We start from the raw sequence: 227576 nt of genomic DNA on the forward strand, positions 1-227576 counted from the left end.
GTCCGCGGTGACGTTGGCGGCTGCGGCGAGCTCTGCCGGCGGGGCGAAGCGCCGCTCCTCCTTGAGCAGGTTGGCCAGGCTCTCGTTGCTCAACGCGCACTCCTCATCGAGTCATGATCGGGGACGATCCCGTGCGTGGGGATTGTCCCGTGTGTCCCAGCGCACAGCTCACCAGGCGAATGGGGCAGTTGACAAGAGGCTCCCAGGAATTGGTGTAGACCTTTGGCCCGGTGCCCGAACACCTGCCCGTACGGTCGACCGCATGGGAGTGGAGAACCTACCAGGGCTGGTGGGCCCGTGCCCCGGCCCGCCCGGCGGGGACACGGACCCGGCTCTCAGGCGGCCAGCTGGGGCCCCTCCCCACCGCCGCCGGACGGAACCCGGCCGTCCTCATTCACCCGTCCGGCCGATGCCCCACCGGGTCGTGTTTCGGGGTGGGCGCCACCGCGGCCCTCGGTGCGGCCCTCGGTGCGGGCCTCGACCGGGCTGAACGTCCCGGCGGCGCGATCCAGGACGTAGGCCTGGGCGGTCGCGAGGTCGAAGTACATCCCGACCAGTCGCAGTGTGCCCTCCTCGACCCGGCGCTCCACGGCCGGGTTCGCCATCAGCTGGTCCAACTGCTGGACCACGTTGGTGATGCAGAGCTGCTCCACCGGGTCCACCACCGGCCGGGTGGCGAACTCGGCGGGCACCCGACGGAGCCGGTCCAGCGAGCCACGGCCGTTGCGCAGCCAGCGGGCCAGCGGGGTGGGCGGACCGGGGAGCTCGTGCACGCCGTCCAGCAGGGCCTTCATCGCCCCGCAGCCGGAGTGGCCGCAGACCGTGATCGAGCGCACCTCCAGCACCTCGACCGCGTACTGCACCGCGGCGGCCACCGAATCGTCGGCCGCACCGGGTTCGAACGGGGCCGGCACCAGGTTGCCCACGTTGCGGACCGTGAAGAGGTCGCCAGGCCCGCTGTTGGTGATCATGCTGGTGACCATCCGTGAGTCCGCGCAGGTCAGGAAGAGCTGGGAGGGCGTCTGTCCTTCCCGCGCCAGCCGGGCGAGTTCGGGCCTGATCAGCGGGGCGGTGTGCAACTGGAACACCCGGACCCCGTCCAGCAGCCGGCCGTGCGGGTCCTCCTGCTGCTCGATGCAGTGGTGGCCGACCCAGGGCGTCCAGGCCCGGCAGCGGTGTGGCCCGGGTGAACTGCCCGCGCGCACCGTGCCGTCGGGGTCGAGCACCTCGTCGTCCTGGCGCCTCGTCACCAGCGAGACCCGGCCGCCCGCGTCCTGGTGCCCGGCCCGCCAGCTGTGCAGGGTCTCGTACGCGGCGTGGTCCAGGAAGGAGCCGTCGTGGACCACGGTGACCTCGGCCCCGGCCGGGACGCCGGCCAGCGCCCGGCTGAGCCGGGGGACGGCGGCGAAGGTGAGCGGGCCGTGCGTCTGGACGGTGACCGAGCCGTCGGGCCCGGTCCCGACGTCCACGTGGGCACGGGTCAGCCGGTAGAGCGCGAGCAGGACGGCGGTGCCGGCGCCGATCGCGACGCCCCACAGCACGCCGGCCGCCACCACGGCGATCACGGTGGTGAGGTAGACCGGGAACTCGCGGTGCCGGTGCACGTTGCGGATGTGCGCGGAGCTGACCATCTGCAGCCCGACCACCAGGACCAGTGCGGCGAGCGCGGCCAGTGGGATCCGGCGCAGCCCGCCGGTCAGCGCCAGCGCGGCGGCCAGCACCCAGACGCCGTGCAGCACCGAGGCCCACCTGGACTGGGCGCCGGCCTGCACGTTGGCGGTGCTGCGCACCGCGCCGCCGGCGATCGGCAGCCCGCCGATCAGACCGCTGAGCAGGTTGGCGAGGCCCTGCCCGCGCAGTTCTCGGTCGAGGTCGCCGGAGCGGCGGGACATCCGGTCGATCGCGACGGCGGAGAGCAGCGACTCCACGCTGGCCACGGCGGTGACCGTGAGGACGGCGGCGATCAGGCCGAGCACCGGGCCGTGCGGCAGCGCGGGCACGAAGGCGTGCGGCTGCCAGGCGGGCAGTTCGATGTGGGCGAGCCGCAGGTCCAGGGCGAGTGCCAGTGTGGTGGCCAGGGCGATGGCGGCCAGCGGGCCCGGGACCCTGGCGATCCGGGCGCCGAGTCGGCCCGCGCGGCCGGGGAGCCGGCCGAGCCGGGGCCAGCCGAGCAGGACGGCCACGGTCACCGCGCCGATCAGCAGCGCGGGCGGGTGCGGACCGGCCGCCTGCCCCGGCAGCGCGAGGAGGTTGGCGGCCGCGGAGCTCTGCGGTGAGCCGCCGAGCACGACGTGCAGCTGCGCGATGGCGATGGTGAGTCCGACACCGGCCAGCATGCCGTGCACGATCGCGGGCGAGACGGCGAGCGCCGTCCGGGCCACCCGGCGTGCCCCGAGCAGGAGTTGGAGCAGTCCGGCGGCGAGGGTGACGGTGCAGGTGGCCTGCCAGCCGTACCGGGCGATCAGCCCGGCGGTGATTACGGTCAGAGCTGCCGAGGGGCCGCTGACCATGAGCGAGGTGCCGCCGGACAGCCCGACCACGATGCCGCCGACGGCCGCGGCGGCCAGCCCGGCGGTGAGCGGTGCGCCGGTGGCGAGGGCGATGCCGAGGGAGAACGGCACGGCGATCAGGAAGACCACGAGCGAGGCGGAGAGGTCCTGGGCCCAGCGGATCCGGGCGCCGGGGCCCGGCGGTGCGTGGTCGGTGGTGTCGGAGGCGATGGGGGCGCTGGAGATGTCGAGGGTCATGGTCTTCCCGTCTGTCCGGGGGAACGAACGCAGTCGGGTCCGGCGGTGAGTCCGGGGTGGGGCTCGGGGCGGATCGGCTGTCGTGGGTCGCGACGCGGTGTGGCGGGATGGCGTGGCGCGGCGGGGAGCGCGGGTGTCACCGGCCGGCGTTGACCATCGGGCCCGCCAGGAGCCCGGGCGAGGTGCGGGTGTCTCGCCGGGGCCCGCCGGGACGGACCATCAAGACTCGGTAAACCGAGAGTAATGAAAGCTTTGCACGGCGTGGTTGCGGGAGGGAAGCGGAAAACCCCCTGGTTCACCCCAATGGGTGGTGTTCGAACGGTCGGGAATCTGCTGGTGGAGTGGTGGCCGCAGGCGAACGGGCCGGACGTGCCGGACGGGCCGCGACCCCCCCGAGTGGTGGGAGGTCGCGGCCCGTCCGGCGCGGCGGCGCGTGCGTCAGGCGCGGGCTCCCGCCGGGGCCGACCGCTCGCCGCCGTCCGCGAACCGGCCCGGGACGAAGCCCTCGTCGACCTGGGTGGCGAGGTCGACGCCGACCTTGGCGTTGGCCCAACTCTCCGCGTTGCGGCGGTGGAAGAGCACGGCCTGCTCGGTGTAGCGATGCGCGTCCCGCCGCCCGTACGCCGCGTCGGCCTCGGACCGCAGTTGCTCCAGCACGGCCCGGTTGGCCGGTTCCAGGGACTTCAGCGGCGGCTCGGCGCCCTGCTCCAGGCGGCGCACCCAGTCCGACTGTCCGAAGGTGGTGAGCAGGTCGTCCCCGACCTCGCGGCGCAGGAAGGCCAGGTCGTCCGGGCCCTGCACCTTGTTGCCGACCACCCGGAGCTGCACGCCGAAGTCGCGGGCGTAGTCCCGGTACTGGCGGTAGACGGAGACGCCCTTGCGGGTCGGCTCGGCGACCAGGAAGGTCAGGTCGAAGCGGGTGAACAGGCCGGACGCGAAGGAGTCCGAGCCCGCCGTCATATCGGTGACCAGGTACTCGTCGGGGCCGTCCAGCAGGTGGTTCAGCAGCAGCTCCACCGCGCCGACCTTGGAGTGGTAGCAGGCCACCCCGAGGTCCTCCTCGGTGAACGCGCCGGTCGCCAGCAGCCGGACCGAGCCCTCGTCCAGGGCGATCGGACGGGCGCAGGCGGCGTAGACCGGGTTCTCCTCGACGATCCGCAGCAGCCGCGACCCGCGGCCGGGTGGCGTGGTTTTGATCATCTCCTCGGCCGAGCGGATCAGCGGGTTGTTGCCGCGCAGGTACTCCTTGATCTCCGGCAGGTGCGCGCCGAGCGAGGGCAGGTCGGCGGCCTGGGCGTCCGTCAGCCCCAGGGCGGGGCCCAGGTGCTGGTTGATGTCGGCGTCCACCGCGATGACCGGTCGTCCGACGGCGGCCAGGTGGCGGATGAACAGTGCGGACAGCGTGGTCTTCCCGCTGCCGCCCTTGCCCACGAAGGCGATCTTCATCTGGGGACTCCGGCTCTCGCTCAGGGCCCTCGCTCGGGGCCGCCTTCCCAGGGGGCGCGTGCGACGGGGGCGCCCTCTAGTTGGAAATCGTTATCGTCTCCGATAGTGGCCATGCTAGCCCGGGTTTGGGGCCGCTCGGGGGAGGGAAGTGAGGATTGCCTCTAACGGGTGATGCGGGGTTGCTGTTCCGGGAAGGGCGGCCCGTTCATTACTCTCGGGTAGGTGAGCACTGGAACAGATCCCCTCGCCCCGCTGGCCCAGCTCCCCGGGGTGCCCGACGCGGTGGCCGAGGTGCGCAAGGCCGTCGACCGGCTCTACGGCCACCGGGTGATGCGCCGCCGCGCGGCCGAGGTCACCTCCGAGTCCGCGCTGCGCGGCGCCCGCGCGTCGGCGGCCCTGGCCGGCGCCGACTGGCCGCTGGAGGAGGTCCGCCGCCGCACCGACTTCAGCGCGGACGCCGAGGCCCGCACCGTCGGCGCAGCCCTGCGGATCGCCGCCGAGGCGGGCCAGCTGCTCAGCGTCTGGCGGCACTCGCCGCTGCAGGTGCTGGCCCGGCTGCACCTGCTCGCGGTCGGCGACGGCGACCCGGCCGCCGGGCGCCCCCGCCGGGCCGGGGAGGGCGCCGAGACGCTGTTCCCGCTGGACCTGGAGCCGGTGGAGAGTGTCCGGGTCGAGGCCGTGGACGGGCCGCTGCCCGAGCTGCCGCCCACCCCGGGCGCCGAGGAGGTCGCGGCCCGGCTCGATCAGCTCTCCCGGCTGCTGGTGGCGCGCGCGGAGGGGCAGGGCGTGGGCACCCCGGCCCTCGTCGTGGCCTCCGTGGTGCACGGCGAACTGCTCGCGCTGCGTCCCTTCGGCACCCACAACGGGGTGATCGCGCGGGCCGCCCAGCGGATCGTGCTGATCGCCGAAGGGCTCGACCCGAAGGCGATCTGCCCGACCGAGGTCGGCCTGGCGGAACTCGGCACCGCCACCTACCGCCGGGCCCTCGCGGGCTACCTGGCGGGCACGCCCGAGGGGATGGCGGCCTGGATCGCACACTGCGGCGCGGCGCTGCGGCTCGGCGTGCGGGAGAGCACGGCGGTGTGCGAGGCGATGCAGCGCGGCATGGCCTGAGCGGCCGGGCCGAACGTGCGAACGGGCCCCGCTGGGGCCCGTTCACATGCGGATGCGGCGGCACCTGATCCTGCTCGGTGCCGCCGCTGGTGCAGATGCCGGGTGACCATGCATGCACCGGAAGTGCCGATCAGACGGGGATCCTGCCCGTTCGTCTGGTCCGGCGGCCCGACAGCGGGTCGGCTGCATGTGGGTGCTCGGCTATCTGTACACGCGGTCCGTGGGGCCTGAACTGCGTTGTCGGTTTGACCTCTTCGGTCCTGACCGGGTCTCGCGGGCCGTGCTTCATTTGTATCGCGTTTCGGGCGAAAGGGGAACCCGAAAAGAGAAGTCCATGCCGATTGACCGTTTTGTCCAGGCGGGTCGGTCGGGGCCTCAGGCGAGCGGGCGCCGCCGGCGGGCCAGGTACCAGATCACCCCGGCGGTCACCACGGCCGTCCCGACCGCGACCGCGGTCAGCACCGAACCGCTCGGGGCCGAGAACTCGGGCAGTCGCCGCCGCAGTTCCACCGGCTTGTCGAAGACCAGCACCGGCCACTCCCGGGCCTGCGCCTCCTTGCGCAGCGCGCGGTCGGGGTTGACGGCCGACGGGTGGCCGACCGCCTCCAGCAGCGGGAGGTCGGTGGAGGAGTCGCTGTAGGCGTAGGACGAGGCCAGGTCGTAGCCCTCGACCGCGGCCAACTCCCGGATGGCGGCGGCCTTGTTCTCGGCGTAGGCGTAGTACTCGATCTCGCCGGTGTAGCAGCCGTCCTGGACCCGCAACCTGGTGGCGATCACGTGGTCCGCGCCGAGCAGGGCGCCGATCGGCTCGACCACCTCGGAGCCGGAGCTGCTGACGATCACCACGTCCCGGCCGGCCGCGTGGTGCTGCTCGATCAGGGAGGCGGCCTCGTCGTAGATGATCGGGTCGATCAGGTTGTGCAGGGTCTCGGCGACGATCTCGCGGACCTGCTGGACGTTCCAGCCCCGGGTGAGCGCGGAGAGGTACTCGCGCATCTTCTCCATCTGGTCGTGGTCCGCGCCGCCGACCAGGAAGACGAACTGCGCGTACGCACTGCGCAGTACGGCCCGACGGTTGATCAGGCCACCCTGGTAGAAGGGGCGGCTGAAGGCCAGCGCGCTCGATTTGGCGATGATGGTCTTGTCGAGGTCGAAGAAGGCCGCCGTGCGCGGCCCGCCCGACCGGGGGTGGGCGGGTGCGCGGAGCTCCTCGGGCCCGGTGGTGTCGCCCGGGGACTCGTCGGCGTGGTCGTCGGCGTTCTCGGTGGTGTCCACGGGAACCGAGGATAGAGGGAGCCACAAAACACCCCGCCATTCGGTGTACTCGTGGGCGTGCGGGTTTGTGTTTCTGGCCGCTCGGGTACACCATGGAAGTCACGGATCGTTCGCGACCGTGCTAACCCGGTCCGGCTCCTCCCCCCCGAGTCGGGCTGTGGATAGACGACCCCCGCTCTCCCCCCCGGCGGGGGTCGTCGCACGTCCGGGGCCATTTTCAGGGCTTGAAGGCCCTTCGCCGCGCATCCCGCGCGAGCCCCGTCGGTGGTGTGCAGGGGGTGTCGGCGGCTCGGCCCGTTGGCCATCTTTCGTCACTCTCCGTTGCCGTTTGCTCATGGCCGTCGAGGAATGAACGGCCGGTTCCGACCGGCGGTGCGAGCCTCTCCGAGGGGGTCACCGGAAGAGCGGCGGAGGCCTTCGGAAGATCGTCCGATCGCGCCTGCGCGGTCCGACGGTTCATCTCCGTGACGCCTTTCGTCAATTCTTCGCCGATTAGCCCCCCGCCCGGGTGAACGTTTTCATCCACAGCCCACGAGTTATCCACAGGCAATCGGAACGTGGATGACGGAATCCGGATCTCCCCCCACCGTGATGGTCGGCGGCGGTCGCCGGGCAGGCCTCATCTCCCTCCTCTTCCGGAGGTCTGCCGGGCGGCCGTCCGCCGGAACCGTCCGACGTGCGCCGCGGCCGCCCCTGGTGGCCGCAGGCGCGGAGGGGAGACCACCATGTCGACGCCGATCGCCGACCACGTCACCGCCGAGGGCCCCGGCGCCCTCGGGCCGCTCGTCGTCACCGGGGACGACGCACTGGCGGAGCACCTGCTGCGGCTCTGCGCGGCGGCGGGCACCGAGCCCAGACTGATCCGCGGCGCGCCGCCGACGCGGGAGCTCTGGGAAGGGGCCCCGCTGGTCCTGGTCGGGGACGACCAGGCCGTCCACTGCTCCGAGTTGGGGCGGCGCGGCGGTGTGCTGCTGCTCGGACTGGACCTGGACGACCCCGGCGTGTGGGTCCGAGCCGTCCGGCTCGGCGCCGAGCACGTGCTGTTCCTGCCCGACGCCGAGGCCTGGCTGCTCGACCGGATCGCCGACGCGGCCGAGGGCGGCGGGCCCCCGGCGGTCACCGTCGCGGTGCTCGGCGGCCGGGGCGGTGCCGGGGCCTCGACCCTGGCCTGCGCCCTGGCGGTCACGTCCGCGCGAACGGGCCGGCGGACCATGCTCGTCGACGGCGACCCGCTGGGCGGCGGCCTCGACATCCTGCTCGGCGGCGAGACGGCCCGCGGGCTGCGCTGGCCCGACCTGGCCGGCTCGCGCGGGCGGGTCAGCGGGGCCGAGTTGGCCCGGGCACTGCCGGCCCTCAAACGGCTCTCCGCGCTCGCCTGCCTGTCCTGGGACCGCGGCGACACCCTGACGGTGCCGCCGGAGGCCATGCGCAGCGTGCTGGCCGCCTCCCGGCGGCGCGGCGGGCTGGTGGTGGTCGACGTGCCTCGCCACCTCGACGCGGCCGCCGGGCAGGCGCTGGAGCAGTCCGACCTGGCCCTGCTGGTGGTGCCGGCCGAACTGCGCGCGGTGGCCGCCGCCGACCGGGTCGCCGCGGCGACCCGGATGCGGCTCGGGGACGTCCGGGTCGTGGTGCGGCCGGTGCGGGCCGGCGGACTCCCGGCCCACCGGATCGCCCGCGGCCTGCGGCTGCCGCTGGCAGGGGAGTTGGAGGCGGAACCCGGCCTGGCCCCGGACGTCGAGAAGGGCGTCCCGCCCGGGAGCAGGGAGAGCGGCCCGCTCGCGCGCTTCTGCGCGACCTTCCTGAACGAGGTGCTGCCGCCGGTTCCGGCGGTCGGAGGAGGTGTCTACTGATGGTCCGTCTGCGCAGAACAGCCTTCCGGGACGGCGTGCCCGGTCCGGGCACCGGTGCGCGGGAGCACCGGCCGCTGCGGAGCGTGCCGCCGCCCGGCGGGCCGCCGGAGGCCGGGCACGAGCCCTGCCCCTACGGCCGGACGGCCCGCGAACAGCGGGCGGCGGCCCTGGTGGACGCCGTGCGGCTGCGGCTGGCCGAGTCGGGGGCCGCCCCGACGGCGGGCTCGGTCGCGGCCGCGCTGCGAGCCACCCGGCCGCCGCTCGGCGGGGACGAGGTCCTGGACACCGTGCGCTCGCTGCGCGCCGAACTGGTGGGTGCGGGCCCGCTGGACCGGCTGCTGGCGGCGCCCGACGTCACGGACGTCCTGGTGAACGGTCCGGAGGAGGTGTGGGTCGACCGTGGCGGCGGCCTGCGCAGGGCCACCGGAGTCCGCTTCACCGACGCCGAGGCGGTGCGGCGGCTGGCCCACCGGCTGGCAACCGCGGCCGGGCGGCGACTGGACGACGCCCGGCCCTGGGTGGACGCCCGGCTGCCGGACGGCACCCGGCTGCACGCCGTGCTGCCCCCGATCGCGGCCGGCTGCACGCACATCTCGCTGCGGGTCTGCCGGCCCCGGCCGTTCACGCTCGACGAACTGGTCGCGGGCGGCGCGCTGCCGCCGGAGGGCGCCGAACTGCTGGCCGGCATCGTGCGGGCCCGGCTGTCGCTGCTCGTCTCGGGCGGGACGGGCTCGGGCAAGACCACGCTGCTCGCCGCGCTGCTCGGGTTGGTCGGGCCGGACGAGCGGATCGTGGTCGCCGAGGACTCCGCTGAGCTGCAGCCGGCCCATCCGCACGTGGTCCGGCTGCAGAGCCGTCCGCCCAACCAGGAGGGGCTGGGCGAGTTCACCCTCCGGGACCTCGTCCGCCAGGCGCTGCGGATGCGCCCGGACCGGCTGGTGATCGGCGAGGTGCGCGGGGCCGAGGTGTCGGACCTGCTGGCCGCTCTGAACACCGGGCACGAGGGCGGCTGCGGCACGGTCCACGCCAACACTGCGGCGGACGTGCCGGTCCGGTTGGAAGCCCTGGGCTCGCTCGCCGGGCTCGACCGGCCGGCGCTGCACAGTCAACTGCGGGCCGCGATCGAGGTGGTGGTGCACCTGGTCCGGGATCCGGACTCGGGACGGCGCCGGGTCGCGGAGATCCACACGATGGCCGGGGACCGCGAGGGGCTGGCCGTGACCACCCCTGCGGTGGCCTTCCCGGCGTTGGGCGGACCGGTTCCCGGGGCGGGCTGGGAACGGCTGGTCGGGCTGCTGGCGGCGCGTGGGGTGACGCTCGGGGCGGGGCGCGAGCCCGGTCCCGAGCGTCACCCTACCGGGACCCGGGCCGCTGGGTCCGGGGCCACCGATCCCGGGCGCCTCGGGTCCGGACCCGGCGGGCCAGCGTGACGGTGGGCGTGGGGGTGCGTGCGGTGGAACTCGCCTTCGCCCTGCTGCTCGGCGGGTGTGCCACGGGCGCGCTCGTGCTGCTCGGGGCCTGGAAGCGGAAGGACCGGTGACGGATGACAACGGAGGTCGGAGAGATGGCGCGCGGTCAGTTCGAGCTCTGCTGGGCGGTGGCGTTGTGCCTGGTGGCGGCCGCCGGATGGCGAACGCTGCAGGAACAGCTGCCGGGTGGGCGGCGCTCCCGGCTGCTGCTCGCGGGCAGCGCGCCACCCGTGCCGAGGCCAGGGCGAGGGCCGGTACCGGACCCGGTGGCGCGGGCCCGACTCCGCCTGCCGGAGGCCCTGGCGCCCGAACTGCTGGCCCTGCCACTGGGGTTGGTCGCCGGACAGGCCACCGGCTCGCCGGTGCCGGTGCTCGCGGCGGCCTTGGCCGTCCTGCCGCTGCGCCGGTGGCGGTTGCGGCGGTGCCTGGCGGCCGAGGCCCGGCAGCGGGCCGGCGCCGTGGTGGAGCTCTGCGCCGGACTGGCCGGGGAGTTGCGCGGTGGGGCGACGCCGGAACGGGCGCTGCACCTGGTCACGACGCGGCTCGCCGCCGACCCGGACGCGCGGCGCAGGCTCGGCGACGAACCGCTGGCGCGGCTCGCGGCGGGCCGCTACGGCGGGGACGTGCCCGCCGCGTTCCACCTGCTGGCCGAACTGCCGGGCGGGAGCGGGGCGGCGGCCGTCGCGGCCTGCTGGCGGGTCGCCGCCGACAGCGGGGCGGGACTGGCCGCGGCGCTGGACCGGGTCGCGGAGGCGCTGCGCGGGGAGCGGGCGTTGGCCGAGGAGATCGCCGGGGAGCTGGCCGGGCCGCGGACGACGATCGCCGTCCTGGCCGCGCTGCCGGGTGCCGGACTGCTCCTCGGCGCCGCGCTCGGTGCCCACCCGCTGGCCGTCCTGCTGCACACCCCCGCCGGGCTGGGCTGCCTCGCGGCGGGAGCGGTCCTGGAGGGGCTGGGCGTGTTCTGGACGGCACGCATCGTCCGGTCCGCGGCCAGAGGCGCGCTGGATGCCTCCCGGGGGCCTGGCGGGCCCCGTCGGGCGCCTGACGGCACGCCGCCGGTGCTCCCGGGGCTCCCGGAGCTCGCCGCGGGCGAGCGGGGCTGCGGATTGTCGCGGCTGCGGACGAGGCCCCGTGCGCGGACGTTCGGAGCGGGAGCGGGGGCCGGGTGATGCGTGGAGCCCTGTGGGTCGCCCTCGGGTTGCCGCTCGCGGCGGCCGTGGTGGTGGCGGTGCGGGCGCTGGAACGCGGCCGGGCGAGGTGCCGGCGGGCGTTCCCCGGGCCGGGCAGGAGGGCGGAGGCCCGGCGGTCGTCGGGGGTGGCGGACCCGAGCACCGGGCGTCGGCGGCGGGCGGTCTCGACGGCGGTCGCCGGGCTCGCGGTGGCCCTGCTGGTCGGCGGCGGCACCGGCTTGGTCGCCGGGGCGCTGGCGGCGGTGGCCGTCCACCGGTGGACGGCCCGGGCACGATCGCCGGCGGACCGTCGGGCGGCCCTGGAGGAGGAGCTGCTGACCAGGCAACTCCCGCTGAGCGCGGAACTGCTGGCGGCCTGCCTCGGCTCGGCGGCGTTGCCCTCCGAGGCGGTGTCGGCGGTCGGCCGGAGCGTGGGTGCGCCGATGGGTCCCCGTCTGGTGGCGATCGGGGCCGAACTGGCCCTCGGCGCACCACCGGAGCTGTGCTGGAGCCGGCTCGGCGAACAGCACCCGTCGCTGGCACCGCTGGCGCGCTGCCTGGTGCGGACGAGCCTCGGCGGAACGCCTGCCGCAGGACCGCTGATCCGGCTGGCCCACGGCCTGCGGGCGGCGGCCGCCCGCGCGGCCCACGCCAGGGTCCGCCGGGCCGCGGTGCTCGCCACCGCTCCGCTGGGGCTCTGCTTCCTGCCGGCCTTCGTGCTGATCGGCGTGGTGCCGGTGGTGATCGGCCTCACCAGCCTGTTCGCGCGGGCGATGTGACCGGAAGTCGAAGGTTCGGACATTCGAGAGACGACGAGACAGGAGAGATCCATGACTGCGGTGATCGTGATCAGGCCCGTCGACGGGCGCCCGCTCCGGCGGTTGCCCGGGGCGTGGCGGCGGAGGAGGCGCTGGGTGGCCCGCCGGGTGCGCGTGGCGGCCCGGCACCGGGGCCGGTCGGACGCCGGGATGACGACGGCCGAGTACGCGGTCGGCACCCTGGGTGCGTGCGCCCTCGCGGCCGGGCTGTACAAGGTCGTGACCAGCGAGGCCATCACCGGCGCGCTGACCGACATGCTCCAACGGGCGCTCCATGCGGCCTAGACGACCCGGGCCCGCGTGCATTTGGTCGGGGCGGCGCGGGGACGGCGGCTTCGTCACGGCGGAGACGGCGGTGGCCCTGCCGGCGCTCGTCCTGCTGGCCGCGATGCTGATCTGGGGCGTGCTCGCGGCGGCCGCGCAGATCCGCTGCGTGGACGCCGCCCGGGTCGGTGCCAGGGCGGCCGCGCGCGGGGAGGTCGACTCCGTCGAACTCGCCCTCGCGGCGGCTCCGGCGGGTGCGCGGGTCCGGCTGACGCCGACGGCCGACACCGTAAAGGTGGACGTGGATGCACCGTGCGCGGCGCCGGGCACCGCGGAGGGAGGTGGCGGCCCGTGGCCGTCCTGAGCGGGACGGCGGCCTTGAGCCGGTCGGCCGTCCCGGCCGGGCCGCGGGCGGTGCTGGAGCGGGTGGTCCGGGCCCGCGCGGGGCGGGCGACGGCGGGCGGACATGGACCGGACACCGGCTCCGCGACGGTCTGGCTGCTGGCCCTGGCGATGCTGGGCGCGGCGGTGTTCGCCGCGACCCTCGCGGTCGGATCGGTGGTGGCCGCCCGGCACCGGGCCGAGTCGGCCGCCGACCTCGCGGCCCTCGCGGCGGCGGACCGGCTGCTGCTGGACCCGGACGGCGGCTGTGCCCGGGCCACCGGGATCGCCGCGGCCCAGGGCGCCGACCTGGTGTCCTGCGTGGTGGACCGGTCGGGGGACGCCGTCGAGGTGGTTGCCGAGGTGAGGGTCGCCGGCCTCCCGGTGCGCCTGCCGGTCGGTCCGGCGAGGGCGAGAGCACGGGCGGGACCGGTACGGGCTCCGGTCAGCGTCGCCGAGGACGGCCTCGGCGACGCCCCGGGCGGGACGGCGGCCTCATGACCCCGACGTTGCCCCACCGCCCGCGTCCGTCCCGGTGCCCGGGTCCGCCTCGGCGTCGGTCGTCCCGGGCGGCTCCGCGCCGGGCTCCGCCGCCGGGTTGCCGGGCGCTCCGGCCAGCAGGACGTCCAGGAGCCGGACGGCGGCCGCCTTGTCCAGCGGGTCGTTCCCGTTGCCGCACTTGGGGGACTGGACGCAGGACGGGCAGCCGCGCTCGCACTCGCAGGAGGCGATCGCCGAGCGGGTGGCCGTCAGCCACTCGACCGCCCGCCGGAAGCCGCGTTCGGCGAAGCCGGCCCCGCCCGGGTGGCCGTCGTAGACGAACACGGTCGGCAGCCCGGTGTCCGGGTGCAGTGGGACGGAGACACCGCCGATGTCCCACCGGTCGCAGGTGGCGAACAGCGGCAGCAGGCCGATCGAGGCGTGCTCGGCGGCGTGCGCGGCGCCGGGGAGCAGGTCGGGCGGGATGTCCGCGTCCAGCAGTTGGTCCTCGGTGACGGTCCACCAGACCGCGCGGGTGCGCAGTGTCCTGGGCGGCAGGTCGAGCTTGGTCTCGCCCATGATCTCCCCGGTGGAGATCCGCTTCCGGAGGTACCCGACCACCTGGTTGACCACCTCCACCGAGCCGAAGGTGAGCCGGCCCTCGCCCCAGTCGACGGTGGTGTCGGTGTCGAGGACGGAGATGGAGGTGATGTCGCGGGCGGCCGTCGTGTAGGGCGGATCGGCCGGTTCGACCAGGGCGGCCGAGTTCTCCAGGTCGAGTTCCCGGACCAGGTAGGTGCGGCCCTGGTGGAGGTGGACGGCCCCGGTGTGGACGGTGGTGTGCGCGGCCGCGGCGTCCACCGTGCCGAGCAGCCGGCCGGTGTCGGCCTCGACGATCTGGACCGGGCTGCCGCCGCTGCCGCGCAGGTCGACGGCGTCGGCCGCGCGCTCGCGGCGGGTCCAGTACCAGCCGTCGCCGCGCCGTCGCAGCAGGCCGCGGCGTTCCAGGACCGGCAGCAGCGGCGCGGTGGACGGCCCGAACAGCTCCAGGTCGGCGTCGGTGAGCGGGAGTTCGGCGGCGGCCGCGCAGAGGTGCGGGGCGAGTACGTGCGGGTTGTCCGGGTCGAGCACGGTGGCCTCGACGGGCGCCTCGAACAGTGCCTCCGGGTGGTGCACCAGGTAGGTGTCCAGCGGGTCGTCCCGGGCGATCAGGACGGCCAGCGCGCCCTGGGCCTCACGGCCGGCCCGGCCCGCCTGCTGCCAGAGCGAGGCCCGGGTGCCGGGGTAACCGGCCATCAGGACGGCGTCGAGACCGGAGATGTCGACGCCGAGTTCGAGGGCGGAGGTGGAGGCGAGGCCGAGAAGCCGGCCGGAGTGCAGGGCGCGTTCCAGGGCCCGGCGTTCGTCGGCCAGGTAGCCGCCGCGGTAGGCGGCCACCCGGTCGGCGAGCGGTCGGCCGAGCTGGTCCTGGGTCTGGAGGGCGACGAGTTCGGCCGCGCGGCGGGAGCGGACGAAGACGACGGTGCGGGCCTCCCGTTCGACCAGGTCGGTGAGCAGGTGCGCCGCTTCGGCGGTGGCGGTGCGGCGGACGGGGGCGCCGTGCTCGCCGACGTTCTCGGTCAGCGGCGGTTCCCAGAGGCCGAAGACCATCGGCCCGCGTGGCGAGGCGTCCTCGGTGACGGCCACCGAGGGGAGTCCGGTGAGGCGCTCGGCGGTCGCGGCCGGGTCGGCGGTGGTGGCGGAGGCCAGCAGGAAGGTGGGTGACGACCCGTAGCGGGCGCACACGCGGCGCAGCCGGCGCAGCACCTGGGCGACGTGCGAGCCGAACACGCCCCGGTAGCTGTGGCACTCGTCGACGACCACGTAGCGCAGTGCCTTGAGGAAGGAGGACCAGCGGGCGTGGCCGGGCAGGATGCCGCGGTGCAGCATGTCCGGGTTGGTGAGCACGTAGGAGGCGTACTGGCGGACCCACTCGCGTTCCTCGGGCGGGGTGTCGCCGTCGTACAGGGCAGCGCGGACCCTCGGCGGGGCGAGTTCGGCGGCCCGGCGGCGCTGGTCGGCGGCGAGGGCCTTGGTGGGCGCCAGGTAGAGCGCGGTGGCGCCGCGGCCGTTGCGGGCCTCGGTGCCGTCCAGCAGGTCGCTGAGCACCGGGGCCAGGTAGCCCAGCGACTTGCCCGAGGCGGTGCCTGTGGCGATCACCACAGTCTGACCGGTTTTCGCCAGGTTCATCGCTTCTGCCTGGTGCGCCCAGGGCCGCTCCACCCCGACCGCGAGCGCCGAGGCCACGATCTCCGGACGGATCGACTCGGGCCAGGGTGAATAACGTGCAGGTCGGGCGGGAAGGTGCTCCGTATGGGTGAGCCGGTCGGACCGCCCCCGGCCGTCGGTCAGGGTCGTGAGCAGTGCCTCGGGAGGGCTGTGTCGGGGCGGCATGGGGACCCAGTGTGTCACCGGCGTGACGGAGAATCGTCGTAAGCCATCGTGCGGGCATGGTCGCAGGTGGTTGAATGTGGCCGTGACGGCCGTACGGCCGTGGGTCGCAGCGCTGAGGCTTGCCACGCGTTGGCTGGGCGCGCCCGGGCTCGCGACCATGCGGTGGCGGCCGTCCGGCCGAGGATCGCACATGACGTAGCAAGGCAAGGTGCTGGAGGTTCCGTGGACCTGTCCCTGTCGACCCGTTCAGTCGGCGATCGCACGGTCGTCGAGGTTGGCGGCGAGATCGATGTGTACACCGCCCCGAAGCTGCGGGAGCAGCTGGTCGAGCTCGTCAACGACGGCAAGTACCACCTCGTCGTCGACATGGAAGGCGTGGACTTCCTCGACTCGACCGGCCTGGGTGTGCTGGTGGGTGGTCTGAAGCGGGTGCGTGCCCACGAGGGTTCGCTGCGCCTCGTCTGCAACCAGGAGCGCATCCTGAAGATCTTCCGCATCACCGGCTTGACCAAGGTCTTCCCGATCCACACCTCGGTGGACGACGCGGTCAACGCGACCGACTGACGCGGCCGGGCCGGCCCTCGTGGTCGGCCCGTCCCGTGCACCTCGCGTCCGGGGTGTCCGGGCCCGTGCGGCCCGGTGCGTCCCGGCCGCCTCTGGGCCGGTTCAGCCGGCCCGCAGGGGCCGTATCACCGGCCCCGGTCGGAGCACCCCGAGGGGGAGAGATGGCAACCGTCGAACTTCGATTCAGCGCGCTTCCCGAGCACGTGCGGACGGCCAGGCTGGTCGCCGCGGCCGTCGCCAGACGGGCCGGGGTCGACGAGTCGGTGCTCGACGAGGTACGGCTCGCGGTCGGTGAGGCGTGTTCCCGCGCGGTCGGCCTGCACCAGCGGGGCGGCATCGGCGGCACGGTCAGGGTCGCGCTGACCGATCAGGAGAAGCGTTTCCTCATCGAGGTCGAGGACGAGGCCGGCCCGGTCGTCGTCCCGGCCTCCGGCGCCGCCGAGGGCGGTGAGCCGGACGACGACACCCTTGGCCTCGCCGTGATCACCGGCCTGGTCGAGGACCTGGAGGTCACCAACGGCACGGACGGTGGCCTGATCCGGATGAGCTGGCCGGTTTCGGTTGCCTCCGTCGCGGTCTGAGGCCGCTTCACGCACCCGGCGGGGTCCGCTCCCCGGGTATGCGTTGACAAACTGTTGAGCATGGCGGTTCGCTGCTTCCGGCACGACCGGGTCCGATCGCTGATCGGACCTCGTCGCGGAAGAGGAAATCCATGCGGATTCGCATCCTGTGGCCGGCCGGTCAGGTGACCGCCACGCTGACGGCGACCCCCACCACCGAGGCACTCCTGGCCGAGCTGCCGATCAGTTCGTCGGCGAGTACCTGGGGCGAGGAGGTCCACTTCGGCACGCCCGTCAGCGTGCCGCGGGAGGACGGAGCCCGACAGGTCGTGGAGCCGGGCACGGTCGCCTTTTGGACGGACGGGGAAAGCCTCGCGCTGCCGTACGGTCCGACGCCGATCTCGCGCGCCGGCGAGTGCCGGCCGGCCTCGCCCTGCAACGTCCTGGGCGCGCTGGACGGGGACGCGGCGGTGCTGCGCACCGTCCGGCCGGGTGATCCGATCCGGGTCGAACGGGCCTGAACTGCAGCCGGGCGTGGGCCCGGGGACGAAGCGGCGCAGGCCCGGGAGCGGACCGCGGCGGCCTCGGGACGAACCGCGGACCGCCCCGGGCGGACGTCCGCCGCGGGAGCCGCGAAGCGGGAACCGGGAACCTGGGGGCGGGAACCGGCCGTGTAGGTTCGACGACCGATGACGACCGAAACCGAAAGGCTTCTCCCGGTGAACAAGCGACTGCTGGCCGTACCCGCTCTCGGCGTGCTGCTGGCGTTCGGCGCCGTCGGCTGCGGCGGCGGCGGCGACGACAACAGCAAGCAGCTGGAGTCCTGGGCGTCGAACGTCTGCGGCGCGGCCAAGGACCCGATCGCCCAGGCCCAGACCGCGCTCGCCGACACCGGCCAGGTGAAGACCGGTGAGGCGCCGGCCGACCTGCAGAAGCGGCTCTCCACCGACATCGGGCGGCTGGCCAAGACCAACCAGGACATCGCCTCCGCCGTCGACGGCGCCGGCGCGCCCAAGGTCCAGGACGGGGCGGCCCTGCAGAAGGACACCGTCGACGAGCTGAAGAAGGCGGCCGACGGGTACCAGGAGGTCCAGAAGAAGCTGGACGCGCTGCCCAACGACGACCAGGCGAAGTTCGCCGACGGGCTGCGCAGCGTCGCCGACCAGGTGCAGCAGCTGGCCTCGCTCTCCACCCAGGCGCAGAGCAAGCTGCAGCGCGGCGACCTCGGTGCCGCGATGGCCAAGCAGGAGGGCTGCAAGCCGTCTCCCGCCACCGCGCCGGCCGCCGCCCCGACCAGCGGTGCCGGCACCGCTGCGAGCGGCTCCCCGGCGCCCGCCGGTGCGGGCACGACCCCGGCCCCCGGGGCGACCGGCACGCCGAGCGCCCCCGCCACCACTCCCGCGGCCGGTGCGACCGACTCCGCCGCCCCCACTGCCGGCGCCACCACTCCGGCCGCCCCGGCCACCACCCCGGCACCCGCCGCGAGCTGACCGGGGGCCGGTCCCGCCTTCGCGAAGCGGCCATATAGCGAAGCGGCCACGTAGCGGCGCGGCCGCGCGGCTACGCGGCGACACGGCCACGCGTCGGCGGATCGGCATGAAGGGGGACAGGGAACATCGGCAGCCGGTGCCGCTCGCAGGAGCGGCACCGGCTGCCGCGTGCCGGGAAGGAAGCGCTGGCGCGGGCCGTCGCGGCCGGGCTCCGGATGACGCGGCCGGGCGCGCGGCGGGGCGCGCGCAGGCCCGGCGGGGCGCGTGCGCAGGCTCCGGGCTCCCGGCGGGACGCTCCGGGCGTGCGGGCCCGTCCACGGTGGCGGCACGGTGCGGGGAGGCCGAGCCCGGGAGGCGGTCGGCGGGGAGCCGGCGGGGGACAATGGCGGGGTGATCAGTAGCCCCGTTCTCGACCCGACCCGCCTCGCCAAGCTGCGCGAGGCGCTGCTCGCCGCCTCGTTCACCGCCGACGGGTGCCTGGACCTGCTCGGACCCACCGCCTACGCGGCGTTGGCCCGCAGCGAGGCGGTCCCGGCGCTGCGCGCGACGCGCGGCGGCAGCCCGCTGGAGACGCTGGTGCGGCTGTTCCTGCTGCAGCAGCCGGTGCCCTACCGGGCCGCGGCCGCGGCGCTGCCGGTGGAGGACTGCCTGGCCGACGGCTGGCTGCGCCCGGACGGGGACTTGGTGCGCGCCACCGTCGACGTCCGGCCGTACGCCAACGAGGTTGCCGGGATGCCCGGTTCGGACGCCTGGGTGGTCTCCGACCTGGGCTGCGCGGTGGGCGGCGCGGGTGGCATCGGCTCCGGCGAGACCGCGCACGGGGTGGCCCGCAAGGACCTGGTGCTGGGTGTCGGCGGCGCCTCGACCACGCTGGCCAACATCACCGTGCGCCGCCCGGTGAGGGCCGCGCTGGACCTCGGCGCGGGTTCCGGCGTGCAGGCGCTGCACGCGGCCCGGCACGCCGGCACGGTCACCGCCACCGACCTCAATCCGCGGGCGCTGCGCTTCACCGAGCTGACCCTGGCGCTGTCCGGTTTCGACCACTCCGAGGTGCTCTCCGGCAGCCTCTTCGAGCCGGTCGGGGAGCGGAAGTTCGACCTGATCGTCTCCAACCCGCCGTTCGTCATCTCGCCGACCGGCCGGTTCACCTACCGGGACGGCGGCATGGCCGGCGACGACCTGTGCCGCAGCCTGGTCCGCTCGGCCGCCGACCACCTGGAGCCCGGCGGTTACTGCCAGTTGCTCGCGAACTGGCAGCACGTCGAGGGCGAGGACTGGCAGGAGCGGCTGGCCGGCTGGGTCGCGGGCACCGGGCTGGACGCCTGGATCGTCCAGCGCGAGGTCCAGGACGTGGCCCAGTACGCGGAGTTGTGGCTGCGCGACGGCGGCGACCACCGCGGCCCCGGCGGCGACTACCAGGCCCGTTACGGCGAGTGGCTGGACGCCTTCGAGGCGGGCCGGGTCGAGGGCGTCGGCATGGGGTGGATCACCCTGCGGGCGGGCGGCGCCGAGCGTCCGACCGTCCGGGTCGAGGAGTGGCCGCACCCGGTGGAGCAGCCGCTCGGCCCGCACATCGAGACCTGGTTCGACCGGCAGGACTTCCTCCGTTCGCACGACGACGCGGGCCTGCTCGCGACCCGCTACGTGCTGGCGGACGAGGTGGTCCAGGAGCAGGTCGGTGCGCCGGGCGCGGAGGACCCGGAGCACGTGATCCTGCGTCACAACCGGGGCATGCGAAGGGCCACCAAGGTGGACACCGTGGGGGCCGGCTTCGTGGGCGTCTGCGACGGGACGCTGGCGGCGGGCGAGATCGTGGACGCCATCGCGCAGCTGCTCGGTGAGGACCGGGTGGTCCTGCGCGACCGGGTGCCGGAGTCGCTGCGGCTGCTGACCGAGCAGGGGTTCATCGACCCGGTCCGCTGAGCGGGGGTCGCTGAGCGAGGTCGCCGAGCGGGGTCGCTGAGCGACCGCCGCTGAGCGGGGCCCGTCGAACCGGGCCCGTCGAGCCGGTCGGCCGCGCCGGCCAGGGCCCCGCCGCGCCGGCCGAGCCTGCCCCGCGGGGCGGTTCACCCGCCCGTACCCCCTGGTTCGTCCGGTGGTCCCCGAACGGCTGCCCCCCGTTGGTCCTCCGCTGTGAGGCTCTGTCCACAGGCTGTGGACAGAGCTGGGGAGCCGGGGGCCAGGGGTGGACACGACGACGGCGACGGTGGGCGGGGTCGTGCTCGTCCTCTTCGGTGGCGTGCTGCTGCTCTGGTGCGCCGCCGAAGTGCGCCTTCGCCACCTGGTGCGCCGCCGGGGGGTCGCGGTGGTGGCCACGGTGGTGGCCGAGGACGACGCGCACGGGCAGCTGGACAGCGCGCCGCTGCTGTCCTTCCCGGTGCCGTCCCCGGTCGCCGGTTCCGGCGCGTGCCGGATCGCGGGGCTGGTGCTCACCCGTCCGCGCGGGCACACCCCGCTGCGCCGCCCGGACCGTTTCGCGCCCGGTGCCCCGGTGCGGATCTGCTACGACCCGCAGCGCCCGAGCCGGGTGGTGCTGGCGGCCGGCGAGATCGGGCGGGGGGCCCTCGTCGACCTGCTGTGGAGCGCCCTGGGCGTGGCCTGTCTCGCGGCGGGTGCCGGGCTGCTGGCCGCGGTCGGCGGCTGAGCGCTCCGCCCGCTCCCGGGGACGTCGCCCCGCGCGCGTTCGACGGGGGTCCGCCCGCCCGTCGATTTTCCGTTGACAGATCTTGAAATCCGTCATTCCATCCTCCGGAACCTGCCGAAGGCCCCCTCCACGGGGCGCGAACCCGCGTCATCGGGTTACCGTTCGAGTGGCGTCGGTGAGCCCGGCAAGTGAAAAAGCGGGATCCGTCCGTTTGACAAGGGTGGCCGGGGTACGGTCACACTCCGCTGGTGGGGTGTCGTGCAGCGGCGGCCCCGGGACGGTGGAGGGGTCGGGCGGAGCGCAGCCCGTGCTGCCGCGCCGACCAGCCACATAAGGACCGGGAGAGAAGAGCGAAGGTGTCCCCGAGCAGCGAGACCGCGCACGGACAGCGACTCGTCATTGTCGAGTCGCCGGCCAAGGCGAAGACGATCAAGGGCTACCTTGGCCCCGGCTACATCGTCGAGGCGAGCGTCGGGCACATCCGCGACCTCCCCAGCACCGCGGCCGAGGTGCCGGAGAAGTACACCGGCGAGGTGCGCCGCCTCGGGGTGGACGTCGACCACGACTTCGCACCCATCTACGTGGTCAACGCGGACAAGAAGTCCCAGGTCAGCAAGTTGAAGTCGCTGCTCGCGGAGTCCGACGAGCTCTTCCTCGCCACCGATGAGGACCGCGAGGGCGAGGCCATCGCGTGGCACCTGCAGCAGGTGCTCAAGCCCAAGGTGCCGGTGCACCGGATGGTGTTCCACGAGATCACCAAGTCGGCGATCCAGGAGGCCGTGGCCAACCCGCGCGAACTCAACCAGCGCCTGGTCGACGCCCAGGAGACCCGTCGCATCCTCGACCGCCTCTACGGCTTCGAGGTCTCGCCGGTGCTGTGGAAGAAGGTCATGCCGAAGCTGTCGGCGGGCCGTGTGCAGTCCGTCGCGACCCGGCTGGTGGTCGAGCGCGAGCGCGAGCGGATGGCCTTCCGTACCGCCTCGTACTGGGACCTGGTCGGCACCTTCGGCACCGGCCGCACTCCGGCCGACTCCGCGAACCCGGAGACCTTCGGCGCCCGGCTCGCCTCGGTCGACGGCAAGCGGATCGCCAGCGGCCGCGACTTCGGCTCGGACGGCCGGCTGAAGGCCGGCAGCGCCAACAGCCTGCACCTGGACGAGCAGGCCGCCCGGCAGCTGGCCGCCGCCCTGGAGCGCACCGCGTTCAGCGTCCGCAGCGTCGAGTCCAAGCCGTACCGCCGCTCGCCGTACGCGCCGTTCCGGACCACCACGCTCCAGCAGGAGGCCAGCCGCAAGCTCGGCTTCGGCGCCAAGCGGACCATGCAGGTGGCCCAGAAGCTGTACGAGAACGGCTTCATCACCTATATGCGCACCGACTCCACCACGCTGTCGGACACCGCGATCTCGGCCGCCCGCGCCCAGGTCACCCAGCTGTACGGCGCCGACTACCTGCCGGACGCCCCGCGCACCTATGCCAGCAAGGTCAAGAACGCGCAGGAGGCGCACGAGGCCGTCCGCCCCTCCGGCGACCGCTTCCGCACCCCCGCCGAGACCGGCCTGACCGGCGACGACTTCCGGCTCTACGAGCTGATCTGGATGCGCACCGTCGCCTCCCAGATGAAGGACGCGGTCGGCCAGTCCGTCACCGTCCGGGTCGGCGGCACCTCCGCCGACGGCCGGGACGTCGAGTTCTCCGCCTCCGGCAAGATCATCACCTTCCACGGCTTCCTCAAGGCCTACGTCGAGGGCGCCGACGACCCGAACGCCGAGCTCGACGACCGCGAGCGCCGACTGCCGCAGGTCACCCAGGGCGACCCGCTGGGCGCCGAGCGGATCACCCCGGAGGGCCACGCCACCAAGCCGCCGGCCCGCTACACCGAGGCCTCGCTGGTCAAGGAGCTGGAGGACCGGGAGATCGGCCGCCCCTCCACCTACGCGTCGATCATCGACACGATCATCCAGCGCCGGTACGTGTTCAAGAAGGGGACGGCGCTGGTCCCGTCGTTCCTCTCCTTCGCGGTGGTCAACCTGCTGGAGAAGCACTTCGGCCGGCTGGTCGACTACGACTTCACCGCCAGGATGGAGGACGACCTCGACCGCATCGCGGCCGGCGAGGCGAAGTCCGTGCCGTGGCTGAAGCGCTTCTACTTCGGCGAGGGCGAGGGCCTCTCGGCCGGCGGCGCCGCCGAGGCCGGCAACGGCGACGGCGACCACCTGGGCGGCCTGAAGGAACTGGTCACCGACCTCGGCGCGATCGACGCCCGGGAGATCAGCTCCTTCCGGATCAGCGAGGACATCACCCTGCGGGTCGGCCGCTACGGCCCGTACGTCGAGCGCGCCTCCACCGTCGAGGGCGAGCCCGGCCAGCGCGCCGACATCCCGGACGAGCTGCCGCCGGACGAGCTCACCGTCGAGCTGGCCGAGGAGCTGCTGGCCAAGCCCAGCGGCGACTTCGAGCTCGGCGCCGACCCGGTCAGCGGCAACATGCTGGTCGCCAAGGACGGCCGCTACGGCCCGTACGTGACCGAGATCCTGCCCGAGGGCACGCCCAAGACCGGCAAGAACGCGGTCAAGCCGCGCACCGCCTCGCTCTTCAAGACGATGTCCCTGGACACCGTCACCCTGGAGGACGCGCTCCGGCTGCTCTCGCTGCCGCGCGTGGTCGGCACCGACGCCGAGGGCGCGGAGATCACGGCGCAGAACGGCCGCTACGGCCCGTACCTCAAGCGCGGCACCGACTCGCGCTCGCTCACCAGCGAGGACCAGCTCTTCACGATCACCCTCGACGAGGCGCTGGCGATCTACGCCCAGCCCAAGCAGCGCGGCCGGGCCGCCGCCGCCCCGCCGCTCAAGGAGCTGGGCAACGACCCGGTCAGCGAGCGCCCGGTGGTGGTCAAGGACGGACGCTTCGGCCCGTACGTGACCGACGGCGAGACCAACGCGACGCTCCGCAAGGACGACGACGTCGAGACCATCACGCCGGAGCGCGGCTACGAGCTGCTCGCCGAGAAGCGGGCGCGCGGACCGGTGAAGAAGGTGGCGAAGAAGGCCCCGGCGAAGAAGACGGCGGCCAAGAAGGCGACCGCGACCAAGACCGCGGCCACCAAGACCGCGGCCGCGAAGAAGACCGCCGCCAAGAAGACCACCACCAAGACGGCGGCGGCGAAGAAGACGGCGGCCAAGAAGACCGCCGCGAGCAAGACCACGGCGACCGACGAGGGCTGATCCCCGGTCGCCGCCGACGGGCCCGCATCCCCCGATCCCGGGGGGTGCGGGCCCGACCGCTGTCGTGGGCCGGGCGGTGGCCGGTGGCGACACGACGGTGATCGGGTGGTGGCACGGCGGTGATCGGGCGTCGGTCGGCGATGGCCGGGTGGTGATCGGGCGTCGGTCGGGCGGCGGCCAGGTGGGCATCCGCACCGGGGACGGGTGCGGGGATCTGTGCGGGGAACGTCACAACCCGGTGATGAGCGGGATCCGGAAGCCCGTTCACCACAATCCGGCCAAGCCTCGCCCGCTACGCTGACCGTATGACGAGCGAGGAGCAGCCCACCCCCAGCGCCGCCCCGGCCGCCAGAGCCGTGACGCCCGACCTGCCCGAGGTCGCGCCCGCCGGGACCCCGGTGGACCGGGCCCGGGCGCTGCTGCGGACGCGCGCCTACCGGCGGCTGTGGACCACCCAGCTGATCGGCGGCACCGCCGACCGGCTCGGCCTGCTGGTGCTGCTCGCGCTCACCGTGATCGCCGCCGCGATCGGCGGCCGGTTCGGCGCCCTGCCGCGCAGCCTCGCCTTCGCCACCGCCGCGGTCCTCGCCGTCCGCGTGGTGGCCACCGGCCTGGTCGGTGTGGCGCTGCTCGGCCCGGTGCACCGGCTGGTCGCGGGCAGGCTCGACCGGCGCTGGACCCTGTTCGGCGCCGACGCGCTGCGCGCCCTGCTGATCGGCCTCGCCCCCTGGTGGACCGTCTGGCTGGGCTCCGGGACGAAGACCTCCGGCGCCGCGACCTACGTCCTGCTCGCCACCGTGTTCGTCACCGGTGCCGCCGAGCGCGTCTGGGAGATCGCCAAGGCCGCCGCCGTCCCCGGCCTGCTGCCGCCGGCTGACCCCTACGCCCCGGCCGCCGAGCAGCGGCCCGCCGCCGCCAACCTGGACACCGTCCGGGTGATCGACCGCTTCACCGGCTGGGTCACCCTGCCGCTGGCGGCCGTCGGCCTGGTCGGCCTCACCCTGCTCAACAACATCGGTGCGGCGGCCGGCTCCGACTGGCTCCGCGCCCACCAGCTCACCTTCGCGGCGCTCGGCGCGGCCGGACTGTTCGCCGCCTCGGCGGTCCGCGGGTACGTCCGGCAGCTGCCCGTCGGCCCGGTGACCGTCGCCCCGGTCTCCCCGCTGAAAGGCCTGCGCGCCCCGACCGACGCCGCCCCCGGCCCGGCCCTGGGCAAGGGCCGCACCGGCAGCGCCCCGTACTTCACCTTCGCCGTCGCCGCCGCCTTCGCCTCGATGGCCGGCGTCGCCGCGCTGGCGCTGCTCACCGCCGCCGAGCACCGGGCAGGGCCGATCGGCTACGGCCTGGTGGTGCTCGCCGCCACCGCGACCCCCGCCCTCGGTGCCCGCCTCACCCGGGCCACCCTGCCCTCGCTCTCCCGCCGCCGACTGCTCGCGCTGGCGCTGCTCACCCAGGGCGTCGCGCTGATCCTGGCCGGGCTGGTGCTGGACTTCGTGCTGGTCCTGCTGCTCACCGTGCTGGCCGCGCTGGCCGCCGGGATCGTCGTCTCGGCCGGGCGCACCCTGCTCGCCCAGGAGGTCGAGGAGGCCCGGCTGCCGAAGGTCACCGAGCACCTGTTCGCGGTGCTGCGGGTCGTGGTCGCCGCCGCGCTGGTCGTCGTCCCGCTGATCGCCGCCGCCTACGGGGACGTCGAGTACGGCACCGTCGAGCCCGGCTCCTTCACCTTCATCCACGGCGGCGCCGCCCTCGCCGTCGCCACCGCAGGGCTGCTCACGCTGGTGCTCGCCGCCGTCGTGCTGCTGCGCACCGACGACCGGCGCGGCACCGTGCCCTTCGGCCGGGACCTGGTGGACGCCGTGCGCGGCGCCGCCGGCCCGGTGCCGCACCGTGGCGCGGGCACCGGCTTCTTCATCGCCCTCGAAGGCGGCGACGGCGCCGGCAAGTCCACCCAGGCCCAGGCACTCGCCGAGTGGATCCGCGGCAAGGGCCACGAGGTCGTGCTCACCCGCGAGCCCGGCGGCAGCCCGGTCGGCCAGCGGCTGCGCGGCCTCGTCTTGGACGTCGGCAACACCGGTCTGTCGCACCGCGCCGAGGCGCTGATCTACGCCGCCGACCGCGCCGAGCACGTCGAGAACGTCATCCGGCCGGCCCTCGCCCGCGGCGCCGTGGTGATCACCGACCGGTACATGGACTCCTCCATCGCCTACCAGGGCGCCGGGCGCGACCTCGCCGCGACCGAGGTCGCCCGGATCTCCCGCTGGGCCACCGGCGGTCTGCTGCCCGACCTGACCGTCGTCCTGGACGTCGATCCGACCCGGGCCCGGGAGCGCTTCACCGAGGCCCTGGACCGGCTGGAGTCCGAGCCCACCGAGTTCCACCAGCGGGTCCGGGCCGGCTTCCTCGCCCTCGCGGCCGCCGACCCGGCGCGCTACCTGGTCGTGGACGGCAGCCAGGCCCCCGGCTTCGTCACCACCGCCATCCGGCACCGGCTCGACCGCGAGCTGCCGCTCTCCGAGCAGGAGAAGGCCGCCCGCGCCGAGCAGGAGCGGCTGGCCCGCGAGGAGGCCGAGCGCCGCGCCGCCGAGGAGGCCCGGAAGAAGGCCGAGGAGGAGGCTGCCGAGCGCAAGCGGCAGGAAGTGCTGGCGCAGCTGCGCGCCGAGCAGGCGGAGAAGGAGCGGCTGGCCAAGGAGGAGGCCGAGCGGGCCGCGGCCGAGGCCCGCCGCAAGGCCGAGGAGGCGGCCCGCCGCCGGGCGGAGGAAGAGGCCGAGCGCCGCGCCGCCGAGGAGGCCGAGCGTCGTGCCGCCGAGCAGGTCCGACTGGCGGCCGAGGCCGCCGAGCGCAAGCGGATCGCCGACGAGGCGGCGGCACAGGCCGAACTGCAGCGGCAGCGGGAGCTCGCCCGCGAGGAGCAGCGCCGCCGGGCGGAGGAAGCGCTGCAGCGGGCCGAGGAGGCCCGGCTGGCGCAGGCCGCCGCGCTCGCCGCCGCGGCCGCGGCCGCAGAGTCGGCTGCGGACCGGGCTGCCGGTCGGGCCGGGTCGGCCGCGGGTGCCGCGGCCGGGGACGCCGCGACCACGGAGCTGTGGGCGGTCCGGGAGACCCCGCAGGACGCTCCGGGTCGGTCCGCGCCGCGTGGTGCGGAGCACGGTCCGGCGCAGGGTTCGGCACCGGGTTCGGCTCAGGGGCCTGCGCAGGGCCCGGCCGACGGGCTCGAGGACGAGGCGACGCGCGAGCTGTCGGTGCGGGACCGGCAGGCGGCGGTCCGGGCGGCCGACGCCGCCGAGGCGCGCAAGGCGGCCGCGGCCGCCGGAGCGGTCGACGCGACCGCCAAGCTGCCCGTGGTGCCGGGTTCCGCGGTGGACGAGACGGCCGTGCTGCCGAAGGTGCCGGCGGAGGCCGACCGGACCGAGGTGCTGCCCCGGGTCGGTCCGGGCCGTCCGGTGGAGAGCACGCGTGAGCTGCCGGTGGTCGGCGGGGAGCGTGCGGTGGATCCGCGGGGGCAGGCCCCGGCGCGGCCGCAGTCGCCGCCGCAGCCCCAGCCGGAGCCCCAGCCGCAGTCGGCCGCCGAGCGGCCCCGGCCGGAGTGGGCCGAGGAGACGCCGATGGACGACCTGCCGAGCCTCACCGACACCCTGCTCGGGTCGCACGACGAGTGGGCGCGTTGGGAGCACGGCGGCCCGCGGAGCGGGGCGGACCCGCGCGGTGCGGACGGCCAGGGCGGGCAGGGCGGCCAGGGCACGCACGGCGCGCAGGGCGGGCCGACCGGGGGCGAGGGCAAGGACACGGGCGACGGTAAGGACACGGGCGACGGCAAGGGTCGCCGCTGGGGTCGCCGGGGCTGATCGGGCAGGTGCGGGCGGCGTCATCGGGACAGGTCCCCGGCGGCGCCGCCTTGCCGTCGGGGACCGGGCGCCGGGTTTCGCCCTCCGGGCGTCGGGTGTCGATCCCGGGTGGGGGCGCCCTCCCGGGCGGGGGTTCCGGGCCGGTGGAGGTCCGCCGCCCGGAGTCGGGCGTCGGGCGCCCGCCGTGACCCGGACGGAGCAGTGGCTGTCGGGGCGGAGACGTATGCTCGACCGCGGGGAAGAGGCGCCACGGGCGCTGCCGTACGGAGCTTGGGAGCAGCAGTGGCCGTCTGGGACGACCTGGTGGGCCAGGAGCGGGTGGTCGAACAGCTGACCGCCGCGGCCCGGGCGGCCGGGGCGACGGTCGAGGCCGGTCGCGGCGCCGCCCCCGTCCAGGGCGGGAACGCCTCCCTGATGACGCACGCCTGGCTGTTCACCGGCCCGCCCGGCGCGGGCCAGGTCACCGCCGCACGGGCCTTCGCCGCCGCCCTCCAGTGCACCAGCCCCGATCTCGCGCTCGGCGGCACGCCCGGCTGCGGGTTCTGCGACGGCTGCCACACCGTGTTGGCCGGCAGCCATGCGGACGTGAAGTACGTGCGGACCGACGGGCTGTCCATCGGTGTGGGCGACATGCGCGCACTGGTCCTGCGGGCCTCCAGCTATCCGACCGGCGGCCGCTGGTCGGTGATCCTGGTGGACGCCGCGCACCGGCTCACCGAGGCCGCCGCGAACGCGCTGCTGAAGGGCGTGGAGGAGCCCTCCCCGCGCACCGTCTGGCTGCTCTGCGCCCCCTCCGTCCAGGACGTGCTGCCGACCATCCGCTCGCGCTGCCGGCTGCTGGTGCTGCGCAGCCCCGCCGCTGCGGCGGTCGCCGACATGCTGGTCAGCCGGGACGGCGTCGACCCGGAGACCGCCCGGCTCGCCGCACTCGCCGGGCAGGGCGACATCGAGCGCTCGCGCCGTCTCGCCGTGGACGAGAAGGCCCGGACCCGTCGGGCCGAGGTGCTGCGGATCCCGCTGGAGGTCGGCGACATCGGCGGCTGCCTGGCCGCCGCCCAGCGCCTGGTCGACACCGCCAAGGCCGACGCCGAGGCGCTCGCCGAGACCCAGGACGCCAAGGAGACCGACGACCTCAAGGCCGCCTACGGCGCCGCCGAGGGCAGCAAGGCGCCGCGTGGCATGGCCGGGGCGGTCAAGGAGCTGGAGAAGCGGCAGAAGAGCCGCGCCACCCGTACGCGCCGAGAGACCCTCGGGGTCGCCCTGCTCGACCTGCTCGGCTTCTACCGGGACGTGCTCGCGATCCAGCTCGGCTCCACCGGGGTGCTCGCCAACGAGGACCAGCGGCAGGCACTGAACCGGGTCGCCCAGGCCGGCCCGGCGGAGGGCACCCTGCGCCGGATCGAGGCGGTGCTGGCCTGCCGCGAGGCGCTGGACCGCAACGTGGACCCGCTGCTCGCGGTCGAGGCGATGACGGTCGCGCTGCGCGCGGGCTGAGCCGGCCCTCGGCCCGTCCTCGGGCCCGCGTCGTCCGCCGTTCGCCCGCCGTCCGCTGTTTGTCCGTCGTCCGCCGTTCGTCGTTCGTCGTCCGCGGGCCGCTCCACCGGCCGACGGCCGTACGCCTCCCGGAGCCGGTGCGCTGTCCCACCTTCGAGTGAACGAGCGATACGCGCCGGGCACACCCGCGTGTGACCGTGCGCCGGTTGTGCACGCTGGGGGCCGACTGCGCCCGGTGGGGCCGGTCGCCCCCGTACGCGCCGGGTCCGGTCCGGCGCCGGCCCTCTCCCGAGGCGGTGCGTCGCATGGTTCGTTCGCTCCTCGTCATTCCCCTGTTGGCTGCCGCCCTCGGCGGGATCTGGCTGGCCCGGGGAGCCCTCCAGCGCTGGCGCGACCTGCGCGCCGCCGAGACCTACGAGCTGGCCGGAGACCGGTGGCCGATGCTGCTGCGGGCGGGCGGGGCGATGGTCTGCGGGGTGTTCGTCACCGGGCTGACGGTGCTCACCGCGCTCGGCGCCTTCGGCGGCATCGGCCGCGGCGACCGGGCGCAGGACCGGGCGGAGCCCGTCGTGGACTCGGCGGACACCGGGGCCGGCACGGCGGTCCGGCAACAGGCGGCGCCGCCCGCGGCCACCGAGCCGGCCGCCGCCGGTGCCGCCGTGGGGGCCGCGACCGCTGCCGTCACCACCGCCCCCGCCGTGGTCAGCCGGTTCGACAGCGTCGGTCACCCGGGCGGCGGCGAACTGCTCCAGTCCGCCGTGCTCGGCCCCGACGGACACCCGCGCAACGTCCGGGTCTGGCTGCCGCCGCAGTACGCCAAGGAGCCCAACGCGCGGTTCCCGGTCGTCGTGATGCATGCGGCCGCGCCGCACAAGACCGCCGACGCCGAGGTCCCGGACGTCTTCGAGGGCATCGGGTCGGCGTTGCAGACCGGCAAGACCCGGCCCTTCATCCTGGTCGCCCCCGAGGCGCCGAACGGCACCGCGCACCCCTGCGAGCTGGTCGCCGCCGCTCCGGCCGCCGTCGCCGACGACACGACGCTGCGCACCACCGTCGCCGCCTCCTTCCGCACGCTGCCGCCCGGCCCGGCCTCCTGGGGCACCCTCGGCGTCGACGGCGGCGCGCCGTGCGCGGCGGCCGCCGGGCTGGCCCGCCCCGACCTGTACGGCGCGGCCGCGGCGGTCTCCGGCCGGTACGACGCCGCCGCACTCACCCAGACCGGGGCCGAGGCCCCGACCGGCAGCGCGGCCAAGCTGTTGCTGGCCGCGGCCAAGGCCGACTCCGCCGGGCTGGACGCGGCCCGCAAGCTCCAGGCCGCGCTCAAGGCGGGCCCCGGCCCGGCGGCCAAGGCCGACGTGCGGATCTCGGACAACGTGCAGGACTTCACCCCCGACCGGGAGCGGCTGCGGCTGGTCCGGCAGGCGGCGCAGTTCCTGGCCGAGGCGCTGGCCAAGGCGTCCTGAGCGCCCGTCGAGCGGGCGTTACGCTGCCCGGTACCCGGGGTGGGTGCCGGGCGGCGGCGTTTCCACTGCTCGTCGGATCGTCGGACGCCGTTCCCGTCGTTCCGCGCATTCCCGTCGTTCCTTCCCATCGTCCTTCGAGGAGAGCAGCCGGATGAGGGCCTTCGGGCGGGTGCGGGTACTGGCCGGGGCGACGCGGGTGTCGGCCGCGGCGCTGGCCGTCGGGCTGCTGGCGGGCGGGTGCGGTTCCGGTCCGTCCGGGGCGCCGGGGGCGGCCTCCTCGGACGCGTCCGGCTCCGGCGCGACCTCGGCCCCGGTGGCCCCCGGCGGGCCGGGGGCCACCCCGCTGGAGCCGTTGCCCACCGTCGTCCCGGCCGCGCTCGCGCCGTACTACGCGCAGCGGTTGGCCTGGCAGCCGTGCGACGGCGGGTTCGAGTGCACGACGTTCCGGGTACCGCTGGACTACGACCGGCCGGGGGACGGCGACCTCACCCTGGCGGCCGCCCGTGCGGCGGCGGAACCTGCCGCGACCGGCGCCGGCTCCCGGGAGCCGCGGCTCGGTTCGCTGCTGCTCAACCCGGGCGGGCCCGGCGGCTCGGCGGTCGAGTACCTGGAGTCCACCGCCCGGACGTACGACAGCGGGGTGCGGGCCCGCTACGACTTGGTCGGCCTCGACCCGCGCGGGGTAAGCCGCAGCAGCCCGGTCACCTGCCTGAGCGGTGACCGGATGGACGCCTTCACCGCCGTCGACCTGACCCCCGGGGACCAGCACGGGATCGACGACCTGGTCGCCGCCGACAAGGAGTTCGCCGACGGCTGCCGCAAGCAGGCCGGGGCGGCGCTCGGCCACCTCAGCACCGTCGAGGCCGCCCGGGACATGGACGTCCTGCGCGCGCTGCTGGGCGACGAGCGGCTGAACTTCGTCGGCAAGTCCTACGGCACCTTCCTCGGCGCCACCTACGCCGGGCTCTTCCCGACCCGGGTCGGCCGGCTGGTGCTGGACGGCGCCATGGACCCGGCGCTCGACTCGGTCACCGGCAACCGCACCCAGGCCGGCGGCTTCGAGACCGCCTGGGCCGCCTTCGCCAAGGACTGCGCCAAGCGCGAGGACTGCCCGCTCGGCCGGACCGAACGGCAGGCCGGCGAGCAGCTCACCGCGCTGTTCGCGGCCGTCCGGACCGCCCCGCTGCCCACCGGCGACAACGGCCGCCGGCTCACCGAGTCCCAGGCGACCACCGGCGTCATCGAGGCCATGTACGCCGACTTCCTCTGGCCCAAGCTGCGCTCCGCGCTCGCCGACGCCAGGGCGGGCGACGGCAGCGGGCTGCTGAAGCTCTCCGACGCCTACTACGGGCGGGAGGCGGACGGCTCGTACCCCAACCTGATGTCCGCCAACACCGCGGTGAACTGCCTTGACCTGCCCGCGCCGTTCCGCGGGCCGGAGGACGTCCAGCGGGCGGTGCCGGACTTCGAGCAGGTCTCGCCGCACTTCGGGCGGGACATGGCCTGGATGGCGCTGACCTGCGCGTACTGGCCGGTCCGGGCGACCGGCGCGGCGCACACCATCCGGGCGTCCGGCGCCGCCCCGATCGTCGTCATCGGCACCACCCGCGACCCGGCCACCCCGTACGCCTGGGCCCGGTCGCTGGCCGGGCAGTTGGAGTCCGGCCGCCTGCTGACCTTCGACGGGGACGGCCACACCGCGTACGGCCGGCACAGCGCCTGCGTGGACGGCGAGGTGAACCGCTTCCTGCTGACCGGGGAGGCCCCTGAGCAGGACAAGCGCTGCGACCGGTAGGGCGTGGGGTTCCGGACGGCCGGTAGGTAGTTTTCACTTCAATCGATTACCGGTACGACGTTACGATGAGCGCCCCCTGCCACCCTTCCCCCGCACCGGAGCTCAACGTGCTCGGAGTCAACGACCTGGCGACGTACGTCCTCGGCGCCCTCGTCATCATCCTGCTGCCTGGCCCCAACTCCCTGTACGTGCTGTCCGTCGCCGCCCGCAAGGGCGTCCGGACCGGCTACCGGGCCGCCGCCGGCGTCTTCGTCGGCGACCTCACGCTGATCAGCCTCACCTCGATCGGCGCGGCCTCCCTGCTGAAGGCCAACCCGGCCGTCTTCGCGGTGGTCAAGTTCGGCGGCGCCGCCTACCTGCTCTGGATCGGCTACGGCATGCTCCGCGCCGCCCGCGGCCTCTGGCTCGAACACCGGGCCGCCGCCGACACCACCGCCGAGCCGGACCCCGAGTCCGCCGAGAACCCCTTCCGCCGCGCCCTCGTGGTCAGCCTCCTCAACCCGAAGGCCATCCTCTTCCTGCTCTCCTTCTTCACCCAGTTCGTCGACCCGTCCTACGGACAGCCCGCCCTCTCCTTCGCCCTCCTCGGCGGCATCCTGCAGACCTTCAGCCTGCTCTACCTCTCCCTGCTGATATTCGCCGGCACCACCCTCGCCACCGCCTTCCGCCGCCGCAAGCGCCTCTCCGCCACCCTCACCAGCGGCGTCGCCGTCCTCTTCGCCGGCTTCGCCGCCAAACTCGCCGTCTCCTCCGCCTGACCCGCCCCCCGGGCATCCGGGTACGGATCACCCGCCAACCTGTGTAGACTGGCCCGCGTTGCCGCCACACACGGCAACGGTGCCGCCTTAGCTCAGTTGGCCAGAGCAACGCACTCGTAATGCGTAGGTCGCGGGTTCGAATCCCGCAGGCGGCTCGGTTCGAAGCCCAGGTCAGATCGGTTCTGACCTGGGCTTCTTCGTGTTCGTGGGCACGGGAGTGACCGGAGGCGCGGGCCGGGCCCGGCGGTGGGGGACCGCCGGGCCCGGGGGTGGCTACTGGCGGCCGTTCGCGAGGTCGAGGGGGCGGATCCGCAGGGCGAGGCGGGCCGGGAGCAGGCTGGCGAGGAGCGCGAGCACCAGACAGACGGCGGTGGCTCCGGCGATGGTGGTCCACGGCAGGTCGAGGGCTGCGGAGCGGGTGGCGTCGAGGACGCGGTTCTCGATCAGCAGGACGGTCGCGTACTGGGTGACCAGGGTGACGGCCAGTCCGAGGGCCGCCGCGGTGGCGACGACCAGCAGGGTCTCGACGGCGACCACGCGCAGGACCTGGCGGCGGGTGCCGCCGGTGAGGCGCAGGGTGGCGAAGTCCCGCAGGCGGTCGCCGGTGGACATCATCATCGTGTTGACGATGGCGATCAGCGCGTAGAGCAGGGCCGGGCCGAGGATCGCCAGCATGGAGATCCAGCCGTTCTTCGTGGTCCGGTCGTTGTGGTCGCCGATCCAGTCCGTGCCCGCGGTGGCGCGGGCCGCGGTGCCGCCCACCGCGGCCGTGACCTGGTCGGGGCCCGCGCCGGTGGACAGGTAGGCGACGGAGACGGTGCCCGGGCCGGGGACGGCCTCGCGGGGGACGACGATCTCGGGCAGGTGCGGCAGCAGGTGGCCGATCTGGGCGACCAGCCGCAGCGGCTCCCGGGTGCCGTCCGCGAGGCGGGCGTTCAGGGTGTCGCCGACGTGCCATCCGAAGACCCGGGCCATGTCGGTGGAGACCGCGACCGTCCTGCCGTGCAGGTCGGCGAGCGAACCGGCGTCGGCGGTCAGGTTCCAGGCCTCGCGCAGGTCGCCGTCGACGGCGAGGCCGTCCTCCGGGATCGGCAGGTCGTCGGGGCGGCCGGGGACCGGCTGCTGGTCCGGGGTGGCCAGGCCGTCGAACCGGACGGTGGCGGCGGTGGTCAGCCGGGCGTCCGGGAGGGCGGCGAGGTTGCGCAGGGCGTCGGCAGGCACGGCGTGGCCGCCGGACGGCTCGACCACGTACCCGGCCTTGAGGGCGGCTCGGCCCTGGGCGGCGAGTGCGTCGCCGAACGCCACCGTGCCGCCGACCACCGAGCCGGCCAGGCCGATCACCAGGAAGACCGGCGTCGCGGTGGAGACGGTGCGACGGATCGCGGCGAGGGCGTTCTGGCGGGCGATCAGCCCGGCCGCGCCGGGCAGCAGCGGGACGAGCGCGGTGAACAGGCGCACCAGCGGCGGCACCAGCACCGGGGCGACCAGGACGACCGCGAGCACCGCCATGACGTCGAAGAGCAGCGCGAACTGCGGGGTGGTCTGCGGATCGCGGGACTGCGGGTCGGCCAGCATCGAGGCGGGCATCGAGACGAACGTCGACAGGGTGTAGCCGAAGACGCAGAGGAAGAGGCCGGAGGCCACCCAGCGGACGGGCGGCATCACCTTCCGGTCGACGGCGACCTCGTTGAGCGCCTCCACCGGCCGCACCCGGCCGGCCCGGCGGGACGCCGCGTAAGCGCCGAGCAGGGCGACGAGCAGGCCGCCCGAGGCGGCGAGCAGCAGCGGAAGTGCGGCCGGTTCGGCGTGGAATCCGCTCGGGGCGGCGCCTTGGTCGACCAGCCAGGCGGCGATCGCCGGGGCGACGGCCAGGCCCGCTGCGCAGCCCGTGACCGCGGCGGACAGCGCCACCACCATGGCCTCGCCGAGGACCAGGGCCCGGACCTGGCGGGGCGTGGCGCCGACCGCGCGCAGCATCGCGGTCTCCTGGCGGCGCTGGGCGACGGCGAAGGCGAAGGTCGAGGAGACCACGAAGACCGAGACGAACCCGGCCATGGCGGCCATAAAGCTCACCAGCTTGTGCAGCGAGGGCGCGCCGGGCAGCGAGTCCTCGCCCATGGTGGTGTTGAGGAGCACCCCGGCGGCGGACATCACCGCGACGCCGAGGGCGAGCGCGACGAAGGAGCCGACGAAGGACGGCCAGCGGCGGCGCATCGAGACGGCGGCGACCGGGAGGAGGAGACGGAAGCCGGTCATCGGGGGTCACCGTGTCCGGGGGCGCCCGCCTCGTCGGCGTGGTCGGTGGGGGTGCCCGCCTTGTCGGCGCGGTCGGTGGGAGCGGCCTCCTCGCGGGCCTGTTCCAGGGCGGTCATCCGGGCGGCGACGGTCTGCGGGTCCGGGTCCTCCAGGCGGTCGACGACCAGGCCGTCGGCGAGGAAGAGCACGGTGTCGGCGTAGGAGGCGGCGACCGGGTCGTGGGTGACCATGATGGTGCTCTGGCCCTGCCGGTCGACGAGGGACCGGAGCAGGGTGAGCACCTCGCGGCTGCTGGAGCTGTCCAGGGCGCCGGTGGGCTCGTCCGCGAAGAGCACCTCCGGGGCGGAGATCAGCGCCCGGGCGATCGCCACCCGCTGCTGCTGGCCGCCGGACATCTGCGAGGGCAGGTGGCCGGTCCGCTCGCCGAGGCCCACCTGGGCCAGGGCGGCCCGGACCTGTGCGGGGTCGGGCCTGCGGCCGGCCAGGCGCAGCGGCAGGCCGACGTTCTGTTCGGCGGTCAGGGCACCGAGCAGGTTGAACGCCTGGAAGACGAAGCCGAGGCGTTCCCGGCGCAGTTCGGTCAGTGCGGTCTCGTCGAGGCCGCCGAGGTCGACGCCGTCGACGACGACGGTGCCGGAGTCCGGGCGGTCGAGCCCGGCGGCGCACTGGAGCAGGGTGCTCTTGCCGGATCCGGAAGGTCCCATGACGGCGGTGAAGCTGCCGCGGGCGAAGCCGAGGGTGACTCCGGCCAGCGCGGTGACGGTGTTCTGGCCGGTTCCGTAGGAGCGGGTGACCTGCTCCAGTCTTACTACATCGTTGTCGTTCATGATGATCGACTTCCTACCAGGTCTTCGGGAACGGCGATATGACGTTCTGGCAGGAGCGGGGCGGGAAGGGGCCGCCCTGGTGGGGTGGTGGCGAGGCCGTCTCGGCCCCGGTCGGGCCCGGGAAGGCCCCGGGTCCGACCGGGCCGGGCGGGCTAGGCGGCGATGGCGAGGACCTGCGGCTGCGCGAGTGTCTTGTACACGGCGGTGCGCAGCTCGATCGAACGGTCGAGTCTCGCCGCGTTGAAATAGAGATGACTGTGTATCAACAGCTCGTGGTGCACGAGGAGTTCGAGTTCCGGGTGGAACGAGAACGGGATGATCGAGCCGCTCGCGCAGCCGCTCAACCGCTCGGCGGTGGTGCGGTCCGCGAAGCCGACCCGACTGGATCCGAGGGCCCGGCCGACGGCGTCGAGGTCGACCCGGCGGTCGCCCGGCACCACGGCGAGCGCGTACCGTCCGCCGCCGTCCTGTTTGCTGCGCTTGGCCCGGACGACGATGGACTTGGCGGCCTGTTCCAGCGGATGGCCGCGCAGCTCGCTGGCGAGGGCGGTGTTCCCCTCCGGCTCGTGGCAGATCGTGCGGTAGGCGGCCGGGTCCGCCGAAAGCAGGTCCAACAGCCTGCTGTAGGTGGAGAGTTCGGGGAGCTCGGGGAGCTCGGGGAGGTCGGGGAGTCCGGCGGGGACGGCGGAGTCGGACGGGTCGGAAGAGTCGGCGATCCCGGTCGGTCGTCCGTCGGTGGCCGGGCTCGTGGTGGACAGGGCAGGGGTCATGGGTGCGGTCCTCACAGACGGGCATCGGGGCGTGGAGCGGCCCGCGCCCTGCCTGCGCAGCACGACGGGCCGTCGTTCTGGGCCTTGCCTGGTGCTGTGGTGCGGTCGACCGTCCCGGGGGGTGCGCGGTCTGCCCTGCCGCGCTCCGAACGGATGGTGCGGCGAGGGTCGGGCTCGTGCGGGCTCCCGTGTGTTCGGCGCCTCCGGGACCGGGCCATCGTACTCCGGGGCCGGGCCCGGGGCGGGGCCCGATCTGCCGGTTGACCGGCAGCTTTGCGGATCGGGACCCGCCCTGGGGAGCCCCGTTGCCGGAGGCGCCGGCCGCCCGGTCCGGGCCGCCGCCGGCTACTGGTCGAGGTAGGTGAGGACGGCCAGGACGCGACGGTTGTCGGTGTCGGTCTGGAGGAGGCCGAGCTTGCCGAAGATGTTGCCGATGTGCTTCGCCACGGCCTTCTCGGTGATGAACAGGGCCTGGGCGATACCGGCGTTGGAACGCCCCTGGGCGAGCGCTTCGAGGACCTCGCGCTCGCGGTCGGAGAGGGCGGCCAGGGCGGTGTCGCGCCCCTTGCGGACCAGCAGGCCGGAGACGATCTCCGGGTCCAGGGCGGTGCCGCCGGCCGCCACCCGGTGGATCGAGTCGAGGAACTGGGCGCCGTTGGTGACGCGGTCCTTGAGCATGTAGCCGACGCCGCGGCCGCCGGTGGCGAGCAGTTCCCGGGCGTAGAGGGGCTCGACGTACTGGGAGAGGAGCAGGACGGGGAGACCGGGGTCGGTGCGGCGGGCGGTGAGGGCGGCGCGCAGGCCCTCGTCGGTGAAGGTCGGCGGCAGCCGGACGTCGATGATCGAGACGTCCGGCCGCTGCTCGGTGAGGGCCCGCAGGAGGTCCGGTCCGTTGTCCACGGCGGCCACCACCTCGTGGCCGTACGCCTGGAGGAGACGGATCAGGCCGTCCCTCAGGAGGAAGTGGTCCTCGGCGAGGACAATGCGCACGGAAGCTCCATGGTCACCGTGGTGGGGCCGTTGACGGGGCTGCTGACGGCGACGACCCCGTCGAAGGTGGCGAGCCGCCGTTCGACGCCGCGCAGCCCGGTGCCGAGACGGGCGTCCGCGCCGCCCCGCCCGTTGTCGGAGACGGTGACGCGCAGCACGCCGCGATCGTAGCGGAGGTCGATGTGGGCGCGGCCGGCGTCGGAGTGCTTGGCGACGTTGGCGAGGAGCTCCGAGACCGCGAAGTACACGGCGGACTCCAGTGGCATCTCCGGGCGGCCCGGCAGGTCCACGATGACCTCGGTCGGGACAGCGCTGACCATGGCCAACGCCCGGACGGCGTCGACGAGTCCGCGGTCGGCCAGGACGGGCGGGTGGATGCCGCGGACCAGGTCGCGGAGCTCCTCCAGGGCCTTGGCGGAGGACTGGCGCGCCTCGACCAGCAGGGCGCGGACGGCCTGCGGATCCCGCTCCAGCAGGTGCTCGGCGGCGTCCAGGGTCATGCCCATCGCGACCAGGCGGGCCTGCGCGCCGTCGTGCAGGTCGCGCTCGATCCGGCGGATCTCGGCCATCCGGGTGTCGACCGCCGCGCTGCGGGTGGTGGTGAGGTGAGCGATCCGGCCGGCCATCAGTTCCTGTTCGCTCGGGGCCAGCATCGCGCGGGTGCGGCGGGTGTGGCGGTGCACGGCCCGCGGCGCCAGCCAGAGGGCGAGCGGCAGTTGGAGCACGCTGAGGAGGCCGGCGAGGACGGCGGTGGCCGTGCCTTCGATCGGGACGAACTGGTACCAGAGGCCGTCCCAGGCGGTGGACAGCGGGACGCCGAAGAAGGCCAGGAAGACGCCCCAGAGGCCGCTCAGCACGACGGCGACCGGCAGGAAGGCGAGGAGGCCGCCGACGACCGGCTCGGTGAGGATCCAGGTGAACTCCCGCCGGGTCTGCGGGTCGCCGGTGATCCAGCGGTAGCGGGCGATCGCGCCGGAGGCGCCCGCCGGCACCTCCGGCAGCGGGCCGGGCGGGCCCGGTATCCGCACGCCGGACCAGTCCTCGGCCAGCGCCCGCTGACGGTCCGCCAGTGCGCGGACGCCCGCCATGGCCCGCGGCACCAGGCCGAGGCCCGGGCCGACCAGGGTGATCGCCCCGGTCACCCCGAGGGAGTGGCCGAGGGCGGCGACGGACAGGCGGCTGAGTGTCAGCGCCCGCCGCAGACCGGTGAGTCCGGCGGGGACCGAGAACCCCCGGACCTCGACCGGTGCGGGACCTCCCCCGAGTTGCATCGTGCGGTCCATGGACGCGCCCCTCCCTGTGGTGCCGTAGTGGTGCCGTCGTGGCGCCCCGGCCGCGACGGCCGTGCAGCCATTCTGGCGAGCGCGGGGCGGGGGTGTCGGTGGGAGAAACTCCCCTCTTTTCCCGGTCGGGGACGGTCCCGCGGGGCCGGCGGCTCAGCGGGTGGCATGGCGTATCGCGCCTACGGCGAGGACTCCCAGCGCCAGGGCGGCGGCGAGGCCGGCGACCGCCGCCGGGGCCGGGGCGCCGGCCCCGGAGACGCCGAGGAAGTCCAGGCCGCGGACGTGGTTGACCATCCCGTACCAGAGCAGTGGGTAGACGGTCTGGAACAGCCGCGGACCGCGGGTGACGGTGCCGCAGAGCATGGCCAGGGCGGGGACCAGCAGGGCCCCGGCCAGCGCGCCCGCGGCGGCCCGGGTCTCCCCGGCGCCGAGCAGCCGGACCACCGGCCCGGCCACCACCGCCAGCGCCGGGACGATCCCGGCGAGCAGGCCGGCCAGTGTCCGACGGAGCGGGGACGGACAGGCGCCCAGCAGTTCCTCGACGCTGCCGCCGTCCGCGCGGTGGCCCATCCGGGACCAGAGCAGCACCGGCCAGAGCACGGCGAACGGCAGCACCGCGTGGCTCGGCCCGTCCGGCGCCACACCCAGCGCCAGCGCCGCGATCGCGGCCGCCCCGGCCCACCAGGACCGCTGCCCCCGGACCAGGATCCGTAGCTCGCCGGCGAGCGCGGCGAGCACCGTGCCGCCCCTGCGGGCCGGGGTCAGCCGGGCCGGATCCCGGGCGAAGTCGGCCGGCCCGGCCTCCGGGGCCGCGCCGCCGCCGTCCTGCCGCGGGCCCCCGCGGCCCCACCCGCCCGGGCGCACCCCCGTCGCGCCCGGGCGGAGTTCGGTCGGGGCCGGCCGGGACTCCGCCCCGTCGAAGCGCCGGAACCACAGCGCCCCGAGCAGCGCGATCCCGACCGCCGCCGCCATCAGCAGCAGCCCCGTCCGGGCGGGTCCGCCCGCCTCGCCCGCCCCGAGACCGGGCCAGTCGAAGGTGCCGAGCACCCGGTTGTCCGCCGTCAGTCCGACCCCGAACTCGACGCCGTCGACCGGCCGTCCACTCGCCGCGATCACCTCCCGGATCGAGGCGGTGATCCGCCGCATGCCCAGGAGGTCCGGACCGCCGCCGGTCTGCGCGCCCAGGACGAGTACCAGCCAGACCGCGAACCACACCATCGACCCCAGGCCGCCGCGCAACCCCGGCAGGGTGTCGAAGAGCACCGCGCACCCGGCCACCGCCGCCAGCAGCGGCAGCGTGATCAGGACGTACGGCAGCAGCAGCCGCACCACGTCCACGTGGCCGGAGTCGCCCTTGAGCAGCTGCACACCGAGCGCCGTCCCGGCCAGGGCGGCCAGCATCGAGCCGAACAGCAGCAGATTGCTGCCGAACTTGCCCGCCAGGTAGGCGAACCGGCTGATCGGCGTGGCGGCGAGCAGCCGGCCCACGCCGCCCTGCTCGTCCCGGGGGATCGCCCCGCGTGCGATGCCGAAGCCCGCCAGCGAGAGCCAGACCGCGCCGCCGAGCGCCGTCACCGTCCCCACGTAGCCGCTGGTGTAGCGGCCGTGCAGGTCGGTCACCTGGAACACCTCCCAGCGGGAGTCTCCGACCGGCGCGGCCAGCAGCCCGAGGGCGAGCGTGCCGAGCAGCACGACCAGGTAGCCGGGCCGCCGCCGACGCTCCCGGAAGTCGGCCAGGGCCAGCGCCCCGACGCGCGTCACCACGCTGCCACCTCCTCGGCGGCCGGGGCGGCGGTGAGCAGCAGGTACGCGTCGTCCAGCCGGGGGGCGACGGGCTCCGCCTCCGGGGCGGGCCGGGCCGCGGACAGCACCCGCGCCCGGACGCCCTGCGGGGTACGGGTGGTGCCGCCGAGCAGGAACCGGGAACGCAGCGACGGGAGCCGGTCGGCCGCGACGGTCAGCTCCCAGACCGAGCCCTCCGCGCGCCGAAGCAACTCCTCCGGGGTGCCGTGGTGCAGCAGCCGGCCGTGTCCCATGACGGCGATCCGGTCGGCGGTGGCGGCCACGTCCGGCACGATGTGGGTGGACAGCACGACGATCCGGTCGGCGCCGAGCCCGCTCAGCAGGCTGCCGAAGCGCAGCCGCTCCTCAGGGTCCAGCCCGACCGTCGGCTCGTCCACGATCAGCAGCGCCGGGTCGTTCAGCAGGGCCTGGGCGATGCCGACCCGCTGGCGCATCCCGCCGGACATCGCCCCGAGCCGCTGCCCGGCCGCGCCCGACAGGTTGACCAGGTCGAGCAGTTCGGCGATCCGGGCCTGTGCGGGGCGCCGGCGCATCCCCTTGGCGGCGGCCAGGTAGCCGAGGAACTCACGGGCGGTGAGCTGCGGGTAGACGCCGAAGTCCTGCGGGAGGTAGCCGACGGTGCGGCGCAGCGGCCCGGGGTGCCGGGCGGTGTCGACGCCCTCCCACAGCACCCGCCCCGAGGTGGGCCGGGTGACCGTGGCCAGGACGCGCATCAGGCTCGACTTGCCGGCGCCGTTGGCACCGAGCAGGCCGAGCACGCCGGGCCGCAGCGTCAGCGAGAAGGAGTCCACCGCGCGCTTGCCGCCGCGGTACTCCTTGGTCAGGTCGAGGATCCGGAGTTCGGTCACGCACCGAATGCTTCCGGGCCGGTGCGTTCCGCACATCTGCCGTTCGGCAGAGATCCGCGGGGTTTCCGAGCGGAAACGGCGGGAGGGGTGGGCCTTCCGGCACACCCCTCCCGCCGTTCACCCGCTTCAGTCCTCGTCGCCGAGGTCGCCCCCGAGGTCGCCGTCCGGCGTGCCGCTGATCGCGTACCCCTGCCGGCGCGCCTCGTAGCAGGCCACCGTCGCGGCCGCCGACACGTTCAGCGAGCCGACCCGGCCCAGCTGCGGCACGAACACCACCTGGTCGCAGAGCGCCAGCGCGTCGGGCGTGATCCCGCGGTCCTCGTGCCCGAGCACGAACGCCACCGCCGGGGTGAGCTCGGCGGCGAACATCGGCACCGCCTCGTCGGCCAGTTCCAGGCCGACCACCTTGAAGCCGTCCGCCTTCGCCGCCGCCACCGCCTCGGCGACGGTCGGGAAGTGCTCCACCTTCAGGTACTTGTCGGTGCCCATTGCGGCCTTCTGCGCGCCGGACGAGCGCACCGACGGGGTGTCCCCGGCCAGGTACAGCTTCTCGGCGCCCATCGCCGCGCCGGTCCGGACCACCGAGCCGACGTTGAACGGCGACTGCAGGTTCTCCAGGATCATCGCGAGCCGGAACTCGTTGCTGCGCCGCCACGAGCGGTGCAGACGCTTCAGTTCGGTCCCGCGCAGCTGCTTCACGACGTCGTACCTCGTCCATTCTCCGGGCCCTCGCCCACCTCGGGGCGGGGCCGCGCTTCCAGAATCCGGAACCCGTTGACCGAGGTGACCCGGGTCGTCGGGTAGCCCTGGTCGTTCAGCCACTTCTGCAGCGAGTCCGAGCCCAGGTGCTTCTGCACCACGAGGAACGCCGAGCCGTCCGGGGTCAGCCGGCCGAGCCAGTGGGTCAGCAGGCGGCGCAGCGCCGCCTTGCCGATCCGGATCGGCGGGTTGGAGTAGATCGTCGCGAACCGGACGTCCTCCGGGACGTCGTCGGGCAGCGCGGCCTGCACGTTGCCCAGCCCCAGCGCCCCGGCGTTCAGCCGCACCAGCTCCAGGGCGCGCTCGTTGACGTCCACCGCCCAGACCGGCAGCCGCTTGCGCCGGGTCGCCCAGGTGAGCGCGATCGGGCCGTAGCCGCAGCCGACGTCCAGGATCGGACCGCGCACCCGCGGCTGCGGGGCGTTCTCCAGCAGGATCCGGGTGCCCGGGTCGAGCCGGTCGCGGGAGAACACCCCGGCGTCGGTGGTCAGTTCCAGGGTCAGGTCCGGCAGGGACACCGTGATCGGCCGGCGGTCGCTGGCGACCTCGGGTGCACCGGTGAAGTAGTGCGAGCCGGACATGCGTTCCCCGTCGTTCGTATGGGCCTCGGGGCCACCGGGTGGGTGTGGGTAAGCCCTTTGTACGGCACCGATCGTACCCCCGGCGGCCTGGGCGGCGTTCCGCGCGGGCCACCGGGCGGTGCCGTGCACGACCCCGCGCGCGACGTGGCGGACGGTGCTCCGCGCGGGCCGTCCGGTCAGGCGCTGCCGGGACTCTTGCGGGTGGCCACGTTGATGCGGTTCCAGGCGTTGACGGTGAAGCAGACCGAGATCAGCTGCGCCAGCTCGGCCTCCGTGAAGTGCGCGGCGGCCCGGGCGTACACCGCGTCCGACACCCCGCCGCCGATCCGCGCGATCTCCTCCGCGAGTGCCAGGGCGGCCCGCTCGCGCGCGCTGTACACCCCGGCCGGGGCCTCCGGCCAGACCGGCAGCAGATGGATCCGCTCGTCGGACTCGCCGGCCTTGCGGGCGTCCTTCGCGTGCATGTCGAGGCAGTACGCGCAGCCGTTCAGCTGGGAGGTGCGCATCTGGACGAGTTCGACCAGTGCCGGGTCCAGGCCCGCGCGGGCGGCGGCGTCCAGGGCGATCATCGCGCGGAAGACCTTCGGGACGGTGCGGGCGTAGTCGAGGCGGGCGGGGGTTCCGGTGCTCTCGTTCGTCGTCATGACGTCGACCCTAGGGGCGGAATGAACCCGCTCCCTGGGCCATTGGGCGGCATATTTCGTGGGTCAATCGGCAGGGCGGGCCCGGTGGGCGCGCGCCCTCCGGCAACACGCCGGGGCGGCCCCGGCGCTTCGCGTCCGGACCCCGGGCGGCGGATACTGCCAGTACCGCCACCCGGATCGCGGGGAGCTTCCGAACAGTGAGGACGGATGCCATGCCGCAGGATCACGAGGAGTACCTGATCGACGAGACCGCCGAGACCGTGGAGCCCGACGAGGAGGCGCCCCGGTCCGACGAGTACGACGAGGTCGCCGAGCGCCGCGCCCTCGGTGCCGACCCGGCCACCGATGTCGCGGACGTCGCGGAGCAGGCCAGGGTGGTCCAGCTCGACGAGGACGAGTACCGGGAGTGAGTCGGCCCGCGCCGCGGGCCCCCCGGGCTCACAGCGCGCGGCGTCGCTGCAGCCAGGCCATCGCCGCCCAGCCCGGCAGCACCGGCAGGATCAGCGTCAGCAGCCGGTACAGCGCCACCGCCGCCAGCGCGCCGCCCTTCTCCATCGACGCGGTCTGCTGCAGCAGCGTGATCAGCGCCCCGTCCACCGCGCCGGCCCCGCCCGGGGTCGGCGCCGCGCTGCCCGCCGCGTTGCCCACCAGGAACACCACCGCGACCGAGGCGAAGGACGGCTCCCGCCCGATCGCGCGGGCACAGCAGTACAGGCAGGAGATCAGGCAGATCGACACCAGCAGCTGCCCGGTCACCCCGACCGCCAGCCGGGCCGGGCTGCGCAGCAGGTCCAGCAGCCGGGGCAGCACCTCGGTGGTCAGCGGCCGCAGCCGGGCCGCCAGCCAGCGCCGGGCCACCGGGATCGCCGACACCACCGCCAGCAGCGCCGCCGCCCCCGCCAGTCCGCCCACCACCGCGGGCAGCGCGTCCAGCTCGGAGCCGCCCGGCTGCATGTCCAGCAGGTAGACGAAGGCCCCCAGCTGCAGCAGGTGCAGCACCAGTCCGATCATCGTCCCGACGCCGACGCTGGACAGCGCCTGCGCCGTCGGGATCCCGGCACGCTGCAGCAGGCGGGTGTTCAGCGCGACCCCGCCGACCCCGCCGGGCGACACCAGCTTCACGAACGACCCGGCCAGCTGGGCCAGCACCGCGTTGCGGAAGTCCAGCCGCTCCGGGACGAAGCCGACGAAGCCCATCGCCGCCGTGACGTGGCTGGTCGCCGCCGCGACCAGCGCCAGCAGCAGCCACCACGGGTCGGCGTCCGCCAGGGCGGAGACCGGGTTGTCCTCCGCCGCGAACAACTGCGGGATCAGCAGCCACCCGGCCACCACCCCGCCCACGACCGCCAGCAGCGTCCGCGGCCGCAGCCGCTCCAGCCGCACCGGCCGCCCCACCACCTGCGGCCGGGCCCGCAGCGCCTCCGCCCGGATCTCCTCCAGCAGCCCGCCCGGCCCGGGGCCGTCGGCGGCGGGGCCGTCGGTCGCGGCGCCGTCGGGGGCACCTCGCCGGGGCGCGGGCACGGCGCCGGCCGCCGTCCCCGGGGCGGGCGGGCCCTCGACGGTTGCGGGCGCGCCGGCCCGTTTCGCGTGGAGCTTGAGGGCGCGGCGGGTGGTGTGGGTGAGGGCGATGGGCTGGAGGAGGGGGAGAGCCGCGTCGACCGGGTCGGGGCCGAGGACCGCGGTGGCGGTGCGGACCGAGCGGGCCGCGCCGGTGCGCAGCGCGAGGGTGGTGAGGAGCTGGGCGACGTCGCAGCGCAGGACGAGTTCGGTGGCGGCGATGTCGCCGTCGGCGAAGTCGACCAGGTGCACCGTGCCCGCGTCGTCGACCAGCAGGGAGGAGGGGACGAGGGCGCGGTGGGCGATCTCGCGGCGCTGGAGCAGGGCGAGCTGCCCCCAGGCGTCGGTGAGCAGCGCGTCGGTGATCTCCTCGTCGGCGAGCTGGTCCAGCGTGCGGCCGGGCAGCCGCCGGTACGCGATGAGGGCGGTGTCCTGGCCGAGGCCGGCGGTGGCGGCGATGTCGCGGGTGCGGACGCCGGCGGCCAGGGCCGCGTACGTGACCAGGGCCTCGTGCTCCAGCCCGGTGCGCGGGGAGCGCAGCACCCGGGGGTCGGGGGCGGTGTGCAGCCGCAGCCGGCGCCAGGCGCGCCGGACGGCGGCGGCGGTGACGGCCTGCCGGTCGAGGAGCTGGACGTCGAGTTCGGGGCGGTCGTCGGCCTGCCGGACCCGGTAGCGGTCCGGTCCGGTCGGGTGGGCCTCGACCGGGCGCAGGCCGCTCTCGCGCAGGGCGCGCAGGATCTCGCCGGGCCGGGGGCAGGGGTCGGGGGTGCCGACGGCGTACAGGGTTCCGTGGGCGCCGGTCCAGCCGATCAGCAGGCCGAGCAGCAGCGCGGTGGGGGTGGCGAAGCCGCCGGCGAGTCCGGCGAGGCCGTAGAGGGCGAGGACGCTCCAGGGCAGGCGGCGTTCGCGGCTGCCCGAGGCGGTCATGAAGGCGAGCACCGGGGCGAGGTAGCCGTACACCGGTTCGGTGCGCCCGAGGACCTCGCCCGGCAGCGGCTGGGTGAGCGCGGTGAGCAGCGAGTGCGGGGCGAGGCCGTCGGCCCACAGGTCCACGCCGAGGGTGGCGCCGTAGGCGAGGACGGCGGCGAGCAGCCCGTCGGAGACCTGCTGGAGAGCGCGGCGCCGGTCGGGTCCGAGCAGGCGGCGGACGGCGAGGCCGACCGGCAGCAGCAGGACGGCGGCGGTGGTGAGCCCGCCCGCCAGGCTCGCCAGCGGCCGCGGCACCAGGGAGGCGGCCTCGGCGACGTCGGCGGCGATGCCGCCGGTGGTGGCACGGGCGTAGTCGGCGAGCAGCAGGGTGAGGGCGGCGGCGAACAGACCGCCGAGCAGCCGGATCAGCGCGACCGGCTGCCGGATCCGGCCGGTGACGGGCGCCGGGTGGGCCGGGGACCGGCCGGGGCCGGTCTGCGCGGGTATTCCGCCGGTGCCGGTGCCCGCCGGGCTGCTGCCCGCCGTTCCGGCCGGTCCGTCCGACCGCGCGGACGCACCGCCGGTGTCGCCCCCGTCGGTGTCGCCGTTCGTTCTCCCCGTCGCGATCGCCACGGATGGCATGCTCCCACGTCGTCCGCGGGCGCGGAGCGGGGACGCCGGAGGGGCCGCCGCGGGGCCGGTCGCGTCCGCGGGGTGCGCGGGGCAGCGGGGTGTGCGGGGCGGCCGGATGCGAGGGGCGGCCGCACGGCAGCGGGGCGCCGGTGGTCGCGCCGGTGGTCGCGCCGTGGGCCGGGCGGTGGGCGGGCGGGACGGCCCCGGGCGGCTTAGCCTGCACTCATGAGCGCCTGCGAAGACCTCGCTCTGGCTCCTCAGGACATCGAGCCCCTCCCGCCCGCCGGCGGCTGCGCCGACTGCCTGGCGCAGGGCCGCCGGGACTGGGTGCACCTGCGGATCTGCCTGGACTGCGGTCACATCGGCTGCTGCGACTTCTCGCCGCAGCGGCACGCCACCGCGCACTTCCACAACACCTCCCACCCGGTGATCCGCTCCTACGAGCCGGGGGAGGACTGGCGCTGGTGCTTCGTCCACGAGGTCATGGGCTGAGGCGGGGCGCGTCCGCCGTCGGCGCTCCCGGTGGCGCGGGCACGTCGGCCCGATAAAATCCGGACATGAGGCCCGCGCGGCCCCTCCGGCCGACACCCGTCCGGCCGGTGACCGCCGAAGGGAGGCCGACGATGACCAAGCGAACACCGGGCAGCACCGCCCAGCTCCGCCAGGGCACCCAGGAACTGCTGGAACGCCGCGGCATGGCGAGCCCGCCCGTCCGGATCGCGCCGAAGCTGCGCACCGGTGCGATGTCCTCCGCCGGCGCCGGGTACGGCACCGACGAGGCGTTCCGCCACGGCGGGCGCGACACGCCCGCCACCACCGCGCACTCCGCCCCGGCGATGCACGCCGAACTCAAGGGGCACCGGCACCGCGGCGCGGAGAAGCACTCCGCCCACTGAGTCGCTGCCCGGCCCGCCGTGCCACCGAGGGGTGGGCGCCGAACCCCGGTGCCCACCCCTGACGCATGGTCAGGGGCGTTGTCGGGGCTCGTCTCAGGGCCGGTTCGGGGGATGTCCCGGATGTCACCGCCGGGCGCCCTCCCGAAGACTCTCTCCCGTCAGAACCGCCGCCGCCCGGGCGGGCCGCCGCAGGGGCGGTCCGACGCTCCCCGGGCGAGCCGTCACGGGAGAGAAGCCGGATGAACACCCCGCCCCGCAGCAGCCGTTGGCCCGTCATCGTCGCAGCCGGCGCGCTGCTCACCGTCACGGTCGGCACCGCGGCCCCGGCGCTGGCCGCCGACGCGCCCCCGGGCGGCACCGGAACCGGCACCGTCGCCGCTGCTCCGGCCTCCCCGGCCTCCCCGGCTGCTCCGGCTGCTCCGGCTTCCCCGGCCGTCCGCCCGGGACCGCTGGACCGGCAGTCGCTCGCGAGGACCCTCGACACCCTGCCCGCCGACATCACCGGCGCGCTGGTCCGGGTCGACGGCCCGGGCGCCCGGTGGCGCGGCACCTCGGGCGGGGACGTCCCGGCGGACGCCCGGTTCAGGATCGGCAGCATCTCCAAGGTGTTCACCTCGACCGTGATGCTCCAGCTCGCCGCCGAGGGCGAGGTCGACCTGGACGGCACCGTCCAGCGCTACCTGCCCGGGCTGCTGCCGGCCGACTACCCGGCGGTCACCGTGCGGCAGTTGCTCAACCACACCAGCGGCCTGCCCGGTGGCGGCGGGATGACCTCCGGCGACGGCAGCACGGCGTGGTTCGCCGCGCACAAGGCGGAGTACTTCAGCCCCGAGCAGGTGGTCGCCGACATGCTCACCCAGCCGATGAACTTCGCCCCCGGCACCGCCCAGCAGTACAACGGCAACAACTACTTCGTCGCCGCGATGGTGATCGAGAAGGTCAGCGGCGACACCTTCGCCGACCAGGTCCGCCGGCGCATCACCGGCCCGCTGGGCCTGCACGCCACCTACGTCCCGGACGCCGACGACCTGACCGTCCGCGGCCCGCACGCCCACGGCTACGTGGACGTCCGCGCCGCCGACGGCAGCACCACCCGGGTGGACGTCACCGAGCAGAGCCCGTACCCGTGGGCCGAGGGCGGCATGATCTCCTCCGCCGCCGACCTGGAGCGGTTCTTCGAAGCGCTCTACCGCGGCCGGCTGCTGCCGCCCGCCCAGCAGGCCGAGGTGTTCGCCGTCCCCGACCTGCCGAACAGCCACAACAAGAACTGCGAGATCGGCCCGACCGCCGGCCACGCCTGCTACAGCACCGCGGGCCTGCTGCGGACCGTCCTGCCGAACGGCACCGAGGTCTGGGGCAAGAACGGCTCCCGCCCCGGCTACAGCAGCGGCGTCTTCGCCACCCGCGACCTCTCCCGCACCCTCGTCGTCGGGCTCAACCCGACCGGCATCACCGGCGGGGAGTTCCCCACCCTGTGGAAGCTGGTGACCACCGGCTTCGGCTCCGGCCAGGCGTACGGGACGCGGTGAGCCGCAGCGCGGCGGGCCCGACCGTCGGTGCCCTGCGCTAGGTTCGTCCCGTTCACCAGGGCACGGCAGGACGACGGGGGCGCACGATGGCCGATGTGATCACGGAGGAGCCGGTCGAGCTCCAGCTGGAGCGGTACCGGACCGAACTCACCGGCTACTGCTACCGGATGCTCGGCTCGGTCTTCGAGGCCGAGGACGCGGTGCAGGAGACCATGGTCCGGGCCTGGCGCGGACACCGGGGCTTCGAGGGCCGGGCCGCGCTGCGCTCCTGGCTGTACCGCATCGCCACCAACGTCTGCCTGGACGCGCTGAACGGCCGCAACGCCCGGGCCCGCCCGATGGACCTGGCGGGCCCGGTCACGGTGGCCACGGCGCACGACGCCCAGCTGCCCGAGGTGACCTGGATCGGCCCCGCACCGGACGGCCGGGTACTGCCCGAGACGGGGGACCCGGCCGAGGTGGCCGCCCAGCGCGAGTCCGTGAAGCTCGCGTTCGTGGCCGTGCTGCAGCGGCTCGCGCCCCGGCAGCGCGCGGTGCTGATCCTGCGCGAGGTGCTGGGCTGGAAGGCCGCCGAGGTGGCCGAACTCCTCGGCGTCACCGTGGCCTCGGTCAACAGTGCGCTGCAGCGCGCCCGTGCGGTGCTCGCCGCGGACGCCCCGGCCGCCCGGCCGGCCCCCGCCCTGGACGAGGACCACCGCGCGCTGCTGGACCGCTACGTCCGCGCCTTCGAGGCCTACGACATGGACGGTCTGACGGCGCTGCTGCACGAGGACGTCACGCTCAACATGCCGCCCTTCGCGATGTGGCTGCAGGGGCAGGACGAGCTCCGGGCCTGGATGCTCGGCCCCGGGCACGGCTGCCGCGGCTCCCGGCTCGTCCCGGTGACGGCCAACGGCGGCCCGGCCTTCGCCCAGTACCGGCCGAGCCCGGGGGGCGGGCACGAGCCGTGGGCGCTGATCGTGCCGGAGGTGTCAGCGGGCCGGCTCACCGGGTTCACCAACTTCCTCGACACGGACGTGCTCTTCCCGCTGTTCGGTCTGCCGCCCCGGCTTGCCGCCGGGCAACCGGGCGTCGGGGAGGCGGGGGTCGGGCGGTCCGGCGTCGGGGAGCCGGGCGTCGACCGGCCGGCGAGCGAGGAGTCGGAGGCCGAGTAGCCCGTCCGGTCCGAACGGACCGGCGGCGTCCGGCAGCAGCGCCGAGAGCCCGCTGAACGCGAGCAGTTCGCGCAGCGGGCCGCTCGCGTTCAGCAGCACCACGCCCACCCCGTGCCGGCCGGCGGCGAGCCGCAGCCGGGCGAGCGCGTCGACGACGGCCAGGTCGGGGGCGGTCAGTGCGCCCAGATCGCAGGTCACTACGGCCGTGCTCGGTGTGGTGCCTTCGGTGGTCCCGGTGGTGGTGGTCATGCGGGTTGGACCGTCGCGACGGCGCCGACTCATCGGTGCGGCCCACATCGGCCCGGACGGGTTCCTACCGGCCGGCGTCGGCCCGCACCGGCCCGCCCGAAGTCCGGTGGCAGAGTGGGACCGTCGCACCCACCCGACCCAGGAGGAACACCGTGACGGCTGAGCCCTTGAAGTCCCGCGAGGAATGGCTGGCGTCCCTGCCCAGGATCTACGCGGCGGCGGGCTGCCTGCTGCGGGACGAGTCCGGCCGGGTCCTGATCGTGAAGGCCGGCTACCGCGAGCACTGGCAGTTCCCCGGCGGCACGATCGACCTCGGCGAGGGCCCGGTCGAGTGCGCCAAGCGGGAGCTGGAGGAGGAGACCGGTCTGGTCCGGGAGACGGGCGAGCTGCTGGCCATCTCCTGGACCCACCCCTCGGGCGAGCTCGACCACCCCGCCGAGCACCTCATGTTCGACTTCGGCACCGTCCCGGACGGCACCCCCGTGACCGTCCCGGCCGGCGAGCTGGACGACCACCGCTGGGCGCCGGTCGAGGAGGCGCTGGAGCTGCTCGGCCCGGCCCGTTCGGCCCGGCTGCGGGCGGCGCTGGAGTCGGCCGTGGACGGCCGGGTCCGGATCGTCACCACCCGCGTCTCCGGGTTCTAGGAGCGTCCTGGAGATCTTGCTCCGGGTGCCCGATTCACTGCGGATTGCCAGTAAATGTCAATCGGGTCGAACTGGTGCAAGCCGGGCGCGCTTCCAAGATCTTCATCAGACTCCTGGCGCGAAGTGCCGCGCCCCGGGCGGGGGTTCCGTCCGGGGCGCGGCGCGGGGACTCAGTCCTGCTGCTCGGACTCCGCGGTCCGGGCGGCGATGAGGGCGGCGATGGCCTCCGAGACGAAGGTCTCCGCCTCGGACTTGTCGACCTTGAGCGCGGTGAGGACGCCCTTGCGGTCGTCCTGCTCCAGCAGGGCGAGCAGGATGTGCTCGGTGCCGACGTAGTTGTGCCCGAGCTTGAGCGCCTCGCGGAAGGTCAGCTCCAGCACCTTCTTGCTCCCGGCGTCGAAGGGGATCAGCGCGGGCAGTTCCTCGACGCCGGCCGGCAGGGCGGCGGTCGCAGCGGCCCGCAGGGCCTCCGGGGTGACGCCCTGGGCGGTGAGCGCCTTCATCCCGATGCCCTCGGGTTCGGCGAGCAGGCCGAGCAGCAGGTGCTCCGTGGTGATCTCGGCGTTGCCGGCCTTCCGGGCCTCCTCCTGCGAGGCCACCACGACGCTGCGGGCCCGGGGGGTGAACCGGCTGAACCCCTGGCTGGGGTCGAGGTCGGCCGGGGTGGCCGGGTCCTTGGGGACGAAGCGCTTCTGGGCGGCCTGCTTGCTGACGCCCATGCTGCGGCCGATGTCGGTCCAGGAGGCACCGGAGCGCCGGGCCTGGTCGACGAAGTGGCCGATCAGGTGGTCGGCGAGTTCGCCCAGGTGGTCCGCGGCGATGACCGCGTCCGAGAGCTGGTCCAGCGCGTCGGTGTGGACGGTCTTGATCGCGGCGATCAGGTCGTCGAGGCGCAGGGGAGTGCTGGTGGGAACAACGGGATTCTCCATGCGTCAACCGTAGGTTGTCGACCCGAGGGTCGTCAACCATCGGTTGACGATTGTCGTGGAGCTTCCGCCGGCCCGCCCTACACGCCGGGCAACAGCCGGTCGCGGACGGCGGCGATCCGGTCGGGCGCGACGCCCGCAGCGAGCAGGTAGCCGACCGGGTCGAAGTCGTCGAGCGCGGCCTCCAGGGCGGCCTCGGAGGTGGTGCCGGCCTCGGCGAGCACCGCGTCGATCCGGCGGTACGGGTCCGGCAGGCCCAGAATTCCGTACAGCGGACGGACGTTGGGGTCGCTCAGCAGGTAGTCCTCGGCGATCACGGCCCGGTCGACCCCGGCCAGGGCGAGCAGCAGCAGGGCGGCGAGGCCGGTGCGGTCACGGCCGGCGCCGCAGTGTACGACCACGCCGCCGGGGCGGGCGCCGGCGATCGCGGCGATCAGCGCGGCGGCGGCGTGCGGGCAGTGGTCCAGGTACGGGCGGAGCGCGAGCGGGGTGCCGTCCAGCCGGCCGTGAGCCTCCCACCAGGCGGGGCCGGCCAGTTCGTCCAGCGGGACGCGGACCAGGTCGATGCCCTCGGGGAGCGGGAGGAGCGGCTTGTACTCCTCGGCGTCACGCAGGTCGATCACGGTGCGGACGCCGTGGTCGAGGAGGGCCTCCCAGCCCTCGGCGGTGAGGCGGTCCAGGTTGTCCGCCCGGACCATCGCGCGGCGGGCGGTGAGCCGGCCGGCGGCGGTGGGCAGCCCGCCCAGGTCGCGGACGTTCAGGCAGCCGTCCCAGACGAGGGTGCGGTCCTCGGTGGTGGTCAGCGCGTCCGTCGTCCGGCTCATGGGACTCCCCGTTTCCTTGTCGGGGGTCCCGTTACCCCCTCGTTATGCAAGGACTCCCGGGAGATCCGTATGGTTCCTGGCCGTTCGAGTCCTCGGAACCGGTTGTTCAGGTGCCGGTCGGGCGGGGCCGCGGTGTGGGGCGGGGCGGTGCGCGGGCGCCGGCGGGGGTGGTGTCCGGTGCCGCCCGGGGCGGTGCTCAGGCGGCGGTCGGGGCCTCGGTCTCGGCGCTGACCAGCTTCTCCATCGGGTCGGCGGCGATCTGGCCGAGCAGCGAACCGGCCAGGATCGCGCCGAGCAGGAACACGGTGGACAGCCAGGCCATGGTCGACACCGGCAGAGTGAAGGCGCCGACCACCCGGGCCGCGCACTCGGCCAGCAGCGCGGTGCCCCAGATGCCCGAGAACAGGCGCTCGTGGCGGCGGAAGGACCTCGACGCGGCCGCCCGGCCCCCGGCCAGCCGCTGCCAGGCGGCGGCGCGGGCCCGGTCCCCCTTGGTGAGGAAGGGCATCAGCACCGAACTCATCACCGGGCGGCCGATCAGGGCGGAGACCAGGATCGCCAGCGCCACCGTGCCGCTCAGGGCGCCGTCCTTGGCGATCATGAGCCGGGCGTCGCCGGTGACGAAGGTCAGCGCCAGGCCGGCCAGGTTGACGGCCAGCATCAGCGCGGCCCACAGGTTGAGCTTGCGCTCGCTCAGCAGGCCGACGACGGTGCGGGCGGCCGGGAAGGCACTGCTCCAGGCCAGCGCGGCGAACTCGCTGAGGCCGCAGACGGAGTGCAGCAGGTAGTAGCCGGCCATCGGGGCGGCCACGTCGAGGGCCAGCGGGCGGAGGCCGGAGACCAGCGGGTTGGGGGCCTCGGCGGGAGCGGCGACGGCGGTGGTGACGGCTTCGGCGCTGACGGTCTGGCTCACGGTGGGTTCCTCCCCGGCTGGTGGCCGCGGGCTGCTGCCCGCGTCGTGCCTCCAGTCTTTCCGTCCGACCCTCCGTCAGAGCAGTGCCGTCCGTTGCGGGATCCGCGTGACAGCTGTCATGGTGCGCGTCGTGACACCGCCTCCGACCTGCGGGTTTCCGGCGGGCGGCTGTCCGCCGCCTACGGCTCCTGGCCGTCCGCAGGACCTAGCCGTCGGCCGGGAAGGTCCACAGCTCGCGGCCCAGGCTGTCCCGGCAGCGGACGGTGTCGTACCGGTCGTCCCCGGCGGACAGGAAGCCCCGTGCGGCCCCGGCCAGGACGGTCCGGGCGACGGCGTCGCCCCGGGTCCAGGCGCCGGTCAGCACCAGCGCCCCGTCGGCCAGCTCGGCGCGCCGCACCCGGGGCACCGAAGCGGTCAGCAGCGCGGCGTTGACCTCTTCCAGTTCCGCGGGGGAGAGGTAGGTCTCCCCGGTGCAGATGCGGTCGGACTCGGCCTGGCGGCGCAGCTCCGGCAGGCCGTGGTGCCGGACGGCCGCGACGGCGTCGTCCAGCGGGAGCCGCCAGCGCCGTCCGGGCAGCACCTCCCACCAGACGTCCTCGTCGACCGGGAGCACCTCGCCGATCCGGGCCCGCCAGGTCTCGACGCCGTGGCGGACGCGCGGGTCGGGCCGGTGGCCCGGCAGGCCGGCGGCGGTCCAGTCGGCGCGGCGGACCAGGCTGAGGTCGAAGGTGAAGGGCACCCGGTCGGCGGCGGGCCGCTCGACCAGGCCGAGCAGCATCCAGTGGGTGTCGTCCGGCAGGACGAAGGTCCGGCGCCACCCGGTGAGGCCCAGGGCGCGCAGGGCGGGCGCGAGGTGCTCGCGCAGTCCCCTCGCGTGGAGCTCGTGGGCAGTCGTCATCGTTCGTCCCTGCTGGTCGTGCCCGTGGACGAGCGCCCGTCCGCGGGTTGGGGTGGTACCCATCGCTGGTACCCCGGAGGCCTGTCGGCTGGTCCTCGTGGCGTTGTGATCCCTTCGGAACCGGCACGCTCCGGGCCGGGTGGTCCGGGTGGGCCGGTCGGCCCGGAGCGTGCCGGCCGCCCGTGAGTCGAGGCGTGCGGCGGGTCGCGTCGGGCGGGGCCGTGTCCGGTCGGTCCGGGCGTGCGGCGGGTCGGCTCGGCCGGGCACGTTGTCGGGCCCCAAGACCGGTCGGACGGCGGCCCGGACTGATTCGCCTACGGACAACGTAGGCGGTGGGGGCCCGACCGGCCTGCGGGCGAACGGCAGTGGTGCCCGGGACCTTCGCCCCGCGCCGGCCGGTCCTTCGACCGGAGCCGACCCGTTGCCCCGAATGGCGCATCATGTGGCGGGTGCAGAGTGCAGAGCGCCCCGGAGCGGGCACCGGCAGCCCAGTCGGCCGGTCCGGACCAGTACCGACCACCGGCCCACCACCGGGACCGGCCGCTCCGGCGGACCTGTCCGAGGCGGTCCGTGCCGCGCAGGGCGGGGACGAGGAGGCCTTCCGGCTGCTGTTCCGGACCGTCCAGCCGGGCCTGCTGCGCTACCTGCGGGTGCTGGTCGGCGGCCGGCCGGAGGACATGCAGGACGCCGAGGACATCGCCTCGGAGACCTGGCTGCAGATCGCCCGTGACCTGCGGGGCTTCTCCGGCGACGGGGACGGCTTCCGCGGCTGGGCGGCGACCGTCGCCCGCCACCGGGCGCTCGACCACCTGCGAGCCCGCCGCCGCCGTCCGGTCGCCGACCTGCCCTTCGAGTACCTCGTCGAACAGGCGGCCGGGGACGACACCGCGGGCGCCGCGCTGACCACGGTCGGCACCGCCGACGCGCTGGCGCTGATCTCCCGGCTGCCACGCGACCAGGCCGAGGCGGTGCTGTTGCGGGTGGTCATGGAGCTGGACGCGGAGAGCGCCGCCCAAGTGCTCGGCAAGCGGGCGGGCAGCGTCCGGATGGCCGCCCACCGGGGGCTGCGGCGGCTGGCCAAGCTGCTGGAGCAGCCGTTCGTCTCCGGGGACGGCATCCCGTCGGCACGGACGGGCGGTGCGCCGGCCGGTCCGGCGGGCGGTTCCGCGGGGGACCGGTCGGCCGGGAACACGGCCGGAACGAGCGCGGGCAAGGACTCCGGGCGACCCGCGGGGAAAGCCGCGAGAAAAAGTTCTCCGCAGGGTGTGACAGAACGCCCGGCCGCGACGCTGAAGGACATGAGATGAGCACCAACCGATCCCGTCGGATCGACCGTGATGCCGCCGAGCAGTTGCTCGGCGGTGCCGTGGCCGCCCCGTCGGCCGGGCAGGACGCCTCGCTCACCGGACCGGACGGCGGTCCCGGGCAGCTCGCCCGGGTGCTCGCCGCGGCCGCCGCTCCCGCGACGGCCGGAGAACTGGCCGGGGAGGAGGCCGCCCTGGCCGCGTTCCGGGAGGCGAGTCTCACACCCGAACCCGTAGTGACCCCCGTCCGGAGACGATCGATGGCAACCGCCGCGCTGGCCAGGGCCTTCAGCACGAAGGCCGCTGCCGCCGTGCTCGGCGCCACCGCGCTGTGCGGGGTCGCGGTCGCCGCCGGTACCGGCAACCTGCCGTCCGGGCTGGGTGGCGGCCCGACCGAGCCGGAGCACACGTTCGCGGCCCAGGGCGGCGTCCCCGGCACCTCACCGGGTGCCTCGGCCGGTCGTTCCCCGTCCGCCGGTGCACCGTTCGCCCCGGCGTCCGGGTCGGCCCGGCCGTCCGCCGGCCCGCAGACGGCCGCCCCGTCCGGCACCGCGGCCCCCGGCGACCCGTCGGCCGGGGGCCGCGGTGACCGTCCGGCCGTCCCGCCCGCGCTGCTCGGCCTCTGCCGCGGCTTCGCCGACCGGGTGGCCAAGGGCGAGCGCCCGGGCCGACTGGCCGCCGATCCGCTCTACGGCCCGCTGGTCACGGCGGCCGGCGGCGCGGACAAGGTGGCCGACTTCTGCGTCGAGGCGCTCGACGAGGGGGGCGACGACCACCAGGGCGGCACCGCGCAGCCGCGTGACCCCGGCCGCACCGGTGCCGCTCCGAGCACGGGCTCCGGCTCCGGCAAGGGCAACACCGACGGCGGCAGGAGCGGCGGACAGGGCAATACCGGCGGCAGCAGTGACGGGGACACCGGCGGCGGCGACGCCAAGCCGGGCAAGGCCGGAGTGCCGCTGCCGACTCCGCCGGTCGCACCCACCGTGCCGGACGTCCGACCGAGCAAACCGGACCGCTCCGGGAACGGCCAGTCACCCGAGAGGTGACCCCCTGAACTCCGGGTGGGCGGCGAGCGACTCCCCCCGGGCTCGCCGCCCACCCGGAACGCCCCACCCGCACCACCGAGCAATACCCGCACCACCGAGCAGCACCCGCACCACCCGGTACCGCCCCGCGGTACCAGCAGGAAGCAGTACCACCCGAAGACTCCGGGTGGACGGTCGGCTCCCCCGTGCCCACCGTCCACCCGGCCGGCCCCGGCCGGACCGGCAGGCGTTCCCCCGGACGCGTCGCCGGCCCGGCCGGCCCGGAAACGTGCGGCCCGCCCTCCCGCAGTCAGGGCGGGCCGCACCCCCGCGCCGGCGGCCGGGGGACCGCTGCCCGGTCCCCCGGCCGCCACCCTTCGTCCGCCCCCGGCGGGGTCGCACGGCCGTACGGCTATCGTGCACGGGTGCACGAGGCGGCCCGGGACCCCGGGCAGGGCACGTGAGGGGAGCTCCAGGTGATCGGACGGGCGCTGAACGGGCGTTACGAACTCGTCGAGATGCTCGGCGTCGGCGGCATGGCCACCGTCTGGCGCGGCGTGGACCGCGTGCTGGGTCGCCAGGTGGCCGTGAAGGTCCTCAACGGGGGCCTCGCCGACGACCCCCGCTTCGCCGAGCGCTTCAGCCGGGAGGCGCAGCACGCGGCCATGCTGGTGCACCCGAGGATCGTCATGGTCTTCGACTCGGGTGTGGACCAGGGCACCCCGTTCATCGTCATGGAGCTGGTCAGCGGCCGTTCGCTGGCGGCCGTGCTGGCGCAGCAGCCCACCCTGCCGGTGGAACGGGCCGTGGGCATCGCGGCGGCGGTCTGCGAGGCGCTGGCGGTCGCGCACGCGGCCGGGCTGGTGCACCGGGACATCAAGCCCGGGAACATCATGATCACTGACGACGGTGGGGTGAAGGTCGTCGACTTCGGCATCGCCCGGGCCGGCTCCTCCAGCAACCTGACGCAGACCGCCAGCGTGCTCGGTACGGCCGCCTACCTCTCGCCCGAGCAGGCCACCGCCTCGGCGCTGGACGGGCGGACCGACCTGTACGCGGTCGGCTGCGTGCTCACCGAGATGCTCACCGGCGCGACCCCGTTCACCGCCGAGAGCCCGGTGGCGATCGCCTTCAAGCACGTCAGCGAGCAGCCCGTGCCGCCGTCCGCGCGGCGCCCCGGCTTGCCGCCCGCCCTGGACGCGACGGTGCTGCGCCTGCTCGCCAAGGATCCGGCCGGCCGGCCGGCCGACGCCTCCGCGGCGCGGGGCGAACTGCTCGCCACCGTACCGGGGCTGGTCGTCGGCGACCCGACGGCCGAACTCCTCGCGACCACCGCGGCGGCCACCCAGGTGCTCCCGCCGGTGGGGCGCGCCGCGTCGCCGTACCCCGGCGGGCCGCCGCCGCACCCGGACCAGCAGCACACCACCCTGCTGCCGCCACAGCCCGCGGCCGCCACCTCGGTGATGGCGCCGATCCCGGTCGGGCCCCCGGCCACAGTCGGGTCTCGGGGCCCGGTCGGGTCGCCGGCCCCCGCTTCGGCGCCGGCCCGCGGCAGCCGACGCAAGCCCCTGGTGTTCGGCGCGCTGGGCGTGGCGGGCCTGGCCGGCGTGACCGCCCTGGCCCTGACCGCCTTCGACGAGCCGGCGGGCAACGCCGCGGCCGCCAAGCCGAGCACGGTCGCCACCTCGTCGGCCGCGAAGCCCGTCACCGGCCCGCCGCCGGCCGCGAGCGCCGGCTCCACAGCCCCGGCGACGCCGTCGGGGGCCCCGGTGCCCACCCAGGCCGTCCCGCGCAACCAGCCCGCGGCGCTGCAGCTCCAGTCCTTCCGCCAGGCCGTCGCCCAGGCCCAGGTCGGCAAGGACCGGGACCACCAGGCGGAGCTGCTGAGGATCCTCGACGCCGCGTCAGCCCACCTCAACGAGGGGGATCCGGACGCCGCCGCGCAGGAGCTCAAGGGCGCCCAGAAGGTGATCAAGGACATGGGCAAGCGGCACGCCATCGACCCGCTGACCAGTGCCAACTGGAACGCCCGCCTCTCGGCCCTGTTCACCACCCTGCACACCGCCGCGGACCTCCAGGACGACTGACGCCCCCTCGCCGCCCCCTCGCCGGCCTTTCGTCGGCCTTTCGTCGGCACCCCTCGCCGACGCCCGGCTGACGGTGCGCCAGAATGGGCCCGTGCTGACGATCGGTTCCCTCGTTCTCGGTGTCTCCGACCTGCCGCGCGCGGTCGCCTTCTGGACGGCGGCCCTCGGCTACGTGCCGCGCGGCGGCCTGGTCGAGGAGGACTGGACGGTCCTGGTGCCCGCCGACGGCGGTGGCGGTGTGCAGCTCGCCCTCGGTCTGAGCGCGTCCCCGGTCCAGGAGCGCCCGCGGGTCCACCTCGACCTCTACGCCGGGGACGCCGCCGACCAGGCCGCCGAGGTCGAGCGCCTGGTCGCCCTGGGCGCCGAACGGGTCGACTGGGAGCTGTACCCGCAGGACCCCGACTTCGTCGTCCTCGCCGACCCGGAGGGCAACCGCTTCTGCGTCATCGACACGTCCCGCGGGTGACACAGGGTTGTCCACACCCTGTGGACAACCCTGTGTGTCGACGCCCGCTCAGTCCGGTTTGCGGATCCGCCGTTCCATGTTGCTGCGGACCGCCCGGGACGCCGTCCCGGCGGCCGCCGCCAGGAACACGAAGTTGTAGAGGATCTGTACGACCACCACGAACCGTGCCGTCTGCCCCGCCGGCGTGATGTCCCCGTACCCCACCGTCGCCATCGTCACGACTGTGAAGTACAGGGCGTCCAGCCGTGTCTCCAGCCCGGCGAACTCCGACTTGTGGGCGCCCATCGCGTAGTACGTGGCCGAGAAGATGGTCGCCGTCAGCCCGATCAGGAACACCAGCCACACCACCGGCCGCTTCGCCGTTCCCCGCATCACTCCGATGATCTTGGCGAGCATCAGCCAGGTCATCCCGGCGAGTGCGGCCACGAAGGCGGCCCAGCTCAGGACCGGCCGGCGGTCGCCGAGCCACCCGAGCGGCAGCGTGAAGTACCCGACCATCAGCAGGGTGAATGCCAGCAGCAGCCAGCACCAGGCCCTCACGTCGGCGGGCGGCGGCGAGTTCTCGGACATCTCGCCAAGCCTGTGCCGAGGGGGCCCGGGACGCCCGCCCGTCTGCGCCGTCCGGACGAATCCGGCCCGTCCGGGCCCCGACCGCCGGACCGCCGGACCTCCGGGCCCGGAACGCCGGAAACCCCCCGGTGGGCTCACCAGGGGGTTTCCGGAGGAAGGGGAGAGGCTCAGGCGGTCGTCTCGGGCCGCTTCGTCTCGGTCGCCTTGGTCACGTTGGTCGGCGTGACGGCCGGGCGGTCCGCGCTCTGCTGGGGAGCGGCGGTGCTCTGCGCGGTGCCGGCGTCCGCCGGGGGCTCGTCCTCGCGCATGGCCTTCGTCTCGGCCTTCAGGATGCGCATGGACTTGCCCAGGCCGCGTGCCATCTCCGGCAGCTTCTTCGAACCGAACAGCAGGATGACGACCGCCAGCACCACGAAGATGTGCCAGGGCTCAAGACCGTTCCGCAGCATCCCTGGCCACCGGTCCCTTCTTGTCTAGAGTCATGGCGGGCTAGCGCCCGTGCTGGCCAGTATGCCTGGCCCTCACGGCGAACGGATACACCGGCCGGGAAACGCTGGCCAAAAACCAGGTGCCGCTCAAGCGGATCGCGAGACCGGGGACGGCCCCGACTCCGGGGGACGGCCCCGACTCCGGGGGCGGCTGGCGGCGTCCGGCTCCGCGCCCGCCCCCGGAGCGATCAGTAGACGAACGGGACGAGTCGCTTGGACGTCCGGCGGTACGCCGCGTACGCGCCGCCGAGCGAGTCCAGCAGCAGCCGCTCCTCGGCGGCGATCCGCCAGCCGTACGCGGCGAGCAGCAGTGCCGCGACCACCAGGGCGGCGGCCCAGCTGCCGGTACCGGTGGCGTAGCCGGTCCAGACCAGCAGGCTGCCGGCGTAACCGGGGTGGCGGATCAGCCGGTACGGGCCGGTGCTGACGACGTGCTGGGCGTCCACGGTGCGCAGCGTACGGGTGTAGTACGCGCCCAGGGTGCGCATGCCCCAGGCCCGCAGTGCCAGCCCGGCGGCGGCCAGTGCGACGCCGAACCAGCCCGCCCAGCCGGGCAGTCGGCCGATCGAGGCGCGGTCGGACACCACCACGACCAGCGTCGACAGCAGGTAGCAGCCGAGCAGCAGGCGGGTCGATCCGCGGTCGCGGCGGTCCGCGTGCCAGGAACCGGCGGCGGCGTCCTCGCGCCGGCGCAGCAGCAGCTCGTAGGCGGCCCAGCACAGGACGCCGAGGAGGGAGAGGAGGGCGGTCAGGGACATGCGGCGGCTCCCGGCGGTCGGAGGGACCCCTCCACGGTCCTCCCGGCGGGTGGCCGGAACACGCACCCGGGGGTGGACGTACCGCGGTCCACCCCCGGGTGGACCGTCACCGGGCCGCCGGCGGCCTCCTCCAGGGCCACCTCCGGCAGCGCCCGGTCGGCAGCCGCGCCCCCGCCCCGGCCCGGCGGCCCGCCCGGGCGCCCGCCTCGCGCGGACGGGCCGCGGACGGCGGAGAGCCCCCGCCCTGGGGTGGGCGGGGGCTCTCGATGACTCGCGTGGATCGGGCCGGGTTTCGGTCAGGCGGTGACGGGCTCGGACTCGGCGGCCGGGGCCGGGGCCGGGGCGGCGGCCGGGAGGTGGCGCAGCAGGCGGTAGGCGAGGAGCGCGGCGCCGAGGGCGAGGACCCCGCCGACGCCGGCGGCGACGTGCAGGCCGTCGGTGAAGGCGGTGCGGGTGGTCTCCAGCAGGTCGGCGCCGAGCCGGCCGGGCAGCTGGGCGGCGACGGTGACCGCGCCGCCGAGGGTGTCCTGGGCGGTCCGGGCGGCCTCGCCGTCGAGGCCGGCCGGGAGGGCGCCGTCCAGCCGGTGGTGGTAGACGGCGGCGCCCGCCGCGCCGAGCAGGGCGATGCCGAGCGAGCTGCCGAGTTCGACGGCGGTCTCCGAGGTGGCGGAGGCGGCGCCGGCCTGCTCGACCGGGGCGGCGGAGACGACCATCTCGGCGGTCATCGTCATGGTGCCGACGGTGCCGGCGGCCAGCACGCCCGCTGCGGTGAGGATGAGTGCCAGCGGGGAGTGCGGGCCGACCTGCGTCATCATCGCGAAGCCGGCCGCGCCGATCAGGAACCCGCCGCCCATCAGCACCGCCGGGCGGACCTTGCCGGCCAGCGCCGAGCTGATCCCGACCGCCGCGCCGACGCCCACGCTCGGCACCAGTGACCAGAGCGAGGCGGTCAGCGGGCTCATGCCCTTGACCAGCTGCAGGTACTGCGAGGTGAAGAGGGCGAAGCCCATCATGGCGAACATCGCGACGGTGTTGACGCTGATCGCGCCGCTGAAGGTGCGTATCCGGAACAGGCTCAGGTCGAGCAGCGGGTTCGCGGCGGTGCGCTGGCGCCACACGAAGGCGGCGGCGAACAGCAGGCCCGCCGGGACGGCGATGGCGGGGAGCGTGCTCCAGCCCTCGACGGCGATGGTCTTGACGCCGTAGACGAGCGGCAGGATCGCGGCGAGCGAGAGCGCGGCGCCGAGCAGGTCGAAGCGGCCGTCGGGGGTCCTTCCGGCCGAAGGCCGGGCGGTGGCGCGGTACTCGGGGAGCAGGGCGGGCGCGGTCAGCAGTACCAGGGTCATCACCGGGACGGCGAGCAGGAAGGCCGAGCCCCACCAGTAGTGGTCGAGCAGCAGGCCGCCGGCGACCGGGCCGAGGGTGGCCCCGGCGGTGAGGATGCCGCCCCAGGCGCCGAGGGCGATCTGGCGCTGCTTGGGGTCGTGGAACATGGTGCGGATCAGCGCGAGGGTCGAGGGCATCACGGTGGCCCCGGCGGCGCCGAGCAGGGCGCGGGCCGCGATCAGCTGGTTCGCATCGTGCGACCAGGCGGCCAGCAGCGAGGCGCCGATGAAGCCGGTGGCGCCGATCATCAGCAGCCTGCGGCGGCCGATCCGGTCGCCCAGCGCGCCCATCGTGATGAGCAGCCCGGCCAGCAGGAACGAGTACATGTCCATGATCCACAGCTGCTGGGTGCCGCTGGGCGCCAGCGTGGTGGAGATGAACGGGACGGCGAAGAAGAGCACGCCCATGTCCATGGAGAGGACGAGGGTCGGGAGCAGCAGGACGGCCAGGCCGATCCATTCGTGGCGGCCTGCGCGGCCGGTGGTTGCGGTCATGGGGGAGACAGTACGGATGTGTCAGACGCCTGTCTAGTACGTATGTGTAAATCGAGCGTGCAAGACGATCGTGCAAGACATCTGTGCAGACCTTCCGTAGGATCAGGGGCATGGGAAACCGCGAAGACCTGATGGCCGGCGCCAAGCGCTGCCTGTACGAGAAGGGCTACGGGCGCACCACCGCCCGCGACATCGCCACCGCCTCCGGTGTCAGCCTGGCCGCGATCGGCTACCACTTCGGCTCGAAGGACGCGCTGCTCAACGCGGCGATGATCGAGGCGATCGGTGAGATGGCGGCCTCACTGGGCGCGGTCGTGGTCGCCGCCAACCAGGTGTCGGAGGATCCGGAGGAGCGCTTCGCCGCCGTCTGGGACGGTCTCCGGGACGTCTTCGTCGAGCACCGCGGGCTCTGGGCCGCCCAGTTCGAGGCGCTCGCGCAGGCCGCGCACGCCCCCGAACTGGCGCAGGCCTTCGCGGGGGCGCAGAAGGAGGGCCGGCTGGGGCTCGCCGCCCTGTTCCAGGGGCTGCCCGAGGTGGCGGAGACCGAGGAGGAGCTCGCCCGCGGCGCCTTCTACCAGACCCTGCTGGCCGGTTACGTCGCCCAGTGGCTGGCCGCGCCCGAACTCGCCCCCAGCGGGAAGGACTTCCTGCGGGGCCTGCGACTGGTCAGCGGCAGCGTGCTGAACGCCGGCTGAACGGCCCCCGGCACGCCCCCGTCAGGACGTGACGGCGGTCAGCAGCACCACCGAGTCGACGTGGGCCAGCAGCCCGTGCCGCTCCTGCGGGACGGGCTCCAGCCGGCCGGCCGGCAGCTCCAGGCGCCGGCCGGCGATGGTCAGCGAGACCCGGCCGCGCAGCACCTGGACGCTCCCGGCGGTGGGCGGGACGTGCTCGTCCAGCGCCGTCCCGGCGGTCAGCGCGATCACGGTCTGCCGCAGCACCCCGTCGTGCAGCACCAGGTGGGCGCTGCGACCGTGCGGGCTCTCCGCCGCGAGGGCCGCGTGCTCCACGGCGAGCTGTTCCAGATCGGGCATCGCGCCGCCTCCTCGCTCCGTGTGCCCAGGGTCGCGGACCTCCCGGCGTCCCGCACCCGGAGGCGCTCGACGTGCAGCCCGAGCCGACTGCGCTCATCGTGGAGGCATGGCGACCAACGAGAACTTCTTCAGTGGATTCCAGGTCAACCGATCGCTGCTGGCCGGCGGCGTGGTGCTCACCGGCATCGGTGCGGTGCTCGGTGCGGCCGGGACGGTGATGGTGTGCGCGGCGCTGGCCACGGCCGGCCGCAACTGGGTACGGGGCATGGACGCCCCGCCGACCGCGATCGCCCACCGGGCGCTGCGCGGGGCGAAGGTGGCGTCCGCCGCGGGCTGGGACGCCTGGCGCACCGAGCAGGCCTCGCCCAACTGACCGCCGGTACCGGCACGGCGGGCCGCCATGGGGGTGCGGCCCGCCGCCGGTCCACCCCGCCTACAGCCCCATGGACTTGGCGATGATGCTGCGCATGACCTCGCTGGTGCCGCCGTAGATCCGGAACACCCGGTTGTCGGTGTAGAGGCGGGCGATCGGGTACTCCAGGATGTAGCCGTAACCACCGTGCAGCTGCAGGCACTTGTCGATCACGGTGGAGGCCGACTCGGTGCAGAACAGCTTCGCCGCGGCCGCGTCGGCCACGGTCAGCTCGCCGTTCTGGTACAGCTCCAGCGCGCGGTCCACCATGGACTGCTGCGCCACCACCTGGGCCTCGCAGTCGGCCAGCGTGAACTTGGTGTTCTGGAACTCGGCCACGGCCTTGCCGAACACCTTGCGGTCCTTGACGTACTGCACCGCGAACCGCACCGCCGCCGCGGACGCCGCGTACGCGCCGACGGCGATGGCCAGGCGCTCCTGCACCAGGTTGTGGGTCAGGTAGGCGAAGGCCCGGCCCTCCTCGCCGAGCAGGTCCTCCACCGGCACCCGGACGTCGCTGAACGCCAGCTCGGCGGTGTCCGAGGTGCGCAGGCCGATCTTCTGCAGCTTGCGGCCGACGGTGTAGCCCGCGGAGGCGGTGTCCACGCAGAGGATGGACAGGCCGGCCCGGCGGTTCTCCGGGTCGTACGGGGCGGTGCGGCAGACCACCAGGACCAGGTCGGCCAGCACGCCGCCGGTGATGAAGGTCTTGGCGCCGTTCAGGACGTAGTGGGTGCCGTCCTCGGACAGCCGCGCGGTGGTGGTGATGCCCGCGAGGTCGGAGCCGGCGCCGGGCTCGGTCATCGCGATCGCCGTCATGATGTCACCGGAGACGAAGCCGGGCAGCCAGCGCCGCTTCTGCTCCTCGTTCGCGTACTCCAGCAGGTACGGCAGCACCAGCCCGGTGTGCACCCCGGAGGAGCCGAAGCTCACGCCCGCCCGGGCGGTCTCCTCGGCGATCACCGCCTGGTACTTGAAGCCGCTCTCGCCCGCGCCGCCGTACTCCTCGGGCACCTCGATGCCGTAGACGCCGAGTTCGCCGAGCTGCCGGTAGAAGTCGCGCGGCGGGTGGCCCTCGGCCTCCCAGTCCTCGTAGACCGGGACGACCTCGTTGGCGATGAAGTCCCGGATGGTCTCCCGGAAGGCCTCGTGGTCCTCGGTGAACACGGTGCGGCGCACGGCGGCGCTCCCTTCGACGGTGCCGGCCGGAGCTGCCGGCGGGGCGGAACGTACCAGGTGATGGCCTCACAAGTTAATCCCGGGTAGCTTCGGCTGTCCAGAGTCGACAGGCGTGCGGCACACGGTCGGCGGGGGTGCCAAGTGAATCCTTGCTAGCCTTCGGGAGACGCCCGGCCGGGACCGGGCGGATACCGGCCGATGCCCGGTGGGCGCCCGGTGGGTGCCCGGCCGACCGGCGCTCGGCCGCGATCGGCCGACCGGGAACTCGGCCGACGAGCGACAGGCCGGGAGGGAGGCGCGCCATGGTGGTCCGACGGCCGCCCGGGCGGCGTGCCCAGATCCTCGCCGTGGCCGCCGACCGCTTCCACCGCAGCGGCTACCACCAGGTCTCGATGACCGAGGTCGCCGCCGGGGTCGGCATCACCGCGCCCGCGCTCTACCGGCACTTCCGCGGCAAGCCCGAACTCCTCGACCGGGCGGTCCGGCTGGGACTGGACGACCTCGCCGTCGGGCTGCGCGGGGCCCGCACCGGCGAGGAGCTCGGCGCCGTGCTGGCCGCCGTCGCGGTCGGACACCGCCCGCTCGGCACCCTGGTGCAGCGCGACGCCCGGCTGCTGCCGCCGGCCCGGCGGGCCGCGCTGCGCCGCGAACTGCGCGCGGACGTCGCGCTGATGACCGCCGTGCTGACTGTCGAACGCCCGGAACTCGCCACGGGGGACGCCGAGTTGCTCTGCTGGTCGGCGCTCTCGGCCTGCGCCGGACTGTCCTACCAGTCGGCCGCTCCGCAACCCCGCCGTGCCGAGGTCCTGCTGCGCGAGCTGGTGGCGGCCGTCCTCGCCGTCCCGCTGGACGGCACGGACACCGGGCCCGCGGCCGGATCGCTGCCGACGCCCGTGCCGGTGCCGAAACCCGCGCCGCGGGCGCGCCGGGAGGAACTGCTCGCGGCCGCCGTCCGGCTGTTCCACCAGCGCGGCTTCGACAACGTCAGCACCGACCAACTCGGCGCCGCCGTCGGCATCTCCGGTCCCAGCGTGTACCGGCACTTCGACAGCAAGGCCCAGCTGCTCGCCGCCTCGCTGGTGCGCAGCCGCGACCTGCTCCGGCACGAGGTGGACGGCGCGATCGCGGCCGCCGACGGGCCCCGGGCGGCGCTGTCGGCCGGGCTGGACGCCTACGTCGGGTTCGCGCTGCGCAACGGCGACTACCTGGGCGCGATGCTCAGCGAGACGGAGCGGCTGCCCCCGCCCGACCGGCGGGCCGCGGTGGAGTTCCGGCGGGACTTCCTGCGCACCTGGGTCGGCCTGGTGCGGCAGGTGCGTCCGGACTGCGACGCGGTGGCCGCCCGGATCCGGGTGCACGCGCTGTTCTCCCTGGTCAACGACGGGGTGCGGAACCGTCCGCACAGCGCACGGCCGGACCTCGGGGACTGCCTGCTGCGCCTCGGCCGGGCTGTGTCGGGACTCTCCTGAGGCACGGCCCCGGGGGCACGGACGCCGGGGAGTGGGTCAGGACACGGCGCGGGCCGGGTGCCCGCCCCCGGGGTGACGGGGCGGGCACCCGGCCCGGACGGCTCGGTACCGGACAGGGCCTGGGAGTCTGATGAAGATCTTGGAAATGCGCCCGGCTTGCACCAGTTCGACCCGCTTGGCATTTACTGGCAATCCGGAGTGAATCGGGCACCCGGAGCAGGATCTTCAGGACACTCCTAGTAGAGGACGTGCGGGTAGTACACCCGGGCGTCGACGTTGCCATTGCCCTGCAGGGCGCCGATGTTCCCGCCGTTTCCGGTCACCGCGAGGCCGTTGTTCTGGTTGCTCGCACCCGAACCGGTCGCCGTCTGTTGGGTGTTGACCACGTTGCCGTTGACGCTGCCGACGACGTTGCCGCTGCCGGCGTTGCTGACGACGCTGCCGTTGGAGTGGTCGATCGCGGCGGCGCCGTTGTCGGCGTGCGCGATGGCGGGGCCGAGGCCCACGAGGAGGAACGCCCCGAGGGCGGTGACGGCGGCGGCTGCGCGAATACGGGACACGCTGGTCTCCCTGACTGGAGGTGCGAATTGTGGCGCCTTCCGGAGTGGCCGCTCCGGGGGCGCCGTTGCCTGACGTCGCCCGTTCAGCATTCACCAGCGGTGTGGACGAACTCCACCGAACGGGTGGCAATTCCCCCGATGGTGGCGATCTGGTCAATTGGGAGTTGACCGCAATCCGTCATTCCGTCAAGAAGAAAGAAATGGTCGGCGGATTGTCGCACTGGCACACTGGGGACCCATGTCTGAAGGTGTCCCGCCCGAGCCCACCCCCGTTGAGGAACTGCGGACGACCGAGGTCGATCTCGGCGGCCTGGTGAACGTCCTCGCCACCCACCTCTACTCCACCCCGCTGGTGGCCCTGCGCGAACTGGTCCAGAACGCGCACGACTCGCACACCCGCCGGCTCCTGGAGGACCCGGAGGGCGACCACCGCCCGCTGATCCGGGTGCGTGCCGACTCCGCCCGGCGCACCGTCGCCATCGAGGACACCGGCGCCGGACTCACCGAGCCGGAGATCCACTCCTACCTGGCCACCGTCGGCACCGGCTACACCCGCATGCTGCGCGAACTGACCGGCAACCAGGAGCTGATCGGCGCCTTCGGGCTGGGCTTCCTGTCCGCCTTCTCGATCGCCGACGAGGTCACCGTCACCACCACCTCGCACCGCGAGCCGACGCTCGGCCACCGCTACCGCAGCCGCGGCGGCGAGCAGTACCGGGTCGAGCCGGCGCCCGCCAGGCCCCGCCCCGGCACCGTGGTCGAGCTGGCGCTCAAGGCCGAGCACGCCCACCTCGCCGACGAGGACGCCCTGCGCGAGATCCTCGGCCGCTACTGCGTGCTGCTCCCGATCCCCGTCCACGTCGGCGACGACGAGCGGCCCGTCAACTCCGTCGAGGTGCCCTGGCGCCAGGAGGCCCTCCCGTCGCCCGCCTCCACCCGTGACCGAGACGCTTCGCGCCGCCCCTCCGACGGCGACCGGTACGCGGCCCGGATGCGCTTCGCCGCCGCCTTCGGCCGCCGCTTCGAGCCGCTCACCGCCTTCCCGGTCCACCCGGTCGACGGCGCGACGGACGCGATCGGCCTGCTCTGGGTCCAGGACGGCGGCACCTACGGCAGCAGCGACAACCGCGACCTCGCCGTCTACCTGCGCGGCATGCTGCTCGCCGAGGACGCCCGCGAACTGCTGCCCGGCTGGGCCGGGTTCATCGGCGGCGTGGTCGAGTCCAACCGGCTCACCCCCACCGCCAGCCGCGAGGACCTCCAGCGCGACGAGCACTACCGCGCGCTCCGGAAGGCCCTCACCGACGCCATCGTGGAGGGCCTGTACGAGACGGCCCGGCTGCGGCCCGCCGCCTGGCGCCGCATCCTCGCCCGGCACGGCCAGGACCTGCTCGGCGCCGCGCTCTGCGACGAGCGGCTGTTCACCCTGCTCGCCGACGACGTCCCGGTGCCCACCTCGCAGGGCGACCTCACCGCCGGTGCGCTGCGCGCGGCGGGCGGGGGAGCGGTGCACGTCGCACTCGGCAGCGGCGGCGGCTTCGAGGAGATGCTGTACCGGGCCATGCGGGTGCCGATCGCGCGCGGCGACCGGTACGCCGTGCTGCCGTTCCTGCGCCGCTACGCCCAGTTGCGCGGCTGCCGGCTGGTCGAACTGGGCAGCGAGCAGGGCAACCGCGAGCTGTTCCGCGACCCGGAGCGGCCGCTGCCCGACGGGGAGGCGGCCTGGCTGGCCGGCGCCCTCGCCGACCCGGGCGAGCAGCTCGTCCCGGCCCGCTTCGACCCGCCCGGTCTGCCGCTGGTGCTCGTCCCGGACCGCGAGGCCGAGCTGAAGGCCCGGATCGAGGACGACCAGGCGGACGCCCGGATCCCGTCCGCCGCGCTGCGGCTGGCCCGTGCCTTCACCGCCCGCACCGACGGCGCGGTCAGGGCCCGGCTCTACCTCAACCTGGACTGCCCGGCGGTCCGGGACCTGCTCGCCGCCTACCGCACCGGGCACACCGGCAGCGCCACCGCCGCCGGGCTGCTCCGCTCGCTCAAGGTGATCATGGCCGCGGCCTCGTCCGGCCCCGCCGGGGGCGACCTCACCGCCGCGCTGGCCGGTGTCGGCACCGCGGTCTCCGCCCTGACCGCCGCCGTCCCGGCCGGCCTGCCGGACGTCCCGGACAGCCCCGGTGCGCTCCCGGGCGAAGCGTGACGGACGGACCGTCAGTGGTCCGCGGTAGACAATCCATCAGCACGACGCAGGGGGAAGAAGCATGACCACCGACATCTGGTCCTGGGTGCAGGACGCCCACCGGCAGCTGGCCGAGGCCGGCCACCACCGGCTGGCCGACGCCGTCGTCGAGCTGCCCGAGCTCGCCACCGAGGGCCGCAACGACCAGCTGGACGCGCTCTACCCCGAGGCACTTGCCGCCGCGCGATCGCTCGACCTGCCCTGGGTCGAGGTCTACCTGCGGCACTGGCGGCTGCAGAACCTGCTGAACAAGCGCCAGCAGGGCGAGGCGGTCATGCCCGAGGCGGTCGACCTGCTCGACTTCGCCCACCGGGAGGGGACCGCCGGCTGCCCGCAGTCCGTCTGCGTGGTCCAGGACTTCGCGATCTGCCACGCCCGGGTCGACGGGCCCGGCTACGTGACCGAGCGGCTGGAGGTGGTCGGCGAGACGCTCGGCCGGATCGAGCCCGGCCGCGCCTGCTACGACTGCCTCTCCCGCGAGTACTCCGACGCCCTGGAGGACGACGGCCGGGCGGCCGAGGCGCTCGACCACCTGGACACCGCGGCCCACCGGATGCGGGCCGCCGGCCAGCGGGTCTCGCTGCGCTTCCACCAGTCCCGGGCCGGGACCCTGCACCTGCTGGGCCGGTACCAGGAGGTGCTGGAGCTGCTCGACACCGCCGAGAAGGCCGAGCAGGCGCAGGGCCACCGGCTGGACGAGCGCGACCGGCGCTGGGGCGCCCTGCTGCGGGCCCGCGCGCTCGCCGCGCTCGGCCGCACGGAGGAGGCACTCGCCCTGCTCCCCGCCCGCGCCGAGGCCGAACAGCACGCGGACCTGCGGCCCACCTGGACGCAGACGGTCGAGCTGCTGGTCGCGGCCGGCGCGTGGGAGAACGACGCCGAGCTGGGCGCCGTGCTGGCCGGCTGGGTGGGCTACCTGGACGACGCCGGTGCTCACCGCCCCTGCGTGGACCTGCTGTTGGCGGCGGGTCGGCTCGCCCTCGCCCGCGGCGCCCGCACGGTGGCACTGACCCTCGCCGCGACCGGGCAGCGCAAGCTCACCCGGTTGCGGCGCACCGACGGCGTGGCGGAGGAGGTCGCGGCCCTGCGCGCGGCCGCCGAAGCACTGCCGCAGCCCGAGCTGCCCGTCCCGCCGGACGAGCTGGCGGCGTACCTGGCCGAGGCCGGGGTGCGCGTCGAGACCGGTGTCGACCTGCTCTCCGTCGCCCTGGACCGGTACCGGGGCGAACAGGCCGGCGCCACCGGAGCGACGGTGCAGCTGGCCACCCTGCTGGGCGGCCTGGGCCACGCCCGCGCCGCGGCCGACCTGCTGTGGCAGCGGCTGGAGGCCGACCCGGAGGACCGGGAGCTGACCGGCACGCTCGGCGAGATGCTGATCGGCGCCCGGGACGCCGACGGCGTGCGCCGCCTCGCCGACCGGCTGGCCGTCACCGCACCCGCCGACGCGCACTGGACCCGCGCCCGCTGGGCCGTCGCCGAGAGCCGCTGGGCCGAGGCGCTGGAGCAGTGCGAGGCGATCCTGGCGCTGGACGACGCGGTGCTCAACACCCGGCGCCTCGCCGCCCGGGCCGCCACCGAGCTGGGAGACCACGCGACCGCGCAGCGGTTCCACCAGGAGCTGCTGGAGCGCGCGCTGCCCGCCGGGGAGGCCGCGGACGAAGAGGGCCACCGGACGGTCCAGGAGCCCGACCTCTGGCACCTGATCACCGCGGCCACCGCCAACCGGGACTGGGCCGTGGTCCGCTCCACCGGCGCGCTGCTGGGCATCGAGTTCGACGAACCCGAGGGCCCGGTCGACGAGGAGTGGCAGCTGGTCACCGTCCGGGCCACCCGCACCAACGGTGCGACGGCCGACCTGCCCGCCGTCCGGACCGGTCCGGCCACCGCCCGCATCCTGCCGGTGCTCGGCGAGGACCTGACGCTCAACCACGGCGACGTGGTGGTCTTCGCCCCGGCGCTGCTGGAGCGCCCGCCGGCCGAGGACACCGAGGAGGAGGAGCGGCGGCACTGGCGTCCGGCGTTCGAGCTGCTCACCCTGCTCGACCCGGCGGGGTACACCACCTACTGGATCGACGGCGGGTGGCCCGGCGACGAACCGTGGGGCACCCTGCGCGAGCGGCTGCAGGAGGCCGGCTACGCGGTCTGGGCGTACAGCGGGGACCAGTACCGGATCACCGACCCGGCGGACGACGACGAGACGCTGCCCGGGATCTACGCCGCGCTCGGGGTGCCGCCGACGGCCTCGGCCGCCGAGGCCGACGCGCTGCTGCACCGGCTGACCGGCCACTGGCCGCACCCGCTCGCCTGGGCGGCCCTGGCCGAGGCGGCCGGCGCGGACGTCGCCCGGCACGAGGAGATCGTCGAGCGCTACGGCCTCTGACGGCCGTCGGCCACCGCCGGCGGCCACGCCGGGTGGAAACCGCACCGGTGGCACCGGCGACCTCCGACCGCACCGGCGACCTCCGACCGCACCGGCCCCGGCGGGCCGCCCCTTCCGGGGCCCTCGCCGGGGCCGGTGCGTTCCCGGCCGGGCCCGGAGCGGTGCGTTCCCGGCCGGGAACGGAGCCGGTCCGCCCCCCTCCCGGGAACCATTCGACCGGGGTGCGAGTCTTTGTCAATGCTTTACCTTTTCATTGCCAAGACTCGACCTCCGGAGTTCCCGCACCGTGACCAGCCTCGCCCTCGGCCCGTCCTGGCTCGACCCGACCACCCTGATCTCCACCTTCGGTCTGCTCGGCATCCTGGCCGTTGTCTTCGCCGAGTCCGGCCTGCTGATCGGCTTCTTCCTGCCCGGCGACTCGCTGCTGTTCACCACCGGACTGCTGGTGGCCGGCGGCACCTACCTGCACCAGCCGCTCTGGCTGGTCTGCACGCTGATCGTGGTCGCCGCGGTGGCGGGGGACCAGGTCGGCTACCTCTTCGGCCGCAAGGTCGGCCCGGGCCTGTTCCGCCGGCCCGACTCCCGGGTGTTCAAGCAGGAGAACGTCGAGAAGGCCGCCGCCTTCTTCGAGCGGCACGGGCCCAAGGCGATCGTGCTGGCCCGCTTCGTGCCGATCGTGCGCACGTTCACGCCGGTCGTCGCCGGGGTGAGCAGGATGAACTACCGCAGCTTCGTGGTGTTCAACCTGGTCGGCGGCGTCCTGTGGGGCGGCGGGGTCACCGTGCTCGGCTACTTCCTGGGGCAGATCCCGTTCGTCCGGGACAACGTCGAGGCGATCCTGGTCGGCATCGTGCTGGTCTCGGTGGTCCCGGTGGCGATCGAACTGCTGCGGGCCCGCCGGTCCGGCGGGGACCGCGTCTCCGGCCACCACGCCGGGTAGGCGCCCGCCGCCGGGGCCGCGGGACGTCGCGTACATGTGCGTCGGGCTGTTCGATCAGGCAAGGTGTAACCCGAGATCGAGCGGTGGCCGGCGGCCACCAGGGGTGGCGAGGAGCGGAAGTGCCTAAGCGGGGCCGACCGGGTGCGGGCAAGCGGGCGAGGGGAGGCCGGGCGGTCCGCCGGACGCGGCAGACACCCCCGCAGCCGGTGCACCCCGCCGACGCCCCGCCCACCGAGGGCCTGCTCGGCCACCCCGCCCCGCTCGTCGAGCCCACCATCGTCATCCCGCTCGCCCCGCCCGTGCCGGAGACCAGGGGCCTGCTCGCGCCCGAGCCCGAGCCGCTGCCGGAGCCCGAGCCGCTGCCGGAACCGCTGCCCGAGCCGCTGCCGGAACCGCTGCCCGGGCCCGGGCCGGAACCGCTGCCCGGGCGGACGGCCGGTCCGTCCGCCGAGCCGCACCCCGAGCTCACCGTCGAGGTCCGCCCCCAGGGCGCCCGGTCCGGCCCGCCGCGCCCGGCCCGCCGTCGCCCGATCGTCGAGGACACCCTGACCCCCGAGGAGTGGCGGGCCGCCGGCTACACGCCACCGACCGGCATCCCGGTCGCCGACCTGACCGCCGGTGCCCCCGGCGAGGCGCCTTGGCCGGACCGGATGCGCACGCTGCTGCGCACGCCGATGTCCGAGCGCCCGGCCTTCGAACGGACCGCCCGTGAGCTGCACCCCTCGGCCGGCACCGCCCGCAACGTCCCCCGCATCCTCGACCTGACCCTGCGCATCGGTGAGCTGCTGCTGGCCAGCGGCGAGGCCGCCGAGGACGTGGAGGCGGCGATGCTCGGCATCGCGCACGCCTACCGGCTGGACCGCTGCGAGCCGCAGGTGACCTTCACCCTGATCGGCATCTCGCACCAGCCCTCGCTGGTCGAGCCGCCGGTCACCGCCGACCGTGTGGTGCGCCGCCGGACCTCCGACTACACCCGGCTGAACGCCGTCTACGAGCTGGTCGCGGACATCACCGCGGAGAAGGTGACGGTCAACGACGCCTACCGCCGGCTCGCCCTGATCCGCCGCAACCGGCACCCGTACCCGGCCTGGATGCTCGCGCTGACCACCGGCCTGCTGGCCGGTGCGGCGACCTTCCTGGTCGGCGGCCGGATCGACGACAAGGCCTGGCTGGTCTTCGCCAGCGCCTTCATCGCCGCCGTCCTCGGCGACCGGCTGGCCTCCGCGCTGGCCCGGCGCCGGCTGCCGGAGTTCTACCAGTTCGTGGCGGCCGCGATGCCGGCCGCCGCCTCCGGGATCATCCTGTCCTTCAACGACTGGGGCCTGCGCGGTTCGGTCGTGATCACCGGTGGCCTGTTCGCCCTGCTGCCGGGGCGCGCGCTGGTGGCCGCCGTCCAGGACGGGCTGACCGGCTTCTACATCACCGCCGCGGCCCGTCTGCTGGAAGTGATCTACCTGGTCGCGGGCATCGTGATAGGCGTCATGGTGATCCTCTACCTGGGCGTCGGCTTCGAGGCGAAGCTGCGGCCGGACGAGAGCCTGGCGGGGATCAGCTCCCCGCCGGTTCAGATGGTCGCCGCGATGCTGCTGACCCTGGCCTTCGCGACCCTGCTGCAGACCGACCGCCACTCGCTCGCCCTGGTGACGGCCAACAGCGGCATCGGCTGGGCCAGCTACGGCGCTCTGGTCTACAACGCGGGCGTCAACCCGATCGCCGCGACCGGGGTGGCGGCCGGCCTGGTCGGCCTCTTCGGCCAGCTGATGGCGCGCTACCGCAACGATTCGGCGCTGCCCTACGTGACCGCCGCGATCGGCCCGCTGATGCCGGGTTCGGCGCTCTACCTCGGGATGCTGGCCTTCGCCCAGGGGCACTCCAGCGCCGGTCTGGTGTCGGTGTTCCGGGCGGCGGCGATCGCGATGGCGCTGGCGGTCGGGGTGAACCTCGGCGGCGAGATAGCCCGGTTGTTCCTGAAACCGCCGGTCGGCGCCGAGCTTCCCTCGTTGTACCCGGTGATGCCGCGCCGGGCGGCCAAGCGCACCCGGGGGTTCTGACCGCGCGTCGACCCGGGTCGGAGGCCCGTCGGGCCCCGGGTCACGTGAGGGCAGGCAGGACGCAGGACCAGGAACGAAGGTAAGGCGCATGACCACACTGCTGGACAGCTACCGCGAACACATCGTCAACGCGCACAAGCAACCGCTGTTCCTGCTGCTGGTCGGCTTCATCACGTCCTTCGTGTTCATCCGGTTCAGCGTCCGGATGATCCGCGCGAAGGTGCGCTGGTGGCCGGGCAACGTGACCCCCGGCGGCCTGCACATCCACCACATGGTGTTCGGGCTGGGCTTCCTGCTGCTCGGCGGCATCGGGGTGTTCGCGACCTACGGCGGGCAGCCGTGGATGAACTGGTTCGGGCTGGCCTTCGGCATCGGCTGCGGCCTGGTGCTGGACGAGTTCGCGCTGATCCTGCACCTGGACGACGTGTACTGGGGGGAGCAGGGCCGCAAGTCGGTGGACGCGGTGATCTTCGGGATCCTGTTCACCGCCCTGCTGCTGATCGGGTACGTGCCGTTCGGCGCGCTGCCGGGCGAGGACACCCGGTGGGGTCTGATCACGGTGATCTCGGTGAACGCGCTCGCCTCGGTGATCACCCTGCTCAAGGGCAAGGTGTGGACCGGCCTGCTCGGGATCATGGTCCCCGGCCTGTCCTGGATCGGCGCGATCCGGCTGGCCCGTCCGAGCAGTCCCTGGGCCCGCTGGCGGTACACCACGCGCCCCCGGCGCCGGGCGCGCGCGCTGCGGCGCGAGCGCCTGTTGCACCGGCGCGCGGACCGGGCCCGCACCTGGCTCTTCGACCTGATCGCGGGCGCCCCCGACAAGGTGCCGGTCAACCACCCCGCCGCGCACCGGGTCGCCGAGCGGATGTCCGCCCGGGCCACGGCCCACCTCGACGCGCACGCCGCCCGGGCGCTGGCCCGCCGTCAGGCCCGGCTGGCGGACCGCCGCTCGGCGGCGGCCGCCGGGGCGGCGGCCAAGCCTCCGGCCGGGGAGGGCCCGGCGTACGGGGCCGGGGTCGGGGCCGGACCGGGCCGCTCCCACCGGGCGCAGCAGCGCCGCCGCTCGGTCCGGGCGGGGCGCAGCAGGACCTACGCCGTCGGGCCGACGGGGCTGGAGCGCCGGCCGGAGCGACACCCCCGGCTGCGGACGCACACGCGCCGGATCCACCGGTAGTTCGTGCACCGCGGATGCCCTTTCGGAGGCGGGCTCCGGTCGGATCATCCGATAGTCCCCCGACCGGCGGAGCGCTTTGCGGGTGCGGGGGTCGCAGAAATTGAGAACATGAGCGCCATATAACCGTTCTGTCATGTGATGGGATGATCCGTCGGATTCCCGGCCGCCCGGCAACCGCCTCCGCCCGGCCACCGCCGCCGCCCGAGCGCCGTTCGCCCCCCGTGCGCCGTCCGCCGTGCGCCGTCCGCCGCGCGCCGTCCGCCGCCGTCCCCTCCGGACCCGTGAGAAGGGATGCCGCATGGCGCGCAGGTTCCTGCCGACCCTCCTGCTGTCGCTCACCGCCCTGTTCGGGCTCCTCCCCACCGCCCAGGCCGCACCGGCGACCGGCGACCCGGCCGTCGGCGACCCGGCGGCCGGCCGGGCCCGGGGCGAGGAGCCCTACCCGAGCACCGAGGAGATCGACCGCGCCCGCGCCGAGGCCGCGGGGAAGACCGCCACCGCCGCGGCCCTGGAAGCCGCGCTGACCGCCGCCAAGGCCGAGCTCGACCGGGCCGGGCGCGGCGCCGACCAGGCCGTCGAGGCCTACAACGGCGCCCAGCTCGCCCTCACCCGGGCCCGCACCGAGGAGGGCGCCGCCGCGCAGCACGCCGCCGCCGCCGAGGCCGAGCGGTCGGCCGCCGCCGAGGACGCGGCCCGGCTCGCCGCCGAGACCTACCGCCAGGGCGCGGGCGCCGAACTGTCCGCCTTCAACGCGCTGCTCGGCGCCCACGGCCCGCGCGAGGCGGGCGACCGCGCCGTCGCGGTTCGCCAGGCCGGCGGACGCACCCGGCAGGTCCTGGACGCCGCCACCGCCACGGCCGCCGCCGCCCGCAGCGCCTCCGACGCCGCCCGGACCGCCACCGGGGCCGCCGAGAAGGCCGCCGCCGAGGTCGGCGCGGCCAGAACGCGGGCCGAGCAGCGACTGGCCGCCCAGCAGGGCGAGGTCGCCGCCGCGACCCGGCACCGCGAGCTGCTGCTCACCGAACTGGCCGCCGCCCGGAACACCACCGTCGAGCTGGAGCGCGAGCGCCGCGACGCCCTGGAGGCGATCGCCGCCCGCGAGGCCGAGGCCGCCGCCCGCGCCGCCGCCGAGCAGGCCGCCCGGGAGGCCGAGGCCGCCGAAGCCGCGGCAGCCGCGGCCAGGGCCCCCGCCGCACCGCCCGCCGTGCCGGCCGAGTCACGCCCGTGGTCCGCCGAGGGCGCGGCCGCCGCGGTCGCCTTCGCCAAGTCCAAGATCGGCCTGCCCTACGTCTGGGGCGGCGAGGGCCCGGACGGCTACGACTGCTCGGGGCTGACCATGATGGCGTGGCGCGAGGGTGGCCGGCAGCTCAACCACTTCGCCGCCGACCAGTACGCCCAGAGCTCCCGGATCGACTACCGCCGGCTGCGCCCCGGGGACCTGGTGTTCTGGACGGACACCGGGCGCGCCGCCGACATCCACCACGTCGGGCTCTACGTCGGCGACGACCAGATGATCGAGGCCCCGCGCGCGGGCATGCCGATCAAGCAGGCCAGCCTCTGGATCATGGGCACCCCGGACTTCTACGCCCGGCCGTGAGCCCGGACTGCGGTCCGGGCCGTGCCTCGGCCGGCTCCTGCTCCGGGCGCCGCCCCCGGGCCGTCCCCGCGCTCCACCGCCGGCCGGCGGCGAGCAGCGTCGCGACCAGGCCCCCGCGGACGGCCGTCCGTTCCGGTCGGCGCAGTCGGAGCGCCCGGCCGCGATCCGGGGCCCCTCGCCCACCGCCGTCCGGCGGGCCGTCCGCGGGCTACCGGTCGAGCAGGGCGCCGAGCTCCTCGCGGCAGGCGCGCAGCCCCGTGCCGGTCCAGAGCCAGGCGGCGCAGAGCGGGAGCGTCAGGAGGGCGACCGCGACCGCTCCGCCGATCCGGCCGATGACCTGCGAGTCGCAGATCTCCTGAAGGTGGAAGCCGAGCGGCTCGTAGAAGGCCGGCGAGCCGCAGTCCCCGTCGACCGGGGAGAGGACCAGCCAGGCCGCCCAGAGCCAGCCGAGGACCGTCAGCCCGCCCAGCGCCTTCGCCGTCGTGCTCCGGCCCTCGTACTCCTTCAGCTTGCGGAGGTATTCGTCGTCCATGGCTCCCCCCGGGAGGTCGTCCGTACCTGAACCGCCACGAGGATGGCAGTACGGGAGCCCCCGCGCCAATGTCGGCGGTCGGCGGTAGCGTGGCCGCCCGGACCGGCTGAGGAGGCGTCATGCTGTTGCGCGATGTGCGGGCGGAGGACGACGGGGCGTACGTTCGTATGCGCTGCGACCCGTTGATGATGGCCGAGTTGGGCGGCCCGCTGCCCCGGGAACGGGTGGCGGAGCGGCTGCGCAAGGACCTGGTCGAGGTGGCGGCGGACCGCTGTTGGATCAAGATGATCGTCCCGGACGGCGCCGAGGACGGCGAGGTCGCGGGCACGGTGACGCTCTGGTCGGACGAGGAGGACGGCGCGGCGGTCTCCGAGATCGGCTGGATGGTGCTGCCCGGGTACCAGGGCCGCGGGCTCGCCAAGGAGGCCGTCCGCCGGGTGCTGGACGCCGCCGCCGCGGACGGCCGCTGGGGCCCGGTGCACGCCAACCCGGGGGTCGCCAACGGCCCGTCCAACGGGATCTGCCGGGCTCTCGGCTTCCGGCTGCTCGGCGAGCGGGACCTGGACTTCGCCGACCGCGTCCTGCACACCAACCACTGGGTGGTGGTCCCCGGGGAGCACGTCGGGTCGGGCACGGAATAAATCGGGTGCCGTCGCCGGAGGGCCGCCGTACGGTGGCCCCATGGGCAACAGCACCGATCACACGGCCGTCCACACCGTCGACGGGCTCCGGGTGCGGGCGATCTCCGAGGACGAGGTGGCGGCCTGGGACCGCGCGCTGGTCCTCGGATTCATGCGTCCGCACGTGAGCAGCGCGGCGGACGTGCGCCGTCGGCAGTGGGAGCCGGGCCGGCTGCTGGCCGGCTTCGACGGCGACCGTCAGATCGCCACCTTCCGCAGCTACGACGCGGAGCTGACCGTCCCCGGCGGGGCCGTCATCACGGCCGACGCCATCACCCACGTCACGGTCAGCGCCACCCACCGCCGCCGTGGCCTGCTCAGCACGATGATGCGCCGGGACCTCTCGGCCGCCGCCGAGCGCGGCACGTCGGTCGCCATCCTGATCGCCGCCGAGTACACCATCTACGGCCGGTTCGGGTTCGGCCCGGCGACCCGGGGCGCCGGCTGGCGCGTCGATCTGCGCCGCGCCCGGGGCCTGCGCGAGGGACTGCCGGGCGTCCCCGGCGGACGGATCGACTTCGTGACCATGGCGGAGCTGCGCGAGCTCGGGCCGGGCCTGCACGAGCGCTGGCGGCGCACCCGGCCGGGCGCGATCGACCGCGACGAGCTGTGGTGGCAGCGCACCAGCGGTGAGGTCCAGGTGCCGGGCTTCGACTTCAAGGAGCCGTTCGCGGCCGTCCACCGGGACGCCGACGGGACGGTCACCGGGCTGGTGGTCTACCGGGTCGACGACAAGTGGGACGGCGACTACCCCGACTGCACGCTCACCGTCCAGGAGTTCACCGCCCTCGACCTGCCGACCACGGTCGAGCTCTGGCGTTTCCTGATGTCCGTCGACTGGGTGGCCAGGATCGCGATGGGCAACGCCTCCCCGGACGACCCGCTGCCGCTGCTGCTCCAGGACCGGCGCGCGGCCACCCCGCACGAGGAGAGTTCCGACTTCACCTGGCTCCGGGTGCTGGACGTCGAGGCCGCGTTCGGCGCGCGGACCTACGGTGCCCCAGGCCGGGTGGTGCTGGAGGTGGACGACAAGCTCGGCTTCGCGTCCGGCCGTTGGGCGCTGGAGGTCGCCGCGGACGGCACCGGCCGCTGCACCCGCAGCACGGACGACGCCGACCTCGCCCTCGGCGCCTCGGAGTTGGGCTCGCTCTACCTCGGCGCGGAGACGGCCTCCAGGCTGGCCGCGGCCGCACTGGTCACCGAACTGCGCCCGGGTGCGGCCGCCGCCGCGGACCTGCTGCTGCGCACTCCGCTGCAGGCCTGGAACCCGGACAACTTCTGAACCGACCGGGTCCAACGAGACGGCAACCCGATCGGCGAGGGCACACCCCGTGGGCCGCGTGGGACCTTGCTCGGCATTCATGCGGCTGCGCCGACAGCGCACGGACCGCCCGCCCTTCGAGGACTGCCGGAGCGGCCGGGAGCGGCCGGCGGGCACACCGTGTGGCTCGGTTCCCCGGAGAACCCGGTGCCGCGCTGATGCCGATGCCTGTCGGTGGGACGAGCGCCCCGGCGTTTCGTGGCCGGGCGCTCCCGACCTCGGGAGCGCCCGGCCACCTCTTCCCTGGTTCAAGCCGCCTTACTTGACGGCGGTTTTCCCGATGGTGGGCAGGATGAAGTCCTGAATCAGCCCCTTGGCATCGCGGACGATCGGCCGGAACACCCGGTAGCGGGACAGGTTGATCACCCGAGACGCCATGGGGGTGGACCGGCGGACGAATTCCCGCGTCCGCTCGGTGTCCTCGGTGCGGTCGAAGACCCAGTACAGGACGACGACCATGAGGTGCAGCCAGAGCACGTCGGGCAGCAGCTCGACCAGCTCGGCGTCCAGCTTCGGCGCCAGCTCCGAGCCCTGCAACACGTCGCGGAACAGTTCCACGGCGGTTGCCCGCGCCGGGTGCGACTCGTTGGAGAACGGGCTCAGCGAGCTGGTCGGGTCGGCGGCCGTCCGGAAGAACTGCGCGGCGAACTCGTGGTACGGCGCGGCCGTGTCGAGCCAGGACTCCAGTGCGATCTGCAGCCGCTCCGAGAAGTCCCGGGTGCCGGCCATGCGGGTCCTGGCGTCCGCCGCATGGTCGTAGGTCATTCGGTCGTAGAACCCCTGGATCAGGAATTCCTTCGCCGCAAAATAGTAGTAAGCATTGCCGACCGAGACGCCCGCCTCGGTGGCGATGGCGCGCATGGTGGTCTTCTCGTAGCCGCGCTCCTGGAACAGCCGCATGGCCGTCTCCAGGATCAGGGCTCGAGTCGCCTCACTCTTGTCGGTCTTCGGCTGCGCCCGGCCGCCGGGCAGGGGCCCGGCCTCCGCGCCGGGTGCGGCCGGGTCCTCGGCCGTACCGTTCTTGCCGTCCGTTCGGTTCGTCGCTGCCAGGTCGTCCACGGGAACGAGCCTAGCCGGAGACGAGGTTCCACCCGGTGTCGGTGTTCGTGGCACCGGATGTCCCCTCCACACCCGGTGCCACGCACACCACCCCCTGTGATTCGAACACGTTCAAAATCTTGGCAGAACTGTAGACGTTTCGGTTGAACATGTTCAACTCCATCTCTGTGGGAGGCTGGTCGCATGATCAGTTCAGGCCAGGTCGTCATCCGGCGCGGTGGCCCCCGGGACTCCGGGGCCGTCGCCGAACTCCACGCCCACAGCTGGCGCACCGCCTACCGGGGGATCGTCCCGGAGGAGGCGCTCGGTGACGGGATGGCCGCCCAGCGACGCGAGCTGTGGGAGCTGCGCCTGGACGCGGATTACGGCGGGCCGGAGAACACGCCCGAACTGTTGGTCGCCGAACGGGGCGAGGAGTTGGACGGGTTCGTCTACCTCGTCCCGCAGCCCGACGGTCGGGTGCTGATCGACAACCTGCACGTGCGCCCCGGCCTGACCGGCGGCGGCATCGGCCGCGCACTGGTGGCCGCGGCCCGTGCCTTCGTCGCCGAGCGGCACCCCGGGGCGGAACTCTTCCTGGAGGTGCTGCGCGACAACACCCGCGCGGTCGCCTTCTACGAACGCGAGGGCGCCGTGCGGGTCCGGGCGCAGGAGGGCGTCTTCCCGGGCGGGTTCGTGCTGCCCGAGTACGTGTACGCCTGGCCGGGCCGGCAGGCGTCGTAGGGGTCGGAGGTGGTTCCGAGCCGGAGTCACTCCGGTCCGGAACCACTCCTGGTCGGAGTCGGACCGGGTGCGGACGGGCCCGGGTGGAGGTGGACGGGTGGATCAGTCGAAGTCGTAGACGGTCACCGGCACACCGCGCGCCGTCAGGCGGGCGGTGACCAGCGGCTCGACCTTCTCCCAGCGCCCGCCCGCCAGGCCGCAGCCGATCCGCGGCATGTGGACGGAGGCGCCGAGTTCGAGCGCGCGGTCACCCAGCGCGGCCAGCCCGGCGTCGATCGCCTCGTACCGCACCGGCACCCCGGTGGAGCGCCCGGTTTGGATGCCGCGCTGGCCGACCAGGTTGGCCACCCAGACGTACGGCGCGACCCGCACCACTTGCAGGGCGCCGAGGCCGAAGTCGTTCTTCGCCCGTTCCCGGTGCCAGCGTCGGAACGCGGCCTCGGGCTCGGGCCAGCGTCTGGAGAGTGCGAGCACGAAGCCCTTGCCCCAGCCGCCGAGGTCGTTGCAGACGTGCGCGATCACCTTCACGCCCTTGCCGACGGGCGCGGTGGCATCGCCTCGGACGTAGGTGATTTCTGCCATGACCCGACGTTAGACGGAGGCACTGACAGCCCGCTCGGAATTTTCCGCCGCTGCGCCGCAAGCGCCGCGCGGCGCCGGGAAGTTCACCGATCCCGGCACGGGCGCTGAACCTGACCCCGACCCCGGCGCCGGCCCCGACGACCCGCCCGCCCGCAGGTGTCGCCGCCCGGCCAGCGCGATCAGCAGCGCGACGGCGGCCGCCGAGGCGGGCAGGGCGTAGCCGGTCCCGGGGGCGGCGTGCTCGGCGACCGTCCCGGCGAGCGCCGCGCCGGCCGAGATGCCGACCACGATTCCGGACACCGCCATCGCCATGCCCTCGTTGAACTGCCGCTGCGGCAAGAGGTCCTGGACCAGCGTCATCCCGGTGACCATGGTCGGCGCGGTGGCCGTGCCGGCGGTGAACAGCACCACCCCGAGCACCCCGAGCCCGGCCCCGCCCAGCCAGGCGGCGAGCGGCAGCAGCAGTACCCCGGCCATCGCCGCCGCCCCGGTCAGGAAGCGGACACCGGGCGCCCGGCGCGGCGTCAGCAGTCCGAACAGCAGCCCCGCCAGGCAGGATCCGGCCGCGACCAGGCCCAGCAGCGCGCCCGCCGCCGCCTTGTGTCCGAGCGCGTCGGCGTACGCCACGGTGGTGATCTCGGTCGCGCCGAAGACCATGCCGGTCGCCAGGAAGGTCAGCACGAGCACCCGCAGTCCGGGCACTCGCAGCGGGGAGCCGTGCCGCGGGCCGGCCGCCCCGGGCCCCGGCGCCGGGGCGGGGGGCAGCGGCGGTTCGGTGCGCCGCTGGGCGGCGAACAGCAGGGCGCCGGTGGTGCCCAGCGTGCCGGCGGTGATCAGCCCGGCCTCCGGGGCGAGCGTGGTGCAGAGCAGCATGGCGAGCACCGGCCCGGCCATGAAGCAGAGTTCGTCCAGTGCCTGCTCGAAGGAGTTGGCCAGGTGCCGGGCGGCCGGGTCGTCCCGGTACAGGTGCGCCCAGCGGGAGCGGGCCATGCCGCCGAGGTTGGGGGATGCGGCGCAGGCCGCGGAGCAGAGGTACAGCGTCCAGTCCGGCGCGCCGAACCGGACGCAGAGCAGCAGGCCGGTGAGCGGGACGGCGTTGTACAGCGTGGCCGGCACCGTCACCCGCGCCTGCCCGTACCGGTCCACCAGGCGGCCGATCAGCGGCATCCCGATCGCGCCGGTGACCAGCCCGGCCGCCGAGACCGTTCCGGCCAGGCCGTACGAGCCCCGCCGCTCGGAGAGCAGCACCACCAGCGAGACGCCGGTCATCGACAGCGCGAGCCGGCCGAGCAGCCCGGCCAGCGTGAAGGCGGCGGTGCCGGGGGCCGCGAACAGCCGCCGGTAGGAGGTGGGGAAGGCGCGCGGGGGCAATCGGGCTCCTGAACGGGAAGAGGGGGGATGCCCACAGCCTCGCGGCGGTGGCGGGCCGCCGTCCAACACCTGTTCCGACGCACTGACAACACACTGTTGTTAATCTGCCGCGCATGCCCCGTGACCTGCACCCCCGCCTGCTCCGCGGCTTCGTCGCGACCGCCGAGACCCTGCACTTCGGCCGGGCCGCCGAGCGGCTGCACATCGCCCAGCAGGCGCTGAGCCGGGACGTCCGGGCCCTGGAGGGGCTGCTCGGCGGCGCGCTCTTCACCCGCACCACCCGTAGCGTCGAGCTCACCCCGGCCGGACAGCGGCTGCTGCCCAAGGTCCGCCGGCTCCTCGCCCTGCAGGACGAGATCCTCGCCGAGGCCGGCGCCGGAGCCGTGGCCCGGCCGCTGCTGCTCGACCTCAACAGCGACGTCACCGGGCCGGACCTCACCGCCGACCGGGTGCTCGAACGGGCCCGCGCCGCCTGGCCCGAGGGCGAACTGCTGGCCCGCTTCCACGGTGGCCTGGCTGCGGCCGCCGCCGAACTGCTGGCCCACCGGCTGGACGCCTCGTTCGGCCGCTTCGCCGGGCTCCCCGCCCCGGTGCGCGGCCGACTCGTCCAGCTGCCGGTCCGGTTGGAGCGGATCTCGGTGATGATGGCGGACACCCACCCGCTGGCGGGCCGGGCGGCGCTGAGCCCCGCGGACCTGGCCGGGCACCCCGTCGACGTCTGCGCGGGCAATTCGGCCACCACGGAGTGGGCCGACCTCGGCGTCCGGCTGCTGCGCGAGCACGGCCTCACGGCGGCGGACCCGTACGTGCCGCCGGTGGGTGTGGACGAGACCGCCCGCTACCTCGCCCGGCACGGTGACCCGATGCTGACCACGGTCGGCGGGCCGAGGATCCCGGGGACGGTGAACGTGCCGCTGGTCGACCCGGTGCCGCTGAGTCTGGTCAGCCTGGTGCACCGGCCCGGCGAGCGCCATCCGGGGCTGGACGCACTGGCCGCGGCGGCGGCCGGGCTGGGGGCGGCCGAGGGCTGGCTGCGCCGTCCGTCCGGCAGCTGGCTGCCGGACGCGGACGCGGCGCTGCTCCCGGCCGGGTAGCACGGCACGCGGCCGGGGCGGGGGTTCCGCGGCGGGAACGGGAGCCCGGGCCCGGAACGGGAGCCCGCCAGGGACCGGGAAGCCGGGGCGGGCCCGGAACCGGTGGCGGTGGACGACGCCGCCCCTGCCCCCGGGGGGAGGGGCAGGGGCGGGGCTCCTGGGGGCGCGGTCGGACCGTCCGGGGTCAAGCCGCCTTGACGGCGGAGATGTCGAAGCTGAGCTTGACCTTCTCGCCGATCAGGACGCCGCCGGTCTCCAGGGCGGCGTTGTAGGTCAGGCCGAAGGCGGTGCGGTCTACGACCGTCCTGCCCTCGAAGCCGACCCGCTCGGCGCCGTAGGCGTCGGTGGCGCTGCCGGTGTACTCCAGGTCCAGGACCACCGGGCGGGTGGTGTCCTTGATGGTGAGTTCGCCGGTCATCCGGTAGGTGTCGTCGTCGAGCTGCTCGGTGGAGGTGCTGCGGAAGCGGATCTCCGGGAAGGTCTCCGCGGCGAAGAAGTCGCCGGTGCGCAGGTGCTCGTCGCGCTGGGCCTGGTTGGTGTCGATGCTGGCGACCTTGATCACCAGGTCGGCCGAGGAGTTGTGCGGGGTGCTGCCGTCGAGGTGCAGCTTGCCGTCGTACTCGGTGAAGCGGCCCTTGACGTTGGTCACCATGGCGTGGCGCACCGAGAAGCCGATCTCGCTGTGCGTGGTGTCGATCGCCCAGTCGCCGGTGAGGTGGGCGAGGTCCGGACCGGCCGGGGCCTGGACGGTGGTGGTGGCGGGGACGGTGGTCTTGGTGCGGTTGAAAAGGCCCATGGCTCCTCCTCGGGTCCGAAGCCATTTGTTTAGGCTTCAACTTGTTGGCTCCAGCGTAGGGCAGCTTCGTTCAACTTTCAACCACAACCGTGGAGCTTCCCCCGGACGGCCCAGCGGACCGACCCTGTCGGCCCTCCCCGCTAGGCTGCGAAGGACCGGATCCACCCGCCCGGAAGGCCCCCGATGTTCGTCCTGCACGCGCTCTGGCGGACGGACGGGCAGCTGGCGCTCTGGGCCGAGGACGCCCGCGCCCACCCCGGCGCCACCGAACCGCAACCCGACCGGCCCGCCCCGCACGCCCACCCGTACGCCTGCCCCGCCGACGCACTGGCCGCCGTCCTCGGCGGCATCGGCCCGGGCCTCGGCTGGCTCGCCGGCCAGGCCCCCGAGCGCTGGGCCACCCTCCTGCTGCCCACCGTCGGCACCGTCCCCGCACCCTCCCCCGACCTGCCGGTCACCCCGCCGCGCGGCGGCGCGGTGCTCACCCCCTGGCGGGTGCCGGCCCTGCTCTTCGACGCCGGGGCCGCCGCCCAGCTGCTCGGCGAGGTCTTCGACCCGCACTGGGCCGTCACCAGCACCGACCTGCCCGGCACCGGCCGGGTCGAGGTCGTCCACGGCCCCTCGCTGCGCTGGCTCACCGGGGTGCACGACCTCGCCTGGCGGACGGTCGGCCGGGGCCGCGTGCTGCCGCTGCCCGCCCTGGCCGACGGCCGCCCGCAGGCCCGCTGGCAGCCGGACCCGACGCCGTCCGCCCGCCGCGAGGCCGCCGCACTGGCGGCGGGCTGCCCGCCCGTCCTGCTGGGGGAGTGGCCGCACGGCGCAGGCACCGGGGAGGCGCTGCTGGAGGCCGCCCTGGGCGCGCTGGTGGACGCCGAAGCCCGCGCCGCCCTGGCCGACACCGCCTTCCCCGCGCCGGGGGAGGCCGTCGCCGAGCACTGGCTGCACGCGCTCACCACCCCCGACGGCCGGCTCGACGGCGTCCCGCCCGACGGCTTCGCCGAGCTGCGCCGCCGGATCGCCGCCTGGTACGCCGCGGCCGAACCCACCGACCCCGCGCTTCGCCTCTGCTTCCGCCTGGTCGAACCGCTCGGCCCCGACGCCGACGACCCCGAGGGCCGGCCCTCCGACGACGCCTGGCAGCTGGAGTTCCTGCTCCAGGCCGTGACGGAGCCTTCCCTGCTGATCCGCGCGGCCGACCTGCACGAGGGTGGCGCCGCGCACGCCGCCCTCGCCCGCAAGAGCGCCGACCCGGCCGACGTCCTGGCCGCCGAACTCGCCCGCGCGGCCCACCGCTGGCCCGCCCTGGACGGGCTACGCCACCGCGCCCGCCCATCCGCCCTGCCGCTGGACCGGGCCGGAGCGCTGGACTTCCTGCGCACCGCCGCACCGGCGCTCGCCGAGGGCGGTTTCGGCGTGCTGCTGCCCGCCTGGTGGCGCCGCCGCCCCAGGCTCGGCCTCGCCCTGCGCGCCACCACCCCGCCGGCCCCCGGCTCGCTCGCGGTGGGCAGCCAGGTGGACCGGGACACCGTGGTCGCCTTCCGCTGGCAGGCCGCGCTCGGCCCGGACGGCGCTCCGCTCACCGAGCGGGAACTGGCCGACCTGGCCGCCGCCAAGGAGGGCCTGGTCAGGGTGCGCGGCACCTGGCTGGAGGCCGACCCGGCGCAGATCGCCGCGGCGCTCGCGTTCCTCGCCGACCGCCGCGACGGCGTGTCGGCCGCCGCCGACCTGCTGCGGCTCGCCTTCGACCCGCAGGCCACGGTCGCCGGGCTGCCGGTCACGTCCGTCCACGCGGACGGCCCGCTCGGCGACCTGCTCGCCGGGCACGCCGACGCCGCTCCCGCACCGGTGCTGCCGCCGGACTTCCGGGCGGTGCTGCGCCCGTACCAGGAGCGCGGGCTGGCCTGGCTGCGGACGATGTCCGGACTCGGCCTGGGCGCCGTCCTGGCCGACGACATGGGCCTCGGCAAGACCGTCCAGACCCTCGCCCTGCTGGCCGTCGAGAAGGCCGAGCAGCGGTCCGAGCGGTCGGAGCGGCCCGACCGGCCAGACCAGTCAGAGCGGCCGGACCAGTCGGAGCAGCCCGAGCAGCCGGAACGGCCGGAGGCCGGCACCGGCCCCACCCTGCTGGTCTGCCCGATGTCCCTGGTCGGCAACTGGCAGCGCGAGGCCGAACGCTTCGCCCCCGCCCTGCGGCGGTACGTCCATCACGGCGCCGGCCGCCTGGGAGCCGACCGGCTCGCCGAAGCCGTCCGGGGAGCGGACCTGGTCATCACCACCTACGGGTTGGTCCAGCGCGACCTCGCCGCCCTGCGCGCGATCCGCTGGCGCCGGGTGGTCGCCGACGAGGCCCAGCACATCAAGAACACCGGCACCGCGCAGTCCCGGGCGATCCGCGCCCTGCCCGCCGCCCGCCACCGGATCGCGCTCACCGGCACCCCGGTCGAGAACCGGCTCTCCGAGCTGCACGCCGTGCTGGACTTCGCCAACCCCGGTCTGCTGGGCCCGGCCGAGCGCTTCAAGGAGCGCTACGCGATCCCGGTCGAACTGCACCGCAGCCCCGAGCGCACCGCCGAACTCCGGCGCCGAACCGCCCCGTTCGTGCTGCGCCGGCTCAAGTCCGACCCGGCGGTGGCGGCCGAGCTGCCGGCGAAGCAGGAGATGACCGTCTGGTGCAACCTCACCGCCGAACAGGCCGGCCTCTACCAGGCCGTGGTCGCCGACCTGCTGCGCCGGGTCGAGGGGGTCCGGGGCGTGGAACGGCGCGGCACGGTGCTGGCCGCGATCGGCAAGCTCAAGCAGGTCTGCAACCACCCGGCCCAACTGCTGCACGACGGTTCGGTGGTGGGCGAGCGCTCGGGCAAGGTCGCCCGGCTGGCCGAGCTGTTGGAGGAGGCGCTGGCCGAGGGGGACCGCACGCTGGTCTTCACCCAGTACGCCGAGTTCGGCGCGATGCTCCGCCCGTACCTGGAGCGCCGGCTCGGCGCGGAGGTGCTCTACCTGCACGGCGGCCTGTCCCGGGCGCGCCGGGAGGAGCTGGTGGAGCGCTTCCAGTCCCCGGACGGGCCGGGGGTGTTCCTGCTCTCGCTGCGGGCCGGCGGCACCGGTCTCAACCTGACCGCCGCCAACCAGGTGATCCACCTGGACCGTTGGTGGAACCCGGCGGTCGAGGAGCAGGCCACCGACCGCGCCTTCCGGATCGGCCAGCGCCGGGACGTCCAGGTCCGCCGACTGGTCTGCGTCGGCACCGTCGAGGAGCGGATCGACGAACTCCTCGCGGCCAAGCGCTCGTTGGCGGAGACGGTGGTGGGGGAGGGGGAGCACTGGCTCACCGACCTGCCGGGCGAGGCGCTGCGCGAACTGGTCGCCCTCACCCGGGAGGACGCCGTGGCGGAGGAGGACGCGTGACCGAGCAGTCGAACCCCGTGGTCAACGTCGCCGCCTACTGGCGCGGGGACTTCACCCTGCGCCCCGCCCCGCCCGAGGAGCAGTCTGACGAGCCCTCGCTGCGCCGCCTCGGCCGCTCCGGCATCACCGTCCACGGCCGCGACCTCGCCGCCCTGCTCGCCCCCGCGTACGACGTCCTCCGGGACTGAGGACCGCCGCTACCGTGCGGTAACGTCCCGGGGGTGACCGACATCCACGACACCCCGCCGACCGGCGAAGGCCCCGCCGACACCCGGCTGGCCGACTTCGAGCGGCACCGGCGGATGGTCTTCGGCATCGCCTACCGGATGCTCGGCAGCGTCGCCGACGCCGAGGACCTGGTCCAGGACACCTGGCTGCGCTGGAGCGGAGCCACCGGCCCGGTCGCCGCCCCCGGCGGCTTCCTGGCCCGGACGGTCACCAACCTCGCGCTCAACCGGCTGGACTCGGCCGCCGTCCGTCGCGAGGCCTACGTCGGCCCGTGGCTGCCCGAGCCACTGGTCACCGGGCCGGACGCGGCCGACGGCGTCGAACGGGCCGAGACCGTCTCGCTCGCCCTGCTGGTGGTGTTGGAGAGCCTGTCCCCGCTGGAGCGGGCGGTGTTCGTCCTCAAGGAGGCATTCGGTTTCTCCTACCGGGAGATCGCCGAGGCCCTGGACCGCACCGAGAGCGCCTGCCGCCAGGTCGGCAGCCGGGCCCGGGCGCACGTCCGCGCCGGCCGGCCACGCTTCGACGCCCCGCCCGAGCTGCGCCGCCGCGCCACCGACGAGTTCCTGGCGGCCTGCGTCGGCGGCGACATCGGCCGGATGCTCGAACTGCTCGCCCCCGACGTGACCACCTGGAGCGACGGCGGCGGGGTGATCCGGGCGGCGCTGCGGCCGGTCACCGGCGCCGAGAACGTGGCCCGCTTCGTCCTCGGCGTGCTCCGGCAGCTGGGCGAGGACGCGGCCGTCCACCCGGTCCTGGTCAACGGTGAGCCCGGCCTGCTGGTCACCGTGGACGGGGCGGTCGACTCCGTCTCGGTGCTCGACTTCGTCGCGGGGACCGACGGCACGCTCCTGGTCTCCGCGATCCGCGCCGTCCGCAACCCGCACAAGCTCACCCACCTGGCCGCCCCCGGCGCCGCCGGGCGGGCTTGACCCTCGACCAGGTCGAGCCCCCAGGGTGACCGGCATGGAGAGCGAGCTGCACAGCATCGGCGAGCTGGCCCGCGCCAGCGGCCTCGGCGTCGGCACCCTGCGCTACTACGACGGCGCCGAGGTGCTCACCCCCGCCTGGGTCGACCCGCAGACCGGCTACCGCTGGTACCGGCCCGGTCAGCTCGCCGACGCCCGGCTGCTGGCCAGGCTGCGCCGGGTCGGCCTGCCGCTGACCGGCATCCGCGCCGTACTCGGCGCCGCCCCCGGCGGCGACGCGGCCTCCCGGGTGCTCGACGCGCACCTGCGGCGACTGGAGGACGGCCTCGTCGACGCCCGCCGCGAGCTCTCCCTGATCCGCGCGATGATCGACCAGAGGGAGCAGCCGATGACCACCGAGCCCGCCGACCCCCGACGCACCGCCCCGCGCGTCACCGTCCCCGCCTGCGGCCTGGCCGCCGCGCTGGACGCGGTCCGCTTCGCGGTCTGCGAGGACCCGGAACTGCCCTTCCTCGCCGGGGTGCTGTTCGAGCCGGACGGTCCGCTGCTGCGCCTGGTGGCCACCGACCGCTACCGGATGGCCTTCGCCGAGGTGCCCGCCTCCGGTGACGTGCCGGAGGCGCCAGTGGCCGGCACGATCGTCCCGACCCCGCTGGTGGACGCGCTGCGCGCCCTGCTCGGCACCGGGGCCGACGAGGTCGCGCTCACCCTCGGCGGCGGCCTGGTCCGCGCCGAAGCGGGCGGACACCGGGTCGAGGGCGCCGCCCTGGACCACGACTACCCCGACCACCGAGCCCTCTCCAGGCTCGAACCGGAACACCGGATCACCGTCCCCGCCGCCGAACTGCGCGCCGCCGTCGAGACCGGCGCCACCCGCACCCTGCCCTCCGGCCCGCACGGCGCCGACTGCGAGGTCACCGTCCTCACCCTGACCGGGGACGGCCGGCTGGCCGTCGCCGCCGACCCGGCCCCCGAGGACGTCCGACTGGCCGTCAACCGGGACTTCCTCCTCGACGCGCTCGCCGCCGGACGGCCCGAGCAGCTCGTCCTCGAACTCGGCGGCCCGATCGCCCCGCTGGCCATCCGCACCCCGGGCGGGACGGGCACCTTCTCCGTCCTGATGCCCGTCCGCCTTCCCGAACCCGCCTGACCGGCCCGTCCGGCGGGGGCTCTGGGAGGATCGCCGCATGAGCCAGTCCGCCGGTCGTCCCCTGTCCGAGGTCCACGTCCCCGCCCCCGGCGGAGGCCGGTTGTGGGCCGAGCGCGCCGGCTCCGGCAGCCCGGTGGTGCTGCTGCACGGCGCCGGCATGGACTCCCGGCTGTGGGACGCCGTCCTCCCGGAACTCGCCCGCCATCACGACGTGATCCGCTACGACGCCCGGGGCCTGGGCCGCTCCGCCGCACCGGAGCGGCCGTTCGACGACGTCGAGGACCTGCGCGCGGTGCTGGACCACTTCGGCCTGGCGCGGGCCGCGCTGGTCGGCCTGAGCATGGGCGGGGAGACCGCGCTGGACTTCGCCCTCGCCCATCCCGACCGGGTGGCCGCCCTCGGCCTGGTCGGCGCCTCGGTCAGCGGCCACGACTGGCCGCCGTCCCCGGAGACCACCGCTTACGCCGAGGCCCGCCGCCGGGGCGACGGGGCGGCACTGGCCGGTCTGGAGCTGTCCGTCTGGGCCGGCATGGGCCGGGCGGCGCCCGGCGGCGAGCTGATCGCGGCGATGGTCGAGGAGAACGCCGCCCGCCGCATCGTCAGTGAGCACTTCCTGGGCGGAGCCCCCGCGCGGTCCGCCGAACCGCGCCTGGGCGAGGTCGCCGCCCCAGCCCTGGTCGTCCACGGCGACCGGGACCACCCGGAGATCGCGGCGATCGCGCAGCGGCTGGCGGCCGGCATCCCCGGCGCCCGGGGCCACCTCGTCCCGGCCGCCGACCACTACCTCCCGCTGCGCACCCCCGAACGGCTCACCGAGTTGCTGCTCGCCCACCTGGCCTGACCGGGCCCACCGGTCCGACACGTTTGCTCCCGCTAGCACCCTGCTTGCATTTGCAAGCAGGGTGTTGCAGGCTGTCCGCATGGCCTCCCTCAACGTCGGCTCGCTCGGCGAGTACATCCGCGAGCAGCGACGCAGCGCGCAGTACTCCCTGCGGCAGCTGGCGGAGGCCGCCGGCGTGTCCAACCCGTACCTCAGCCAGATCGAGCGCGGGCTGCGCAAGCCGAGCGCGGAGATCCTCCAGCAGATCGCCAAGGCGCTGCGGATCTCGGCGGAGACGCTGTACGTCCAGGCCGGGATCCTGGAGGAGCGGCGGGACGAGGGCCTGGAACTGCGGGCCTCGATCCTGGCCGATCCGCTGATCAACGAGCAGCAGAAGCAGGCGCTGCTCGCGGTCTACGACGCCTTCCTCAAGGAGAACGCCGCTCCGGCCCCCGGTGCGACGACCGACGGCTCAGCCACCCAGAACACCCACCGGGAGGACCGGTAACCATGCCGATCACCGACGAGATCAAGAAGACCCTCAGCGACCCGACCCCGCTGTACGCCCTGGCCGGCGCCGGGGACCTCGCGTACGAGAAGCTGCGCGAGGTGCCGGGCAAGGTCGAGGCGCTGGCGGCGGACCGCAAGGGCACGCAGGAGAAGGCCACCGCCAGGCTCCAGGAGGCGCAGTCGCTGCTGGCCGGCGCACCGGCCAAGGTCGGCGAGGCCGTCACCGCCCTGCCCACCGACCTCAAGGTCCTGCAGGAGCGGGCCCAGGGCTTCGCGCTGCAGCAGGTCGGCCGCGCGGTCGAGCTGGCGGTGAAGGCCAAGGAGACGTACGACGAACTGGCCGAGCGCGGCAAGGTCGTGGTGGAGAAGGCCCGCCCCGCCACCCCGGCCGAGGCGGCCGGGACCGTCGAGACCGTCGAACTGACGGAGCAGCCGGCCGGGTCCGAGCCCGTCGAGGCCGAGCCCGTCGCGGTCGAGCCGGCCGACGGTGTCGCCGCGCCCGCGCCGAAGAAATCCGCCCGGGCCCGGAAGTCCGGCTCCGCCGCCGCGGAGTGACCGCGGAGTGAGCGGAGGCCCTCCGGGGAGGGCACATCCGGTGACCATGGAACGTTGACACCGGTGCGGACGGCCGCCGTGCCAGGATGGGCGGCGGTCGAAGCGCGGGAATCGAGAGACAGAGGAGATCGCGATGGTCGGAGTGCTCCAGATTCTGGCCTTTTCCTACCTGAACCCGATCTGGTGGGCGACGATCGCCATCCTGGCCTACAAGTTGTTCGCCCTGGTCGACGCGGCCACCCGCCGGGAGGACGCCTACCGGGCGGCGGACAAGAAGACCAAGGGGTTCTGGGTCGCGATCCTCGCGATCTCCTTCGGCTGGGACTTCCTGTTCGGGGTGAACTTCTTCACCGGCATCGGCACCCTGGCCGGCCTGGTCGCCTCGATCGTCTACGTGGTGGACGTCCGCCCCGCGATCAGGGCCCTGACCGGGGGCGGTGGCCGGGGCGGCCGGAGCAACACCGGCCCGTACGGTCCCTGGTAGGTCCGGCAGCGGACGACGGCGACGGCCCGGGCGGGTGAACTCCCCGCCCGGGCCGTCGCGTTGTTCGCCTTCCGGGCCTCGCCTGCCGGTCCGTCAGCCGAGGATCAGCTGCACCGGGTTGCGCTCCAGCAGCAGCACCGCGACGTCGTCGGTCAGCGCGCCGCCGTTCAGCTCCTCGACCTCGGCGATGGCGCTGTCCACCAGTCGCCCCCGGGTCAGCCCGGCGGCCTGGTGGTCGCCGATCAGCCCGGCGAGCCCGTCCTGGCCCAGACGCCGGGAACCGGCCCCGACCCGCCCTTCGATCAGGCCGTCGGTGTAGAGCAACAGCCGCCAGCCGGGCTGGAGTTCGACCTCGTGGGCGGGCCAGGCGGCCTCCCCGTCGTGGCAGGGCAGCAGGCCGAGCGCGGGCCCGGCGAGGTCGGCGGGCAGGGTGACCGGCTCGTGGTCGCGGCCGAGCAGCAGCGGGGCCGGGTGCCCGGCGAGGTAGAGCCGGGCCCGTTCGCCGGTGGCCAGCGAGTCGAGGTCGCTGGCGGTGCCACCGGGCCCGATGACGAGCATGCAGAGCGTCGCGAAGATCTCGTCGCTGCGCCGCTCGTGCTCCAGGACGTGCTGGAGGGTGGTGAGCAGCGCCTCGCCGGTGAGGCCCGCGAAGACCAGGGTGCGCCACGCTATCCGCAGCGCGACGCCGAGTGCGGCCTCGTCCGGGCCGTGGCCGCAGACGTCGCCGATCACGACGTGGACGGTGCCGTCGTCGGTGCGCACGGCGTCGTAGAAGTCGCCGCCGAGCAGGGCGCGGCGGCGGCCGGGTCGGTAGCGGCGGGTGAAGGAGAGCCCGGCGCCGTCCAGCAGCGGCGTGGGCAGCAGGTGGCGCTGGAGACGGGCGTTCTCCTGGCCGCGCAGCTCGGCCTCGACCAGGCGGCGCTGGGACTCGTCGGCGCGTTTGCGCTCGACGGCGTAGCGCAGCGCGCGGGCCAGCAGCGGCCCGTCCGTCTCGTGCTTGATCAGGAAGTCCTGGGCGCCGGCGGCGACGGCGGCCGCGCCGAGTTCGGCCCCGGCGGCGTCGGTGAGCACCACCACGGGGATGTGCGGGGCGCGGCGGAGCAGCTCGTGCAGGCCCTCCAGCCCGTCGGAGGAGTCGGAGGGGTGCGGCAGGTCGGCGGGCGCGGCGAGGTCGAGCAGCACGCAGCCGAACTCGGGGCCGCGGGAGCGTCCGCGCCGGGCCGAGAGGGCGCTCTGGGCCAGCAGGGCGGTGGCCTGGTCGAGGCCGCGGGCCCAGTGGATCTCGATCGAGGTGCCGCTGTCGGCCACCGCCGCCTTGATCAGCTGGGCGTCCGAGGCGTCGTCCTCGATGACCAGCAGCCGCAGCGGCGCCCCGCCGTCGGCGGAGTTGTCGGGGCCGGGCCCCGGCGGGACCTCGGAGACGTGCGACGGGTGGACGGCGTGTGCGGCGCGCACCGCCTGCGAACGGGGGTGGGGTATCGGGGGAGCCGCCGTCGCGGGGCCGGTCGTGACCGGGCGGTTGCGGGCATGGCCGACGGGGGCGCCGTGGGCGCCCGGCAGGTCCGCGGCACCAGGTGCCCGCCCGTCTCCCGTTGCGGGCATCGGTGGTTCCTCCCTTTCCCCGACTGCGTAACGGTCGACGTCCGTCCGCAGTGCCCGCCTGGCACCGTGCGTCGGGGAACTTCTCGCGACCATAACGTGATCTCCGGGGATTTCTCTGGCCGACCGGCGCCGTTGTGGTTATTGCCACGCCGGTGGCGGTGTGGTGATCGGACTCGGATGACGACGGATGCCCGTCGCGGCCGCGGCCGCGCGGGGAGGAGAAGGGGGCAGGCGGTGGTGACACGGATCACCCTGGTCGAGGGTGACATCACGGAACAGCAGGTGGACGCGGTGGTGAACGCCGCGAACTCGTCCCTCCTGGGGGGTGGCGGGGTGGACGGCGCGATCCACCGCAAGGGCGGGCCGCAGGTCCTGGAGGAGTGTCGTCGACTGCGCGCCTCGCACTGGGGCAAGGGGCTGCCCACCGGGCACGCGGTGGCGACGACGGCCGGACGGCTGCCGGCCCGGTGGGTGGTGCACACCGTCGGGCCGGTGTACCGGGAGGAGGAGTACGAGGAGCGGGCGGAGCTGTTGGCCTCCTGCTATCGCGAGTCGCTGCGCGTCGCGATGGAGCTGGGCGCGCGCACGGTGGCCTTCCCGGCCGTGTCTGCCGGGATCTACGGCTGGCCGCCGGCGGACGCGGCCCGGATCGCGCTGGGCACCGTCGCCCGGGTGCTGGACGGCGGTGGCGCGGAGGCGGGTGCGGAGCCGGTGGAGGTGCGGTTCGTGCTGTTCGGGGCGGAGATGTACGGGGTGTTCGAGCGGGCCCGACGGGAGCTGCTCGGGCGGGATGGCTGACAGGCGGGACGGCTGACCGGCGGGGCCGGACAGGGTGCGTACCGGGCGGCGTGTGGTGTCGTCGCCCGGTCGCGTCCATGGTGGCGTGACGAGGCGTCAACACGCCAGAGATATTCGATAACTCGTTCGAGTGAATGCGTCGGGTCGCTCACCAGCTCCCGCCCGCACCGAGCCCGCGGCGGCTCCGGCGGCTACGGTGCGAGCGCCGACCAGGGCAGCGTGATCTCGCCCTGCCGCCACCGCCCCCGCGCGTCCACCAGCGGCCAACTGCCCGCCAGCGCCGTGCAGGCCGCCACCCAGCGCTGCCGCGCCCCGAACGCCCCGTACGGCGCCGCCGCCGCCCAGGCCCGGTCGAAGTCGGTCAGGAAGGCGTGCACCGGCCGCCCCGGCACGTTGTGGTGGATCAGCGCCTTCGGCAGCCGCTCGGCGAGGTCGGAGGGCTGCTCCAAGCCGCCGAGCCGGGCCGCGAAGGTCACCGTCCGGGGGCCCTCCGGGCCGAGGGCCACCCAGACGTGCCGCCGGCCGATCTCGTCGCAGGTGCCCTCGACCAGCAGCCCGTCCGGGGCGAGCCGGGAGCGCAGCCGCTCCCAGACCCCGGCCACCGCCGCCTCGTCGTACTGCCGCAGCACGTTGGCCGCCCGGATCAGCCGGGCCGGTGCGCCGCCGTCCAGCGGCACCTCGAAGCCGCCGCGCCGGAAGGTGAGCAGCGGCGGCGCGGCGTACGGCAGCGCGGCCGCGACCCGCTCCGGTTCGATCTCGATGCCGACCACCCGGACGTCCGGCCTCACCGCGCGCAGCCGGGCGGCCAGTTCGACGGCCGTCCACGGCGCGGCGCCGTAGCCGAGGTCCACCGCCACCGGCGGGTGCTCGGCGGCGCGCAGGGCCCGGCCGAGGGTGTGGGCGATCCAGCGGTCCATCCGGCGCAGCCGGTTGGTGTTGGTGGTGCCCCGGGTGACGGTCCCCACCGGGCGTCCGGTCCGCCCGCGGGAGGGCGCGGCGGTGGCGGGGTCGAAGGAGGCGGCCATGCCCAGAAGGGTAGCCGGGGAGCCGGTGGCACCGCGCTGACCAGGCAGGACGGCGTCCGCCCGGATCGGGCGGTGGACCGGTGAGGCTCGTGGGCCGGACCGGGAATGCCGGACGCCGCCCGCGTGGTTGGCACACTGGTGGTGATGTGTGCCCGGACGGGGCAGCGCACACCGGACAACGGGCGGCCCGACGCGGACCGCCTAGACGGGCCGCACAGAGGAGGCTTCAGCCAGGTGATCCAGCACCCCGTCCGTTCGGTACGCCGTGCCCAGCCCGCCGTGCCCGCGCGCGGCCGGCTCCAGTCGCTCGTCCCCGGGCGCCGCCGCCCGCGCCGGATAGCGATGCTGAGCGTCCACACCTCGCCGCTGCACCAGCCCGGCACCGGGGACGCCGGCGGGATGAACGTCTACATCGTCGAGCTGGCCAAACGCCTGGCCGACCTCAACATCGAGGTCGAGGTGTTCACCCGGGCGATCTGCTCGGACGACGCCCCGACCGTCGAACTGGCCCCGGGCGTGCTGGTCCGCCACGTCACCGCCGGGCCGTACGAGGGCCTGGTCAAGGAGGACCTGCCGGCCCAGCTGTGCGCCTTCACCCACGGGGTGCTGCGCACCGAGGCGGGCCACCGCCCCGGCCACTACGACCTGGTGCACTCGCACTACTGGCTCTCCGGGCAGGTCGGCTGGCTGGCCGCACAGCGCTGGGGGGTGCCGCTGGTGCACACCATGCACACCATGGCGAAGGTCAAGAACGCCGCGCTGGCCGAAGGCGACACGCCCGAGCCCGCGGCCCGGGTGATCGGCGAGACCCAGGTGGTGGAGGCGGCCGACCGGCTGATCGCCAACACCACCGAGGAGGCCGCCGAGCTGGCGCTGCACTACGCCGCCCGGCCGGACCAGCTGGCCGTCGTCCACCCCGGGGTCAACCTCGACGTCTTCCGCCCCGACGGTGCCGGGGCGTCCGCCGCCGCCCGGGCCCGGCTGGGCCTGCCGCAGGACGCCGCCGTGCTGCTCTTCGCCGGCCGGATCCAGCCGTTGAAGGCCCCCGACGTGCTGCTGCGGGCGGTCGCCGCGCTGCTGGCCCGCCGTCCGGAGCTGCGCGAGCGCCTGGTGGTGCCGGTCGTCGGCGGCCCGTCCGGCACCGGGCTGGCCCGGCCGGAGAGCCTGCACAAGCTCGCCGCCCAGCTCGGGATCTCCGACGTGGTCCGCTTCCACCCGCCGGTCGGCCAGGAGCGGCTCGCCGAGTGGTACCGCGCGGCGACGGCCCTGGTGATGCCCTCGTACAGCGAGTCCTTCGGCCTGGTCGCGCTGGAGGCGCAGGCCTGCGGCACCCCGGTGGTGGCGGCCGCGGTCGGCGGCCTGCCGGTCGCGGTCCGGGACGGCGAGACCGGCAGCCTGGTGCGCGGCCACGACCCGCTGGAGTGGTCGCACGCGCTGGAGCCGTACGTCACCGACCCGGCGCTGGTGGCCCGGCGCGGTGCGGCGGCGGCCCGGCACGCGGCCGCCTTCGGCTGGGACACCGCCGCGGCGACCACCGCCGAGGTGTACGCCGGCAGCCTGGCCCGCCCGGCCGGCCGGCTGGCCACCGCCCGCCGCCGGCTCACCTGAGGCCGGGGCCCGCGACGACGGAGGCCGGGGCCGGAGCCCTGGACCGAACCCCGGGCCCCGGACGACGGAGGCCCCGTGCCGGGCGGGCCGTGCTGCGCCCGACGGGTACCGGCGAGTAACGTCACCTCCATGGCAATCCGCACCAAGGACGAGGCCCTGACCCTCCTGCGCACCGCCCTGGACGACACCGGGGTGGCCTGGGAGCCGGCCGCCACCGACCCGCACACCCTGGTGGCGACCCTCCCGGGCACCCGGAAGCTGAGCACCACCTGCGCCCTGCGGGTCGGCGACCACACCCTGTCGGTGAACGCCTTCGTGATCCGCCGCCCGGACGAGAACCACGAGGCCGTCTACCGCTGGCTGCTGGAGCGCAACACCAAGCTGTACGGCGTGGCCTACGCGATCGACGCCCTCGGCGACGTCTACCTGGTCGGCCGGCTTCCGCTGGAGGCACTCACCCCGCTGGTCGTGGACCGGGTGCTAGGGACGGTGCTGGAGAACGCGGACGAGCCGTTCAACACCCTGCTGGAGCTGGGCTTCGCCTCGGCGATCCGGCGCGAGTGGGAGTGGCGGACCAAGCGCGGGGAGTCCACCCGCAACCTGGCCGCCTTCGCCCACCTGGCCGACCGGGACGCCGACGGGCAGGGCGCCGCCGGCTGACGGCCGGCGGCTCGGGATCAGGCGCGGGCCGGGGCCTGCCCGACCTCCGCGGCGGGCGCCGCTCCCTGCGCCGGCACCGCGACGGCCTCGACGACGGCGACCGGCCCGGGGCCCGTCGCCGCGCCGGTCCGCTTCCCCAGCAGCACGTAGCCGGCCGCGGCGACCGTGCCGCAGACCCCGCACGCGCCCCACAGCACCCCGCTGCCCGCCCGCTCCAGCAGCACGCCGCCCGCGGCCGGGCCGAGGAACGAGGCGAGCGACCAGGAGAGCGAGTAGATGCCCTGGTAGCGCCCGCGCGCGTGGGCCGGGGACAGCTCGGCGATCAGGCCCATGAGGGTCGGCGTGTAGAGGATCTCCCCGACCGTCCAGACCGCCACGGTGAGGGCGTAGATCCACGCGGACGACCCGGCCAGTGCCGTCATCCCGAACCCCCAGCCGATGAACAGCGAGGCCGCGGCCAGCATGGCGGACCGCCTGCGGTTCTCGACCCAGCGGGTCAGCGGGATCTGCAGCAGCACGATCAGCAGCCCGTTCAGGCCGATGACCAGGCCGTACTCGGTGGACGTGATCCCCCAGCGGCCCATGTCCACCGCGAGGGTGGTGGAGCCCTGCTGGAGCACCAGGGCGAGCAGCAGGGTGAGCCCGACCACGGCCATGAAGCGGCGGTCGCGGAACACCGTGCCGAGGCCGACCGCCGGCTCGTCGGCCTTCGCCGCCGGGGCGTCGGGCCTGGTCTCCGGGATCCGGACGAAGACCACCACCGCGCAGAGCACGGTGGAGAGCGCGTCCAGCAGGAAGAGCGCGAGGTAGCCGTGGGTGGCGATCAGGCCGGCCACCGCCGAGGAGAGGCCGAAGCCCAGGTTGATCGCCCAGAAGTTCAGCGAGTAGGCACGGACCCGGTCGGCGGCCGGGACGATGTCCGCGATGATCGCCGAGATGGCCGGGCGGGTGGCGTTGTTGCAGAAGCCGACCAGGAAGGCCACCACCGCGATCGCGGCCTGCCCGTCGGTGAAGCCGAGTACGGCGGTGAACAGCGCGGTGCCGAGCTGGGCGGCGAGCAGGGTCGGACGGCGCCCGACCCGGTCCGTCAGCACCCCGGCCACGATCGAGGAGGCCGCCGAGCCGAGGCCGAACAGGGCGGCGACCAGGCCCGCGTAGGACGCCGAGTACCCCCGGCTGCTGGTGAGGTAGAGCGCCAGGAAGGTGACCACGAAGGCGCCGAGCCGGTTGACCAGGGTCGAGACCCAGAGCCACCAGAACTGGCGCGGCAGTCCGCCCGCCGTCTCCTGCACCATTCTTCGGAACCGGGCGGTGACGAGCATGTGGGGGCTCCCGAGGGCAGGTATCCGCTGAGCGGCGCGGGCAGGCCCGGTCAGCCGACATATGTAAGTGGCAGGTGCGCGCCGGACACGTTACACAGCGGGATAAGGTCCCCACCAGGGGTTTTCGGGCCCTCCACTAAGCTGGGGCCCATGGCTGACACGACGTACCGACTCATCCTGCTCCGCCACGGCGAGAGCCAGTGGAACCAGAAGAACCTGTTCACCGGTTGGGTCGACGTCGACCTCAACGAGAAGGGTGAGAAGGAGGCCGCCCGCGGTGGCGAGCTCCTGGCCGCCGAGGGCCTGTTCCCCGACGTGGTGCACACCTCGCTGCTGCGCCGCGCCATTCGCACCTCGCAGATCGCCCTGGACAAGGCCGACCGCCACTGGATCCCGGTCAGCCGCAGCTGGCGCCTGAACGAGCGCCACTACGGTGCGCTGCAGGGCAAGGACAAGGCCCAGACCCTGGCCGAGTTCGGTGAGGACCAGTTCCAGCTGTGGCGCCGTTCCTACGACACCCCGCCGCCGGTGCTGGCCGACGACGCCGAGTACTCGCAGGCCGGTGACGCCCGCTACGCCGACATCCCGAGCGAGCTGCGTCCGCGCACCGAGTGCCTGAAGGACGTCGTCGAGCGGATGCTCCCGTACTGGTACGACGCCATCGTCCCGGACCTCGCCTCCGGCAAGACCGTCCTGGTCACCGCCCACGGCAACAGCCTGCGCGCGCTGGTCAAGCACCTCGACGGCGTCTCCGACGAGGCCATCGCCGGCCTGAACATCCCGACCGGCATCCCGCTGGTGTACGAGCTGGACGCCGACTTCAAGCCCGTCGCCGCGGGCGGCCGCTACCTCGACCCGGACGCCGCCGCCGCGGCCATCGAGGCGGTCAAGAACCAGGGCAAGAAGTAGGCGCGAGCGGGCGAGCAGTCGGCCCGGAGCGTGTGGAGGCCCCGTCACCCGGTTCGCCGGGGGCGGGGCCTCCTCCGTTCAACCGGCTTGCCGGGATGGCGAGTTGGGCGGTTCTGAAAGTGGTTCAGACCATTGACGGGCGGTGGTGGCGGCTCCTACCGTGAGGGCACCGGGCCGGCGCGGGCATGCCATGGATCTCCCCGTCCGGGCCCGCACCCCCACGTGCGCGTCCGCGCCCCGGTGCACTCTCCATCCACCCCCACGGAGGAGCACCATGCGCACACGTCACATCGTCGGGGCGGTGGTCGCCGCGCTGGCGGTACCGCTCACGCTCGCCTTCCCGGCCTCGTCCCACGGCTGGATCTCGACCCCGCCCAGCAGGGCCGCTCTCTGCGACGTGCACACGAGCGGTGTCCCCTGGGACTGCGGCGACATCCAGTGGGAGCCGCAGAGCGTCGAGGGCCCCAAGGGCTTCCCGGCCCTGGGCCCCTCCGACGGCACCATCTGCGCCGGCGGCAACGCGCGCTTCGCGGAGCTGGACGACCCGCACGCGGGGGCCTGGCCGACCACTGCGGTGGCGGCGGGTCAGCAGCTCACCTTCACCTGGACGTTCACCGCCCGGCACGCGACCACGGACTTCCGCTACTACATGACCAAGCCGGGCTACGACGCCGGCCGGCCGATCACCCGGGCGAACCTGGACCTGACGCCCTTCCTGACCGTCCCGTACGGCGGGAAGCAGGTGCCGAGCACGCTGAGCCACACCGCGACCGTCCCGGTCGGGCGCACCGGCCACCAGGTGGTCGTCGCGGTCTGGACGATCGCCGACACCGGGAACGCCTTCTACTCCTGCACCGACGTGCGGTTCTGACACCGGGCTCCGGCCCCGCGGGCGGGCCGGACGCGAACCCGGACGCGAACCCGGAGCCGGACGCGAACGGGGTGCACGGCCGCCGGAATGCCGTGCACCGCGGGCGTCCTCAGTGGCCGCCGCAGCAGCCGCCGTCCGCGCCGCCGCACTGGCAGGGTGCGCCGGACTGGCAGCCGCAGCCGCAGCCCGGGCCGCAGCCGCAGCCGGCGGCGAGGAGGGGCAGAAACTTCGGGGCGGGCGGCTCGACGGTGTCGCGGGCGGGTGCCGGGCGGGTCGGGTTGGCCTTCATCGAGCTGTTCCCTCCGTGAAGCGGGCACACTCCGGCGCCCGATGCTTCGAGTGAAACCGCCGAACGGAGGGAGCGTCAACGGGCGCGCAGTGGTGGGGCGTACGGAAACGCGTGCGCCCACACCACCCTTGCCGCAGGTTTACTCACCCCTGGGGATGAGCGGCCGTCGGGACGGAGCTCACTCCGCCGCACCGGCCTCCACGGCCTCGGCGGCCTCGGTGGCGGCCACGAACTCGGCCACGTGCTCGCCCGTCACCAGGTACACCACGCGCTTGGCGACCGACACCGCGTGGTCCGCGAAGCGCTCGTAGTAGCGGCCGACCAGGGTGATGTCGACGGCGGTCTCGATGCCGTGGTGCCAGCGCTCGTCGATCAGGTGCGACAGCAGCTCGCGGTGCAGGGTGTCGATGGCGTCGTCGTCCTGCTCCATCTCCAGGGCCTTGTCGACGTCCTTGGTGGCGATCACCAGGCCGGCCTTGGCCACCAGGCGCTGGGCGAGCTGGCCCATCTCCAGGACGGTGGCGTGCAGGTCGCGCGGCACGGCAGTGTCGGGGTAGCGCATCCGCGCGACCTTGGCGACGTGCCGGGCGAGGTCGCCGCAGCGCTCCAGGTCGGCGCTCATCCGCAGTGAGGTGACGACGATGCGCAGGTCGGTGGCGACCGGCTGCTGCCGGGCCAGCAGGTCGATCGCCCGGTCCTCCAGCTCGTGGTGCAGCTCGTTGATCTTCTCGTCGGCGGCGATCACGCTCTCCGCCAGCGCCAGGTCCGCGTCGAGGAGGGCGGTGGTGGCGCGGCCGAGGGCGGAGCCGACCAGCCGGGCCATCTCGATCAGGCTGTCGCCGATCGCATCGAGTTCCTCGTGGTACGCGTCGCGCATGTTCTCTCCTCAGTAGCTGTGTCGGTGGCGGTGCCGACCGGTCAGCCCGTCCGACCGTCGTTCCGGCGTTCGGGTGACCGCTGCTGGTGGCGCGCATCGTACGCGCACACCCGAGCCGGTGCGTCCTGTTCGGCGCGCCGATCTCTCCCACACGGGCTGCCTGGCCAACTTTCCGCCGTCAGGGCGACGGTGCACGGCCGGTACGGTGAATCAGCAGCCACACGAAGGTGAATTCTCGGCAACGCGCGGTCGATGCCTTGATCCAGCCCTTGGGGAGTGACCTGGCCGTGCGCTTACGCTGGCCACATGGACGTGAACGTGGCCGCCGCCGCTGCCTGCGCCATAGCCGGGCTCGGTGTCGGCCTCACCGCCTCCATCGCCTTCCGTTGGAGCGAGCGCGAGCAGGCCAGGGGCAAGCACAGCGGCACCAGCGGCAGGAACCACGGCCGGTACCAGGCACTGGGCACCGGCAACCCCGAGCCGCCCCTGCCGCCGGGGGTCGACACCGTGCTCTCCGTGCTGCGCTCCTGCGCGATCGTGCTGGGCGAGGGCGACGAGGTGGTCAAGGCGAGCTCGGCGGCGTACGCGATGGGCCTGGTGCGCGGCGGTGCGGTCGCCGTGGACCAGATGCTCGCGCTGGCCCGCGCCACCCGCCGGGACGGCGAGATCCGCCAGGTCGAGCTGGAGGTGCCCCGACCGGGCGCGGCCCGCGCGGCCGAGCCGCTCGCGGTCTCCGTCCGGGTCGCCCCGCTGGGCTCCCGGCTGGTGCTGGTGCTGGTCGAGGACCAGACCGAGCGGCGCCGGGTGGAGGCCGTCCGCCGGGACTTCGTGGCCAACGTCAGCCACGAGCTCAAGACCCCGGTCGGTGCCCTGTCGCTGCTCTCCGAGGCGGTCGCCGACGCGTCCGACGACCCGGAGGCGGTGCAGCGCTTCGCCGGCCGGATGCAGGTCGAGGCGACCAGGCTGGCCAGCCTGGTCCAGGAGATCATCGACCTCTCCCGGGTCCAGGACGACCGGTTGATGGTCGACCCGGAGCCGGTCGCGGTGGACGAGCTGATCGCCGAGGCGATCGACCGCTGCCGCCAGCAGGCCGCCGCCAAACAGATCCTCATCGCGGCGGGCGGCATCGCCGGCCTCTACCTGCACGGCAACCGCGGCCAGCTCGCCGCCGCGCTCGGCAACCTGGTCGAGAACGCCGTCAACTACAGCCCGCCCCGCACCCGGGTGGCGATCGCCACCCGCCGGATCTCCAGCGCCGCGGCGCTCGGGGAGGCGGACGGCGAGCTCATCGAGATCTCGGTCACCGACCAGGGCATCGGCATCTCCGAGAAGGACCGCGAGCGGGTCTTCGAACGCTTCTACCGCGTCGACCCGGCCCGCTCCCGGGCCACCGGCGGCACCGGCCTCGGCCTCTCCATCGTCAAGCACGTCGCCGCCTCGCACGGCGGCACGGTCTCGGTGTGGAGCGTCGAGGGCCAGGGCTCGACCTTCACCATCCGCCTGGCCGCCGGACAGGCGCCCGTCGACGACGGGCCCGACGGGACCGACGACGATCCGGACCGCGGTCCGGACGCCGCCGGGCCCGCCACGGCACCCCGAACCCTCACCACGGACCGCACGGACCACCCGGACCGTACCGACCGTTCGCTCCCTGCCGGGGAGCGGGAACAACACCTGTCAGACACAACCCCCCAGCTTGCCCCGGAGGCCTGATCGTGACCCGAGTACTGGTGGTCGAGGACGAGGAGTCGTTCAGCGACGCCCTCTCGTACATGCTCCGCAAGGAGGGCTTCGAGGTGGCCGTCGCCGCCACCGGCCCCGACGCGCTGGAGCAGTTCGAACGCAACGGTGCCGACCTCGTCCTGCTCGACCTGATGCTGCCGGGCCTGCCCGGCACCGAGGTCTGCCGCCAGCTCCGGGTGCGGTCCAACGTCCCGGTGATCATGGTGACCGCGAAGGACAGCGAGATCGACAAGGTCGTCGGGCTGGAGATAGGCGCTGACGACTACGTCACCAAGCCGTACTCCACCCGGGAGCTGGTCGCCCGGATCCGCGCGGTGCTGCGCCGCCGCGGCGAGGACGGCGGCGCGGGCGAGAACGGCAACGGCCCGGGCGCCCTGGAGGCGGGACCGGTCCGGATGGACGTGGACCGGCACGTGGTGACCGTGGACGGTGCCAAGGTCGACCTGCCGCTCAAGGAGTTCGACCTGCTGGAGATGCTCCTGCGCAACGCGGGCCGGGTGCTCACCCGCATGCAGCTGATCGACCGGGTCTGGGGCGCGGACTACGTCGGTGACACCAAGACCCTGGACGTCCACGTGAAGCGCCTGCGGGCCAAGATCGAGCCGGACCCGGGCGCGCCGCGCTACCTCGTCACCGTCCGCGGCCTGGGCTACAAGTTCGAGCCGTAGACCGCGGACACCCCGTCCCACGCGGAAGGCCCCCGCCGGCAGCAGCCGGAGGGGGCCTTCGCGCGTTCCCGGCAGGCCCGGGCGGGCCCGCCGAGGGCGGGGGCGTCAGTGGGTGGCCGGGACCGCCGGGGTGGTGGCGCCGGCTGGGACGGCCGGAGCGGTGGCCGTGGTGCCCGGCGTCGCGGTGGTGCCCGGGGTGGTCGTGGCGCCCGGGGTGGTGGCACCGGCGGTCGGGGAGGCCGAGGCGGGGGCGGTGGTCTTGGCGGGCACGGCGCTCGCCGAGGGGGTCGGGCCGTAGCCCTTGTACAGGCCCTTGCCGTCCGGGCTCACGCCGGCCTGGGCGGTGACCTTCTGGCCGTCCTTGAAGGTGAAGGTCGTCTCGGCGAACCCGCCGACGTGGACGGCCGCGGTCGCGACGAGGGCGGACGGGTTGCCCTGACCGCCGATCGCCACGGCGCCACCGGCCGGGATGACGATGCCGGTCAGCGGGGCACCGGCGGCGTCCGCGAAGGCCGCGGAGGCGGTGTCGACGGTGACGGACTGCAGCTCGGCCGGGACCTCGCCGGTGTTCGCGATGTTCACGACCACGTTGGCGGGGCCGGTGTAGTCGCCCGAGGTGCCCTCCCCGGTGACGATCACGATGTTGTTCAGTCGGAGGTTCGTCCCGAGGGTTGCCGCCGCGTTGTCCGGCTTGATCTGCAGGGTGTCCGGCGTGTTGCCGGCTGCGCAGGAGGACAGCGATGCGATGGCGATGGCGGCGATGGCGGCGATGCCGCCGCGTCGAAGGCTGCGGCTCACGGCGGCGGCTTCTCCTAAGTCACGTGTCGATAGGTCAGGTCTCAGATTATCGACCTCGTTTATGCGCTCCTCACGGGGTGGTCCCCGTGTCGCACTCCTGGGGGTCCGCGGGGGCCGTCCGGCGGTACGTCCGGCATGTCCTGGTCACATCGCGGACAAGCTTCGACCAAGATCGAATAACGATTGGGTCGCGACCGGAAAAGGGGCGAAAGCTCAAGATCCAATCATGGTTGCGGGGGTGTTGCGCAAGGGTTTCGACGAACCCCGGAACCGCCTCCGACCTGCGGGAAGCCCCTCTCGAACGCCGGTCGCAGCACGTGATGGGGGTGCTTGTCAAGCCCCGAGACCCGCCCTGACCTGCGAAAACGCCCTTCGGGTGCGCCGAGAAGCGTGTTATTCTGGAAAGCCACGGAAGGGGTCCTGTCACATGACGTTCAAGGTTGGCGACACGGTGGTCTACCCCCATCACGGGGCCGCACTGATCGAGGCCATCGAAACTCGCCAGATCAAGGGTGTGGACAAGACCTACCTGGTGCTCAAGGTGCAGCAGGGAGACCTGACGCTCCGCGTGCCCGCCGAGAACGCGGAGTTCGTCGGCGTGCGCGATGTGGTCGGCCAGGAGGGTCTGGACCGGGTCTTCGAGGTGCTGCGCGCACCGTACACGGAAGAGCCGACCAACTGGTCCCGTCGCTACAAGGCGAACCTGGAGAAGCTCGCCTCGGGCGACGTTATCAAGGTCGCCGAGGTTGTGCGCGACCTCTGGCGTCGCGAGCGCGAGCGCGGCCTCTCGGCCGGCGAGAAGCGGATGCTCGCGAAGGCGCGCCAGATCCTCGTCAGCGAACTCGCGCTGGCGGAGAACACCAACGAGGACAAGGCGGAAACGCTGCTCGACGAGGTCCTCGCCTCGTAGCGCACGCGTCGCCGCATGCGGTCGGGCTGCCGCCCAACGCTCACAGCGCCCGGTGTCGGCGCGCCGCTCCTTGGACGAACCGTCCGGGAGTGGTGCAGTGGCACTCCGGGCGCTGAGGCGTGTCCGGACAACGCCTCCCACCCGGGCCGGCCCAGGCCGGCGGGACCGTTTCTGCGCGCCCGCCCTCTCGCGGATCCTGCGGAGTGCGAACGCTGCGGAACCGTGCGGCGGGCAGCGGACCGTGGCTCTTCGGAAGGGGTCCGGTGCGCCCGCCGGGCACGCCATGGCCATACCCACTTCGCCGAAGGAGTGAAACCTGAACGCGTCAGCAGCAGTCGCAGCAGCAGTGGTGCCCGCCGCCGGACGTGGTGAGCGGCTGGGCCCCGGGGCCCCGAAGGCCCTGCGGGAGCTGGGCGGGGTCCCGCTCCTGGTGCACGCCGTCCGGGCGCTGGCCCGCAGCCGGGCCGTCGGCCTGGTCGTGGTCGCCGCACCCGCCGACGGGGTGGCCGAGGTGGTCGCCCTGCTGGACAGCCACGGGCTGGACGGCAAGGACGTCCGGGTGGTGGCCGGCGGCGCGACCCGCCAGGAGTCGGTCCGGCTGGGCCTGGCCGCGATCCCGGAGGACGTGGAGATCGTCCTGGTGCACGACGCGGCCCGACCGCTCGTGCCGGTCGAGGTGGTGGACGCCGTCGCGGCCGCCGTCCGGGCCGGGGCGCGGGCCGTGGTGCCCGCCGTGCCACTGGCCGACACCGTGAAGCGGGTCGAGCCGAACCCGGGCCACCCCGAGCCTGTGCTCGACACGCCCGAGCGGTCCGCCCTGCGCGCGGTGCAGACCCCGCAGGGCTTCGACCGCGCCACCCTGGTCCGGGTGCACGCCGAGGCGCTGGCCGAGGAGAGCGCGGGCACCGCCGGCGCGCCGCCGGTCACCGACGACGCCGGCCTGGTCGAGCGCTACGGCGGCGGGGTCGTCGTGGTGCCCGGCCACGAGGAGGCGTTCAAGGTCACCCGTCCGCTGGACCTCGTGCTCGCCGAGGCCGTACTCGCCCGCCGGAGGGCCGCCGATGCCTACTGACCCGCAGGCCCCCGTGATCCCCCGCACCGGGATCGGCACCGACGTGCACGCCTTCGAGGACGGCCGCCCGCTCTGGGTGGCTGGGCTGGAGTGGCCGGACGCCGGGGCCGGGCTCTCCGGGCACTCGGACGCCGACGTCGCCGCGCACGCCGCCTGCGACGCGCTGTTCTCGGCCGCCGGGATCGGCGACCTCGGCGCCCACTTCGGCACCGACCGCCCGGAGTGGGCCGGCGCCTCCGGGGCGAAGCTGCTCGCCGAGGCGGCCCGGCTGGTCCGCGAGGCCGGCTTCGAGATCGGCAACGTCGCCGTCCAGGTGATCGGTGTCCGGCCGAAGATCGGCAAGCGCCGGGCCGAGGCGCAGGCCGCGCTCTCGGAGGCGGCCGGCGCCCCGGTCTCCGTCTCCGGCACCACCACTGACGGGCTGGGCCTGACCGGCCGCGCCGAGGGGCTGGCCGCGATCGCCACCGCCCTGGTGTACGAGCGGCGTTGAGGCCGGTGGGGCCGGTGAGGTGAGCGGGCCGGGAAGAAACCGCGCCTGACGGGTGTTCACCGGTTCGCGCGGGGGCCCGGGTCGATACTGTTCGGCTTCGGGCCCGCGCGGGGCATCCCTCCGGGCCGTGACCGCCGCCGACGAGATGAGGTTCGCCAGATGACCACCCAACTCTCCGACCGTGCCAAGGCGTTGATCGACGGCAAGAGCTTCGCCGTGGTCTCCACGATCCAGCCCGACGGCAGCCCCCAGTCCTCGGTGGTCTGGGTCAGGCGGGACGGTGACGACATCCTGTTCTCCACCGTCCAGGGCCGCCGCAAGCACCTCAACCTGGTGCGGGACCCGCGCGTCTCGATCCTGGTCAACCCGGCGGACAGCCCGTACGAGTACCTGGAGGCGCGCGGGGAGGTCACCATGACCACCGAGGGCGGCCGGGAGCTGATCGACGAGCTGGCCGCCAAGTACCGCGGCGTGGACAAGTACACCTGGGACGGCCCGGACGACGTCCGCGTGGTGGTGCGGCTCACCCCCCGCAAGGTGGTCGGCGGCATCTGATCCGACCGCCCGCGACCTGCCGTTCCCCGGGATCACGCCCCCGTTGTCCCGGGGAATGTGGCGGGGCACCCCCTGCTGCCCACTACGCTTGACGCTGTGAGCATTCGTCTGTACGACACCAGCACCCGCCAGGTACGCGACTTCGTCCCGCTTGTACCGGGTTGTGTCTCGATCTACCTGTGCGGCGCTACCGTCCAGTCGGCGCCTCACATCGGGCACATCCGCTCCGGGCTCAACTTCGACATCATGCAGCGGTGGTTCGCCTACCGCGGCTACCAGGTGACCTTCGCCCGGAACGTCACCGACATCGACGACAAGATCATCGCCAAGGAGCGCGAGCTCGGCGTCCCGTGGTGGCAGATCGCCTACGAGAACGAGCGCGCCTTCAACGACGGCTACACCGCCCTCGGCTGCCTGGCGCCGACCGTCGAACCGCGGGCCACCGGGCACATCCCCGAGATGGTCTCGATGATGCAGGGGCTCATCGAGAAGGGCCACGCCTACGCGGCCGACGGCAACGTCTACTTCGACGTGAAGTCGTACCCCGAGTACCTGGCGCTCTCCAACCAGAAGCTGGCGGACCTGCGCCAGCCGAGCGGGGACGGCGAGACCGGCAAGCGGGACCAGCGTGACTTCGCGATGTGGAAGGCCGCCAAGCCGGGCGAGCCGAGCTGGGAGACCCCGTGGGGCCGCGGCCGCCCCGGCTGGCACCTGGAGTGCTCGGCGATGGTCCACAAGTACCTGGGCCCGGCCTTCGACATCCACGGCGGCGGGCTGGACCTGATCTTCCCGCACCACGAGAACGAGATCGCCCAGTCCAAGGCCTACGGCGACGACTTCGCCGCCTTCTGGGTGCACAACGCCTGGGTCACCATGGCGGGCGAGAAGATGAGCAAGTCGCTGGGCAACTCGGTGCTGGTCTCCGAGATGGTCCGGAACTGGCGTCCGATCGTGCTCCGCTACTACCTGGCGGGCCCGCACTACCGCTCGATGATCGAGTACAGCGAGGAGTCGCTGCGCGAGGCCGAGGTCGGCTTCGGCCGGATCGAGGGCTTCATCCAGCGCGCCGTCGAGCGCTGCGGCACGGTCGACGCGGCGCCCGAGGTGCCGCCGGCCTTCGCCGAGGCGATGGACGACGACTTCGGCGTCCCGCAGGCGCTGGCCGTCGTGCACACCGCCGTCCGCCAGGGCAACAGCGCCCTGAACGCGGACGACAAGGAGAGCGTGGTGGCGCGACTGGCCGAGGTCCGTGCGATGCTCGGAGTGCTGGGCCTCGACCCGCTCGACCCGCACTGGGCCGGGACGGACCGCGGCGAGGCTGGGACACTGGAGAGCATGCACGGCGTGGTCGACTCGCTGGTCCGCCTGGTCCTGGACCAGCGGCAGGCGGCGCGCGAGCGCAAGGACTTCGCCACCGCGGATGCCATCCGCGACCAGCTCGGCCTGGCCGGGCTGGCGATCGAGGACACCCCGTCCGGCCCGCGCTGGACGATCAACAGCCAGTAACCCCATCTGACGATCGGGGTGATGGGTGGGCCGCACCGGACCGGTGCGGCCCTCCCGCATGACGTAGCGCATGCCGTCGGCCGCCGCCGGACAGAACGGGGCGGCCAGGGCATGCCGGACAGACAGGAAGTACAGCCATGGCCGGCAACAGCCAGCGCAGGAACCGCCGCAACCCCGGATCGAAGAAGGGTGCGTCTGTCGGTACCGGCGGGCACAGCCGGAAGTCGCTCCAGGGCAAGGGCCCGACCCCGCCCGGCGCGGAGCGCAAGGGCCACCCCAAGCAGCGGGCCGCCAACGCCGCGATCAAGCGCGAGCGCGACGCCAAGGCCCGGGCCGGCATGCGGCGGGCCGGCGGAGCCGGCCGCGGTGGCCGGGGCGGCGCGGGCAGCGCCGAACTGGTCTTCGGCCGCAACTCGGTGGTCGAGGCGCTGCAGGGCGGCGTGCCGGCCAACGCGCTGTACGTCCAGCAGTTCATCGACACCGACGACCGGGTCCGCGACGCCTTCCAGGCCGCCAACGACCGCGGCATCCCGCTGATGGAGGCTCCGCGCCCGCAGCTGGACCAGATGACCGGCGGGCTCAACCACCAGGGCCTGGTGCTCCAGGTCCCGCCGTACGAGTACGCCCACCCCGAGGACCTGCTGGCCGAGGCCGCCGACGCCGGCCAGGACGCGCTGATCATCGCGCTGGACGGCGTCACCGACTCGCGCAACCTGGGCGCCGTGGTCCGCTCCGCCGCCGCCTTCGGCGCGCACGGCGTGGTCATCCCCGAGCGCCGCGCGGCAGGCATGACCGCCGGTGCCTGGAAGACCTCCTCCGGCGCCGCGGCCCGGCTGCCCGTCGCCCGGGCCACCAACCTCACCCGCACCCTGGAGGCCTACCAGAAGGCCGGCCTGATGGTGGTCGGCCTGGCCGCCGACGGCGAGGGCGAGCTGGGCGACCTGGAGCTGCTGACCGGCCCGGTCGTCATCGTCGCGGGCAGCGAGGGCAAGGGCCTGTCCCGGCTGGTCTCTGAGACCTGCGACATGCGGGTGCGGATCCCGATGTCCGGGCTGACCGAGTCGCTGAACGCCGGTGTCGCGGCGGGCATCGTGCTGTACGAGGCCGCCCGGCTGCGCGCCAAGCGCTGAGGCGGAGGCTGACGTGCTCGGCCGTGGTCGGTGTCGAGGCTGACGTGCTCGGCCGAGGCCGGGGTCGAGGCTGACGCTCGGCCGAGGCTGCCGCTGTGGTGGTGATGTCCGCCCGGGCCGCCGCGCCGGCGGACGCGGAGATGTGCGCCGAGCGCTGAGCACGTTCGACGGGCGGGGCGCAGGCGATCTTCCGGATTGCCCGCAATCCGGGTGAAAGGCGATCGGGCCCGACCGGGTCCGATCGCTTTTTTCATGATCACTTCAAGTGTGCGCCGGACATCCACCCGGGAGAGTGTCCTAAGCGGCCGTCACCCGGTTAGACGGGCGTGGACACCAGAACACCTCGGCGCCCCCTGTTCGGCGGCGGCAGCACCGGGATAGACGCGGGCCCCGGCCTCAACACCGTCAAGGTGGAGTCGGACCCCGCGCGGCTCAGCAGCACCCAGGCGAGCTTCCGACTCCGGCTCGGCGTCCCGGTGGCGCCGCTGATCGAGGCCCCGGCCGGACTGCTGTCCACCGGCGCCGCGTTCGGCGACCCCTACGCCAACCAGGGCCTGATCCGTCGTCCGCTGGTCACCCCGCAGGTCGTCGTGCCCGCCTCCGCCGTCCCGGCCCTGGCCGGGGCCGGAGCGCCGCGCCGCAAGGGCCGGGTCACCGCCGTCACCTGGACCGGCCAGGCGCCCCCCGGCGACCTCGCGGCCACCCAACTGCTGGAGGCCGTGCGCCAGGGCGGTGCCCCCGGGCGCGGCCGCGGCGGCGTCGGCCTCGCCGAGGCGGACACCCAGGTGATCCCGTCCCTCGCGGGCGCCCGGACCGTGCCGCGCCAGCCCCGCGAGGGCAACGGCAGCGCCACCGACGCGGGCGTCGGCCCGATCGGCGAGCCGCACGGCTGGACCCCGAGCGGCGAACTGCCCGAGGTCTCCGCCGTCGACGCCGAAGGCAAGCAGCCCTGGTACCCCGGCCGCCGGGTCGACCTCGGCCTGGTGCTCCTGCCGCTGCGCGCCGTCCTCGGCTCGCTCTCGGTCTACGCCGGGTTCAGCAAGCTGTGCGACCCGGTGTACTTCGACGGCGGCGAGCGCGGCTCGATGATGCGCTGGCTCTCCTCGCTGCACCCCTGGAAGGTCGCCGAGCCGCTGCTGGCCTTCGCCATGGCGCACCCGGTGGGCGCCGGCCTGATCGTGTCGTTCACCGAGATCGTGGTCGGCGTGCTGACCGTCCTCGGCCTCTGGCAGCGGCTCGCGGCCGGGGCGGCGATGGTGCTCTCCGCCGCGCTGCTGTTCACCGTCAGCTGGCGGGCCGTTCCCGTCTACGACACGCCCGACCTGATCTTCCTCGCGGCCTGGAGCCCGCTGCTGATCGCCGGGGCACCGTTCGCCTCGCTCGACGGCCGGCTCAACCTGGAGGCCTGGCGGCGGTTCGGCGCGGACGCCCCCGGGGCGCTGCGCCGGCGGGTGCTGCGCCGTGGCACGGTGGTCACCACCGTCGTCGTCGGTCTGACCCTGCTGCTCGGCTCGATGTTCGGCGCCGCCGTCCGCACCGGCGCCCGCGCGCACCAGGCACCGACCCGGCCCGCCAACGACTACGGCACCCCGGTGTGGCCGTCCGGCAGCCCGTCCGGCGCCCCCGGTGGCAAGGGCCCGTCCACTTCGCCCTCGCCCACCGCCCCGCGCCCGGCCACCCCCACCCCGAGCGCCACCACGCCGTCCACTGCCCCGCCCTCCAAGCCCGCCACCCCGACCCCGAGCGGCAAGGGCCACTCCGGCAAGGCGGAGACCGGGTCGGGCTCCTCCCTGGCGCCCGCCGCACCGTCCGCCGGATCGGGTGGCTCCGCGCCCGCCCAGCGCAGCACCCCGGGCCCCGGCGGCTCGGGCCCGGCGCCCAAGTCCAGTCCCAGCTCCGGCGCCGGGCTGCTCGGCGGGGTGCTGGGCAGCGCGCCGCTGGCCGACCTGTCCGGCGGCGCCCGCTCCTCCCGCCCGGGGGCCCCGACCGCGACCTGAAGGCCTGACACGACGGATCGGCCGGGTGCTCCGTGGGGGAGCACCCGGCCGATCCGTCGTTGTCCGTCGTCGTTGTCCGTCGGCGGGGTGCCACGGAGCTGCGGGAGCCTACGGGGCCGCGGAGGCCGCAGGGGCGGCCGGGGGCGTCACTGCGGCGTGTGGCCGGCTCCGGCGGCGAGTTCCTTGGCGGCCTCGGTGAGGTCCTTGGCGGTGTCGATCGCGCGCCAGTACACGCCCTGCGGCAGCTGGTAGCCCGCCAGCCGCTTGCTGCGGGCGAGTTGGGGGAAGGTGGTGCGCTCGTGGTCGCCCACGTCCGGCAGCAGCTCGGCGAACTCCGGGCTGAAGACGTACAGGCCGGCGTTGATCAGGAAGGGCGAGGGCGGCGCCTCGATGAAGTCCAGCACGTTGCCGAACTGGTCCGTCTCCACCGCGCCCCACGGGATCCGCGGCCGAGCCAGCGCAAGCGTCGCGACGGCGTCCCGCTCGTGGTGGAAGGCGGCCATCTCCCGCAGGCTGAAGCGGGTCCAGATGTCGCCGTTGGTGGCGTACCAGGGCTCGTCCGGGCGGGGCAGCGCCTTGGCCGCGTACTTCAGCCCGCCACCGCGCCCGAGCGGCTCCGCCTCGACCACCGTGCGCACCCGCAGCGGCAGGTCCGTCGTGGCCAGCCACTCCTCCAGCACGTCGGCCAGGTGCCCGCAGGACACCACCACGTCGGTGACACCCTCGGCGGCGAGCCAGGCCAGCTGGTGGCCGAGGATCGGCGTGCCCGTCCCCGGGATCTCGACCAGCGGCTTCGGCCGGTCGTCCGTGTAGGGCCGCAGCCGGGAGCCCTGGCCGCCGGCCAGGATGACCGCCTGGGTCACCGGCGTCGACGTCGGCCGGGGCGGGTGGGACTGCGGGGCGGTCCGGGTCAGGGAAGAGCCCTGGGACTGCGGGGAGTTCGGGGACGCGAGGTCGGCGGTGGGGCCGGAGTCAGCGGTCATGCCTGAACAATAGGGCCGCCACCCCGGGCGAGGACCGGTTCCGGGCCCGCCGTCGAACTCCCGCCCGCAGGGCGGCGAGGACGGGCCCCGGCGTCGGCGTCAGCCCACCACACCCGCCGCGAACGCCCCGTCGCAGACCGGGCGGGCGAAGGACCGGGCCCGCTGGACGTCGCCCTGGTACTTGCGCACCGCAGCCTTGCCCAACTCGGTGGCCAGCGAACTGCAGTACGGCGTCAGCGAGGGCTGCTCGCGCATCGAACGCTCCAGCAGGTCCAACGCGGCGGAGGGGTTCTTCGCACGCAACTCGTCCAGCAGGGCGACCCGCAGGGACTCCTGCGGGGCGAGCCCGTCGGCGGACCTGGTCGAGGTGTCGGAACGCCCGATCCCGGCGCCGTCACCGCTGGACGCCGCCACGACCTGCTGGTCGAGCCCGGTCGGCGGGGCCCACGGGACCCGGGTCACGGCGAGGGTGCCGGTGGTCACCAGGACGACGGGCAAGGTCAGGGCGACGGTCTGGCCGATACGGCGCACAAGCTGCTTCACCCTCAGGAGAGTAGCGGTGGGTACGGGCGAGATCGCCCTCCGTTACACCATCGAGTGACGCGCTGTCCTGGTTCGTCCCCACGCCGTGTTGACGCGGGACGCATGGCGGGAGCCCGCCGGACCGGGGAGGGTCCGACGGGCTCCGTCGCTTCGATGCCGGTGGCGGCGGCGATGCCGGTGGCGGCAGCCGTGCCGGTTGTGCCGGTTGTGCCGGGTGTGGCGCCGGTGTCAGTCGCAGACGCTCAGGCGCTTGCCGGTGCCGGTCGCGAACACGTGGGTCTCGTTGGCGATCGGCACCACATGGATGGTCTCGCCGCGGGCCGGGATCTGGCGGCCGGGAACGCGGACGACCAGGTCCTTGTCCTCGCCGCCGATCTTGGTGGTGCCGTAGACGAAGCCGTCCGAGCCGAGCTCCTCGACCACGTTCACGGTCACCGCGACGCCCTCGATGCCGCCCGCCGGGACGATCTCGAAGTGCTCGGGGCGGACACCGACGGTCACCGTCTTGTCGGAACCGGCGCCGGCCAGGTTCTCGCGCGAGATGTTGACGACCGAGCCGCCGAACTTCACGCCGCCGTCCACCAGCGGCACCTCGACCAGGTTCATGGCCGGCGAGCCGATGAAGCCGGCCACGAACAGGTTGGCGGGCTTGTCGTACATGTTGCGCGGCGTGTCGACCTGCTGCAGCAGACCGTCCTTGAGCACCGCGACCCGGTCGCCCATGGTGAGCGCCTCGGTCTGGTCGTGGGTGACGTACACCGTGGTGATGCCCAGGCGGCGCTGCAGGCCGGCGATCTGGGTACGGGTCGAGACGCGGAGCTTGGCGTCCAGGTTCGACAGCGGCTCGTCCATCAGGAAGACCTGCGGCTGGCGGACGATCGCGCGGCCCATCGCGACGCGCTGGCGCTGACCGCCGGAGAGCGCCTTCGGCTTGCGGTCCAGGTACTCGGTGAGGTCGAGGATCTTCGCCGCCTCCTCGACCTTGGTGCGGATCTCCGCCTTGTTCACGCCGGCGATCTTGAGCGCGAAGCCCATGTTCTCGGCGACGGTCATGTGCGGGTACAGCGCGTAGTTCTGGAACACCATGGCGATGTCCCGGTCCTTCGGCGGCAGGTGGGTGACGTCCCGCTCACCGATCCGGATCGCGCCGGAGTTGACGTCCTCCAGACCGGCCAGCATGCGCAGGCTGGTCGACTTGCCGCAGCCCGACGGGCCGACCAGCACGAGGAACTCGCCGTCCGCGATCTCCAGATCCAGCGCGTCCACCGAGGGCTTGTCCGCCCCGGGGTAGATGCGGGTCGCCTGGTCGTACGTGACAGAAGCCATGGTTGTTGCTCTCCTTCACCGGCAGGAACGTGCCGGACGATCCGAGTAAAGGGGTGTGTGGTTCTCGCTCCGTCGCCCCGTCAGTGGTCTGAACCACTACACGAACCGACTCCCGGCGACGCTACCTGCGCTTCCGCGGCTTGTCAGCCCCCCACCGACCCGATTTCGGCATCGGTTCCATCACGCCCACCCGCCCCACCAACCCCCGGATATCCCACCACCCCGCCACCCCGGCCCGGTAGACTGCCCCCGGTGCCGCCGTGATCCGTCGCGGACGGCCACCGTGCCTCCTTAGCTCAGCTGGCCAGAGCACCGCTCTTGTAAAGCGGGGGTCGTCGGTTCGAACCCGACAGGGGGCTCAGCTTCCGGCGCAGGTCAGAGCGCCGAAGAACGCAGAACGCCCCGGGCCGGGATCGGCCCGGGGCGTTCTGACGTCTCCGCATGAAATCGGCCGGGCAGGTTCGCGCGGCGGCAGCGGCGAGGGGGAGGAAAGCAGGGGGCGTGGCTGCGGATGGGCCGGGCGGGTGTCAGTCCGGGGGGAGGCTGAGGGTGGCGAGGGCGCCGCCGGTGGGGTGGTTGGTGAAGGTGAGGGTGGCGCCGATGACGCGGGTGTGGCCGGTGGCGATGGTGAGGCCGAGGCCGTGGCCGCGGCCGCGTTCGGGGATGTTGGTGCGGAAGCGCTGGGGGCCGTGCCGGAGCAGGTCGTCGGGGTAGCCGGGGCCGTGGTCGCGGACGGTGATGCGGTGGCCGTCGACGTGGACGTGGACCGGGGCGGCGCCGTGGCGGTGGGCGTTGAGGATCAGGTTGCCGAGGATGCGGTCGAGCCGGCGCAGGTCGGTGCGGACCCGGAGGTCGGCGGCGACCTCGACCGTGACGTCCAGCCCGGTGAGGGTGACGGTGCGCCGCACCGCGCGTTCCAGGGGGACGGCGGAGAGGTCGGGGGACTCGGCGTCGGCGTCGAGGCGGGAGACCTCCAGGAGGTCCTCGACCAGGCCGCGCAGGGCCTGGACCCGGTTCTGGACGAGCTGGGTGGGGCGGCCGGGCGGCAGGAGTTCGGCGGCGGTGACCAGGCCGGTGAGCGGGGTGCGCAGTTCGTGGGCGACGTCGGCGGTGAAGCGCTGCTCGTCGGCCAGCCGGCGGTGCAGGGTTCGGGACATCAGGTCGACGGCGGCGGCGAGGTCGGCGACCTCGTCCTTGCCGTCGACGAGTTCGCCGATCCGGGTGTCGGTCCCGCCGGCGGCGATGCCCCGGGCGGCGGTGGCGGCGGTGCGCAGGCGGCGGCTGATCCGGTCGGCGACGAGGACGCCGACCAGCACGGTGGTGAAGACCGCGGCGATGACGGTGAGCAGGATGATCCGGTCGAGGTCGGCGATGGCCTGCCGGTCCTGGGTGAAGTCCAGCCGGACGGAGAGCACACCGCTCTGGACCGGGCCGGCCGCCCACATCGACTCGCCCTTGCCGTCGGTCGCGAGCATCGAGCCCTGCCGGCCGCCGACGGCGAGGGCGCGCAGCCGCTCGGGCAGCGCCGGGTCGTTGACGGCTGCGCCGCGGCCGGCCGGTTCGGGGTTGAGCTTGTAGCCGTCCTGGGCCGAGGCGAGGGCGGTGAGGGCGGCGGAGCGGGCCTGTTCGACGTGCTGACGGATCATCGCCTGGTGGACCAGCAGGCCGACGGCCACCGCGACCAGGACGGAGACGGCGGCGACGGCGGTGGCGATCTGGCGGCGCAGGGTCATGCGGGGCGCCGCAGCTTGTAGCCGAACCCGCGGACGGTTTCGATCCGGCCGGAGCCGATCTTGGCGCGCAGCCGTTGTACGTGGACGTCCACGACCCGGGTGTCGGCGCCCCACTCGTAGTCCCAGACCCGTTCGAGCAGGGTGGAGCGCTCCATGACGATGCCGGGGGCGGCGGTGAACTCCAGCAGCAGCCGCAGCTCGGTGGGGGTCAGCGGGACGAGGCGGCCGTCGACCCGCACCTCCATGCTGTCGGTGTCCACCTGGAGGCCGTCGAAGCTGCGGACCGCCGGGGAGGGCCGGGGGGAGGGGGATGACGGGGATGACGGGGACGCCAGGGCGGGAGCGGCGGGAGGGGACGGCAGGAAGGACGGGGACGGCGAGGAGGACGGGGACGGTGCGGCCGGGCCGGACGCGTCGGCCGGGACCTCGGACGGCGGCGCCCCGGCGGTGGCCGCCGGGGCGACCGGGACGCGCCGCAGCACGGTACGGATCCGGGCGACCAGCACGGCGCTCTCGAAAGGCTTGACGACGTAGTCGTCCGCACCGGCCTCCAGCCCGGACACGACGTCCACCGGGTCGGTGCGCGCCGACATCATCAGGATCGGCAGCTGGCTCTCCTCGCGGATCCGGCGGCAGAGGCCGACCCCGTCGAGCAGCGGCAGCATGACGTCCAGCAGGAGCAGGTCGGGCCGGACGGCGCGGAAGGCCTCCAGCCCCTCCAGGCCGTCGGCGGCCGTGCTGACCGGGAAGCCGTATCGCTCCAGGGCCATCCGGGTGGCCTCGCGGATCACCTCGTCGTCCTCGACCAGGAGGATGTGCGGCTGGGCGGGGGCGGCGGCGGGGTGCGTCGCGGGGGTCATCGCTTCGGCTCCGGGGACACGGCGGGGGCGGAGGGCGGGGAGGTCGGTCGGGGCGCGCGGGGGGACGGGACGGCCCCGGTGGCGGTGGCGGTGGCGGTGGCGGTCGGAGGGAAGGCCGGTGCGGCGGACTTGACGGCGGCGTTGGGCTGGGCGGGGTCCGGGCCGGTGGGCGGCAGCACGCCGAGGCCCTGGTCCTTCCGCTCCAGCAGGACCAGCCTGGCGCCGTCCCACTGGTAGTGGCTGCTGGTCCGGACGTAGAGGCTGTTCGACTCGTACAGCCACAGGTCGGAGCCGATGGTCTCGGCGCTGAAGGTCCGTTGGACCTGGACCCGCAGGACGGGCAGGAGACGGTCCTTGTCGGGGGTGTAGACGTGCAGCACCACCGAGCCGGGGGTGATGACGGCGGTGATCAGCGAGAGCCTGCCGTCCCCGGTGAGGTCGCGGAACTCGGGAGTGCGGACCTCGCAGCCGCTGCAGGGGTCGAGGGCGGACCGCTCCTCCGCGGTCACCGCCGGGTCCTTGGCGAGGACGGTCCGGGGGTCGACCGCCGTGATGTCCTGTCCGGTGACGGTCACGCCGGGCACGGGCTGCGGCGGCGGCTGGGTGGCGCCGCCGCCGGTGGCGGGCTGGACCGGGGCCGGTGAGGCGTTCAGGTTCGGCCAGAGCGCCTGGGGGACGGGCGGTGGCGTGACCGTCGGGACCGGGCCCTGGTCCCGCAGACCGCCGGGGGTGGACCGGCCGAAGGCCAGCGCGGCGAGGGCGAGGAGGACGAGCAGGCCGACCAGGGCCGCCACGGGGACGGCGCCGGGTCGGCGGCGGGGTGCGGGTGGTGCTGCCACGGTCGGTGCTCGTCCTCCTGATCTGTGGTGGTGCGGCGGGTCGGCGGCTCCGGCGGGGGCCCGCGCGCGACTCCTCCGCCGCCCCCGACCGACCGGGCCCTGCTGGTAGGTCGTGCGGACGGCGGTCGGGGGTTCCCCGGCGGACCGATCAGGGCGGCTCGGGAGGCGCCGGCCCGGTCAGGAGCAGCCGGCCCGGGGCGGGAGGACTCAGGCCGGGTCGGCCAGCACGATGATGTTGTCCGTCCAGTGGCCGTCCGAGCCGATCTGCCCGCCGCAGGTGATCAGCCGCAGCGCGGGTGCGGGCGTGTTGCCGTAGACCTGTTCGGTGGGGAAGCCGTCCTTGGCGGCCTGGAGCAGTGTACGGACCTTGAAGTCCACGGTGCTGCCGTCCGCCCGCCGGACCCGGACGAGCTCGCCGGGCCGCAGTTTCGGCAGCTGCCGGAAGACCGCGGGGCCGTGCACGGTGTCGTAGTGCCCGATCAGGACGGCCGGCCCGGTCTCGCCCGGGGTCGGGCCGTTGCGGTACCAGCCGACCTCGTCGCCCCGGTCGGCCGGCGGCACCTGCACGGTGCCGTCGGCGTTCAGTCCGAGGTCGGTCACCGGAGCGTCCACTCCGGCGGAGGGGATGAGCAGGCGCGTCGGCGGGGACGGCGGGACGGGCTTCGCGGCGGTGGTCGCCGGGCCGCCGGTCGGTCCGGTGGTCCCGCCGGCCGGTGCGGCCGGCAGGGCGTCGGCGGTGCTGCTGCCGTGTCCCGAGGCCTCGATCCGCACCATGGGGGTCTCCCGGCCGGACAGCGCCAGTGAGACGCCGAGTACCAGACAGAGCAGGCCCGCCGTGCCGAAGGCGGTCCGGCGCAGGCGGCTCGGGCCGGGGTCGGCGGCGCGGCGCCGTCCGCGCCGTCCGCGCCGATGTCCCGGGCCGCGGGCGGGTCTGCCGTCGTGCGTGCGGCTGCCCTGCGTGCGGCCGTCGTGCGTGCCACCGTCGTGCGTGCGGCCGTCGTACGCGCCGCCGTCGGACGTGGGGTCGATGTGCGTGCGGCCGTGGCCGATGGTCCCCGCCGTCGGGGCGGCCCCGGCGCCGTTCCCCCCACTGGCCAGGTGCGGGGGAGCGGCGCCGGGGTGCCCGGCGGACTCGGGACCGGTGTCAGCCGCGCGCACCGGAGCGGCGGCGCAGGACGGCGAAGCCCAGCGCGCCGGCGCCGACGGCCGCGACGGCGCCGCCGCCCGCGAGCATCAGGCCGGAGCTGTCGGAGGCACCGGAGCCGTCGCCGGCCTGCGCGGCGCCCTTGGGCACCTCACGGACCTGCGGCTGGCTGCCGTTGGGGGCCTGCGGCGCGGCCGGGGCGGCGGCCTTCGGGTCGGCCGGGGTCGCGGTGGCGGTCTTCACGGCCGGGCCGGCGGCCTTCGGGTCGGCCGGGGTCGGCGTGGCGGTCGACGTGGCGGCGGCGCCCGCAGCCGGCGAGGCGACGGGCTTCGGCGCGCCGTCGGCCCAGGCCTGTCCGCCGGTCATGACGGTCAGCAGCGCGGCCCCGGTGAGGGCGCAGACCGCCAGGACGCGGCGGGCGGGCGAGCTATCGGTACGGCTCCTGCTCATGCGGTGGTCTCCATCTGCATCGGTGGTACGTCGGTACGTCGGTCTTCGGTTCGGTCGATCGCGTCACGCGCGGCTTCGCGGATCGCGTCGCCCGGGGACGGCGCGGATCGCGTGATGCGGCGTGGCGCGGTGCGGTGCGGTCGCGGACGTTCGTCGTCGGCGCCGGACTCGTACGTCCTCGTCGCGGACGCCCCGGGCCGGTGGGGCCGGTCCGGTAGGTCCAGCCGGTCCGGCCGGGGCGTGGTGATGACGGTAGGAGGGCGGTGTCGCGGTCCTCGGCCGGTCGTGTCACGGCCGTCCATCGGCTGCGTAACAGCCGCCCCGCCACTGCCACTGCACCGCCACTGCCACCGCACCGCCGCGCCGCACTGCCCAGCGGCCGCATGCCGCACTGCCCGACCGCCGCGCCGCACCGCCCCGTCGTCGCGAGCGGAGAACCGCCGCGGCTGCCGGTGAGCACCCCCGCCCCCCGGCGCGTACCTCCGGGTGGGGATATCGAGCAGACCTACGGAGAGGTGGTAGCCATGAGCATGCTGGCCAACCTGGTGCCGGCGCTGCGCCATCCGCGCAAGCGGACCGGGACCGGCAAGGAGACCAAGGACTCCAAGACGAACGACCGTCGTCGCCGCCGTCATGGAAGCAACTCGCGGCACTGACGGCTTCGCCGTCCTGTCAGGGCCGGGCCGTCGTCGGCCCGGCCACATCCCGTGGGCCGGATCCGTACCGTGTGGTCGCTGAAGCGGTTGACGGCCGTCGACGCGGGTGACGGCGACGGCCGGGTGGACCCGGTCGTCGCCCAGGCGCCGGCCGTCCCGCTGCTGCGGACGTTCGGGCGCTTCTGGCCGTACACCCGCGGTGGCCGGCGCTGGCTGGTCCTGTTGCTGGGGTTCGTCCTGCTCGGGCCGGTGGTCGACGCGGCCGCGATCTGGCTGTTCAAGGTCGTCGTCGACGACGTACTGGTGCCGCACAGGCTCGGGCTGTTCCTGCCGGTGGCGCTCGGCTACGCCGTGCTGGCGGTGGTGGCAGGGGGTCTGCGCTTCGCCGACGAGACGACCTCGACCTGGGTCAGCGAGCGCTTCCTGCTCGCCCTGCGCACGGACGTGTTCCGCCATCTCCAGGGCCTTTCCCTGGGGTTCTTCGAGCGGCGGCGGCTCGGTGACGTCCTGTCGCGGCTGACGTCGGACGTCGAGGCGGTCGAGACCTTCCTCCTCTCGGGCGTCCTCGACGTGGTCGCGTACGTCGCCGAGCTCGCCGTCTTCCTCGCGGTGCTGTTCTACCTGCGCTGGGACCTCGCCGCCGTGGCCCTCGTGGTCGCGCCGGTGTTCTGGTTCACGGCGCGGCGCTTCTCGGTGCGGGTGAAGGCCGCGTCCCGGGAGCGGCGGCGGCGCAGCGGTTCGGTGAGCGCGCTCGCGGAGGAGACCCTGGACAACCTCGCGCTGGTGCAGGCGTACAACCGGCAGGACTGGGAGCAGGAACGGTTCCTCCGCGAGAGCCTGGCACGGTTCCGGGCGACCATGGCCGCGACTCGGCTGCGGGCGCTGTTCGCGCCGATCGTGGAACTGCTGGAGCTGGCCGGCGCGCTGATCGTGCTCGGGCTGGGCGCCTGGGAGCTCGCCCACGGCCGGCTGACGCTCGGCGAACTCCTCGTCTTCGTCACCCTGCTGAGCCGGCTGTACAGCCCGATCCGGGGGATCTCGCGGCTCAGCAACGGCTTCTACTCCGCCTCGGCCGCCGCCGAGCGGATCATCGAACTGCTCGACCAGCAGCCGCAGGTGGCCGACCCGCCGGCCCCGCTGCGTCCCGCCGGGATCCGCGGCGCGGTCGCCTTCGACAGGGTGTGGTTCCGCTACCCGGGCACGACCCGGGTGGCGCTGTTCGACGTGTCCTTCCGCGCCGAGCCGGGCGAGACGGTCGCCCTCGTGGGAGCGAGCGGGGCGGGCAAGTCGACGATCTCCAAGCTGCTGCTGCGCTTCTACGACCCGGAGCGCGGCGCCGTCCGCCTCGACGGCCTCGACCTGCGCGAACTCGCCCTCGCCGACCTGCGGGAACACATCGCGGTCCTGCTGCAGGAGACCCTGGTGATCCACGGCACCGTCCGGGAGAACATCGCCTACGGGCGGCCCGGCGCGACCGACGCCCGGATCGTCGCGGCCGCGAAGGCCGCCGACGCGCACGAGTTCGTCAGCCGGCTGCCGGACGGGTACGACACGCTCGTCGGCCGGCAGGGCGGCATGCTCTCCGGCGGGCAGCGGCAGCGGATCGCGATCGCCCGGGCGATGGTCCGGGACGCGCCCGTCCTGCTGCTGGACGAGCCGACCGCCGGGCTGGACGCGGAGTCCGGACGGCGGATCCTGGAGCCGCTCCGGCGGCTGATGAGCGGTCGGACGACGATCATCATCTCGCACGACCTGCTGACCGTGCGGAACGCGGACCGGATCGTGCTGCTTCGCGGCGGCTGCGTCGCCGCCTGCGGCACCCACGAGGAACTGCTGGCCCGCGACGACGGCTACGCCCGGCTCGACCGGCTGCACCGGCCGCCGGTCCGGGAGGCGGCCAGGGAGGCGGCCCGATGAGCCCCCGCCGACCCTCCACCGCCCGTCGGCCGTTGTCCGACCGCGAGCCGCCGCCCGACCGCGAGCCGTTCTCGGACCGGCAGCCCTCCCCGGCCCGACCTTCCCCCGCCCGACCGCCGTCCCCTCCCCGACCGCCGTTCCCGGCAGGGGAGTCCATCGCCCCCGGCTACCAGGTCCTGGCCCACCTGTGCCGCACCGGCTGGCTCGACGTGTACGACTGCTGGAGCGAGGAACGGGACTGCCGCTGCGTGGTCAAGGTGCTCCGGCCCGACCGCCGTCGCGAACGGAGGCTGCGCGAGCGCCTGCTCCGCGAGGGCCGCTGGCTGACCGAGTTCACCCACCCGCACCTGGTGCGCGGCTACGGCACCGGCGAACGCCCGCAGCCGTACGCGGTGCTGGAGACCCTCACCGGCGAGACCCTCGCCCACCTGCTGGACACCCGAGCGCGCCGTCCGGCCGCCGGCGACCTGGCCCTGCTCGGGCTCCACATCTGCTCGGCGACCCGCTACCTGCACGGGCAGGGCCTGCTGCACCTCGACCTCAAGCCCTCCAACATCGTGATCGACTGCCGCCGCGCCAAGGTGCTCGACCTCAGCATCGCCCGCCCCCCGGGCCCGGGCACCCCCGGCATCGGCACGGACGGTTACCTCGCCCCCGAACAGGCCACCGGCGGCCCGCTCACGGCGGCCACCGACGTCTGGGGCATCGGCATCACCCTCTACGAGGCCGCGACCGGCGAACTCCCCTTCGACGAAGGGCCGTCGGGCCCCGCGCCACCGGTGTCCGCACGCCGCCGCCTGCCCCGCCCCTTCGCCGAGGCGATCGACGCCTGCCTGCGCCTCGACCCGGCCGCCCGGCCCGGCCTTCCCCGATTGGCGGCGCTGCTGGACGGTGTGCTCCCGTTCGGCCGCCGCGCGGTCCTGCCGGGGTCCGAGGATCCCGCTCACCCGGGAAGCGGCTCCACCGGGTGGTGACGGTCGTTGGTGATCGTCCGGGTGCCGCCGTGTGGTCACCGCCCGGCCCGCAGCTGCCGGAGGGTCCAGCCCGGGCCGATTGTGCCGCTGTGGGTGGTGAAGAGTTCGGCGGCTCGGCGGTAGGAGAGGCGGGCGCGGCCGGTGTAGGGGCAGCGGTCGAGGGCGGGGGTGCCGGTGGGGGCGCGGCGGTCGGTGAGGAAGAGCGGGCCTTCGGTGCGGCCGGCGACGAGGAGGGGGAGGAGCCGGGCGGTGCCGGTCCGCCAGTGGAGGGGGGTGTGCCCGGGGCGGCTGCGGCGGCGGGGGAGGTCGAGGTGGTCGGTGTCCAGGGCCAGGACGGTCTCGATCGCGGCGCCGGACTCGTGCAGCAGGTGCCAGAGCGTCTGCTCGCGTAGGGGTGCGCGGAGGGCGAACAGGGCGTGCAGCTGGTCGGGGGTCAACGGGCCTGCCGCCGCGGCGGGTCGGGGTGCCGGGCGGGGGTGCAGGTCGGCGGTCGGGTCGCCGTCGATCCAGCCGTGGGCCCGCCACCAGACCGCGGCGGCCCGCAGGGTGGAGAGTTCCCGGTTGAGGGTGCGCGGGTCGGTGTCGGCGGCGCGGTGGGCGACGGCGGCGCGGAGCCGTTCGGCGGCGTCGGGGTGGTCGAGCAGGGCGAGTGGCAGGACGGGCGGTCGGGCGCGCCGCCGTGCGGGGCCGGTGGGGGCGGGCCGGTCGGCGAGCGCCCAGGCCCAGGTGTGCAGCGCGATCCGATAGATCCGCCGGGAGCCCTCGGCGAGCCCGGAGGCGGCGAGGTAGCGCTCGACGGCGACGGCGTACTCGACCGGGGGGAGTCCTGTCGCGTGCTCTGTCACATTCGCCTTCTTCCGCAGTAAATCAATTGTCCGGAGTTCCCGTTGGAATATCCGCGTTGCGCAGTAAACAGCAGGTGGGCAGCCATGGGAACCCCTGTTTACTGCGGTCGCCGGGCCAATTCGGAACATTGATGCCGGTGGACTCAGGTTTTTCCTCGGAAACCCTTGAATTCGACGTCCCCGGAACCCCAGACTTTCTGCTCATGGCAGTGGACATCGAACGGATCCCGGCCCGCCGACGGCGCCCGGGAGACCGGCTCGCCGTGCTGGGCGAGCGCGAGTTCCGGTGGTTCTTCCTCGGGTACACGACCTCCCTCGTCGGCTCGTCGATGGCGCCGGTGGCGGTGGCCTTCGCGGTGCTCGACGGCGGTGGCGGCGGGACCGACCTGGGGTGGGTGATGGCGGCCCGGATCCTCCCCGTGGTGCTGGTGCTGCTGGCCGGCGGGGTGATCGCCGACCGGCTGGGCAGCCGGGGGGTGATGCTGGGGTCGGACGTCCTGCGCGGCCTGGTCCAGGCGCTGTTCGCCGGGCTGCTGGCGGCCGGGCACGCGCCGGTCTGGGCGATGGTGGGGCTGGTGGCGGTGTGGGGGGTCGGCGAGGGGCTGTTCATGCCGGCCTTCGGTGCGATCGTGCCCCGGCTGGTGCGCCGCGAGGAGTCGATCGCGGACGCCAACACCCTGCTGGGGCTGTCCCGTTCGGCGGCGACGGTGGTCGGCCCGGCCGTGGCGGGCCTGGTGACCGCGACACAGGGCCCGGCCGTGGTGCTGCTGGTCGACGCGGTGACCTACGGGGCCGGTGCCGTCGCGCTGGCGGGGCTGCGGCTGCCCGGGCGGGTGGTGGCTGACGGCGGCGAGTCGGTGCTCCGGGAGCTGCGGGCCGGTTGGTCGGAGTTCGCGGCCCGGCCGTGGCTGTGGATCACCACCGCGCAGATGGGCCTGTTCAACCTGCTGGTCTGGGCGCCGTTCCTGGTGCTCGGTCCGCTCACCGCGCAGCGGGGGCTCGGCGGCGCCGGCGGCTGGGGCCTGGTGATGGGCGTGTACGGGGCCGGCGCGGTCCTGGGTGGACTGCTGATGCTCGGCCGCGTGCCCGCCCGTCCGCTCGCGGTGGCGTCCGTGGCCGCGCTGGGCTGGGCGCTGCCTTCCGGGGCGCTCGCGGCGGGGGCGTCGCTGCCCTGGGTGGCCGCCGGCGCGCTGGTGGCGGGGCTCGGCTCGGCGGTCTGCGGGACGCTCTACAGCTCGACGACGCAGAGATGGGTACCGGTGGAACTGCTCGGCCGGCTGACCTCGTTCGGTGTGCTCGGCTCCTTCGCCCTCGGCCCGCTCGGCCTGGCGGTGGCCGGCCCGCTGGCCGACCGGTTCGGCACGGACACCGTGCTGCTGCTCGGGGCGGTCTGGCAACTGGCTTCCGGAGCCGTAGTGTTGGGCATACCGGCCGTACGGAACCGCCGCTGGGTCAAGGACCCGGAGGACTGACCGACCCCTCGGACGGCTCCGGGGCGCACCCCCGGCCCCCGGTGCGGCCCACCGCGCCCGGCCGGCCCCGGAGCGCAACCGGCTGCCCCACCCGCGCACGTACGCCTCCGCGGCGGGCGGGGCGGCCGACCCGGTCGTACGGTGGAGGGAGTGGGGGTGACGGAGGAGGTCGTCCAATGCCCGGTTCGCTCACCATCAGCCACCACGAATCCGCCGTATCCCTGGACCACACGGACGCCGAGCGGCTCGCCACCGTGCTCGCCGAAGTGGCGTACCTGCTGGAGATCCCGGGCCCGAACCGGATCAACGACGCGCAGCTCGCCCTCCTCTGCGAGGGCCGGAGGCCGGACCGCGCCGAACTGGCGCACTGGGCCCAGGCGCTCGCCACCCAGCTGAAGGGGCAGCTCTGACCGAAGCCGAAGCCGAAGCCGATGCCGCCCGGCCCGGGGCCGAAGCCGTCCGGACCGGGGTCGGCGACGCCCGGCCCGGGGCCGATCGTGCCCGGGCCGGGCCTGTCGGTGCCCGGGTCCGGGTCGGCCGCGTCCGGGCCGGTTCGGACCACGGCCGGCTCCGCGGCGGCCCCCGTACGATGGCGCGCGGGGCGGGGACGCCCCCCGGGTGCCGGGGTGGCCGGCGGCCGGTCCGGCGGAGGGTGGGGGCCCGAACGTGCCGCAGTCCTGGTCGATGTCCTGGCTGACCGTGCCGACGCCGCTGCCCAGCGGCCCGATGCACATCGCGGTGACCCCGCTCGGCGTGGCGGCGGCCGGTTACGGCGGGCGTGACGGCGAGGAGCCGCCGTGCACCGACGAGTCGAAGATCACCGCCGTCACCGAGCGGATCGGTGCCTACCTGGCAGGCCGCAGCCACGACTTGGGCCTGCCGATCGACTGGAGCCTGAGTTCCGGGCCGCACCGCACCGTGCTGCAGACGCTCTGGCGCGAGGTGCCGTACGGCCGGACCGTCACGTACGGCGAACTGGCCGCCCGCAGCGGGGTGTTCGGGGACGTCGCGGAGCCAGGCCTGGCCGCCCGGACGGTCGGGCAGATGATGGCCGCCAACCCCGTCGCCCTCCTGGTGCCCTGCCACCGGGTGGTGGCGGCGGACGGGATCGGCGGCTTCGGCGGCGGCCGGGTCGGGATCGACGTGAAGCGCTGGCTGCTCACCCTGGAGGGGGTGTTGGAGCCGACGCTCGACTGGGACGGGCCCCTGTAGCCCACCGCCGGGGCGGCCGGCGTGGCCCGGTCGGTCCGGACGGTGGGCGGTTCTGTCAAGGGGTGGTGCGGGCGACGGCGTCGATGGGGGAGGATGGGTGCGGGAAATCGGCAGAGTCGAATAAATAGTCGAATGAATATCGATCAGGTGATCTACTCGTACTATTTGTTCGGTTATTCCAAACCACTCGAACGAGTGATTGCGGGCTGCCCGCGAATGGGCCCACCATGAAGCTGCAACACGAATGTGCAAGGCGACACTTCATCGGGTATCGGGTATGCGAAGGGCTCCCCTCATGTCGACCGAAACCAATGCCGGTATTCCTGCGCCCGGCGCGCAGACGGAGATCCGGCAGCAGCAGAGTCTGAGCACCGCGGGCGCGCGGAACCTCGCCACCACCACCAAGTCCGCGCCCCAGATGCAGGGCATCAGCCCGCGCTGGCTGCTCAGGAAGCTGCCGTGGGTGCAGGTGTCCGGCGGCACGTACCGGGTCAACCGCCGTCTGCGCTACTCCGTCGGTCGCGGCCGGGTGAGCTTCGTCAAGACCGGCGCCGAGGTGCGGATCGTCCCGCCGACGCTCGCCGAGGTGCCGGTGCTGCGCGGTTTCCAGGACGAGGCCGTCCTGGAGGAACTTGCCTCGCGCTTCGTGCAGCGGGAGTTCGGCCCTGGGGACGTCCTGGTCGAGGCCGGCACGCCGATCAGCGAGGTCTTCCTGATCGCGCACGGCAAGCTGGAGCGGATGGGCACCGGCAAGTACGGCGAGGAAACGGTCGTCGGCACCCTCGCCGACGGCGACCACCTCGGCGACGAGGGGCTCCAGCAGGACGACGGCACCTGGCCGTACACGGTCCGCGCCACGACCTCCGGCACCGTGATGGCGCTGTCCTGGCCGTCCTTCCAGGAACTGCACGACCGCTCCGAGGCGCTGCAGCTGCAGGTCATCGAGTACCTGAACGGCTTCCAGCAGGCGCAGAACAAGCACGGCGAGGCCGCGATCGACCTCTCCTCCGGCCACGAGGGCGAGTACGAGCTGCCCGGCGCCTTCGTGGACTACGAGTTGAAGCCGCGCGAGTACGAGCTGAGCGTCGCGCAGACCATCCTCAAGGTCCACTCCCGCGTCGCCGACCTCTACAACCAGCCGATGAACCAGACCGAGCACCAGCTGCGGCTGACCATCGAGGCCCTGCGCGAGCGCCAGGAGCACGAGCTGGTCAACAACCCCGAGTTCGGCCTGCTGGAGAACGCCGCGTACGACCAGCGGATCCAGACCCACTCCGGCCCGCCCACCCCGGACGACATGGACGAGCTGCTCAGCCGCCGCCGCAGCACCAAGATGTTCCTGGCCCACCCCAAGACCATCGCCGCCTTCGGCCGGGAGCTCAACAAGCGTGGCATCAACCCGGGCACGGTCGAGGTCGAGGGCCGGCACATCCTGTCCTGGCGCGGGGTGCCGGTCTTCCCGTGCAACAAGATCCCGATCGTCGGGCAGACCAGCTCGATCATCGCGATGCGGGTCGGCGAGGACAATCAGGGTGTCATCGGGCTGCACCAGACCGGAATTCCGGACGAGTACCAGCCGGGCCTTTCGGTGCGGTTCATGGGAATCGACGAAAAGGCCATTATTTCCTACCTGGTGAGCGCCTACTACTCCGCCGCGATCCTGGTCCCGGACGCGGTCGGCGTCCTGGAGAACGTGGACATCGCCCGGCGCTGACACCGCGGCGGGGTCGCTCGGAGATCCGCGCCGTCCGGCCGGCGGTGCACCGCACCCCGGCCGGCGATGCGTGTCGGCCCGAGCCCCGAGCCGGTGACGTGCCCCGCCCGTGCCGGCGGCCCGTCCCGGCCGTGCCCCGTGCAAGCGGTCCCGACCCGGCGCCCGCCGACCCCGCGCCAGGACACCGCCCGACACCCACAGCGCGACCCCGGCCCCGCCCGTGCCGGGCCATCCACACGACAGGCGCCAAGAAGGGGGAGACACCCATGACGAGTCCCACGCTGGAACGGGACCACCGCGAGGGGAACGAGGCGGCCGACATCCTCGCCCGGGCCCGCGCGCTGGTCGACCCGGTCATGCGGGCCGCCGTCGATTCGCTGCCCGGCACGATGCGCAAGGTCGCCGGCTACCACTTCGGCTGGTGGGAGGCGGACGGCACGCCCGCCGCGGCCTCCTCCGGCAAGGCGATCCGGCCCGCCATGGTCCTCGCCGCCACCCAGGCCCTGGGCGGTGCGCCCGCCGAGGCAGCCGCCGCGGCCGCGGCGGTGGAGCTGGTGCACAACTTCACCCTGCTCCACGACGACGTCATCGACCGGGACGACACCCGGCGCCACCGGCCCACTGCCTGGCGGGTGTTCGGCACCACCGAGGCCATCCTGGCCGGGGACGCCATGCACTCCCTCGCCCTGCGCCTGCTCGCCGAGGACACCCACCCGGCCGCCCACGGTTCGATCCGTCGGCTCGCCGACTGCGTGGTCGAGCTCTGCGAGGGCCAGCAGATCGACTGCGCCTTCGAGCAGCGCAACGACGTCTCGCTGCCCGAGTGCCTGGCGATGGCGGAGGCCAAGACCGGTGCCCTGCTCGGCGCCGCCTGCGCGATGGGCGCCCTGTACGGGGGCGCGTCCGAGGAGACGGCGCAGGCCATGGACTGCTTCGGCCGGGAGATCGGCTTGGCGTTCCAGCTGATCGACGACCTGATCGGCATCTGGGGGGACCCGGCAGTGACCGGCAAGCCCGTCGGCGCGGACCTGGTGGCCCGGAAGAAGTCGCTGCCGGTGGTCGCGGCGCTGGGCTCCGGCACCGTCGAGGGCAAGCGGCTGGCCGAGCTGTACGCGATCGAACGCCAGCTGAGCCCCGAGGAGTTGGCGCAGTGCGCAGCGGCGGTCGAGGGTGCCGGTGGGCGCGGCTGGGCGCAGGGCCAGTCCTGCGAGCGGATGGCGGCGGCGATGGCGCAGCTGGCCACCGCCGTACCCGAGCCGTCCGCGGCCGACGAACTGCTGGCGCTCGCCGAACTGGTCACCCGCCGGACGCACTGAGCCCGGACGCCCCCAAGCCCGGACACGTCCGACGCACCAGCCCGGACACGCCCGATGCACCGGACACGTCGGTCGCGGCGGGCTCGGGCGCCCTGGGCCGGCCACCCGAGGAACGCCGTCAAGGAGTGGGAAGTCGGACCGGCCGACTTCCCACTCCGCCGTCATGCTCGCCCCGGTAGCCTGCTCACGCGAGCCGGTTCATCCGAGCCGACACACCCGGCGCCCGCTCACCCGGGCCGGCACACCCGGCGCCCGCTCACCCGAGCCCCGTACCGGCTCACCCGAAGGCGGCCAACAGCCGCCGTTCCTTGGCGGGTTCGATGCCCTGACGCACCGCCGCGCCCACCCGCCCCTTGCGCCCGTCGGCGTCGGTGTCCTCGGCCTGCCGACGCGTCCGCAGCCACTCCCAGGTGTCCCGCGCGGTCTCGGCGAACGGTCGGCAACGCAGCCCGGCCGCCTCCGCCCGGCCGGTGTCGGCGAGCCAGGCACCCGCCAGCTCCGGCAGATCCGGTGCCCAGAGCGGGAGTTCGCTCCACGGCTCGACCCGGTCCGGCCCCGCGGCGAGCAGCGGTCCGTCCGGGACCCAGACCAACTCGGTGTCCGCGGCGCCCGCGACCGCCCGGCAGGTCTCCAGCCACTCGCCGAAGCGCAGCCGTCCGGGCGGCGCCGTGGTGAGGAAGCGCCCGCTGGTCCGGGCCGTCAGCAGGTCCAGCCCGAAGGCGGCGAAGTCGCGGACGTCGATCACCTGCATGGTCCGCTGCGGATCGCCCGGGGCGAGCACCCGCCCGCCGCGCGCCATCCGCTCCAGCCACCAGGGCAGCCGGCCGCCGATCTCGTGCGGCCCGATGAGCAGTCCGCTGTTGAGAACCAGCGACCGCTCGGCGCCGAACCCCGCCAGCACCGCGCGCTCGCAGCCGGCTTTGAGGGCGGGGCTGAACGGCTGGTCGGGCGGGGTGTCGGCGGGGCAGTCGTGCCGCGGGGAGTCCTCGCCGATCACCCGGGCGGGCCAGTCGGCGAAGGCGTGCACGGAGGAGACGAGGGTGTAGTGCCCGGCCCGCTCGCGTAGCAGCCGCGCGGTGCGGGCGGCTTGGGCGGGCTGTTGGGCGGAGGTGTCGACGACGGCGTCCCAGCTGCGGCCGTCCAGCAGCCCGGCGAGGTCCTCGGCACTGTCGCGGTCGCCGCGGACGGCCTCGACGCCGGGCAGGTCGGCGGTGCTGCGGCCGCGGTTGAAGGTGGTCACCCGGTGGCCCCGGGCGAGGGCCTGGGCGGCGTAGGCCCGTCCGAGGAAGGACGAGCCTCCGAGCAGGAGGATCTTCATACCGGCCACCCTCTCCCGGCCGCTCCGTCCGTACGCCCGGATTCGCGCTCAGCAGATCCCGCGCGGCCCCCGGTCCGGCGGGCCGGCCCCGACGTGCCGGCCTTTCCGGGCGGACTTAGCATCCGATCCATGCAGGTCTGTAGAGGTCTGTACGGATGTGTACCGATCGTGGAGCGGCGGCGCACCGGCCCCCGCCTCCCGGCCGGCCGCTGCGTCCCGACCGACCCGCGCGTCCCGACCGACTCCTCGTCCTGACCGACCGTACGAAGGACCCCCGATGAACCAGCCCGAGCTGGAGGCACTGGCCGCCGACGCGTACGTCTACGGCTACCCGCTGGTTGCCGGTCTCACCATGGCCGAGCGCTTCACCAGGGGCGGCCTGGGCACCCTGCCGGCGGCGCCGCTCAACAGGTTCAGCCACGCCACCCGGCTGGCCGGCCCGGCCGACGACTTCGTCTCGGTCAACAACGACACGGTCTACTCGATCGCCCAGCTCGACCTCTCCGAGGGCCCGCAGGTGCTGCAGGTTCCGGACACCGCGGGTTCCTACTACGTGCTGCAGGTCATCGACGCCTGGACGGACAACGTCGCCTACCTGGGCCGCCGCGCCACCGGTACGGGCGCGCAGACCTGGCTGATCGTCCCGCCGGGCTGGCACGGCACCGCGGCGGACCCGGAGCGGGTGATCGAGCTGCCGACCACCGTCGGCACCGTGGTCGGCCGCTTCGCCTGCACCGGCCCGGACGACCTGCCCCGGGTCCGGGACCTGCAGTCCCGCCTCGGCCTGGACCCGCTGGAGCCCGGCGGCCTGATCGCGGGGCTGCCCGAGCCCGACCCGGACGTCCCCGAACGGCTGGCCTTCTTCGAGCGCCTGCGGGTGTGGATGCAGGCCTTCCCCCCGGCCACCGCGGACATCGAGTACCAGCGCCGCTTCGCCCCGCTCGGCCTGCTGGACGACGGCGCGTCGCCGTACCGCGCGGCCGTCCCCGAGTGGACGCTCGCCCTGGCCAAGGGTCTGGCAGCCGGTCGCGAACGGGTCGAGGACGCCACCCGTCCGCCCGAGGACCACCCGCTCGGTGAATGGCGCTCCGCGCTCCACCTCTTCGACTACAACACCGACCACCTCGGCCCCGGCACCCTGGACGACCCCGAGTGGCGCATCCCCGACCGCCGCGCCGCCTACCTCAGCCGGGCCGCCGCCGCCCGGGCCGGCCTCTGGGGCAACCACGCCTACGAGGCCTCGTACGCGATGACCTACGACGACGCGGACGGCCGGCCTCTCACCGGTGCCAACAGCTACACCCTGCGCTTCGACCGGCTACCCCCGGCCGAGGCCTTCTGGTCCGTCACGATGTACTCGGTCCCGGACTACTACCTGGTGGAGAACCCGATCGACCGCTACTCGATCGGTGACCGCACCCCCGGTCTGGTCTACGGCGACGACGGCTCCCTCACGGTGACCCTCCAGCACGACCACCCCGAGGACCCGGCCGCCGCCGCCAACTGGCTCCCCACCCCGCCCGGCGAGTTCCGCCCGATCATCCGCCTCTACCAGCCGAAGCCCCGGGTCCTGGACGGGACCTACCAGGTCCCCCCGATCCACCGGACCTGACGCCCGCCCGGGTTCCCACCGGCCCCGGAGGAGGAGGGCGTCGGTCCCGGCCCGCGCGGCCGCCGACCCGCCGTCCAAGCCGTGACGCCGGGACCTGCGCCCGCCGCCCGCTTCCCGCCGCCCGCTTCCCGCCGTCCGTCGGTCGCCGGGAACCGGGAACCGGCCGAGGTCGGAGCGTCCCCGGGCACCCCGAGCTCCCGGGCACCCCGAGTTCCCAAGCACCGTCCCGGAGCGGTTCGCCGCCTATCGCGCGGTCGGCGACGCCGAGGGCGCCCCCGTCCCCGTCGGACGCGGCGGGGCGCTGCTCGTCGGGGCCGCCGTGGGCGTGCCCGGGCGGGAGGGTGTGCCGGACGGCGGCGCCGAGGACGGCGCACCCGTCGGCGAGCCCGACGGCGAGGGCGAACCCGAGGGCGAGGGCGCGCCGGTGGCGGTCGGCGAAGGGCCGGCCGTCGGCGGCGCGGAGTCCGTCGGGGACGGGTCGGCCGGTGCAGAGGTCGAGCCGCCGCGGTTGTGCGGGCCGCCCTCCAGGGTGACCACCGCCTGGGAGGGCGGGAGCGCGATCCGGGCGGTCCAGTGCGTGGTCGGCGCGAGGTCCTCGTCCACCGTGACGGTCACGGTGATCCGCTGGCCGGGGGCGAGGGTGCCGGAGTCGCGGCTGAGCCGGAGCCAGCCGGCGTCCGTCACCGCGCGCCAGCGGATCTCGGTGGTGCCGGAGTCGGTGAGGGTGAGGATCGTCCGGCTGCCGTACTCGGCGGCCTCGACGGTGAGCAGTCCGGCGGGGGCCGGTTCGGGCGCGCCCGGTGCGGAGACGGGTTCGACCACGGGGACGGGGGCGGCGACCAGGGTCGGGCTGCCGAGCGGGGTGGCGCCGTGTGCCGGGACGGGGACCACCGCACCTTGGAAGGTCAGCCGCGGAAAACCCGGAAGCAACGTTTCTGCACCGCCCGCCCCGCCGACACCACCCGTCCCCGCCAGCTCCAGGCCGGGCACCCCGGGTACCCCCTGGCCGGCCGGGCCCCCGGCCCCCGGTGGCCGCTGCCCGGTCTCCCGAGCGGCCTCGTCCACCCGCACCGCCGACATCGAGGCCGCCGACCCCGCCCCGCCGCCGCCCCGGTGTCCGGCCCAGAGCGCGATCACCGGCGCCGCCAGGACGGCCGCGAGCACCCCGGTGGTCACCACCCGCCGACGGACCGCCAGCCCGCGCCCCGCGTCCGGCGCGCGGTGCCGGGGGAAGCCGCCCTGGTCGAACCGCAGCCCCGGGTCGGCCGCCATGCCGGGGCGGACGCCCGCAAGGCCGACGACACCCGTGCCACCGGCAGCGCTCACGACGCCCACGACACCCGAGGCGCCCACGGCACCGACGCCGCCCGCCGGAGCCCCCAACAGCGGCAGCCCGGACAGCCCCGCCGCCCCTTCGGCCGCCTCGCCGGCGACCCGCTCCGCCGTTCCCCGGCAGGTCGGGCAGTCGACCACGTGCTGCACCAGCTCCCGCCGCAGTGCCGGGCCGAGCACCCAGTCCCGCCAGGACTCCGCCCCGGCCCCGCCGAGCCGGTCCAGCTCCGGGCAGCTGCCCACGCCGAGCACCAGCAGCGCCGCCCTGGTCCGGGCCACCTCGGTCTCGGCGCCGACCAGCAGCTCGCGGGTCCGTTCGAACGGCAGGCCCAGCACCGCCGCCACTTCCAGCGGGGTCAGCCGGTGCCGGACGGACAGCTCCAGCGCCTCGCGCTGCTCGGGGTCGGTGCCGGCCGCCTCGGGCCAGGCGAGCGAGGCCAGCTCGCGCCGCCGGCGGGCCGCCTCGGCCTCGCTCGGCTCCTCCCCGGCCGCTCGCCCGGCCCCGGTCCCGCTCCTACCGCCGGGTCCGGTCGCAGCCGTGCCCCCGTCCGCGAGTCGCCGCAGGCAGCAGTACCGGGCCAGCGAGAACAGCCAGGCCCGCACCAGGCCGGCCTCGGCCAGCCGGGCGCCGTGCCGCTGCGCCAGGTCGCGGACCTCGCGCAGGGCGTCGGCGGCGGCGTCGTGTTCGCACAGCACCGAGAGGCAGTAGGTGAACAGGCCGTCCACCTGCCGGTCGTACGCCGCGAGCACGGCGGCGGCCTGCGGCCCGGCCGGCCCAACAGTTCGCGTTGTCACCCGTCCGACGGTAGAGACCCGGGACGGCTCTTCCCCGCCATTCGCCGCGTATGTACTTCTTTCGGGTAACAACATCGCCCATCTGTGTGGACGCGCGGCGAGCCCGGTGGCGGACCGCCGCTGTCGTACCCAGGCGCTACCGTGGGCCGCATGCCTCCCCGTTCCAAGACCACCGCCAAGCCGCGCCCGGCGTACCGCTGCACCGAGTGCGGCAACCAGCTGCCCAAGTGGGTCGGGCGCTGCCCGGAGTGCAACGCCTGGGGGACGGTCGAGGAGTACGGCGCCGTGCCGATCCGGACCACGGCGGCCGGCCCGGTCAGTGCGCCCGCCCGCCCGATCGCCCAGGTGGACGGCCAGGTCGCGACGGCCCGATCGACGGGCGTCCCGGAGCTGGACCGGGTGCTCGGCGGCGGGCTGGTCCCCGGCGCGGTGGTCCTGCTGGCCGGCGAGCCCGGCGTCGGCAAGTCCACCCTGCTGCTGGACGTCGCCGCCAAGGCGGCCACCGACCGGCACCGCACGCTCTACGTCACCGGCGAGGAGTCGGCCGGCCAGGTCCGGCTGCGCGCGGACCGCATCAACGCCCTCTCCGAGCACCTCTACCTCGCCGCCGAGTCCGACCTGGGCGCGGTGCTGGGGCACATCGAGGCGGTCAACCCCGGCCTGCTGATCCTGGACTCGGTGCAGACCATCGCCTCCGCCGAGCTGGACGGCGCCCCCGGTGGCCCGGCCCAGGTCCGCGAGGTGGCGGGCGCGCTGATCCGGGCGTCCAAGGAGCGCGGCATGGCCACCCTGCTGGTCGGCCACGTCACCAAGGACGGCCAGATCGCCGGCCCCCGCCTGCTGGAGCACCTGGTGGACGTGGTGCTCAGCTTCGAGGGCGACCGGCACGCCCGGCTGCGCCTCATCCGCGGGGTCAAGAACCGCTACGGCGCCACCGACGAGGTGGGCTGTTTCGAGCTGCACGACGAGGGGATCGTCGGCCTGGCCGACCCGTCCGGCCTCTTCCTGACCAGGCGTGACAAGCCCGTCCCCGGCACCTGCCTCACCGTCACGCTGGAGGGCAAGCGCCCGCTGGTCGCCGAGGTGCAGGCGCTGATGGTGGATTCGCAGATCCCCTCGCCGCGCCGCACCACCTCGGGCCTGGAGTCGCCCCGGATCGCGATGATCCTGGCCGTGGTCGAGCGGCACGGCGGCGTGAAGCTCGGCAAGCAGGACATCTACACCGCGACGGTGGGCGGGGTGAAGCTGAGCGAGCCGTCCGCCGACCTCGCGGTCGCGCTCGCCGTGGCCAGCTCCTCCACCGACACCCCGCTGCCCAGCAACCTGGTGGCGATCGGCGAGGTCGGCCTGGCGGGCGAGGTGCGCCGGGTGACGGGTGTGCAGCGGCGGCTCGCCGAGGCGCACCGGCTGGGCTTCACCCACGCCCTGGTCCCGCCGGACCCGGGCAAGGTGCCGCCGGGCATGAAGGTGGTGGAGGTGGCCGACATCGGCGAGGCGCTGCGGGCCATCCCGGGCCGGCGCCGGGCGGCCGCCAAGCCGCGCGGCGAGGCCCGTGCTGAGGCACCGTCGGCGCCCCCGGCCCCGCGCTCCGCCCGGGTCGCGGTCGGTCCGGAGGAGCTGATGGACGGCTGGGAGCCGCTCGACTCCGACGAACTGCGCTGACCCAAGCCCTGCCGCAGCCGCACGCAGTTAGACTTTCCCCAGTCTCATTGGCCAGAAGGCAGTACCGAGCGGTACTGAGCGACAGAGCAACAGACCGCGGACCGGCGCACGGCGCGAGGCGCGCGGCACGGGGTCGACCGGAGGAGTCACGTGGCAGCCAGCGACCGGGGGGCGGACAAGGCCTCCCGTGAGGAGGCCCTGCTGCGGGCCTCCCTCACCGCCATCGCGCCCGGCACGGCGTTGCGTGACGGCCTGGAGCGGGTCCTGCGGGCCAACACCGGTGGCCTGATCGTGCTGGGCTTCGACAAGACGGTCGAGCCCATCTGCACCGGCGGCTTCGTCCTGGACGTCGAGTTCACCGCGACCCGGCTGCGCGAGCTGTGCAAGCTCGACGGCGCGGTGGTGCTCGACAAGGACATCACCAAGATCGTCCGGGCCGGCGTGCACCTGATGCCGGATTCGACCATCCCGACCGACGAGACCGGCACCCGCCACCGCACCGCCGAGCGGGTCAACCGGCAGACCGGCTTCCCGGTGGTCGCGGTCTCGCACTCGATGCGGCTGATCGCGATGTACGTCAACGGCACCCGCCGGGTGCTGGAGGACTCCACCACGGTGCTGTCCCGCGCCAACCAGGCGCTGGCCACCCTGGAGCGCTACAAGCTGCGCCTGGACGAGGTGGCCGGCACGCTCTCCGCGCTGGAGATCGAGGACCTGGTCACGGTCCGGGACGTCACGGCCGTGGCCCAGCGCCTGGAGATGGTCCGGCTGATCGCCACCGAGATCGCCGGCTACGTGCTGGAACTCGGTATCGACGGCCGCCTGCTCTCGCTGCAGCTGGACGAGCTGATCGCGGGCGTGGAGCCGGAGCGCGAACTGGTCGCCCGGGACTACTTCCCGGAGCGGGCCGCCAAGAAGGGCCGGACGGTCAACGAGGTGCTGGCCGACCTGGAGGCGCTCACCCACGCCGAGCTGCTGGACCTGCAGACCGTCGCCAAGGCGCTCGGCTACTCGGGCTCGCCGGAGTCGCTGGACTCCGCCGTCTCGCCGCGCGGCTACCGCCTGCTGGCGAAGATCCCGCGGCTGCCCAACACGGTGATAGAGCGCCTGGTCGAGCACTTCGGCGGCCTGCAGAAGCTGCTCGCCGCGAGCATCGACGACCTGCAGACGGTCGAGGGCGTCGGCGAGACCCGGGCCCGCTCGGTCCGCGAGGGCCTGTCCCGCCTTGCCGAATCGTCCATCCTGGAGCGCTACGTCTGACCCGCCGCGCGGACGGCTCACGGCTCACGGCCCCCGGGGAACGTTTCCCCGGGGGCCGTCCCGTGTTCCCGCCCTGCCGCGCCACCCGTGCGCCGGAGCGGAGCCGGAGGTGGGGCCGAAGCGGGGCCCGGAACGCCGGAGCCCCCGGCCGCGCGGCCGGGGGCTCCGAGCGGAGTCGACCGGGCCTCAGTTGTCCAGTCGGATCGAGGCCCGCGCGGAGACCTTGTCCCCGGAGAGCCCGGTGAGCTCGGCGAGCACCACGTACGTGCCGTTCGCCGGCGGAGCCAGGTCGCTGGTCGCGCACTGCGGCTTGCTGCGGCTGCGGTCCCAGGTGAAGGTCTCGGTCTGGCTGCCGCTCGCCGCCAGCTGCACCCAGATGCTGCCCCGGTCGGTCGGGCAGTCGCCGGAGGACCAGACCCGGTCGCCGTTGCTGGCGCTGACGGTGATCGCGGAGGCGGCCCGGCCCAGGTCCACCCGGCAGTTGGCGCCGGAGGAGTTCTTGACCGTCAGGGCGAGCCGCGGCTTGTCCTTGGGCTGGTACGAGTTCTGGGTACCGGCCAGTTCCAGGGCGACCTGCGAGGAGGCGCAGACCGGAAGCGCCATGATCTCGGGGGTGTTGAACGCCGGGGCGCCGCCGCCGGTGCCGCCCGTGCCGCCGGAACCGCCCGCCGCACCGCCACCGGTGCCGCCGCCGCTCGAACCGCCCGCGGGGGCCGGGTTGGCGCCGCCGGTGCCGCCACCGCTGATGTTGACCTCGGTGCCGCCACCGCCGGCCACCGGGCCGCCGCCGGGGTTGCTTCCCGAGCCGCCACCGGGGCGCGCCGCGGGGCCGCTCGGCGAGGCGCCGGGCGTGATGGCCTGGGCCGGCGTCTGACTCTGGGTCGGAACGGCCTGGGCGGCCTTGTTCGACGAGCCGCCGTCACCGCCCCCGCCCTGATCGTTCATCAGCCAGGCGATCAGGGCGACGACCGCCGCGACGGCGGCGAGCACGACGACGCGCCGACGCCAGTAGATCGAGGCCGGCAGCGGTCCCACGGGTTGACGCAGAGAGGGCACGACCAAACTCTACGAGACTGTGTGTGGCGTTTGACTCACCAACACCGCACAGTCGCCCCTTCCTTCACATGATCCGCCATTTGATCCGTTCGAGGGAGCCTCGGAGGGCTGATTTCCGGGAAATCCTCCGGGGCATCCGGACCTGTCTCCTCCGCTTCGGCCGGCTCAGCGGGCGTGGGAGGATCGAAGGGCCATGACTGCTGACCTCACCACCGCCGCCACAGCCACCGCCACCGCCACCGCCGTCGACGGCGTTCGACTGCCGATGCCCCTGCCGCTGTTCCACTCCACCGTCCTGGACTGGTACGAGGCGACCAAGCGCGACCTGCCCTGGCGGACCCCCGACGCGACGCCCTGGGCGGTCATGGTGAGCGAGTTCATGCTCCAGCAGACCCCCGTCAAGCGCGTGCTGCCCGCCTGGGAGGCCTGGCTGACCCGCTGGCCGACCCCGGCCGCCCTCGCCGCCGACGCGCCCGGCGAGGCGGTCCGGATGTGGGGCCGGCTGGGCTACCCGCGCCGCGCGCTGCGGTTGCACGCGGCCGCCGTGGCGATCACCGAGGAGCACGGCGGCGAGGTCCCGGACGACCACGCCACGCTGCTCTCGCTGCCCGGGGTGGGGGAGTACACCGCCGCCGCGGTCGCCTCCTTCGCCTTCCGCCAGCGGCACGTGGTGCTGGACACCAACGTCCGCCGGGTCTTCGCCCGTGCGGTGACCGGCGTCGAGTACCCGGCCCAGGCCACCACCGCGGCCGAGCGCCGCACCGCCACCGGGCTGCTGCCCGACGACGCCGAGACCGCCGCCACCTGGGCGGTCGGCGTGATGGAGCTGGGCGCGCTGGTCTGCACCGCGCGCGGCCCGGAGTGCGGGGAGTGCCCGCTGTTCGTCGGCTGCGCCTGGCAGCGGGCCGGCCGCCCGCCGTACGAGGGCCCGGCGCGACGCGGCCAGTCCTACGAGGGGACGGACCGCCAGGTGCGCGGCAAGCTGCTCGCGGTGCTGCGGGAGGCGCACGGCGAGGTCGAGCAGGTCCGGCTGGACGCGGTCTGGCCGGACGCGGTGCAGCGGGCCCGGGCGCTGGACGGCCTGGTCGCGGACGGCCTGGTCGAGCCGGTCGAGCAGGGCGTCTACCGACTGCCGCAGTAGCCACCGGCGAACCGCACCGGACCGCGGGGACCGCACCGGTCGGCACCGGACCGCGCCGACCGCGGGGCACCGCGACGGCCCCGGACGAACGACGGCGCCCCCGGAAGGACGAACCTTCCGGGGGCGCCGCGGTCGTGCCGGGCGGGACCGTCAGACGGCCGCGGCCTCCAGCGAGGCCTCGGCCGGCTTCTCGCCCTTGCCCGTCCCGCGCAGCGGCACCTCGCGCAGGAACAGCGCGGCGGCGATCGCGATCACGGCCACGCCAGCGCCCCACAGGAAGACGGTGTGCATGCCGTTGGACACCGCGTGGTGGTAGGCGTCCTGGATGTTCTCGGGCAGCTTGCGCAGCGCGGCCGGGCTCATCTGGCCCGGGTCCTTCACACCGCCGCCCGCGCCGGCCTGGTCGCCGAGCTTCTCCTTCATGGTGTCGGTCACCCGGTTGTTGAACAGCGCGCCGAACAGCGCGACACCGAAGGAACCGCCGATGGTGCGGAACAGGGTGGCGGTGGAGCTGGCCACGCCCATGTCCTTGAGCTCGACGCTGTTCTGCGCGACGAGCATGGTGATCTGCATCAGGAAGCCCATGCCGGCGCCGAGCACGATCATCCAGCAGGCCGAGGTGAAGCTGCTGGTCCCGGTGCCCATGGTGGAGAGCAGGACCATGCCGCCGGTCATCACGATGGTGCCGATGATCGGGTAGATCCGGTACTTGCCGGTCTTGGTGACCGCCTGGCCGACCACCAGCGAGATCACCAGCATGCCGAACATCATCGGCATCAGCAGCAGGCCGGAGTTGGTTGCCGAGGCGCCCTGGACGATCTGCTGGTAGAGCGGCAGGAAGACGGTCGAGCCGAACATCACGAAGCCGACGACGAAGCCGATGATCGAGACCAGGGTGAAGTTCAGGTTCTTGAACAGGGTGAGCGGGAGCATCGGCTCCTCGACCCGCTGCTCCACGTAGCAGAAGGCGATCAGCGAGGCGGCGGCGAGCGCGGCCAGGCCGAGGATCTCCTTGGAGCCCCAGGCGTACTGCTGGCCGCCCCAGGTGGTGATCAGCACGAGCGAGGTGATGCCGACCGTGAGCAGGATCGCGCCCAGGTAGTCGATCTTGGCGGTGCTGCGGACCTTCGGCAGCTTCAGGGTGACGATGACGACGGCCAGCGCGACCACGCCGAGCGGCAGGTTGATGTAGAAGGTCCAGTGCCAGCTCAGGTGGTCGGTGATGAAGCCGCCGACCAGCGGGCCGCCGATGGTGGCGAGCGCCATCACCGCGGCGAACATGCCCTGGTACTTGCCGCGGTCGCGCGGCGGAACCAGCGCGCCCATGATCGACATGACGCCGACCATCAGACCGCCGGCGCCCAGGCCCTGCACGGCGCGGAAGCCGATCAGCTCGTTCATGTTCTGCGACAGGCCGGACAGTGCCGAGCCCACCAGGAAGATCACGATCGAGGTGAGGAAGGTGCCCTTGCGGCCGTACATGTCGCCGAGCTTGCCCCAGATCGGGGTCGAGGCGGCGGTCGCCAGGGTGTAGGCGGTGACCACCCAGGACAGGTGCTCGGCGCCGCCGAGGTCGCCGACGATGGTCGGCATCGCGGTGCCGACGATCAGGTTGTCGAGCATGGCCAGCAGCATGGTGACGACCAGGCCGACCATCACGAGGCGGATCTCGCGGGGTGACCGCGGCTGCTCCTCCTCGGCCGTCTTGTCCTCCGGTACCGGGCCGGCGGTCTTGGACTGTGACATGAGGTGGGGTCTCCCGGAGGGGTGGGTCGGACGGAGCATCGGGCCGGTCGGCGGCTCACTTACTTGTCGCCCGGCTAGTTTATCGATCGTCGGCACGGTAAGTTGTTCACTAGCCGGTCGTCAAGCCAGTTTTCGAACCAGCCACCCGGGCAGGGAGAATGTTGTCCGGGGCGGACGCCACCGGGAGTCCGCAGCAGTCACCGACGCAGTCATGAGGCAGGCCATGGGCACTCCGCACAGCCCCCGCAGCGACACCCGGGCTCGCATCATCGAGGTGTCGCTGGAGCTCTTCTCCGAGCAGGGCTACGAGCAGACCTCACTGCGGGAGATCGCCGACCGCCTCGGTGTGACCAAGGCCGCGCTCTACTACCACTTCAAGACCAAGGACGACATCGTCCTCGGCATCGTCGAGCGGATGGCCGCGCCGATCGACGAGACCGTCGCGTGGGGCCGCACGCAGGCCTGGAGCCCGGAGATGCGCGACGAGCTGATCCGCCGCTTCGCGGACGGGATGGCCGAGCGGGCCCCGCTGCTGCGCTTCTTCCACGAGAACCAGCCCGCGCTGCGCGAGTCCCCGGCGGGCCTCGCCTTCCGGGACCGCATGATCACCATGATGCAGCTGGTACACGGGCCGGATGCGGACTTCGCGGACCGGCTCCGGGCCGCGATGGCGCTGTTCACCGTCCACTCGGCGCTGTTCCTGCTGAAGCAGGACAACGCGGACTGCGGCCACGCCGAGAACGTCTGGGGCGAGCCGCTGGACACGGCGACCACCTTGCACGAGGCGATCGGGACGGCCCGGGACATCGCGCTGGAGATCGGCGGCAGGATCAGTCACCCGGCGGTGCCGGCCCCCGATTCGCCGAACGCGGCGGATCTGCCGAACGCCGCGGACGCGCCGAGCGCCGCCCCGGCCGCCGCGCGTCCGTGAGGACCGGTCAGAAGTTCGTGACGCCGTGCCCCGCGAGGTACGCGATCGGGTTGACCACCGCGCCGTAGCGGTTGCTGGTGCGGATCTCGAAGTGCAGGTGTGGCCCGGTCGAGTTTCCGGTGCTCCCGGACAGCCCGATCCGCTGGCCGGCCGCGACCTGCTGGCCGGCCGAGACCGCGAGCGAGGACATGTGCGCGTACTGCGCGAAGTGCCCGTCCGCGAGCCGCAGGACGACCTCTTTGCCGTACGCGCCGTCCCAAGCGGCCGACACCACCGTGGCGTTTCCGACCGCCAGCAGCGGCGTGCCCGGGGAGACCGCGAAGTCCACCCCGGTGTGGTAGCCGGCCGCGTAGCTGCGGTTGGCCACCCCGTACGGGTTGCTGGTGGGCGCGTCCGGCACCGGCGCCGACCACTCGGGTGCGGGCGCCGGCGCCGGGGCGGGTGCGGGCTCGGGTGCGGGCGCCGGTGCGGCGGCGGGAGCGGGCTCGGCCGGGGCGGGCGGCTCCAGCGGCAGCAGGTTGTCCGCCACCGCCACCAACTGCTGGGCCGTGCCGCCGTCTTCGGGCAGCTTGTACGGGCTGGGCCCGGACACCTGGACCAGCCCGGCGTTGGGCACCTCCGCCCGCGGCGCGGTGAAGGCCGAGCTGCCCGGCGTGGTGGGCAGTACGGTCTGGGCCGAGGCGCTGCCGGGGGCGGCCACCAGCAGCACGCCGGCGAGCAGTGTCGCGGCGGCCCCGACCGAGGCCAGCGCGTGGTCGTGCTCCGCCCGCTGGCGGCTGCCCGGCAGGGTCGTGTGCCGGGGCGTGGCGAGCGTGCGCAGCGGTGCGACGTGGGTACGGACGGCGTCGTCGAGCCGGGGCTGCCAGGCCGCGGTCAGGGCCACCGTGCGGGCGGCGAGCCGCTGCAGGGCCGGCCCCACGGGCGGTACGTCGGCGGCGAGCGTGCGCAGGGGCTCGACACGGGTGCGGACGGCGTGGCCGAGCCGGCGCAGGGCCGGCCCCACGGGCGGTACGTCGGACATCGGTGGCCGTGCCTCACTGGTCGTTCGGGGGCAGCACGAAAGGCCCGTTCGGGGCGTGCTGAGCGGGGGACCACTCAGGTGTAACCGGCACCGGACGGACTCCCAAACGGTGTGACGTACGACGCCGGGTAGTCGATGTGACGCCGACCGTCCGGTCCGGCCAAGTGCCGATCATGGGATCCGATCGCCGACGCCAGCTCCCGGGCGCCCCGCCGTCCCGCTCGGCCCCACTACTACCGCCGGTCGTACCGGGTCGGGGGCCTGTGACCAGCACCACGCGTGGGCGGGGTTCGACGGGTTCGGTCCGCATCGGTCCGCACTGCCGAGCGGCCCGGTCGACTGCGGGGCCATCGACGCATGGACGACGCCGGGAGCGAGGACCCCGACGCCGGTGACCGCCCGAGTGCGGCGGACCGCCGCTTCGCCGCCCTGCGCGGCTGCGAGCACCGCCGTCGCCCTCGGCCCGACCGCCGCCGGTATGGAGGCGGCGGCCGCCGCTCGACGAGGCACCCCCGCCCGACGAAGCACCGCGCCTGACGCGGCGTCGGCCTTTGGCGGGGCGTCCGGCCCTGCACAAGCGTCCGGCCCGCCCCCGCGCGGTGCGGGGACGGGCCGGACGTGGAGTTGTCAGAGCTGCCTGGTCACAGGCTGATCGCTACGGGCTCGATCAGTTGTCGACCGGGCGGACCCGGATCCAGGTCTCCAGGTAGTTCGAGGACTCGTTCTCGACCTCGATGCTGGTGCCGGTCTTCGGCACGTCGACACCGGAGTACGGGTTGTCCTTGGACCACCACGACTTCAGGTCGCTGAACTCGTCGACGCCCTTCGACTTCGGGACGACGGTCTCGACGCCGGCCTTGTGCAGGGTCAGCGCGGGGACGCGGCGCGAGCCGAAGGTGGAGTCGAAGCCCTGCACGCGCGGACGCATCAGGGTGCCGTCGCTCCACTTGATCGGGGTCGGGTGCGAGTCGACCGGCAGGACCAGGCCGTGGCCCGGGTGGGCGCTGACGTTGTTGTCGGTCTGGGAGGTGTCCCAGTACCAGATCAGCAGACCGGGCTGGTACGCGTAGTGCTCGACCCAGCCCGGCTTGTCGGCGAAGCCGAAGTTGTACGGGCCGGTCTTCAGCGTCGCGTCGAACGACACGTACTGCTTGTTCTCCGCGATGTAGTACTGCGCGTAGTCCTTGGTGTACGAGCCGGCGAAGCGGGTGAAGCCGGTGGCGGCCCAGCCGTTGTCACCGTTCTCCACGTCGTCGCTGAACAGGGTGGCGCCGTCGGCGACCACCGCGATGTTGTCCAGCGCCAGGCCGCGGTAGTGCAGGCCGCCGTCGGTGGTGTTGTGGTAACGGAACTGGATCTTCTGGCCGGCGTAGGCGTCCAGGTTGAACGACAGGTCGCCCCAGGTGGCGGCCAGGCCGTTCACGGCCGGACGGTTGTTCTCGCGCGGGAGCGCGGTGCCGTTCCAGGTGCCGTCCACGACGGTCCAGGTCTTGCCACCGTCGGTGGAGACCTCGCCGAAGGCGTAGTCGAAGTCCGGCTCCAGCTCGTACCAGGCCTTGGCGTTGATGCTGGCCTTGGTCTTGCCGGTCAGGTCGATGTCACGGGTGAGCGTGACGTTCAGGTTGTCGGCGCTGCCGCTCCACCACTCGTTGCCGCCCGCGAACGGCTTGTTGATGTCGGTGGTGATGCTCTTCTTCGGCAGGTCGACGAGGAGCGCCTGCGGCAGGTCGGTGTTGTACTCCACCGGGCCGATGTGGTGCGTCGACTCGGTGCCGGCCTTGGCGCGGTCGACCTTCAGCCAGCCGAGCTGGTACTTGCTCCAGGCGTCGAGGTCGTTCGGCATGTCGCCGATGCTGTTCTTGCCCTCACCGAGCCAGGAACCGGAGGACATCAGCGACCAGAAGCCCACCGAGTTGTCGATGCCCTTGCCGGCGGTGTCGTAGAGGTCCGGCAGACCGAGGTCGTGGCCGTACTCGTGGGCGAAGACGCCGAGGCCGCCGTTCTCCGGCTGCATCGTGTAGTCGCCGATCCAGAGACCGGAGTTGCCGACCTGGACGCCGCCGAGCTTGTTGCCCTCGGGGCCGGCCGAGCCGGTCAGGTTGCCGTAGACGTACGAGCGGTGCGCCCACAGGGCCTTGCTGCCCTGCTTGCCGCCACCGGCCGACTTGTCCTCGCCGGCGTGCACGATCTGGAAGTGGTCGATGTACCCGTCGGGCTGGTTGAAGTTCCCGTCGTGGTGCGAACCGTAACGGTCCCACTGGTCGTACTGGGCCAGCGTCGCCTTGACCTGGGCGTCGGTCTGACCCTTGGCCAGCTGGTCCTTGTACCAGATGTCCACGGCGTCGCGGATCAGGTCCTGCGCGCTGGCGCAGACGTTGGAGCCGCAGTAGTCCGAGCCGTACCGGGCCTCGTTCCACGGCACCCGGACCCAGTCCGAGACCACGCCGTCGACCGAGTAGCGGCCCGAGGACTGCTTCTCGTAGAAGGTCTTCAGCGAGGGCTTGTCCTTGGAGAAGTACAGGTCCTGGTAGTGCTGCTGGTTGTAGTCGGCCTGCCACGCGGTCGAGTTGTTGGTGGCCGGGTCCGGCTGCGCGATCTCGTTGTGCTTCGGGCCGGCCTCGCCGCCGTACTTGACCTTGCCGTCAGGCGTCTTGGTGGTGTTGTCCACCTGGTCGCCGAAGTCGACCAGGATGGTGAAGATCTTGTCCGTGCGCTCGCGGGCGAGCTCCACGTACTTGTCCTTGCCGAGCTTCACGCTGGTGCTGCCGTTGTGCTGCTCGACCTGGGCGGTGCCGTTGAGCAGCTTCTCGGTGGCGGCCTTCTGCTCGGCCTCCACCTTCGCGGTCAGCGGGCCCGGGATGTTGTGCTCGGTGTTCTGGACGGCCTCGGCCGGGTCCTTCGGCACGGGGGCCGAACCGGCCGCGACGGCGGTGGACGGGAACAGGCCCGCGCCGAGCGTGACTATGACCGCTGCGGCGGTGGCAGCCGCAGCGGTTCTCCTGGTGTTCTTCAACGTTGTGACGTCCTCCCCGACCGGGGCCAGCTCTTGGCCAAAGCCCGGCAAACCAAAATGAAAGACAGGTGGACGTCATTTGATACAAGCGTGCACAAAAAAGATAGACCTTGACCATGACATGGCCACGGCGCTATGCTCCGCGACTTCCCATCAGCTGACCATCTGTCAACCGTATGTTGATTAAACCTGGCTGAGAAATCGGCCGCACCCGTACCAACCAGGGCGGAGGCCGTCCGTCCCGTCCCGCCGCGGCACCGGGTGCGGAGGGGCGGAACGCACCGAGCCCCCGGCGCGGACGCCGGGGGCTCGGTTGCTGTGAAGTTGTCTGTTAAAAGTTGGCTACTTCGTCAGGTCCGGACCGGACGAGGCGACCGCGGCCGGGGTGTCCGCGACGGCCGACTTCTCCTCGCCGCGGAACGTGAACTTGGCGCTCTTGCCCTCGCCGTCGACGTCGACGACGACGATGTGGCCGGCCCGCAGCTCACCGAAGAGGATCTTCTCGGAGAGGTGGTCCTCGATCTCGCGCTGGATGGTGCGGCGCAGCGGACGGGCACCCAGGATCGGGTCGTAGCCGCGCTTGGCCAGCAGCTTCTTGGCCTCGACGCTGAGCTCCAGGCCCATGTCCTTGTCCTTGAGCCGCTCGTCCACCTTGGCGATCATGAGGTCGACGATCTGGATGATGTCTTCCTCGGACAGCTGGTGGAACACCACGATGTCGTCGACTCGGTTCAGGAACTCGGGGCGGAAGTGCTGCTTGAGCTCCTCGCCGACCTTCGCCTTCATCCGCTCGTACCCGGTCTGGGTGTCACCCGTGGCCGCGAAGCCCAGGTTGAAGCCCTTGGAGATGTCCCGGGTGCCGAGGTTGGTCGTCATGATGATGACGGTGTTCTTGAAGTCGACCACGCGGCCCTGGGAGTCGGTCAGGCGACCGTCCTCCAGGATCTGCAGCAGCGAGTTGAAGATGTCCGGGTGGGCCTTCTCGACCTCGTCGAAGAGGACGACCGAGAACGGCTTGCGGCGGACCTTCTCGGTCAGCTGGCCGCCCTCCTCGTAGCCCACGTAGCCGGGCGGGGAGCCGAACAGCCGGGAGACGGTGTGCTTCTCGGAGAACTCGGACATGTCGAGCGCGATCAGCGCGTCCTCGTCGCCGAAGAGGAACTCCGCCAGCGTCTTGGACAGCTCGGTCTTACCGACACCGGACGGGCCGGCGAAGATGAACGAACCGCCGGGGCGCTTCGGGTCCTTGAGGCCCGCACGGGTGCGCCGGATGGCCTGGGAGAGCGCCTTGATGGCGTCCTTCTGGCCGATGACGCGCTTGTGCAGCTCGTCCTCCATGCGCAGGAGGCGCGAGGTCTCCTCCTCGGTCAGCTTGAAGACCGGGATGCCGGTGGCGGTGGCCAGGACCTCGGCGATGAGCTCCTCGTTGACCTCCGCGACGACGTCCATGTCGCCGGCCTTCCACTCCTTCTCGCGCTTGGCCTTGGCCTGCAGGAGCTGCTTCTCGTCGTCGCGCAGCGACGCGGCCTTCTCGAAGTCCTGCGCGTCGATCGCGCTCTCCTTCTCGCGGCGCACGTCGGCGATCTTCTCGTCGAACTCGCGCAGGTCCGGCGGCGCGGTCATCCGGCGGATGCGCATGCGCGAGCCCGCCTCGTCGATCAGGTCGATCGCCTTGTCCGGCAGGAAGCGGTCCGAGATGTACCGGTCGGCCAGGGTGGCGGCGGCGACCAGGGCGGCGTCCGTGATGGAGACCCGGTGGTGGGCCTCGTAGCGGTCGCGCAGACCCTTGAGGATCTCGATGGTGTGCGGCAGCGAGGGCTCCGCGACCTGGATCGGCTGGAAGCGGCGCTCCAGCGCGGCGTCCTTCTCCAGGTGCTTGCGGTACTCGTCCAGGGTGGTGGCACCGATGGTCTGCAGCTCGCCGCGGGCCAGCATCGGCTTGAGGATGCTGGCGGCGTCGATGGCGCCCTCGGCGGCGCCCGCGCCGACCAGGGTGTGCAGCTCGTCGATGAACAGGATGATGTCGCCGCGGGTGCGGATCTCCTTGAGGACCTTCTTCAGGCGCTCCTCGAAGTCACCGCGGTAGCGCGAGCCGGCCACCAGGGCGCCCAGGTCCAGCGTGTAGAGCTGCTTGTCCTTGAGCGTCTCCGGGACCTCGCCCTTGACGATCGCCTGCGCCAGGCCCTCGACCACGGCGGTCTTGCCGACGCCGGGCTCACCGATCAGCACCGGGTTGTTCTTGGTGCGGCGGGACAGCACCTGCATGACCCGCTCGATCTCCTTCTCGCGCCCGATGACCGGGTCGAGCTTGGCCTCGCGGGCGGCCTGGGTGAGGTTGCGGCCGAACTGGTCCAGGACCAGCGAGGTCGACGGGGTGCCCTCGGCGGGCCCGCCGGCCGTGGCCGACTCCTTGCCGCCGCTGGTCTGGTAACCGGAGAGCAGCTGGATGACCTGCTGGCGCACCCGGTTGAGGTCGGCACCCAGCTTGACCAGGACCTGGGCGGCGACGCCCTCGCCCTCGCGGATCAGGCCGAGCAGGATGTGCTCGGTGCCGATGTAGTTGTGGCCGAGCTGAAGGGCCTCGCGGAGCGACAGCTCCAGGACCTTCTTCGCCCGGGGGGTGAAGGGAATGTGACCGGACGGGGCCTGCTGGCCCTGGCCGATGATCTCCTCGACCTGCTGGCGAACGGCCTCAAGAGAAATCCCGAGGCTCTCCAGGGCCTTGGCGGCGACGCCCTCGCCCTCGTGGATCAGACCCAGGAGGATGTGCTCGGTGCCGATGTAGTTGTGGTTGAGCATCCGGGCTTCTTCCTGAGCCAGGACGACAACCCGCCGCGCGCGGTCGGTGAACCTCTCGAACATCGTTTATCGCTCCTCAGAGCGGTCGGGCAGTTCGGGGTCCGTCCCCGCCCTGTCCTTCCGCATGCTAGTCCCGCTCAGCGGCGCGGCCCACGGATTCACTCCCCGGTAGAGGAGCGAGATGCTGCGCGACCAGCCGACACCAATCCCAACCTGATGCTGGGAATCGGTGTTCCCACTGGTGGGCCGGATGCACCGGAATCCGCTACGCCATCGGCGAACAAGCGCCGCCGGGGCGCGGTCGGACCCTCTCCGGCCGGTCGCGCATACTGCCCCTGGACGGGCGCAGAACCCGTCCACCTGCATTCATACCCGGTATCGGGGCGCTTCTCGCGCAGTTTCCGCGGTGGCGGTGTTCGCCTGGCGAGAAGTCGGGCCGCGGTGACGGTGGTTCAACGGCGGCCGGGGTGGTCGGTACGCCGTCCCGGGGTGTCCGCGTTACCGCTTCGCCCCTACAGCGTTGCACAGCTCGTGATTGTTCCGCCGCCCGAGCACCCGTCCCGGACGTCCCTCGGTGCCGCGGCCGTGCCGGCACGCGCCGCGGGGCGCGGAGGAGAGTCCTCCGCGCCCCGCGCGTGTGTCGTCGGTGCCGTGCGCGACAGCCGGGGCCCCGCACCCGCTCCGGCGTGCCGACGGCGCCGGGATCAGGACGCGTTGGCCTTGTCGTAGGCCTCGCGGACCGTGCTCGGCACGCGGCCGCGGTCGTTGACCTCCATGCCCTGCTCCTTGGCCCACGCGCGGACCTTCGCGGTGTCCGGAGCGCTGCCGGAGGGGCGCTGGGCCGAGGTGCGGCCCGGCCGGCGGGCGCCGGCGAGCCGGCCGCTCTGCTTGCGGCCCTTCTCCACGTACGGCGCCAGCAGCCCGCGGAGCTTGTCCGCGTTGGCGCTCTTCAGGTCGATCTCGTAGGCAACGCCGTCGAGCGCGAACGTCACCGTCTCGTCCGCCGAACCACCGTCGAGATCGTCTTCAAGAATGACCTGCACCCTCTGTGCCACGGGCTTCCCTTTCCGCTAAACGACCCATTGCCTAAGGAAAGGAAAGCGCCTTTCTCCGGAAAACACAAACCCTTGACCCGCGCGGAGCCCGCTCAGAGGTGCAGCAGCATGCGCGAGTTGCCCAGTGTGTTGGGCTTCACCCGCTCCAGGTCAAGGAACTCGGCGACGCCTTCATCGTACGAGCGGAGAAGTTCTTCATAGACGTCCGTAGCGATCGCCGCCGGGTCTGTCGTACCATCATCGGTTTCCTGGAGCTCCCCGATCTCGACGAAACCGTGTTTCGCGAAGAAGGGGACCTCGAACGTCAGGCAGAAAATCCGACGGACGCCGAGCCAGCGCGCGGTCTGCACCAGCTTCTCCAGCAGCAGGTGGCCGATCCCGAAGCCCTGGCAGACCGGGTCCACCGCGAGCGTCCTGACCTCGGCGAGGTCCTCCCACATCACGTGCAGGGCGCCGCAGGCCACCACCGCGCCGGTGTCGTCCCGTTCCGCGACCCAGAACTCCTGGACGGATTCGAACAGTGTGACAGTGGGCTTGTCCAGCAGAATGCCGTCGCGCGAGTAGGCGTCGATGAGCCTGCGTACTGCCCGCACGTCCGTGGTCCGTGCGCGGCGGATGGTGACCTCCATGGCGGGACGTTATCGCGTCGAGCCCGCCGCGGTCCCACCGGTATCCGGTCCGTCGGTATCCGGTTCGCCGGTATCCGGGCCGTCCGTGGCGGCGGAATCCGCGCCCGCCGGATCGGGCGGGAACAGGGCGGCGACCCGCAACGCGTCCCGGAGTGCCTCGCGCTGCTCGGGCGACATCAGCCCGAAGAAGTGCACCAGGGCCGCCGCCGGATTGTCACTGGTGGCCCAGGCGTCGTTCATCAGGGCCGCCGTGTACGCCTCGCGCGAGGAGACCGGTTCATATCGATAGGCCCGGCCGGCCCGCTCGCGGCGCAGCCAGCCCTTTCTGTGGAGCTTGTCCAGGACGGTCATCACCGTGGTGTACGCGATTTCGCGTTCCGCCTGCAGATCCAGGAGAACCTCGCGAACCGTCACCGGCCGGTTCCACTGCCACACCCGGGTCATGATGGCGTTCTCAAGTTCGCCGAGTTGCCGGACCATAGTGCGGCCAGGATAGGGAGTGAATGGGGCAAATCTTGTGAAGTGCGCCAAACCGGCGCGCCGCCACCCCCGGGAATCGGGAATGGCGGCGCACCGGTCGTCCGGGGCGGCTGACGGCGTCAGTCGCGGGCCCGCTCGCGGGTCGCCCGGGGCCCGGGGGTCGTTCCGGGCCCCCGGGACGATCAGTCGAAGTCTTCCTTGGCCTTCTGGTTCCCGCCCTGGCTGCGGAAGATGGCCCGCACCAGGAACCCGAAACCGATCGCCATGACCAGCGGCGGCACGATCGCGCTGACGTAGTCCATCAGGTCACTCCTCCTCGGTCTTCTCCGCCGCCACGGCGGCGGCCTTCGGCTCCGGCTTGACCAGCGGGAAGAGCACGGTCTCCCGGATGTTCTTGCCGGTCAGCAGCATGATCAGGCGGTCCACGCCGAGGCCGAGGCCACCGGTCGGGGGCATCGCGTACTCCAGGGCGCGCAGGAAGTCCTCGTCCACCTGCATCGCCTCGACGTCGCCGCCGGCCGCCAGCAGGGACTGGGCGGTGAGGCGGGCGCGCTGCTCGACCGGGTCGACCAGCTCCGAGTAGGCGGTGCCGATCTCGGTGCCGAAGATCACCAGGTCCCACTTCTCGGCCACGCCCGGCACCGAGCGGTGCTGGCGGGTGAGCGGGGAGACCTCGGTCGGGTAGTCCTTGATGAAGGTCGGCCGGACGGCGTTCTCCTCCAGCAGGCGCTCGACCATCTCCAGCACGATCTGACCGTGGCCCCAGTCCTTCTCGAACGGGATGCCGTGCGCGGCGGCCAGCTTGCGCAGTTCCTCGACGGTGGTCTCCGGGGTGACCTCGGTGCCCAGGTGCGCGGAGACGCCCGGGTAGACGCTGACCTCCTCCCAGGGCTCGGCCAGGTCGATCTCGTGCTCCACGCCGTGCGCGTCCACGCCCTTGATCACCGTGGTGCCCAGCGCGTCCCGGGCCGCGTTGACGATCGTCTCGCGGATCAGCTCGGCCTGGGTGTCGTAGTCGCCGTAGGCCTCGTACGACTCCAGCGAGGTGAACTCCGGGTTGTGGGTGGAGTCGGCGCCCTCGTTGCGGAAGTTCCGGTTGATCTCGAAGACCTTCTCGGCGCCGCCGACCACCAGCCGCTTGAGGTACAGCTCGGGGGCGATGCGCATGTACAGGTCGATGTCGTACGCGTTGATGTGCGTCTTGAACGGACGCGCGTTGGCGCCGCCGTGCACCGGCTGCAGCATCGGGGTCTCGACCTCGATGTAGCCGCGGTCCTCGTAGGTGCGGCGGATCGAGCGGACCACGCGGCTGCGCAGGTGCAGGATCTCGCGGGCCTCGGGGTTGACGATCAGGTCCACGTAGCGCTGGCGAACCCGGGCCTCCGGGTCGGTCAGGCCCTTGTGCTTGTCCGGCAGCGGGCGCAGGCACTTGGCGGTGAGTTCCCAGCGGTCCACCATCACGGACAGCTCGCCGCGCTTGGAGGTGATCACCTCGCCCTCGACGCCGACCTGGTCGCCGAGGTCGATGTCGGACTTCCAGGCCGCCAGCCGCTCCGGGCCCAGCTTGTCCAGGGAGAACATCACCTGCAGGTCGCCGGTGCCGTCCCGCAGGGTGGCGAAGCACAGCTTGCCGCCGGTGCGGGAGAGGATCACCCGGCCGGTGATCCCGGCCCGCTCGCCGGTCGCGGTGTCCGGCTCCAGGTCCGGGTGCTTGGCACGCAGGTCCGCGATGGTGCTGGTGCGGGGGAATCCGACCGGGTACGGGTCGACGCCGGCCGCCCGGAGCCGGTCCAGCTTCTCGCGCCGGACGCGCATCTGCTCGGGAAGGTCGTCGGTCGCGGGAACAAGGCTCTGATCGCTCACCCCACAAGGGTAGCCAGCCACACACGGTGCTCCGCGCCGGGATTGGTCGTGAGGACGGAAACGGCGGTCCGGGCCGGAACGGCCGGAAGGGGGAGACCGGGTCGGCGGTCTCCCCCTTCCGGGCGGGCGGGGCGGCTCAGCCGGTCCCGGTGGCGAGCTCGATCTCCTCGGGGGCCTCGTCGGCGGGCGGGGCGGGCTGCGCGGGGGGCTTGGGGCGGCGCCCGAACAGCTCGGCCGGGGTGGGCATCCGGTGCGGGCGGGGCGGGGTCTTGGCGGCGGCGGGCTCGGCGGGCTGCTCCGGGCGGGAGTCGGTGCTGCTCATGGTGGTCCGTCCTCCTACAGGGGTGGGGTGACTGCTGGGGGGTGCGGCGGGGCTGGGTACGGCCACCAGGTGGCGGGGCTGGCCGGTGGCGAGGGCGAGGCGTTCGCGGACGGCGGCCTCGGCCAGCGCGTGGCAGCGCCCGGCCAGCCGCGAGCGGCGCGACCGTTCGCCGTGGCCGCAGGGCTGACGGGTCAGCCCGCGCAGTGCGGTGAGGTCCTCGGGCCCGGGCAGGTAGCCGTCCGACACCGCCTCCTCCAGCCGTTCCAGGTAGCCGGGCGCGCTGCCGGGCAGGGCGGAGCGGTAGCGGCCGAGGTCGGCGAGCAGGAAGGCGCGCAGTCGGCCGCCCTCCTGGACGGCCTCGTCGATCGCCTCGGTCAGACGCAGTGCGTCCTGGACGTCCTCCGCCCACAGCTCGGCGCCCGGTCCGGCGAAGGCCGGCCGGTCGGGCCCCTGGAAGTGGACGGGAACGGCGGGGTGCAGGGCTTGGGCGAGGGCTCGGCGCAGCACGCGGACTTCGTCGGCGCTGAAGGCCATGCCGCCGCGCGATCCGTGTGGCGTAGGCATGGGTTGACACTACGTGAGGAATATCCGATTTGTCGGTAACGTCGCGTGGAATTCCGCACGGTCGGGCCCGCCGGGAAAACCGTGCGCGGCACCTGTAACGCCACCCGGTGCACACCTGGTCATCCAAGTGACGGGGGGAGCACGGGGACGGGAGGCGGACGGGATGGAACCGGACGGACGGCGGACGGCGGCGCGGGACCGGCGGGGGACGAGGAGTTCCGGGCCTTCGCCGTCGCCCGGGCCCGCCCGCTCTACCGGTCCGCCTGCCTGCTCACCGGCGGGGACACTCACCTCGCCGAGGACCTGGTGCAGGAGGCGCTCGGACGGGTCTACACCCAGTGGCACCGCACCGCCTGGTTCGCCTCCAGGCCCCGGATCGACAACCCGGCCGGGTACGCGCACACCGTGCTGGTGCGGGCCTTCCTCTCGCACCGCGGCCGCCGCTCCAGCGACGAGCGCCCGGTCGGGACCGTTCCGGACGGGCCCGGCCAGCCGGACGACCCGGAACTGCGGCTGACCCTGGTGGACGCGCTCGGCCGGCTCGCCCCGCAGGACCGGGCGGTGCTGGTCCTGCGCTACTGGGAGGACCGCAGCGTCGAGGAGACCGCGGCGGTCCTGCAGAGCACCCCGGGCGCCGTCCGGACCCGGTCCCTGCGCGCCCTCGGCCGGATCCGCGCTGTCCTCGGCGAAGGCCTCGGCGAGCTCGCCGAACGCTGAGCCGCCGCACCGGCCCGGCGCCACCCCACAACGACCCGACCAAACGGAGAGGACGGTTCGGCATGCCCACGGAAGACCACGGGCCCGACCCGCAGTTCGAGCAGACCTTCACCGAGGCGATCGGCCGGGCCGGCGACGCCTACGACACCGATGCCGGCCCGCTGGTCGACACCGGCTGGGCCCACGGCCGCCGACTGCGCCGCCGGCGGCGGATCGGCACCGCGGCGGGCGCCGCCGCGGTGGCCCTGGTCGCGGCCGGCGGGCTGCTGCCCGGCGTCCGGGTCCCGGTGCCGGTCGGCACGGCCGCCGCCGCGGGGCCGGCCGCGATCCCCGGCCCGGAACTCGCGCGCATGGTCACCGGCCTGCTGCCGAAGGGCACCGTGGTGGTGGCCGAGGCCCGGGGGACGGAGAGCCGGGCGCCGCAGGTGCGGCTGGTGCTGGACGACGGCCACGGCCGGGCGCAGCTCCTGGCCTTCGTCACCCGCGCCCCGACGGGCGTCCGGCCCGGCTGCGTGACCGGACCCTTGATGAACGACCCCTGCACGGTGTCCGCCGATCCGGCCGACAACGTGATGACCAGCCGGCTGAACCCCCGGGTCGACGGGAAGGACGGGACGAAGATCTGGATCTCGGTCCTGTCGGCCGACGGCTACCAGGTGGTGGTCGAGGAGTGGAACGGCGAGCCGCTGGAGCCCGGCGCGTCGATCACCCGGGGGGACCCGCCGCTGACCGCGGACCAGTTGGAACGGGTGGTGCGGGACGCGGGCTGGCAGCGGGTCGCGGCCGCCCTGCCCGAGGGGCCCGGCGTCTCCTTCTGGCACACCTTCCCGCCCCGGACGACTCCGGAACCGGACGCGCGGCCGGGAGCCGTCAGCGTCGCCGTGCCACCGGTCCTGCCGTCCGGACTGCCGGTCCCCGGGGAGCCCGCCCGCTGAGCGCCGCTCAGCTCGGGCGGTTGCGCTCGAAGACCAGGCGCAGGCCGATGAGGGTGAGCCAGGGCTCGTGGACGTCGATGGTGGTGGCCTCGCCGAGGACCAGCGGGGCCAGGCCGCCGGTGGCGATCACCTGGACGTCGTCCGGGTCCTTGGCGAGTTCGCGGGCCATCCGCTCGACCAGGCCGTCGACCTGGCCGGCGAAGCCGTAGAGGATGCCGGACTGCATGCCTTCGACGGTGTTCTTGCCGATCACGTTGCGCGGGCGGGCCAGCTCGATCTTGCGCAGCTGGGCGCCGCGGACGCCGAGGGCCTCGACGGAGATCTCGATCCCGGGGGCGATCGCGCCGCCGACGTAGTCGCCGCGCGCGTTGACGGCGTCGAAGGTGGTCGCGGTGCCGAAGTCGACCACGATGCACGGGCCGCCGTACAGGTGGTTGGCGGCCAGCGCGTTGACGATCCGGTCGGCGCCGACCTCCTTGGGGTTGTCCATCAGGACGTGCACCCCGGTCTTCACGCCGGGCTCCACGATCACCGCGGGGACGTCGCCGTAGTAGCGGCGGGTCACCTCGCGGAGCTCGTGGAGCACGGCGGGAACGGACGAGCAGATCGCCAGGCCCTCCACCGTGGCCTCCCGGACCGCGGAGTGGTTGCCCATCAACCCCTGCAGCAGTACGGCCAGTTCATCGGCCGTGCGGCGCGGATCGGTGGAGATCCGCCAGTGTTCCACCACTTCCTCGCCGTCGAACAGGCCGAGTGTGGTCTGGGTGTTGCCGACGTCGATGGTGAGGAGCACGGGGACGCTTTCTGCGAGTCGGGACAGGACTGCTCTCGACCTGACGGTCAGGCGCGCAGGTCCAGGCCGATGTCCAGGATCGGGGAGGAGTGCGTGAGCGCGCCCACGGCCAGGTAGTCGACACCAGTCTGGGCGACCTCGCGCGCGCCGGCCAGGGTCAGGCCGCCGGAAGCCTCCAGCTTCGCCCGGCCGGCCACCAGGGCGACGGCCTCCTTCAGCTGCCCGACGGTGAAGTTGTCCAGCAGGATCAGGTCCGCACCGGCCTCCAGGACCGGCTCGATCTGCGCCAGTTCGTCGACCTCGACCTCGACCGGAAGCTCCGGGTACGCGGCCCGGACGGCCCGGAAGGCCTCGGCCACGCCGCCGGCCGCGACCACGTGGTTGTCCTTCACCAGGGCGGCGTCGGACAGCGCCATCCGGTGGTTGGCGCCGCCGCCGCAGCGCACCGCGAACTTCTCCAGCGCGCGCAGGCCCGGGGTGGTCTTGCGGGTGTCCCGGACGACCGCGCCGGTGCCCTCCAGGGCATCCGCCCAGGCGCGGGTCGCGGTGGCGATGCCGGACAGGTGGCAGAGCAGGTTGAGCGCGCTGCGCTCGGCGGTCAGCAGGTCGCGGGTGCGGGAGCGGACCGAGAGCAGCACCTGGCCGGCCTCCACCGCGTCGCCGTCCTCGACGTGCCGCTCGACCTCGAACTCCTCCTCGCAGACCAGCGAGAGGACCGCCTCGGCGACCCGCAGGCCGGCCACCACGCCCGCCTGGCGGGCGGTGAAGTCGGCGGTGGCGACGGCGTCGGCGGGCACGGTGGCGACCGAGGTGACGTCCTCGCCGCCGGCCAGGTCCTCGGCCAGCGCCAGGGTCGCGATGTCCTCGACCTCGACCGGGTCCAGCCCGGCCTGCTCCAGCAGCTCGGCCAGCTGCGGGTCCAGACCGGTCTCGTAGCCCTCGCCGTCCCCGCAGGCGCAGCCGTCGCCGCAGCCGGCCAGGTCGGCCAGGGGGAGTTCCTCGTGGGAGTGGGTCATGGTTCTACTGCTCCTCGGGGGTGCTGACGGGGTCGCCGGAGGCGGCGAGGGTGGTGATCAGGTGGCGTCGCCAGTGGGCGTCGTCGCGCTCGGGGAAGTCCTCGCGCCAGTGGCAGCCGCGGGTCTCCTCGCGCTGCGCGGCGGCCGCGACCAGCGCGGTGGCGACCAGCAGCAGGTTGGCGGCCTCCCAGGTCTCCACCCGGGGGTCGGCCGGCTTCTCCTCGGCCACGTGGAAGTGGGCCTGCTCGGCGAGGAGGGCGAGCCCGGCGGCGGTGTCGGCCATCGACGCGGCGGAGCGCAGGATGCCCGCGCCGCGCGACATCAGCCGCTGGATCTCGGCGCGCGCCTCGGACGGCGGCAGCGGGACGGGTCGCGCGGCGCGCGCGCCGGCGACGTCGACCGCGCGATCGGGCAGGTCGCCGGACCGGTGGCGGTCGGCCAGGTCGGCGGCGATCCGCTCGGCGAAGACCAGGCCCTCCAGCAGCGAGTTGGACGCCAGCCGGTTGGCGCCGTGCACGCCGGTGCAGGCGACCTCGCCGCACGCGTACAGGCCGGGGACGGTGGTGCGGCCGTGCCGGTCGGTGCGGATGCCGCCGGAGGCGAAGTGCGCGGCCGGAGCGATCGGGATCGGCTCGGTGACCGGGTCGATGCCGTTGGCGCGGCAGAAGGCGAGGATGGTCGGGAAGCGCTGCTCCCACATCTCGGGGCCGAAGTGCCGCCCGTCCAGGAACATGTGCTCGGCGCCCTGCTCCTGCATGCGCCGGGTGATCGCCTTGGCGACGATGTCGCGCGGGGCCAGTTCGGCCAGCTCGTGCTGCCCGACCATGAAGCGGACGCCGTCCGCGTCGACCAGGTGGGCGCCCTCGCCGCGGACCGCTTCGGAGACCAGCGGCTGCTGGCCCTCGGCCTCCGGGCCGAGCCAGAGCACGGTGGGGTGGAACTGGACGAACTCCAGGTCGGTGACGGCGGCGCCGGCCCGCAGCGCCAGGGCCACGCCGTCGCCGGTGGAGACCGCCGGGTTGGTGGTGGCGGAGAACACCTGGCCCATGCCGCCGGTGGCGAGCACCACCGCGCGGGCCCGGACGGCGCCGACGCCGTCGCGCTGGCCCTCGCCCATCACGTGCAGGGTCAGCCCGGCGGCGTGGCCGTCGGCGTCGGTCAGCAGGTCGAGGACGAGCGCGTGCTCGATCAGCTCGATGTCCGGGTCGGTGCGGACGGCGGCGACCAGGGCGCGCGATATCTCGGCGCCGGTCGCGTCCCCGCCCGCGTGGACGATCCGGCGGCGGTGGTGGCCGCCTTCGCGGGTCAGCAGGATCGCGCCGTCCTCGCCCCGGTCGAACAGGGCGCCGGTGGCGATCAGCCGGCGGACGGCGTCCGGGCCCTCGGTGACCAGGGTGCGGACGGCCTCCTCGTCGCAGACGCCGGCGCCGGCCACCAGGGTGTCGTCCAGGTGCTGCTCGGGAGTGTCCCCCTCGCCCAGGGCGGCGGCGACGCCGCCCTGGGCCCAGCGGGTCGAGCCCTCGTCCAGCATCGCCTTGGTGACCACCATGGCCCGCAGGCCGGCCTTGCGGACGTTGAGGGCGACGGTGAGACCGGCCACCCCGGAGCCGACCACGACCACGTCGGTGGTGGCGGTCCAACCGGGGGCCGGGGCGGTGAGGCGATGGGTAACGGACATGACTCAGTGGCTCCTTCAGCGTGTGGCCGTGGTGGCCGCGCCGTCCTCGTCACGGTACGCGCCCCCGGCCCGGCGGCCCGGAGGTGCCCCCACGTCACCGCGCAGCAGCCCGCTGCCCTCCGGTGCCTCGGCGGGGTCGCCGCCGAAGCCGGTGATCCGGTTCCGCTCGTCCACGAAGACGACCTTCGGCTCGTAGCCCTTGGCCTCGGCCGTGTCCATCTGCCCGTAGGCGATGAGGATGACCAGGTCGCCGGGGTGGACCAGACGGGCGGCGGCGCCGTTGATGCCGATCACGCCGGTGCCGCGCGGCCCGGCGATGGTGTAGGTCTCCAGCCGGGCGCCGTTGTTGATGTCGACGATGTGGACCAGCTCACCGGGGAGCAGGTCGGCGGCGTCGAGCAGGTCCTCGTCCACGGTGACCGAGCCGACGTAGTGCAGGTCGGCCTGGGTCACGGTGGCCCGGTGGATCTTGGACTTGAGCATGGTGCGGAGCATGGGGTCACGCCTCCTGTGAGTGCATGCCTGGGGCTGAGCTACCGAGTGTCAGCGGGTTTTCAGCGGACGATGATGCGGACGTTGTCGATCAGGCGGGTCGAGCCCACCTTCGCGGCGACGGCCAGCACCGCCTCGCCCTGGAAGTCGTCCGCCGCTTCGGAGAAGTCGTGCGGGTCGATCAGGGCGAGGTAGTCGAGGGTGACGCCCTCGGCGCCGTCCAGGACGGCCGAGGCGGCCTCGTGGGCGGCCTTCGGGCCCTGCGCGGCGGCGTCCCGGCCGGCGAACAGGGCCTTGGACAGGGCCAGGGCGCGGGTGCGCTCCTCCTCCGAGAGGTAGCGGTTGCGCGAGGACAGCGCCAGGCCGTCCTCCGCGCGGGCGGTCGGCACGCCGACGATCTCGACGTCGAAGTCCAGGTCGGCGACCATCCGCTGGATGACCGCCAGCTGCTGGGCGTCCTTCTCGCCGAAGAAGGCGAAGTCCGGGTCGGTGATGTGCAGCAGCTTGGCGACCACGGTCAGCACGCCGTCGAAGTGGCCGGGGCGGGTGGCACCCTCGAAGCGCTCGCCCATCGGTCCGGCCACCAGGCGCACCTGCGGCTCGCCGTTGGGGTAGACCTCCTCGACGGACGGCGCGAAGACCACGTCGGCGCCGTTCTCCTCGGCCAGCTTCACGTCGTCGTCGAGGCTGCGGGGGTAGCGCTCCAGGTCCTCGCCCGCGCCGAACTGCAGCGGGTTGACGAAGACGGTCACCGCGACCCGGCCGTCCCGGCCGACCTGCTTGCGGGCGGCCCGGATCAGCGCGGCGTGGCCCTCGTGCAGCGCGCCCATGGTCATCACGACGGCGTTGTCCACGGGCTGCTCGTCCGGCCAGAAGGCGGCCTCGAAGTCGTCCACGGTGCGGGTGACGACGGCCCGGTGGACCTTCGGCGTCCGCTGGGGCTTGTTCGGCTGCTTGCCGCGTGCCATCAGGGCGTCTCCTCGTTCAGTACGTCCAGCAGCGCCGCCGCTGTCGTTTCGTCGATCGTTCCGTTGGCGAGCGCCCGCTGCGCGGTGGCGCGGGCCATCGCGCGGTACGCCGCCGGGATGTCGGGGGACACCGTACTGAGCTGCGCCAGGTGGCGCCGAACGGTGCCCGCGTCGCCCCGGGCGACCGGGCCGGTGAGGGCCGCGTCGCCGGAGCGCAGACTGTTGTCCAGGGCGGCGCCCAGCAGCGGGCCGAGCATCCGGCCGGGCTCGGCGACGCCGGCCGTGCGCAGCAGCTCCATCGCCTGGGCGACCAGGGTGACCAGGTGGTTCGCGCCGTGCGCGAGGGCGGTGTGGTAGCGCGGGCGGACCTCCTCGGGCACCCACTCGGGCTCGCCGCCCATCTCCACCACGAGCGCCTCGGCGACCGGCCGCAGCTCGTCGGGCGCGGTCACCCCGAACGGGCAGCCGGCCAGCCGGTCCAGGTCGACCGAGGTGCCGGTGAAGGTCATCGCCGGGTGCAGGGCCAGTGGCAGCGCCCCGGCCCGGGTGGCGGGCTCCAGGACGGCGACGCCGTGCGCGCCGGAGGTGTGCACGACCAGCTGGCCGGGGCGGACGGCGCCGGTGGCGGCCAGTCCGGCCACCAGGTCGGCCAGCGCGTCGTCCGGGACGGTCAGCAGGACCAGGTCGGCGGCGGCCAGCACCTGCGGCGGGGTGACGATCCGCACGCCCGGCAGCATCGCCTCGGCGCGCCGGCGGGAGGTGGCGGACACCCCGGAGGCGGCGACCACCGTGTGCCCGGCGAGCTGCAGCGCGGCGCCCAGCGCCGGGCCGACCCGGCCGGTGCCGACCACGCCGACGGCGAGCCGGGCCGGACGGTTGCCGGGATCGCCCGGATCACCGAAGGCGGCGCCGCCGAGACCGTCGGCGAACGGAGCGAACTCGCCGGAGTCGGCGAAGTCGGACGGATCCACGCATCCACCCTTGTCCTGTGTGGCCGTTCCGGTCCGCTCGTCGGGTACCGGACGTACGGGCCCAGTCTACGGTCGGCGCCCGGACGCCGAACCGGCTCAGTCCGTGGCCCCGGCCCGGATCAGCCCGGCCTCGTACGCCAGCACCACGGCCTGGACCCGGTCGCGCAGGCCGAGCTTGGCCAGGATCCGGCCGACGTGGGTCTTCACGGTCGCCTCGGAGAGCACCAGCCGGGCCGCGATCTCGCCGTTCGACAGGCCCTGGGCGACCAGCAGGAACACCTCGCGCTCGCGCTCGGTCAGCGGGCCGAGGACGTCCGAGCCGGGCGCGCTCTGCGGGGTGGGCAGCACCTCGGCGAAGCGGTCGATCATCCGGCGGGTGGTGGTCGGGGCGACCACCGCGTCACCGCCGTGCACCGCCCGGATCGCGGCCACCAGCTCGGTCGGCGGGACGTCCTTCAGCAGGAAGCCGCTGGCGCCGGCCTTGAGCGCGGCGAAGGCGTACTCGTCGAGGTCGAAGGTGGTGAGGATCAGCACGTGCGGGGCGTCCGGCAGCGGGCTGCCGTCCTCGGCCAGGCAGATCCGGCGGGTCGCCTGCACGCCGTCCAGGCGCGGCATCCGGACGTCCATCAGGATCACGTCCACCGCAGTGTGCCGCAGCTGCTCCAGGGCCTGCGCGCCGTCGCCGGCCTCGGCGGCGATCTCGATGTCGCCCTGCGACTGCAGGATCATCCGGAACCCGGTGCGCAGCAGTTCCTGGTCGTCGACGAGCATCACGCGGATGGTCAAGGTGGCTCCTAGGGGGAGGGGCGGAGGATCAGTGTGCGGCCTTGAGCGGCAGGACGGCGCGGATCCGGAAGCCGCCGCCGGGGCGGGGGCCCACGTCGAGGCTGCCGCTGACCATGCCGACCCGCTCGCGCATGCCGATCAGGCCGTGGCCGAGACCGTCCGTGCCGCCGGAGGCCAGCTGTTCGTCGGTGCTGCCGCGCCCGTCGTCCTCCACCAGCACGGCCAGCTCGCGCTCGCCGAAGTCGACCGCGACCCGGGCGTGCACGTCGGGGCCGCCGTGCTTGCGGACGTTGGTGAGCGCCTCCTGGACGATCCGGTAGACCGTCAGCTCGACCCCGCGCGGCAGCTCGCGCGGGTGCCCGGAGGTCGCGTAGTCCACCTGCAGTCCGGCCGTGCGGACCTGCTCCAGCAGCTCCGGCAGTTCCTCCACGCCCGGCTGGGGCACGTACTCCTCGGCGGTGTCGGAGGTGCGCAGCACGCCCAGCAGGCGGCGCATCTCGACCAGCGCCTGGCGGCCGGTGGAGGCGATCGTGCCGAGCGCCTCCTTCGCCTGCTGCGGGGAGTTGTCGAGGACGTAGGCGGCGCCGTCGGCCTGGACGATCATCACCGAAACGTTGTGCGCGACCACGTCGTGCAGCTCGCGGGCGATCCGGGCCCGCTCGGCGGCGACCGCCACCTTGGACTGGGCGTCCCGCTCGCGCTCCAGCCGGGCGGCGCGGTCCTCCAGCTCGGTCAGGTAGGCGCGGCGCACCCGGGTCAGCCGGCCCCACGCCCAGCAGAGGATGAACGGCGTGCTCATCAGCAGCATGATCATCGCTGCTTCGCCGGGGTTGTACGAGTGCGAGACGTAGTGGTTGGCGCTCTCGCGCACCGTCTTCATCGGGTGCATCTGCCAGAACACCAGCGGCCCGGCGGACAGCCCGGCGGTCAGTGCCAGCCGGGAGGTCGACTTCTGCCCGAAGGCGGCGCCGGTGTAGGCGAAGACCAGGTAGGCGATCGAGGAGCCGCCCGGTTCGACGTCGGCCAGCACCTGGCTGACGCCGAGGCCGGTGGCGGCGGCGACCGTCACGTCCGGGTAGCGCCGGCGGACGACCATCAGCGCTGGCAGCACCAGCGCGACCAGGACGTCGGCGTCGAAGCGCCACCCGTCGTCGGGGAGGTTGTCGCTCGGCAGCAGGCCGATGAGGAGCACGATCGCCGCCCAGGCGGCGTCGACCACCATGGGGTGACGGCGGAGCCAGGCGTTGAGTCGATGCACGTGTCCAGCGTAGGCAGTCGCTCCGTGTGTCCAGGTCCGCCGGTAGGGCGATCCGTCCTACTCCGTAGGTCGGAGACGCACCGGCACCGATTGGGAGGGCCCTGCGACCGGCGGGTAGCGTCCGGCCGCATGACTTGGATGCGGTGGGCGCCCGCCATGGAACAGGCCCTGTACGACCCCGAACGGGGTTTCTACCGCAGGCCGGAGGGCCCCGCCGGGCACTTCCGCACCTCCGTGCACGCCTCGCCGAGGTTCGCCCGCGCGGTGGCCCGACTGCTCCTCGACGTTGACGCGGCCCTCGGTCGTCCGGAGGAGCTGGCGTTCGTCGACGTCGGGGCCGGGCGGGGGGAACTTCTCAGGGGCGTGCTGGCCGAGCTGCCCGCCGAAGTGCTGGCGCGGCTGCGCCCGTACGGCGTGGAGATCGCGCGGCGCCCGGCCGGGCTCCCGTCCACAGCCCTGTGGACGGACGAGCCGCCGCGCGGCGTGACCGGACTGCTGTTCGCCAACGAGTGGCTGGACAACGTGCCGCTGGACGCCGGGGAGGTCGACGAGGACGGGGTGCTGCGCTACGTCGAGGTGGACACCGGGACCGGTGCGCTGCGGCCGGGCGCGGAGGTGTCGCCGGCGGACGCGGCCTGGGCCGGGCGGTGGTGGCCGGTCTCCGGGCCCGGGGACGCGGTGGAGTTCGGCGGCCCCCGGGACGCCGCCTGGGCGCGGGCCGTCGCCGGGCTGGAGCGCGGTCTGGCCGTCGCGGTCGACTACGGGCACACGGCCGGGCGGCGGCCGCCGTTCGGCACCTTCACCGGCTTCCGGGACGGCCGGGAGGTGGCCCCGGTGCCGGACGGCTCCTGCGACGTCACCGCGCACGTGGCCCTGGACTCCGTCGCCGTGCCCGGTCTCCACAGCCTGTGGACGACGCAGCGGGAGGCGCTGCGCGCGCTCGGCGTGAGCGGCGGCCGGCCCCCGCTCGCCCTCGCCTCCACCGACCCGGCGGGCTACCTGCGGGCGCTGAGCGGGGCGGGGGAGGGGGCCGAGCTGACCGACCCGGGCGGGCTGGGCGGTTTCGGGTGGCTGGTCCAGGCCGTCCGCATTCCGGTACCGGCGAGCCTGGACACCCTGCCGGGATGGCAGACTCTGGGAGCATGAGGGAGACCACGGTCGGCATCGGGGCGGGAGCCGAGAACTTCAGCGGTACGGCGGGCACCACCGACATGGTGCTCAACATCGGCCCGCAGCACCCGGCCACGCACGGCGTGCTGCGGCTGCGCCTGCTGCTCGACGGCGAGCGCATCGTCTCCGCCGAGCCGGTGATCGGCTACATGCACCGGGGCGCGGAGAAGCTGTTCGAGGCCCGTGACTACCGGCAGATCATCATGCTGGCCAACCGGCACGACTGGCTCTCCGCCTTCTCCAACGAACTCGGCGTCGTCCTCGGCGTCGAGCGGATGCTCGGCATGGAGGTCCCCGAGCGGGCCGTGTGGATCCGCACCCTGCTCGCCGAGCTCAACCGGGTGCTCAACCACCTGATGTTCCTCGGCTCGTACCCGCTGGAACTCGGCGGGATCACCCCGATCTTCCACGCCTTCACCGGCCGCGAGGACCTCCAGCACGTCCTGGAGGAGGCCTCCGGCGGCCGGATGCACTACATGTTCAACCGGGTCGGCGGCCTCAAGGAGGACCTCCCGGCCGGCTGGCTCGGACGCGTCCGCGCCGCCGTCGCCACCGTCCGCTCGCAAATGCCGGTGTTCGAGGACCTCGTCCTCGGCAACGAGATCTTCCGCGCCCGCACCGCCGGCGTCGGCGTCCTCACCAGGGCGCAGGCCGAGGCGTACGGGGTCAGCGGCCCGATCGCCCGGGCCGGCGGCCTCGACCTCGACCTGCGCCGCGACGAGCCCTACCTCGCGTACGGCACCGAGGAACTGCGGCAGGTCCTCACCGTCGTCACCCGCGAGGAGGGCGACTGCCTCGCCCGCTTCGAATGCCTGCTGGAGCAGACCCTCAACTCGCTGGACCTCGCCGACGCCTGCCTCGACAAGCTCGCCACCCTGCCGCCCGGCCCCGTCAACCAGCGGCTGCCCAAGGTGCTCAAGGCACCCGAGGGCAGCACCTACGCCTGGACCGAGAACCCGCTCGGGATCAACGGCTACTACCTGGTCTCGCGGGGCGACAAGACGCCGTGGCGGCTCAAGCTGCGCTCGGCGTCCTTCAACAACATCCAGGCGCTGACCGAACTGCTGCCGGGGACGCTGGTGGCGGACATGGTCGCGATCCTGGGGTCGATGTTCTTCGTGGTCGGGGACATCGACAAGTAGGCCCGGGGCCGCGGCCCCGCTCGGGCCGGCCCCGCCGGAGCCCGGTCGGGCCGGGGCTCAGCCCTTCTTCTTCGGCTTCGCCGGGTCGGCCGGGTGCGGGGCGATCCTGCGGTCGCCCTTGGTGGCGATCCGCTCCTCGCACAGGCGGGCCAGCACGTCGTAGGCCGCCCTGCCCATCAGTTCGGTGAGCTCCGGGCGGTAGCTGACGTACACCGCGTCCGCGCCCTGGTGGGCCGCCGGAGCGCCGGTGCACCACCAGTGCAGGTCGTGGCCGCCCGGGCCCCAGCCGCGGCGGTCGTACTCGCCGATCGAGACCTGGAGGTAGCGGGTGTCGTCCGGGCGGTCGATCCAGTCGTAGGTGCGGCGGACCGGCAGCTGCCAGCAGACGTCCGGCTTGGTCTCCAGCGGCTCACGGCCCTCCCGGAGCGCGAGCGCGTGCAGCGCGCAGCCGGCGCCGCCCGCGAAGTCCGGGCTGTTCACGAAGATGCAGGCGCCGTTGACCCGGCGGGTCTGGCGGTCACCGTCCTCGTCCAGCATGGTGATGCCGCCGTCCGAGACCAGCCGGCCCTTGGCGTCGGTGCCCTGGGGGAAGTTCTCCCACAGCTCGGGCGTCAGCCGTGCCGCGTGGCCCAGGACGCGCTTCTCGTCGTCCTCGTCCGAGTAGTGGGCGCCCAGCGTGCAGCAGCCGTCCGACTCGCCGCGGCCCTCGCGGATGCCGTGGCAGCCCTGGCCGAAGACGCAGGACCAGCGCGAGGTCAGCCAGGTGAGGTCGCAGCGGAAGACCTGCTCCTCGTCGGCGGGGTCGGCGAATTCGACCCAGGCGCGCGGGAAGTCGAGCGGGACCTCGTCACGCGGGATCTCGCGGCGCAGGGTCGGCATCGCGAGGTCGACGGGGGCGGGGGAGGCCTTCGGCTTCGCCTTGGCCTTCTTCTTGGACGTTTCTGCTGGTGCCACCCGGCAAGGGTAGAGCTTCCGCGGGCGTGGTGACGGGCCCGAGGGGCGTGGCGGCGGATTCGGGGCCGTCGGGGCTCGGGGGCGGGAGCCGGGCCCGATGCGGGGTGAAGGCGGGGTGAAGAGGTCCGTCGTGCGCTGCGGGCGGGCCCGGGACCGTGCCTAGGATGGCGGCCGATCCGCTACGGGGAGGTACGGGATGGCAGACGGCAGGACCGGGGCGTCCGACCGGGCGGGTGGACAGTTCGTCCTCAAGCCGTGGGAACTGCACGGCGAGGGGCGGGAGTTCGAGAAACTCGGCGGCGAACTGGCGAAGGCCGTCGCCGCCCTGGAACGGGACCTCGGCGCGCTCGGCACCCCCTGGGGGACGGACCGGCCGGGCAGCGGCTTCGCGGCCGTGTACGGCCCGGCGCGCGGCGGACTCGTCGGCGGACTGCGGGGGCTGGCCGGCGGGGTCGGGAAGGTCGGGACCGGGCTGCACGCGATGGCCGAGCGGACCACGGACACGGACACCTCGGCGGCGAGCGGCTTCGGCGCCGGGACCGGGGCCGGGAACGGGACCGGGGTGACGGCCGTCGCCGCGGTCCATCCGACGGCGGGGGCAACCCCGGGGGCGGCGCCCGCCGTCCCCAAGGACATGTCGGTCTGACGGACCCGGCCCGGAGGGGGAAGCGCGTGTCCCGGAAACTGCCCGAGGAACTGGTCCCGGTCCTGGCCAGGACCGGCCACCCGTGGCCGCAGGCCGACGAGGAGGGCCTGCGCAGGGCGGCCGGGGTCTGGCGGGAGTTCGGCACGGAGGCCGACCGCCTCACCCGCCGCTGCGGCGAGTCCGTCCGGCGCGTCACCGCCGACAACTCCGGCTGTGCGGTCGAGGCCTTCGGCGCGTACTGGCAGACCTTCAGCGGCGCCGGCAAGGGACACCTGGACGACGCGCACACCGCCGTCGGGCTGGTCGCCGGCGCCTTCGAAGCGGCCGCGCGGGCCGTGGACACCTGCAAGGCCGAGATCATCGCGACGCTGCAACAGCTGGCCGCCGAGCTCCGGCAGGCCGAGGAACAGGCCGTCGCGGCCGAGGAGGCGGCGGGCAGGGTCGCCGCGGCGTCCGGCGGCGACCCCGGATCCGGGCCGGGCACGGGGCCGGGGCAGGACGGGCTGGTCGGCGGGCTGAAGAAGGCCGCCGGAGACCTCGCGACCGGGGTGAGGAACACCGCCACCGACCAGGTCGCGGCGGGCGTGGCGGCCGTCGCCGTCGAAGCCGCCGCGCTCAAGATCGGCGGACTGCTCAGCGAACTCGGCCGCGCCATGAAGGACGCCCTCGCCACCGCGCTCAAGGAACCGGCCGCCGTCGCCCTGCTCCGCCTCGGCACCGCGCGCGGCACCGGGATCACCGCGGCCTCCTACCGCGCCGGCGCCTTCGACCCGCGCGGCACCGGACTGCCCGCCGCCCTCGGCGAACCGGGCGTCCTCGGCGCCGACGGCTCCGGGCTGGTCCTGCTCGCCGGGAAGGACGGCACACCGCTGGTCGGCGTGCCCGGACTCACCGTCCGGCTCGACGCGCACGGGCAGCCCGTCCTCGGCCCCGACGGCCGGCCGGTCATCCTCCGGGTCGACGGCACGCCGGTCGGCGACGCCTCCGGGCTGCTGGTCGTCCCGGGGCCGGACGGCGCGCCGGTCGTCGGCGTGGCCGACCTGGCCGTCCGGCTGGACGCGCACGGGCAGCCGGTCCTCACCGACGGGCACGGCAAGGAGGTCCGCGGGCTGCCGCTCGCCGGACTGACGGGGGCGCCGGACGGGTCGACGGTCGACGGCAGTCCGCTCGATGGCAGTCCGCTCGACGGGAAGACGGCGGACGGGAAGGCGGCCGACGGCTCGGGAACGGACGGGAAGCAGGACCCGAAGGGGACCGGCGCGGTGACCGTGGCCTCGGCCGTCGTGGCCGCCCCCGGGGCCGTCGTGGGCGGGGCGGACACCGCCGTGGCGGCGAGCGCGCCCGGCAGCGGCGCGGTGACGTCGGGGGCCGCGTACGCGACCGGGGACCGGCAGGGGCAGCACCAGGCGGTGGCCGGCGGAGGCGACTGGGTGCCGCCGACGCGGGACGACGGGTCGTCCGGGCGGTCCGCCGCCGTGCCGGGCCGCCAAGGCGGCGGTTCAGCGGGCGGGTCGGCGGGTTGGTCGGCGGGTTGGTCGGACGGGGACTACCCGCTTCAGGCGCCTGTGACTTCGGCTTCGCCCGCGGCCTCGGCCGCGGGTTCGGCACACGGCGGGGGTGGCGGCGGGCCGGTGACGGTACGGACCGACTCGGTGGGCGCACCGCCCGCCCCCAGCGCCACGCAGCCCTCCGACGGGCACACCGGTGCCCCGTACGGTCCGGCGCCGGACGTTCCGCCGGCAGTCCGTGCGGTCGGGGTCGCCGGGCCGTTCGGGACGCCGGCGTACGGCGCCGGGTACCCGGTGGTCGGTGCGGTCGGCGCCGTCGGCGCCGTGGGGCCCGGGCCGCTCGCGGGCGGCGGCGGAGCAGGGGCCCCGAACGTGGCGGCCCCGAACGTGGCGGCCCCGAACGTGGCGGCTCCGAACGTGGCGGCTCCGTTCGGCAGCGGCGTCGGAGCGGGAGGCGGCGGGGCGGGAGCCGGTGCGCCGGGTGCCGGCGCTTCGGGCGCTGCAGGGGCTCAGCCCGTCACCGGCGAGCCCCGGCCGGGCACGCCCGCCCCGCGCACCCCGGTCGGTGCCGCGCCGCACGCCGTCGCCGGTCCGCCGTCCGCCCAGGCGGCACCGGCGGTGCCGGTCGGGCCACCGATCGTCGGCGCCACCCCGGTACTCGGCCGGCCCGAGCCGCACCACGTGGACGACCGGCGCCGGGACACCGCCGCGACCGCCACCGACCCCACTCTGGCCTGGGGCGCCGTCCCGGTCGCGACCGCCCACGCGATGGCCCTGCAACTCGCCCTGCGTGCCCGGTCCGGAGCCCGGTCCGACGACCCGGCCGGCCGCCCCCGCAGCATCGCCGACAGCCGCCCGTACGGACTGCCCGGCGGGCTCGGCCCGGTCGACCCGGAGCACCAGGCCGAACTCGAACGCCGGGCGCCCCGCGACGAGGACGGGCTGCCCGTCCGCCACCCCGACCCCGCCGTCGGCGGCTGGGCGGAGGCCGTCAACGACGGCGGCTACCGCGAACCGGGCCGGGCCAACAACAGCATGGAGATCGCCCTCGCCGCGGTCGAGTGCCACACCGGACGACCCACCTGCGCCGCCCCGCGCGTCCCCACCGAGGGCGACGCCGGCGAACGCGGCGGCCGGGACCGCGCCGAACGCGAACTCGGCGTCCCCTTCCGCGACCTGGGCGACGGCGGCGAGGCCTTCGACCGCCTCGCCGACGACCTCCGCCGCGCCGGCCACGGCTCCCAGGCCGTCCTCCTCACCGTCGACGCGTTCGGCCGCCCGCACGCCTGGAACGCCGTCAACCACCGGGACACCGTCACCTACCTCGACCACCAACTCGCCCGCCGGAGCCCCACCCCCCTCCACCCCGCCACCCACGGCCTCTGGGCCATCGGCCTCACCGCCGAAGGCCGCCCCCTCGACCTCACCCGGGCCGCCTGACCTCGGTCGGGCGGGAGCGGGAAGCCGGCCGGTCGGTGCGTGGCGGGCTTGGTGCGGGGTCCTCGTGGGGGCGTAGGGTCGCGGCGCAGTCGGGTCGGGTGTCGGGGACGGGGTGGCCGGGTGGTTTCGCGGGCGCAGGCGGTGGAGGCGGGGCACCGGTGGATCAACGGGGATCTGCCGCCGGGGGCCGGGGCGGTGCGGCGGGTGTGCGTGCACGAGTTCGAGCTCGGGTGGGTGGTGTGGGCGGAGCCCGCACGGCTGGAGGTGGATCCGCTGACCGGTGAGCGGCGGGCGCCCGAGGAGGTGGGGGCGGCCTGTGCCGTGGTGGACCGGGAGAGCGGACGGTTCACGGTGTGGCCGTCGGTACCGGTGGACGAAGTGGTCGGGCTGTACCGGGACTTCGTCGGTGCGGGCGGGTACGACCCGGCCCGGCCGCCGACGACCGGGCGGGGTGCCCGCGCCGAACTGACGTACCGGGACGGCTCGGGCGAGGAGCGGTCGTTGGCGCTGCGGTCGGCGCCGGGCCTGCCGCATCCGGCCCTGCGCGGTTGGTGGTGGCTGCGCGAACAGGGGGTGGCGGCCGAGGACGTGCGGGCCGTCCGGACCGATCTGCGGCCGGGGGCGCTGCCCGGCGGCTACTGGGCACACGCGCTGGCCGCCGAACTGCCGCACGTCCGGATCGACTTCGAGCTTCCGTACGGTCCGCGGTTCGACCACCGCGCCGCCGCCGTACGGGCGTTGCCCGTGCCCGCGGACGGTCCGGCGCGCAACCGGGTGCCGTTCCCCCGGCCGGTGCGGGACGCGCCGGCCGAGCCCGACGCGGTGCTCGCCGCGGTGCCCGACGCGGTGCTCGCCGCGGTGCCCGACGCGGTGCTCGCCGCGCGGCTCGCGGAGCGGTTCGGCCCGGCGGGGGTGCGGCGTTTCGACCAGGCGGACGTGGTGCGGACCGAACTGCCCGGGGAGGCGGCCGCGTTGCTGCTGGCGGTGGGTGTGCCGAAGGTCGTGCCGGGATTCTTCGCCCTGCACCACCCCCGTGCGGAGGCGATCGCCGACGGCACCCGGCCGGGCGCCGTGCTGCCGCCGCTGGCCGGGTACCTCGACGGCCTCGGCCGCGGTACCCGGGTGGCCGAGCGTGAGCGTTCGGCCCTCGCCGGGCAGCTGGTGCTGGGAACGGACGGCTGGGCGCTGGTGGCCCTCGACGCGACGGACGGTGCCGTCCGCGCGGTGGATCCGGACCATGCGACGGCCCGCCACTGCAACGCGGACCTGAGGGCCTTCGTCCGCTGTCTGGAGGTGTTCGCCGGCTGGTGGCCCGGGCTGCGAGGGCTCGACCCGGTGGCCGCGGGCGGGGCGGTGGACGGACTGCAGCGCGCCCTGGCGGAGGTGGACGGCACGGTCTTCGCCGATCCCGAGAACTGGTGGGCCGTCATCGTGGAGCAGTTGTGGGACGGCCTGCTGTGACGCGGCTCACGGTGCCGGGCCCCCGGGTCCGGCCGTGACCGGCCACCCGCCCCGGACCAGCGCGAATACGGTCGCAACCCCTCTCGCCCGGGTCCGCATCGCGTAGCGTGGAGAGTTATGCGACTCGGTGTTCTCGACGTAGGTTCCAACACGGTCCACTTCCTCGTGGTGGACGCCCACCCGGGCGCTGCTCCGCTGCCCGCTTACTCCCACAAGGCCGAGCTGCGGCTGGCCGAGCTGCTGGACTCGGACGGTGCGATAAGCGGGGCCGGTGTCGAGCGGCTGGTCGGCCACGTCGCGTCCTCGCTGCGGGTCGCCGAGGACAAGGGCGTCGTCGACATCCTGCCGTTCGCCACCTCGGCCGTGCGCGAGGCCACGAACGGCGAGGAGGTGCTGCGCCGGGTGGCTGCCGAGACGGGTGTCGAGCTGCGGGTGCTCTCCGGTCAGGACGAGGCCCGGCTCACCTTCCTGGCCGTCCGCCGCTGGTTCGGCTGGTCGTCCGGCCGGCTGCTCAACCTGGACATCGGCGGCGGCTCGCTGGAGATCGCCTGTGGCCTGGACGAGCAGCCCGACGTCGCGTGTTCGCTGCCGCTGGGCGCGGGCCGGCTGACCGCCCGCTGGCTGCCCGGGGACGTCGCCGACCCTGACGGGCTGCGCGAGCTGAGACGCCACATCCGGGCCGAGATGGGCACCGTGGTCGGCGAGGTCTCCCGGCTCGGGTCGCCGCAGCACGCCGTCGCCACCTCCAAGACCTTCAAGCAGCTGGCCCGGATGACCGGCGCGGCGCCCGCCGACGCCGGCCCGTACGCCGACCGCCGGCTCACCCGCAGCGGGCTGGCGGCCTGGCTGCCCCGGCTGTCCACGATGACCGTCGCCGAGCGCGCGCAGATCCCCGGCGTCTCCGAGGGCCGGGCCAAGCAGCTGCTGGCCGGCGCACTGGTCGCCGACGCCGCGATGGACCTGTTCGGTCTGGACGAGCTGGACGTCTGTCCGTGGGCGCTGCGTGAGGGCATCATCCTGCGCCGCCTGGACACCATGGACAGCCCCGCCGACCGGCGCCGACCGGCGCTCGCTCCGTAGGACGGCGTCCCGTTCGGAGCGCGCTCCGCTTACGCTGTCTCCCGTGGTGCAACCAGCGGGCGAGGACGGGACGCGGGAGGGCCGCGCTCCCGGGGACGGGCAGCCGCGGCCGGACGGCCCGCGCCGTCGGCTCGGCAAGGCGGTCAAGGGCGCCACCGCCGCGCAGGCCTCCAAGGCCGTCCAGGCGGCCCAGCGCACCGCGAAGAGGGCCGCCGCGAAGAAGACCGCCGCGAAGGAGGCCGCCGCCCCGGAGCGCACCGCGGGGAAGGCCGTCCCGAAGGGCGCCGCGGACGACACTCCGACAGCGGCCTCGACGAAGCGCACCGCCGCCGGGAGACCGTCGACGAAGAAGGCCGCCGACAAGGCCACGACGCCGCCCGCCGACAAGCCCGCGACGCCGCCCGCGACGCCCGCCCGGGCCGCCGCCAAGGCCGCGCCGAAGGAGACCCGCACCGCCCGGGCCGCCGGCGCCGCGAAGGCCGCCGTCCAGTCGGTGCGCTCGGTCAAGGCCGCTCGCCGGGACGCCGCCCGCCCGCCGCTGCTGCGCACCACCGACCGGCTGGTGCTCCCCCAGCACCCGGCCCTGCACATCCCCGAGACCAAGGTGGTCCTGTCCACCGCCTCGGTGTACCCGGCGAGCACCGCCGTCGCCTTCGAGCTGGCGGCCAGGCTCGGCTACGACGGGGTCGAGGTGATGGTCTGGAACGACCCGGTCAGCCAGGACATCGACGCCCTGCGCCGGCTCTCGGACGCCCACCGGATGCCGATCCTGGCCGTGCACGCGCCCTGTCTGCTGATCACCCAGCGGGTGTGGACCACCGACCCGTGGACCAAGCTGGTCCGGGCCAGGGCGGCGGCGGAGAAGCTCGGCGCGAGCGCGGTCGTCGTCCACCCGCCGTTCCGCTGGCAGCGGCAGTACGCCCGGGACTTCGTCGAGGGCATCGACCGGATGGCGGGCGAGACCGACGTCCGCTTCGCCGTCGAGAACATGTACCCGTGGCGGTACCGCGACCGCGAGGTGCTGGCGTACGCGCCCGGCTGGGACGTCACGGACGAGGAGTACCGGCACTTCACCATCGACCTGTCGCACGTCGCCACCTCCCGGATCGACACCTTCGCCATGGTCGAGCGGATGGGCGACCGGCTCGCCCACGTGCACCTGGCGGACGGCAGCGGCTCCGGCAAGGACGAGCACCTGATCCCCGGCCGCGGCAAGCAGCCGTGCGCCGAGCTGCTGGAGCACCTGGCCCGCACCGGCTTCGACGGTCACGTGGTGCTGGAGGTCAACACCCGCCGTTCGGCGTCGCCCGCCGAACGTGAGGCCGATCTGGCCGAGGCGCTGGCCTTCACCCGCCTGCACCTGGCGACCCCCTCGCGCGTACGCTGACCGTCGTGCCCGGGCGCGTCGGAGCGCCGGACGGCCGTACCGAGGGGGAGAAGTGACGGGCGGTCGGAAATTCAGCGAACTTCGCAACTTCCGTGAGCTCGCCGGGAGCTTCGGCTCCGTGGCGGCCGAGTACGACCGCGGCCGTCCCGGTTACCCGGACGAGTTGTTCGACGAGTTGGAACGCTTCTGGGGCCGCGGTCTGAAGGGCGCCAGGGTCCTGGACGTCGGCGCGGGCACCGGCATCGCCACCCGGCTGCTGGCCGCCCGCGGCGCGGACGTCATCGCCGTCGAGCCCTCGGCCGGGATGGCCGCGCGGTTCCGGGCCGTCTCACCGCAGGTCCCGCTGGTCCGGGCGGGCGGCGACGACCTGCCCTTCCACGACGACTCCGCGGACCTGATCACCTACGCGCAGGCCTTCCACTGGACGCGGCCCGAGCAGTCCCTGCCCGAGGCGATCCGGGTGCTGCGGCCCGGCGGTGCGCTCGCCACCTGGTGGAACATCTTCGACGACAGCGTCCCGTGGGTCCGCGCCCGGGACGAGCGGCTGTCCGCCACGCTCTCCGGCCGCTACCACGGCTACGGCCGGGTCGACGAGCTGACCGCTCCCTTCGCGGCCGCCGGGCTGGAGGTCTCCCGCGTCAAGCTGGGCTGGCAGCGGCAGGTCCCGGTGGAGCAGGTGGTCGACAACCTCACCTCCCGTTCCTTCTTCGCCTCGCTGGACCCCGAGCGGCGCGAGCCGCTGCTCGCCGCCGAACGCGCGGCGCTGCTCGCCGAGTTCCCGGACGGGCAGGTGGTCGAGCCGTACGTCCTGGACCTCACGGTCGCCACCACCGGGGAGTGATGCCGCGGGGCGCGGGGCCGTCCGCCGCCTGACCGCATCGCGGACGGCCCGTCCGCCGGGCGGACGGCGGGCGTAGGCTCGGTAGCCACAGCGGCCCCCGTACCCGCCCAGCGGCGGGGCGCCGAGGAGAGCCCCGAAGGAGTGGAGCACAGTGCCCGAGCTGAGGTCCCGTACGGTCACCCACGGTCGCAACATGGCAGGCGCCCGGGCGCTTCTCCGGGCCGCCGGCGTAGCCCGCGAGGACTTCGGCAAGCCGATCATCGCGGTCGCCAACTCCTTCACCGAGTTCGTCCCGGGCCACACCCACCTCCAGCCGGTCGGCCGGATCGTGTCCGAGGCGATCAAGCAGGCGGGCGGCATCCCGCGCGAGTTCAACACCATCGCCGTGGACGACGGCATTGCGATGGGCCACGGCGGCATGCTCTACTCCCTGCCCTCGCGCGACCTGATCGCCGACTCGGTCGAGTACATGGTCAACGCGCACTGCGCCGACGCCCTGATCTGCATCTCCAACTGCGACAAGATCACCCCGGGCATGCTGATGGCCGCGCTGCGCCTGAACATCCCGACCGTCTTCGTCTCCGGCGGTCCGATGGAGGCCGGCAAGGCCACCCTGGTCGACGGCACCGTGCGCAAGCTCGACCTGGTCGACGCGATCTCGCAGGCCGTGAACGAGAACGTCTCCGACGAGGACATCGCGATCATCGAGGAGAACGCCTGTCCGACCTGCGGCTCGTGCTCCGGCATGTTCACCGCCAACTCGATGAACTGCCTGACCGAGGCCATCGGCCTCTCGCTGCCCGGCAACGGCTCGGTGCTCGCCACCCACACCGCCCGCCGGGCGCTGTACGAGAACGCCGGCCGGACCGTCGTCGAGATCACGAACCGCCACTACGGCCAGGACGACGCCTCGGTGCTGCCCCGCGCGATCGCCACCCGCGCCGCGTTCGAGAACGCCATGGCCCTGGACATCGCCATGGGCGGCTCGACCAACACGATCCTGCACCTGCTCGCCGCCGCCCAGGAGGCCGAGCTGGACTTCGACCAGCGGGCCATCGACGCGGTCTCCCGCAAGGTCCCCTGCCTGTCCAAGGTCGCGCCCAACGGCTCGTACTACATGGAGGACGTGCACCGGGCCGGCGGCATCCCGGCGATCCTCGGCGAGCTCTACCGGGGCGGGCTGCTCAACGAGGACGTCCACACCGTCCACTCCGACTCGCTCGCCGAGTGGCTCAAGACCTGGGACGTGCGCGGCGGTTCGCCCTCCGCCGAGGCCGTCGAGCTGTGGCACGCCGCCCCCGGCTGCGTCCGCTCCGCCGAGGCCTTCTCCCAGTCCGAGCGCTGGGAGTCGCTCGACACCGACGCGGCCAAGGGCTGCATCCGCAGTGTCGAGCACGCCTACTCCGTCGAGGGCGGCCTGGCCGTGCTGTACGGCAACCTCGCCGAGGACGGCTGCATCGTGAAGACCGCCGGCGTGGACGAGTCGATCTGGACCTTCAGCGGTCCGGCCGTCGTGGTGGAGTCCCAGGAGGACGCGGTCGAGGCGATCCTCGCCAAGCGGGTCAAGGAGGGCGACGTCGTCGTCATCCGCTACGAGGGCCCCAAGGGCGGCCCGGGCATGCAGGAGATGCTCTACCCGACCTCCTTCCTCAAGGGCCGGGGCCTCGGCAAGGCCTGCGCCCTGGTCACCGACGGCCGCTTCTCCGGCGGCACCTCGGGCCTGTCCATCGGCCACGCCTCCCCGGAGGCGGCCTCCGGGGGCACCATCGCCCTGGTCGAGGACGGCGACACCATCGCCATCGACATCCCCGGCCGGACGATCTCCCTGGAGGTTCCGGACGAGGTCCTCGCCGAGCGCCGCCGTGCCCTGGAGGCCTCGGGCGGCTACCGGCCGAAGAACCGCGACCGCAAGGTCAGCCAGGCCCTGCGCGCCTACGCGGCGATGGCCACGTCTGCCGACAAGGGCGCGGTCCGCGACGTGACCAAGCTCGGCTGAGACCGGCCCGGAGCGGCCCCGCGACCGCGGCGTGCCACCGGTCCCGACGACCGGAAACGGAGGAGCCGTCCCGCGGACCGGGACGGCTCCTCCGCCGTGTGCGGCAGTCGGGTGATAATCGACGGCGTGAGCGAGCAGCCCCCCACCCCCGCCCCCGAGGTCGCCGGCGCCCCGGCGCCCGAGCCGATCCGCTGGTTCGGCACCAGCTGGCTGAACCGGGACGGCGGCTACTGGCTGCGCCGGGTCGGCGTGTCCGCCGGAGCCCTGGTCGCGACCGCGGCCGTGGTGCTGCTGCTGCGCTTCGGCGTCGAGGGCATCGCGCTCTCCGACAACGGCACCTTCGTCAACGGGCTGCTGACCGTCGCCATCGCGATCTGCTCGATGATGTCCGTCCTGCGCACCTGGAAGGTGCTCACCGAGGGCAGGGACCGGCTGACCGGCTGGATGGCCGAGGACAAGTCGCTCGGCGCGGTCTGGCTGATCGGCGGCGCCGGGGCCCTGGCCGCCTACTTCGCCCGCAGCCTGGTCGAGGCCCCCGGGGAGGCGGTGCGGCGCGCCTCGTACGAGCGGGCCGTCGCCCGGTACGAGACGCGCCTGGCGAGCCGCAGCGGCCGGCCCGGCGGCAGGGCGCCGGGCCGGAGCAAGCGCAAGCGCTGACCGGTCAGTTGCGGCTGACCGTGCCGCACCCCGCGGTCTGCTCGACGTCCTTGCTGCGGTCGTACGGGTCGATGGCCGGCCCGGTCGGCCGGGAGCCGGGGGTGTCCTGCTGCAGCGCCGCGAACTGGTCGAACTGCGGGTGGAAGAAGCCGTCGTAGACGTCGCAGGCCGAGTTGGCCGGGTCGGTCTGGCTCTTGGCGTAGACGACCTTCTTCGGCTGGACCTGGTAGCGCCCCGGGTCGTAGAAGCGGAACGTGTCCACCCGCCGGACGATCGTGCGGGTGGTCCAGGTGTCCCCGGCCACGTCGTCCGTCCGGACGACCAGGCCCACCGGCTTGGCCGTGCCGCCGCCCTGCGGAGCGGCCGGTCCGGTCGGCTGCGGGGCGGGGGTCGACGGCCGGGGCGACGCGGCCTGCTTGGCGGCCTCCGGGCCGGGGCGCAGCGCGTACACGAAGCTGAAGTCGGTGTGGATCAGGACGCCCTTGTCGCCGTCGCCCTCGAAGGTCATCCGGCCCTGGACCTTGACCGTGTCGCCCACCGGGATCGCGTCACGCGGGTCGAACCGGCTGAACCAGTCGGTCGGGTCGTTCTCCTTGGACGGGTGCTCCAGCGCGGACTTCGCGCCGTCCTGGTCCTGCCGCTCCAGCAGTGCCAGGGCGGCGTCCGGCCGGCCTCCGGCGATCACCTTCGGGTCCAGGTTGGCGGCGATCAGGTAGTCCCTGACGGACTGCAGCTGAGAGGCCACCTGGGCGGTGCTGAAGACGCCGGTCGCCTGCGCCTCGGGGAGGACGAAGGCCTCGGCGCCGGTCGGCCAGCCCTCGGCGGGGGAGCCGGCCCAGGGGTGGGCGACGGTCGGCTGCTGGTCGTCGACCTTCGGTGCCGCGGTGGTCGGCCTGGCCGTCTCGGGGGCGACGGTCGGCACGGGGGTGTGGGCCGCGGCGGTGCCGCCGACGTGGTCCCGGTACCAGCTGCGCAGCCCGTCGATGTTCAGCGCCGCGAGCAGCACGGCGACGGTCAGCGCGACGTAGAGCGGTGTGCGCCACGCCGAGCGGCGCGGTCGTGGGTTCCCCCAGGCGTCGACCGCCGGGGGCTTCGGCTTGCGGCCGAAGCGGCGCGCGGGCGCCGGGCCGTCGTTGACCGAGCGGCGGCCGCCCGGGTCGACCGGCGGGGTGTGCTTCCACCGGGCGGCGAGCATGCGGGTGCGCCCGCTCTGCTCCTGGGCGGTGGCGCCCCGGACGAAGTCGTCGTCCAGGACGAGGTCGGCGAACGGGTCCTTCGCGCCCGTGCCGGACGGGTCGGACCCGTCCGGTGCATCGCCCCTGGTGGGGCGCGGTTCCGGATCTTCGGCTATCGGCATCGCGCCAGTATGACGACGGGGTGTGACGATGCGCTGATCGGGGGCGCACCACGTGGTGGACTCGTGCCCGCCGGGTGGCGCTTCACCCCGTTTCGTCCGGAACCGCGCCGGTGCTCAGGACTTGCCGCGGGCCTGCTTCACCGACCCCACCACCCCGGCGATCGCCAGCAGGAGGCCGGCGGGCAGCAGCGAGATGAAGAAGGCGCCGAAGAGCCCGGAGTCGCCGAGGAACAGCTGCGCCAGGGTGTTCAGCGCCAGCAGTCCGCCGGCCGCCGGCAGTGCCGACTGCCACGGGTGGTCGTTCGCCCACCGGCGCAGCCGGCGGTCGGCGGTGTCGCGGCGCAGCTGTCCGCCGACGGTGCCGACCAGGAAGAAGAAGAACAGGGCCCAGCCGGCCGGCCCGGCCAGCATGCTCAGCGACCAGCTCCCGGAGATCGCCTCGATCCCCAGGGCTGTCGCCCCCACCACCGCACCGACCCCCGCGGCGGTCCGCCACGGGCCCACGGTCGCCGAGGCGACGGCGAGTTGCCGGTTCTCACGTCGGGACATTTCGTCGTGTGCCATGGTTCAACGGTGCTCCCGCCCGGGGCCGGAGGCCATAGGGGAAGCCCCTGGTTTTCTCCCTAGGGTCCCGCCGGGCCGAATCGCCCCGCGCGGCCGCGCCGGGACCGCCGCCGCGGGCCCCGCGACCACGGACCGGACGGTCCCGCCCGGCCCCGCCGCGCGGTGCGAGGATGGCCGCAGTAGCGAGGCAAGGAGCGGACCATGGGCAGCAGCGCAGCACACGGACAGAAGATCGCCTTCCTGGGCACCGGCAAGATCGGCGAGGCCCTGCTCTCCGGCCTGCTGCGGGCGGGCAAGGACCCGGCGGACGTCCTGGTGACCGCCCGCCGCCCCGAGCGCGCGGTCGAACTCGCCGCCCGGTACGGCGTGGTGGCGGTCTCCAACGCCGAGGCCGCCAAGCTGGCCGACACCCTGATCCTCGCGGTCAAGCCGCAGGACATGGGCACCCTGCTGGAGGAGCTGGCCCCGCACGTCGGCGCGGACCGGCTGGTGATCTCGGCCGCGGCCGGCGTCCCGACCGCCTGGTTCGAGGAGCGGCTGGCGGCGGGCACCCCGGTGGTCCGGGTGATGCCCAACACGCCGGTCCTGGTGGACGAGGGGATGAGCGTCATCTCGGCCGGTTCGTGCGCCACCGAGGAGCACCTGGTGCGCACCGAGGAGATCTTCAGCTCGGTGGGCAAGGCGCTGCGGCTGCCCGAGTCCCAGCAGGACGCGGCCACCGCGCTCTCCGGCTCGGGCCCGGCCTACTTCTACTTCCTGGTCGAGGCGATGACCGACGCCGGCATCCTGCTCGGGCTGCCCCGGCAGGTGGCGCACGACCTGATCGTGCAGTCCGCGATCGGCGCCTCGGTGATGCTGCGCGACTCCGGCGAGCACCCGGTGAAGCTGCGCGAGGCGGTGACCTCCCCGGCCGGCACCACCATCTCGGCGATCCGCGAGCTGGAGAACCACGGGGTGCGGGCCGCGCTGCTGGGTGCGCTGGAGGCGGCCCGGGACCGCTCCCGGGAGCTGGCCTCCGGCGGGAAGTAGTCCGCGGCAGAAGTCCCTGCGCGACCCCTCCCGCAATCGCGGCGCACCGCCTACGCTCTCGCCAACATCGTCCTACCGGCCGGTAGCGAGGTCGCCAGGAGGCCCGTGTGTGGAGGTCCGTATGAGTGCCGCGCCGTCCGCCGTGCCGCCCGGCCTGAGGGCCGGGCGGTCCGCGCTCGCCGTCAGCTTCCTGCTCCAGGGCACCACCTTCGCGCTGCTGGTCACCTGCATCCCGGAGATCCAGCACCGGTACGGGTTGAGCGACGGGCTGCTGCCGGTCTTCCTGGCCGCCGTGCCGATCCTGGCCGGGGTCGGTTCGATCACCTCCGAGCAGCTGGTGCGGCGCACCGGCGCGCGGGCCGTGCTGCGGGTGGTCCAGCCCGCGGTCTGCCTCAGCCTGGCGGCCGTCGGACTCGGCGACGCGCTGTGGCAACTCGCCTTCGCACTGGGGGCGTTCGGTCTGCTGGTGGGGGCGCTGGACGCCAGTATGAACATGCTCGGGGTGGGGCTGCAGCACCGCTACGGACGCTCGATCATGATCGGCTTCCATGCCGCGTTCAGCCTCGGCGGCATCGTCGGCGCGTCCCTGGCGGGCCTCGGCTCGCACTACGACCTCGGGCTGTCGGTGCTGTTCGGCACGGCCGCCGCGGTGGTCGCCCCGCTCGCGGTGGTCACCGGCGCCTTCTTCGCGGGGCCGGCCGAACTCGGCGACGCCGTCCGGGAGGCCGCCGAGGCCGCCGCCCGGTCGATCCCCTGGCGGCCGCTGCTGCCGCTCTGCCTGGCGATGGCCTTCGCGTACATCGCGGACGCCTCGGTCTCCAACTACAGCGTCAAGTACCTCACCGACGGTCTGGGCAGCCGCGAGGACCTCGCCAAGCTCTCCTACCTCGGCTACATGGTCGCGATGCTGGTCGGCCGGGCACTGGGCGACCGGGCGGTGCAGCGCTTCGGCGCCGTCCCGGTGGTCCGCGGCGGTGCGGCGCTGGCCGCGCTGGGCTTCGGGGTGGCCGCGGTGGCGCCCGCCGCCTGGGCGGGCATCGCCGGGTTCACGGTGCTCGGCTTCGGCATCTGCGCGATCATCCCGCAGGTGTTCGCAGCCGGCGGCCGGTTGTTCCCGGCCGACTCGGACGCCGCGGTGGCCCGGCTCAACCTCTTCAACTACGTGGGTTTCCTGATCGGTTCGCCGCTGGTCGGTGCGATCGCCGACGCGAGTTCGTACCGCTGGGCGCTGCTGGCCCCGATGCTGCTGGTGCTCGCCGTCCTGCCGCTGGCCGACCGCTTCTCCCCGGTGCCGGCGTTGGCCCCCGCCCCCGCCGGGTGACGGCGGGTGGCGGGGGCGGGGGACGGGGAGGACCGGGCCGGGGTCAGCCCAGGATCGTGGTCGCCAGGTTGGCCGTGCCGTAGGCCCAGCCCTGGTCCTGGGCGGTGGAGGTGCCGCCGACCTGGCCGAACTCGTAGTAGACGTACGGCGCCCAGTTCACCGTGTACGGGATGGTGGCGTCCCACGGCGGGGTGTCGGTGATCTTGACGGTGAGCGTGACGGTCTTGGTGGCACCGGGCACGATCGGCGCGTTGAAGTGGAAGCTGGCGCTGTTCCCGCTCGTCGTGCAGTCGACGGTGTCGCCGGCGCAGCCGGTGACGGTGAAGGCACCGCTCAGCTGGTTGGCCGGCCAGGTCGGCTGGATGGACTCGTAGGCGAAGTAGATGTCGCTGGTCTCGTTGTTGGTGAGGGCCAGCGTCAGGGTCAGCTGGTCACCGGCCTTCGCCGTCGACTTGTCGACGGAGAAGTTGGTCCCGTTGACCGCGGCGGAGGCCGGCTGGGCGGCAAAGAAAACGCCAAGTCCCAGTATTGCAGCGAGAATTACCCCAAGGCGTTGCACGCTGAATGGCTTCATGGCGGAGAGGATATGGAGTCACCAAGCGTTTGTCTGTACCGCCTCAACAAAACCCCTCCACAGCTGCCCCACAGCCGCACCACAACTGCCGTACCCCGACCGTGCGACCCGCGCCGGGGCGCCGCCCCCGGCGCGCCCTGGCGGCGGCCCGGCCACCGCCACCCGCTACGGTGGAGGCCATGCCCGAAGCCGAGCGTGAAACCCCCTGCGGCCTGCACCTCTTCTGGGACGAGGCCGTCACCGCCTACGACTTCGGCCCCGGCCACCCGATGGACCCGACCCGCCTGGCGCTCACCATGCGCCTGGTCGAGGCCCTGGGGCTGAGTGGCGGCCCCGGCGTGACCGTCCGCTCCGCGCCGCCCGCCGGCGAGTCCACCCTGCAGCTGGTGCACACCCGGGAGTACGTCGAGGCGGTCAAGCACGCCGCCGCCCACCCCGACCTGACCGATCCCCGGCACGGCCTCGGCACCGACGACAACTGGTCCTTCCCCGCCGTCCATTCGGCCTCCGCGCTGATCGCCGGCCAGTCGGTGGCCGCCGCCGAGGCGGTCTGGCGCGGCGAGACCCCGCACGCCGTCAACTTCGCCGGCGGCCTGCACCACGCCATGCCCGGCAAGGCCTCCGGCTTCTGCGTCTACAACGACCCGGCGCTGGCCATCGCCCGGCTGCTCGAACTCGGCGCCGAGCGGGTCGCCTACGTCGACGTGGACGTCCACCACGGCGACGGCGTCCAGGAGGCCTTCTGGAACGACCCCCGGGTCCTGACGGTCTCGCTGCACGAGCACCCCGCCACGCTCTTCCCGCAGACCGGCTGGCCGATGGAGACCGGCGGCCCGGACGCCCCCGGCTCCGCCGCCAACCTGCCGCTGCCCGCCGGCACCGGCGACGCCGGCTGGCTGCGCGCCTTCCACGCCCTGGTGCCCGACCTGCTCGACGCCTTCCGGCCGCAGGTCCTGGTCACCCAGCACGGCGCCGACACCCACCTGGAGGACCCGCTCGCCCACCTCGCCGTCACCGTGGACGCCCAGCGGCTGATCGCCGAGGAACTGCACGACCTCGCCCACCGGCACACCGGCGGCCGCTGGGTGGCCACCGGCGGGGGCGGCTACTCGGTGGTCGACGTCGTCCCCCGCGCCTGGACCCACCTGGTCGCCACCGCCGCCGGCCGACCCGTCGACCCGGCCACCGAGACCCCCGAGTCCTGGCGCGCCGAGGTCTACCGCCGTACCCGCGGCCCGGCCCCGCTGCGGATGACCGACGGCGCCCGCCCGGCCTGGCGCGACTTCGACGCGGGTTACGATCCGGCCGACCGGCTCGATCAGGCCATCCTCGCCAGCCGCCGCGCGGTGTTCCCCCACCACGGCCTGCTGGCCTGAACCCGCCGCCCCGGCGGCCACCCGTCCGGCCGTGCGTACGGCGAGCGGTGCCATCCGCCGATCGGCTACGTACTGCAACAGTCCTATCTCTCACCGTACGAGGACTGCACTTCCCCTCTTCCCACTGGTACCACCCATAACTACTCTGGGGATACACGTGTGCCGGTGGAGTCACCGGAGGGGAAGCCGGTGCCTTGCACACGGGTAAGGGTCGGGTGATGGTCATGAGTTCCGTGGAGCGTCCCCTGCAGGAAGTCGTCTTCCTGACCGTGGCGGAGGTCGCCGCGGTCATGCGGGTGTCCAAGATGACGGTGTACCGGCTGGTGCACAGCGGAGAACTGCCGGCCATCCGGGTCGGGCGGTCCTTCCGGGTGCCCCAGCAGGCGGTGCACGAGTACCTCAAGGAGTCCTACGTGCGGCTCGAGAGCGCGTAGGACAGGGCCGACGGGGCCCGGATCCGCAGCCGCGGGTCCGGCCCCGTTCGCCCCGGATTTCCCGCGAGTTTCCCGGTTGCGGGGAGCACGATTTACAGCCCCGGCCACACGGACGGTAGGCTAGGCCCTCACGTCAGTCGTATGGACTCCGTCTCTCACGGACGAGAGTCTCAGTGAGCGAGGGTTGTTCCGTGGGCTCTGTCATCAAGAAGCGTCGCAAGCGTATGGCCAAGAAGAAGCACCGCAAGCTTCTGAAGCGGACCCGCGTGCAGCGTCGCAACAAGAAGTAAGCGCCCCCGGCCGCGCCCCGCGCGCCCAGCGCTTCCACCGCCCGCCCGGGCCCTCGTGGCCCGGGCGGGCGGTGTCGTTTCACGGCTCGGTACGGGGTCGCGGTACCGTGCACGCAGGCCGCTCGGGTCGAGGAAATGGGGTGCAGCACCGTGGGCGTGGTCGTGCTCGTCACCGGCGTGGCACGCCATCTCGGTGCCCGCTTCGCCGCCGAGGTCCGCCGCCGTCCGGGCGTCGACCTGGTCGTCGGGGTGGACGTGCAGCCGCCCCGGGTGCCGCCCGAGGAGCCGGCCGGTCCGGCCGCCCCCTACCGCTTCCACCAGCTCGACCTGCGCCGCCCGGCGCTGTCCCGGGTGCTCGCCGAGCACCAGGTGGACACCGTCGTGCACCTCAGCGTCAGCGCCACCGGCCTGGGCTCCACCAACCGCTCCGCGGTGAAGGAGTCCAACGTCATCGGCACCATGCAACTGCTCGGCGCCTGCCAGAAGGCGCCCGCAGTGCGCCGGCTGGTGGTGAAGTCCACCACCGGCGTGTACGGCTCCGCGCCCCGCGACCCGGCGGTGTTCAGCGAGCGGATCCAGCCGAAAACCCCGCCCGGCGGCGGCTTCGCCAAGGACGCCTCCGAGGTCGAGGGCTACGTCCGCGGCTTCGCCCGGCGCCGCCCGGACGTCGCGGTGACGGTGCTGCGCTTCGCCAACATCGTCGGCCCGGCCGCCGACACCCCGCTCAGCGAGTACTTCGCGCTGCCCGTGCTGCCGACCGTCCTCGGCTACGACCCGCGGCTGCAGTTCGTCCACGAGGACGACGCCGTCGCCGTGCTCTGCCGGGCCGTCGGCGAGCCCGAGCCGGGCACCGTCAACACCGGCACCTTCAACGTGGCGGGGGAGGGCGTCCTGCTGCTCTCCCAGTGCGCCCGCAGGCTCGGCCGCCCCACCCTGCCGCTGCTGCTGCCCGCGGTCAGCTGGATGGCCGCCCTGGCCCGGCAGACCAGGCTGGTGGACGTCTCCCCGGAGCAGCTGCGACTGCTCACCCACGGCCGGGTGGTGGACACCACGCGGCTGCGCGAGACCTTCGGCTACCGCCCGGCGTTCACCACCCCCGAGGCCTTCGCCGACTTCGCGGCCGCCCGGGGCCCGGGCCTGCTGCCGCCCGAGCGGCTGGCCGCCGTCACCGACCGGCTGACCGCCCTGCTCGGCCCGGAGGGGGCGCGCCCCGCCGCCGCACCGGGCACCGTACCGAACCGCCCCCGCCGACCGAGGAGCTGAAACCCGCGATGAACGCCGCAGCCGAGAACGCGCCGGGCGAGGCCAAGGTCATTCCGATCGAGTCCGCCCCCAGCTGGACCGCGTCCGACGGACCCGGCCTGGCCGACCGGCTCGCCGGCGCCGTCGGCGGGGCGCTGTCCGGGCCGCTCGGCCCGACGGCCACCCGGCTGTTCGGCAAGGGCTGGGAGGGCCGCGCCGCCGAGGGCCTGGCCTTCCTGCGCCGTCGGGTCACCGGCGACTACGAGGTCGACGAGTTCGGCTTCGACCGGGAGCTCACCGAGGAGGTGCTGCTCTCGCTGCTGCGCCCGCTGGCCGAGAAGTACTTCCGGATCGAGGTCCAGGGCGTGGAGAACATCCCGGCCGAGGGCGGCGCGCTGATCGTCGCCAACCACTCCGGGACGATCCCGCTGGACGCGCTGATGACCCAGGTCGCCATCCACGACCACCACCCGGAGCGGCGGCACCTGCGGATGCTCGCCGCCGACCTGGTCTTCGTGCTGCCCGGGATCAACGAGCTCGCCCGCAAGGCCGGCCACACCCTGGCCTGCAACGAGGACGCCCAGGCACTGCTGGAGCGCGGCGAGGTGGTCGGGGTCTGGCCGGAGGGCTTCAAGGGCATCGGCAAGCCCTTCTCCGAGCGCTACAAGCTCCAGCGCTTCGGCCGCGGCGGTTTCGTGGCCTCGGCGCTGCGGGCGCGGGTGCCGATCGTGCCGTGCTCGATCGTCGGGGCGGAGGAGACCTACCCGATGATCGGCAACGTCAAGACGCTGGCCCGGCTGCTGGGCCTGCCGTACGTGCCGATCACGCCGACCTTCCCCTGGCTGGGACCGCTCGGGATGCTGCCGCTGCCGACCAAGTGGACGATCCGCTTCGGTGAGCCGATCGCCACCGACGGCTACCCGGCGGAGGCGGCGGACGACCCGATGCTGGTCTTCGACCTGGCGGACGAGGTGCGCGAGACCATCCAGCACACGCTCTACCAGCTGCTGGTGCAGCGCCGTTCGGTGTTCTTCTGAGCCTGGTGTCGTCCCGGGCCCCGTGTTCTCCCGGGCCCGGTGTTGTCCTGGGCCCGGTGTTGTCCCGGCCCGTCGGGCGTGGGGCCTTCGTGGGCCCTCCGCTCCGGACGGGCCGGTGGAGAGGGCCCGGCGGATATCGCACTCCGCCGGGCCCTTCCCGTGCCCCGGCCGGCCGGTCAGCCGCCGAGGATCCTCAGCCCGGGCAGCAGGCCCGGGACCAGCGGGGGCACCTCGACGCCCTGCTGCCGGGCCGCGTCCGGGGCGCCCGGTGTGCCGGACGGTTGCGGTGCCTGCGGCGGGGCCGCGTCGGCACTGGGCGAGGGCTTGGCGCCGGTGAGCCCGCTGGTGAGGTCACCGACCAGCCCGTTCACCGCGTCCGGGGCACTGGTGGGCAGGGTGCTGGGCAGGCCCGCGCCCTTGCCGCCGGTCGCGCCGGCGCCGGGGTCGGCCGGGGCGTGGTCGGTGGTACCGGGGCGGTTGCCGCCGGTGGCGCCGCCGCCGGGGGCCTGCCCGCCGCCCTGGGTCGCACCGGAACCCGCGGCCGGGGCACCGGCCGGGGCGCCACCGGTCGAGTCGGAGGAGCCGTCGCCCGCTCCGGGGCCGGCCGTGCCACCGCTCTTGGCGGGGGGCTGGGCCAGGCGCAGGGGCGCGACGTCCTCGCTTATGTCGTCGAACAGCTGGTTCACCAACGAGGCCTGCTGGGTGAGCTGGACGGGCAGCTTGCCCTGCAGCTCGGTCCAGCGGCCGTCCTCGTCGTGGGCGAAGCCCGCCAGCGCGCGCATCGGGTCGAGCGAGCCGTTGCTGCGGTAGACCGAGCGCAGCAGCTCGCGGCCCTTGAGGGCGTCGGCGTGCATGTCGTCCAGGGCGCGGCGGACCTGCTCGACGGTGGCCGGGCTGAGCCCGCCCGCCGGGCCGGTGCGGCCGACCAGGACCTTGGCCTCGCCGAGCCGCGTGGCGGCGTTGTCCAGCAGCAGTTCGCCGCGCTCGGAGTCGGAGCCCGCGAAGTCGAGTCGGAGCCCTTCGAGACCGCGCTTCAGCCCGTACAGCGTGTCCCCGGGAACGGCGCCGGTGCTCGCGGCGGCGGCACCGGCCAGGCTGCCGACGGCGAGCCCGGCGACGAGTCCGCCGATCGCGAACCGGCGGCTCCAGCGGCCGCGCGGGGCCGTCCGGATCGCCCGGTGGCGCCGCTGGCGCGGTACCGCGGCGCCCGGTCCGCCGGCGAGGGCCTGCTCGAACGCGGCCATCAGCTGGGCGCGTTGGACCGTCCGGACCTCTCGGTCCAGCACCGGTCCGGGCAGCGCTCCCAGCACATCGGTCAGGCCGACCAGTTCGGCCATCGCGGCCGAACCGGAGCCGGTGCCTGCGGTGTTGGCCGATTCCGCGTCGGTTGCAGCGCGTTGCTCCGTCCGGTGGGCCTCCAGCGCCTCGGCGAAGGCCTTCGCCCGCCGGTGCTCCAGCACGTTTGCCGTCACGGGCCACACCTCCCTTCGTCGTTGTCGACACCCCGGCCTGCCGGACGGTTGCCCCGGCTGGCCAAAGCCACTCCATCGGGTGACAGGTCGCAATTCGGCTTGACCGTACGCCTGGTGGAGACTTGCACGTTGGCCAACGATCGGTACGGGCGGTCGGTTACGCACGGCTGATCATCGGATCGACCGTTCACTCTGACGTGTCGGTCGGGCGCGGACGGTGACGGCCGGCCGGGCGGGCGTCCGGCGGTGTCCCCCTCGGTCACGGCCGGCTCACCGCGCGTCGGGCGGGAGCAGCCGTGCCAGGGTGCGTACGGCGCGGTACTGGAGGGTCTTGATGGCGCCCTCGTTCTTGCCCATGATCCGGGCCGTCTCGGCGACCGAAAGCCCCTGTAGGAAGCGCAGCGTGACGCACTCCTGCTGCTGCGGGTTGAGCCGGCGCACCGCGTCCAGCAGGGCGGCGTTGGAGAGCGACTCCAGTACCGACTCCTCCGGGCTGCGCTCGCACTCGTTCGAGTCGAGCATCTCGCCGGTGGTGACCTCCAGCCGGAAGCGGCTGGACTTGAAGTGGTCGGCGACCAGGTTGCGCGCGATGGTGACCAGCCAGGCGCCGAAGTCCCGGCCCTGCCAGGTGAAGGTGCCGATCCGGCGCAGCGCGCGCAGGAACGTCTCGCTGGTGAGATCCTCGGCCGTGGCCCGGCTGCCGACCCGGTAGTAGATGTAGCGGTAGACGGTGTCCGCGTAGTGGTCGTAGAGCCGGCCGAAGGCCTCGCTCTCGCCGGCCTGGGCCTGCTCGACCAGCTCCATGATCGGGTTGTGCTCGGTCTCGTAGCCGGGGCCGGCCGCAGTCCGGGTGCGGCCGCGCCCGGCGCCGGTGCTGCCGCTGCGGCCGCGCGACCCGGTGCCGGCCGAGCCGGCGGCGGTGGTGCGCAGCAGCGCCGGGCCGGGGCCGGGCGGGTGGCCGAACGTTCCTCCGGCGGGAACGAGTTGGGGCGAGGCGGCGAGCTGGCTCCGGAGCAGGGTGCGCAGCAGGTCCAGGCCGGTGGAGATCTGCCGCTCGGCGGTGGCCCGGCCGCGGTGGCCGGTGCGCGGGCGCAGGGGCGCGGACGACGGGCGGGAGGGTGCAGGCGCGTCGTTACGGACGGGTGGGTACACGGGACTCCCAGAGGCAGAACTGTGGACGGATCACCTCCGCCTGCGCGGAGAGCACTCCCCGAAGCGTCCGTTCGAGCGGGACGCGTGGAGACGTGCATCCAGGAGAGAATAACGCTTTGTGCAATGACAGCTACACCGTGTGGTCGAAGTGGTCGTTTGGGATCCATTTGTTGCGCATATTCGGCTGACACTGACCGGAGCTGTCATCGTTCATCCAGCTCAACGTGATCGAACAGGCGCCCAGGGTGACCAATTGGGCGGCCTGGCGGGCGGTTTCCCAGCCTTGGGGCTCGGCAACCCCTGACTTTCCCGGCCTGGCGAACGATCAGAACCGGTCGCCGGCCGACAGGTTCGATCAGGGGGTCCGGACCGTCCTGTCGGGAAGGGGAGTTCGCCCGTACGGGCGGCCAGGCCAGAGGCCTGATTGACACCCCGTCACCCGTGTGGCCGAGCCCGCCGGGTGACCCTGCGGGAGCACCCGTGACGGGCCGAGGGGAGGGAGGGGGAGGGGGCGGAGCGAGGAATCCGAAGGATCCCGGGGGGCTTCAGGTGGGCTTCAGGCGTGCCGACGACGCCGGTGCAACGCCACCGCGGCCGCCGTCGCGCCGGCCGCCACCCCGAGCGCGGCCGCAGCCGGCAGTCCCACCCGGGCGGCCTTGCGCCCGGTGCGGAAGTCCCGGACGCGCCACCCCTGGGCCCGGGCGTGACGGCGCAGCGCGCCGTCCGGGTTCACCACGTACGGGTGGCCGACCAGCGAGAGCATCGGGATGTCGTTGGCCGAGTCGCTGTACGCGGCGCAGCGGTCGAGGTCGAGGCGCTCGCGGCGGGCCAGCGCGCGCACGGCGGCGGCCTTGGCCGGGCCGTGCAGCAGGTCGCCGACCAGCCCGCCGGTGTAGAGGCCGTCCCGGGCCTCGGCGACGGTGCCGAGCGCGCCGGTCATGCCGAGTCGGCGGGCGATGATCCGGGCGACCTCCAGCGGGGCGGCGGTGACCAGCCAGACCCGCTGGCCGGCGTCCAGGTGCATCTGGACCAGGGCGCGGGTGCCGGGCCAGATCTTGTCGGCGACGACCTCCTCGAAGATCTCCTCGCAGATCTCCTCCAGGTCGGCGGTGCGCTTTCCGGCGACGATCCCGAGGGCGGTGTGCTTGGCGTCCGAGATGTGGTCCGGGTCCTCGGCGCCGTGCATCCGGAACCAGGCCTGCTGCCAGGCGAAGCGGGCGATGTCGCGGCGGGTGAGGAAGCCGCGGCGGTACAGGCCGACGCCGAGGTAGAAGATCGCGGCGCCGCGCAGGATGGTGTTGTCGCAGTCGAAGAAGGCGGCGGCGCGGGGGTCGTCCGGGTCCGGGGTGTGGTTCTCGGCGGGGGCCTTGGGGGCCTTCGCGGGCTTGGGCGCGGCGGGGGCGTCCCCGTCGGTGCCCTGGGCCCCGCCGGTCGGCGCGTCCGGGGTGTCCCCGGCGGTCGGCGCGTCCGTCGCGGGGGCGTCCGGAGCGGGCGCGGGCTCGGCGCGCAGCGCGGCCTCGGCGGCCTCGGCGGCGGCCTCGCCGGCCAGGGCGCTCCGCTCGCCGGTGGAGCGTCTTGCCTGGGTGAGCCTTCGGAGCACGGCCATGGCATCGAGCATAGCCAGCCGGGCGCGGAGCGGCCGTGACGGTGCCGTGCCCGTGAGGTGAACAGCTCGACCGGCCGCCCCGGGGGCGGGCGGCCGGGTGGCGCAGAATGGGGCGGTGAGCCCATTGCTGCGACGTAAGAGCCCCCGGCCCGCGGACCGGACCGTGACCCTGGTCGGCAAGCCCGGCTGCCACCTCTGCGACGAGGCCCGCGAGGTGATCGTCCGGGTGGCGGGCGAGCTGGGCGCGTCCTTCGAGGAGAAGGACATCACTCAGGACGAGGAGCTGTACCGCCGCTACTGGGAGCAGATCCCGGTCACGCTGATCGACGGCCGTCAGCACGACTTCTGGCGGGTCGACGAGCGTCGGCTGCGCGCGGCCCTGGGCGGCTGACCGGCCGTCCGCGCGAGGGCGCCACCCCCGTCGATCGGCGGGGGCGCTTCGCCGAATCGTTGCCAAAGACACTCCGTTTCGGCTTGGGACGGGGCCGGTTGGTCGGCTTACGATCGAACGCGTTTGCGCCCGAGGGGGGCTGAGCACACGAGGAGTGCCGCCATGCTTCCCGGCCCGACCCCTGGGACGCCCGAAGCCCCGTCCGGGGCCCCGGGCTTCGCCGTGGTGGACGTGGAGGCGACCGGCCGCAGCCCGTGGCGGCACCGGGTGGTCGAGGTCGCGGTGGTGCTGCTCGACGAGCGGCTGCGCCCCGAGGGTGAGTTCGCCACCCTGCTGGACCCGCTGGGCCCGGTCGGCCCGACCCACGTGCACCGGATACGCCAGTGCGACGTCGAGGGTGCCCCGCGCTTCCGCGAGGTCGCCCCGCTGCTGCTGGAGCTGCTGGCCGGCCGGGTGCTGGTCGGCCACCACGTCAGCTGCGACCACGCGTTCCTGGACCGTGAGTTCGCCCGGATCGGGGTGTCGCTGCCGTCCGGACCGCTGCTGTGCACGATGGGGCTGGCCCGCGTCCACCTGCCGGAGGCCCGCACTCACGGCCTGGCGGCCTGCGCGGAGGCGGCGGGCCTGGGCTGGTACCCGGCGCACACCGCGCTGGGCGACGCCCGCGTGACGGCCGACCTGCTGCGGCACTGCCTGGGCGACCCGTCCTGCCCGCCGGACGACTGGGCGGGCCCGCTGCGCGAGGCGGCCCGGGTGCCCTGGCCCCGGCTGGGCCGGGCCCGCTCCCGCCCGTCCGGCGCGGCCGTCCCGCTGCTGCGCCGGGAGGCTCCGTACGGCCCCTGGCTGCCCGGTTCCCAGGCCCCGGAGGTCGTGCTGACGCAGGCCGGTGCTATGGGTTCGACGGCGTGATGCGCATCACTGTGCCGGGACAAATCGGACACCATCTTTGTGCACACGTTCACAAACGCATAGCCTGGCTGCCAAAGCCCAGCTTCACCCACAGGAGCACCGTGGCAATCGGCCGATCACCACAGAGCAGTTCGCAGACGCCCGACCAGGGCGCCGCGCGCCGACCCTCGCGTGCCCGGGGCATCCCGGAGGCGACCGTCGCCCGCCTGCCCCTCTACCTGCGGGCCCTCACCGCGCTCTCCGAGCGCTCGGTGCCGACCGTCTCCTCCGAGGAGCTGGCCGCCGCCGCGGGCGTGAACTCGGCCAAGCTCCGCAAGGACTTCTCCTACCTCGGTTCCTACGGCACCCGCGGCGTCGGCTACGACGTCGAGTACCTCGTCTACCAGATCTCCCGCGAGCTCGGCCTGACCCAGGACTGGCCGGTCGTCATCGTCGGCATCGGGAACCTCGGCCACGCCCTCGCCAACTACGGCGGCTTCGCCTCCCGCGGTTTCCGGGTCGCGGCCCTGCTCGACGCCGACCCGAACGTGGTCGGCAGCAGCGCGGCCGGCCTGCCCGTGCGCCACATGGACGAGCTGGAGTCGATCGTCGAGAGCCAGCACGTCTCCATCGGTGTGATCACCACCCCGCCCGGTGCCGCCCAGCAGGTCTGCGACCGGCTGGTCGAGGCGGGCGTCACCAGCATCCTGAACTTCGCCCCGACCGTGCTGACCGTCCCGGACGGCGTGGACGTGCGCAAGGTGGACCTCTCCATCGAGCTGCAGATCCTCGCCTTCCACGAGCAGCGCAAGGCCGGGGAGGAGCCGGACGACCGCGCCGAGTCGGTGCTCGACCGCGCCCCCGGCCCGGTCCGCGCCGCCGCCGCCAAGCTGCGCCGCGCGGCCGGCGGCAGCGGCAAGGGCCGCGGCACCGCCGAGCCGGTCGCCAAGGACCCGGCCGAGCCGGCCAAGGGAAAGTCCGCCAAGGGCGGCGACGGGGATCTCTCCGCGGTGATGCCCGCATGAACACCGAGAGCTGTGAGGGGCGGGCATGAGCCTTCTCGTCGTAGGGCTGAGCCATCGCACGGCCCCGGTCGGGGTGCTGGAACGCGCCGCGCTGACCGGTGACGTGCCGACCCGGCTGCTGCACGACGCGGCCGCCACCGCGACCGTCGGCGAGGCCGCGCTGGTCAACACCTGCAACCGGATCGAGCTGTACGCGGACGTGGACAAGTTCCACGCCGGCGTCGCCGAACTGTCGCTGCTGCTCGCCCACCACAGCGGGGTGGACCTGGAGGAGCTGACCTCCCACCTGTACGTCCACTACGAGGACCGCGCCGTCCACCACCTCTTCTCGGTGGCCTGCGGCCTGGACTCGATGGTGGTCGGCGAGGGCCAGATCCTCGGCCAGCTGCGCGACGCGCTGGCCAAGGCCCAGGAGGAGCACACCGCCGGGCGTGGCCTGAACGAGCTGTTCCAGCAGGCCCTGCGGGTCGGCAAGCGGGCGCACAGCGAGACCGGCATCGACAAGGCCGGCCAGTCGCTGGTCACCTTCGGCCTGGAGCAGGTCGCCGCGGGCGCGGGCGAGATCGCCGGCAAGCGCGCGCTGGTGGTCGGCGCCGGCTCGATGAGCTCGCTGGCCGCCGCCACCCTGGTCCGCTCCGGCGTGACCGACCTGCTGATCGCCAACCGGACGCCGGCCCGCGCCGAGCGGCTGGTCGAGATCCTCGGCCCGGACGTGGCCCGCACCCTGGACCTCGCCAAGGTGCCGGAGGCGCTGGCCGACGTGGACCTGGTGATCTCCTGCACCGGCGCGGCCGGCGTGGTGATCAGGGCCGCGGACGTGGCCGCCGCGGTCGCCCTCCGTACGGCCCCCGAACCGCTCGCCCTGCTCGACCTGGCCATGCCGCGCGACGTCGACCACGCCGTGCACGAGCTGGCCGGTGCCCTGCTGGTCGACCTGGAGAGCCTGTCCCACGCGCACGCCGCCACCCCCGGCGCCGGCGACGTCGACGAGGTCACCCGGATCGTCGCCGACGAGGTGACCGCCTTCGGTGCCGCCCAGCGCGCCGCCCGGATCGCCCCGACCGTGGTCGCGCTGCGCTCGATGGCCTCCGACGTGGTCGCCGCCGAGCTGGGCCGGCTGGAGTCCCGGCTGCCCGACCTGGACGAGCGCTCCCGCGCCGAGATCGGCCAGACCGTCCGCCGCGTCGTCGACAAGCTGCTGCACGCCCCGACCGTCCGGGTGAAGCAGCTGGCCGCCGAGCCCGGCGGCGCCTCCTACGCGGACGCCCTGCGCGAACTCTTCGACCTCGACCCGGCAGCCGTGCACGCCGTGTCCGGAACGCCCGTCGGCGGCGCGCCCCAGCCCTCCGCCGGGGGCACCAGATGAACCGTCAGCCATCCCACGAGTACCACCGGGACGATCACCTCATGAATGGTCAACCGATCACGGAGCAGCCCTCGGCCGCCGCGCCCCTGCGGCTCGGCACCCGGCGCAGCGCCCTTGCCATGGCCCAGTCGGGCATGGTGGCCCGCGAGGTGACCAGGGTCACCGGGCGCGCCGTCGAGCTGGTCGAGATCACCACCTACGGCGACACCTCCCGGGAGGCGCTGGCACAGATCGGCGGCACCGGCGTGTTCGTGTCCGCGCTGCGGGACGCGCTGCTGGAGGGCCGGATCGACTTCGCCGTGCACTCGCTCAAGGACCTGCCCACCGCCGCCCCCGAGGGCCTGGTGCTGGCCGCCGTCCCCGAGCGCGAGGACGTCCGGGACGCCCTGGTCGCGGCCGAGGGCCTGAACCTGGACGAGCTGGTGGAGAAGCTCGCCGGGGCCGGCCGCACGGCCCGGATCGGCACCGGCTCGCCCCGTCGGATGGCGCAGCTGAACGCCTGGGCCACCGCCCGCGGCGCCCAGCTGGAGACCGTCGCGATACGCGGCAACGTGGACACCCGGATCGGCTTCGTGACCGGCGGCGAGCTGGACGCGGTGGTGCTGGCCACGGCCGGCCTGAACCGGCTCGGCCGCGGCGCCGAGATCTCGCAGCACCTCGACCCCGAGCTGATGATCCCGGCCCCCGGCCAGGGCGCGCTCGCGATCGAGTGCACCACCGCGAACACCGAACTCACCGCCGCGCTCGCGGCCCTGGACCACGCCCCCACCCGGGTCGCCGTGGCCGCCGAGCGCGCCCTGCTGGCCACCCTGGAAGCCGGTTGCTCGGCGCCGGTGGCCGCGCTGGCCACCTGGGGCCGGCAGAACGAACTGCGGCTGGACGGCGTGGTCGGCGACCCCGACGGCTCCGCCCTGCTGAAGATGTCCGCCAACGGTCCGATCGTCCTCGACGAGTCCGCCGAGCAGCAGGCGGCGGCCCTCGGCCGCGCGCTGGCTGACCGGCTGCTCGCCGGGGGCGCGGCCGCCCTGATGGGGGAGCGAGCCCGATGAGCCCCACCGCCGCCACCGACGCCCTGTTCCCCGCAGGGCAGCCCGCCACCGGACGGTGCACCTTCCTGGGCGCGGGCCCCGGGGACCCGGGCCTGCTGACCCTGCGCGCGGTCGAGGTGCTGTCCACGGCCGACGTCCTGGTCGCCGACCCGCTGACCGCCGCCGCCGTGCGCAGCCACTGTCCGTCCGCGGTGCAGGTGCACAGCCCGGTCGCCGAGGGCACCGACTTCGACCTGGCCAAGCTGGTCTCCGAAGCCGTCCGCTCCGGCAAGCACGTGGTCCGCACCGTCGACGGCGACCCGGGCCTGGACGGCTGCGCCGCCGAGGAGATGCTCAGCTGCGCGGGCGACGGGATCCCCTTCGAGGTGATCCCGGGCGTCGCCCAGTCGGTCGGCGTCCCGGCGTACGCGGGCGTCCCGCTGCGCGCCGGCGCCGGCACCGACGTGCGGTTCGTGGACGGCGCCCAGCTGCTGTCCGGCGGCCCGGTGGACCTGGGCGCGCCGGAGACCACCCTGGTCGTCCGCACCACCCTGGGCCAGCTGCCGGCCACCGCCAACGCGCTGGTCTCCAACGGCCGCAAGCCGGAGTCCGCGCTCAGCGCGACGCTCTCCGGCACCACCACCCGCCAGCGGACCTTCACCTCCACGCTGTCCGGGATCGCGGCCGACCTCAAGGCCGCCCGGGTGCTGCCCTCGCCGGTCTCGGCCCCGGTCGACCCGGCGACCTCGGTGATAGCCGTGGTGGGCGAGCAGGTCGCCCACCGGGCCTCGCACTCGTGGTTCGAGACCAAGCCGCTGTTCGGCTGGAACGTTCTCGTGCCGCGCACCAAGGAGCAGGCCACCGGCCTGTCCGAGCAGCTGCGCTCGTACGGCGCGGTGCCGCAGGAGGTGCCGACCATCGCGGTCGAGCCGCCGCGCACCCCGCAGCAGATGGAGCGGGCCATCAAGGGCCTGGTCACCGGCCGCTACGAGTGGATCGCCTTCACCTCGGTGAACGCGGTGCGCGCCGTCCGGGAGAAGTTCGAGGAGTACGGCCTGGACGCCCGCGCGTTCGCCGGGATCAAGGTCGCGGCGGTCGGCGAGACCACCGCGCAGGCCCTGGTGGACTTCGGCGTCAAGCCCGACCTGGTGCCCTCCGGCGAGCAGTCCGCCGCCGGTCTGCTGGAGGACTGGCCGCCGTACGACCCGGTCTTCGACCCGATCGACCGGGTGCTGCTGCCGCGCGCCGACATCGCCACCGAGACCCTGGTGGCCGGCCTGGTCGAGCTCGGCTGGGAGGTCGACGACGTGACGGCGTACCGGACGGTGCGCGCCTCGCCGCCGCCGGCCGAGACCCGCGAGGCGATCAAGGGCGGTGGCTTCGACGCGGTGCTGTTCACCTCGTCCTCGACCGTCCGGAACCTGGTCGGCATCGCCGGCAAGCCGCACAACGTCACGGTCATCGCCTGCATCGGCCCGGCGACCGCCAAGACCGCCGAGGAGCACGGCCTGCGGGTCGACGTGATGGCCCCGGCGCCGTCGGCGGCCGCGCTGGCCCAGGCGCTGGCAGACTTCGGGGCCAAGCGCCGCGACACCGCGACGGCCGCCGGCGAGCCGGTGTACCGGCCCAGCGAGCGTCGTCCGGGTTCGCGCCGCAAGGCCCGCTGAGGGCCCGCCCCAACCCCCGGCCGGGGGTGGCGAGTCGCCGCCCCCGGCACTGCACAACCGTTCGGAGAGAGAAGCCGTGTCCGCTGAATTCCCGTACGTACGCCCCCGTCGGCTGCGCCAGAGCCCGGCGATGCGCCGTCTGGTGGCCGAGACCAGGCTGCACCCGGCCGAGCTGATCCTGCCGCTGTTCGTCCGCGAGGGCGTCAGCGAGCCGGTCCCGGTCAGCTCGATGCCGGGCGTGGTCCAGCACAGCCGGGACACCCTGCGCAAGGCCGTCGTGGAGGCGGCCGAGGCGGGCCTGGGCGGCGTCATGCTGTTCGGCGTCCCGGAGGTGCAGGACGCCACCGGCAGCGAGGGCACCAACCCGGACGGCATCCTGCAGCAGGCGATCCGGGACGTGGTCTCCGAGGTCGGCGACTCCCTGGTGGTCATGTCGGACCTCTGCCTGGACGAGTACACCGACCACGGCCACTGCGGCGTGCTGGCCGCCGACGGCAGCGTGGACAACGACGCCACCCTGGAGCGCTACGCCGAGATGGCCCGGGTGCAGGCCGACGCGGGCGTCCACCTGGTCGGCCCCTCCGGCATGATGGACGGCCAGATCGGCGTCGTGCGGCGGGCACTGGACGAGGCGGGGCACCAGGACGTGGGCATCCTCGCCTACACCGCCAAGTACGCCTCGGCCTTCTTCGGCCCGTTCCGCGAGGCCGTCGGCTCCTCGCTCAGGGGCGACCGCAAGAGCTACCAGCAGGACCCGGCGAACGCCCGCGAGGCGCTGCGCGAGCTGGAGCAGGACCTCGCCGAGGGCGCCGACCTGGTGATGGTCAAGCCGGCCATGGCCTACCTGGACATCCTGCGCCAGGTCGCCGACGCCTCCCCGGTGCCGGTCGCCGCGTACCAGGTGTCCGGCGAGTACGCGATGGTCGAGGCGGCCGCCGCGAACGGCTGGATCGACCGGGAGCGGATGATCATGGAGACGCTCACCTCGATCCGCCGGGCCGGCGCCGATCAGATCCTCACCTACTGGGCCGTCGAGGCCGCCTCGGCGCTCGAACAGCGGTAGGACCCGCCCCTCGGCGGACCCGCACAGCGGAAGGCCGGGCCGCTCCCCACGGGGAGCGGCCCGGCCTTCGTGCTGCTACATCCAGCCCTTGATGTGGGCGAAGCCCGCGCCGCCGCCGATGATGTCGGTGGAGGTGGCGGCGATGCCACCGAAGCCGCCCGCTGCGGTGTCGGTGGTGTGGGCGACGCCGAAGCCCCCGGCGGCCAGGAACGGCTGGTCGGCGCTGGCGGCGAACTCGCCGCCACCGGCCAGGCCGACGTGGGCGAAGGCCGGGGTGGCGGCGCCCGCGAGCGCCAGTGCGGCGGTGGCGGTCAGCGCGGCCTTGGCCAGCATGCTCTTCATGGTTCTGCCCTCTCTCTGGGAGCGCCCCCGCGGGCGCTCTGACACGTGTTCACATCAGGTCGTCCGGACCGGCGCCCCACGCGCCGGACCGGACGACCGGTCACCCGGACGGTCCGCGTCGCCGCGGCCGGCCGGACACCTCGTCCGTCAAGCCCGGAGGGCCCGGGGAGACCTTCCTCCCCGGGCCCTCCGTCCGTGCCGTGCCCCGTGATCAGCCGATCAGGTGCGAAACGCCCGCGTCGCCCGAGGACTGGGTGTTCTGGCCGACGTTGCAGATCTGCTTCGGGGTGCTGTTCAGGATCGGCACCTCGATCGGAACCGCGGCACCGGCAGCGGTGACAGCGATGTTGTGGATCTCGGGCAGGCAGATGTTCGCGTTGTCCAGGGTGTGGAAGTTCGGGCTGCCGTTGCCGTGGGTGCCGGTCTGGTTGGTGCCGCCGTTGCCCTGGACCGTGGTGGCGGCGCCGTCCGAGTCGACGATGGCGGAGGCCGAGCCTGCGGACATCGCGAGGGCGGCGGCGGCCAGGCCGGCGGCGGCGAGGGACTTCTTGATCATTTCCGGTTTTCCTCTCGGGGGTGAATCGGGGAGCGATTCGGGGGTGGATCAGAGGGGGTGGTGCAGAGGGAGCTGAACGGAGCGTCAGCCGATCAGGTGGGACACGCCCGCGTCGCCGTGGCTCTGGGTGCCCTGGCCCTGGGTGCAGTACTGCCTGCCGCCGCTGTTGGCGATCGGGATCTCGACCGGGATGGCCAAACCGGCCCCGCTCACGGCGATGTTGTGGATCTCGGGGAGGCAGATGTTCGCGTTGTCCAGGAAGTGGAAGTTCGGGCTGTTGTTCCCGACCGTGCCGGTGAAGTTGGTGCCGCCGTTGCCCTCGATGGAGGCGGCGGCGCCGTCCGCGTCACCGATGGCCGAGGCGGGCGCGGCGGCGGCGGCCAGCGCGGCGACGGCCAGGCCGGCGGCGGCGAAGGACTTCTGGATCATGGGGAGATCCCTCTCTGAAATGCTCTTGGATTCCTTGCGTACAACGCGTAGAACGCTCAGACCCGGTCTGCAGTCACTGACGTCCAGATCAAAGAATGACGGCACGGAAGGTTACGGGGATTTTTGAAAAGAGTCCGGGAGGCGCGACGCAGGATGGTTTCCGGTCGGATTATTGGGCCGAACCGGTTAACCGGCGCAATCCGTGTTCCCGTTCGCTCGTTGAGTCAGATTGCTTTCCGGCTGCGCCCGCGCAGCCCTTCCTCAGTGGTCCCCCAGTACGGACAGCAGAACGGTGAAAAGCATGAAGTTCTCCAAGCGGGCCGGCGCGATGCTTCTGGCGGTCGGTGCGGGCGTGCTCGCCTCCCCGGGGGCGGCCTCCGCCGCCCCGGTCGGACCCGACCAGGTCGGAGCCCTGGAGGACGTGCTGGCCACCCGGCAGGTCCCGGTGGAGGTGCCGCTCACCCCGCTGGGCAGCCGGCTCTCGGCCGGCATCCCGACCTCCCTGCTCATGCCGCCGGTGCCGGGCCGCACCACCAGCACCAGCACAGAGCTGGTCCCGGAGCGGATCGTCCCGCAGCTGAGCACCGGCAAGGTCGGTCCGAGCGCCAAGGCCGAGCTGCCGCTCCCGCTGCTGGACCAGGGCGCCGACCTCGGCCGGGTGCTGTTGGACGCGCCGGCCCCGCCGCTGCACGCCGACACCCCCGGGGTCAGCCTCGGCAAGCCGCTCTCGCTCGCCGAGGACGGCGCCGGTCAGCTCGCCGGCGGCCGGCTCAAGGTGGGCGAGGTCGACCCGCGCCTGCTCACCGGCGCCGTGCAGGCCGTCCCCGGGGCCAGCGCCAGCCTCGGCGGCGACGACCACCGGCTCTCGGCCACCGACGAGGTGAGCGACCTGACCACGACCACCGCCGCGACCGCCACCGAGGTGGTCGGGCAGACCGGACTGGCCGACCCCGCGGTCACCACCGCCACTGCCACCGGCGTCGTCCGGCAGACCGGGCTGACCGACCTGACCCGGCTCTGATCCCGGATCCCGCTCCGGCCCGGTCCGCCCCGGCGACGCCCCGCGCGGCAGGAGCCCGGCACCCCGCTCGCCGCGCGGGTGCCGGGCTCCGGTGCGTCCGGACGGCTCGGCCGGGCAGGACGCCGGCCAGCCGGGGAGGACGTCGCTCAGCCGGGCAGGACGCCCGTCAGCCCGCCGACCAGCGGGAGGTTCTTGACGCCGCCGCCCGCGCTCAGCGGGCCGGTCAGCGTGCCGGTGCCGACCGGGGCGAGGCCCTGGTCCGGCTGGACGGTCGCGCCGTTGTTGAGCACGTCGGCGGAGGAGTTCGCCCACGGGTCCAGGCGCAGGCTCTTGATCGGCGCGATGCCGTAGCCGAGCCCGGAGGTCGTCCCGTTCAGGGCCTGGCCGACGTCCGTCCTGGCCAACGTGGCCGGTCCGGCCGGGGCCTGACCGGTCGGGGCGGTGGCGGCCTGCGCCGTACCGGCGCCGAGCAGGACCGCGGCGCCGACGGCGGCGGCCACGCCGGCTCCGCTCTTCTTCGAAACCATGCGGATCACCCTTCGGTGGATCGGGGGTCCCGGACGGCCGTCCGGGGATGCCGAACTGCCCCCCGGCCGACTGGTCGGGGGGCAGGACGGCCGGATCACGTGCCGATCGGGGATCAGCAGTCCGCCGCCGGCGGCGGCGGGGGCAGCTCGACGTTGGCGCAGCTGTTGCCGAAGGCCGGGTTCAGCAGGCCGATCACGTTGATGGAGTTGCCGCACAGGTTGACCGGGATGTGCACCGGCACCTGGACCTGGTTGCCGGAGGCGACACCGGGGGAGCCGGCGGCGACGCCCTCCGCGCCCGAGCTGGCGGCGGCGGAGCCCGCCGCGCCCAGCACCAGGCCGGCAGCGGCGGCGGAGAGGACGGCGGCCTTCTTCACGTTCTGCATGGGGGTTGATCTCCTCGATCACACACGGGTGGAGCGTGCCGCGCCCCGGCGCTGCGGGGCGCGGCACGGGCTCGGTGAATCAGCTGTCGCCGGTGCGGCGACCGCCGGTTCAGCCGATGTTGGCGCAGTTGTTGCCGAACGCCGGGTTCAGGATGCTGATGACGCCGATGCTGTTGCCGCAGACGTTGACCGGGATGTGCACCGGGATCTGGATCTGGTTGCCGGAGAGCACGCCGGGGGAGCCGGCGGCGACGCCCTCGGCGCCGGAGCTGGCGAACGCGCCGCCGGCGGCACCGAGCACCAGGCCGGTGGCGGCCAGGGACAGGACGGCGGCCTTCTTGAGGTTACGCATGGTCTTTCCTCCGATTTCTGCCCGACGGAAGAGAAGTGTCGGGTATTCGGGCGAGCACGAAATACTCACCCGATGGCTTCAGGGATTGCCGTGATTTTCACTCGGGCGGCGCACACCGGCGTGTTCCGCCCATGGCGCGGGCGTGGACGCAGCCGCCGTGTCGCAGCGCCTCTCGAAATCCCTCCCGCACGGCCGGGAAGGCTCGGACGAAGGCGCGACCGGACGGAATTCCCGGTCAGACGTTCCGGCGGGGATTGCCGGACGCCGCGTTCGGGAGGCCCGCCACCCCGCTCGAGCCGCCGGTGGCCGCGCTGCCGACGACGGCGTGGGCGAGCTTGCGCATGGGCGGTACTCGATTCGTGTGTGGGGGCCGGTGGACCGGGTTCCGTGAGGGAGAACGAGGTAGGGCGCACGGGGAAACGGCCCGGCCGAAGTCGATCACCCGAATGCCGACCGGGGGCCCCGTTGCTCCGGACGGGTGACAGTGCGCGCACCGTCGCAACCGGTGCGGGGAGGTCTCGTTCTTGATGTCGCACTCCCCGTGCATCTCTGTTTGATCAGTCAGGAGGCTCGCATGAGCATCAAGAAGACCGCCGCCGTCGGCGCGGCCGTGGTGGGCATCGTGGCCGCCGGCGCCGGCACCGCGATGGCCAGCTCCGGCGCCGAGGGCGTCGCCGCCGGTTCCCCCGGTGTCATCTCGGGCAACCAGATCCAGGTTCCGGTGCACGTTCCGGTCAACCTGTGCGGCAACACCATCGACATCGTCGGCCTGCTGAACCCGGCGTTCGGGAACCACTGCGCCAACGTGGGCTGAGCCCGCACCCGGTTCGGCCGGTGTGAGCCGCCGTTCCGCGCTTCCCTCCTGGGGCGCGGGGCGGCGGCTCTTCGCGTTGCCGGGGCGGCTCCGCGTCGCCGGGAATCCGTCCGTCCGTCAGGTCCCGGTGCGTCACAAGCCTTGTTGCGTTACTTGTCAGTTCCTAGAATCCGAGTCCTGCTCACCTTTTCAGCTCCTCTCTTGCTCCGCGCCGCTCGGCGCCCCGCCCGGGCGGCCCCCACCCCCCGCAAGGAGTCGCGTGTGATCAGGTCCCGACTGTCGGCGGCGCTCGCCACCGGCGCCCTCGTGGCCACCCTCGGCCTGGCCGGTGCCCCCGCCGCCCTCGCCGACCGAGCTCCGGCCCCGGCGCCCGCCGCCGGACCCGCCGCGGTCGTCGCCCTCGGCGACAGCGCCATCTCGGGGGAGGGCGCCGGCACCGACACCGACGACGGCTACTTCCCGGAGACCGACAGCCCCACCAACTACTGCCACCGGCACCCCAAGTCGGAGATCTTCGTCACCGACATCCCCGGGGTCACCCCGATCGACCTCGCCTGCTCCGGCGCCCAGACCGGCGACCTGGTCAGCGACCCCGAGCTGGCGAAGATCACCGGCCCGGGCAGCGGCGACTTCGGCGAGCCCAAACAGGACGTCAAACTCGCCGACGCGGCGTCCAAGTACGACGTCAAGCTGGTCGTGGTGACGATCGGCGCCAACGACGACTTCGACTTCAGCGGCGTCATGATGCACTGCCTGGCACAGTACTTCCCGATCCCCAAGGACCAGGGCTGCCGCGACACCATCGGCAGCGACGAGATCCGCCGACGCGCCGAGGGCGTCCGGCCCAAGGTCGTCGCGGCGCTGCAGAACATCCGTCAGACCATGCGCCGGGCGGGCTACGCCGACTCCGCGTACCAGCTGGTCTACCAGTCGTACTTCAACCCGATCACCCCGGACATCCGGCGCAACGACTACCTCGGGAAGGTCGCCGACGGCTGTCCGGCCTTCCCCGAGGACCTCGCCTGGGGCCACAACTGGGTGGTGCCGACCTTCAGCGACGCACTGCGCGGCGCGGCCGAACAGGTGCCCGGCGTCCGGTACCTGGACCAGCGTCGGGTCGCCTTCGGGCACGAGGTCTGCGCGGAGTGGACCAGTTCCCCGTACGAGTACAGCAACGGGGACGTCATCAACCTCTCCGAGTGGGTGCGCAACGGCTGCGACTCGCAGATCGGCATCCCCGGGCTGTGCATGAACATGGTCCGCCAGTCGTACCACCTGCGGGTGGCCGGCTACCGCGGCGAGGGCGTCTGCCTCGGCCAGTTCTACGCCCGGCCCGAGCTGGCCCAGGCCTACTGCACGCTCAACCAGCAGAACACCACGTCGATCCAGCCGCTCACCCCGGGCAAGCCCTTCGGCGACGTCCCGGAGGACGGCTCCTGGTACCAGCTGACCAACGCGGCCACCGGCAACGCCCTGGACCTCACCGGCGGCGGCAGCTACGGCGACTCCACCAACGGCCGGGCCGCCATCAGCTACCGGCCGGCGGCGGGCTCAACCAGTCCTTCGTGCTGGAGGCCAAGGCCGGCGGCAGCTACGAGCTCGACTTCAGCGGCAACCGCGACATGTGCCTGGACGCCAACGCGGCCGCCACCGCCCCCGGCACCCGGATCCAGCAGTGGCGCTGCAACGGCGGCGGCAACCAGCACTGGGTGTTCGAGCCGGCCGGTGACGGCCGCTACAAGATCGCCGACTCCCAGGACCGGAGCAAGGTCCTGGCCGCCGGCAGCGCCGTGGACGCCAAGGGCAACCCCTACGTCCAGCTCGCCACCGACACCGGGGCCGCCGATCAGCTCTGGCAGCTCACCAAGCTCGGCATCGTGTACGTGAAGGGCTGACCCGGCCCGCCGGCACCGCTCAGGCCGTCGTCGCCCCCACCCGGGCGGCGGCGGCCGCGCCGATCGGGTACGGCGTCTCGACCGGCAGCAGCGCCGGGTCCCGCTCCAGCCGCACCCGGTCGGCCAGTGCGGTGACGTCCGTGATCCGCCGGATCCACTCGTCCGCGTACCGCCGCACCGCCTCGCCGCGCAGCCCGACCTGGACCGCCCGGTGGTCCAGCGGCCGCAGGTGCAGATCGCGCTCCGGGTCCCACTGCACCCGCACCGGACTCTGCCGCAGCTCCCGCTTCCAGGCCGCCTGCGAGTCGTGCACCCGGCCGGTGTAGGCGCTCAGCACCGCCCGATCCAACGCCCAGTCGAAGCCCTCCCGGCTGATCTCCAACGCCAGCACCCGCTCCTGCCCCGGGCTCCTTCCCCAGTTGCTCCGGTGCATCATCCAGAGGAACGACGGCTTGATCCAGGTCATCCGGTCCCGGGAGAACGCCTCCGGGAACCGCCCCTCGGCCGCGGCGGGCCCGGCGATCGCGGGCGGGAAGGCCTGGTAGACGGTGATCGTGTCAGCGGTGTGAGCGGCCCGGACCAGGCGCGTCGACGGGGTGTTCGGCATGCCCGGAATCGTCGCGGGCGCCCGGCCGGGGCGCCAGGGGTTTTCGCACCGGGCGGGGGACGGCGGGCCGGGCGGAGGACGTGCCGTAGGCTCACGGGAAAATCGTTGCGCCGGAGCCGCGCGGACCACGAGCGGGGCGGGGAGTACCCAGAGCAGATGAGCACGGCATCGAGCACCGAGTCGGCCGGCACCGAGCCGGGCACGCCCCCCGAGGCGATGTCGGCGCCCTCCGAGGAGCGGACGGGCCGGGCGCCCGGGCGCTTCGGGGCGCTGGTGGACCGCTTCGCCCCCGCGCTGGGCGCGTACGCGGTGGTCAAGGCCACCGGTCTGACCGTCTTCATGCTGCTGCTCTCGCACACCGGCGACTACCTGAACAAGCAGCCGGGCCGCGGCGGCGGCGCCAACCCCTGGGACGTGCTGAGTACCTGGGACGGCGTCTGGTACCAGCGGATCGCGGAGAACGGGTACGACCCGCAGCTGATCCCGCTGCACGGCTTCCCGCTGGCCACCTACTACGAGAACTCGGCCGCCTTCTTCCCGCTCTACCCGTGGCTGATGCGGCTGGTCGGCGCGGTCACCGGGCTCGGTTCGTACGGCGCCGGGATCGTGGTCTCGGTGCTCGCCTCGCTGGTCGCGGCGGCCGGGATCTTCGCGATCGCCGAGCGGCTCGGCGGCTTCCGGGCGGGCGTGACGGCCGCGGTGATCTGGGGCCTGTTCCCGGGCTCCGGCGTGGAGTGGGCGGTCTACTCGGACTCGCTGTTCGTCGCGTTGTCGGCCTGGGCCTGCTACTGCGTGATGACCCGCCGCTGGCTGACCGCCGGCGCGCTGGCGCTGGTGGCGGGCCTCAACCGGCCGACCGCCGCCGCGCTGATCGCCGCGGTCTCGATCGCCGCGCTGGTCGCGCTGGTCCGCCGCACCGACGGGGTGGCCCGGCCGCTGACCGCGATGCTGATCACCCCGTGGGGCCTGATCGGCTACGTCGCCTGGGTCGGCTGGCGGATGGGCGACTGGGGCGGCTACTTCAAGCTCCAGCGCGGGGCGTGGAACCGCTACTTCGACGGCGGCGCCTCCACCCTCCGCACGTTCATGGACGTGATCACCGGCCACTGGGGCTTCTGGCAGTCCAATCCGGTGCCGGACCTGATCGCCGTCGCCCTGCTGATCGCCCTGCCGGGCCTGCTGGTGCTGCTGTGGCGGGCCCGTCCGCCGCTGGTGCTGTGGGTGTACACCGCGCTCACCATCGCCACCGCGCTGAGCAGCAACCAGATCTTCGGCAACATCTCGCGCTACCTGCTGCCGGCCTTCCCGCTCTGCATCGGCCTGGCGTTCGCGCTGCGCAGGGTGCGGACCCCCTCGCTGGTCGGGCTGTTCGCGATGCCCGCGATCGCGGCCGGCTGGTACGCCGGCTATGCGCTGTTCGAGTTGGGCATCCCGTAGACCCGGCGTTGGTTGGCAACGGGATCATCCGGCAGCAGACGGGCCGTTGCTAACCTCGGACGTATGACGACGACCCCGCCCGTGCGCCAGATCCGCGACATCTCCGGCCTGCTGGACCACGCGAGCCACGTGCTGGCGACCCGGATGGCGGCCGCCTTCACCGAGCTCGGGATCACCCCGCGGGCGTACTGCGTGCTGTTCCACGCGCAGGAGACCGAGCGCACCCAGATCCAGCTGGCCGAGCTGGCGGACCTGGACAAGACCACCATGGTGGTCACCGTCGACGAGCTGGAGAAGGCCGGCCTGGCCGAGCGCCGCCCGTCCGCGACCGACCGCCGGGCCCGGATCATCTCGGTCACCGAGGCGGGCGAGCGCGCCGTCGTGGAGGGCACCGCGATCGCCGACCGGGTGCACCGCGAGCTGCTGGACTCGCTCCCGCAGCCCGAGCGCGAGGTCTTCGTGTCCGCCCTGACGCACCTGGTGGGCGGCCTCCTCGCGGAGCCGGTGGAGAGCGAACGCACCGTACGCCGGGCGCGCCGGGCCCGGGGCCACCACGCCTGATCCCGAGGCCGGCGCCGACGCCCTCGGCGCCGCACTGGTCACCGCCTCCCTGATGCTGCCGGCCTCTTCAACACCGCCCAGCAGGTCGGCGGGGCGCTCGGGGTCGCCGTGCTGACGACCCTCGCCGGCGGCCGCACCCGGGCCCTCGCGGCCGCCGGGCAACCCGCGGCCGAAGCGCTCACGGGTGGCTTCCGAATGGCCTTCGGGGTGGCCGCGGGCCTGCTGACGGTGGCCCTGCTGCTCGCCGCCGTCGTGCTCCGTACGCCCGAAGTGGATTGACGGAGCGTCACATGACGTGGCCCCGGCCCGCGTTCGGCGGTGTCCGGGGCGGTGTGCTCACGGCCAGACCAGGCAGTACAGCTGGTGTCCGGCCTCGTGCAGCCGGTTGGCGAAGTCCTGCCACTCGTGCAGCATGCTGTAGATGACGAAGGCGTCCCGCGGTCCGCGCCGGTCCGGGACGGTGGACCAGATGAAGGCGGCGGCGCCGAGCTCGGTCTCGTCGGCCTTGCGCAGCGGCTCGACGACGTTGTGGGGGAGCTGCACGACGGCGTAGTCCGGGTGCAGCACGACGAGTTCCAGCGGGGGCACCTGGTGCAGCGGGACGCCCTGGATGCCGGTGAGGACCATGGCGCTCATGGTCTCCGGTTTGATCTTGGTGGAGAGGTGGCCGGTGGGGGAGCCGCTGGTCTCCATCAGGTCGCCGAGCCGCCCCAGCGCGCCGAGTTCGCCGGCGTCCAGCCCGAGCCCGCCCGGGCCGAGGGCGGTGGGCACCCTCGCGGCGGTCGCGCGGTCGGGGGCGCCGAAGTACTTGTACGTCACCCCCACGCGTCCCTCACCCCGCCTCTCGCCGCCACGGCGACCACGACCCGTCCCCGCTCCCGTACCCCCGCGTGCGGCCTCGGCGGGCCGGCGGGAGCCCCCCGCGGCCTCGTCGTAGCCGTCCTGCGCCTCGGACACTCGGACCATCCTCACCGGAATTCGCCGGAATCGACAGACCCCCGCACGTCCGGCGTCCCACCGGACGTGCTCCTTACCCGTCATGCGCCGCCGTACCCACTCGCGGTACGCGGCAGTCCTCTCCACACCCCTGCACACAACCGGAGCGCTCGCGCACCCTGAGTACACAGTCTGACTGGTCCGTCCTGCGGAGCAGTCAGCGGCCCCGGCTGTACGGACTGTACGGACAACCGTACAGACAACGGTGCCCGGATCATCGTTCCAGATGATCGGGTCCGACATGCAGAGCGCAAGGACACGATTTGAGACCATGTCCTTTGTGAGCTACCCCTACGAAGCCCCCCAGTCCCAGTCGCTGTTCGACCGCGCCTCCGTGGTGACGCCCGGCGGTGTCAACTCCCCGGTGCGCGCCTTCCGCGCGGTCGGCGGCACGCCGCGCTTCATGGTGTCCGGCACCGGCCCCTACCTCACCGACGCCGACGGCCGCGAGTACGTCGACCTGGTGTGCTCGTGGGGTCCGATGATCCTCGGCCACGCGCACCCGGCGGTGATCGACGCCGTCCAGCGGGCCGTCGCCCACGGCACCTCCTTCGGCACGCCCGGCCAGGGCGAGGTCGAGCTGGCCGAGGAGATCGTCTCCCGGGTCGCCCCGGTCGAGCAGGTCCGCCTGGTCTCCTCCGGCACCGAGGCCACCATGTCCGCGATCCGGCTGGCCCGCGGCTTCACCGGCCGGGCGAAGGTCGTGAAGTTCGCCGGTTGCTACCACGGTCACGTGGACGCCCTGCTGGCCGCCGCCGGTTCCGGCGTGGCCACCTTCGGCCTGCCCGACACCCCCGGCGTCACCGGCGCCCAGGCCGGCGACACCATCGTGCTGCCCTACAACGACCTGGCCGCCGTCGAGCGGGCCTTCGCGGCCAACCCGGGCGAGATCGCCTGCGTGATCACCGAGGCCTCGCCCGGCAACATGGGCGTCGTCCCGCCGCTGCCCGGCTTCAACGCGGGCCTGGCCCGGCTCTGCCGGGACAACGGCGCGCTGTTCGTCTCCGACGAGGTGATGACCGGCTTCCGCGTCTCCAAGGCCGGCTGGTACGGCCTGGAGGCCGCGAACGAGGGCTGGGCGCCTGACCTGCTGACCTTCGGCAAGGTCATGGGCGGCGGCTTCCCGGCCGCGGCCTTCGGCGGCCGCGCCGACGTGATGGCGCACCTCGCCCCGGCCGGCCCGGTCTACCAGGCGGGCACCCTCTCCGGGAACCCGATCGCCACCGCGGCCGGCCTGGCCCAGCTGCGCGGCTGCACCGACGAGGTGTACGCGACGGTGGACCGGGTCGCCGCCGAGATCTCCGGCCTGGTCTCCGAGGCGCTCACCAAGGAGGGCGTGACGCACCGCCTGCAGACCGCCGGGAACATGTTCTCGGTGTTCTTCACCGAGGCCGCCGTCACCGACTACGACGAGGCGAAGACCCAGGAGGCGTACCGTTTCACCGCCTTCTTCCACGCGATGCTGGCCGAGGGCGTCTACCTCCCGCCGTCCGCCTACGAGTCCTGGTTCGTCTCGGCGGCCCACGACGAGCGGGCGATCGAGCGGATCGCCGCCGCCCTGCCGGCCGCCGCGCGCGCCGCTGCCGCCGCCACGGCCTAGGCCGGACCGGCCCCAGTCCACCCCGAGCCCCAGGAGCAGTTGAGAAGTGAGCGCCAAAGAGATCACCGTCGTCCACCTGATGCGGCACGGTGAGGTGCACAACCCGGAGGGCGTCCTGTACGGGCGCCTGCCGGACTACCACCTGTCCGAGCTGGGCCGGCGGATGGCCGACCGGGTGGCCGAGGACCTGGCCGGCCGGGACATCACCCACGTGGTGGCCTCGCCGCTGGAGCGCGCCCAGGAGACCGCCGAGCCGATCGCCAAGGCGCACGGCCTGGACGTCGCGGCGGACGAGCGGCTGATCGAGGCGGAGAACGTCTTCGAGGGCAAGACCTTCGGCGTCGGCGACGGCTCGCTGCGCAACCCGGGCTACTGGAAGTACCTCACCAACCCGTTCAAGCCCTCCTGGGGCGAGCCGTACCTCGACCAGGTGGTGCGGATGATGGGCGCGCTCGGCGCCGCCCGGGACGCCGCGCGCGGGCACGAGGCGGTCTGCGTCAGCCACCAGCTGCCGATCTGGATCGTCCGTTCCTTCGTCGAGCGCCGCCGGCTCTGGCACGACCCGCGCAACCGGCAGTGCTCGCTGGCCTCGCTGACCAGCTTCACCTTCGAGGGCGACAAGATCGTCTCGGTCGGCTACCGCGAGCCGGCCCGCGACCTGCTGCCCGCCCACCTGGTGGGCAAGGGCCGCAAGGGCGACAAGCCGGTGGGCAAGAGCTTCGGCGCCTAGCCCCCGGCCCGGGCGGCGCGGCCGGCGTCACGCGGCGGTGTGCGAGCCGTGTCACACGGCGGCGCGCGGCCGGCGTCACGCGCCCGCGCGCACGGCGCGTAAGTGGTGCGTAAGTATGACTTCGGGTCACCCGGCGAGCGCCGGGTGACCCGATTTCGTCGCAGGTCAGGAGGGGTGCGACGCGCAAGGCAGGACCCCCCCGAACCTGCCCGGAACTCCATGCGAAACTTTTCACATGTCTGCCATGACGCGCCCCCGACCCCGTGTCGCCGCAGCCGCTGCCGCCACCGCCGCCGCCGCTGCGCTCGCCCTCACCGGCTGTTCCTCCTCGGGCTCGGCCGGCAGCGGCGAGGGCCAGGTCGGCTTCGTCACGGTCAAGGGCACCAACCTGTCCAAGGCGGACGCCGGCAAGCGCGGGGACGCGCCGGACATCTCCGGGGACACCCTGGAGGGCGGCCAGGCCAAGCTCTCCGACTACCGGGGCAAGGTCGTCGTGCTGAACGTCTGGGGCTCCTGGTGCGGGCCCTGCCGGGCCGAGGCGAAGAGCCTGCAGGCCGTCGCCGACAAGTACAAGGACCAGGGGGTCCAGTTCCTCGGCGTCAACACCCGGGACACCGAGAAGGGCAACGCCGTCCGCTTCGAGCAGGAGCAGGGCGTCACCTACCCGAGCATCTTCGACCCGGCCGGCACCCAGCTGCTCAAGTTCCCCAAGGGCAGCCTCAACCCGCAGTCCATCCCGACCACCCTGATCATCGACCGCGACGGCAAGCTCGCCGCCCGCGCCGTCGGCGGCACGACCGAGGACGCGCTGGAGTCGATCCTGCAGCCGGTGGTCGCGGAGCAGAAGCAGTGAGCCTGCCGCCACTGCACCACGCCGCGCTGCACCAGGCCGGACTCCAGCTGGCCGACACCACCACGACCGTCCAGAGCGGTGCGCTGCTGGTCGCCGCCCCGGTCGCGCTGGTGGCGGGGCTGGCGTCGTTCTTCTCGCCCTGTGTCCTGCCGCTGGTTCCCGGCTACCTGTCGTACGTGACCGGCTTCTCCGCCGCCGACCTGGCGGACGCCCGCGGCTCGCGGCGCGGCCGGATGCTGCTCGGCGTGGTGCTGTTCATCCTCGGCTTCACCGCGGTCTTCGTCTCCACCGGTGCGCTCTTCGGCTACTTCGGCCAGGAGCTGCAGGACTACAAGCGGACCATCAACATCGTGCTGGGCACCCTCACCGTGGTGATGGGCCTGGCCTTCATGGGCCTGGTGCCCGGGCTGAGCATGCGCGAGGTCCGCTCCCACCGCCGTCCGGCGGTCGGCCTGCTCGGCGCCCCGGTGCTCGGGGTCGTCTTCGGCGTCGGCTGGACGCCCTGCATGGGACCGACCCTGACCGCGGTCCAGAACCTGGCCCTCAACCAGGCCGACGCCCAGCGTGGCGCACTGTTGACCACCTTCTACTGCCTCGGCCTCGGCGTACCGTTCATCCTGGCCGCGGTGGCCTTCCGCCGGGCGCTGGGCGCCTTCGGGTGGGTCAAGCGGCACTACCCGCTCGTCATGCGGATCGGCGGCGGCATGCTCGTCGCGGTCGGTCTGCTGCTCGTCACCGGGGTCTGGGACTCCATGATGAGCGAACTGCAGTCCTGGACCGCCGACTTCCGGATCGGAATCTGACCGTGAGCAACACCACGACCGAGACCGAGCAGCCCCCGGCGCCGGACGACACCGCCGCCGAGCGGCTCAGCACCGCGCCGGTCGAGTCCGACGGACCGACCGGCATGGGGGCGTTCGGCTGGGCGCGCTGGATGTGGCGCCAGCTGACGTCGATGCGGGTCGCCCTGATCCTGCTCTTCCTGCTCTCGCTGGCCGCCATCCCGGGCTCGCTGATCCCGCAGTACCAGAACGGCCAGGGGCAGCTGAAGGTCGAGGCGTGGAAGGCCCAGCACGGCACCGTCGCGCCGATCTACGAGAAGCTCCAGCTCTTCGACGTCTACAGCTCGGTCTGGTTCTCCGCGATCTACATCCTGCTGTTCGTCTCGCTGGCCGGCTGCATCGTCCCGCGCACCTGGCAGTTCGTCGGCGTGCTGCGCTCCCAGCCGCCGGTCGCGCCGCGCAACCTGACCCGGATGCCGGTGCACGCGGTCTGGCGCACCGGAGCCGACCCCGACACGGTGAACGCCGCCGCGCACCGGCTGCTGCGCAAGCGCGGCTTCCGTGCCAACCTGTCCGGCGGCTCGGTCGCCGCCGAGAAGGGCTACCTGCGCGAGGTCGGCAACCTGCTCTTCCACCTGTCGCTGTTCGCGCTGCTCGGCGGCTTCGCCTGGGCCAGCCTGGCCTCCGGCACCGGCGGCAAGCTGATGATCGCGGGCGAGGGCTACTCGAACACCATCACCCAGCTCGACGACTTCAACGGCACCCGGTTCTACGGCAACCAGGACCTCGACCCGTTCTACCTGAAGCTGGACGGCTTCACGTCCGCGTTCCAGACCAAGGGCGACCAGATCGGCGCGGCCCGGCAGTTCACCGCGAACGTCGAGTACTACGCGGGCAGCGACGAGTCGAAGCTGAAGAAGTCCACGATCGAGGTCAACCACCCGCTGGAGATCGGCGGCAGCAAGGTCTACCTGATCGGCCACGGCTACGCCCCGGTGGTCACCGTCCGCAACGGCAAGGGCGACGTCGTCTACCAGGGCGCCGTCCCCTTCCTGCCGCAGGACGCGAACCTGACCTCGACCGGTGTCGTGAAGGTCTCCGACTACGGCACCGGCCCCGACGGCACCAGGACCCAGATGGGCTTCTCCGGCTTCTTCCTGCCGACCGCCCCGCTGAGCTTCGAGGGCACCGGCCCGGTCTCGCTCTTCCCCGGTGACGCCGAGCCCGAGCTGGTCCTGAACGCCTTCGCGGGCGACCTCGGCACCGACTCCGGCCTGCCGCAGAACGTCTACCAGCTCAACACCCGCAAGCTGACCCAGCTGACCCAGGACGGCCAGCCGGCCAAGGCCCGGCTCAAGCCCGGCCAGGGCTGGACCCTCCCCGACGGCTACGGCTCGGTCACCTTCGAGGGCTACAAGCAGTGGGCCAGCTTCAACGTCTCGCACCGCCCCGGCAACGCGATCGCCCTGACCGGCGCCGTGCTCGCGATCCTCGGCCTGATCGGCTCGCTGTTCATCCAGCGGCGCCGGATCTGGGTGCGGGCGGTCGCCCTGCCGGGCGGCGGCACCCAGGTGGAGCTGGCGGGCCTGGCCCGCAGCGAGTCGGCGAAGATCGCCGAGGAGCTGGCCGAGCTCGCGGTGGACCTCCAGGACGACGCCCCGGCCTCCGAGGAGGAGGACGGGCAAACCGCTCCCGAGGACGGGGAAGCCGTTCCCGAGGACGGGGAAGCCGTTCCCGAGAACGGGGACCCCGCAGCACCCGACGACCCCGAGGCCGAGGCCTCAGCCCCCGCAGTCCCTGCCGACCAGAACTCCAAGGAGTAGACGGTGCAACTCGCCTCGGCGGTCGACCCCCAGATGGCCGACCTCTCCAACAAGCTGATCTATTCGGCGATGGTGGTCTACACGCTCGCCATGTTCGCCCACATGATCGAGTGGACCTTCGGCAGCAGGGGTGCCGTCGCCGTCCGCTCGAAGGAGCAGGCGGGCAGCCTGTCCGAGACCGTCGCCGCGGCGGGCAGGAAGGCCGCGAAGAAGGTCACCGTGACGGTGGCGGGGGCCGGCGGCGGCACCACCACGCTCACCCGCACCGCGGTCGCGGGCGAGGGCGCGACGGTGGTCACCAGCGGGCGCGGCGCCGAGGAGGAGGACGGCCCGGGCGCGGCCGGCACCAACGACAAGGCCGACCTGGCCGGCCGGATCGCGGTCTCGCTGACCGTGCTGGCGCTGCTGCTGCACGGCGGCGGCATCGTCGCCCGTGGCCTGTCGGTGTCCCGCTGGCCGTGGGGCAACATGTACGAGTTCTCCTGCGCCTTCGCCTTCGCGATGGCGGGCGCCTACCTGGTGCTGCTGGCCTCGCGGAAGAAGGTCCGCTGGCTCGGCCTGCCGGTCGTCGTCGCGGTGCTGCTGACCCTCGGCATCGCCACGACCACGCTGTACACCGACTCCGAGCAGCTCGTCCCGGCGCTGCACTCGCCGTGGCTGGCGATCCACGTCTCCACCGCGATCTTCTGCGGCGGTGCCTTCTACGCGGCGTTCATCGCCACCCTGCTCTACCTCGGCAAGGACTCCTTCGAGAAGCGCGTCGAGGCCGGTCTGACCACCGGGCCGTTCGGCACCTCGGCGTCGATCTGGCGCCGGCTGCCCGCCGCGTCGACCTTCGACAAGCTGTCCTACCGGATCAACGCCCTGGTCTTCCCGCTGTGGACCTTCACCATCATCGCGGGCGCGATCTGGGCCGAGGCGGCCTGGGGCAAGTACTGGGAGTGGGACCCGAAGGAGACCTGGTCGTTCATCACCTGGGTCGCCTACGCCTGCTACCTGCACGCCCGGGCCACGGCCGGCTGGAAGGGCCGCAAGGCCGCCTACCTGGCGCTGGCGGCCTTCGCCTGCTGGCTCTTCAACTACTACGGCGTCAACATCTTCGTCACCGGCAAGCACTCCTACGCGGGGATCTGACCGGGGCACACCGTCACCCACCGGCCCGGCTCTCTCCCACAGGTAGCCGGGCCGAGGTGCGACAGGGGTAGTGCGCGCCGGCCGCCGGCCGGTGCGAGAGGGAACTGAGGAGGAAATCGCGCAATGGAGTGCGACGAGGTCATGCTGACCGTCCGAATCACCGCCGCCGAGCGCATGCTGCTCCGCCGGCTCGCCCAGGGACACCGCAGCGATGTGTCCGAGGTGGTGTCGGACGCGCTGCTGGACATCATCCCCACGCTCAGCGCGCCGGGGGACGCCTACCGGCTGCTGAGTGCGCTGGCGATGCCCGCGCCGTGCGCGCTGACGGTCTGGCTGCCGACCCCGCTGGCGGACCTGCTGGTTCCCGGCGCGGCCCGGATCGCGCAGATCACCGACGTCCGGATCGAGTCGGCCAGCGCCGCCCTGGGGGCGGCGCTGCGGCTCTGGCTGGCACAGGACCCGGTCCGGCTGGCGACCAACCTCAGCGTGATGCACGCCGGGCGGCGCCCGGTGTCGGCGCTGGTGGCCGCCTGACGGCCCGTACCGCCCGGCCCGTACCGCCCGGCCCGTACCGCCCGGCCCGTACCGCCCGGCCCGTACCGCCCGGCTCGGCCCGCCGGGTCAGCTGGCCAGCGGGAGCCGGCTGCCGCCGAGGTCCGGCGCGGCGGGGCGGCCGTCGAGGGCGTCCCGCCGGGCCGGCACCCGCGGGCCCTCGGCGGGCCCGTCGACCGGCTCGGTGACCAGCCGGCACTCGGCCGCCGTCCGCCCGTCCTGGATCAGCTGGACCCGGACGGGGAGCCGGCGGCCGTGCGCGGTCGGCTCGGGGACGGCCCGGACGAAGCAGGGCCGGTCCAGCTCGATGTAGTGGTCGAACGAGGTCACCAGCTCGACCGGCACCACCGGCTCCGGGTGGCGCAGCCGCTGGGCGGCCTGCCGGGCCGCCTCCAGGACCAGCATCCCGGGCACGTGGTCCAGCTCGTGGTCGAACAGCACCGGGTGCCCGGCGTCGGCGCGCAGCAGCCAGGTGTCCGGCCGCAGGGTCGGGCTGAGCACCACGTCCGCGGGCTGCCCGCGGCCGACGAGTTCGGGCGCGGTGGGGGCCGGCGGCCGGGGCGGGGCGGCGGTGCGCCGGACGGGGCCGCGCAGCCGGTCGTACGAGGCGGGGGACATCACGCGCAGCTGGCCCGAGCCGCGGCCGATCGGCCGGCCGTCGCGGGTGATCTCGGCGCGCACCCGCAGCGAGACCAGCCGACCGTCCCGCATCCGGACGTCCTCGCAGCCGACGGCGAGCATCAGCGAGGCCGGGCCCGCGGTGACGGCCAGGCCGGGCAGGCCGGGCTCGCCGAGGGCGTAGGAGAGGTCGTCCATCACGAAGTGGTGGCCGCGCGGCACCCCGAACCCGGCGTGGCCGATCAGCAGCCCGGCCTGCCGGACGGTCTCGGCCATCAGCACCGGGTCGTGGAAGCGGTCCCCGGGCAGCCGGTAGAAGCCGTGCAGCCGGGGCCACTGGGCGCCGAGCAGGAAATCGTACGGGCCGGTGGCCTGCCAGCCGGTGAGGAAGACCTCGGAGACCGAGGTGCGGTGCACCAGGTGCCGGGAGACGGTCCGGTCGTGGAAGTCGTAGCCGGAACCGGGGCCGGGGCCGGGTCCGGGGTGGGCGTACGCGCCGTGGGGGTCCGGCTCTACGATCGATGGCATGACTGGCCCCCGCTCCCAGGGTGTCGGTCGAGCGGCCGCCATGGACGCCCGAGCAAAACATACATACCACCCGGTTTGTCTTCAGCGACTGGGGTGCCCCGGCCACGCAGCCCGGCCCGTTCACGCTACCTGCCCCGTGGACTGGGGCAATGCCCTGCGGGTGACCGCAGACCTTGGGCGGGGGGCCGTCCCCGCTGGACGGCGGGGGAGACACAGGCGCTAGATTAGATACCAACCATGCGGTTTCGGTCGCGGCCGTCCGCATGCGAGCGCCGCTCCCGGCAGGGGGCGTGCCGACAGCAGCCGGGCGGGGCGGGGATCGCGCCCGGTCGAGTCCGGAGGGGGCCAGTGGTCAAGCAGGAACGGGCTGGGCGGACCCGGCAGGCCGTGCTGCTCGCCGCCGCGGAGACCTTCGCGCGGGTGGGCTTCGAGGCCGCCAGCCTGGTCGACATCAGTCGCCGCGCCGGGGTGAGCAAGGGCGCCCTCTACTTCCACTTCGTGTCCAAGCAGGCCCTCGCCGACGGGGTGCGCCGTGCCGCCGGCCGCGAGATCGGCGCGGCCGCGCTGCGCGCCCTGCGCGCCGACGGCCCGGCCCTGCAGGGGCTGATCGACCTCTCGCACGAGCTGGCCCGGATGCTGCGCGAGGACGTGGTGGTGCGGGCCGGTGTCCGGCTCGGCCGCCAGGTCCCGCGCAGGGACGGCCCCCAGGGCGGTCCCCAGGACGGCCCGCCGGGCCCGCCCGGCCCGGACGCCACCTGGCGCAGCCTCACCGCGGTCGTCCACCGGCTGCTGGACCGCGCCGCCCAGGCGGGCGAGCTGTGCCCGGGGGTGGACCGGCGGGCCGCCGCCGAACTGCTCACCGCGGTGGCGGCCGGGCAGGTGCTGCTGGCAGGGGAGGAGACCGACCGGCCCCGGCCGGAGGCCGTGCGCCGGGTCTGGACGGCCGCGCTGCCGGCCCTGGTGGCGGAGCGGGACCGGGCCGGCTACCGGGTCTGAGTCGGCTACCGGGTCCGAGCCGGTCGGGGCCGTGCGGCGCGGCCCGGTGACGCCCCAGCGGGGCCGGGTGACACGCGGCCCGGTCCGGGACCGGGCCCGGCCGGGCTCAGGCGCGCTCGGCCACGCTCAGCCGGGCGAGGGCGTGCGGCTGGACCAGGCCGGGCAACAGCAGCGTCCACAGGTCGGCCAGCCGCTGGATCAGGTCCTGCCGGTCGGCCAGCACCTGGGAGCTCAGCTGGATGCCGGTGACGGCCCCGGTGATCACCCCGGAGGCCGCGGCCAGGTCGATCCCCGGGTGGAGGTCGCCGGCGTCCCTGGCCTGTTCCAGCAGCCCCCGGACCAGGTCCATCCAGCCCTGGTAGGCCGCGATCTGCGGCTGGGTGAAGCTCCCGTGCTCGATGGTCAGCCGGATGCTGCCGCGCACCAGCGGGTCGTCCTGGAGCGCGCGGGCGAAGGCGTACGCGAGGTCGATCAGGTTCTGCACCGAGCTGTCCGACACCGGCTTCCAGCCGGCGATCCAGGCGCCCTGTCCCTCGATGACGGCGAGCGCCAGGTCCTCCTTGGACCGGAAGTGGAAGTACAGCGCGCCCTTGGTGACCCCGGCGCGGTCCAGGATCTCGGACATCGTGGCGGCGGCGTAGCCGCGCTCGTCGAACACCTCGGCCGCCGCGAGGAGTACCGCCTGGCGGGTCGCCAGCGCGCGGGCCTGCCTGGCCATCGCAGCCTCCCTGGAAAGTTCTGGTACCTCGGCAGCGGCCGATCCTATGGGTCCGGCGGGGCGGCGAAGGCATACCGACCGGTAGGCATCCTACCGAGCCGCCCGCCGCCCGGTCCGGCCCGTGCCGACCGGACGGACCCGAAGGGTGCGCGCGCCGCCCGGGGGAACGCCCGACGGCCGGTCACCCGAACGGGGTGACCGGCCGTCGGCGCGAGCCGGGGTCCGTCAGGCGGCCTGCTGCCAGCTGACCGGCGAGTAGTAGGCCGGACGGCGCTCCAGGCGCTGCCAGTTGGCGATCGGCTCGATCGGCGAAGCGGTGCCGGCCTGCTGCGCGGCGGCGGCGCGCGCCATCAGGACGGCGGTCAGGGCGGCGAGTTCCTCGTCGGTGAGGCTGCCGCGGACGATGCGGACGAGCGGTTCGGCGGAAGCGGTCATGTCCTGGTTTCTCCCCCGGTGCTTGTGGTGTGAGGTGGCTCTCGGTGCGTCCTGCTGCGGTGGCCGCGGTGCTACATCGGCGGGTTGCCGTGCTTGCGGCTCGGCAGGTCCGCGTGCTTGGTGCGGAGCATGGCCAGGGCGGAAGCGATCACCTGGCGGGTTTCGGCCGGGTCGATGACGTCGTCCACGAGGCCGCGTTCGGCCGCGTAGTACGGGTGCATCAGCTCGCTCTTGTATTCCTTGATCTTCTGGGCCCGCATGGCGTCCGGGTCCTCGGCGGCGTTGATCTCGCGCCGGAAGATGACGTTGGCCGCGCCCTCGGCGCCCATGACGGCGATCTCGTTGGTCGGCCAGGCGTAGGACAGGTCGGCGCCGATGGAGCGGGAGTCCATCACGATGTAGGCGCCGCCGTAGGCCTTGCGCAGGATCAGCGAGATGCGCGGCACGGTCGCGTTGCAGTACGCGTACAGCAGCTTGGCGCCGTGGCGGATGATGCCGCCGTGCTCCTGGTCGACGCCGGGCAGGAAGCCGGGGACGTCGAGCAGGGTGACCAGCGGGATGTTGAAGGCGTCGCACATCTGCACGAAGCGGGCGGCCTTCTCGCTGGCGTTGATGTCCAGCACGCCGGCCAGCGACTGCGGCTGGTTGGCGATGATGCCGGTGACGTGGCCGTCGACGCGGGCCAGCACGCACAGCACGTTGGTGGCCCAGCGCTCGTGGACCTCCAGGTACTCGCCGTGGTCGACGATCTCCTCGATCACCTTGCGCATGTCGTACGGGCGGTTGCCGTCGGCGGGCACCAGGTCCAGCAGGCTGTCGTTGCGCCGCTCGACCGGGTCCTCGCTCACCACGGGCGGCGGCATCTCGCGGTTGTTCTGCGGCAGCAGCGAGAGGAGGTAGCGGACCTCCTCGATGCAGGACTGCTCGTCGTCGTAGATGAAGTGGGCCACGCCGGAGACACCGGCGTGCACGTCGGCGCCGCCGAGGCCGTTCTGGGTGATCTTCTCGCCGGTGACGGCCTGGACCACGTCCGGGCCGGTGATGAACATCTGCGAGGTCTCGCGGACCATGAAGACGAAGTCGGTCAGTGCGGGGGAGTACGCGGCGCCGCCGGCGCACGGGCCGAGCATCACCGAGATCTGCGGGATGACGCCGGAGGCCTTGGTGTTGCGCTGGAAGATGCCGCCGTAGCCGGCCAGGGCGGTGACGCCCTCCTGGATGCGGGCGCCGGCGCCGTCGTTCAGCGAGACCAGCGGGGCGCCGGCCGCGATGGCCATGTCCATGATCTTGTGGATCTTCTGGGCGTGGGCCTCGCCCAGCGCGCCGCCGAAGATCCGGAAGTCGTGCGCGTAGGTGAAGACGGTGCGGCCGTGGACGGTGCCCCAGCCGACGACGACGCCGTCGGTGTGCGGCTTCTTGGCCTCCAGGCCGAAGCCCTGGGCGCGGTGCCGGCGCAGCGGCTCGACTTCCTGGAAGGAGCCCTCGTCCAGCAGCAGCTCGATGCGCTCGCGGGCGGTCAGCTTGCCCTTGGCGTGCTGGGCCTCGGTGGCCTTGTCGCTGGGGCCGCGGCGGACCTTCTCGCGCAGCTCGTGCAGCTCGGCGACCCGCCCGCGGGCGTCGGCCGGGACCTCGGGGACCTCGCCGTCGACCGGCGCCTCATGCACAACCGTCATCTCGAACCACTCCAAGGGTGAGGGAACTGTCCGACAGCCAACGTCTGCTGTGCCCCCGGCCGCGAATCACTTTCTTCACTTATGACTGTACGAGGGGCCGTGCGCTGGTTTCGGCGTCGATTCCGTACAAGGTCGGGTTCGTTTAGCTGTCAGGCCTGTACAGAAGCGGTCGGGTCGGAGCCGGAGCGCTGGGTGTTCGTTCGAATACCGGGGGTTGTCGGACAGGTGATGGTCCGATGATCTGAGCATGAAGGAAAGCGCAGGTCAGGGCCGTCCCTCAGTAATGTAGGACGGCCGTCTTGGGTGCCGCTCAAGGTCCGCTCAAGCCGGGTGCCCGGACAGCGGTCATCCGGGCGAGACGGCACCCAGTCGTAGGGAAGCGCCAAAAAGGCCACGGCCCACCCGGAGCCGCCCGGGTGGGCCGTTTGAGGGAGTGCGGGAACCCCCGTGATCAGCTCTTCCGGCCGTCCTCCGGCTCGTCCCGGTCGCGCAGTTCCTGCTCCCGGCGGCGCAGATCGGCCTCCCACCGCTCCAGCATCGACTCGTGGTCCTTGTCGTCCTTCTTCAACGAGGCGAGGAACTCGGGGTCGTCGTCCGGCGCGAGCGGGCGCCCGCCGCGCCCGGCAGGGTGCCCCGGACCGCCGCCCGCCGGGTGCCCCGGCCGGCCGTCGGCGGCCGCGACCGGCAGGAAGCCGCGCTGCTTGCCGGCGATGAGCCAGGCGATCGGGCCCAGTGGCGGGAAGAGCAGCACGATCAACACCCACACCACCTTCGGCAGGTGCTTCACCTCGTCCTCGGGCGTGGTCAGGCAGTCGACGAACGCCCAGACCCAGAACGCGAGCGGAAGGACGATGGTCAGCAGAATCCGCAACATGGGCTGCGATCTCCCCCCAGCGGGCGGCGGCGGCGGGCGCCTTCCCGGGGCCCTTGACGCAAGCCAGGCTATCTGGTGGCGGATACTGACAGGCATGGCATACGACGATCTCCGCTCGTTTCTCCGGGCCCTCGACCGAGAGGGCGACCTCAAGCGCATCAAGGCGGAGGTGGACCCCCACCTGGAGATCGGCGAGATCGTCGACCGCATGCAGAAGGCCAAGGGCCCCGCGCTGCTCTTCGAGAACGTCAAGGGCTCGTCGATGCCGCTCGCGATGAACGTCTTCGGCACCGAGCGGCGCCTGGCCAAGGCGCTCGGCCTCAAGGGCCCGGACGACATCGCCGAGAAGATCGCCGGTCTGCTCAAGCCGGAGCTGCCGCAGGGCTTCACCGGTTTCCGCGACGCCTTCGGCAAGCTCGCCTCGATGGCACACGTCCCGCCGCGGCACGTGAAGACCGGTGATGCCCTGGTGCAGGAGGTCGTGCTCACCGGCGACGATGTCAACCTGGACGAGCTGCCCGCCCTCTTCACCTGGCCGCTCGACGGAGGCTCCTTCTTCAACCTGGGCCTCACCCACACCAAGGACCCGGACACCGGCGTCCGCAACCTGGGCCTCTACCGGCTCCAGCGCCACGACCGACGCACCATCGGGATGCACTGGCAGATCCACAAGGACAGCCGCAACCACTACGCGGTGGCGGCGAAGCGCGGCGAGCGCCTCCCGGTCGCGATCGCCTTCGGCTGCCCGCCGGCCGTCACCTACGCGGCCACCGCCCCGCTGCCGGGCGACATCGACGAGTACCTGTTCGCCGGCTTCGTCGCCGGGGAGCGGGTGCGGATGGTCGACTGCAAGACCGTCCCGCTGCAGGTCCCGGCCGACGCCGAGGTGGTCCTGGAGGGCTGGCTGGAGCCCGGTGAGATGCTGCCCGAGGGCCCGTTCGGCGACCACACGGGCTTCTACACCCCGCAGGAGCCGTTCCCGGCGCTCACGATCGACTGTGTGACGATGCGTCGCCGCCCGATCCTGCAGTCCATCGTGGTCGGCCGCCCGCCGACGGAGGACGGCCCGCTGGGCAAGTTCACCGAGCGGTTCTTCCTGCCGCTGCTGAAGATCATCATCCCGGACATCGTCGA

204 protein-coding genes, 2 tRNA genes and 2 pseudogenes (1 of these 208 running past the window's edge) are annotated in these 227576 nt (G+C 74.1%); 121 read left to right on the forward strand and 87 right to left on the reverse strand.

Annotated elements, in window-relative coordinates; genetic code table 11:
• Nucleotides 1-335: 335 nt before the first annotated feature.
• Nucleotides 336-2747: a SulP family inorganic anion transporter gene (locus AB0D10_RS06775; RefSeq protein ID WP_360252465.1), complete on the reverse strand. Its 2412-nt coding sequence runs from the start codon at nt 2745-2747 to the stop codon at nt 336-338.
• Nucleotides 2748-3185: 438 nt separating this feature from the next.
• On the reverse strand, nt 3186-4193 hold the full coding sequence (locus AB0D10_RS06780) for an ATP-binding protein (RefSeq protein ID WP_360252468.1): 1008 nt from the start codon (nt 4191-4193) through the stop codon (nt 3186-3188).
• Nucleotides 4194-4415: 222 nt separating this feature from the next.
• Between AB0D10_RS06780 and AB0D10_RS06785 the strand changes: the two genes are divergently transcribed.
• A complete protein-coding gene (locus AB0D10_RS06785) occupies nt 4416-5306 on the forward strand; it encodes an oxidoreductase (protein ID WP_360252470.1) in 891 nt (296 codons plus the stop codon).
• 375 nt (nt 5307-5681) lie between these two features.
• On the opposite strand, the gene AB0D10_RS06790 is transcribed toward AB0D10_RS06785, so the two are convergent.
• Complete coding sequence (locus AB0D10_RS06790) at nt 5682-6581, reverse strand: HAD-IB family hydrolase (protein ID WP_360252473.1); 900 nt, start codon at nt 6579-6581, stop codon at nt 5682-5684.
• 725 nt (nt 6582-7306) lie between these two features.
• Between AB0D10_RS06790 and ssd the strand changes: the two genes are divergently transcribed.
• The 7 genes from ssd (at nt 7307) to AB0D10_RS06825 (ending at nt 13033) form a co-directional block, all read left to right on the forward strand.
• On the forward strand, nt 7307-8431 hold the full coding sequence (gene ssd / locus AB0D10_RS06795; protein ID WP_360252476.1) for a septum site-determining protein Ssd: 1125 nt from the start codon (nt 7307-7309) through the stop codon (nt 8429-8431).
• Nucleotides 8431-9861: a TadA family conjugal transfer-associated ATPase gene (locus AB0D10_RS06800; protein ID WP_360252479.1), complete on the forward strand. Its 1431-nt coding sequence runs from the start codon at nt 8431-8433 to the stop codon at nt 9859-9861. Before ssd ends, AB0D10_RS06800 begins: the two co-directional genes overlap by 1 nt.
• 113 nt (nt 9862-9974) lie before the next feature.
• The gene (locus AB0D10_RS06805; protein ID WP_360252482.1) at nt 9975-11069 is read left to right on the forward strand and encodes a type II secretion system F family protein; all 1095 of its coding nucleotides are present in this window, start codon (nt 9975-9977) and stop codon (nt 11067-11069) included.
• Nucleotides 11069-11848 (forward strand): type II secretion system F family protein, encoded by a 780-nt coding sequence (locus tag AB0D10_RS06810; protein WP_360252485.1) that lies wholly within the window; start codon nt 11069-11071, stop codon nt 11846-11848. The genes AB0D10_RS06805 and AB0D10_RS06810 overlap by 1 nt, the downstream gene beginning before the upstream one ends.
• 51 nt (nt 11849-11899) lie before the next feature.
• Nucleotides 11900-12172 carry a DUF4244 domain-containing protein gene (locus AB0D10_RS06815; protein WP_360252488.1) on the forward strand — a complete coding sequence of 91 codons (273 nt, stop codon included), beginning with the start codon at nt 11900-11902 and terminating at the stop codon, nt 12170-12172.
• Nucleotides 12162-12515 carry a TadE family type IV pilus minor pilin gene (locus AB0D10_RS06820; RefSeq protein WP_360252491.1) on the forward strand — a complete coding sequence of 118 codons (354 nt, stop codon included), beginning with the start codon at nt 12162-12164 and terminating at the stop codon, nt 12513-12515. The genes AB0D10_RS06815 and AB0D10_RS06820 overlap by 11 nt, the downstream gene beginning before the upstream one ends.
• On the forward strand, nt 12503-13033 hold the full coding sequence (locus AB0D10_RS06825) for an Rv3654c family TadE-like protein (RefSeq protein WP_360252494.1): 531 nt from the start codon (nt 12503-12505) through the stop codon (nt 13031-13033). Before AB0D10_RS06820 ends, AB0D10_RS06825 begins: the two co-directional genes overlap by 13 nt.
• Here AB0D10_RS06825 and AB0D10_RS06830 read toward each other — a convergent pair.
• The gene (locus AB0D10_RS06830; RefSeq protein WP_360252496.1) at nt 13028-15445 is read right to left on the reverse strand and encodes a DEAD/DEAH box helicase; all 2418 of its coding nucleotides are present in this window, start codon (nt 15443-15445) and stop codon (nt 13028-13030) included. The genes AB0D10_RS06825 and AB0D10_RS06830 overlap by 6 nt on opposite strands.
• Nucleotides 15446-15667: 222 nt before the next feature.
• Between AB0D10_RS06830 and bldG the strand changes: the two genes are divergently transcribed.
• From bldG to AB0D10_RS06895, 13 genes are all read left to right on the forward strand, one after another.
• Nucleotides 15668-16009, forward strand: a complete 342-nt coding sequence (gene bldG / locus AB0D10_RS06835) for an anti-sigma factor antagonist BldG (protein ID WP_049659132.1) — start codon at nt 15668-15670, stop codon at nt 16007-16009.
• Between the two features lie 161 nt (nt 16010-16170).
• Entirely contained in the window at nt 16171-16590 is a 420-nt protein-coding gene (locus AB0D10_RS06840) for an ATP-binding protein (protein ID WP_360252499.1), read from the forward strand.
• Nucleotides 16591-16721: 131 nt separating this feature from the next.
• Nucleotides 16722-17090 (forward strand): cyclophilin-like fold protein, encoded by a 369-nt coding sequence (locus AB0D10_RS06845; RefSeq protein WP_360252502.1) that lies wholly within the window; start codon nt 16722-16724, stop codon nt 17088-17090.
• A 198-nt stretch (nt 17091-17288) separates the two neighbouring features.
• Nucleotides 17289-18059: a small secreted protein gene (locus AB0D10_RS06850; RefSeq protein WP_360252504.1), complete on the forward strand. Its 771-nt coding sequence runs from the start codon at nt 17289-17291 to the stop codon at nt 18057-18059.
• 390 nt (nt 18060-18449) lie between these two features.
• Nucleotides 18450-19982 carry a methyltransferase gene (locus AB0D10_RS06855; protein ID WP_360252507.1) on the forward strand — a complete coding sequence of 511 codons (1533 nt, stop codon included), beginning with the start codon at nt 18450-18452 and terminating at the stop codon, nt 19980-19982.
• A 262-nt stretch (nt 19983-20244) separates the two neighbouring features.
• Nucleotides 20245-20703, forward strand: coding sequence for a DUF3592 domain-containing protein (locus tag AB0D10_RS06860; RefSeq protein WP_360252509.1), 459 nt, complete (start codon nt 20245-20247; stop codon nt 20701-20703).
• Between the two features lie 356 nt (nt 20704-21059).
• A complete protein-coding gene (gene topA / locus AB0D10_RS06865) occupies nt 21060-23927 on the forward strand; it encodes a type I DNA topoisomerase (protein ID WP_360252512.1) in 2868 nt (955 codons plus the stop codon).
• Between the two features lie 305 nt (nt 23928-24232).
• Nucleotides 24233-27766 carry a dTMP kinase gene (gene tmk, locus AB0D10_RS06870; protein WP_360252515.1) on the forward strand — a complete coding sequence of 1178 codons (3534 nt, stop codon included), beginning with the start codon at nt 24233-24235 and terminating at the stop codon, nt 27764-27766.
• Nucleotides 27767-28048: 282 nt separating this feature from the next.
• Nucleotides 28049-29260 carry a DNA polymerase III subunit delta' gene (locus AB0D10_RS06875; RefSeq protein ID WP_360253102.1) on the forward strand — a complete coding sequence of 404 codons (1212 nt, stop codon included), beginning with the start codon at nt 28049-28051 and terminating at the stop codon, nt 29258-29260.
• Between the two features lie 305 nt (nt 29261-29565).
• Complete coding sequence (locus AB0D10_RS06880) at nt 29566-30723, forward strand: hypothetical protein (RefSeq protein ID WP_360252518.1); 1158 nt, start codon at nt 29566-29568, stop codon at nt 30721-30723.
• A gap of 151 nt (nt 30724-30874) precedes the next feature.
• Nucleotides 30875-32518: an alpha/beta hydrolase gene (locus tag AB0D10_RS06885; RefSeq protein WP_360252521.1), complete on the forward strand. Its 1644-nt coding sequence runs from the start codon at nt 30875-30877 to the stop codon at nt 32516-32518.
• Nucleotides 32519-32625: 107 nt separating this feature from the next.
• Nucleotides 32626-33276: a leucine efflux protein LeuE gene (gene leuE / locus AB0D10_RS06890; RefSeq protein WP_360253104.1), complete on the forward strand. Its 651-nt coding sequence runs from the start codon at nt 32626-32628 to the stop codon at nt 33274-33276.
• 81 nt (nt 33277-33357) lie between these two features.
• A tRNA-Thr gene (locus tag AB0D10_RS06895) sits at nt 33358-33431 on the forward strand.
• 118 nt (nt 33432-33549) lie between these two features.
• On the opposite strand, the gene AB0D10_RS06900 is transcribed toward AB0D10_RS06895, so the two are convergent.
• The 10 genes from AB0D10_RS06900 to AB0D10_RS06945 form a co-directional block, all read right to left on the reverse strand.
• Nucleotides 33550-35532: an ABC transporter permease gene (locus tag AB0D10_RS06900; protein ID WP_360252524.1), complete on the reverse strand. Its 1983-nt coding sequence runs from the start codon at nt 35530-35532 to the stop codon at nt 33550-33552.
• Nucleotides 35529-36359 (reverse strand): ABC transporter ATP-binding protein, encoded by an 831-nt coding sequence (locus AB0D10_RS06905; protein WP_360252527.1) that lies wholly within the window; start codon nt 36357-36359, stop codon nt 35529-35531. Before AB0D10_RS06905 ends, AB0D10_RS06900 begins: the two co-directional genes overlap by 4 nt.
• 152 nt (nt 36360-36511) lie before the next feature.
• Complete coding sequence (locus AB0D10_RS06910) at nt 36512-37129, reverse strand: YbaK/EbsC family protein (RefSeq protein WP_360252530.1); 618 nt, start codon at nt 37127-37129, stop codon at nt 36512-36514.
• A 345-nt stretch (nt 37130-37474) separates the two neighbouring features.
• Complete coding sequence (locus AB0D10_RS06915; RefSeq protein WP_360252533.1) at nt 37475-38119, reverse strand: response regulator transcription factor; 645 nt, start codon at nt 38117-38119, stop codon at nt 37475-37477.
• Nucleotides 38083-39402, reverse strand: a complete 1320-nt coding sequence (locus tag AB0D10_RS06920) for a sensor histidine kinase (protein ID WP_360252536.1) — start codon at nt 39400-39402, stop codon at nt 38083-38085. The genes AB0D10_RS06915 and AB0D10_RS06920 overlap by 37 nt, the downstream gene beginning before the upstream one ends.
• A 153-nt stretch (nt 39403-39555) precedes the next feature.
• The gene (locus AB0D10_RS06925; RefSeq protein WP_360252539.1) at nt 39556-41166 is read right to left on the reverse strand and encodes a hypothetical protein; all 1611 of its coding nucleotides are present in this window, start codon (nt 41164-41166) and stop codon (nt 39556-39558) included.
• Complete coding sequence (locus AB0D10_RS06930) at nt 41160-42089, reverse strand: ABC transporter ATP-binding protein (protein ID WP_360252542.1); 930 nt, start codon at nt 42087-42089, stop codon at nt 41160-41162. The genes AB0D10_RS06925 and AB0D10_RS06930 overlap by 7 nt, the downstream gene beginning before the upstream one ends.
• Before the next feature lie 90 nt (nt 42090-42179).
• The gene (locus AB0D10_RS06935) at nt 42180-42752 is read right to left on the reverse strand and encodes a TrmH family RNA methyltransferase (RefSeq protein ID WP_360252545.1); all 573 of its coding nucleotides are present in this window, start codon (nt 42750-42752) and stop codon (nt 42180-42182) included.
• Complete coding sequence (locus AB0D10_RS06940; protein WP_360252548.1) at nt 42749-43393, reverse strand: methyltransferase; 645 nt, start codon at nt 43391-43393, stop codon at nt 42749-42751. Before AB0D10_RS06940 ends, AB0D10_RS06935 begins: the two co-directional genes overlap by 4 nt.
• Nucleotides 43394-43569: 176 nt before the next feature.
• Nucleotides 43570-44037, reverse strand: a complete 468-nt coding sequence (locus AB0D10_RS06945) for a carboxymuconolactone decarboxylase family protein (RefSeq protein WP_360252551.1) — start codon at nt 44035-44037, stop codon at nt 43570-43572.
• A 212-nt stretch (nt 44038-44249) separates the two neighbouring features.
• Between AB0D10_RS06945 and AB0D10_RS06950 the strand changes: the two genes are divergently transcribed.
• Nucleotides 44250-44447, forward strand: coding sequence for a hypothetical protein (locus AB0D10_RS06950; RefSeq protein ID WP_360252554.1), 198 nt, complete (start codon nt 44250-44252; stop codon nt 44445-44447).
• 28 nt (nt 44448-44475) lie between these two features.
• Here AB0D10_RS06950 and AB0D10_RS06955 read toward each other — a convergent pair whose 3' ends face one another.
• Complete coding sequence (locus AB0D10_RS06955; RefSeq protein WP_360252557.1) at nt 44476-47136, reverse strand: lysylphosphatidylglycerol synthase transmembrane domain-containing protein; 2661 nt, start codon at nt 47134-47136, stop codon at nt 44476-44478.
• A gap of 225 nt (nt 47137-47361) precedes the next feature.
• Here AB0D10_RS06955 and AB0D10_RS06960 point away from each other — a divergent pair, with 225 nt between their 5' ends.
• The 4 genes from AB0D10_RS06960 (at nt 47362) to AB0D10_RS06975 (ending at nt 50715) form a co-directional block, all read left to right on the forward strand.
• A complete protein-coding gene (locus AB0D10_RS06960; protein ID WP_360252560.1) occupies nt 47362-47628 on the forward strand; it encodes a UBP-type zinc finger domain-containing protein in 267 nt (88 codons plus the stop codon).
• A 131-nt stretch (nt 47629-47759) separates the two neighbouring features.
• A complete protein-coding gene (locus tag AB0D10_RS06965) occupies nt 47760-48032 on the forward strand; it encodes a hypothetical protein (protein ID WP_360252563.1) in 273 nt (90 codons plus the stop codon).
• A 239-nt stretch (nt 48033-48271) separates the two neighbouring features.
• Complete coding sequence (locus tag AB0D10_RS06970) at nt 48272-49561, forward strand: serine hydrolase domain-containing protein (RefSeq protein ID WP_360252566.1); 1290 nt, start codon at nt 48272-48274, stop codon at nt 49559-49561.
• 86 nt (nt 49562-49647) lie between these two features.
• Nucleotides 49648-50715, forward strand: coding sequence for a sigma-70 family RNA polymerase sigma factor (locus AB0D10_RS06975; protein WP_360252569.1), 1068 nt, complete (start codon nt 49648-49650; stop codon nt 50713-50715).
• Between the two features lie 57 nt (nt 50716-50772).
• Here the strand turns inward: AB0D10_RS06975 and AB0D10_RS06980 are convergent.
• Nucleotides 50773-51012: pseudogene (locus tag AB0D10_RS06980) on the reverse strand (hypothetical protein); the annotation flags it as partial.
• A gap of 104 nt (nt 51013-51116) precedes the next feature.
• Here AB0D10_RS06980 and AB0D10_RS06985 point away from each other — a divergent pair.
• A complete protein-coding gene (locus AB0D10_RS06985; protein WP_360252572.1) occupies nt 51117-51608 on the forward strand; it encodes an NUDIX hydrolase in 492 nt (163 codons plus the stop codon).
• Nucleotides 51609-51778: 170 nt separating this feature from the next.
• Here AB0D10_RS06985 and AB0D10_RS06990 read toward each other — a convergent pair whose 3' ends face one another.
• The 4 genes from AB0D10_RS06990 to AB0D10_RS07005 form a co-directional block, all read right to left on the reverse strand.
• Nucleotides 51779-52537 carry a Clp protease N-terminal domain-containing protein gene (locus AB0D10_RS06990; RefSeq protein WP_360252575.1) on the reverse strand — a complete coding sequence of 253 codons (759 nt, stop codon included), beginning with the start codon at nt 52535-52537 and terminating at the stop codon, nt 51779-51781.
• 77 nt (nt 52538-52614) lie between these two features.
• Nucleotides 52615-53358 (reverse strand): tyrosine-protein phosphatase, encoded by a 744-nt coding sequence (locus AB0D10_RS06995; protein WP_360252578.1) that lies wholly within the window; start codon nt 53356-53358, stop codon nt 52615-52617.
• Between the two features lie 196 nt (nt 53359-53554).
• A complete protein-coding gene (locus AB0D10_RS07000; RefSeq protein ID WP_360252581.1) occupies nt 53555-54271 on the reverse strand; it encodes a VC0807 family protein in 717 nt (238 codons plus the stop codon).
• A gap of 205 nt (nt 54272-54476) precedes the next feature.
• Nucleotides 54477-55169, reverse strand: coding sequence for a hypothetical protein (locus AB0D10_RS07005; protein ID WP_360252584.1), 693 nt, complete (start codon nt 55167-55169; stop codon nt 54477-54479).
• A 554-nt stretch (nt 55170-55723) separates the two neighbouring features.
• Between AB0D10_RS07005 and AB0D10_RS07010 the strand changes: the two genes are divergently transcribed.
• The 4 genes from AB0D10_RS07010 (at nt 55724) to AB0D10_RS07025 (ending at nt 60051) form a co-directional block, all read left to right on the forward strand.
• Nucleotides 55724-56476, forward strand: a complete 753-nt coding sequence (locus tag AB0D10_RS07010) for an RNA polymerase sigma factor (RefSeq protein WP_360253106.1) — start codon at nt 55724-55726, stop codon at nt 56474-56476.
• Nucleotides 56473-57519 carry a hypothetical protein gene (locus AB0D10_RS07015; RefSeq protein ID WP_360252587.1) on the forward strand — a complete coding sequence of 349 codons (1047 nt, stop codon included), beginning with the start codon at nt 56473-56475 and terminating at the stop codon, nt 57517-57519. Before AB0D10_RS07010 ends, AB0D10_RS07015 begins: the two co-directional genes overlap by 4 nt.
• Before the next feature lie 455 nt (nt 57520-57974).
• Nucleotides 57975-59585, forward strand: a complete 1611-nt coding sequence (locus AB0D10_RS07020) for a protein kinase (protein WP_360252590.1) — start codon at nt 57975-57977, stop codon at nt 59583-59585.
• Nucleotides 59586-59676: 91 nt separating this feature from the next.
• Complete coding sequence (locus AB0D10_RS07025) at nt 59677-60051, forward strand: VOC family protein (protein WP_360252593.1); 375 nt, start codon at nt 59677-59679, stop codon at nt 60049-60051.
• 48 nt (nt 60052-60099) lie between these two features.
• On the opposite strand, the gene AB0D10_RS07030 is transcribed toward AB0D10_RS07025, so the two are convergent.
• From AB0D10_RS07030 to AB0D10_RS07045, 4 genes are all read right to left on the reverse strand, one after another.
• Nucleotides 60100-60621: an ion channel gene (locus tag AB0D10_RS07030; RefSeq protein WP_360252596.1), complete on the reverse strand. Its 522-nt coding sequence runs from the start codon at nt 60619-60621 to the stop codon at nt 60100-60102.
• A gap of 167 nt (nt 60622-60788) precedes the next feature.
• Nucleotides 60789-61070 carry a Sec-independent protein translocase subunit TatA gene (tatA, locus tag AB0D10_RS07035; protein ID WP_360252599.1) on the reverse strand — a complete coding sequence of 94 codons (282 nt, stop codon included), beginning with the start codon at nt 61068-61070 and terminating at the stop codon, nt 60789-60791.
• Nucleotides 61071-61297: 227 nt separating this feature from the next.
• The gene (locus tag AB0D10_RS07040) at nt 61298-61867 is read right to left on the reverse strand and encodes an isoprenylcysteine carboxylmethyltransferase family protein (protein ID WP_360252602.1); all 570 of its coding nucleotides are present in this window, start codon (nt 61865-61867) and stop codon (nt 61298-61300) included.
• A gap of 296 nt (nt 61868-62163) precedes the next feature.
• Nucleotides 62164-63747 carry an MFS transporter gene (locus tag AB0D10_RS07045; protein ID WP_360252605.1) on the reverse strand — a complete coding sequence of 528 codons (1584 nt, stop codon included), beginning with the start codon at nt 63745-63747 and terminating at the stop codon, nt 62164-62166.
• 110 nt (nt 63748-63857) lie between these two features.
• Between AB0D10_RS07045 and AB0D10_RS07050 the strand changes: the two genes are divergently transcribed.
• Nucleotides 63858-64442: a TetR/AcrR family transcriptional regulator gene (locus tag AB0D10_RS07050; RefSeq protein ID WP_360252608.1), complete on the forward strand. Its 585-nt coding sequence runs from the start codon at nt 63858-63860 to the stop codon at nt 64440-64442.
• A 21-nt stretch (nt 64443-64463) separates the two neighbouring features.
• Here the strand turns inward: AB0D10_RS07050 and AB0D10_RS07055 are convergent, their stop codons facing one another.
• Nucleotides 64464-64781 carry a cupin gene (locus tag AB0D10_RS07055; protein WP_360252611.1) on the reverse strand — a complete coding sequence of 106 codons (318 nt, stop codon included), beginning with the start codon at nt 64779-64781 and terminating at the stop codon, nt 64464-64466.
• 106 nt (nt 64782-64887) lie between these two features.
• Here AB0D10_RS07055 and AB0D10_RS07060 point away from each other — a divergent pair, with 106 nt between their 5' ends.
• The gene (locus AB0D10_RS07060) at nt 64888-65154 is read left to right on the forward strand and encodes a hypothetical protein (protein ID WP_360252614.1); all 267 of its coding nucleotides are present in this window, start codon (nt 64888-64890) and stop codon (nt 65152-65154) included.
• Nucleotides 65155-65214: 60 nt separating this feature from the next.
• Here the strand turns inward: AB0D10_RS07060 and AB0D10_RS07065 are convergent, their stop codons facing one another.
• The gene (locus AB0D10_RS07065; RefSeq protein WP_360252617.1) at nt 65215-66372 is read right to left on the reverse strand and encodes an acyl-CoA dehydrogenase family protein; all 1158 of its coding nucleotides are present in this window, start codon (nt 66370-66372) and stop codon (nt 65215-65217) included.
• A 302-nt stretch (nt 66373-66674) separates the two neighbouring features.
• Between AB0D10_RS07065 and AB0D10_RS07070 the strand changes: the two genes are divergently transcribed.
• A complete protein-coding gene (locus AB0D10_RS07070; RefSeq protein ID WP_360252620.1) occupies nt 66675-67841 on the forward strand; it encodes a TetR family transcriptional regulator in 1167 nt (388 codons plus the stop codon).
• Between the two features lie 236 nt (nt 67842-68077).
• On the opposite strand, the gene AB0D10_RS07075 is transcribed toward AB0D10_RS07070, so the two are convergent.
• Nucleotides 68078-68401: a hypothetical protein gene (locus AB0D10_RS07075; protein ID WP_360252623.1), complete on the reverse strand. Its 324-nt coding sequence runs from the start codon at nt 68399-68401 to the stop codon at nt 68078-68080.
• Between the two features lie 238 nt (nt 68402-68639).
• On the opposite strand from AB0D10_RS07075, the gene AB0D10_RS07080 reads away from it, so the two are divergent.
• The 6 genes from AB0D10_RS07080 (at nt 68640) to AB0D10_RS07105 (ending at nt 78776) form a co-directional block, all read left to right on the forward strand.
• Entirely contained in the window at nt 68640-70595 is a 1956-nt protein-coding gene (locus tag AB0D10_RS07080) for an ATP-binding protein (RefSeq protein WP_360252625.1), read from the forward strand.
• A gap of 61 nt (nt 70596-70656) precedes the next feature.
• Nucleotides 70657-73014: a hypothetical protein gene (locus tag AB0D10_RS07085; RefSeq protein WP_360252628.1), complete on the forward strand. Its 2358-nt coding sequence runs from the start codon at nt 70657-70659 to the stop codon at nt 73012-73014.
• A gap of 286 nt (nt 73015-73300) precedes the next feature.
• Nucleotides 73301-73954 (forward strand): VTT domain-containing protein, encoded by a 654-nt coding sequence (locus AB0D10_RS07090; protein WP_360252631.1) that lies wholly within the window; start codon nt 73301-73303, stop codon nt 73952-73954.
• Between the two features lie 206 nt (nt 73955-74160).
• Complete coding sequence (locus tag AB0D10_RS07095) at nt 74161-76005, forward strand: threonine/serine exporter family protein (RefSeq protein ID WP_360252634.1); 1845 nt, start codon at nt 74161-74163, stop codon at nt 76003-76005.
• 88 nt (nt 76006-76093) lie between these two features.
• Nucleotides 76094-77179: a hypothetical protein gene (locus tag AB0D10_RS07100; RefSeq protein WP_360252637.1), complete on the forward strand. Its 1086-nt coding sequence runs from the start codon at nt 76094-76096 to the stop codon at nt 77177-77179.
• A 298-nt stretch (nt 77180-77477) separates the two neighbouring features.
• A complete protein-coding gene (locus tag AB0D10_RS07105; protein ID WP_360252640.1) occupies nt 77478-78776 on the forward strand; it encodes a C40 family peptidase in 1299 nt (432 codons plus the stop codon).
• A gap of 208 nt (nt 78777-78984) precedes the next feature.
• On the opposite strand, the gene AB0D10_RS07110 is transcribed toward AB0D10_RS07105, so the two are convergent.
• Nucleotides 78985-79308 carry a hypothetical protein gene (locus AB0D10_RS07110; protein WP_360252643.1) on the reverse strand — a complete coding sequence of 108 codons (324 nt, stop codon included), beginning with the start codon at nt 79306-79308 and terminating at the stop codon, nt 78985-78987.
• Between the two features lie 119 nt (nt 79309-79427).
• On the opposite strand from AB0D10_RS07110, the gene AB0D10_RS07115 reads away from it, so the two are divergent.
• Entirely contained in the window at nt 79428-79949 is a 522-nt protein-coding gene (locus AB0D10_RS07115; RefSeq protein ID WP_360252646.1) for a GNAT family N-acetyltransferase, read from the forward strand.
• Between the two features lie 40 nt (nt 79950-79989).
• On the forward strand, nt 79990-81270 hold the full coding sequence (locus AB0D10_RS07120; RefSeq protein ID WP_360252649.1) for a GNAT family N-acetyltransferase: 1281 nt from the start codon (nt 79990-79992) through the stop codon (nt 81268-81270).
• Nucleotides 81271-81567: 297 nt separating this feature from the next.
• Here AB0D10_RS07120 and AB0D10_RS07125 read toward each other — a convergent pair whose 3' ends face one another.
• Nucleotides 81568-82368, reverse strand: a complete 801-nt coding sequence (locus AB0D10_RS07125; RefSeq protein WP_360252652.1) for a TetR family transcriptional regulator — start codon at nt 82366-82368, stop codon at nt 81568-81570.
• Between the two features lie 183 nt (nt 82369-82551).
• Between AB0D10_RS07125 and AB0D10_RS07130 the strand changes: the two genes are divergently transcribed.
• Entirely contained in the window at nt 82552-83091 is a 540-nt protein-coding gene (locus AB0D10_RS07130; RefSeq protein WP_360252655.1) for a GNAT family N-acetyltransferase, read from the forward strand.
• A 102-nt stretch (nt 83092-83193) separates the two neighbouring features.
• Here AB0D10_RS07130 and AB0D10_RS07135 read toward each other — a convergent pair whose 3' ends face one another.
• Entirely contained in the window at nt 83194-83673 is a 480-nt protein-coding gene (locus tag AB0D10_RS07135) for a macro domain-containing protein (RefSeq protein ID WP_360252658.1), read from the reverse strand.
• A gap of 9 nt (nt 83674-83682) precedes the next feature.
• Nucleotides 83683-85044, reverse strand: coding sequence for an MFS transporter (locus AB0D10_RS07140; protein ID WP_360252661.1), 1362 nt, complete (start codon nt 85042-85044; stop codon nt 83683-83685).
• Nucleotides 85045-85157: 113 nt separating this feature from the next.
• On the opposite strand from AB0D10_RS07140, the gene AB0D10_RS07145 reads away from it, so the two are divergent.
• Nucleotides 85158-86138: a LysR family transcriptional regulator gene (locus tag AB0D10_RS07145; protein ID WP_360252664.1), complete on the forward strand. Its 981-nt coding sequence runs from the start codon at nt 85158-85160 to the stop codon at nt 86136-86138.
• A gap of 184 nt (nt 86139-86322) precedes the next feature.
• Here AB0D10_RS07145 and AB0D10_RS07150 read toward each other — a convergent pair whose 3' ends face one another.
• Nucleotides 86323-86934, reverse strand: coding sequence for a YceI family protein (locus AB0D10_RS07150; protein ID WP_360252667.1), 612 nt, complete (start codon nt 86932-86934; stop codon nt 86323-86325).
• Between the two features lie 183 nt (nt 86935-87117).
• Here AB0D10_RS07150 and AB0D10_RS07155 point away from each other — a divergent pair, with 183 nt between their 5' ends.
• From AB0D10_RS07155 to AB0D10_RS07190, 8 genes are all read left to right on the forward strand, one after another.
• Entirely contained in the window at nt 87118-90339 is a 3222-nt protein-coding gene (locus tag AB0D10_RS07155) for a DEAD/DEAH box helicase (RefSeq protein ID WP_360252670.1), read from the forward strand.
• Nucleotides 90336-90527 carry a hypothetical protein gene (locus tag AB0D10_RS07160; protein ID WP_360252673.1) on the forward strand — a complete coding sequence of 64 codons (192 nt, stop codon included), beginning with the start codon at nt 90336-90338 and terminating at the stop codon, nt 90525-90527. Before AB0D10_RS07155 ends, AB0D10_RS07160 begins: the two co-directional genes overlap by 4 nt.
• Nucleotides 90528-90569: 42 nt before the next feature.
• On the forward strand, nt 90570-91496 hold the full coding sequence (locus AB0D10_RS07165; RefSeq protein WP_360253108.1) for an RNA polymerase sigma-70 factor: 927 nt from the start codon (nt 90570-90572) through the stop codon (nt 91494-91496).
• Nucleotides 91497-91530: 34 nt separating this feature from the next.
• Nucleotides 91531-92643, forward strand: coding sequence for a MerR family transcriptional regulator (locus AB0D10_RS07170; RefSeq protein WP_360252676.1), 1113 nt, complete (start codon nt 91531-91533; stop codon nt 92641-92643).
• Between the two features lie 37 nt (nt 92644-92680).
• Entirely contained in the window at nt 92681-93484 is an 804-nt protein-coding gene (locus tag AB0D10_RS07175) for an alpha/beta fold hydrolase (RefSeq protein ID WP_360252679.1), read from the forward strand.
• 79 nt (nt 93485-93563) lie between these two features.
• Nucleotides 93564-93971 carry a helix-turn-helix transcriptional regulator gene (locus AB0D10_RS07180; protein WP_360252681.1) on the forward strand — a complete coding sequence of 136 codons (408 nt, stop codon included), beginning with the start codon at nt 93564-93566 and terminating at the stop codon, nt 93969-93971.
• Nucleotides 93972-93973: 2 nt separating this feature from the next.
• The gene (locus AB0D10_RS07185) at nt 93974-94528 is read left to right on the forward strand and encodes a hypothetical protein (protein WP_360252684.1); all 555 of its coding nucleotides are present in this window, start codon (nt 93974-93976) and stop codon (nt 94526-94528) included.
• A gap of 133 nt (nt 94529-94661) precedes the next feature.
• Entirely contained in the window at nt 94662-95012 is a 351-nt protein-coding gene (locus AB0D10_RS07190; protein ID WP_350521690.1) for a DUF2516 family protein, read from the forward strand.
• A gap of 93 nt (nt 95013-95105) precedes the next feature.
• Here AB0D10_RS07190 and AB0D10_RS07195 read toward each other — a convergent pair whose 3' ends face one another.
• A complete protein-coding gene (locus AB0D10_RS07195) occupies nt 95106-96614 on the reverse strand; it encodes a SpoIIE family protein phosphatase (protein ID WP_360252687.1) in 1509 nt (502 codons plus the stop codon).
• Between the two features lie 237 nt (nt 96615-96851).
• On the opposite strand from AB0D10_RS07195, the gene AB0D10_RS07200 reads away from it, so the two are divergent.
• Entirely contained in the window at nt 96852-97412 is a 561-nt protein-coding gene (locus tag AB0D10_RS07200) for an O-acetyl-ADP-ribose deacetylase (RefSeq protein ID WP_360252690.1), read from the forward strand.
• Nucleotides 97413-97603: 191 nt separating this feature from the next.
• Here AB0D10_RS07200 and AB0D10_RS07205 read toward each other — a convergent pair whose 3' ends face one another.
• Nucleotides 97604-98437, reverse strand: coding sequence for a class I SAM-dependent methyltransferase (locus AB0D10_RS07205; protein WP_360252693.1), 834 nt, complete (start codon nt 98435-98437; stop codon nt 97604-97606).
• Nucleotides 98438-98716: 279 nt separating this feature from the next.
• On the opposite strand from AB0D10_RS07205, the gene mshA reads away from it, so the two are divergent.
• Together mshA and AB0D10_RS07215 are read left to right on the forward strand one after the other, a co-directional pair.
• Nucleotides 98717-100045: a D-inositol-3-phosphate glycosyltransferase gene (gene mshA / locus AB0D10_RS07210; RefSeq protein WP_360253110.1), complete on the forward strand. Its 1329-nt coding sequence runs from the start codon at nt 98717-98719 to the stop codon at nt 100043-100045.
• Between the two features lie 129 nt (nt 100046-100174).
• Complete coding sequence (locus AB0D10_RS07215; RefSeq protein WP_360252696.1) at nt 100175-100705, forward strand: YbjN domain-containing protein; 531 nt, start codon at nt 100175-100177, stop codon at nt 100703-100705.
• Between the two features lie 17 nt (nt 100706-100722).
• Here the strand turns inward: AB0D10_RS07215 and AB0D10_RS07220 are convergent, their stop codons facing one another.
• Entirely contained in the window at nt 100723-102027 is a 1305-nt protein-coding gene (locus AB0D10_RS07220) for an MFS transporter (RefSeq protein WP_360252699.1), read from the reverse strand.
• 150 nt (nt 102028-102177) lie between these two features.
• Between AB0D10_RS07220 and AB0D10_RS07225 the strand changes: the two genes are divergently transcribed.
• Complete coding sequence (locus AB0D10_RS07225) at nt 102178-102936, forward strand: phosphoglyceromutase (protein WP_360252702.1); 759 nt, start codon at nt 102178-102180, stop codon at nt 102934-102936.
• 274 nt (nt 102937-103210) lie between these two features.
• Nucleotides 103211-103807 carry a lytic polysaccharide monooxygenase gene (locus AB0D10_RS07230; RefSeq protein ID WP_360252704.1) on the forward strand — a complete coding sequence of 199 codons (597 nt, stop codon included), beginning with the start codon at nt 103211-103213 and terminating at the stop codon, nt 103805-103807.
• A gap of 109 nt (nt 103808-103916) precedes the next feature.
• Here the strand turns inward: AB0D10_RS07230 and AB0D10_RS07235 are convergent, their stop codons facing one another.
• Together AB0D10_RS07235 and phoU are read right to left on the reverse strand one after the other, a co-directional pair.
• Nucleotides 103917-104096, reverse strand: coding sequence for a hypothetical protein (locus AB0D10_RS07235; RefSeq protein ID WP_360252706.1), 180 nt, complete (start codon nt 104094-104096; stop codon nt 103917-103919).
• Between the two features lie 178 nt (nt 104097-104274).
• Complete coding sequence (gene phoU / locus AB0D10_RS07240) at nt 104275-104973, reverse strand: phosphate signaling complex protein PhoU (RefSeq protein WP_360252708.1); 699 nt, start codon at nt 104971-104973, stop codon at nt 104275-104277.
• 306 nt (nt 104974-105279) lie between these two features.
• Here phoU and AB0D10_RS07245 point away from each other — a divergent pair, with 306 nt between their 5' ends.
• Complete coding sequence (locus AB0D10_RS07245) at nt 105280-106686, forward strand: ATP-binding protein (protein ID WP_360252710.1); 1407 nt, start codon at nt 105280-105282, stop codon at nt 106684-106686.
• A 2-nt stretch (nt 106687-106688) separates the two neighbouring features.
• Nucleotides 106689-107384, forward strand: coding sequence for a response regulator transcription factor (locus tag AB0D10_RS07250; protein ID WP_189915892.1), 696 nt, complete (start codon nt 106689-106691; stop codon nt 107382-107384).
• 105 nt (nt 107385-107489) lie between these two features.
• Here the strand turns inward: AB0D10_RS07250 and AB0D10_RS07255 are convergent, their stop codons facing one another.
• The gene (locus tag AB0D10_RS07255) at nt 107490-108182 is read right to left on the reverse strand and encodes a DUF461 domain-containing protein (RefSeq protein WP_360252713.1); all 693 of its coding nucleotides are present in this window, start codon (nt 108180-108182) and stop codon (nt 107490-107492) included.
• A 427-nt stretch (nt 108183-108609) separates the two neighbouring features.
• On the opposite strand from AB0D10_RS07255, the gene AB0D10_RS07260 reads away from it, so the two are divergent.
• From AB0D10_RS07260 to AB0D10_RS07290, 7 genes are all read left to right on the forward strand, one after another.
• Nucleotides 108610-109092, forward strand: coding sequence for a CarD family transcriptional regulator (locus tag AB0D10_RS07260; RefSeq protein ID WP_014136563.1), 483 nt, complete (start codon nt 108610-108612; stop codon nt 109090-109092).
• 346 nt (nt 109093-109438) lie between these two features.
• Nucleotides 109439-110164, forward strand: coding sequence for a 2-C-methyl-D-erythritol 4-phosphate cytidylyltransferase (ispD, locus tag AB0D10_RS07265; RefSeq protein ID WP_360252715.1), 726 nt, complete (start codon nt 109439-109441; stop codon nt 110162-110164).
• The gene (gene ispF, locus AB0D10_RS07270; RefSeq protein ID WP_360252717.1) at nt 110154-110654 is read left to right on the forward strand and encodes a 2-C-methyl-D-erythritol 2,4-cyclodiphosphate synthase; all 501 of its coding nucleotides are present in this window, start codon (nt 110154-110156) and stop codon (nt 110652-110654) included. Before ispD ends, ispF begins: the two co-directional genes overlap by 11 nt.
• 159 nt (nt 110655-110813) lie before the next feature.
• A complete protein-coding gene (locus AB0D10_RS07275; RefSeq protein ID WP_360252719.1) occupies nt 110814-111209 on the forward strand; it encodes a PPOX class F420-dependent oxidoreductase in 396 nt (131 codons plus the stop codon).
• 96 nt (nt 111210-111305) lie between these two features.
• Entirely contained in the window at nt 111306-112715 is a 1410-nt protein-coding gene (cysS, locus tag AB0D10_RS07280) for a cysteine--tRNA ligase (RefSeq protein WP_360252722.1), read from the forward strand.
• Nucleotides 112716-112852: 137 nt separating this feature from the next.
• Complete coding sequence (rlmB, locus tag AB0D10_RS07285; RefSeq protein ID WP_360252725.1) at nt 112853-113845, forward strand: 23S rRNA (guanosine(2251)-2'-O)-methyltransferase RlmB; 993 nt, start codon at nt 112853-112855, stop codon at nt 113843-113845.
• A 326-nt stretch (nt 113846-114171) separates the two neighbouring features.
• Nucleotides 114172-115842: a DoxX family membrane protein gene (locus AB0D10_RS07290; RefSeq protein ID WP_360252728.1), complete on the forward strand. Its 1671-nt coding sequence runs from the start codon at nt 114172-114174 to the stop codon at nt 115840-115842.
• A 146-nt stretch (nt 115843-115988) separates the two neighbouring features.
• On the opposite strand, the gene AB0D10_RS07295 is transcribed toward AB0D10_RS07290, so the two are convergent.
• From AB0D10_RS07295 to ugpC, 3 genes are all read right to left on the reverse strand, one after another.
• Nucleotides 115989-116825, reverse strand: a complete 837-nt coding sequence (locus tag AB0D10_RS07295; RefSeq protein WP_360252731.1) for a nucleotidyltransferase family protein — start codon at nt 116823-116825, stop codon at nt 115989-115991.
• 99 nt (nt 116826-116924) lie between these two features.
• Nucleotides 116925-117368, reverse strand: a complete 444-nt coding sequence (locus AB0D10_RS07300) for a hypothetical protein (RefSeq protein WP_360252734.1) — start codon at nt 117366-117368, stop codon at nt 116925-116927.
• 228 nt (nt 117369-117596) lie between these two features.
• Nucleotides 117597-118694: a sn-glycerol-3-phosphate ABC transporter ATP-binding protein UgpC gene (ugpC, locus tag AB0D10_RS07305; RefSeq protein WP_360252737.1), complete on the reverse strand. Its 1098-nt coding sequence runs from the start codon at nt 118692-118694 to the stop codon at nt 117597-117599.
• Between the two features lie 285 nt (nt 118695-118979).
• Here ugpC and AB0D10_RS07310 point away from each other — a divergent pair.
• Nucleotides 118980-119053: transfer RNA gene (locus tag AB0D10_RS07310), tRNA-Thr, on the forward strand.
• 168 nt (nt 119054-119221) lie between these two features.
• Here the strand turns inward: AB0D10_RS07310 and AB0D10_RS07315 are convergent.
• The 5 genes from AB0D10_RS07315 to AB0D10_RS07335 all read right to left on the reverse strand — a co-directional run bounded on the left by AB0D10_RS07315 (nt 119222) and on the right by AB0D10_RS07335 (nt 123720).
• Nucleotides 119222-120427, reverse strand: a complete 1206-nt coding sequence (locus AB0D10_RS07315; protein WP_360252740.1) for a HAMP domain-containing sensor histidine kinase — start codon at nt 120425-120427, stop codon at nt 119222-119224.
• Nucleotides 120424-121287 carry a response regulator transcription factor gene (locus AB0D10_RS07320; RefSeq protein ID WP_360252744.1) on the reverse strand — a complete coding sequence of 288 codons (864 nt, stop codon included), beginning with the start codon at nt 121285-121287 and terminating at the stop codon, nt 120424-120426. Before AB0D10_RS07320 ends, AB0D10_RS07315 begins: the two co-directional genes overlap by 4 nt.
• Nucleotides 121284-122126, reverse strand: coding sequence for a hypothetical protein (locus tag AB0D10_RS07325; protein WP_360252747.1), 843 nt, complete (start codon nt 122124-122126; stop codon nt 121284-121286). Before AB0D10_RS07325 ends, AB0D10_RS07320 begins: the two co-directional genes overlap by 4 nt.
• Before the next feature lie 207 nt (nt 122127-122333).
• Nucleotides 122334-123284 (reverse strand): class F sortase, encoded by a 951-nt coding sequence (locus AB0D10_RS07330; protein ID WP_360252750.1) that lies wholly within the window; start codon nt 123282-123284, stop codon nt 122334-122336.
• Nucleotides 123271-123720 (reverse strand): hypothetical protein, encoded by a 450-nt coding sequence (locus tag AB0D10_RS07335; RefSeq protein WP_360252753.1) that lies wholly within the window; start codon nt 123718-123720, stop codon nt 123271-123273. Before AB0D10_RS07335 ends, AB0D10_RS07330 begins: the two co-directional genes overlap by 14 nt.
• A gap of 524 nt (nt 123721-124244) precedes the next feature.
• Here AB0D10_RS07335 and AB0D10_RS07340 point away from each other — a divergent pair.
• The 3 genes from AB0D10_RS07340 to AB0D10_RS07350 all read left to right on the forward strand — a co-directional run bounded on the left by AB0D10_RS07340 (nt 124245) and on the right by AB0D10_RS07350 (nt 127267).
• On the forward strand, nt 124245-124376 hold the full coding sequence (locus tag AB0D10_RS07340; RefSeq protein ID WP_360252756.1) for a hypothetical protein: 132 nt from the start codon (nt 124245-124247) through the stop codon (nt 124374-124376).
• 69 nt (nt 124377-124445) lie between these two features.
• Nucleotides 124446-126293: an ABC transporter ATP-binding protein gene (locus AB0D10_RS07345; RefSeq protein ID WP_360252759.1), complete on the forward strand. Its 1848-nt coding sequence runs from the start codon at nt 124446-124448 to the stop codon at nt 126291-126293.
• Nucleotides 126290-127267 (forward strand): serine/threonine-protein kinase, encoded by a 978-nt coding sequence (locus AB0D10_RS07350; RefSeq protein ID WP_360252762.1) that lies wholly within the window; start codon nt 126290-126292, stop codon nt 127265-127267. Before AB0D10_RS07345 ends, AB0D10_RS07350 begins: the two co-directional genes overlap by 4 nt.
• A 35-nt stretch (nt 127268-127302) precedes the next feature.
• Here the strand turns inward: AB0D10_RS07350 and AB0D10_RS07355 are convergent, their stop codons facing one another.
• The gene (locus AB0D10_RS07355) at nt 127303-128112 is read right to left on the reverse strand and encodes a hypothetical protein (RefSeq protein WP_360252765.1); all 810 of its coding nucleotides are present in this window, start codon (nt 128110-128112) and stop codon (nt 127303-127305) included.
• A 203-nt stretch (nt 128113-128315) separates the two neighbouring features.
• On the opposite strand from AB0D10_RS07355, the gene AB0D10_RS07360 reads away from it, so the two are divergent.
• The 5 genes from AB0D10_RS07360 (at nt 128316) to AB0D10_RS07380 (ending at nt 133826) form a co-directional block, all read left to right on the forward strand.
• Nucleotides 128316-129584, forward strand: a complete 1269-nt coding sequence (locus AB0D10_RS07360; RefSeq protein WP_360252768.1) for an MFS transporter — start codon at nt 128316-128318, stop codon at nt 129582-129584.
• A 176-nt stretch (nt 129585-129760) separates the two neighbouring features.
• Nucleotides 129761-129994: a hypothetical protein gene (locus AB0D10_RS07365; RefSeq protein ID WP_360252771.1), complete on the forward strand. Its 234-nt coding sequence runs from the start codon at nt 129761-129763 to the stop codon at nt 129992-129994.
• 256 nt (nt 129995-130250) lie between these two features.
• On the forward strand, nt 130251-130796 hold the full coding sequence (locus tag AB0D10_RS07370; protein WP_360252774.1) for a methylated-DNA--[protein]-cysteine S-methyltransferase: 546 nt from the start codon (nt 130251-130253) through the stop codon (nt 130794-130796).
• Between the two features lie 295 nt (nt 130797-131091).
• Nucleotides 131092-132510: a family 2B encapsulin nanocompartment shell protein gene (locus AB0D10_RS07375; protein WP_360252777.1), complete on the forward strand. Its 1419-nt coding sequence runs from the start codon at nt 131092-131094 to the stop codon at nt 132508-132510.
• A gap of 266 nt (nt 132511-132776) precedes the next feature.
• Nucleotides 132777-133826: a family 2 encapsulin nanocompartment cargo protein polyprenyl transferase gene (locus AB0D10_RS07380; protein WP_360252780.1), complete on the forward strand. Its 1050-nt coding sequence runs from the start codon at nt 132777-132779 to the stop codon at nt 133824-133826.
• Between the two features lie 277 nt (nt 133827-134103).
• Here AB0D10_RS07380 and AB0D10_RS07385 read toward each other — a convergent pair whose 3' ends face one another.
• Nucleotides 134104-135144 carry an NAD-dependent epimerase/dehydratase family protein gene (locus AB0D10_RS07385; protein WP_360252783.1) on the reverse strand — a complete coding sequence of 347 codons (1041 nt, stop codon included), beginning with the start codon at nt 135142-135144 and terminating at the stop codon, nt 134104-134106.
• 277 nt (nt 135145-135421) lie between these two features.
• Between AB0D10_RS07385 and AB0D10_RS07390 the strand changes: the two genes are divergently transcribed.
• Nucleotides 135422-136756 (forward strand): DUF1254 domain-containing protein, encoded by a 1335-nt coding sequence (locus AB0D10_RS07390; protein WP_360252786.1) that lies wholly within the window; start codon nt 135422-135424, stop codon nt 136754-136756.
• Nucleotides 136757-136999: 243 nt separating this feature from the next.
• On the opposite strand, the gene AB0D10_RS07395 is transcribed toward AB0D10_RS07390, so the two are convergent.
• Nucleotides 137000-138883, reverse strand: coding sequence for a hypothetical protein (locus AB0D10_RS07395; protein WP_360252789.1), 1884 nt, complete (start codon nt 138881-138883; stop codon nt 137000-137002).
• A 150-nt stretch (nt 138884-139033) separates the two neighbouring features.
• Here AB0D10_RS07395 and radA point away from each other — a divergent pair, with 150 nt between their 5' ends.
• On the forward strand, nt 139034-140545 hold the full coding sequence (radA, locus tag AB0D10_RS07400; protein WP_360252792.1) for a DNA repair protein RadA: 1512 nt from the start codon (nt 139034-139036) through the stop codon (nt 140543-140545).
• A gap of 201 nt (nt 140546-140746) precedes the next feature.
• Entirely contained in the window at nt 140747-141805 is a 1059-nt protein-coding gene (gene disA / locus AB0D10_RS07405; RefSeq protein ID WP_360253112.1) for a DNA integrity scanning diadenylate cyclase DisA, read from the forward strand.
• Nucleotides 141806-141991: 186 nt separating this feature from the next.
• Here the strand turns inward: disA and AB0D10_RS07410 are convergent, their stop codons facing one another.
• Nucleotides 141992-142861, reverse strand: a complete 870-nt coding sequence (locus AB0D10_RS07410; RefSeq protein ID WP_360252795.1) for a hypothetical protein — start codon at nt 142859-142861, stop codon at nt 141992-141994.
• A gap of 265 nt (nt 142862-143126) precedes the next feature.
• Here AB0D10_RS07410 and AB0D10_RS07415 point away from each other — a divergent pair, with 265 nt between their 5' ends.
• Nucleotides 143127-144002 (forward strand): A/G-specific adenine glycosylase, encoded by an 876-nt coding sequence (locus AB0D10_RS07415; RefSeq protein WP_360253114.1) that lies wholly within the window; start codon nt 143127-143129, stop codon nt 144000-144002.
• A 150-nt stretch (nt 144003-144152) separates the two neighbouring features.
• Here the strand turns inward: AB0D10_RS07415 and AB0D10_RS07420 are convergent, their stop codons facing one another.
• The gene (locus AB0D10_RS07420; RefSeq protein ID WP_360252798.1) at nt 144153-145748 is read right to left on the reverse strand and encodes an MDR family MFS transporter; all 1596 of its coding nucleotides are present in this window, start codon (nt 145746-145748) and stop codon (nt 144153-144155) included.
• A 223-nt stretch (nt 145749-145971) separates the two neighbouring features.
• On the opposite strand from AB0D10_RS07420, the gene AB0D10_RS07425 reads away from it, so the two are divergent.
• Complete coding sequence (locus AB0D10_RS07425; RefSeq protein WP_360252801.1) at nt 145972-146679, forward strand: helix-turn-helix domain-containing protein; 708 nt, start codon at nt 145972-145974, stop codon at nt 146677-146679.
• A gap of 7 nt (nt 146680-146686) precedes the next feature.
• Here the strand turns inward: AB0D10_RS07425 and AB0D10_RS07430 are convergent, their stop codons facing one another.
• The 8 genes from AB0D10_RS07430 to AB0D10_RS07465 form a co-directional block, all read right to left on the reverse strand.
• Nucleotides 146687-147700, reverse strand: coding sequence for a M23 family metallopeptidase (locus tag AB0D10_RS07430; protein WP_360252804.1), 1014 nt, complete (start codon nt 147698-147700; stop codon nt 146687-146689).
• Nucleotides 147701-148367: 667 nt separating this feature from the next.
• On the reverse strand, nt 148368-150713 hold the full coding sequence (locus AB0D10_RS07435) for an immune inhibitor A domain-containing protein (protein ID WP_360252807.1): 2346 nt from the start codon (nt 150711-150713) through the stop codon (nt 148368-148370).
• Nucleotides 150714-151055: 342 nt separating this feature from the next.
• On the reverse strand, nt 151056-153575 hold the full coding sequence (locus tag AB0D10_RS07440) for an ATP-dependent Clp protease ATP-binding subunit (RefSeq protein WP_360252810.1): 2520 nt from the start codon (nt 153573-153575) through the stop codon (nt 151056-151058).
• 641 nt (nt 153576-154216) lie between these two features.
• Nucleotides 154217-154567, reverse strand: a complete 351-nt coding sequence (locus AB0D10_RS07445) for an Lsr2 family protein (RefSeq protein ID WP_360252813.1) — start codon at nt 154565-154567, stop codon at nt 154217-154219.
• 92 nt (nt 154568-154659) lie between these two features.
• Nucleotides 154660-155196, reverse strand: a complete 537-nt coding sequence (locus tag AB0D10_RS07450) for an amino-acid N-acetyltransferase (RefSeq protein ID WP_360252816.1) — start codon at nt 155194-155196, stop codon at nt 154660-154662.
• 9 nt (nt 155197-155205) lie between these two features.
• Nucleotides 155206-155676: a BlaI/MecI/CopY family transcriptional regulator gene (locus tag AB0D10_RS07455; RefSeq protein ID WP_360252819.1), complete on the reverse strand. Its 471-nt coding sequence runs from the start codon at nt 155674-155676 to the stop codon at nt 155206-155208.
• Between the two features lie 306 nt (nt 155677-155982).
• Entirely contained in the window at nt 155983-157539 is a 1557-nt protein-coding gene (gene lysX, locus AB0D10_RS07460; RefSeq protein WP_360252822.1) for a bifunctional lysylphosphatidylglycerol synthetase/lysine--tRNA ligase LysX, read from the reverse strand.
• A 136-nt stretch (nt 157540-157675) separates the two neighbouring features.
• Nucleotides 157676-158425 carry a hypothetical protein gene (locus AB0D10_RS07465; RefSeq protein WP_360252825.1) on the reverse strand — a complete coding sequence of 250 codons (750 nt, stop codon included), beginning with the start codon at nt 158423-158425 and terminating at the stop codon, nt 157676-157678.
• An 81-nt stretch (nt 158426-158506) separates the two neighbouring features.
• Here AB0D10_RS07465 and AB0D10_RS07470 point away from each other — a divergent pair, with 81 nt between their 5' ends.
• Together AB0D10_RS07470 and AB0D10_RS07475 are read left to right on the forward strand one after the other, a co-directional pair.
• Nucleotides 158507-159142, forward strand: a complete 636-nt coding sequence (locus tag AB0D10_RS07470; protein WP_360252828.1) for a SigE family RNA polymerase sigma factor — start codon at nt 158507-158509, stop codon at nt 159140-159142.
• 62 nt (nt 159143-159204) lie between these two features.
• A complete protein-coding gene (locus AB0D10_RS07475; RefSeq protein WP_360252831.1) occupies nt 159205-160077 on the forward strand; it encodes a hypothetical protein in 873 nt (290 codons plus the stop codon).
• 7 nt (nt 160078-160084) lie between these two features.
• Here the strand turns inward: AB0D10_RS07475 and AB0D10_RS07480 are convergent, their stop codons facing one another.
• The 8 genes from AB0D10_RS07480 to AB0D10_RS07515 form a co-directional block, all read right to left on the reverse strand.
• The gene (locus AB0D10_RS07480; protein WP_360252834.1) at nt 160085-160870 is read right to left on the reverse strand and encodes a type III pantothenate kinase; all 786 of its coding nucleotides are present in this window, start codon (nt 160868-160870) and stop codon (nt 160085-160087) included.
• A gap of 47 nt (nt 160871-160917) precedes the next feature.
• Nucleotides 160918-161886 (reverse strand): carboxylating nicotinate-nucleotide diphosphorylase, encoded by a 969-nt coding sequence (gene nadC, locus AB0D10_RS07485; protein ID WP_360252837.1) that lies wholly within the window; start codon nt 161884-161886, stop codon nt 160918-160920.
• A gap of 4 nt (nt 161887-161890) precedes the next feature.
• Nucleotides 161891-163564 (reverse strand): L-aspartate oxidase, encoded by a 1674-nt coding sequence (locus AB0D10_RS07490; protein ID WP_360252840.1) that lies wholly within the window; start codon nt 163562-163564, stop codon nt 161891-161893.
• 15 nt (nt 163565-163579) lie between these two features.
• Nucleotides 163580-164059 (reverse strand): aspartate 1-decarboxylase, encoded by a 480-nt coding sequence (panD, locus tag AB0D10_RS07495; RefSeq protein WP_360252843.1) that lies wholly within the window; start codon nt 164057-164059, stop codon nt 163580-163582.
• Nucleotides 164060-164118: 59 nt separating this feature from the next.
• The gene (panC, locus tag AB0D10_RS07500) at nt 164119-165024 is read right to left on the reverse strand and encodes a pantoate--beta-alanine ligase (protein ID WP_360252846.1); all 906 of its coding nucleotides are present in this window, start codon (nt 165022-165024) and stop codon (nt 164119-164121) included.
• Nucleotides 165024-165995, reverse strand: a complete 972-nt coding sequence (locus tag AB0D10_RS07505) for a DUF2520 domain-containing protein (RefSeq protein ID WP_360252849.1) — start codon at nt 165993-165995, stop codon at nt 165024-165026. The genes panC and AB0D10_RS07505 overlap by 1 nt, the downstream gene beginning before the upstream one ends.
• 96 nt (nt 165996-166091) lie before the next feature.
• The gene (locus AB0D10_RS07510; RefSeq protein WP_360252852.1) at nt 166092-166781 is read right to left on the reverse strand and encodes a response regulator transcription factor; all 690 of its coding nucleotides are present in this window, start codon (nt 166779-166781) and stop codon (nt 166092-166094) included.
• Nucleotides 166782-166809: 28 nt separating this feature from the next.
• On the reverse strand, nt 166810-168039 hold the full coding sequence (locus tag AB0D10_RS07515; RefSeq protein ID WP_360252855.1) for a sensor histidine kinase: 1230 nt from the start codon (nt 168037-168039) through the stop codon (nt 166810-166812).
• 129 nt (nt 168040-168168) lie between these two features.
• On the opposite strand from AB0D10_RS07515, the gene AB0D10_RS07520 reads away from it, so the two are divergent.
• On the forward strand, nt 168169-169185 hold the full coding sequence (locus AB0D10_RS07520; RefSeq protein ID WP_360252858.1) for an SAM-dependent methyltransferase: 1017 nt from the start codon (nt 168169-168171) through the stop codon (nt 169183-169185).
• On the forward strand, nt 169182-170351 hold the full coding sequence (locus tag AB0D10_RS07525; RefSeq protein ID WP_360252861.1) for an NADH-quinone oxidoreductase subunit D: 1170 nt from the start codon (nt 169182-169184) through the stop codon (nt 170349-170351). The genes AB0D10_RS07520 and AB0D10_RS07525 overlap by 4 nt, the downstream gene beginning before the upstream one ends.
• Before the next feature lie 57 nt (nt 170352-170408).
• On the opposite strand, the gene AB0D10_RS07530 is transcribed toward AB0D10_RS07525, so the two are convergent.
• Nucleotides 170409-171230 carry a hypothetical protein gene (locus AB0D10_RS07530; RefSeq protein ID WP_360253116.1) on the reverse strand — a complete coding sequence of 274 codons (822 nt, stop codon included), beginning with the start codon at nt 171228-171230 and terminating at the stop codon, nt 170409-170411.
• 271 nt (nt 171231-171501) lie between these two features.
• On the opposite strand from AB0D10_RS07530, the gene AB0D10_RS07535 reads away from it, so the two are divergent.
• The 8 genes from AB0D10_RS07535 to AB0D10_RS07570 all read left to right on the forward strand — a co-directional run bounded on the left by AB0D10_RS07535 (nt 171502) and on the right by AB0D10_RS07570 (nt 182321).
• The gene (locus AB0D10_RS07535) at nt 171502-171951 is read left to right on the forward strand and encodes a hypothetical protein (protein ID WP_360252864.1); all 450 of its coding nucleotides are present in this window, start codon (nt 171502-171504) and stop codon (nt 171949-171951) included.
• Nucleotides 171952-171977: 26 nt separating this feature from the next.
• Entirely contained in the window at nt 171978-174899 is a 2922-nt protein-coding gene (locus AB0D10_RS07540) for a toxin glutamine deamidase domain-containing protein (RefSeq protein WP_360252867.1), read from the forward strand.
• 210 nt (nt 174900-175109) lie between these two features.
• Nucleotides 175110-176360: an SUKH-4 family immunity protein gene (locus AB0D10_RS07545; RefSeq protein WP_360252870.1), complete on the forward strand. Its 1251-nt coding sequence runs from the start codon at nt 175110-175112 to the stop codon at nt 176358-176360.
• Between the two features lie 117 nt (nt 176361-176477).
• A complete protein-coding gene (locus tag AB0D10_RS07550) occupies nt 176478-177440 on the forward strand; it encodes a Ppx/GppA phosphatase family protein (RefSeq protein ID WP_360252873.1) in 963 nt (320 codons plus the stop codon).
• A gap of 583 nt (nt 177441-178023) precedes the next feature.
• Complete coding sequence (locus AB0D10_RS07555) at nt 178024-178827, forward strand: sugar phosphate isomerase/epimerase (protein WP_360253118.1); 804 nt, start codon at nt 178024-178026, stop codon at nt 178825-178827.
• Nucleotides 178828-178879: 52 nt separating this feature from the next.
• Complete coding sequence (locus tag AB0D10_RS07560; protein WP_360252876.1) at nt 178880-179668, forward strand: class I SAM-dependent methyltransferase; 789 nt, start codon at nt 178880-178882, stop codon at nt 179666-179668.
• Between the two features lie 151 nt (nt 179669-179819).
• The gene (gene ilvD, locus AB0D10_RS07565; RefSeq protein WP_360252879.1) at nt 179820-181664 is read left to right on the forward strand and encodes a dihydroxy-acid dehydratase; all 1845 of its coding nucleotides are present in this window, start codon (nt 179820-179822) and stop codon (nt 181662-181664) included.
• 126 nt (nt 181665-181790) lie between these two features.
• Nucleotides 181791-182321, forward strand: a complete 531-nt coding sequence (locus tag AB0D10_RS07570) for a hypothetical protein (RefSeq protein ID WP_360252882.1) — start codon at nt 181791-181793, stop codon at nt 182319-182321.
• A gap of 4 nt (nt 182322-182325) precedes the next feature.
• Here the strand turns inward: AB0D10_RS07570 and AB0D10_RS07575 are convergent, their stop codons facing one another.
• Complete coding sequence (locus AB0D10_RS07575) at nt 182326-183678, reverse strand: hypothetical protein (RefSeq protein WP_360252885.1); 1353 nt, start codon at nt 183676-183678, stop codon at nt 182326-182328.
• A 114-nt stretch (nt 183679-183792) separates the two neighbouring features.
• Nucleotides 183793-184242 carry a hypothetical protein gene (locus tag AB0D10_RS07580; protein WP_360252888.1) on the reverse strand — a complete coding sequence of 150 codons (450 nt, stop codon included), beginning with the start codon at nt 184240-184242 and terminating at the stop codon, nt 183793-183795.
• A 201-nt stretch (nt 184243-184443) separates the two neighbouring features.
• Here AB0D10_RS07580 and proC point away from each other — a divergent pair, with 201 nt between their 5' ends.
• Together proC and AB0D10_RS07590 are read left to right on the forward strand one after the other, a co-directional pair.
• Nucleotides 184444-185271, forward strand: coding sequence for a pyrroline-5-carboxylate reductase (gene proC / locus AB0D10_RS07585; RefSeq protein WP_360252891.1), 828 nt, complete (start codon nt 184444-184446; stop codon nt 185269-185271).
• Between the two features lie 121 nt (nt 185272-185392).
• Nucleotides 185393-186592, forward strand: coding sequence for an MFS transporter (locus AB0D10_RS07590; protein ID WP_360252894.1), 1200 nt, complete (start codon nt 185393-185395; stop codon nt 186590-186592).
• A gap of 43 nt (nt 186593-186635) precedes the next feature.
• On the opposite strand, the gene AB0D10_RS07595 is transcribed toward AB0D10_RS07590, so the two are convergent.
• Nucleotides 186636-187166, reverse strand: a complete 531-nt coding sequence (locus AB0D10_RS07595; protein WP_360252897.1) for a hypothetical protein — start codon at nt 187164-187166, stop codon at nt 186636-186638.
• 179 nt (nt 187167-187345) lie between these two features.
• Between AB0D10_RS07595 and AB0D10_RS07600 the strand changes: the two genes are divergently transcribed.
• The 5 genes from AB0D10_RS07600 (at nt 187346) to AB0D10_RS07620 (ending at nt 191545) form a co-directional block, all read left to right on the forward strand.
• Nucleotides 187346-188542 carry an acetoin utilization protein AcuC gene (locus AB0D10_RS07600; protein WP_360252900.1) on the forward strand — a complete coding sequence of 399 codons (1197 nt, stop codon included), beginning with the start codon at nt 187346-187348 and terminating at the stop codon, nt 188540-188542.
• Nucleotides 188543-188766: 224 nt separating this feature from the next.
• Nucleotides 188767-188976 (forward strand): helix-turn-helix domain-containing protein, encoded by a 210-nt coding sequence (locus AB0D10_RS07605; protein WP_045699258.1) that lies wholly within the window; start codon nt 188767-188769, stop codon nt 188974-188976.
• A 191-nt stretch (nt 188977-189167) separates the two neighbouring features.
• The gene (locus tag AB0D10_RS07610; protein WP_003948845.1) at nt 189168-189266 is read left to right on the forward strand and encodes an AURKAIP1/COX24 domain-containing protein; all 99 of its coding nucleotides are present in this window, start codon (nt 189168-189170) and stop codon (nt 189264-189266) included.
• A 150-nt stretch (nt 189267-189416) separates the two neighbouring features.
• Nucleotides 189417-190529, forward strand: a complete 1113-nt coding sequence (locus tag AB0D10_RS07615) for an NAD-dependent epimerase/dehydratase family protein (RefSeq protein WP_360253120.1) — start codon at nt 189417-189419, stop codon at nt 190527-190529.
• A gap of 8 nt (nt 190530-190537) precedes the next feature.
• Nucleotides 190538-191545, forward strand: coding sequence for a lysophospholipid acyltransferase family protein (locus AB0D10_RS07620; RefSeq protein WP_360252903.1), 1008 nt, complete (start codon nt 190538-190540; stop codon nt 191543-191545).
• 176 nt (nt 191546-191721) lie between these two features.
• On the opposite strand, the gene AB0D10_RS07625 is transcribed toward AB0D10_RS07620, so the two are convergent.
• The 3 genes from AB0D10_RS07625 to AB0D10_RS07635 all read right to left on the reverse strand — a co-directional run bounded on the left by AB0D10_RS07625 (nt 191722) and on the right by AB0D10_RS07635 (nt 195775).
• Nucleotides 191722-193017, reverse strand: a complete 1296-nt coding sequence (locus AB0D10_RS07625) for a DUF5667 domain-containing protein (protein ID WP_360252906.1) — start codon at nt 193015-193017, stop codon at nt 191722-191724.
• Between the two features lie 270 nt (nt 193018-193287).
• Nucleotides 193288-194052 carry an ECF subfamily RNA polymerase sigma factor, BldN family gene (locus AB0D10_RS07630; RefSeq protein ID WP_360253122.1) on the reverse strand — a complete coding sequence of 255 codons (765 nt, stop codon included), beginning with the start codon at nt 194050-194052 and terminating at the stop codon, nt 193288-193290.
• A 673-nt stretch (nt 194053-194725) separates the two neighbouring features.
• The gene (locus AB0D10_RS07635) at nt 194726-195775 is read right to left on the reverse strand and encodes an HAD-IB family hydrolase (RefSeq protein WP_360252909.1); all 1050 of its coding nucleotides are present in this window, start codon (nt 195773-195775) and stop codon (nt 194726-194728) included.
• Nucleotides 195776-195890: 115 nt separating this feature from the next.
• On the opposite strand from AB0D10_RS07635, the gene AB0D10_RS07640 reads away from it, so the two are divergent.
• The 7 genes from AB0D10_RS07640 (at nt 195891) to hemB (ending at nt 203203) form a co-directional block, all read left to right on the forward strand.
• Nucleotides 195891-196166, forward strand: coding sequence for a glutaredoxin family protein (locus AB0D10_RS07640; RefSeq protein ID WP_360252912.1), 276 nt, complete (start codon nt 195891-195893; stop codon nt 196164-196166).
• A 162-nt stretch (nt 196167-196328) separates the two neighbouring features.
• Nucleotides 196329-197075, forward strand: a complete 747-nt coding sequence (locus AB0D10_RS07645; protein WP_360252915.1) for a 3'-5' exonuclease — start codon at nt 196329-196331, stop codon at nt 197073-197075.
• A 107-nt stretch (nt 197076-197182) separates the two neighbouring features.
• The gene (locus AB0D10_RS07650; protein ID WP_360253124.1) at nt 197183-198079 is read left to right on the forward strand and encodes a redox-sensing transcriptional repressor Rex; all 897 of its coding nucleotides are present in this window, start codon (nt 197183-197185) and stop codon (nt 198077-198079) included.
• 25 nt (nt 198080-198104) lie between these two features.
• Nucleotides 198105-199445 carry a glutamyl-tRNA reductase gene (locus AB0D10_RS07655; RefSeq protein WP_360252918.1) on the forward strand — a complete coding sequence of 447 codons (1341 nt, stop codon included), beginning with the start codon at nt 198105-198107 and terminating at the stop codon, nt 199443-199445.
• A gap of 41 nt (nt 199446-199486) precedes the next feature.
• Nucleotides 199487-200494 carry a hydroxymethylbilane synthase gene (hemC, locus tag AB0D10_RS07660; protein WP_360252921.1) on the forward strand — a complete coding sequence of 336 codons (1008 nt, stop codon included), beginning with the start codon at nt 199487-199489 and terminating at the stop codon, nt 200492-200494.
• Nucleotides 200491-202140, forward strand: coding sequence for a bifunctional uroporphyrinogen-III C-methyltransferase/uroporphyrinogen-III synthase (locus AB0D10_RS07665; protein ID WP_360252924.1), 1650 nt, complete (start codon nt 200491-200493; stop codon nt 202138-202140). Before hemC ends, AB0D10_RS07665 begins: the two co-directional genes overlap by 4 nt.
• Nucleotides 202141-202216: 76 nt before the next feature.
• Entirely contained in the window at nt 202217-203203 is a 987-nt protein-coding gene (hemB, locus tag AB0D10_RS07670; RefSeq protein WP_360252927.1) for a porphobilinogen synthase, read from the forward strand.
• 75 nt (nt 203204-203278) lie between these two features.
• Here the strand turns inward: hemB and AB0D10_RS07675 are convergent, their stop codons facing one another.
• The 3 genes from AB0D10_RS07675 to AB0D10_RS07685 form a co-directional block, all read right to left on the reverse strand.
• A complete protein-coding gene (locus AB0D10_RS07675) occupies nt 203279-203545 on the reverse strand; it encodes a hypothetical protein (RefSeq protein ID WP_360252930.1) in 267 nt (88 codons plus the stop codon).
• A gap of 211 nt (nt 203546-203756) precedes the next feature.
• Complete coding sequence (locus tag AB0D10_RS07680; RefSeq protein WP_360252933.1) at nt 203757-204101, reverse strand: rodlet layer protein; 345 nt, start codon at nt 204099-204101, stop codon at nt 203757-203759.
• Nucleotides 204102-204185: 84 nt separating this feature from the next.
• Nucleotides 204186-204530, reverse strand: a complete 345-nt coding sequence (locus AB0D10_RS07685) for a rodlet layer protein (protein ID WP_360252936.1) — start codon at nt 204528-204530, stop codon at nt 204186-204188.
• A gap of 301 nt (nt 204531-204831) precedes the next feature.
• On the opposite strand from AB0D10_RS07685, the gene AB0D10_RS07690 reads away from it, so the two are divergent.
• Nucleotides 204832-205551, forward strand: a complete 720-nt coding sequence (locus AB0D10_RS07690) for a hypothetical protein (RefSeq protein ID WP_360252939.1) — start codon at nt 204832-204834, stop codon at nt 205549-205551.
• A gap of 146 nt (nt 205552-205697) precedes the next feature.
• Here the strand turns inward: AB0D10_RS07690 and AB0D10_RS07695 are convergent, their stop codons facing one another.
• The 3 genes from AB0D10_RS07695 to AB0D10_RS07705 form a co-directional block, all read right to left on the reverse strand.
• Complete coding sequence (locus AB0D10_RS07695; RefSeq protein WP_360252942.1) at nt 205698-206078, reverse strand: hypothetical protein; 381 nt, start codon at nt 206076-206078, stop codon at nt 205698-205700.
• A 113-nt stretch (nt 206079-206191) separates the two neighbouring features.
• Nucleotides 206192-206464 carry a chaplin gene (locus AB0D10_RS07700; protein WP_360252945.1) on the reverse strand — a complete coding sequence of 91 codons (273 nt, stop codon included), beginning with the start codon at nt 206462-206464 and terminating at the stop codon, nt 206192-206194.
• A gap of 109 nt (nt 206465-206573) precedes the next feature.
• Nucleotides 206574-206816, reverse strand: coding sequence for a chaplin (locus AB0D10_RS07705; RefSeq protein WP_360252948.1), 243 nt, complete (start codon nt 206814-206816; stop codon nt 206574-206576).
• Nucleotides 206817-207390: 574 nt separating this feature from the next.
• On the opposite strand from AB0D10_RS07705, the gene AB0D10_RS07710 reads away from it, so the two are divergent.
• Both AB0D10_RS07710 and AB0D10_RS07715 read left to right on the forward strand, forming a co-directional pair.
• Entirely contained in the window at nt 207391-207630 is a 240-nt protein-coding gene (locus AB0D10_RS07710) for a chaplin (protein ID WP_350521601.1), read from the forward strand.
• Nucleotides 207631-209195: 1565 nt separating this feature from the next.
• Entirely contained in the window at nt 209196-209525 is a 330-nt protein-coding gene (locus tag AB0D10_RS07715) for an RICIN domain-containing protein (RefSeq protein WP_360252951.1), read from the forward strand.
• 19 nt (nt 209526-209544) lie between these two features.
• Here AB0D10_RS07715 and AB0D10_RS07720 read toward each other — a convergent pair whose 3' ends face one another.
• Nucleotides 209545-210132, reverse strand: coding sequence for a DUF4291 domain-containing protein (locus AB0D10_RS07720; protein WP_360252954.1), 588 nt, complete (start codon nt 210130-210132; stop codon nt 209545-209547).
• 156 nt (nt 210133-210288) lie between these two features.
• Between AB0D10_RS07720 and AB0D10_RS07725 the strand changes: the two genes are divergently transcribed.
• From AB0D10_RS07725 to AB0D10_RS07735, 3 genes and pseudogenes are all read left to right on the forward strand, one after another.
• Nucleotides 210289-211569 carry a glycosyltransferase family 39 protein gene (locus tag AB0D10_RS07725; protein WP_360252957.1) on the forward strand — a complete coding sequence of 427 codons (1281 nt, stop codon included), beginning with the start codon at nt 210289-210291 and terminating at the stop codon, nt 211567-211569.
• A gap of 63 nt (nt 211570-211632) precedes the next feature.
• Entirely contained in the window at nt 211633-212130 is a 498-nt protein-coding gene (locus tag AB0D10_RS07730) for a MarR family transcriptional regulator (RefSeq protein WP_360252960.1), read from the forward strand.
• 54 nt (nt 212131-212184) lie between these two features.
• A pseudogene (locus AB0D10_RS07735) lies at nt 212185-212409 on the forward strand (MFS transporter); the annotation flags it as partial.
• A 57-nt stretch (nt 212410-212466) separates the two neighbouring features.
• On the opposite strand, the gene AB0D10_RS07740 reads toward AB0D10_RS07735, so the two are convergent.
• Complete coding sequence (locus AB0D10_RS07740) at nt 212467-212955, reverse strand: hypothetical protein (protein ID WP_359823644.1); 489 nt, start codon at nt 212953-212955, stop codon at nt 212467-212469.
• Between the two features lie 442 nt (nt 212956-213397).
• Here AB0D10_RS07740 and hemL point away from each other — a divergent pair, with 442 nt between their 5' ends.
• The 7 genes from hemL to AB0D10_RS07775 all read left to right on the forward strand — a co-directional run bounded on the left by hemL (nt 213398) and on the right by AB0D10_RS07775 (nt 220582).
• The gene (hemL, locus tag AB0D10_RS07745) at nt 213398-214726 is read left to right on the forward strand and encodes a glutamate-1-semialdehyde 2,1-aminomutase (RefSeq protein WP_360252963.1); all 1329 of its coding nucleotides are present in this window, start codon (nt 213398-213400) and stop codon (nt 214724-214726) included.
• Nucleotides 214727-214772: 46 nt separating this feature from the next.
• Nucleotides 214773-215456, forward strand: coding sequence for a histidine phosphatase family protein (locus AB0D10_RS07750; RefSeq protein ID WP_360252966.1), 684 nt, complete (start codon nt 214773-214775; stop codon nt 215454-215456).
• A gap of 244 nt (nt 215457-215700) precedes the next feature.
• Nucleotides 215701-216309, forward strand: a complete 609-nt coding sequence (locus AB0D10_RS07755) for a TlpA disulfide reductase family protein (RefSeq protein WP_360252969.1) — start codon at nt 215701-215703, stop codon at nt 216307-216309.
• An 11-nt stretch (nt 216310-216320) separates the two neighbouring features.
• Nucleotides 216321-217112 (forward strand): cytochrome c biogenesis protein CcdA, encoded by a 792-nt coding sequence (locus AB0D10_RS07760; RefSeq protein ID WP_360253126.1) that lies wholly within the window; start codon nt 216321-216323, stop codon nt 217110-217112.
• Between the two features lie 2 nt (nt 217113-217114).
• On the forward strand, nt 217115-218914 hold the full coding sequence (locus AB0D10_RS07765; protein WP_360252972.1) for a cytochrome c biogenesis protein ResB: 1800 nt from the start codon (nt 217115-217117) through the stop codon (nt 218912-218914).
• A 3-nt stretch (nt 218915-218917) separates the two neighbouring features.
• Nucleotides 218918-220048 carry a c-type cytochrome biogenesis protein CcsB gene (ccsB, locus tag AB0D10_RS07770; protein ID WP_360252975.1) on the forward strand — a complete coding sequence of 377 codons (1131 nt, stop codon included), beginning with the start codon at nt 218918-218920 and terminating at the stop codon, nt 220046-220048.
• Between the two features lie 123 nt (nt 220049-220171).
• The gene (locus AB0D10_RS07775) at nt 220172-220582 is read left to right on the forward strand and encodes a hypothetical protein (protein ID WP_360252978.1); all 411 of its coding nucleotides are present in this window, start codon (nt 220172-220174) and stop codon (nt 220580-220582) included.
• 87 nt (nt 220583-220669) lie between these two features.
• Here AB0D10_RS07775 and AB0D10_RS07780 read toward each other — a convergent pair whose 3' ends face one another.
• Nucleotides 220670-221746, reverse strand: a complete 1077-nt coding sequence (locus AB0D10_RS07780) for a ScbA/BarX family gamma-butyrolactone biosynthesis protein (RefSeq protein ID WP_360252981.1) — start codon at nt 221744-221746, stop codon at nt 220670-220672.
• Between the two features lie 348 nt (nt 221747-222094).
• Here AB0D10_RS07780 and AB0D10_RS07785 point away from each other — a divergent pair, with 348 nt between their 5' ends.
• The gene (locus AB0D10_RS07785) at nt 222095-222742 is read left to right on the forward strand and encodes a ScbR family autoregulator-binding transcription factor (protein ID WP_360252984.1); all 648 of its coding nucleotides are present in this window, start codon (nt 222095-222097) and stop codon (nt 222740-222742) included.
• 106 nt (nt 222743-222848) lie between these two features.
• Here AB0D10_RS07785 and AB0D10_RS07790 read toward each other — a convergent pair whose 3' ends face one another.
• The 4 genes from AB0D10_RS07790 to AB0D10_RS07805 form a co-directional block, all read right to left on the reverse strand.
• Nucleotides 222849-223460: a ScbR family autoregulator-binding transcription factor gene (locus AB0D10_RS07790; protein WP_360252987.1), complete on the reverse strand. Its 612-nt coding sequence runs from the start codon at nt 223458-223460 to the stop codon at nt 222849-222851.
• A gap of 225 nt (nt 223461-223685) precedes the next feature.
• On the reverse strand, nt 223686-223895 hold the full coding sequence (locus tag AB0D10_RS07795) for an acyl-CoA carboxylase subunit epsilon (protein ID WP_360252990.1): 210 nt from the start codon (nt 223893-223895) through the stop codon (nt 223686-223688).
• Between the two features lie 71 nt (nt 223896-223966).
• Entirely contained in the window at nt 223967-225568 is a 1602-nt protein-coding gene (locus AB0D10_RS07800) for an acyl-CoA carboxylase subunit beta (RefSeq protein WP_360252993.1), read from the reverse strand.
• A gap of 451 nt (nt 225569-226019) precedes the next feature.
• Nucleotides 226020-226442 (reverse strand): PLD nuclease N-terminal domain-containing protein, encoded by a 423-nt coding sequence (locus AB0D10_RS07805; protein WP_360252996.1) that lies wholly within the window; start codon nt 226440-226442, stop codon nt 226020-226022.
• A 94-nt stretch (nt 226443-226536) separates the two neighbouring features.
• On the opposite strand from AB0D10_RS07805, the gene AB0D10_RS07810 reads away from it, so the two are divergent.
• A protein-coding gene (locus AB0D10_RS07810) for a menaquinone biosynthesis decarboxylase (RefSeq protein WP_360252999.1) crosses the window boundary here: on the forward strand, nt 226537-227576 show its 5' portion. 418 nt of this gene lie beyond the right edge of the window; only the first 1040 of its 1458 coding nucleotides appear in the window; it begins with the start codon at nt 226537-226539; its stop codon lies beyond the right edge, outside the window.

Origin of the sequence: Kitasatospora sp. NPDC048545 (genome assembly GCF_040651155.1) — a bacterium.
In the GTDB taxonomy this organism is placed as follows: domain Bacteria; phylum Actinomycetota; class Actinomycetes; order Streptomycetales; family Streptomycetaceae; genus Kitasatospora.

Coding starts and splice junctions, on each gene's coding strand:
- AB0D10_RS06775 (WP_360252465.1), bottom strand. CDS start 2,747: ATGACCCTCGACATCTCCAGCGCCCCCATCGCCTCCGACACCACCGAC.
- AB0D10_RS06780 (WP_360252468.1), bottom strand. CDS start 4,193: ATGAAGATCGCCTTCGTGGGCAAGGGCGGCAGCGGGAAGACCACGCTG.
- ssd (WP_360252476.1), top strand. CDS start 7,307: ATGTCGACGCCGATCGCCGACCACGTCACCGCCGAGGGCCCCGGCGCC.
- AB0D10_RS06800 (WP_360252479.1), top strand. CDS start 8,431: ATGGTCCGTCTGCGCAGAACAGCCTTCCGGGACGGCGTGCCCGGTCCG.
- AB0D10_RS06805 (WP_360252482.1), top strand. CDS start 9,975: ATGACAACGGAGGTCGGAGAGATGGCGCGCGGTCAGTTCGAGCTCTGC.
- AB0D10_RS06810 (WP_360252485.1), top strand. CDS start 11,069: ATGCGTGGAGCCCTGTGGGTCGCCCTCGGGTTGCCGCTCGCGGCGGCC.
- AB0D10_RS06815 (WP_360252488.1), top strand. CDS start 11,900: ATGACTGCGGTGATCGTGATCAGGCCCGTCGACGGGCGCCCGCTCCGG.
- AB0D10_RS06820 (WP_360252491.1), top strand. CDS start 12,162: ATGCGGCCTAGACGACCCGGGCCCGCGTGCATTTGGTCGGGGCGGCGC.
- AB0D10_RS06830 (WP_360252496.1), bottom strand. CDS start 15,445: ATGCCGCCCCGACACAGCCCTCCCGAGGCACTGCTCACGACCCTGACC.
- AB0D10_RS06840 (WP_360252499.1), top strand. CDS start 16,171: ATGGCAACCGTCGAACTTCGATTCAGCGCGCTTCCCGAGCACGTGCGG.
- AB0D10_RS06845 (WP_360252502.1), top strand. CDS start 16,722: ATGCGGATTCGCATCCTGTGGCCGGCCGGTCAGGTGACCGCCACGCTG.
- tmk (WP_360252515.1), top strand. CDS start 24,233: ATGACGAGCGAGGAGCAGCCCACCCCCAGCGCCGCCCCGGCCGCCAGA.
- AB0D10_RS06880 (WP_360252518.1), top strand. CDS start 29,566: ATGGTTCGTTCGCTCCTCGTCATTCCCCTGTTGGCTGCCGCCCTCGGC.
- AB0D10_RS06885 (WP_360252521.1), top strand. CDS start 30,875: ATGAGGGCCTTCGGGCGGGTGCGGGTACTGGCCGGGGCGACGCGGGTG.
- AB0D10_RS06900 (WP_360252524.1), bottom strand. CDS start 35,532: ATGACCGGCTTCCGTCTCCTCCTCCCGGTCGCCGCCGTCTCGATGCGC.
- AB0D10_RS06905 (WP_360252527.1), bottom strand. CDS start 36,359: ATGAACGACAACGATGTAGTAAGACTGGAGCAGGTCACCCGCTCCTAC.
- AB0D10_RS06910 (WP_360252530.1), bottom strand. CDS start 37,129: ATGACCCCTGCCCTGTCCACCACGAGCCCGGCCACCGACGGACGACCG.
- AB0D10_RS06920 (WP_360252536.1), bottom strand. CDS start 39,402: ATGGACCGCACGATGCAACTCGGGGGAGGTCCCGCACCGGTCGAGGTC.
- AB0D10_RS06930 (WP_360252542.1), bottom strand. CDS start 42,089: ATGTGCGGAACGCACCGGCCCGGAAGCATTCGGTGCGTGACCGAACTC.
- AB0D10_RS06940 (WP_360252548.1), bottom strand. CDS start 43,393: ATGTCCGGCTCGCACTACTTCACCGGTGCACCCGAGGTCGCCAGCGAC.
- AB0D10_RS06945 (WP_360252551.1), bottom strand. CDS start 44,037: ATGACGACGAACGAGAGCACCGGAACCCCCGCCCGCCTCGACTACGCC.
- AB0D10_RS06950 (WP_360252554.1), top strand. CDS start 44,250: ATGCCGCAGGATCACGAGGAGTACCTGATCGACGAGACCGCCGAGACC.
- AB0D10_RS06960 (WP_360252560.1), top strand. CDS start 47,362: ATGAGCGCCTGCGAAGACCTCGCTCTGGCTCCTCAGGACATCGAGCCC.
- AB0D10_RS06965 (WP_360252563.1), top strand. CDS start 47,760: ATGACCAAGCGAACACCGGGCAGCACCGCCCAGCTCCGCCAGGGCACC.
- AB0D10_RS06970 (WP_360252566.1), top strand. CDS start 48,272: ATGAACACCCCGCCCCGCAGCAGCCGTTGGCCCGTCATCGTCGCAGCC.
- AB0D10_RS06975 (WP_360252569.1), top strand. CDS start 49,648: ATGGCCGATGTGATCACGGAGGAGCCGGTCGAGCTCCAGCTGGAGCGG.
- AB0D10_RS06990 (WP_360252575.1), bottom strand. CDS start 52,537: ATGGAGAATCCCGTTGTTCCCACCAGCACTCCCCTGCGCCTCGACGAC.
- AB0D10_RS06995 (WP_360252578.1), bottom strand. CDS start 53,358: ATGAGCCGGACGACGGACGCGCTGACCACCACCGAGGACCGCACCCTC.
- AB0D10_RS07005 (WP_360252584.1), bottom strand. CDS start 55,169: ATGACGACTGCCCACGAGCTCCACGCGAGGGGACTGCGCGAGCACCTC.
- AB0D10_RS07015 (WP_360252587.1), top strand. CDS start 56,473: ATGAGCACCAACCGATCCCGTCGGATCGACCGTGATGCCGCCGAGCAG.
- AB0D10_RS07030 (WP_360252596.1), bottom strand. CDS start 60,621: ATGTCCGAGAACTCGCCGCCGCCCGCCGACGTGAGGGCCTGGTGCTGG.
- tatA (WP_360252599.1), bottom strand. CDS start 61,070: ATGCTGCGGAACGGTCTTGAGCCCTGGCACATCTTCGTGGTGCTGGCG.
- AB0D10_RS07040 (WP_360252602.1), bottom strand. CDS start 61,867: ATGTCCCTGACCGCCCTCCTCTCCCTCCTCGGCGTCCTGTGCTGGGCC.
- AB0D10_RS07045 (WP_360252605.1), bottom strand. CDS start 63,747: ATGACCGCAACCACCGGCCGCGCAGGCCGCCACGAATGGATCGGCCTG.
- AB0D10_RS07050 (WP_360252608.1), top strand. CDS start 63,858: ATGGGAAACCGCGAAGACCTGATGGCCGGCGCCAAGCGCTGCCTGTAC.
- AB0D10_RS07055 (WP_360252611.1), bottom strand. CDS start 64,781: ATGCCCGATCTGGAACAGCTCGCCGTGGAGCACGCGGCCCTCGCGGCG.
- AB0D10_RS07060 (WP_360252614.1), top strand. CDS start 64,888: ATGGCGACCAACGAGAACTTCTTCAGTGGATTCCAGGTCAACCGATCG.
- AB0D10_RS07070 (WP_360252620.1), top strand. CDS start 66,675: ATGGTGGTCCGACGGCCGCCCGGGCGGCGTGCCCAGATCCTCGCCGTG.
- AB0D10_RS07080 (WP_360252625.1), top strand. CDS start 68,640: ATGTCTGAAGGTGTCCCGCCCGAGCCCACCCCCGTTGAGGAACTGCGG.
- AB0D10_RS07085 (WP_360252628.1), top strand. CDS start 70,657: ATGACCACCGACATCTGGTCCTGGGTGCAGGACGCCCACCGGCAGCTG.
- AB0D10_RS07100 (WP_360252637.1), top strand. CDS start 76,094: ATGACCACACTGCTGGACAGCTACCGCGAACACATCGTCAACGCGCAC.
- AB0D10_RS07105 (WP_360252640.1), top strand. CDS start 77,478: ATGGCGCGCAGGTTCCTGCCGACCCTCCTGCTGTCGCTCACCGCCCTG.
- AB0D10_RS07110 (WP_360252643.1), bottom strand. CDS start 79,308: ATGGACGACGAATACCTCCGCAAGCTGAAGGAGTACGAGGGCCGGAGC.
- AB0D10_RS07115 (WP_360252646.1), top strand. CDS start 79,428: ATGCTGTTGCGCGATGTGCGGGCGGAGGACGACGGGGCGTACGTTCGT.
- AB0D10_RS07120 (WP_360252649.1), top strand. CDS start 79,990: ATGGGCAACAGCACCGATCACACGGCCGTCCACACCGTCGACGGGCTC.
- AB0D10_RS07130 (WP_360252655.1), top strand. CDS start 82,552: ATGATCAGTTCAGGCCAGGTCGTCATCCGGCGCGGTGGCCCCCGGGAC.
- AB0D10_RS07135 (WP_360252658.1), bottom strand. CDS start 83,673: ATGGCAGAAATCACCTACGTCCGAGGCGATGCCACCGCGCCCGTCGGC.
- AB0D10_RS07145 (WP_360252664.1), top strand. CDS start 85,158: ATGCCCCGTGACCTGCACCCCCGCCTGCTCCGCGGCTTCGTCGCGACC.
- AB0D10_RS07150 (WP_360252667.1), bottom strand. CDS start 86,934: ATGGGCCTTTTCAACCGCACCAAGACCACCGTCCCCGCCACCACCACC.
- AB0D10_RS07155 (WP_360252670.1), top strand. CDS start 87,118: ATGTTCGTCCTGCACGCGCTCTGGCGGACGGACGGGCAGCTGGCGCTC.
- AB0D10_RS07170 (WP_360252676.1), top strand. CDS start 91,531: ATGGAGAGCGAGCTGCACAGCATCGGCGAGCTGGCCCGCGCCAGCGGC.
- AB0D10_RS07175 (WP_360252679.1), top strand. CDS start 92,681: ATGAGCCAGTCCGCCGGTCGTCCCCTGTCCGAGGTCCACGTCCCCGCC.
- AB0D10_RS07180 (WP_360252681.1), top strand. CDS start 93,564: ATGGCCTCCCTCAACGTCGGCTCGCTCGGCGAGTACATCCGCGAGCAG.
- AB0D10_RS07185 (WP_360252684.1), top strand. CDS start 93,974: ATGCCGATCACCGACGAGATCAAGAAGACCCTCAGCGACCCGACCCCG.
- AB0D10_RS07190 (WP_350521690.1), top strand. CDS start 94,662: ATGGTCGGAGTGCTCCAGATTCTGGCCTTTTCCTACCTGAACCCGATC.
- AB0D10_RS07195 (WP_360252687.1), bottom strand. CDS start 96,614: ATGCCCGCAACGGGAGACGGGCGGGCACCTGGTGCCGCGGACCTGCCG.
- AB0D10_RS07205 (WP_360252693.1), bottom strand. CDS start 98,437: ATGGCCGCCTCCTTCGACCCCGCCACCGCCGCGCCCTCCCGCGGGCGG.
- AB0D10_RS07215 (WP_360252696.1), top strand. CDS start 100,175: ATGGCAATCCGCACCAAGGACGAGGCCCTGACCCTCCTGCGCACCGCC.
- AB0D10_RS07220 (WP_360252699.1), bottom strand. CDS start 102,027: ATGCTCGTCACCGCCCGGTTCCGAAGAATGGTGCAGGAGACGGCGGGC.
- AB0D10_RS07225 (WP_360252702.1), top strand. CDS start 102,178: ATGGCTGACACGACGTACCGACTCATCCTGCTCCGCCACGGCGAGAGC.
- AB0D10_RS07230 (WP_360252704.1), top strand. CDS start 103,211: ATGCGCACACGTCACATCGTCGGGGCGGTGGTCGCCGCGCTGGCGGTA.
- AB0D10_RS07235 (WP_360252706.1), bottom strand. CDS start 104,096: ATGAAGGCCAACCCGACCCGCCCGGCACCCGCCCGCGACACCGTCGAG.
- phoU (WP_360252708.1), bottom strand. CDS start 104,973: ATGCGCGACGCGTACCACGAGGAACTCGATGCGATCGGCGACAGCCTG.
- AB0D10_RS07245 (WP_360252710.1), top strand. CDS start 105,280: ATGGACGTGAACGTGGCCGCCGCCGCTGCCTGCGCCATAGCCGGGCTC.
- AB0D10_RS07260 (WP_014136563.1), top strand. CDS start 108,610: ATGACGTTCAAGGTTGGCGACACGGTGGTCTACCCCCATCACGGGGCC.
- ispF (WP_360252717.1), top strand. CDS start 110,154: ATGCCTACTGACCCGCAGGCCCCCGTGATCCCCCGCACCGGGATCGGC.
- AB0D10_RS07275 (WP_360252719.1), top strand. CDS start 110,814: ATGACCACCCAACTCTCCGACCGTGCCAAGGCGTTGATCGACGGCAAG.
- rlmB (WP_360252725.1), top strand. CDS start 112,853: ATGGCCGGCAACAGCCAGCGCAGGAACCGCCGCAACCCCGGATCGAAG.
- AB0D10_RS07295 (WP_360252731.1), bottom strand. CDS start 116,825: ATGACCGCTGACTCCGGCCCCACCGCCGACCTCGCGTCCCCGAACTCC.
- ugpC (WP_360252737.1), bottom strand. CDS start 118,694: ATGGCTTCTGTCACGTACGACCAGGCGACCCGCATCTACCCCGGGGCG.
- AB0D10_RS07315 (WP_360252740.1), bottom strand. CDS start 120,427: ATGACCCTGCGCCGCCAGATCGCCACCGCCGTCGCCGCCGTCTCCGTC.
- AB0D10_RS07320 (WP_360252744.1), bottom strand. CDS start 121,287: ATGACCCCCGCGACGCACCCCGCCGCCGCCCCCGCCCAGCCGCACATC.
- AB0D10_RS07335 (WP_360252753.1), bottom strand. CDS start 123,720: ATGAGCAGGAGCCGTACCGATAGCTCGCCCGCCCGCCGCGTCCTGGCG.
- AB0D10_RS07340 (WP_360252756.1), top strand. CDS start 124,245: ATGAGCATGCTGGCCAACCTGGTGCCGGCGCTGCGCCATCCGCGCAAG.
- AB0D10_RS07350 (WP_360252762.1), top strand. CDS start 126,290: ATGAGCCCCCGCCGACCCTCCACCGCCCGTCGGCCGTTGTCCGACCGC.
- AB0D10_RS07360 (WP_360252768.1), top strand. CDS start 128,316: ATGGCAGTGGACATCGAACGGATCCCGGCCCGCCGACGGCGCCCGGGA.
- AB0D10_RS07365 (WP_360252771.1), top strand. CDS start 129,761: ATGCCCGGTTCGCTCACCATCAGCCACCACGAATCCGCCGTATCCCTG.
- AB0D10_RS07375 (WP_360252777.1), top strand. CDS start 131,092: ATGTCGACCGAAACCAATGCCGGTATTCCTGCGCCCGGCGCGCAGACG.
- AB0D10_RS07380 (WP_360252780.1), top strand. CDS start 132,777: ATGACGAGTCCCACGCTGGAACGGGACCACCGCGAGGGGAACGAGGCG.
- AB0D10_RS07385 (WP_360252783.1), bottom strand. CDS start 135,144: ATGAAGATCCTCCTGCTCGGAGGCTCGTCCTTCCTCGGACGGGCCTAC.
- AB0D10_RS07390 (WP_360252786.1), top strand. CDS start 135,422: ATGAACCAGCCCGAGCTGGAGGCACTGGCCGCCGACGCGTACGTCTAC.
- radA (WP_360252792.1), top strand. CDS start 139,034: ATGCCTCCCCGTTCCAAGACCACCGCCAAGCCGCGCCCGGCGTACCGC.
- AB0D10_RS07415 (WP_360253114.1), top strand. CDS start 143,127: ATGCCCCTGCCGCTGTTCCACTCCACCGTCCTGGACTGGTACGAGGCG.
- AB0D10_RS07420 (WP_360252798.1), bottom strand. CDS start 145,748: ATGTCACAGTCCAAGACCGCCGGCCCGGTACCGGAGGACAAGACGGCC.
- AB0D10_RS07425 (WP_360252801.1), top strand. CDS start 145,972: ATGGGCACTCCGCACAGCCCCCGCAGCGACACCCGGGCTCGCATCATC.
- AB0D10_RS07430 (WP_360252804.1), bottom strand. CDS start 147,700: ATGTCCGACGTACCGCCCGTGGGGCCGGCCCTGCGCCGGCTCGGCCAC.
- AB0D10_RS07440 (WP_360252810.1), bottom strand. CDS start 153,575: ATGTTCGAGAGGTTCACCGACCGCGCGCGGCGGGTTGTCGTCCTGGCT.
- AB0D10_RS07450 (WP_360252816.1), bottom strand. CDS start 155,196: ATGGAGGTCACCATCCGCCGCGCACGGACCACGGACGTGCGGGCAGTA.
- AB0D10_RS07455 (WP_360252819.1), bottom strand. CDS start 155,676: ATGGTCCGGCAACTCGGCGAACTTGAGAACGCCATCATGACCCGGGTG.
- AB0D10_RS07465 (WP_360252825.1), bottom strand. CDS start 158,425: ATGCCTACGCCACACGGATCGCGCGGCGGCATGGCCTTCAGCGCCGAC.
- AB0D10_RS07475 (WP_360252831.1), top strand. CDS start 159,205: ATGCCCACGGAAGACCACGGGCCCGACCCGCAGTTCGAGCAGACCTTC.
- nadC (WP_360252837.1), bottom strand. CDS start 161,886: ATGACCCACTCCCACGAGGAACTCCCCCTGGCCGACCTGGCCGGCTGC.
- AB0D10_RS07490 (WP_360252840.1), bottom strand. CDS start 163,564: ATGTCCGTTACCCATCGCCTCACCGCCCCGGCCCCCGGTTGGACCGCC.
- panD (WP_360252843.1), bottom strand. CDS start 164,059: ATGCTCCGCACCATGCTCAAGTCCAAGATCCACCGGGCCACCGTGACC.
- panC (WP_360252846.1), bottom strand. CDS start 165,024: ATGGCACGCGGCAAGCAGCCGAACAAGCCCCAGCGGACGCCGAAGGTC.
- AB0D10_RS07520 (WP_360252858.1), top strand. CDS start 168,169: ATGACTTGGATGCGGTGGGCGCCCGCCATGGAACAGGCCCTGTACGAC.
- AB0D10_RS07525 (WP_360252861.1), top strand. CDS start 169,182: ATGAGGGAGACCACGGTCGGCATCGGGGCGGGAGCCGAGAACTTCAGC.
- AB0D10_RS07530 (WP_360253116.1), bottom strand. CDS start 171,230: ATGCCGACCCTGCGCCGCGAGATCCCGCGTGACGAGGTCCCGCTCGAC.
- AB0D10_RS07535 (WP_360252864.1), top strand. CDS start 171,502: ATGGCAGACGGCAGGACCGGGGCGTCCGACCGGGCGGGTGGACAGTTC.
- AB0D10_RS07550 (WP_360252873.1), top strand. CDS start 176,478: ATGCGACTCGGTGTTCTCGACGTAGGTTCCAACACGGTCCACTTCCTC.
- AB0D10_RS07575 (WP_360252885.1), bottom strand. CDS start 183,678: ATGCCGATAGCCGAAGATCCGGAACCGCGCCCCACCAGGGGCGATGCA.
- AB0D10_RS07580 (WP_360252888.1), bottom strand. CDS start 184,242: ATGGCACACGACGAAATGTCCCGACGTGAGAACCGGCAACTCGCCGTC.
- proC (WP_360252891.1), top strand. CDS start 184,444: ATGGGCAGCAGCGCAGCACACGGACAGAAGATCGCCTTCCTGGGCACC.
- AB0D10_RS07590 (WP_360252894.1), top strand. CDS start 185,393: ATGAGTGCCGCGCCGTCCGCCGTGCCGCCCGGCCTGAGGGCCGGGCGG.
- AB0D10_RS07595 (WP_360252897.1), bottom strand. CDS start 187,166: ATGAAGCCATTCAGCGTGCAACGCCTTGGGGTAATTCTCGCTGCAATA.
- AB0D10_RS07600 (WP_360252900.1), top strand. CDS start 187,346: ATGCCCGAAGCCGAGCGTGAAACCCCCTGCGGCCTGCACCTCTTCTGG.
- AB0D10_RS07605 (WP_045699258.1), top strand. CDS start 188,767: ATGAGTTCCGTGGAGCGTCCCCTGCAGGAAGTCGTCTTCCTGACCGTG.
- AB0D10_RS07620 (WP_360252903.1), top strand. CDS start 190,538: ATGAACGCCGCAGCCGAGAACGCGCCGGGCGAGGCCAAGGTCATTCCG.
- AB0D10_RS07635 (WP_360252909.1), bottom strand. CDS start 195,775: ATGGCCGTGCTCCGAAGGCTCACCCAGGCAAGACGCTCCACCGGCGAG.
- AB0D10_RS07645 (WP_360252915.1), top strand. CDS start 196,329: ATGCTTCCCGGCCCGACCCCTGGGACGCCCGAAGCCCCGTCCGGGGCC.
- AB0D10_RS07655 (WP_360252918.1), top strand. CDS start 198,105: ATGAGCCTTCTCGTCGTAGGGCTGAGCCATCGCACGGCCCCGGTCGGG.
- hemC (WP_360252921.1), top strand. CDS start 199,487: ATGAATGGTCAACCGATCACGGAGCAGCCCTCGGCCGCCGCGCCCCTG.
- AB0D10_RS07665 (WP_360252924.1), top strand. CDS start 200,491: ATGAGCCCCACCGCCGCCACCGACGCCCTGTTCCCCGCAGGGCAGCCC.
- AB0D10_RS07675 (WP_360252930.1), bottom strand. CDS start 203,545: ATGAAGAGCATGCTGGCCAAGGCCGCGCTGACCGCCACCGCCGCACTG.
- AB0D10_RS07680 (WP_360252933.1), bottom strand. CDS start 204,101: ATGATCAAGAAGTCCCTCGCCGCCGCCGGCCTGGCCGCCGCCGCCCTC.
- AB0D10_RS07685 (WP_360252936.1), bottom strand. CDS start 204,530: ATGATCCAGAAGTCCTTCGCCGCCGCCGGCCTGGCCGTCGCCGCGCTG.
- AB0D10_RS07690 (WP_360252939.1), top strand. CDS start 204,832: ATGAAGTTCTCCAAGCGGGCCGGCGCGATGCTTCTGGCGGTCGGTGCG.
- AB0D10_RS07695 (WP_360252942.1), bottom strand. CDS start 206,078: ATGGTTTCGAAGAAGAGCGGAGCCGGCGTGGCCGCCGCCGTCGGCGCC.
- AB0D10_RS07700 (WP_360252945.1), bottom strand. CDS start 206,464: ATGCAGAACGTGAAGAAGGCCGCCGTCCTCTCCGCCGCCGCTGCCGGC.
- AB0D10_RS07705 (WP_360252948.1), bottom strand. CDS start 206,816: ATGCGTAACCTCAAGAAGGCCGCCGTCCTGTCCCTGGCCGCCACCGGC.
- AB0D10_RS07710 (WP_350521601.1), top strand. CDS start 207,391: ATGAGCATCAAGAAGACCGCCGCCGTCGGCGCGGCCGTGGTGGGCATC.
- AB0D10_RS07720 (WP_360252954.1), bottom strand. CDS start 210,132: ATGCCGAACACCCCGTCGACGCGCCTGGTCCGGGCCGCTCACACCGCT.
- AB0D10_RS07725 (WP_360252957.1), top strand. CDS start 210,289: ATGAGCACGGCATCGAGCACCGAGTCGGCCGGCACCGAGCCGGGCACG.
- AB0D10_RS07730 (WP_360252960.1), top strand. CDS start 211,633: ATGACGACGACCCCGCCCGTGCGCCAGATCCGCGACATCTCCGGCCTG.
- hemL (WP_360252963.1), top strand. CDS start 213,398: ATGTCCTTTGTGAGCTACCCCTACGAAGCCCCCCAGTCCCAGTCGCTG.
- AB0D10_RS07755 (WP_360252969.1), top strand. CDS start 215,701: ATGACGCGCCCCCGACCCCGTGTCGCCGCAGCCGCTGCCGCCACCGCC.
- AB0D10_RS07775 (WP_360252978.1), top strand. CDS start 220,172: ATGGAGTGCGACGAGGTCATGCTGACCGTCCGAATCACCGCCGCCGAG.
- AB0D10_RS07780 (WP_360252981.1), bottom strand. CDS start 221,746: ATGCCATCGATCGTAGAGCCGGACCCCCACGGCGCGTACGCCCACCCC.
- AB0D10_RS07790 (WP_360252987.1), bottom strand. CDS start 223,460: ATGGCCAGGCAGGCCCGCGCGCTGGCGACCCGCCAGGCGGTACTCCTC.
- AB0D10_RS07795 (WP_360252990.1), bottom strand. CDS start 223,895: ATGACCGCTTCCGCCGAACCGCTCGTCCGCATCGTCCGCGGCAGCCTC.
- AB0D10_RS07800 (WP_360252993.1), bottom strand. CDS start 225,568: ATGACGGTTGTGCATGAGGCGCCGGTCGACGGCGAGGTCCCCGAGGTC.
- AB0D10_RS07805 (WP_360252996.1), bottom strand. CDS start 226,442: ATGTTGCGGATTCTGCTGACCATCGTCCTTCCGCTCGCGTTCTGGGTC.